189 protein-coding genes, 1 tRNA gene and 1 other RNA gene (2 of these 191 cut by a window edge) are annotated in these 230,686 nt (G+C 42.1%); 105 read left to right on the forward strand and 86 right to left on the reverse strand.

Annotation, left to right across the window (positions count from 1 at the left end):
- The 5 genes from CWD77_RS04560 to CWD77_RS04580 form a co-directional block, all read left to right on the forward strand.
- Nucleotides 1-282: the end of a hypothetical protein gene (locus CWD77_RS04560; protein WP_101072031.1), read on the forward strand. It extends 699 nt beyond the left edge of the window; 282 of the gene's 981 nt are visible here — the last part of the coding sequence; its start codon lies beyond the left edge, outside the window; it ends in the stop codon at nt 280-282.
- Nucleotides 279-1,277 carry a vWA domain-containing protein gene (locus CWD77_RS04565; protein WP_101072032.1) on the forward strand — a complete coding sequence of 333 codons (999 nt, stop codon included), beginning with the start codon at nt 279-281 and terminating at the stop codon, nt 1,275-1,277. The genes CWD77_RS04560 and CWD77_RS04565 overlap by 4 nt, the downstream gene beginning before the upstream one ends.
- A gap of 61 nt (nt 1,278-1,338) precedes the next feature.
- Nucleotides 1,339-4,686, forward strand: coding sequence for a transcription-repair coupling factor (mfd, locus tag CWD77_RS04570; protein WP_101072033.1), 3,348 nt, complete (start codon nt 1,339-1,341; stop codon nt 4,684-4,686).
- Between the two features lie 3 nt (nt 4,687-4,689).
- Nucleotides 4,690-5,634: an L-threonylcarbamoyladenylate synthase gene (locus CWD77_RS04575; RefSeq protein ID WP_101072034.1), complete on the forward strand. Its 945-nt coding sequence runs from the start codon at nt 4,690-4,692 to the stop codon at nt 5,632-5,634.
- Between the two features lie 156 nt (nt 5,635-5,790).
- Nucleotides 5,791-8,226, forward strand: a complete 2,436-nt coding sequence (locus CWD77_RS04580) for a fasciclin domain-containing protein (protein WP_101072035.1) — start codon at nt 5,791-5,793, stop codon at nt 8,224-8,226.
- A 97-nt stretch (nt 8,227-8,323) separates the two neighbouring features.
- Here the strand turns inward: CWD77_RS04580 and CWD77_RS04585 are convergent, their stop codons facing one another.
- Nucleotides 8,324-9,388 (reverse strand): hypothetical protein, encoded by a 1,065-nt coding sequence (locus CWD77_RS04585; protein WP_101072036.1) that lies wholly within the window; start codon nt 9,386-9,388, stop codon nt 8,324-8,326.
- Between the two features lie 59 nt (nt 9,389-9,447).
- Between CWD77_RS04585 and CWD77_RS04590 the strand changes: the two genes are divergently transcribed.
- The 5 genes from CWD77_RS04590 (at nt 9,448) to CWD77_RS04610 (ending at nt 14,158) form a co-directional block, all read left to right on the forward strand.
- A complete protein-coding gene (locus tag CWD77_RS04590) occupies nt 9,448-10,623 on the forward strand; it encodes a glycosyltransferase family 2 protein (RefSeq protein ID WP_101072037.1) in 1,176 nt (391 codons plus the stop codon).
- Between the two features lie 111 nt (nt 10,624-10,734).
- Entirely contained in the window at nt 10,735-11,652 is a 918-nt protein-coding gene (locus CWD77_RS04595; RefSeq protein ID WP_101072038.1) for a tyrosine recombinase XerC, read from the forward strand.
- Nucleotides 11,653-11,671: 19 nt separating this feature from the next.
- Nucleotides 11,672-11,971: a ribosome hibernation-promoting factor, HPF/YfiA family gene (hpf, locus tag CWD77_RS04600; protein WP_101072039.1), complete on the forward strand. Its 300-nt coding sequence runs from the start codon at nt 11,672-11,674 to the stop codon at nt 11,969-11,971.
- Nucleotides 11,972-12,051: 80 nt separating this feature from the next.
- Complete coding sequence (gene hprK, locus CWD77_RS04605; protein ID WP_101072040.1) at nt 12,052-13,080, forward strand: HPr(Ser) kinase/phosphatase; 1,029 nt, start codon at nt 12,052-12,054, stop codon at nt 13,078-13,080.
- 103 nt (nt 13,081-13,183) lie between these two features.
- Nucleotides 13,184-14,158, forward strand: a complete 975-nt coding sequence (locus CWD77_RS04610) for a M23 family metallopeptidase (protein ID WP_101072041.1) — start codon at nt 13,184-13,186, stop codon at nt 14,156-14,158.
- Nucleotides 14,159-14,203: 45 nt separating this feature from the next.
- On the opposite strand, the gene CWD77_RS04615 is transcribed toward CWD77_RS04610, so the two are convergent.
- Complete coding sequence (locus CWD77_RS04615) at nt 14,204-14,536, reverse strand: hypothetical protein (RefSeq protein WP_133120178.1); 333 nt, start codon at nt 14,534-14,536, stop codon at nt 14,204-14,206.
- Between the two features lie 147 nt (nt 14,537-14,683).
- Nucleotides 14,684-15,052, reverse strand: a transfer-messenger RNA (tmRNA) gene (gene ssrA, locus CWD77_RS04620).
- A 238-nt stretch (nt 15,053-15,290) separates the two neighbouring features.
- Here ssrA and CWD77_RS04625 point away from each other — a divergent pair.
- The 6 genes from CWD77_RS04625 to CWD77_RS04650 all read left to right on the forward strand — a co-directional run bounded on the left by CWD77_RS04625 (nt 15,291) and on the right by CWD77_RS04650 (nt 21,878).
- Nucleotides 15,291-17,558 (forward strand): TonB-dependent receptor, encoded by a 2,268-nt coding sequence (locus CWD77_RS04625; RefSeq protein ID WP_240596648.1) that lies wholly within the window; start codon nt 15,291-15,293, stop codon nt 17,556-17,558.
- Nucleotides 17,559-17,564: 6 nt separating this feature from the next.
- The gene (locus CWD77_RS04630) at nt 17,565-18,464 is read left to right on the forward strand and encodes a DUF4249 family protein (protein ID WP_101072043.1); all 900 of its coding nucleotides are present in this window, start codon (nt 17,565-17,567) and stop codon (nt 18,462-18,464) included.
- Nucleotides 18,465-18,572: 108 nt separating this feature from the next.
- Nucleotides 18,573-19,016, forward strand: a complete 444-nt coding sequence (rpiB, locus tag CWD77_RS04635) for a ribose 5-phosphate isomerase B (protein WP_101072044.1) — start codon at nt 18,573-18,575, stop codon at nt 19,014-19,016.
- Nucleotides 19,017-19,018: 2 nt separating this feature from the next.
- Entirely contained in the window at nt 19,019-20,317 is a 1,299-nt protein-coding gene (gene glyA, locus CWD77_RS04640; RefSeq protein ID WP_101072045.1) for a serine hydroxymethyltransferase, read from the forward strand.
- A 56-nt stretch (nt 20,318-20,373) separates the two neighbouring features.
- Entirely contained in the window at nt 20,374-21,234 is an 861-nt protein-coding gene (gene tatC / locus CWD77_RS04645; RefSeq protein WP_240596650.1) for a twin-arginine translocase subunit TatC, read from the forward strand.
- A gap of 104 nt (nt 21,235-21,338) precedes the next feature.
- Entirely contained in the window at nt 21,339-21,878 is a 540-nt protein-coding gene (locus CWD77_RS04650) for an FKBP-type peptidyl-prolyl cis-trans isomerase (protein WP_101072046.1), read from the forward strand.
- 70 nt (nt 21,879-21,948) lie between these two features.
- Here CWD77_RS04650 and alr read toward each other — a convergent pair whose 3' ends face one another.
- Nucleotides 21,949-23,019: an alanine racemase gene (gene alr / locus CWD77_RS04655; protein ID WP_165779074.1), complete on the reverse strand. Its 1,071-nt coding sequence runs from the start codon at nt 23,017-23,019 to the stop codon at nt 21,949-21,951.
- 2 nt (nt 23,020-23,021) lie between these two features.
- A complete protein-coding gene (locus tag CWD77_RS04660; protein WP_101072048.1) occupies nt 23,022-24,623 on the reverse strand; it encodes a phytoene desaturase family protein in 1,602 nt (533 codons plus the stop codon).
- Nucleotides 24,624-24,735: 112 nt separating this feature from the next.
- Here CWD77_RS04660 and sppA point away from each other — a divergent pair, with 112 nt between their 5' ends.
- Both sppA and CWD77_RS04670 read left to right on the forward strand, forming a co-directional pair.
- Nucleotides 24,736-26,520 carry a signal peptide peptidase SppA gene (sppA, locus tag CWD77_RS04665; protein WP_101072049.1) on the forward strand — a complete coding sequence of 595 codons (1,785 nt, stop codon included), beginning with the start codon at nt 24,736-24,738 and terminating at the stop codon, nt 26,518-26,520.
- 154 nt (nt 26,521-26,674) lie between these two features.
- A complete protein-coding gene (locus CWD77_RS04670) occupies nt 26,675-27,520 on the forward strand; it encodes an MBL fold metallo-hydrolase (protein ID WP_101072050.1) in 846 nt (281 codons plus the stop codon).
- 379 nt (nt 27,521-27,899) lie between these two features.
- On the opposite strand, the gene CWD77_RS04675 is transcribed toward CWD77_RS04670, so the two are convergent.
- The 11 genes from CWD77_RS04675 to CWD77_RS04725 form a co-directional block, all read right to left on the reverse strand.
- On the reverse strand, nt 27,900-28,631 hold the full coding sequence (locus CWD77_RS04675) for an InlB B-repeat-containing protein (protein WP_101072051.1): 732 nt from the start codon (nt 28,629-28,631) through the stop codon (nt 27,900-27,902).
- Nucleotides 28,632-28,636: 5 nt separating this feature from the next.
- Nucleotides 28,637-33,634, reverse strand: a complete 4,998-nt coding sequence (locus CWD77_RS04680; RefSeq protein ID WP_101072052.1) for a choice-of-anchor L domain-containing protein — start codon at nt 33,632-33,634, stop codon at nt 28,637-28,639.
- 364 nt (nt 33,635-33,998) lie between these two features.
- Nucleotides 33,999-36,341 (reverse strand): hypothetical protein, encoded by a 2,343-nt coding sequence (locus CWD77_RS04685; RefSeq protein WP_101072053.1) that lies wholly within the window; start codon nt 36,339-36,341, stop codon nt 33,999-34,001.
- Between the two features lie 11 nt (nt 36,342-36,352).
- Nucleotides 36,353-37,177: a hypothetical protein gene (locus tag CWD77_RS04690; protein WP_133120179.1), complete on the reverse strand. Its 825-nt coding sequence runs from the start codon at nt 37,175-37,177 to the stop codon at nt 36,353-36,355.
- 52 nt (nt 37,178-37,229) lie between these two features.
- Nucleotides 37,230-38,126 (reverse strand): hypothetical protein, encoded by an 897-nt coding sequence (locus CWD77_RS04695; RefSeq protein WP_101072055.1) that lies wholly within the window; start codon nt 38,124-38,126, stop codon nt 37,230-37,232.
- An 848-nt stretch (nt 38,127-38,974) separates the two neighbouring features.
- Nucleotides 38,975-40,492 carry a transcription termination factor Rho gene (gene rho, locus CWD77_RS04700; RefSeq protein WP_206017940.1) on the reverse strand — a complete coding sequence of 506 codons (1,518 nt, stop codon included), beginning with the start codon at nt 40,490-40,492 and terminating at the stop codon, nt 38,975-38,977.
- Between the two features lie 101 nt (nt 40,493-40,593).
- A complete protein-coding gene (locus CWD77_RS04705; protein WP_133120180.1) occupies nt 40,594-41,889 on the reverse strand; it encodes a bifunctional folylpolyglutamate synthase/dihydrofolate synthase in 1,296 nt (431 codons plus the stop codon).
- Entirely contained in the window at nt 41,886-42,755 is an 870-nt protein-coding gene (locus CWD77_RS04710; protein ID WP_101072057.1) for an aminotransferase class IV, read from the reverse strand. The genes CWD77_RS04705 and CWD77_RS04710 overlap by 4 nt, the downstream gene beginning before the upstream one ends.
- The gene (locus tag CWD77_RS04715) at nt 42,742-43,278 is read right to left on the reverse strand and encodes a TlpA family protein disulfide reductase (RefSeq protein ID WP_101072058.1); all 537 of its coding nucleotides are present in this window, start codon (nt 43,276-43,278) and stop codon (nt 42,742-42,744) included. The genes CWD77_RS04710 and CWD77_RS04715 overlap by 14 nt, the downstream gene beginning before the upstream one ends.
- Before the next feature lie 150 nt (nt 43,279-43,428).
- Nucleotides 43,429-44,979: an MFS transporter gene (locus CWD77_RS04720; RefSeq protein ID WP_101072059.1), complete on the reverse strand. Its 1,551-nt coding sequence runs from the start codon at nt 44,977-44,979 to the stop codon at nt 43,429-43,431.
- Between the two features lie 40 nt (nt 44,980-45,019).
- Nucleotides 45,020-46,381 carry an alpha-amylase family glycosyl hydrolase gene (locus tag CWD77_RS04725; protein ID WP_101072060.1) on the reverse strand — a complete coding sequence of 454 codons (1,362 nt, stop codon included), beginning with the start codon at nt 46,379-46,381 and terminating at the stop codon, nt 45,020-45,022.
- A 258-nt stretch (nt 46,382-46,639) separates the two neighbouring features.
- On the opposite strand from CWD77_RS04725, the gene CWD77_RS04730 reads away from it, so the two are divergent.
- Complete coding sequence (locus CWD77_RS04730; protein WP_101072061.1) at nt 46,640-49,810, forward strand: sensor histidine kinase; 3,171 nt, start codon at nt 46,640-46,642, stop codon at nt 49,808-49,810.
- 10 nt (nt 49,811-49,820) lie between these two features.
- On the opposite strand, the gene CWD77_RS04735 is transcribed toward CWD77_RS04730, so the two are convergent.
- Genes CWD77_RS04735 through CWD77_RS04750 form a run of 4 tightly spaced genes read right to left on the reverse strand, consistent with a single transcriptional unit; the run spans nt 49,821 to nt 52,026 of the window.
- A complete protein-coding gene (locus CWD77_RS04735) occupies nt 49,821-50,297 on the reverse strand; it encodes a hypothetical protein (RefSeq protein ID WP_101072062.1) in 477 nt (158 codons plus the stop codon).
- 5 nt (nt 50,298-50,302) lie between these two features.
- On the reverse strand, nt 50,303-50,764 hold the full coding sequence (locus tag CWD77_RS04740) for a hypothetical protein (protein WP_133120181.1): 462 nt from the start codon (nt 50,762-50,764) through the stop codon (nt 50,303-50,305).
- Between the two features lie 11 nt (nt 50,765-50,775).
- Complete coding sequence (locus CWD77_RS04745; protein WP_101072064.1) at nt 50,776-51,294, reverse strand: RNA polymerase sigma factor; 519 nt, start codon at nt 51,292-51,294, stop codon at nt 50,776-50,778.
- Between the two features lie 30 nt (nt 51,295-51,324).
- On the reverse strand, nt 51,325-52,026 hold the full coding sequence (locus CWD77_RS04750) for a hypothetical protein (protein ID WP_133120182.1): 702 nt from the start codon (nt 52,024-52,026) through the stop codon (nt 51,325-51,327).
- A 180-nt stretch (nt 52,027-52,206) separates the two neighbouring features.
- On the opposite strand from CWD77_RS04750, the gene CWD77_RS04755 reads away from it, so the two are divergent.
- Both CWD77_RS04755 and CWD77_RS04760 read left to right on the forward strand, forming a co-directional pair.
- Nucleotides 52,207-53,685: a phytoene desaturase family protein gene (locus CWD77_RS04755; RefSeq protein WP_240596653.1), complete on the forward strand. Its 1,479-nt coding sequence runs from the start codon at nt 52,207-52,209 to the stop codon at nt 53,683-53,685.
- Entirely contained in the window at nt 53,682-55,394 is a 1,713-nt protein-coding gene (locus CWD77_RS04760; RefSeq protein WP_206017941.1) for an ABC transporter permease, read from the forward strand. The genes CWD77_RS04755 and CWD77_RS04760 overlap by 4 nt, the downstream gene beginning before the upstream one ends.
- Before the next feature lie 17 nt (nt 55,395-55,411).
- Here the strand turns inward: CWD77_RS04760 and CWD77_RS04765 are convergent, their stop codons facing one another.
- From CWD77_RS04765 to greA, 15 genes are all read right to left on the reverse strand, one after another.
- The gene (locus CWD77_RS04765) at nt 55,412-55,915 is read right to left on the reverse strand and encodes a DUF2480 family protein (protein ID WP_101072067.1); all 504 of its coding nucleotides are present in this window, start codon (nt 55,913-55,915) and stop codon (nt 55,412-55,414) included.
- A 136-nt stretch (nt 55,916-56,051) separates the two neighbouring features.
- Complete coding sequence (locus CWD77_RS04770; RefSeq protein ID WP_101072068.1) at nt 56,052-56,387, reverse strand: HesB/IscA family protein; 336 nt, start codon at nt 56,385-56,387, stop codon at nt 56,052-56,054.
- A 51-nt stretch (nt 56,388-56,438) separates the two neighbouring features.
- The gene (locus tag CWD77_RS04775) at nt 56,439-56,990 is read right to left on the reverse strand and encodes a NifU family protein (RefSeq protein WP_101072069.1); all 552 of its coding nucleotides are present in this window, start codon (nt 56,988-56,990) and stop codon (nt 56,439-56,441) included.
- Nucleotides 56,991-57,066: 76 nt separating this feature from the next.
- A complete protein-coding gene (locus CWD77_RS04780) occupies nt 57,067-58,311 on the reverse strand; it encodes a cysteine desulfurase (RefSeq protein ID WP_101072070.1) in 1,245 nt (414 codons plus the stop codon).
- Nucleotides 58,312-58,422: 111 nt separating this feature from the next.
- Nucleotides 58,423-59,742 carry a Fe-S cluster assembly protein SufD gene (sufD, locus tag CWD77_RS04785; protein ID WP_101072071.1) on the reverse strand — a complete coding sequence of 440 codons (1,320 nt, stop codon included), beginning with the start codon at nt 59,740-59,742 and terminating at the stop codon, nt 58,423-58,425.
- Entirely contained in the window at nt 59,742-60,515 is a 774-nt protein-coding gene (gene sufC, locus CWD77_RS04790) for a Fe-S cluster assembly ATPase SufC (protein WP_101072072.1), read from the reverse strand. Before sufC ends, sufD begins: the two co-directional genes overlap by 1 nt.
- Nucleotides 60,516-60,708: 193 nt before the next feature.
- Nucleotides 60,709-62,151 (reverse strand): Fe-S cluster assembly protein SufB, encoded by a 1,443-nt coding sequence (gene sufB, locus CWD77_RS04795; protein ID WP_101072073.1) that lies wholly within the window; start codon nt 62,149-62,151, stop codon nt 60,709-60,711.
- A gap of 233 nt (nt 62,152-62,384) precedes the next feature.
- Entirely contained in the window at nt 62,385-63,377 is a 993-nt protein-coding gene (locus tag CWD77_RS04800; RefSeq protein ID WP_101072074.1) for a phosphate acyltransferase, read from the reverse strand.
- A gap of 1 nt (nt 63,378) precedes the next feature.
- Complete coding sequence (locus CWD77_RS04805; RefSeq protein ID WP_101072075.1) at nt 63,379-64,242, reverse strand: hypothetical protein; 864 nt, start codon at nt 64,240-64,242, stop codon at nt 63,379-63,381.
- Complete coding sequence (locus tag CWD77_RS04810; protein WP_133120183.1) at nt 64,239-65,975, reverse strand: hypothetical protein; 1,737 nt, start codon at nt 65,973-65,975, stop codon at nt 64,239-64,241. The genes CWD77_RS04805 and CWD77_RS04810 overlap by 4 nt, the downstream gene beginning before the upstream one ends.
- 9 nt (nt 65,976-65,984) lie before the next feature.
- The gene (locus tag CWD77_RS04815; protein WP_101072077.1) at nt 65,985-67,226 is read right to left on the reverse strand and encodes a hypothetical protein; all 1,242 of its coding nucleotides are present in this window, start codon (nt 67,224-67,226) and stop codon (nt 65,985-65,987) included.
- On the reverse strand, nt 67,202-67,663 hold the full coding sequence (locus CWD77_RS04820) for an NUDIX hydrolase (protein WP_101072078.1): 462 nt from the start codon (nt 67,661-67,663) through the stop codon (nt 67,202-67,204). The genes CWD77_RS04815 and CWD77_RS04820 overlap by 25 nt, the downstream gene beginning before the upstream one ends.
- Nucleotides 67,664-67,670: 7 nt before the next feature.
- Nucleotides 67,671-68,609, reverse strand: coding sequence for a UDP-glucuronic acid decarboxylase family protein (locus CWD77_RS04825; protein ID WP_101072079.1), 939 nt, complete (start codon nt 68,607-68,609; stop codon nt 67,671-67,673).
- 97 nt (nt 68,610-68,706) lie between these two features.
- Nucleotides 68,707-70,041: a UDP-glucose dehydrogenase family protein gene (locus tag CWD77_RS04830; protein WP_101072080.1), complete on the reverse strand. Its 1,335-nt coding sequence runs from the start codon at nt 70,039-70,041 to the stop codon at nt 68,707-68,709.
- A gap of 1 nt (nt 70,042) precedes the next feature.
- The gene (gene greA / locus CWD77_RS04835) at nt 70,043-70,516 is read right to left on the reverse strand and encodes a transcription elongation factor GreA (RefSeq protein ID WP_206017942.1); all 474 of its coding nucleotides are present in this window, start codon (nt 70,514-70,516) and stop codon (nt 70,043-70,045) included.
- Nucleotides 70,517-70,699: 183 nt separating this feature from the next.
- Here greA and CWD77_RS04840 point away from each other — a divergent pair, with 183 nt between their 5' ends.
- The 10 genes from CWD77_RS04840 to CWD77_RS04885 all read left to right on the forward strand — a co-directional run bounded on the left by CWD77_RS04840 (nt 70,700) and on the right by CWD77_RS04885 (nt 83,227).
- Complete coding sequence (locus CWD77_RS04840) at nt 70,700-71,236, forward strand: RNA methyltransferase (RefSeq protein WP_101072082.1); 537 nt, start codon at nt 70,700-70,702, stop codon at nt 71,234-71,236.
- A 272-nt stretch (nt 71,237-71,508) separates the two neighbouring features.
- Complete coding sequence (gene metG, locus CWD77_RS04845) at nt 71,509-73,542, forward strand: methionine--tRNA ligase (protein WP_101072083.1); 2,034 nt, start codon at nt 71,509-71,511, stop codon at nt 73,540-73,542.
- Nucleotides 73,543-73,546: 4 nt separating this feature from the next.
- Nucleotides 73,547-75,532 (forward strand): alpha-amylase family glycosyl hydrolase, encoded by a 1,986-nt coding sequence (locus CWD77_RS04850; protein ID WP_101072084.1) that lies wholly within the window; start codon nt 73,547-73,549, stop codon nt 75,530-75,532.
- A 53-nt stretch (nt 75,533-75,585) separates the two neighbouring features.
- On the forward strand, nt 75,586-76,938 hold the full coding sequence (locus CWD77_RS04855) for a sodium-dependent transporter (protein ID WP_101072085.1): 1,353 nt from the start codon (nt 75,586-75,588) through the stop codon (nt 76,936-76,938).
- A 94-nt stretch (nt 76,939-77,032) separates the two neighbouring features.
- Entirely contained in the window at nt 77,033-77,608 is a 576-nt protein-coding gene (efp, locus tag CWD77_RS04860; protein ID WP_101072086.1) for an elongation factor P, read from the forward strand.
- 9 nt (nt 77,609-77,617) lie between these two features.
- Nucleotides 77,618-78,100: an acetyl-CoA carboxylase biotin carboxyl carrier protein gene (gene accB, locus CWD77_RS04865; protein ID WP_101072087.1), complete on the forward strand. Its 483-nt coding sequence runs from the start codon at nt 77,618-77,620 to the stop codon at nt 78,098-78,100.
- A gap of 9 nt (nt 78,101-78,109) precedes the next feature.
- A complete protein-coding gene (accC, locus tag CWD77_RS04870; RefSeq protein ID WP_101072088.1) occupies nt 78,110-79,453 on the forward strand; it encodes an acetyl-CoA carboxylase biotin carboxylase subunit in 1,344 nt (447 codons plus the stop codon).
- Nucleotides 79,454-79,474: 21 nt separating this feature from the next.
- On the forward strand, nt 79,475-79,855 hold the full coding sequence (gene gcvH, locus CWD77_RS04875) for a glycine cleavage system protein GcvH (RefSeq protein ID WP_101072089.1): 381 nt from the start codon (nt 79,475-79,477) through the stop codon (nt 79,853-79,855).
- Between the two features lie 21 nt (nt 79,856-79,876).
- A complete protein-coding gene (gene guaA / locus CWD77_RS04880; protein WP_101072090.1) occupies nt 79,877-81,427 on the forward strand; it encodes a glutamine-hydrolyzing GMP synthase in 1,551 nt (516 codons plus the stop codon).
- 66 nt (nt 81,428-81,493) lie between these two features.
- Nucleotides 81,494-83,227, forward strand: a complete 1,734-nt coding sequence (locus CWD77_RS04885; protein ID WP_101072091.1) for an ABC transporter substrate-binding protein — start codon at nt 81,494-81,496, stop codon at nt 83,225-83,227.
- 102 nt (nt 83,228-83,329) lie between these two features.
- Here CWD77_RS04885 and mltG read toward each other — a convergent pair whose 3' ends face one another.
- From mltG to CWD77_RS04920, 7 genes are all read right to left on the reverse strand, one after another.
- On the reverse strand, nt 83,330-84,394 hold the full coding sequence (gene mltG, locus CWD77_RS04890) for an endolytic transglycosylase MltG (RefSeq protein WP_101072092.1): 1,065 nt from the start codon (nt 84,392-84,394) through the stop codon (nt 83,330-83,332).
- Nucleotides 84,395-84,946: 552 nt separating this feature from the next.
- Nucleotides 84,947-86,353 carry a BamA/TamA family outer membrane protein gene (locus CWD77_RS04895; RefSeq protein WP_101072093.1) on the reverse strand — a complete coding sequence of 469 codons (1,407 nt, stop codon included), beginning with the start codon at nt 86,351-86,353 and terminating at the stop codon, nt 84,947-84,949.
- A 32-nt stretch (nt 86,354-86,385) separates the two neighbouring features.
- Nucleotides 86,386-88,467, reverse strand: a complete 2,082-nt coding sequence (locus tag CWD77_RS04900) for a PP2C family protein-serine/threonine phosphatase (protein ID WP_101072094.1) — start codon at nt 88,465-88,467, stop codon at nt 86,386-86,388.
- A 7-nt stretch (nt 88,468-88,474) separates the two neighbouring features.
- Nucleotides 88,475-89,470 (reverse strand): DUF4097 family beta strand repeat-containing protein, encoded by a 996-nt coding sequence (locus CWD77_RS04905; RefSeq protein ID WP_101072095.1) that lies wholly within the window; start codon nt 89,468-89,470, stop codon nt 88,475-88,477.
- Nucleotides 89,471-89,534: 64 nt separating this feature from the next.
- Complete coding sequence (locus tag CWD77_RS04910) at nt 89,535-90,083, reverse strand: HD domain-containing protein (protein WP_240596655.1); 549 nt, start codon at nt 90,081-90,083, stop codon at nt 89,535-89,537.
- Nucleotides 90,080-90,424, reverse strand: coding sequence for a TM2 domain-containing protein (locus CWD77_RS04915; RefSeq protein WP_101072096.1), 345 nt, complete (start codon nt 90,422-90,424; stop codon nt 90,080-90,082). Before CWD77_RS04915 ends, CWD77_RS04910 begins: the two co-directional genes overlap by 4 nt.
- Nucleotides 90,421-90,738, reverse strand: a complete 318-nt coding sequence (locus tag CWD77_RS04920; RefSeq protein WP_101072097.1) for a DUF2752 domain-containing protein — start codon at nt 90,736-90,738, stop codon at nt 90,421-90,423. The genes CWD77_RS04915 and CWD77_RS04920 overlap by 4 nt, the downstream gene beginning before the upstream one ends.
- A 60-nt stretch (nt 90,739-90,798) precedes the next feature.
- Here CWD77_RS04920 and CWD77_RS04925 point away from each other — a divergent pair, with 60 nt between their 5' ends.
- The 8 genes from CWD77_RS04925 to CWD77_RS04960 all read left to right on the forward strand — a co-directional run bounded on the left by CWD77_RS04925 (nt 90,799) and on the right by CWD77_RS04960 (nt 97,540).
- Nucleotides 90,799-92,841, forward strand: a complete 2,043-nt coding sequence (locus CWD77_RS04925) for a TonB-dependent receptor (RefSeq protein WP_101072098.1) — start codon at nt 90,799-90,801, stop codon at nt 92,839-92,841.
- A gap of 271 nt (nt 92,842-93,112) precedes the next feature.
- Nucleotides 93,113-93,700: a hypothetical protein gene (locus CWD77_RS04930; RefSeq protein WP_101072099.1), complete on the forward strand. Its 588-nt coding sequence runs from the start codon at nt 93,113-93,115 to the stop codon at nt 93,698-93,700.
- A 125-nt stretch (nt 93,701-93,825) separates the two neighbouring features.
- A complete protein-coding gene (locus CWD77_RS04935) occupies nt 93,826-94,038 on the forward strand; it encodes a cold-shock protein (RefSeq protein ID WP_101072100.1) in 213 nt (70 codons plus the stop codon).
- A gap of 60 nt (nt 94,039-94,098) precedes the next feature.
- On the forward strand, nt 94,099-94,422 hold the full coding sequence (locus CWD77_RS04940) for a hypothetical protein (RefSeq protein WP_101072101.1): 324 nt from the start codon (nt 94,099-94,101) through the stop codon (nt 94,420-94,422).
- 19 nt (nt 94,423-94,441) lie between these two features.
- On the forward strand, nt 94,442-95,059 hold the full coding sequence (locus CWD77_RS04945; protein WP_165779075.1) for an acyloxyacyl hydrolase: 618 nt from the start codon (nt 94,442-94,444) through the stop codon (nt 95,057-95,059).
- Nucleotides 95,060-95,077: 18 nt separating this feature from the next.
- Complete coding sequence (locus CWD77_RS04950; protein ID WP_101072103.1) at nt 95,078-96,262, forward strand: DUF3095 family protein; 1,185 nt, start codon at nt 95,078-95,080, stop codon at nt 96,260-96,262.
- A gap of 51 nt (nt 96,263-96,313) precedes the next feature.
- Complete coding sequence (gene msrB, locus CWD77_RS04955; protein WP_101072104.1) at nt 96,314-96,874, forward strand: peptide-methionine (R)-S-oxide reductase MsrB; 561 nt, start codon at nt 96,314-96,316, stop codon at nt 96,872-96,874.
- Between the two features lie 99 nt (nt 96,875-96,973).
- Nucleotides 96,974-97,540: a PH domain-containing protein gene (locus tag CWD77_RS04960; RefSeq protein ID WP_101072105.1), complete on the forward strand. Its 567-nt coding sequence runs from the start codon at nt 96,974-96,976 to the stop codon at nt 97,538-97,540.
- A gap of 68 nt (nt 97,541-97,608) precedes the next feature.
- On the opposite strand, the gene CWD77_RS04965 is transcribed toward CWD77_RS04960, so the two are convergent.
- The gene (locus tag CWD77_RS04965) at nt 97,609-99,105 is read right to left on the reverse strand and encodes a sodium-dependent transporter (protein ID WP_101072106.1); all 1,497 of its coding nucleotides are present in this window, start codon (nt 99,103-99,105) and stop codon (nt 97,609-97,611) included.
- A gap of 260 nt (nt 99,106-99,365) precedes the next feature.
- Between CWD77_RS04965 and CWD77_RS04970 the strand changes: the two genes are divergently transcribed.
- The 5 genes from CWD77_RS04970 to CWD77_RS04990 all read left to right on the forward strand — a co-directional run bounded on the left by CWD77_RS04970 (nt 99,366) and on the right by CWD77_RS04990 (nt 105,928).
- Nucleotides 99,366-102,395: a glycosyltransferase family 117 protein gene (locus CWD77_RS04970; protein ID WP_240596657.1), complete on the forward strand. Its 3,030-nt coding sequence runs from the start codon at nt 99,366-99,368 to the stop codon at nt 102,393-102,395.
- 83 nt (nt 102,396-102,478) lie between these two features.
- On the forward strand, nt 102,479-102,946 hold the full coding sequence (locus CWD77_RS04975; RefSeq protein ID WP_101072107.1) for a hypothetical protein: 468 nt from the start codon (nt 102,479-102,481) through the stop codon (nt 102,944-102,946).
- Nucleotides 102,927-103,397, forward strand: coding sequence for an rRNA maturation RNase YbeY (ybeY, locus tag CWD77_RS04980; RefSeq protein WP_240596659.1), 471 nt, complete (start codon nt 102,927-102,929; stop codon nt 103,395-103,397). Before CWD77_RS04975 ends, ybeY begins: the two co-directional genes overlap by 20 nt.
- A complete protein-coding gene (locus tag CWD77_RS04985) occupies nt 103,394-104,758 on the forward strand; it encodes a DNA topoisomerase (protein WP_108722890.1) in 1,365 nt (454 codons plus the stop codon). The genes ybeY and CWD77_RS04985 overlap by 4 nt, the downstream gene beginning before the upstream one ends.
- A gap of 300 nt (nt 104,759-105,058) precedes the next feature.
- Complete coding sequence (locus tag CWD77_RS04990) at nt 105,059-105,928, forward strand: DUF445 domain-containing protein (RefSeq protein WP_165779076.1); 870 nt, start codon at nt 105,059-105,061, stop codon at nt 105,926-105,928.
- Nucleotides 105,929-106,259: 331 nt separating this feature from the next.
- Here CWD77_RS04990 and speE read toward each other — a convergent pair whose 3' ends face one another.
- The 3 genes from speE to speD form a co-directional block, all read right to left on the reverse strand.
- Nucleotides 106,260-107,108 (reverse strand): polyamine aminopropyltransferase, encoded by an 849-nt coding sequence (gene speE, locus CWD77_RS04995; RefSeq protein ID WP_101072111.1) that lies wholly within the window; start codon nt 107,106-107,108, stop codon nt 106,260-106,262.
- A gap of 188 nt (nt 107,109-107,296) precedes the next feature.
- Entirely contained in the window at nt 107,297-107,773 is a 477-nt protein-coding gene (locus tag CWD77_RS05000; protein WP_206017943.1) for a pyruvoyl-dependent arginine decarboxylase, read from the reverse strand.
- Nucleotides 107,774-107,984: 211 nt separating this feature from the next.
- Entirely contained in the window at nt 107,985-108,389 is a 405-nt protein-coding gene (speD, locus tag CWD77_RS05005; protein ID WP_101072112.1) for an adenosylmethionine decarboxylase, read from the reverse strand.
- A gap of 159 nt (nt 108,390-108,548) precedes the next feature.
- Here speD and CWD77_RS05010 point away from each other — a divergent pair, with 159 nt between their 5' ends.
- Nucleotides 108,549-110,534, forward strand: a complete 1,986-nt coding sequence (locus CWD77_RS05010) for an alpha-ketoacid dehydrogenase subunit alpha/beta (protein WP_101072113.1) — start codon at nt 108,549-108,551, stop codon at nt 110,532-110,534.
- A gap of 192 nt (nt 110,535-110,726) precedes the next feature.
- Here CWD77_RS05010 and CWD77_RS05015 read toward each other — a convergent pair whose 3' ends face one another.
- The 5 genes from CWD77_RS05015 to CWD77_RS05035 form a co-directional block, all read right to left on the reverse strand.
- A complete protein-coding gene (locus CWD77_RS05015) occupies nt 110,727-111,728 on the reverse strand; it encodes a S66 peptidase family protein (protein ID WP_101072114.1) in 1,002 nt (333 codons plus the stop codon).
- Nucleotides 111,729-111,730: 2 nt separating this feature from the next.
- Nucleotides 111,731-112,306 (reverse strand): nicotinate (nicotinamide) nucleotide adenylyltransferase, encoded by a 576-nt coding sequence (gene nadD, locus CWD77_RS05020; protein ID WP_101072115.1) that lies wholly within the window; start codon nt 112,304-112,306, stop codon nt 111,731-111,733.
- Nucleotides 112,307-112,315: 9 nt separating this feature from the next.
- Nucleotides 112,316-113,134 carry an outer membrane protein assembly factor BamD gene (locus CWD77_RS05025; protein WP_101072116.1) on the reverse strand — a complete coding sequence of 273 codons (819 nt, stop codon included), beginning with the start codon at nt 113,132-113,134 and terminating at the stop codon, nt 112,316-112,318.
- A gap of 4 nt (nt 113,135-113,138) precedes the next feature.
- Nucleotides 113,139-114,110 (reverse strand): polyprenyl synthetase family protein, encoded by a 972-nt coding sequence (locus tag CWD77_RS05030; RefSeq protein ID WP_101072117.1) that lies wholly within the window; start codon nt 114,108-114,110, stop codon nt 113,139-113,141.
- Nucleotides 114,111-114,222: 112 nt separating this feature from the next.
- Nucleotides 114,223-114,804: an RNA polymerase sigma factor gene (locus CWD77_RS05035; RefSeq protein WP_101072118.1), complete on the reverse strand. Its 582-nt coding sequence runs from the start codon at nt 114,802-114,804 to the stop codon at nt 114,223-114,225.
- Nucleotides 114,805-115,039: 235 nt separating this feature from the next.
- Between CWD77_RS05035 and CWD77_RS05040 the strand changes: the two genes are divergently transcribed.
- The 7 genes from CWD77_RS05040 (at nt 115,040) to CWD77_RS05070 (ending at nt 126,256) form a co-directional block, all read left to right on the forward strand.
- Nucleotides 115,040-116,347, forward strand: coding sequence for a glycerate kinase type-2 family protein (locus CWD77_RS05040; RefSeq protein WP_101072119.1), 1,308 nt, complete (start codon nt 115,040-115,042; stop codon nt 116,345-116,347).
- Nucleotides 116,348-116,441: 94 nt separating this feature from the next.
- On the forward strand, nt 116,442-118,730 hold the full coding sequence (locus CWD77_RS05045) for an ATP-dependent helicase (protein ID WP_101072120.1): 2,289 nt from the start codon (nt 116,442-116,444) through the stop codon (nt 118,728-118,730).
- Nucleotides 118,731-118,745: 15 nt separating this feature from the next.
- Nucleotides 118,746-120,269 carry a DUF5723 family protein gene (locus tag CWD77_RS05050; RefSeq protein ID WP_101072121.1) on the forward strand — a complete coding sequence of 508 codons (1,524 nt, stop codon included), beginning with the start codon at nt 118,746-118,748 and terminating at the stop codon, nt 120,267-120,269.
- A gap of 212 nt (nt 120,270-120,481) precedes the next feature.
- The gene (gene lon, locus CWD77_RS05055) at nt 120,482-123,022 is read left to right on the forward strand and encodes an endopeptidase La (RefSeq protein WP_165779077.1); all 2,541 of its coding nucleotides are present in this window, start codon (nt 120,482-120,484) and stop codon (nt 123,020-123,022) included.
- 225 nt (nt 123,023-123,247) lie between these two features.
- Nucleotides 123,248-124,156: a ribosome small subunit-dependent GTPase A gene (gene rsgA, locus CWD77_RS05060; RefSeq protein WP_101072122.1), complete on the forward strand. Its 909-nt coding sequence runs from the start codon at nt 123,248-123,250 to the stop codon at nt 124,154-124,156.
- A gap of 198 nt (nt 124,157-124,354) precedes the next feature.
- Nucleotides 124,355-125,482, forward strand: a complete 1,128-nt coding sequence (locus tag CWD77_RS05065; protein WP_101072123.1) for a DUF6588 family protein — start codon at nt 124,355-124,357, stop codon at nt 125,480-125,482.
- Nucleotides 125,483-125,605: 123 nt separating this feature from the next.
- Nucleotides 125,606-126,256 carry a hypothetical protein gene (locus CWD77_RS05070; RefSeq protein ID WP_101072124.1) on the forward strand — a complete coding sequence of 217 codons (651 nt, stop codon included), beginning with the start codon at nt 125,606-125,608 and terminating at the stop codon, nt 126,254-126,256.
- Nucleotides 126,257-126,394: 138 nt separating this feature from the next.
- Here CWD77_RS05070 and polA read toward each other — a convergent pair whose 3' ends face one another.
- Nucleotides 126,395-129,133 (reverse strand): DNA polymerase I, encoded by a 2,739-nt coding sequence (gene polA, locus CWD77_RS05075; protein ID WP_101072125.1) that lies wholly within the window; start codon nt 129,131-129,133, stop codon nt 126,395-126,397.
- Nucleotides 129,134-129,230: 97 nt separating this feature from the next.
- Here polA and CWD77_RS05080 point away from each other — a divergent pair, with 97 nt between their 5' ends.
- Nucleotides 129,231-130,064: a universal stress protein gene (locus CWD77_RS05080; RefSeq protein WP_101072126.1), complete on the forward strand. Its 834-nt coding sequence runs from the start codon at nt 129,231-129,233 to the stop codon at nt 130,062-130,064.
- 87 nt (nt 130,065-130,151) lie between these two features.
- Here CWD77_RS05080 and CWD77_RS05085 read toward each other — a convergent pair whose 3' ends face one another.
- Together CWD77_RS05085 and nfo are read right to left on the reverse strand one after the other, a co-directional pair.
- Nucleotides 130,152-132,158 carry a BspA family leucine-rich repeat surface protein gene (locus CWD77_RS05085; protein ID WP_101072127.1) on the reverse strand — a complete coding sequence of 669 codons (2,007 nt, stop codon included), beginning with the start codon at nt 132,156-132,158 and terminating at the stop codon, nt 130,152-130,154.
- 338 nt (nt 132,159-132,496) lie between these two features.
- Nucleotides 132,497-133,342, reverse strand: a complete 846-nt coding sequence (nfo, locus tag CWD77_RS05090) for a deoxyribonuclease IV (protein WP_101072128.1) — start codon at nt 133,340-133,342, stop codon at nt 132,497-132,499.
- Between the two features lie 177 nt (nt 133,343-133,519).
- Between nfo and CWD77_RS05095 the strand changes: the two genes are divergently transcribed.
- From CWD77_RS05095 to CWD77_RS05105, 4 genes are all read left to right on the forward strand, one after another.
- Nucleotides 133,520-134,896, forward strand: a complete 1,377-nt coding sequence (locus CWD77_RS05095; protein WP_101072129.1) for a YfcC family protein — start codon at nt 133,520-133,522, stop codon at nt 134,894-134,896.
- On the forward strand, nt 134,883-135,065 hold the full coding sequence (locus CWD77_RS15470) for a hypothetical protein (protein ID WP_133120185.1): 183 nt from the start codon (nt 134,883-134,885) through the stop codon (nt 135,063-135,065). Before CWD77_RS05095 ends, CWD77_RS15470 begins: the two co-directional genes overlap by 14 nt.
- A 236-nt stretch (nt 135,066-135,301) precedes the next feature.
- On the forward strand, nt 135,302-136,135 hold the full coding sequence (locus CWD77_RS05100) for a helix-turn-helix domain-containing protein (RefSeq protein ID WP_101072130.1): 834 nt from the start codon (nt 135,302-135,304) through the stop codon (nt 136,133-136,135).
- Between the two features lie 191 nt (nt 136,136-136,326).
- On the forward strand, nt 136,327-137,049 hold the full coding sequence (locus tag CWD77_RS05105) for a hypothetical protein (RefSeq protein ID WP_133120186.1): 723 nt from the start codon (nt 136,327-136,329) through the stop codon (nt 137,047-137,049).
- Nucleotides 137,050-137,217: 168 nt separating this feature from the next.
- Here CWD77_RS05105 and CWD77_RS05110 read toward each other — a convergent pair whose 3' ends face one another.
- Both CWD77_RS05110 and CWD77_RS05115 read right to left on the reverse strand, forming a co-directional pair.
- Nucleotides 137,218-138,231: a threonine aldolase family protein gene (locus CWD77_RS05110; protein WP_101072132.1), complete on the reverse strand. Its 1,014-nt coding sequence runs from the start codon at nt 138,229-138,231 to the stop codon at nt 137,218-137,220.
- 626 nt (nt 138,232-138,857) lie between these two features.
- Entirely contained in the window at nt 138,858-139,706 is an 849-nt protein-coding gene (locus CWD77_RS05115; protein WP_101072946.1) for a 3-hydroxyacyl-CoA dehydrogenase family protein, read from the reverse strand.
- 230 nt (nt 139,707-139,936) lie between these two features.
- On the opposite strand from CWD77_RS05115, the gene CWD77_RS05120 reads away from it, so the two are divergent.
- From CWD77_RS05120 to CWD77_RS05190, 15 genes are all read left to right on the forward strand, one after another.
- Complete coding sequence (locus CWD77_RS05120; protein ID WP_165779078.1) at nt 139,937-142,381, forward strand: penicillin acylase family protein; 2,445 nt, start codon at nt 139,937-139,939, stop codon at nt 142,379-142,381.
- 50 nt (nt 142,382-142,431) lie between these two features.
- Complete coding sequence (locus CWD77_RS05125) at nt 142,432-145,368, forward strand: serine hydrolase domain-containing protein (RefSeq protein WP_101072134.1); 2,937 nt, start codon at nt 142,432-142,434, stop codon at nt 145,366-145,368.
- A gap of 15 nt (nt 145,369-145,383) precedes the next feature.
- Complete coding sequence (locus CWD77_RS05130) at nt 145,384-146,067, forward strand: cytidine deaminase (protein WP_101072135.1); 684 nt, start codon at nt 145,384-145,386, stop codon at nt 146,065-146,067.
- The gene (locus CWD77_RS05135) at nt 146,064-146,666 is read left to right on the forward strand and encodes a hypothetical protein (protein ID WP_101072136.1); all 603 of its coding nucleotides are present in this window, start codon (nt 146,064-146,066) and stop codon (nt 146,664-146,666) included. The genes CWD77_RS05130 and CWD77_RS05135 overlap by 4 nt, the downstream gene beginning before the upstream one ends.
- A gap of 283 nt (nt 146,667-146,949) precedes the next feature.
- The gene (locus CWD77_RS05140) at nt 146,950-147,132 is read left to right on the forward strand and encodes a histone H1 (RefSeq protein ID WP_101072137.1); all 183 of its coding nucleotides are present in this window, start codon (nt 146,950-146,952) and stop codon (nt 147,130-147,132) included.
- Between the two features lie 157 nt (nt 147,133-147,289).
- Nucleotides 147,290-147,361 (forward strand) — tRNA-Asn (locus tag CWD77_RS05145).
- Between the two features lie 42 nt (nt 147,362-147,403).
- A complete protein-coding gene (locus CWD77_RS05150; protein WP_101072138.1) occupies nt 147,404-147,676 on the forward strand; it encodes a GIY-YIG nuclease family protein in 273 nt (90 codons plus the stop codon).
- Nucleotides 147,677-148,098: 422 nt separating this feature from the next.
- Nucleotides 148,099-148,968, forward strand: coding sequence for a helix-turn-helix domain-containing protein (locus tag CWD77_RS05155; RefSeq protein ID WP_101072139.1), 870 nt, complete (start codon nt 148,099-148,101; stop codon nt 148,966-148,968).
- Nucleotides 148,969-149,016: 48 nt separating this feature from the next.
- Complete coding sequence (locus CWD77_RS05160) at nt 149,017-149,889, forward strand: helix-turn-helix transcriptional regulator (RefSeq protein WP_101072140.1); 873 nt, start codon at nt 149,017-149,019, stop codon at nt 149,887-149,889.
- Between the two features lie 167 nt (nt 149,890-150,056).
- On the forward strand, nt 150,057-150,554 hold the full coding sequence (locus CWD77_RS05165; RefSeq protein WP_101072141.1) for a YybH family protein: 498 nt from the start codon (nt 150,057-150,059) through the stop codon (nt 150,552-150,554).
- Nucleotides 150,555-150,991: 437 nt separating this feature from the next.
- On the forward strand, nt 150,992-151,513 hold the full coding sequence (locus tag CWD77_RS05170; RefSeq protein WP_101072947.1) for a YybH family protein: 522 nt from the start codon (nt 150,992-150,994) through the stop codon (nt 151,511-151,513).
- A 108-nt stretch (nt 151,514-151,621) separates the two neighbouring features.
- Nucleotides 151,622-152,995 carry an FAD-binding oxidoreductase gene (locus tag CWD77_RS05175; protein WP_206017945.1) on the forward strand — a complete coding sequence of 458 codons (1,374 nt, stop codon included), beginning with the start codon at nt 151,622-151,624 and terminating at the stop codon, nt 152,993-152,995.
- Between the two features lie 2 nt (nt 152,996-152,997).
- On the forward strand, nt 152,998-155,430 hold the full coding sequence (locus CWD77_RS05180; RefSeq protein ID WP_101072142.1) for an outer membrane beta-barrel family protein: 2,433 nt from the start codon (nt 152,998-153,000) through the stop codon (nt 155,428-155,430).
- Between the two features lie 205 nt (nt 155,431-155,635).
- Nucleotides 155,636-155,854, forward strand: a complete 219-nt coding sequence (locus tag CWD77_RS05185; RefSeq protein WP_101072143.1) for a hypothetical protein — start codon at nt 155,636-155,638, stop codon at nt 155,852-155,854.
- 26 nt (nt 155,855-155,880) lie between these two features.
- The gene (locus CWD77_RS05190) at nt 155,881-156,558 is read left to right on the forward strand and encodes a hypothetical protein (RefSeq protein WP_133120187.1); all 678 of its coding nucleotides are present in this window, start codon (nt 155,881-155,883) and stop codon (nt 156,556-156,558) included.
- Nucleotides 156,559-156,626: 68 nt separating this feature from the next.
- Here the strand turns inward: CWD77_RS05190 and CWD77_RS05195 are convergent, their stop codons facing one another.
- The gene (locus CWD77_RS05195; RefSeq protein ID WP_101072145.1) at nt 156,627-157,220 is read right to left on the reverse strand and encodes a CPBP family intramembrane glutamic endopeptidase; all 594 of its coding nucleotides are present in this window, start codon (nt 157,218-157,220) and stop codon (nt 156,627-156,629) included.
- Between the two features lie 118 nt (nt 157,221-157,338).
- Between CWD77_RS05195 and CWD77_RS05200 the strand changes: the two genes are divergently transcribed.
- Nucleotides 157,339-158,010 carry a DUF748 domain-containing protein gene (locus CWD77_RS05200; protein WP_101072146.1) on the forward strand — a complete coding sequence of 224 codons (672 nt, stop codon included), beginning with the start codon at nt 157,339-157,341 and terminating at the stop codon, nt 158,008-158,010.
- Between the two features lie 118 nt (nt 158,011-158,128).
- Here the strand turns inward: CWD77_RS05200 and CWD77_RS05205 are convergent, their stop codons facing one another.
- Nucleotides 158,129-160,459 carry a glycoside hydrolase family 3 N-terminal domain-containing protein gene (locus CWD77_RS05205; RefSeq protein WP_165779079.1) on the reverse strand — a complete coding sequence of 777 codons (2,331 nt, stop codon included), beginning with the start codon at nt 160,457-160,459 and terminating at the stop codon, nt 158,129-158,131.
- 454 nt (nt 160,460-160,913) lie between these two features.
- Here CWD77_RS05205 and CWD77_RS05215 point away from each other — a divergent pair, with 454 nt between their 5' ends.
- The 6 genes from CWD77_RS05215 to CWD77_RS05240 all read left to right on the forward strand — a co-directional run bounded on the left by CWD77_RS05215 (nt 160,914) and on the right by CWD77_RS05240 (nt 170,232).
- Nucleotides 160,914-161,528, forward strand: coding sequence for an RNA polymerase sigma factor (locus CWD77_RS05215; RefSeq protein WP_165779080.1), 615 nt, complete (start codon nt 160,914-160,916; stop codon nt 161,526-161,528).
- Nucleotides 161,529-161,692: 164 nt separating this feature from the next.
- Nucleotides 161,693-162,766 (forward strand): FecR family protein, encoded by a 1,074-nt coding sequence (locus tag CWD77_RS05220; RefSeq protein WP_101072150.1) that lies wholly within the window; start codon nt 161,693-161,695, stop codon nt 162,764-162,766.
- Nucleotides 162,767-162,794: 28 nt separating this feature from the next.
- Entirely contained in the window at nt 162,795-166,175 is a 3,381-nt protein-coding gene (locus CWD77_RS05225) for a SusC/RagA family TonB-linked outer membrane protein (protein ID WP_101072151.1), read from the forward strand.
- Between the two features lie 31 nt (nt 166,176-166,206).
- Nucleotides 166,207-167,778, forward strand: coding sequence for a RagB/SusD family nutrient uptake outer membrane protein (locus CWD77_RS05230; RefSeq protein WP_101072152.1), 1,572 nt, complete (start codon nt 166,207-166,209; stop codon nt 167,776-167,778).
- Nucleotides 167,779-167,826: 48 nt separating this feature from the next.
- A complete protein-coding gene (locus CWD77_RS05235) occupies nt 167,827-169,293 on the forward strand; it encodes a PKD domain-containing protein (protein ID WP_101072153.1) in 1,467 nt (488 codons plus the stop codon).
- An 81-nt stretch (nt 169,294-169,374) separates the two neighbouring features.
- Nucleotides 169,375-170,232: a glycoside hydrolase family 16 protein gene (locus CWD77_RS05240; protein ID WP_101072154.1), complete on the forward strand. Its 858-nt coding sequence runs from the start codon at nt 169,375-169,377 to the stop codon at nt 170,230-170,232.
- 54 nt (nt 170,233-170,286) lie between these two features.
- Here CWD77_RS05240 and CWD77_RS05245 read toward each other — a convergent pair whose 3' ends face one another.
- From CWD77_RS05245 to corA, 6 genes are all read right to left on the reverse strand, one after another.
- Nucleotides 170,287-170,775 (reverse strand): GNAT family N-acetyltransferase, encoded by a 489-nt coding sequence (locus CWD77_RS05245; RefSeq protein ID WP_101072155.1) that lies wholly within the window; start codon nt 170,773-170,775, stop codon nt 170,287-170,289.
- Nucleotides 170,776-170,908: 133 nt separating this feature from the next.
- Complete coding sequence (locus CWD77_RS05250; protein ID WP_101072156.1) at nt 170,909-172,576, reverse strand: InlB B-repeat-containing protein; 1,668 nt, start codon at nt 172,574-172,576, stop codon at nt 170,909-170,911.
- A 198-nt stretch (nt 172,577-172,774) separates the two neighbouring features.
- Nucleotides 172,775-173,464, reverse strand: a complete 690-nt coding sequence (locus tag CWD77_RS05255) for an O-methyltransferase (protein ID WP_101072157.1) — start codon at nt 173,462-173,464, stop codon at nt 172,775-172,777.
- 177 nt (nt 173,465-173,641) lie between these two features.
- Nucleotides 173,642-174,673 (reverse strand): type 2 isopentenyl-diphosphate Delta-isomerase, encoded by a 1,032-nt coding sequence (fni, locus tag CWD77_RS05260; RefSeq protein ID WP_101072158.1) that lies wholly within the window; start codon nt 174,671-174,673, stop codon nt 173,642-173,644.
- A gap of 133 nt (nt 174,674-174,806) precedes the next feature.
- Nucleotides 174,807-175,544: an SDR family NAD(P)-dependent oxidoreductase gene (locus tag CWD77_RS05265; RefSeq protein WP_101072159.1), complete on the reverse strand. Its 738-nt coding sequence runs from the start codon at nt 175,542-175,544 to the stop codon at nt 174,807-174,809.
- Between the two features lie 64 nt (nt 175,545-175,608).
- Nucleotides 175,609-176,751 carry a magnesium/cobalt transporter CorA gene (gene corA, locus CWD77_RS05270; protein WP_101072160.1) on the reverse strand — a complete coding sequence of 381 codons (1,143 nt, stop codon included), beginning with the start codon at nt 176,749-176,751 and terminating at the stop codon, nt 175,609-175,611.
- 173 nt (nt 176,752-176,924) lie between these two features.
- Here corA and add point away from each other — a divergent pair, with 173 nt between their 5' ends.
- Entirely contained in the window at nt 176,925-177,914 is a 990-nt protein-coding gene (add, locus tag CWD77_RS05275) for an adenosine deaminase (protein WP_101072161.1), read from the forward strand.
- A gap of 97 nt (nt 177,915-178,011) precedes the next feature.
- Here the strand turns inward: add and CWD77_RS05280 are convergent, their stop codons facing one another.
- Together CWD77_RS05280 and CWD77_RS05285 are read right to left on the reverse strand one after the other, a co-directional pair.
- Nucleotides 178,012-179,022: a Fe(3+) ABC transporter substrate-binding protein gene (locus CWD77_RS05280; RefSeq protein ID WP_101072162.1), complete on the reverse strand. Its 1,011-nt coding sequence runs from the start codon at nt 179,020-179,022 to the stop codon at nt 178,012-178,014.
- Nucleotides 179,023-179,162: 140 nt separating this feature from the next.
- Nucleotides 179,163-181,283, reverse strand: a complete 2,121-nt coding sequence (locus CWD77_RS05285; RefSeq protein WP_101072163.1) for an elongation factor G — start codon at nt 181,281-181,283, stop codon at nt 179,163-179,165.
- Nucleotides 181,284-181,419: 136 nt separating this feature from the next.
- On the opposite strand from CWD77_RS05285, the gene CWD77_RS05290 reads away from it, so the two are divergent.
- Both CWD77_RS05290 and CWD77_RS05295 read left to right on the forward strand, forming a co-directional pair.
- A complete protein-coding gene (locus CWD77_RS05290; protein ID WP_101072164.1) occupies nt 181,420-182,409 on the forward strand; it encodes an asparaginase in 990 nt (329 codons plus the stop codon).
- 203 nt (nt 182,410-182,612) lie between these two features.
- A complete protein-coding gene (locus tag CWD77_RS05295) occupies nt 182,613-183,320 on the forward strand; it encodes a ribonuclease H-like domain-containing protein (protein WP_101072165.1) in 708 nt (235 codons plus the stop codon).
- 170 nt (nt 183,321-183,490) lie between these two features.
- Here CWD77_RS05295 and CWD77_RS05300 read toward each other — a convergent pair whose 3' ends face one another.
- Nucleotides 183,491-184,945 carry a hypothetical protein gene (locus CWD77_RS05300; RefSeq protein WP_101072166.1) on the reverse strand — a complete coding sequence of 485 codons (1,455 nt, stop codon included), beginning with the start codon at nt 184,943-184,945 and terminating at the stop codon, nt 183,491-183,493.
- A 124-nt stretch (nt 184,946-185,069) separates the two neighbouring features.
- On the opposite strand from CWD77_RS05300, the gene CWD77_RS05305 reads away from it, so the two are divergent.
- From CWD77_RS05305 to CWD77_RS05315, 3 genes are all read left to right on the forward strand, one after another.
- Complete coding sequence (locus tag CWD77_RS05305) at nt 185,070-185,516, forward strand: hypothetical protein (protein WP_133120188.1); 447 nt, start codon at nt 185,070-185,072, stop codon at nt 185,514-185,516.
- 76 nt (nt 185,517-185,592) lie between these two features.
- Entirely contained in the window at nt 185,593-187,908 is a 2,316-nt protein-coding gene (locus CWD77_RS05310) for a TonB-dependent receptor (RefSeq protein WP_101072168.1), read from the forward strand.
- 239 nt (nt 187,909-188,147) lie between these two features.
- Nucleotides 188,148-189,215 (forward strand): sensor histidine kinase, encoded by a 1,068-nt coding sequence (locus CWD77_RS05315; protein ID WP_101072169.1) that lies wholly within the window; start codon nt 188,148-188,150, stop codon nt 189,213-189,215.
- Here CWD77_RS05315 and CWD77_RS05320 read toward each other — a convergent pair.
- The 7 genes from CWD77_RS05320 to CWD77_RS05350 form a co-directional block, all read right to left on the reverse strand.
- Nucleotides 189,212-190,588 (reverse strand): serine hydrolase domain-containing protein, encoded by a 1,377-nt coding sequence (locus CWD77_RS05320; protein WP_101072170.1) that lies wholly within the window; start codon nt 190,586-190,588, stop codon nt 189,212-189,214. The two genes, CWD77_RS05315 and CWD77_RS05320, sit on opposite strands and share 4 nt — an antisense overlap.
- Nucleotides 190,589-190,599: 11 nt before the next feature.
- Entirely contained in the window at nt 190,600-191,961 is a 1,362-nt protein-coding gene (locus tag CWD77_RS05325) for a serine hydrolase domain-containing protein (protein WP_101072171.1), read from the reverse strand.
- A 7-nt stretch (nt 191,962-191,968) separates the two neighbouring features.
- On the reverse strand, nt 191,969-192,241 hold the full coding sequence (locus CWD77_RS05330) for a GlsB/YeaQ/YmgE family stress response membrane protein (RefSeq protein ID WP_101072172.1): 273 nt from the start codon (nt 192,239-192,241) through the stop codon (nt 191,969-191,971).
- A gap of 95 nt (nt 192,242-192,336) precedes the next feature.
- The gene (gene ggt / locus CWD77_RS05335) at nt 192,337-194,157 is read right to left on the reverse strand and encodes a gamma-glutamyltransferase (RefSeq protein WP_101072173.1); all 1,821 of its coding nucleotides are present in this window, start codon (nt 194,155-194,157) and stop codon (nt 192,337-192,339) included.
- A gap of 326 nt (nt 194,158-194,483) precedes the next feature.
- Nucleotides 194,484-194,912: a hypothetical protein gene (locus CWD77_RS05340; RefSeq protein WP_101072174.1), complete on the reverse strand. Its 429-nt coding sequence runs from the start codon at nt 194,910-194,912 to the stop codon at nt 194,484-194,486.
- 172 nt (nt 194,913-195,084) lie between these two features.
- Nucleotides 195,085-196,575 carry a dihydrolipoyl dehydrogenase family protein gene (locus tag CWD77_RS05345; protein WP_240596661.1) on the reverse strand — a complete coding sequence of 497 codons (1,491 nt, stop codon included), beginning with the start codon at nt 196,573-196,575 and terminating at the stop codon, nt 195,085-195,087.
- Nucleotides 196,553-196,891, reverse strand: a complete 339-nt coding sequence (locus CWD77_RS05350; RefSeq protein WP_101072176.1) for a hypothetical protein — start codon at nt 196,889-196,891, stop codon at nt 196,553-196,555. The genes CWD77_RS05345 and CWD77_RS05350 overlap by 23 nt, the downstream gene beginning before the upstream one ends.
- 194 nt (nt 196,892-197,085) lie before the next feature.
- Here CWD77_RS05350 and CWD77_RS05355 point away from each other — a divergent pair, with 194 nt between their 5' ends.
- From CWD77_RS05355 to CWD77_RS05365, 3 genes are all read left to right on the forward strand, one after another.
- The gene (locus CWD77_RS05355) at nt 197,086-197,388 is read left to right on the forward strand and encodes a hypothetical protein (RefSeq protein WP_101072177.1); all 303 of its coding nucleotides are present in this window, start codon (nt 197,086-197,088) and stop codon (nt 197,386-197,388) included.
- A gap of 106 nt (nt 197,389-197,494) precedes the next feature.
- Nucleotides 197,495-197,968 (forward strand): hypothetical protein, encoded by a 474-nt coding sequence (locus CWD77_RS05360; RefSeq protein WP_101072178.1) that lies wholly within the window; start codon nt 197,495-197,497, stop codon nt 197,966-197,968.
- A 43-nt stretch (nt 197,969-198,011) separates the two neighbouring features.
- Nucleotides 198,012-200,261 carry a TonB-dependent receptor gene (locus CWD77_RS05365; RefSeq protein WP_240596663.1) on the forward strand — a complete coding sequence of 750 codons (2,250 nt, stop codon included), beginning with the start codon at nt 198,012-198,014 and terminating at the stop codon, nt 200,259-200,261.
- A gap of 27 nt (nt 200,262-200,288) precedes the next feature.
- Here CWD77_RS05365 and CWD77_RS05370 read toward each other — a convergent pair whose 3' ends face one another.
- Nucleotides 200,289-201,305 (reverse strand): hypothetical protein, encoded by a 1,017-nt coding sequence (locus CWD77_RS05370; RefSeq protein ID WP_101072179.1) that lies wholly within the window; start codon nt 201,303-201,305, stop codon nt 200,289-200,291.
- A gap of 192 nt (nt 201,306-201,497) precedes the next feature.
- Between CWD77_RS05370 and CWD77_RS05375 the strand changes: the two genes are divergently transcribed.
- The 4 genes from CWD77_RS05375 to CWD77_RS05390 all read left to right on the forward strand — a co-directional run bounded on the left by CWD77_RS05375 (nt 201,498) and on the right by CWD77_RS05390 (nt 206,276).
- Nucleotides 201,498-202,571: a hypothetical protein gene (locus tag CWD77_RS05375; protein WP_101072180.1), complete on the forward strand. Its 1,074-nt coding sequence runs from the start codon at nt 201,498-201,500 to the stop codon at nt 202,569-202,571.
- Nucleotides 202,572-202,944: 373 nt separating this feature from the next.
- Nucleotides 202,945-204,528 carry an amidohydrolase family protein gene (locus tag CWD77_RS05380; protein WP_101072181.1) on the forward strand — a complete coding sequence of 528 codons (1,584 nt, stop codon included), beginning with the start codon at nt 202,945-202,947 and terminating at the stop codon, nt 204,526-204,528.
- Between the two features lie 99 nt (nt 204,529-204,627).
- Entirely contained in the window at nt 204,628-205,119 is a 492-nt protein-coding gene (locus CWD77_RS05385) for a hypothetical protein (RefSeq protein ID WP_101072182.1), read from the forward strand.
- Nucleotides 205,120-205,304: 185 nt separating this feature from the next.
- Nucleotides 205,305-206,276 (forward strand): threonine ammonia-lyase, encoded by a 972-nt coding sequence (locus CWD77_RS05390; RefSeq protein WP_101072183.1) that lies wholly within the window; start codon nt 205,305-205,307, stop codon nt 206,274-206,276.
- A 47-nt stretch (nt 206,277-206,323) separates the two neighbouring features.
- Here the strand turns inward: CWD77_RS05390 and CWD77_RS05395 are convergent, their stop codons facing one another.
- Entirely contained in the window at nt 206,324-207,157 is an 834-nt protein-coding gene (locus CWD77_RS05395) for a hypothetical protein (RefSeq protein ID WP_101072184.1), read from the reverse strand.
- Between the two features lie 84 nt (nt 207,158-207,241).
- Here CWD77_RS05395 and CWD77_RS05400 point away from each other — a divergent pair, with 84 nt between their 5' ends.
- The 5 genes from CWD77_RS05400 to CWD77_RS05420 all read left to right on the forward strand — a co-directional run bounded on the left by CWD77_RS05400 (nt 207,242) and on the right by CWD77_RS05420 (nt 212,439).
- A complete protein-coding gene (locus CWD77_RS05400) occupies nt 207,242-207,628 on the forward strand; it encodes a hypothetical protein (protein ID WP_101072185.1) in 387 nt (128 codons plus the stop codon).
- A gap of 28 nt (nt 207,629-207,656) precedes the next feature.
- Nucleotides 207,657-207,854, forward strand: coding sequence for a DUF3185 family protein (locus CWD77_RS05405; RefSeq protein ID WP_206017946.1), 198 nt, complete (start codon nt 207,657-207,659; stop codon nt 207,852-207,854).
- Nucleotides 207,855-207,955: 101 nt separating this feature from the next.
- On the forward strand, nt 207,956-208,645 hold the full coding sequence (locus CWD77_RS05410) for a response regulator transcription factor (RefSeq protein WP_101072187.1): 690 nt from the start codon (nt 207,956-207,958) through the stop codon (nt 208,643-208,645).
- Complete coding sequence (locus CWD77_RS05415) at nt 208,642-209,919, forward strand: sensor histidine kinase (RefSeq protein ID WP_101072188.1); 1,278 nt, start codon at nt 208,642-208,644, stop codon at nt 209,917-209,919. The genes CWD77_RS05410 and CWD77_RS05415 overlap by 4 nt, the downstream gene beginning before the upstream one ends.
- A gap of 105 nt (nt 209,920-210,024) precedes the next feature.
- The gene (locus CWD77_RS05420; RefSeq protein ID WP_101072189.1) at nt 210,025-212,439 is read left to right on the forward strand and encodes a TonB-dependent receptor; all 2,415 of its coding nucleotides are present in this window, start codon (nt 210,025-210,027) and stop codon (nt 212,437-212,439) included.
- 34 nt (nt 212,440-212,473) lie between these two features.
- Here the strand turns inward: CWD77_RS05420 and CWD77_RS05425 are convergent, their stop codons facing one another.
- Nucleotides 212,474-212,821 (reverse strand): DUF971 domain-containing protein, encoded by a 348-nt coding sequence (locus CWD77_RS05425; protein WP_101072190.1) that lies wholly within the window; start codon nt 212,819-212,821, stop codon nt 212,474-212,476.
- Nucleotides 212,822-212,891: 70 nt separating this feature from the next.
- Here CWD77_RS05425 and CWD77_RS05430 point away from each other — a divergent pair, with 70 nt between their 5' ends.
- Nucleotides 212,892-213,617 (forward strand): hypothetical protein, encoded by a 726-nt coding sequence (locus CWD77_RS05430; protein WP_101072191.1) that lies wholly within the window; start codon nt 212,892-212,894, stop codon nt 213,615-213,617.
- Nucleotides 213,618-213,683: 66 nt separating this feature from the next.
- Here CWD77_RS05430 and CWD77_RS05435 read toward each other — a convergent pair whose 3' ends face one another.
- A complete protein-coding gene (locus tag CWD77_RS05435) occupies nt 213,684-214,901 on the reverse strand; it encodes a 6-phosphofructokinase (protein WP_101072192.1) in 1,218 nt (405 codons plus the stop codon).
- 264 nt (nt 214,902-215,165) lie between these two features.
- A complete protein-coding gene (locus CWD77_RS05440) occupies nt 215,166-215,600 on the reverse strand; it encodes a CoA-binding protein (RefSeq protein ID WP_165779081.1) in 435 nt (144 codons plus the stop codon).
- Nucleotides 215,601-215,670: 70 nt separating this feature from the next.
- Here CWD77_RS05440 and CWD77_RS05445 point away from each other — a divergent pair, with 70 nt between their 5' ends.
- Both CWD77_RS05445 and CWD77_RS05450 read left to right on the forward strand, forming a co-directional pair.
- The gene (locus tag CWD77_RS05445; protein WP_101072194.1) at nt 215,671-216,102 is read left to right on the forward strand and encodes an FKBP-type peptidyl-prolyl cis-trans isomerase; all 432 of its coding nucleotides are present in this window, start codon (nt 215,671-215,673) and stop codon (nt 216,100-216,102) included.
- A 344-nt stretch (nt 216,103-216,446) separates the two neighbouring features.
- Complete coding sequence (locus tag CWD77_RS05450; protein ID WP_101072195.1) at nt 216,447-217,604, forward strand: THUMP domain-containing class I SAM-dependent RNA methyltransferase; 1,158 nt, start codon at nt 216,447-216,449, stop codon at nt 217,602-217,604.
- A gap of 77 nt (nt 217,605-217,681) precedes the next feature.
- Here CWD77_RS05450 and CWD77_RS05455 read toward each other — a convergent pair whose 3' ends face one another.
- Nucleotides 217,682-218,320 (reverse strand): O-methyltransferase, encoded by a 639-nt coding sequence (locus CWD77_RS05455; protein ID WP_101072196.1) that lies wholly within the window; start codon nt 218,318-218,320, stop codon nt 217,682-217,684.
- Between the two features lie 227 nt (nt 218,321-218,547).
- On the opposite strand from CWD77_RS05455, the gene CWD77_RS05460 reads away from it, so the two are divergent.
- A complete protein-coding gene (locus CWD77_RS05460; protein ID WP_240596665.1) occupies nt 218,548-219,225 on the forward strand; it encodes a lysophospholipid acyltransferase family protein in 678 nt (225 codons plus the stop codon).
- A gap of 152 nt (nt 219,226-219,377) precedes the next feature.
- Nucleotides 219,378-220,793: an NAD-dependent malic enzyme gene (locus CWD77_RS05465; protein ID WP_101072197.1), complete on the forward strand. Its 1,416-nt coding sequence runs from the start codon at nt 219,378-219,380 to the stop codon at nt 220,791-220,793.
- Nucleotides 220,794-220,826: 33 nt separating this feature from the next.
- On the opposite strand, the gene CWD77_RS05470 is transcribed toward CWD77_RS05465, so the two are convergent.
- Together CWD77_RS05470 and CWD77_RS05475 are read right to left on the reverse strand one after the other, a co-directional pair.
- Nucleotides 220,827-221,870 carry an oxidoreductase gene (locus tag CWD77_RS05470; protein ID WP_101072198.1) on the reverse strand — a complete coding sequence of 348 codons (1,044 nt, stop codon included), beginning with the start codon at nt 221,868-221,870 and terminating at the stop codon, nt 220,827-220,829.
- A 224-nt stretch (nt 221,871-222,094) separates the two neighbouring features.
- On the reverse strand, nt 222,095-222,493 hold the full coding sequence (locus CWD77_RS05475) for a sll1863 family stress response protein (protein WP_133120189.1): 399 nt from the start codon (nt 222,491-222,493) through the stop codon (nt 222,095-222,097).
- Between the two features lie 186 nt (nt 222,494-222,679).
- Here CWD77_RS05475 and CWD77_RS05480 point away from each other — a divergent pair, with 186 nt between their 5' ends.
- Together CWD77_RS05480 and CWD77_RS05485 are read left to right on the forward strand one after the other, a co-directional pair.
- Nucleotides 222,680-223,615 (forward strand): M23 family metallopeptidase, encoded by a 936-nt coding sequence (locus CWD77_RS05480; RefSeq protein ID WP_108722891.1) that lies wholly within the window; start codon nt 222,680-222,682, stop codon nt 223,613-223,615.
- A 106-nt stretch (nt 223,616-223,721) separates the two neighbouring features.
- Complete coding sequence (locus CWD77_RS05485) at nt 223,722-224,177, forward strand: META domain-containing protein (RefSeq protein ID WP_101072201.1); 456 nt, start codon at nt 223,722-223,724, stop codon at nt 224,175-224,177.
- Between the two features lie 223 nt (nt 224,178-224,400).
- Here the strand turns inward: CWD77_RS05485 and CWD77_RS05490 are convergent, their stop codons facing one another.
- From CWD77_RS05490 to CWD77_RS05505, 4 genes are all read right to left on the reverse strand, one after another.
- Nucleotides 224,401-225,756 (reverse strand): methyl-accepting chemotaxis protein, encoded by a 1,356-nt coding sequence (locus CWD77_RS05490; RefSeq protein WP_101072202.1) that lies wholly within the window; start codon nt 225,754-225,756, stop codon nt 224,401-224,403.
- 50 nt (nt 225,757-225,806) lie between these two features.
- Entirely contained in the window at nt 225,807-226,352 is a 546-nt protein-coding gene (locus CWD77_RS05495) for an SCO family protein (protein WP_101072203.1), read from the reverse strand.
- Between the two features lie 312 nt (nt 226,353-226,664).
- Entirely contained in the window at nt 226,665-228,221 is a 1,557-nt protein-coding gene (locus CWD77_RS05500; protein WP_101072204.1) for an NAD(P)/FAD-dependent oxidoreductase, read from the reverse strand.
- Nucleotides 228,222-228,726: 505 nt separating this feature from the next.
- Complete coding sequence (locus CWD77_RS05505) at nt 228,727-230,232, reverse strand: N-acetylmuramoyl-L-alanine amidase (RefSeq protein ID WP_165779082.1); 1,506 nt, start codon at nt 230,230-230,232, stop codon at nt 228,727-228,729.
- Between the two features lie 47 nt (nt 230,233-230,279).
- Here CWD77_RS05505 and CWD77_RS05510 point away from each other — a divergent pair, with 47 nt between their 5' ends.
- Nucleotides 230,280-230,686, forward strand: partial view of a M28 family peptidase gene (locus CWD77_RS05510; RefSeq protein WP_101072206.1) — the start only. 1,147 nt of this gene lie beyond the right edge of the window; only the first 407 of its 1,554 coding nucleotides appear in the window; it begins with the start codon at nt 230,280-230,282; its stop codon lies beyond the right edge, outside the window.

Consider the following 230,686-nt stretch of genomic DNA (forward strand, 5'->3'; position numbering starts at 1 on the left):
GCGTTGGAAATGACAACATCAGAAATTGCAGCATCTCTTAAGAAGGAATTTGTTTCTGTTGATGTTATTGCTATCACCAGAAAAGTTTTAAACAGTGCTGATATGGTAAAATTTGCACACTTCGAACCCACTGTAGAACAAGCAAACTCAACCCTCGATAAAGCTCAGGAATTTTACAGAATTGCTTCAAAAAATGATATCGATAGAATAAATCAGATGCGTAATCATCATGAAAAGAGAGAGAATGAGAAATTTGAACAAGTAGAAAATCAGCAGAAATGAGTTGGGCAAATCCTGAATATTTCTGGCTCTTACTGTTAATTCCTCTTTTTATAGGTTATCGATTCTGGATGACCTTTAAGAAAAGAGAAGCCACACTTACTTTTTCCTCATTGGATAAATTAAAAGGAGTTTCTGCCGGCTATAAAACCTGGTTAACCTGGGTCACTCCTCTGTTACAGATTGCAGCGTTCACACTTTTTATAACTGCGTTGGCAAGACCTCAGCTCCAAAACACGACCGTTGAACAATATGCAGAAGGGATTGATATTGTCATCAGCCTCGATATTTCATCCTCAATGATGGCCGAAGACATTAAACCCAACCGATTAATTGCTTCAAAAGAACTGGCTGCATCATTTATTGATAAGCGAATTTCTGATCGGATTGGCATAAACGTTTTTGCCAGGGAAAGTTTTACCGTTGTACCTCCAACACTCGATTATAATTTAGTGAAAAACATGCTCGAAACGGTTGATCTGGGTATGGTAAGAGATGGAACAGCCATCGGAATGGGAATTGCCACCGCCATAAATCGTTTAAGGGAAAGTGAAGCTGAATCAAAAGTCATTATTTTACTTACGGATGGAATGAATAATGCCGGCGAAATTGATCCGATAACAGCCGGAGATATCGCCGCATCGTATGATATTCGTATCTATTCCATAGGAATTGGCTCCAGGGGAACAGCCCCCTACCCTGTGGACGATCCGATTTTTGGACGCAGGTACCAAAACGTCCAGGTCAATATTGATGAAGAGATGCTAACACAAATTTCTACACAAACCGGTGGCAAGTATTGGAGGGCAACTGATACTCAAGAGTATGAAGAGATCTATGAGGAAATTGATCAGCTTGAGCAATCCGAAATAGAAGAGGTCATTTATGTTGATTACGAAGACCAATATTTTTTCTATCTGCTTGGCGGAATTTTCCTGGTCATATTGGCTTTCGTAAACGAACGCTTTGTTACCAGATCACCGTTATTTCAACCCTGATTACATTCTTTCAGGCTTTTTAATAAACACACAATCGCTTTAGACAGCATCATAAACTAATATGATTAATCAAATTCGCTCAGCAGTTCTTTCCTCAATACCGGTAAAAGAGGTTATTGATAAATTGAGCGACCGGAAACGTGTTCTTTTCAAAAATTTTATCGGCTCTTCTCCCCTGTTTTCAATCACAGAGATTCAACCTGAAACAGGGACACTTTTATATATCACAAAAGATTTTGAACGTTCAGCAGCCATTGCAGCCGACATTGAACAGATCTCAGAAATAAACGCATACTTATTCCCGCCAACCAGAAGAAAACCGTACGACTCCGAAAAAGTAGTTGATATGTCTGTTCTGGTGCAGCGGTCTGAAGTACTCGAAAAAATCAGTTCCGGAGAAAAGGGCATCATTGTGGCATCAATCGATGCTTTAGTGGAAAAACTTGTTCCGGCTGATGTTTTTCATGAATCGTCCATCAAACTTGTAAAAGGAAACGAAATTAGTCCTGATGATCTCTCACAACAATTGGTAGATCAGGGTTACACTTCTACACGTTTTGTTGATGCTCCGGGTGAATTTGCCATTAGAGGAGGCATTTTTGACGTATATCCCTTTTCAGGAGAATACCCGGTTCGAATAGAATTTTTTGGAGACGAAATTGAAACCATTCGAGAGTTTGATCCCAACTCCCAGCGATCTATCGCATTTTTGAATGAGACCCGTTTGGTACCCAATGCCGGTGGAAATGGAATGGACACAAAGGAGAGCCTGCTCTCCTATTTACCGGAAAATTCCTCTATAGTTGTAGAAGATCTGGATGTACTATCCGGTGAAGTATCCGACTATTTTGAGAAAGCTGAGAAGATCTATTCTGAACTGGATGAAGATAAATATTCTGCTCCCGAATTGAATTTTGTGACTCCTGATGAATGGAACACTGATATTTCAAAACGCGGAATGCTCTTAATCGGGAATTTTAATAAGAGCGTACAACATAATTTAACGGTAGAATTGGACGCCTCCCCTCACCCCTCTTTCAGCGGTAATTTCAAACTGCTGCGTGAATTTATTACGGAGCAATCGTCTCGGGGAGTTCAAACGTATATTCTGGCAGATCACGAAAACCAAAAAGAACGTTTTGAAGAACTTTTGGGTGAGCCATCGGACAATTTTTTGTATCACGTGTCTACTCAAACCATTCACGAAGGGTTTATACTTAATTCTGAAAAGAAAGCTGTTTTAACAGATCATCAGATATTTAATCGCTACCATCGTCCAAAAATAAAACGGAAACGTGTTCGGGGCGGGATTTCCTTCAAAGAGTTGAAGGATCTGAACATCGGTGATTTTGTTGTACACGTTGATTACGGTATTGGGAAGTTTGCCGGATTCAAAAAAATTGAAGTTCGAAATACAACCCAGGAAGCGGCTGTACTGCGTTATAAAGACGACTCAACTCTTTACGTTAACGTTTCCAGTCTTCATAAAATACAGAAGTATTCGGGCAAAGAGGGGAAACAACCCCGGGTTACAAAGCTGGGTTCGGGTGAATGGGCTCGAAAAAAAGCGACCACAAAGAAAAAGGTCAAAGATATAGCCCGCGACCTTATTGAGCTCTATGCTAAACGAAAGGCACAGAAAGCGTTTGCTTTCAATCCGGATAACTCCTGGCAAACAGAGATGGAAGCTCGTTTTGAATATGAAGAGACGCCGGACCAGCTTGAAGCAATACATTCTGTAAAAGCTGATATGGAGTCTGAACAACCGATGGATCGGCTGATCTGCGGAGACGTTGGATTTGGCAAGACAGAAATTGCAGTTCGGGCCGCCTTTAAATCCGTGATGGATCAAAAGCAGGTTGCTGTTTTGGTTCCCACAACCATTTTAGCCGATCAGCACTACAAAACTTTTGCAGACCGAATGAAGGAGTTTCCGATAGAGATTGAGTCCCTTTCCCGGTTCAGAACGGCGAAGGAACAGAAAGAGATCATTAAAAAATTGGAAGCCGGTAAAGTAGACATACTGATCGGTACTCATCGGATTGTTTCAAAAGATGTGAAATTTAAGAATCTGGGACTTCTCGTGATCGATGAAGAACAGAGATTCGGTGTATCGGTAAAAGAGAAGTTAAAAGAGTTTCGAGCTACTGTAGACGTGATGACCCTGACAGCTACTCCAATCCCCAGAACGCTGCAGTTTTCGCTGATGGGTGCAAGAGATTTGAGTATTATCAACACTCCTCCCCCAAACAGGCAACCCGTATACACGGAAATTCACAGCTTCAGTGAAGAATTAATACGCGATGCAATTATTGAAGAGACGTCTCGGGGCGGACAAGTGTTTATCATTCACAATCGGGTAAAAAACATTGAACAAGTTGCCGGTATGATCCACGACTTAGTTCCTGATATTCGTGTTCGTTTTGCCCATGGTCAAATGAAGCCGTCACGTTTGGAAAAAATTATAAAAGACTTTTACGAACATCGGTTTGATGTATTGATCTCAACAAATATTGTTGAGAACGGAATCGATATTGCCAATGCAAACACCATTATTATCAACAATGCGAATCAATTTGGTTTATCTGAACTTCACCAGTTGAGAGGGCGTGTGGGCCGATCGAATCGTAAGGCATTCTGTTATTTGATCACCCCGCCCATTCAGAAGCTGTCACCCGATGCCCGGAAGCGTCTAACCGCGCTGGAAGAGTTCTCCGATCTCGGTTCCGGATTTAACATTGCCATGCGCGATTTGGATATTCGCGGCGCAGGCGACATTCTGGGAGCTGAACAGAGTGGATTCATCTCCGATGTGGGATTTGAGCTCTATTCAAAAATTCTGGATGATGCGGTAAAAGAGCTGAAAGAGACAGAGTATAAATCGATGTTTAAAAATGAAGAAGTCTCTATCGATTATCCTGAAACTCAAGTTGAGTTTGATCTCTCTGCATACCTCGATAAGTCTTACGTAAAAGATAATGTAGAGCGCCTGAACCTATATCGGAAATTGTCTGAAGCTTCAAGTATTGAACAAATTGAAGACTGGCAGGAAGAAGTTATAGACCGGTTTGGTAAGATGAATAAGACCGGAAATAACCTGGTTGAAGCTGCCAAAATAAAATTGATTGCGTCTAAAATGCTGTTGAAGAAAGTTACCATTCGGGCTGACAGAATGTGGCTGATGGGACCTAAAAATGATAGCAAACTGGGAGAACAGTTTTATGGGTCCGGCTTCTTCCAGAAGCTGCTTGGCAACATTCAAAGTAATCAGTCGCACCCATATAAAGTGGTTCAAAAGAATGATACTGTTACACTTGTCATTCAGAATATCAAAGATGAAGAGCAAGCCATTGAGTATTTGAATTCGCTGCCGGAATTCACTGTAGATAAACAAAAGATTGAGGCGTGACAAATGATTATTGATCTGCAAACCGCTGCCAACCTTATCAGTGAAGGTCATGTTGTCGCTTTCCCAACTGAAACGGTGTATGGATTGGGTGCAGATGCAAAGAATATTATGGCCATTAAAAAAACCTTCGAGCTAAAAGGCAGACCCTCTGATAACCCACTCATAGTGCATGTTTGCAGCGTCAATCAAGCTGAAGAAATCACTCAAAACTTACCCGATGACTTTTACAAGCTGGCTGAAAACTTCTGGCCCGGTCCGTTAAGCATCATTGTAGAAAAGAGTCAATCTGTACCGGATGCCGTAACAGCCGGATTGAATACTGTTGCAGTTCGTATGCCTGACCATCCTCTGGCTCTTAAACTCATTCAGCTAACCGGCCCGCTTACTGCTCCAAGTGCCAATAAAAGCGGTAAACCAAGTCCAACCAAACCGGACCATTTAGTTCAGGATTATGGTGATTCTCTTCCAATATTAGATGGTGGGAATACAAGGATTGGTCTAGAATCCACAATCTTAAACTTAACTTCCGAGCAACCTGAAATTTTAAGACCGGGTGCCATTACTGCCCGGGAGATTGAAAACGTATTGAACCGGAAAGTTCAGGATTTCAGGGAAAGCCAAACAGACATTTCTAAACCTGCAAAAAGTCCGGGCGTTAAGTACACCCATTATAAACCCGAAGCAGAAGTGAATTGGTTTGATGAATTCCCTTTGATACCCAAAAATGACACAATTTATGTGGTTCACTCCAAAAATAATTGGGAAAAATCTGACCAAATTTTTGCATATGAGGAGGATTTTAATGAGATGGCTAAAGATCTTTACGACATTTTCAGAATGGCTGATCATTTAAATTATAGACGGGTATTAATAGAACAACTTCCTGAACCGGAACAACATAGCCTTTTAACTGCTTTAAATAATCGCATCTCAAAAGCGGTAGGTTAACTACCTACTTCTTGATCCGGTTTGTAGGGAAATCTACCTAATAAAAAAATTTTCAATTCGCGTAAACGATTTTTAGATCTTTTCATGTTAGTGGAGGTAACTGATTGAAAACAATTTTTCTTCAGAATTATAAACCCAACTAAAACAGCTAACACGATGAAATTAAAAAATACGCTTAGGAAGTTTTTGCTGCTCGTTGCAGTTCCGCTTCTTACACTTACCCTAATGACCGCTTGTGGAGACGACGATGACGATCCGGTTACACCACCACCGTCTGACGAGTTAAATCTTGTTGAACTTGCACAAAGCGATGAAGACTTTAGCATCCTTGTGGATATAATTGTCGATCTCGGTTTAGAAGAAACTCTTGCCGAAAGCGATTTCACAGTATTTGCACCGACAAATGATGCATTTGAAGCTCTGCCAGATGGAGTACTCGATAATTTAACAGATGAGCAGAAACTTGATATTATACAGTTTCACGTAACTGAAGGATCTGTCCCATCAAGCGCACTCGATCCACAGCAAGACGTTACTATGTTAAATGAAGAGAGAACATTGGTTCAGTCAAGCGCTGCCGGTGTTGTTGTTAATGGTTCAAGTAATGTAGTAGAAGCTGACTTAGAAGCTACAAATGGTTACATACACGCCATTGATGAAGTGCTACTCCCAAGAGATGTGAGAGTTGCTCTTGAAATGCCAAGTTTAGTAGAAGTTGCAGAAGAAGCCGGAAATTTTGAAACCCTTCTGACACTTGCTGAGGATGCCGGTTTAACAACTACCCTTCAGTTTTTAGGCCCTTACACTGCATTTGCTCCTAATGATGATGCATTTGCTAACTTAGGTGTAGACCCGGGAACTTTAACTACAGAACAGCTTCAGTTCATTCTTACTTACCATGTAATTTCTGGAGCTGAAATAGCTTCCGGAGATTTACAAGCTGAACAAACCGTTGCTTCTGCTGCCGAAGAGAATCTTTACATCACTTCTGGTGAAAATGGTGTATTTGTTAATGGTAGTTCAGAAGTAATTACACCTGACATTGACGATGCAACGAATGGTATCATTCACGTTGTTGACAGTGTTCTGTTACCCAATGCATTCCTTGACATCACCGGAATTGCTCAGAAAAACTATGACCTGAGTACACTCGTAGGATTACTTGTTGATAATAATCTTGTAGAAACACTTCAGGGTGACGGACCTTTCACCGTATTTGCACCTACCAATGATGCTTTTGAAGCTATTGAAGGCGTAGTTGCCGGATTAACTCCTGAAGAAGTTGTTGAGGTACTGACATACCATGTATTAGCTGATAATGTTGAATCAGGTGATCTTGACGCTTCTCAAACAGTTCAAATGCTGAATGAGCAGGATGTAGATATCACTGTTGACGGAGATGTTGTAACTATTGAAGATGCATCAGGCGGTACTGCCGAGGTTACTGTTGCCGACCAAATCGGTACAAACGGTGTAGTACACATTATAGATGCGGTTCTTATACCAAATCTTGACGGTGGTAATGGAGGCGGTGGAGACCAAGCAGTAACCCTACCTGTTACCTTTGAAGATAGCAATGTAAATTATGACCTGGTTGATTTTGGTGGTAATATTTCTGAAATCGTTGAAGACCCAACAGACGCCACAAATACAGTCGCTCAGTCAACCAAAGGCTCTGGTTCTGAAGTTTGGGCCGGTACAACCGTTGGTGGTGAAGTTGGATTTGAAAATCCAATTCCATTCACAGAGACTGAAACAACTATGAGTGTTCGAGTATGGTCTCCTACCGCAGGTACACCGATCAGACTAAAAGTTGAAGATGCAACAGATGGTGGAATCAGTGTAGAAACTGAAGTCAACACAACGGTAGCCCAAGAATGGGAAACTCTAGTTTTTGATTTCAGCAATGAAGCTACGGGAGCTCCTTTAAATCTTGCAAATGTTTACGACAAAGCATCCATCTTCTTTAACTTTGGTACATCCGGCAGTGATGAAGTTTATTACTGGGATGACATTGAGTTTGGAGGAGAAGCTACCGGTGGTAACGGTGGCGGAGGCGGAGATATTACAGAACCTACATCACCCGCACCTACACCACCTGCCAGAAATGAAGCGGACGTAATATCAATTTACAGTGATGCTTACACAGACATTGGCGTTACAACCTTTGAAACCGATTGGAGTGAAGGAACCGAAGTGGAAGATATTGAAATTGTATCCGGTGACTTTATCAAGCTGTATGATATAGGCAACTTTATCGGTATCCAGCTTGACGATTACATTGACCTGACTGACTTTACTCACATGCATTTTGACTATTGGGTAGCCGATGAATCTGTTGATGCAGGTGCTGTATTCAATCCAAAATTATCCAACCATGCTAATCAAGATGGCGAAACTGGTGCTATTGGATCGGTTAATGAAGTTTCGACAACCGGCGAATGGGTTTCATTTGATGTGGCACTTGATGACTTTACAGATGAATTTGGGAACGGTGTGTTAGACAGAGACAGTATCTATCAGATTGTCATGACCACATCAGGTACCGTAAATAATGTTTACATAGACAACCTCTACTTTTACAAAGAGTGAGGTAGTTCTTGACGCAACCATCGAAGTGATCTCACTTCCTATGGTATGTCTATAAACTTGAAAGGCGACTCAATTTATTGGGTCGCCTTTTTTATTTCTACCACGTCCATCGATATAGCTTGGAACTCCTTTGTACCCAATGTGCTTTTCCGGGGTATTTGATTCTCATATCCACAAGCGGCCAGAACAGTTTTGAATAGATTCTGTCCGGTTTGATGTACTCTGAAATGCCTTCGGCTTTCATTAGGTTGCCATTCAACGTTGCCAAAACATTTCCCTGAAAGCGTTGGTAAAATGGGCCACTGTCAATCAGCTGATCCTTCTGCAAAACGGCTTCAAAACCCTCTCCTTTAAATTTCAGCCTGCGTGCGCTTTGCAGTCCAAAGAAGGTTAGTCCGTGCTCTTCAAGCTCAATTGAATCTAACGCCAGAACAGAGCCGTCCTGATCAATTAACCATGCTCTGTTATCCCACTCACCTTTCACGTTCATCACGTAGTAGATTAACGTAGATGTGTCAAAATGATACCTCCCCCAATACCACTCGTCAAAAGACTCCTTCATCGGTTCAGAACCAAAATTGTGATCGTGATAGCCTGTACCCTTAAACGAGATACTTTCCTGCTGAAGGGAACCAACTCTCAACTCTCCTGAAACTTCACATTTTGGGAATATCAAATTCCAAATATGTGTCTCTGAACTCTCTTGATTGAAATTTGAACTCCTGATTCCGGATCCTGATTTTGACGAAAATAGTAACTTCCCTGAAATACGTTCACTATTGGGAAGCGTTTGATTCAGCTCCAGAGTGTAGGAAATCTCATCCCCTACTTGATGACCAGTGAAACTATTCTCTCCTACCCTTCCAAAAATCTCCTCTGAACTAAATTCAGCAAATTCAGGATCTGTTTCTTCAAAACTGTAGAAGAGCGGTTTTCCGTCTTTGTATACCGAAATACTGATAGCCGGATAAAATTCTGCTGTATGATTAACCTCCTTCGACAATGCCTGAATGTATTTTTTTGAAAAGGGGTTACCTTCATAGAAAATCACTACAATACTGTAACCGTTATGGTCTATTGCATCAAAGTACCACCACTCATAAGATCCCGGAACCGATTTTTTAGTTCTGATATCCTTAGTGTAATCTGAAATGATCTGCATAAATCTCTATTTTCAAGAAAAACCTATAGCTGGCTATTACTAATATTATAAATGAATCGATGGATATATCCATTCTATTTTGGCTGCTGTCTGCGTCTCTGCTCTACCTGGTAGGTACGTCCATTATTCTCATCCGCAACAGAATTGAGCTTACAGAACTGCCACATGATACAGCCGAAAATTTAAACAGCAAAAAAATCTCTGTCTGCATTCCTGCCCGAAATGAAGAAAACAACATTGCAACACTTTTGAGTTCAGTTTTTAAACAAACCTACGTCAACTACAACGTGCATGTTTTAGATGACCGATCTACGGATCAAACCCCTCAAATTTTAGATGAATTTAGAAGCTTACACCCCGACAGGCTTTATGTTCATCGCGGAACAACAAAACCGGATGACTGGCTTGGCAAACCGTGGGCTTGTCACCAGCTTGGTTCCCTGGCAGATGGAGAAATACTTCTTTTCGTTGATGCAGATACAAAACTAGAATCAGATGCACTGGCCAAAATCAATCACACATTTGCACACTATCAACTTGATATGATTACAGTTTGGCCAAGGCAGATCTTGGGAAGTTTTTGGGAAAGAACCGTAATTCCACTTATCTATTTTGCGCTTCTTACTGTACTTCCTTCCATCTATGTATATCGAAAGCCCAGATGGATGCCACAATGGATTTACACCAATTTTAAAGATAAGTTTGCGGCTGCGAATGGCCAGTGTCTGGCATTTACAAAAGAGGCATATCACAAGATCAATGGTCATCAGTCTGTTAAACAACAAATTGTTGAAGATGTACATCTGGCAAAAAAAATTAAAAGAGAAGGATTACAACTGCGAATGTTTACCGGAATGGAAACCATTAGCTGCAGAATGTATAAGTCTGAGTCGGAAATGTTTGAGGGACTGCGTAAAAATTTCCTTGCGGGATTTGAAAATTCTTTACCGGTATTCATAATTGCAGCAGTTTTACATATCATCGTTTTTCTGCTTCCATTCTTTACACTTGCCTGGCAGTTGATTTCTTACAATCCGCCTATTCTTTTTCTTTCATCTGCAGCAATCTCCATTATATTCATTCAGAGGATAATTATTTCCATTTGGTTTGGCTGGAATCCAATCTATACCTTTACGCACCCTATAGGTGTATTATGGTTTCAAAGGCTGGGTTTTACAAAAATTCTCGATAAGATGACGGGCAGAAACGCGCTATGGAAAGGAAGAGAAATTTAATGGATACGAATAATACTCATTCATAGTTTTTAACAACTTAGAAAGAATTTTCACACCTAAAGTTGTCGTACTATTTATTTTTATTCATCAAGTACGCTATATTGATAACAGATGAAGGAATGGATCAATAAATATATTAAGTATCTGAGGATAGAGAAGAACTCCTCTCCTCATACTTTGACCTCATATCGTACAGATTTAGAACAATTTTTATCCTTCTGCTCTTCACATTTTGACAAAACATTAGATGAGGTTGATATCCATCATATTGATCGATTAACGATCCGTTTATGGTTAGGAGCACTCAGTGAGGATGGAATGGCAAGGAGTACAATTTCAAGAAAAGTAGCCTCAATTCGATCTTTTTTTAAATACAGTTTTGTTCGCGGTGCCATCCAAAAAAATCCCGCACATCTGTTAATTGTACCGAAAAAAGAGAAAAAACTTCCCAAAACGGTTCAGGTAGAAGAAATTGAGCGAATGATGAATCTTGCCGAAACCGGCACACCCATTGGAAACCAAGACCGGGCGATACTTGAGCTTTTTTATGCAACAGGAATGCGGCTGAGTGAATTAACCGGTTTAAATATCAATCAACTGGATCTGAACGATAAACAGGTAACCGTAATTGGTAAAGGTAACAAACAGCGTATCATACCGTTAGGTAATCAAGCCATTCAAGCATGCAAACACCATCTTGAAACACGTAGCGAACTTTATGGTAAAAGAACAGATTCTGACGCACGCAAAGCACTGTTTATAGCTCCCGGGGGACAACGTATGTATCCGCGCCGCACGCAATCTATCGTGAAAAATTATCTGACTAAAGTGAGTGAAGTCACGCAAAAAAGTCCACATGTTTTGAGACACAGTTTTGCTACTCATATGCTGGATGCCGGAGCTGATATCCGCATCATCAAAGAATTTTTAGGACATGCAGATTTATCTGCAACACAAATCTATACTCATACAAGTGTAGATCGTTTAAAAAAAGTATACAGTAAAGCCCACCCAAGGGCAGAAAAATAAACCTTAATTGGAGGAACTAATGAAAACGACTTTCACAGCAAGACATTTTGAATGCAGCCAAGACTTAAAAGAGTTTAGTTTAAGCTCTGTAGAAAAACTAGAGCAATTTTTTGATAAAATTATTGTCTGCGATATCGTTCTTCAACCCGGACAGGATGACGATAACCCTGCGATTGCAGAATTAAATGTAAAGGTTCCAAAAACATTGATTAACGTAAAAGAGGAAGCTCCCTCCTATGAACAAGCTATTGGAACTGCAGTAGACACCGCTGTAAGACAGCTTCGAAAGTATAAGTCGAAACATTTTGAACACTACTAATGAATCACTGCATTCAAAACCTGTTCTGAAAATTATATCAGAACAGGTTTATTTTTATTCACACCCAAAAAGACAATAACATGCTTTTTGAAAATCAGGATATTATTCCTAAGCGTGAGAAAGTTCCCGTTTCAACTTTAGTTGACAGGTTGAAAGAGACTATTAAGATTGATCTTGAACCTTGCACCTCAGAAGAGCATGCAGAAAAAAAATATGTTGTAGAAGCCGATTTACATCGACCGGGGTTAGCCCTCTCCGGGTATGTGGACCTCTTCACATACCAGCGTATACAAATTATAGGAAATACAGAGTGCCGGTTTTTAAGGAATTTAAGTGAGTCAGAAATGATGAGTTCCTTTGAACAGTTAGTCTCTTTTGACATACCGGTCATATTTCTAACTGATAACAACAACCTCCCCGAAAAAGTACTCAAACTGGCTGATCAGCATAAAATTCCGGTTTATCGTACTGATATAGAAACCACCAAGTTTATGTACCAGCTGCGGGATTTTCTTGAAGATCTCTTTGCCGTTCAAACCATGCTGCACGGTACAATGGTTGATGTTTATGGGATTGGTATTCTCATAGCCGGTAAATCGGGTATTGGCAAGAGTGAAGTTGCCTTAGACTTGGTTGAACGAGGACACCGGCTTGTATCGGATGATGTTGTGATTCTGACTAAGAAAAACAATATCTTGTTGGCCTCTGCCACCGAAATGAACAAGCACTTTATGGAAATCAGAGGGCTTGGTGTAGTCGATGTTATGTCTATGTTTGGAATTCGATCCATCCGCTACCAAAAGCGGTTAGAGGTTGTTTTAGAACTCTCCCTTTGGGAAAACGCAGATAAAGTTGATCGTACAGGATTGAACAACGATACGATTGGAATTTTGGGTACAAATATTCCGTTAATTCATCTACCGATTACTGCCGGTAAAAATATTACCGTAATTGCAGAGGTTATTGCAATGAATTATCTCTTAAAACACTACGGTTACGATGCTGCCAAAGCATTTCAAAAGAAAGTGAAAAAACACATTTCTGAGAAAAAAAACAGAAGCGACATGCCGAAAAGAGCTATTGAATACTTTGAAGGAGATTTTGAATAATCAATATCATCTAATTATTTCGTAACAAATCCTTCCCGAAACACTCTTTTATATGCAATAGGAATGTGCTAAATTGTCGGCGCTGATACACAACCGCTCAAATATGTCTGATATCAAACATTTTTACTACGATAACGAGCAGTGCGAATTTGTTCCTGTTATCTACGATAAAAAGAAAAAAATATTTAACGCTCTCTCATTTTGGATAATCAACGGTATTGTGATGGCCAGTATTGCTATCATTGTATTATCCAATTTTATTGGTTCCCCTGCAGAAATTGCTTTAAAAGCTGAGAATGATGCGTTAATGAATCAGTTACAAACCACCCGTGTTTCCATCACGGAGCTTGAATCGGAACTAAGCACTATTTCTGAACTGGATAACGAGATGTATCGATCAGTTTTAGGATTAAATCCCATATCCGATGATGAAAGAATGGCAGGTACAGGTGGTACAGACCCCTACTCCGATTTTGATCTCTACAGCGAAGATGCTTCAGAAATTTTACGCTGGACAGCTTCCCGGCTTGATAACTTGGAAAGACGACTGAGTATTCAGAAAATGTCTTTTGAAGAGATAAAATCCTACTACAACGAAAATCAGGAAAGGTTGAAGCATGTCCCTGCCATTCGTCCGGTGAACGGAATTTTGTTAAGCGGATACGGACCAAGAATTCATCCTGTTCTAAAATACAGAAGGATGCACGAAGGTATTGATTTCCGCGCAAACATCGGTACTGATATCTATTCAACCGGTGAAGGCGTGGTTAAATATGCCGGAAGAAGAGGCAACTACGGCCTTTTGGTAGAAATAGATCACGGATTTGGATACGTAAGCCGATATGCACATATGTCTGGTTTTGCAGATGGAATCAAAACTGGCGCAAAGATCGAACGTGGTCAACTTATTGGGTATTCAGGTGAATCTGGTATGACGAACGGACCACATCTCCATTACGAAGTGCATTTTGAAGGTGAAGCTGTAGACCCGCTTAATTATCTTTTTGCAGAAATCACTCCTGAAGAGTATTTGATGTATAAAGATATTGCAGAGAATAACCCAATGTCGATGGATTGATAAAGTGACGACATTTCGTTTGTCACTTCATCCAATTTATCTTACTCACCCGGTAATTTTCATAATTCCCGGCTCTACATCATTCTCATCCGATTGAGAAGTCAAATCGATCCCTTTGCTCTTTTTTAGAACCACATTAAAAAGAAATGACAAGGCTGATTTGGCCTGCAGTATCTCCCCTTTCGTTCTATTCACATTACTTTCCAGAGATGATAAAAAATAATCTCTCTGCCATAGCCTAATCTGGCTCGAATGAACGACAGACATCTCTTCAAGGAATTTAGATACCCATTTTAGAGCACTCTTCTCGGCAACATAGTTGGCTTGTTTTCTGCGAAGTTCAATTCTTAAGTTCGATAGGATTAAATCTCTTCTCATTGTTTCTCCTTTTTTCTTATAAGAAACAGATAGATCCAAATCCTGACAGAATTTTTTGAATTAATTCTCTTTACACTGAAAAATACTATCCGGTAAACTCCATAAAAAAAGCTCTCAATCAACGATTGAGAGCTTTTAAATTACTTGAAGTGGAGCTGGCGGGAGTTGAACCCGCGTCCGAGAAGGTAAATCGTCAAGCATCTACATGCTTAGCTATTGATTAAGGTTTCGGATGAAGCAATGCTCAATAGCAAAGCAACTCCACCCTATTCTGTATTAAGTTCTCCAGCCACGCGACAGACACGCCCTTCGGAAAAGCCAGTTTTATCGGCGCTCGCAATGGGGCCTACTGGCAAGACGCCCAAGGGAACGGACTCGTCAGTTTAAGCTGCGAGTCTGTAAGAGTAATTGTTGTCAACTACTTTTATTCCATGATGAATGATTAACGAGATTCATCGGTCAATCTCGGCATGCAGCCTGCAATTGTACTCAACCCGTCGAATCCGGTACAGCCCCATTAAGTCAAAGAACTTTATAGTCTGATAATATAACGAAATATAATCGGAATTCGTATATCTGTTATCCCGGACTATAATCCTTTATCATTGTGCAAATTCCCTTATTTTCAAATAGTGAAAGCAGGTAATCCGGAACGTTTCATCGCAGTAAAATCTTATAAGTCATATTTACATATAACTTTATCGTGTTCATTTCGTCTACTGCAAAAACTCACATATTTTTTAAAACTGAGCTTGTGTACAGAATTACATTCCTATTCATCCTTTTATTATCAATTTCATTTACATCTGCTTTTGGGCAGAATACCGGTTCGGTGAATGGATACATTACCGATAGCCTCTCCGGAGAGACATTACTTTCTGCGAATATTGCAATACTTGAAATCAACAGGGGCACTTCAAGTAACAATTCCGGTTACTTCAGTATTACAAATATAGAACCGGGTACTTATACACTGGTTGCCACCTACATTGGGTATGAGCGTTTTGAAATTGAGATCACTATAGAGGCAGATCAAACCCTTCGCCAAAATATAGAATTAGTACCCGAAGGAGTTGAGCTTGAGGAGTTGGTGGTTGAATCGCGGGCAGAACGTGAAGCTCAACGAAATATCGGCCGGGCTGAAGTTTCCACTGAATTAATTAAAGAAGTACCAGCAATAATTGAACCGGACGTTTTTCGATCCGTTCAACTACTACCCGGTGTAAAGGCGGCTTCCGATTTTTCAAGTGGATTGTACATCAGAGGTGGCGGTCCCGATCAAACCCTGATCCTTTTGGATGAAACCACCGTTTATAATCCATCTCACTTTTTCGGGTTTTTCTCCACATTTAACCCGGATGCCGTAAAGGATGTTCGGCTTTATAAAGGTGGGTATCCTGCCGAATTTGGAGGTCGCTTGGGATCCGTTTTAACGGTATTCAACAAGGATGGTAATCGAAATGAAACCACAGGTACGGTCAGTCTTGGTTTTCTTGCATCCCGTGCATCCGTGGAAGGCCCATACAGTAAGGGATCTTGGATGTTATCCGTTCGCAGATCTACGCTGGAACCGGTTTTGGCCGTACTGCGTCAATCCGTGGATACAGTACCCGACCTTTTCTACTTTTATGATGTAAACGGGAAAATAAATCTTGATGCTTCTGAAAATGATCGATTTTCAATAGCATTTTATGCCGGTAAAGACAAAGTATCTTTACCCTTTCAGGAAGATGCTACAATTAATCTTAACTATGGAAATCAAACCGTAAGTACGAAATGGAGACGTATTATTTCTGATCGTCTCTTCAGTTCAGTTACGGTTACGGGCTCACGATATTTCAATCAACCCGGATTTCAAATTGGAGGCACTCCGTTTGAGAGCAATAACAAAATTAACGATTTCTCCCTGAAAAGTGACTTTGAGTATTTGCCGAATGAGCGGCATACAATTTCGTCGGGAATCTGGAGCGGTATTCTCACCTTAAGCTATTCAGATCAGTTTGACAATCAGCCTACGTTCACAAATCGCATACAATCCACGTACCTCTCAGCTTACATTCAAGATGAATGGAAACCGAACAGAAAATGGATTATCAACGGTGGTCTTAGACTCAATACATTTGCTGAGGGTGATTTTTACAGACTTGAACCCAGAATTTCCGTTGAACACCGACCTTTCTCCAATGTACGCTTACAGGCTGCATATGGCCGATACTACCAATATTTGACACTCATCACGAACGAAGCATTTTCAGGATTTGATATTTGGTTGACCTCAGATGACGGAGTACCTCCATCTTATGGCGATCAGTTCGTTATCGGTGCAAAAACCATCCCCTTTGAAGGTTATGGGTTTGATGTTGAATTATACTATCGAACCATGAGAGACCTGTTTGAACTGGACCCATTTGTTAGTGATGCCGCAGGATTAGACTACACAGAACTATTCAGATTTGGGGAAGGCTACGCTTACGGTATAGAGTTGTTTTTAGAGAAACAAACCGGACGGTTCGTAGGATTCATCGGATATACATTTGGGATAACGGAACGGAAATTTCCCGGCTTCAATGGAGAGATTTTAGACAACCCGCAGAGAGGCCGATTCTATCCACCAAAATATGATCGAACTCATGATGCAAACATTGTGAGCAGCTATCAGCTCTCCAATAGATGGACCGTATCTACAGTATTTAATTTTGCGACCGGCCAACCCTATACTGAACCGCTCGGAAGAACTCAGCTGACAGGAGTTCCCTGGGGGAGCAGTGAGCGTGACATATTTACCATCGGAAATGTAAATGCTTCACGACTGCCCTCCTATCACCGACTCGACATTGCATTTAGCAGACGAGGAACATTTTTTAATATTGGCGATGCTGAATGGCAGTTCCAGCTGATTAATGCATACTCCAGAAGAAATATCTGGTTCTATAATTACGACTTTGAGGAAAATCCTGTTGAACGACAGGACGTACAACTGCTGCCCATCATTCCATCGATATCTTATACCGTAAATTTTTAAATCTTCATGAAAAAATATTTCATCATAACAGTCATTCTATTCCTTTCCATCACAGCCTGTGAGAGCTACAATCAGGATGATTACCAAGAGTATATTGTTGTTGAAGGATATGTAACCGCCGGACAGTCCCTGCCGGAAATCCGGCTTAGTACTACTCAGGTTGCTGACAGTTTATATGATTTTGAAAATAGCGCAATTGACAATGCTATTGTTCAGATTACTCTTTTAGATGAAGATGGAGAAACAGAAGAACTTTTTGAGTACGTGCAAATTACCGGTCAAAGAGGTATTTATGAACCTATTGTACAGAGCTATCGTGTGGAACCTCGACGAACATATAAACTGGATGTAGTTTTTACGGATAGACCGGATCAAATTTCAGCTACGACTACCGTTCCAGACCAGGTTGAAGTTATTAATGAGGTACCTGAATCAGTTGTATATCAAAGTGACGAACAACTTGAAATTGTTTTAGCAGAAACGTTGCCAACCCGCGATCAGAATGTATTTGTATTTAATACCATTTCGCTGGAACCCGCGATTGAAAACCTCACGCCTTTTTACCTGAGTGTGGTTGAAGATGAAGATGATGTAGATATCAATGAATATGTAAGAAACTCTTCAGGTTTGATTAATGAAGGAAATTTCGACCCCTTACCAGATGGTACCATACTTTTAAGGTTTCCATGGATTGGTGTTGCCTTCTTTGGAGAAAACCTGGTTGTTACGCTATCTGTTGATAAAAATCTGTCTGATGTTATTCGTTCTCAGGAGGTTCAGCTTGGAGGGTCCACCCTTTCACCCGGAGAAATTCCAAATCTGTTGTACAATATTGAAGGAGGTATAGGTGTTTTTGGGAGTTTAACTGCAGATACCATTCAAACCAATTTCAGCAGACCCTTTTAACCTTTCCAGATAGCAACTTTTCGTCATTATTAAACTTCTATTCTATTTTTTCGTGATCGTTTTTTTCGAGATATTTAAGTGCTAAAATCCAAAGCTTAATAAACTATCATGATTGTACCTATCGCAAGTGACCACGCCGGCTACGAAGCCAAGGAAAAGGCAAAACAAATACTTGAAAAAATGGGCCACACGCCCGTTGATTTTGGCACACACTCGCCAGATTCAGTTGACTATCCTGACTTTGCAGTTCAGGTTTCGGAAAAAATCAACTCCGGAGAAAATAACTTTGGGGTTTTAATTTGTGGAAGCGGTCAGGGCATGTGTATGACAGCCAATAAATTTCCAAACGTACGGGGTGCATTGGTTTACAATAATGAATCAGCCAAATTAACCCGCCAGCACAACAACTCTAACATCCTCTGTTTACCGGGGCGAGAATTACCAGATGATCTGTTGGAAAGCGTAATCAAAACCTGGTTTCAAACAGAATTTGAAGGCGGAAGACACGATCGACGGGTAAAGAAAATTCACTCATTAACTGAAAAAAAGTAAAAATGGATTCATTGAAACATCAAGATCCTGAACTGTACGGATATTTAGAAAAAGAGACAGAACGCCAAAATTACAATTTCGAGCTGATCGCCTCTGAAAATTTTGCATCCAAAGCTACCATATCAGCTATGGGATCGGTTTTGACAAACAAGTACGCCGAAGGTTATCCCGGTAAAAGGTACTATGGCGGGTGTGAATTTGTAGATCAGGTGGAAGATCTTGCACGAGAAAGAGGTAAAAAATTATTTGGCGCTGACTGGGTGAATGTTCAGCCTCACTCCGGGGCATCGGCTAATGCGGCTGTTTATCTTGCTATGATGAAACCCGGCGATACGCTTTTAGGTTTGGATTTAGCACACGGCGGACACTTAACTCACGGCTCTCCGGTAAACTTTTCCGGAATTACCTATCACCCCGAATTTTATGGTGTGGATAAAGAGACCGGGCTCATAGATATGAATAAAGTTCGAGAAAAAGCCAAAGAGGTAAACCCGAAAATGATCTCCATCGGCGCAAGCGCTTATCCCCGGGATTTTGACTATCAGGCATTTCGTGATATTGCTGATGAAGTAGGTGCCATTCTATGGATGGACATGGCGCATACCGCCGGATTAATTGCAGCAAAAGAGCTGAATGATCCGCTTCAAATTTGTGATGTTGTTACCACAACTACCCACAAAACATTACGTGGACCAAGAGGCGGAATGATTTTGATCGGTAATGACAGTGAGAACACAATTGGTGTTGTTGCCAGAAAATCGGGTCGAACCAAAAACTGGAGTGAAGTTCTCGACTCAGCAGTATTTCCGGGCAGCCAGGGTGGTCCGCTGATGCACGTCATTGCCGCAAAAGCTGTAGCATTTGGTGAAGCGCTAAAACCTGATTTTAAAACTTATCAGAAGCAGGTAAAAGCAAATACCAAGGTCATGGCTGAAGAGTTTCTCAACCGAGGTTATAAATTGGTAAGCGGCGGCACAGACAATCACCTGATTTTGGTAGATCTCAGAAGTAAAGGGTTAACCGGAAAAGTAGCTGAAGAATCGTTGGATGACGCAGGTATTACCGTAAATAAAAATATGGTTCCATTTGATACCGAAAGTCCATTTGTCACTTCAGGAATCCGAATCGGAACCCCTGCCCTCACTACCCGAGGGTTCAAAGAAGATGAGTTTAGATCTGTAGTTGAATTGATCGACAACGTTCTTCAAAAACCTGAAGATGAATCAAACAGGAAGAAAGTAAAACAGCAGGTTCGTGAAATGTGTGAAAAGTTTCCGCTGTACGATTTTGTAATTGTTTAATCTCAATAATGCATGAACCGAAAAGCACGTTCACTCCATATAATTAACTCTGCTGAATGAGCGAACAAGAAGGTCGTACAAAACGAAGTATCATGGGCAAAGTATTGCCTAAAGCAAAGCCGCCCAAGGAAGATCCAACAAACAATATGTCTTTTCTGGATCATCTCGAAGAACTTAGGTGGAGAATTTTAAAAGGATTGGTCGGTGTACTTTTTGGTGTAATCGTCGCTTTCTTTTTCCGTGATTTCATCATCCAGCAGTTTATTCTTGGGCCGGCGAGAGCTGATTTTTTCATGTATCAGATCATGCCCATTGATGCGGTGGATCTATCTTTAATCTCCCGGAGACTACCGGGGCAGTTCTTTACCTACTGGGGTACGCTGATCGTTGCCGGTGGTATTATTGGCTCACCAATTCTGATTTACCAGCTTTGGGCCTTTGTTGAACCCGCTTTGGAGACCGGTGAAAAGATTAAAACATTTCTAAACGCGATGTTTATTAATTTTTTCTTTTTGCTCGGTATCTCTTTTGGGTACTTCATCCTGGTTCCTTTTGCCGTACAGTTCTTTACTCAGTTCATTATCGATACAGTGATTAGTAATGAGTTTGATATCAATGAATATTTCACATCTGTTGCGATGTGGACACTGGCCTGTGGAGTAATTTTCCAGATCCCTGTGGTCAGTTACTATCTATCCAAGGTGGGTTTACTTACACCCGAAATCATGAAAGCATATCGCAGACATGCTATTGTAGCAGTGATGATTGTGGCGGCATTTTTAACCCCGCCGGATCCTGTCTCACAGCTAATGATTGCCATACCACTGCTGTTTCTTTACCAGTTTGCCATCTTTTTAAGTAAAGTTGCAAATAAACAGAGAAAACGAGCGTTAGAAAAAGCGTTTGGAGATTCATAAACACGTTTAGAAATAAGTTGTTTAATGATTCATGAAAACCCGTTACCTTTCAGCCTGTAAAAAAAGGATGTCTTATTAATTTTTTGAAAATATTTAAATCATAAATGAAGTTTAGCTCTTTTAAAATCTCGATCATATTAGCCGTTTCACTATTTGCCATTATTTCCTGTGATACAAATGATCCTTTCAACATTCCCCCTCCGGATTTTTCAACGGTTCCCGATGCCTATGACTATGAAGATTTGGAGCCGATTGATATAGAAGAAGGAATCACAGCATATATTCACGAAGAGGGAGACGGAGTGGGTACTGTTACCATTCGCGATGATTTACTCCTGTTTATTACATTGAGGACATTGGATGGAGATATCATCTATAGTACCTATAATGATGCCAGTGTTGAACCTACGACGGTTCGTGTAGGGAATATTCAACTTAATCCAAGTGTGTTCAATTACAGTATTCAACTGACATACACTTATGGAATGAGGCAGGGTCTTATAGGTATGGAAGAGGGAGAACGACGGACTTTGATCGTTCAACCTGAACAGGGATTTGCAGATTTGCCGGACGGTGCTGCTAATTCTGAATACAAAGAATCTGTGCTGCAGTATGATGTTATTGTCCTAGACATTCTGGATTAAGAACATCTTAAAAAAAGAAACGAAGGTTATTAAAAAGAAGAGTTTTTAAAACAGCTCTTCCTTTTTTGTTTTAGAAATTCAAATACTCCCGTTCAAACCGGCCCTTCAGATTGGTGAGTATTTCATGAACGTTTGTCCCTGCAAGTTCAGACCAATCCGCTGCATTTAAAGCCTCACCTCCAAGCAGTGTAACATCCGCATCCGTTGAGATCTTATCCCCTTTTAGGTAAACCATTATGTAATCCATAGTAACGTTACCAACCTGAGAATAAAGCTTCCCATTGATTGAAACCTGTAACTTGTTGCTTAGTGATCTTGGAATTCCATCTCCATATCCAACAGGAATGGTTGCCAGGTACCCATCTTCGGGACAACGCCATGTTGCGCCATAGCTCACGGTATCCCCTCTCTTTACAGGCCTGACCTGTGCTACCTTTGATTTCCACGTTAGTGCCGGCTTCAGCCATTTGTGCCGGGTTTGGCCGGGATTGTACCCTAATAAACCCAACCCGGTTCTGATCATATCATAATGGTCAGTATTGTAATTGGTAGCTGCTCCGGTATTGCTGATATGCTTTAACGGAATTTCTTCAAACTGTTTGATGAGATCAGAAAAACGATCCGCTTGTTTTTGTACCAATTCAGATCCGGGATCGTCAGCTGTTGCATAGTGGGAATAGATTCCACTACAGGTCAACCTTTGATTTAATACAGCTTGCTGGCGGACTTCCTTTACTTGTTCGGGAGAAAATCCAAGCCTTCCCATTCCCGTATCAAAATTAAGATGATAATCGGTACCATCCATCAATATTGAAAAATGAGTGAGGTGACTGACCGTAGCTGTTAAATTGTGAGTTTGATAGGCTGCGGCCGTTTCATAGGTAGGAACTCCAAACACCAATACGGGTTTGGTAATACTGGCTCTCCTCAGCTCAATAGCTTCATCTACATTAGCCACGGCAAACCAATCCACCTGTTCTTGGATATGCTTGGCCACATTCACAACTCCATGGCTGTAGGCGTTGCACTTCACAACAGCCAGAACCTTCTTATTGGGCACCCTCTGTTTGATGGCTTCCAGGTTTTTAGAAATGGCGTCCAGATCAATTTCTAAATATGAGTTTGGAAAATGATTCTTCAAGATTACGCTCCAAATAGTTTCTTTTTCGATTTTTTCAGTATCACATGTGCTGCATTATATCCTGCGGCTCCAAAAACTCCACCTCCCGGATGGCACGAAGCGCTCGACAAATAGAGATTTTCAATTGGGGTCTCATACCGGCTCAGTTCAGGTGTGGGTCTGAACATGAACATCTGATCAAAATTCATCTCCACATGCATCACATTCCCGCGCAGAAGTCCATGCTTCCGTTCAATATCCAGCGGGGACTGAATATACCAATCTATCAGCTTTCCTTTCATATTTGGCGCGTATTTTTCAACAACTCCATAAATTTTTTCAGCTTCGCGTTCACGGATATCGTCCCACTTTTCACCATTCGAAAGCTCGTACGGATGCCATTGAGCCCAGGCAAATAGAGTGTGTTTCCCATCTTTGGCCACTTCCGGATCAATTTTAGAAAAGGTCATGGCCAGCACGGCAGGATCTTCCGGTGGCAAACCTTTTGTGTAATCACCAATCGCGCGATTCATGTACTCCACAGATGGTGCCAAAAGCTGCATTCCATTATGTATAATCGGATCATCGGGAGCAGCCGTGTATTGTGGCAGCTCTTCAACGGCACACCGAATCACCATCCCAAAACCGTTACCAACCTGGATATTCTCTACTTTTTTGAAAAGTGAATCATCCAGATGTTCGCGACCCACCAGTTTCATCATGGTTGTCTGAACGTGGGCGTTTGACACGATCAGATCGGCTTTATAATATTCTTCATTCTCAGTAACAACGCCCACAGCTTTTCCGTCACGAATATCAATTGACTTCACCGGAGAGTTTGGAATGACTTCTCCCCCATGAGCTTCAATCAAGTTCTTCATCGCCTGGGTGAGCATTCCGCTCCCACCCTTCGGATGTTTTGCACCACTTTGATGAAGCATAGACTGCCACCCAACAAAATCACCCGTTGCTGACTGATCCGGCAGCGGCCCGGATTGTGCAGCAAACCAGGTTAAAGCAGCTTTCAAGTATGGATTTTCAAAAGCTTTGTCCACCACGCTACCGTAACTTCCCAAAATCTTTTGCAAGCCATCCATCTGTTCCCCTTTCTTGAACATGGATCCATCCCGAATTTGTCCCTTTGCCATCTCCATGAAAATATTCTTCCCGGTAGGCGGAACCATAAATGCTTTCAGCACTCCTTTATTAATGCGCCCCCAGAATTCTATAAATTCACGATAGTTCTCTACGTCCTCCGGAGCAACTTTAGCAATTGAATCAAGTGTCTTCTCCAGATCTTTGTGAAAATGTATCACTCCCTTACCGTCGGGAACCGGGTAGCTCATAAACGGATCCATCTCGATATATTCCAAACCATAATCTGTCAGCTCAAGCTCCTCCAGAATACCGGTTTGATGAATCATGATGTGCACAGACGAACCCACATCCATCCTGAATCCATTCGGATTTTCATCCGATTGAAACATTGTTTCCGTACAGACCGCCCCGCCAATTGTATCTCGTCTCTCTAAAACTCCTACCTTATAACCCGCTTTTGCCAGATAACTTCCGGTAACAAGACCATTGTGACCGGATCCAATAATTAGTGCATCAAATTCTTTCATATTTCGTAGGGTTTAAGCATGGAATGAATTTCTACTTTTAGTAAGTTCTTTCTAACAACATAAGCACCCCGCTCATTCGGGCATTTGAAAATAATAAGTAATCAAACAGATAATGCAATTTTTTAAGACTTTTTTAGCTTCTATTCTGGGCACCATTTTAGGAGTTTTAATTTTAGTACTCATCCTATTTGCAACACTTGTAAGCAGTTCTTCAGAACCGGAACCTTACATTCGATCCAATACGGTTCTGACCATGAATATATCGGGAGATATTCCTACCCGTGTCTCAGATGACCCGATTGAGGAACTCTTTAATCCGGGTGCCACTCACAGAATGTCCCTGCAAAACCTTAAATCAAATCTTGATAAGGCTGCGGCAGATGATAACATTCAGGCAGTTTGGGTAAAAACCAACCAAGTTTTGGCATCATGGGCAAATCTCGAAACAGCCTATCGATATTTTGAGGAGTTTAAAGAGAGCGGGAAACCCATCTATTTCAGCACAGATGACATCGGGATGAATGAGAAATCGTACTACCTGGCATCTTTGGCTGATAGTATCTTCACTCCTCCTGTTACAAATTTTGAGTTTGACGGATTTGTAGCTCAATTTACTTTCTACAGCGATATGCTCGACAAAATTGGAATTGAGCCTGAAATTTTCAGAGTTGGAAAGTATAAATCTGCAGTTGAACCTTACATCAACGAAAGCAGCTCACCGGAAAGTCGTGAGCAGACAAGAGAAATTCTGGGAACAGCAACAAACACCTTTGTAGAGGCTGTAGCCAAGCGAACAGGCAAATCCAATGAAGAAGTTGATGAGTTACTAAACTCTGCTCCGATTGAGCGCGTCGAGTTTGCAATTGAAAATGGACTCATCGATGCTTACGCCTATGTTGACGAAGTAGAAGAGATCATCAAAGAGAGGTTGGAAGTTGATGAAGATACAGAACTCCAAACCGTTGGCTTTTCAAGATACTCCCGCGTAACAGCAAATAGTGCCGGTCTTGATCTGCCCGATACAAGTGACAGAATAGCGGTAATTTATTCCAGCGGAATTATTCTCCCTGACCTTGGTGATTCACCTTTTGGATCAGCCGGAATAACGCCCAAAAAATTTAAAAATCAGCTCGACTCTGCTGTAGAGGATGATAATGTAAAAGCAATTGTCGTGCATATTGATAGTCCGGGTGGCTCAGCCACATCATCAGACCTGTTGTGGCACTACATCAAGCAGGCCACTGAGAAAAAGCCTGTGATTGCTTCTATGGGTACCGTGGCAGCCTCGGGCGGTTATTACATGGCAATGGGTGCTGATACGGTTTTAGCCGGTGAAAACACCATTACAGGCTCAATCGGGATATTCAATCTGCTGTTTAATGCTGAAGAATTAGTATCAGACAAGATTGGCATTGACTATGAAACGCTTAAAACGCACGAGTACGCAGATCTGCTAAACCTGACCCGACCCTTTACTCCTGCAGAGCGTCGAATTATTCAACAAAATGTAGAAAGCGGATACGAAACTTTTCTGCAACGTGTGGCCGAAGCAAGAGGTATGACAAGGGATGAAACTCATGAAGTGGCTCAGGGCCGGGTTTACACCGGAGTAGCAGCATTGAATGCCGGTCTTATTGATGAAGTAGGAGATTTAGACAGAGCTATTGAAGTGGCAGCAGAAATGGCCGAAATAGATACCTACAGAATTGATACCTACCCTAAGAAAGAAGATATATTTGAAGCACTCTTTAGTTCATCCAATGCCAAAATCCAATCTATGATGACGTCGTGGGTTCCAAATAACCTACTTGAAGAAGCCAGAACGGTTCAGTTCTACATGAATCAGCCTAACGGGCAAAACTGGATGCTACTGCCTATCCAATTCGAAGTAAATTAATTTCGATGTAAGGGGGCTTTTCCTTAAAAGTCCCTTATTTTCAATAATTCTTAATCAAAAAGTATTAACGCTTTTGCCGTGGCCTAGCTATAGCAACTCAAAGCGTATCGTTAAAAATTTCAGAGCGTAAGGCTGCAGCAGACTATCGATTATCATGAAAACAGACAAATTCACTATAGAACAACTGAGTGAAGGATTTTTTGAATTGTTTGAAGACGGAACATTTAAAAAAATGAATCCCAAACGGCTTTCAAACCCGATGGATGATCCAACTCTTGGCAGATATTCATCAGCCCTGGGTATTGATCCCCTATTGATTACAAATGGAGATCAAAATATTGTTGTAGATCCCGGCTTGGGTTGGGGACTGGATCACAAAAGTCGCTATGATAATACTTCCAATATTATAACCAATCTGAATGTTTTTGGCTTGCGACCACAAGACATTCATCATGTTATTTTAACTCATCTTCACTTTGATCACGCTGCGGGTTCCACGTTTGTAAATGATCAGTTTAAAACTGAAGCGACTTTTCCGAATGCCATGTATTACGTGCACAAAGAAGAGTGGGAATACGCCTTAACACAGATTGAAAAAAACCACGACCTCATTGGTGCTGATTACCGCATGGATGAACTCTACAAACTGGTGGCCGAAAATCGCCTGCATTTTATTGAAGAAGATGAATTCACTGTTGTGCAGGGAGTAAAATTAATTAAGACGGGCGGACACACACCCGGGCACATGATCGTTAAAATCACTGATGAAGAGAAAGTGGCTTACTTTATGGGAGACCTGGTGCCAACCGAATTTCATCTGAATCAGCCATCTCATCCACAAACGGTATTAGACACGGCGAAGGCTCATCAGGCTAAAAAGCTTATCCTGCGAAAAGCATACCAGGAAAAAGCGATCATGTACTTCTATCACTCGCTGTATAAAAAGACAGGACAGCTAGCTATTGATGAAAAGCGAAGGTATGTGTTGAAGGATGAGTAGAAAACTATAAACCCGAAATTGCCAGCGTCAAACAGACCTGACAACGTTCGCTCGACTGTCGAGTGGAACTACCACAAAACCTAAGCCTGCCACAGAATACTCGACGGTTGAATACCGAAGTGAGTTAAGTTCCAATGCGAGAAGTGTGAGCAAGACGGAATAATTTGTCAGACGGCTAAAGGTTTTTATTTTCATAGCCAATCTTTCACAGAGCCGCCGGACGAGGGGCATACCTCAAAGGTTGAATTGATGGGGCTTGGTACCCGTTTCAGATATTCCCGGTTGTGGAATTGGAATCCAATTCAGAGTATACTCGACAGACGACTTGCGCAATTCAGACACTGGGAAGTTGATTATCAGCCTTAGTCGTCAGTCGAGGTTAATCCAACCTGTAATGAATAAACACCCTATCAGTATCAATCACATTGATTTGAGCTTCATTCTCCAACTGCATATCAATTTCAAGCTGGTCTGGCTGCGCGGGATCTTCGCTATCGGACAGGGTGAGTACACCTTCCATTTGCGTATCGGTGATTTGCCATGACAGTGTAAGCACGTCACCATTGCCGGATTGATAAACCAGCTCCCAGCTCACTTCTCGCAGAAGGTTGGAATTAAAGAGAGCATAATAATCTTCACCGTCAGCCAAAAAGCGTGCATCAAGTGATCCTAAGGGTGGCGGCGGCGGCGCATAGATAAAGTCTTCGTCCTTACTCTGACCTATCTCCAGATTGATCTCATCATCCAAATCCGCAACGGTTAAGTCGACAGAATAAACGGACCTTAGATCCGCAAAATTAGCGGTAACAATTGTATTTGACGAAATCTTAAACTCCAGTGGATTATCCGTTGATTCTCGGTCACCTGTCCAGTTTACAAAATCCCAACCCTCGTTTGCTGTAGCAGTTACCGATACATTACGGCCATCTTCATAACTGCCTGATGATGGATTGACTGTTCCTCCCTCGGACGGGGATGCGGAAGCCGTTAAAGAGTAAGATGCAGTGTCACTGTCGTTACCACTTTCATCACCATTACTGTCGGTTGTGCTACATCCATAGACCAACAGCAAGATGAGTACTGAAGTACATATATATATGGTTTTCTTCATAATCTTTATTTGATCAGTGTGAGTTTCTGAATATCCACAAAGCTTCCAGCCTGAATACGCAGGAAATAGACCCCGGATGCAAGGCTCGACCCATCGAACTGTACATTATAGATACCTGGCTGCTGTGTTTGATTCACTAACGTAGCCACACGCCTTCCTAACAAATCATAAACAACCATTGAAACCTCTGCTTGATTTGCAATTTGATATCTAATGTTTGTGGTTGGATTAAATGGATTTGGGAAGTTCTGATCAATGTTCGTTTCTAAAATCATCTCATCAAGAGATACCCGTTCCAAAATCAAAGATGAATATTCTTTAGATATTGAATGTTTTTGCCCGGGCAACAGATTAATGTGGATTTCTTCGTTTTCATCAACTGCTATTATCCTATATGCAAACTCATCAACCACAGAATCCTCTGATAAATTAACACTCACCGGATAATTATTTGAGGTCAAGTAAATTTCAGCAGGTAAATTATCAAGGATCGAATAATTTTTATCAGACCTAATATCTAAAACTGTTACTGGTGGTTTAGGTGGAAGCAAGTAACGATATTTAATTTGATTGTCTAATGGATTATTTGATATGTGAAAAGCCAATTCTACATCACCAACTCCAAATAAAATCTTATCTGATTTTATATCACTTTGTACTTTTTGAGCTATCTGTGTTTCTTCACCATTTTCAGTGATTAAATCAACATCCAAAAATATGTATCCTGAATCATTAGCATGTACCCAATATCCGTAAGAAGGGATCATGAAATCTACTTCTTCATAAACACCATCTTGGTATGTCATTATTGGAGCATTCGAAAGGACATTCGATGAATCGACTATTGAGCTAACTTCAACTGTATCCACAAGACTACCGATCAAATTCCATCCCTCATTTAGTTTAATAACTGTATTTTTCAATCCAACACCTTTGGTATTTAGGCTCTCACCTGTTGCACTTCGAATCCAGTACCCTTTTCCTTGCACTATAGTTGAGTCGCTTGAATAGGTTCTATTAAAACTAAAGAGTTGTGAGCTTTGTAAGTCAATTGACTCATATTCAATCGGAAGGCTGATCATTTCCCAAGAGTTAGATATGTCATGAACTTGATTATAATAACTGAGTATATCTGAAAACTCAGATTCACTATTGTTTAAATCTATGGCTTTTAAAGAATAAAAAATTGATCCTTGAGTCGGATCTGTATCTGTATATTCTGTGATTTCCGGACTTACCTCATCATAAAGCTCCAAATTGTTTATTGAAGAACCTCTGTATATATGTATGTCAGTCAAACCTACAGTTTTGCTTATGTCCCAGGAAATAGAAACTGACTCATCATTTATACTCATTGCAAGACTATCTGGGATAGGAATAGATTCTGTCATAAAACTTGAAATCATACTCCACTGATCTTCACTAAGATCGTCATCTACTTGAACTCTCCAATAATAAGTTTGCCCATAGTCCAAAGGTTCTTCAATTTGATAAGACTCATTGGTCAAGGCTGTGACATCAACTAAAGTTGAATTAAATGTTGCTTCATCCGAAAGTTGTAAATGATAAACTTCGTCCTGAGATTTTCCTTCCCATATCAACTCCGGAAAAATGTTTACATCTGTACCATCATCAACCGGAGAAATTAAAACTGGTAAATTAACATTGCCCACAATAACCATAAATGTAATTGTTGAATTGCCAACGCCATTTTTCGCAGTTACATCTATTTCAGAAACACCGACTGAACTTGTAACCAGGGATAGTTGATTACCATCAATTGATACGCTTGCAACATTTTCATTAGATGAACTAACTTCAAAAGTTAAATCACCTTCAGACGGGTCAAAAAATATTTCTTGCAAATCCGCATAAAATGTATCACCGTTTGGATCTAATTCCTGGTTAGGAATAGTCCCTTGAACTCCTGGTCTTGTTGACACAGTGGTAGTAGGTGATGGAGCTGTGATTTCTAACTTGACTGATGTTTCAGCATAAGCACCATCCATGTCGGTTGCTTTTAACGTAACATTATGGATACCTCTTGAAAGGGTAGATCCTACCAGTTGCAATACAGAACCGTTCCCCAGAAATCCATCCACATCAGATCTCCATTCCAAACTCGATCCTTCCAGCTGACCATCCTCCAGATCGCTGGCACTTCCGCGTAATGTAATTACGGCAGATGTGTCAATTTGAGCATCTGTTGAAGGGGAAAGAATAAAAGCGTCCGGTGTAGAGTTTGGAACTGAAAATATACCGGTTGTATCTTCAGCGGTATTAAATCCATCACTGACCTGAATTCGAAACCTTCCCTCACTTGATTTCTCCAGGTTGCTCGTATTTACTGAATAACTCGACTGACGGATATCAGTAATAACAGTCTTCCAGCTTTCCCCAGCATTATCGCTATAGTAAAGTGAATAGGATAAATCACCACCATCCGAATCAGTACCATTCCAAATCACTTCCAGGCTATCCCCTGAAATGCTTTCTCCACCAACTGGATATTCCAGTTGAACGGTTGGGGTGTTTGCCGAAGCAACAACACTACCCAATGGTGTTTCATTATACAGTACCTGAATCGATGCTATTTCGGCATCGTAAGGAACAGCAATCGAAAATGAGCCTACCTCCATGGAGCCGTCAGACCCAAACGTGGGTTCAAACGATGTTTCATAGAGCACTTCACCGTCACCTCCAACTGCACGGAGCAGAAAATCACCCGGATCGGGAGTCAGGTGGTCTATCGTGCTTGGATTAACAATACTTTGTATGGGCGAAAAATCTACGCTGTTTTCCGGGGTTTCCTGTGCAAAATCAATGCTTCCACTCACAACCAAATAGCGCCCTATTAATGTAGAATTCAGCTCAGTAAAATTTTCGCTTCCTGCAAAGGCGAGCAGATTAGAAGCAGTTGAGCCATATCTATCTTTGATATGCTCCCATATACTTTCATATGTGAAACTTGAAATCCAGCGGTCATCAAAAGAATCTTCATTGGAATAATTATCATTAGTACAGTAACTCATCAGTTCTGCATTCCACCCACCTTTTTTATCACCCCAAATACCATTTTCTTTTTTCACATTGCCAAGATGACTTACAGTGGCAATTCTTCTATTGTTGGTATTTATGCCCCAAGATTCATTAAAAACATTTTCTACAGGGCCTAAAGTTGCTACTTCCGGATGATTTTCTTCAGGCCGATGAAAAAATGGAAAGTCTTGTGCCCATGGTGCTGCTTTTTCAGCACATGGACCTTTTTTTTGAATTCCCTCTATCCATCCATCGGAGGGCATATCGCCGAATTTACTGTGAACTGCGTGACGTTGACCAAATGCATGACCAAGTTCATGCATTGTGGTAGAAATAGTGAAATTATCAAGATTCGTATATGCTGTAAAACCAGGGATATCATTAGCTTCACCTTTGTAGTTATCTTTACCAGAATTTATAAACCCATAGTAAATGTGATCTTTGTTTATAGTGCCTTCAAGTACATCATGTAACCACATGTAGTTTAGTTTTTTCAAGATATCTTTTGAAGAAACACTATCCCCCACAACGTCACTAAATTCCATAGTTATTCTGCCACGATAAGTGCCCTTAACCCCGCTAATTGGAAACATTGAAATTACTTTTTTAATAGTCTCAAAAAGATCAGAGTTAGTAAAATCTGCCTTAATGATATCACCATCACTATTTTTCCAGTCTATCAGAAAAAAAGTGATTTCTGGCACACCGCTTTCCTGAAATTCAAGGATGTTCGTCATACACCCTCCATCACTGGTACTAATTAATTGAGCTTGGTCCGGGCAGCTGATATCCCCACCATTTATTTTCAGCTTGATTTTTCCGTTTAGCCAGGATTGTGGTAAATCGAAGTTTATACTTTTATCGTACGTTGCCCGTCTTTGTGCAAATGCGAACGGATCTTCTTCTGCTGAGATATACCCCGGTATATTGGAGTCTGATTCATATGGAGCTACCTGCGCAGGGCTTAATGGATTATCAAATTCGTCGTACCCTTCCAGCCATACATTGGCTCTCACGCTATCCTGAGTAAGCGTTTGCATATGAGCTCTTACAATTGTTGGTTTGTCTTCAATGAGCGGAACTGTATTATTCCAGTTTTGGATGGACTGGTTTACTTCTAAAGCAATTAATTCTATAGCAGGCTGTACGTGAAATTGCATATTATCGATAAAGACAGTAGAATCGTAAACCCTGTCAGCCACATCAAAAATTGAAAAAATTAATGAAATTGTTTCCTGCCCTGGAGAGATAGGTATATATGTATCCAGATCTGTTGTTGCACCTCCATTTTGCTTCCTGCCATATGCAGTACCAGCAGCAAATCCTTCCTTTTGTCCTAATGTACCAGTATCATTAATTGTTATAGGATTTCCCTCTTTATCGAAAACCACGTTATCGGGCGCAACTAAATTTCCACTCCCATCAACTGTAAAAGTTGACTCTCCAACTTCCACGATAAACCCATCGTTAAAAGAACTTCCTATAAAATTGGGATATTCTTCAGAGAAAAACTTAAAATCAAACGACAAGAAATTCGCACCATCCGGCACATTGAGCTCAAGCTTCAGTCTTACTATATCGGTTGCACTACCGGGACCTGTAGGCCCATTTTCTAATTCGCACGAAATCACGTTAGCATCTATATCAACATCTAATGCCAAATCAGCACAACCAGAACTCAAAACTAAATAGCTATTTCCCTTAATTGGAAATCCTGAGGCAGCTTGGCTGAATATTGAGTAACCAAGTTGGTCACTACCTAAAAAATCAATTGAAATTACGTCTTCCTCATTTAATCCAAGAGCTTCTATAACATCTGTATTTGCAATGTTTACTGATGAATTTGCATTAATTTTATTTACAGATTCTGATTCGTTGATAACTTTAGTAACTCTTTCCTGACCAAAAAGTACTTGGTGTTGAATCGATAGTATAAAAAAAACAGCCAATATAAATCGCAGCATTATTCAAGTATTTATTTTTGTTCAAAAATATTCTGTAACTGAAAATGTCTCATTGATTGTTATCTATATTCATCACAGTTTTTGTAGTCTGCTGAAATTTTAATCATGGATAAATTATAAAATGCTGATTTATAATTACTTAAGTTTCAAAGTGAATACAATATTATCAGTACTCTCAATCCGCCATAAGAAAAGATTACAAAGCATCGACCCCTCTAATATCCAAGTAGAACAAATCTTAAGAAATAGCCCAAAATGTAGAGTAGTTCAGGTATAATCACGAGAAGAAAGTAAATCTCCTTAGTTCTCAGTTTATTGAAGATTTATAGGAATCAAATTACTTTTTTAAACCCTATATAAATGATTAGTAAGTACCAGAAAACTCTTCAAAACTCACAAACTCATCTCCTTTCCAATACAACAACCTATCCTGATAGTTTTCAAAATATCTGTAGTCCGGGTTTTGATCGATGATACCTTTTGAATAAAGGTAGTCTGCTGTTAAATCGTAGCCATCAGATGTGCCGACTCCCCGAAGTGAAAGGTCATCATTGAAGTAATAATATACATTTGACCTGCTCGCCGGTAATTCCACAGTATCTCTTTTGTACTGTTCATAATCCGTGACGTAAACTTCTAACACACCGGATTCAGGAAAGTATCTGAGACGTTCAGCAATATTGTACTTTCTATCGGACAGTACCGACTGACCCACAATTGTTTTGGGAATTAAGATATACTCAATAGATTCATTTAAAGAGTAATCCAATAAGTTATATTCATCGTTTAAAGGAGAGTGACCGGTAATGTTGTCTATATCCAATAAGGCGACAAAAGCCATATCAAAAGCATTATTTACACCGGAAAATGCAATCTTCTTGCTTCCACCACCTGGGTCTAAGATGATTGCATCGTGAATTCTCCCAGTATTCACAAAATGGCTTAACTCTATTCCGGTTTTCGGATCTCTAACAGAAAGGAGTCCCGGAAAATAGGGAGCATGATTTACTACTGCGATAAGTTTTGATTCTTCACTCTCCACAATCTGTCCCACAGATAGTAGTTTTTTGGGTAAATAAATACCATTGATAATTTCCGGCTTATTTGGAAATTGAAGATCGTAACTTAGAGTTTTTACCCAGTCTGGATCTTGACGGTTAACTTGTTTTTTCTTTAGTAATCCACCTGATATAGAAAGGTTCTGACTAGCACCGGTTTCTCCCCAAATGATCGAATAATTATTCTGACTTTTCCAAAATGTTACCAGAGAATGATCCGTCGTTATATTCTTTTGTTCAGTTGCAACTGTATGCGCCCCCACCTCAATTCTGTCAATGATCACCCCCGACTCGTTTTTCACTTTCAAAAGGGTTCCTTCGAATTCTCCACTTACCGGTCTTTGATCTAATGGACCGTATATCAATCGGAATATGATCAGAACCAGGATGACGATTACAGAGATTCCCACCCCTTCATATCGTCTTTGCCAAGCTTGTTTTACAATATGTGTAATCTTGGATGGATTTATATGTTGGGTCAAACGACGATCATAGAGAAGTTCATTCAAATTCTTTACTGATATGACTATCAAATCTCTATTGGGATATTTTCTTTTCAGCTTATCTATCGCCTCGATGAACTGAAAATATTGCGATGCAGGAACGACCATAAAATTAATCATGGAGAAAAATGCCGCCCTTACTTTAGCATCAACCCCTTCACTATCCACCGGTAAAAGATTACCGGCTGAATCAACATTACCTGTAATGCATAGGTCAGGCTGCAGTTCATACCTTTCGCGTTGGTTGCTTTTTCTCTGTAGGCCGACAAACCAAAGAAGCGCTATAGCTGCATTTGCCGATTCACCGTCATGAAATGCAATATTGGTTTGATATTGGGCATGCCCGTTATAGTATTTACCATCCGATACTTTCTTATTATTTGAAATTAAACTTCTGGCAGCCTCAGATATCTTTCTGCTTTCGGGCCACTCCGCCTGCTCAATACCGATTACCGGATAGCGTCGAAATATTTTATCGTAACCTTCACTGGAAGATCTAACTATCTGTACGTTAAGGTTTCTAAGCCGCCCGTATTCGATCATTCCAAATTCTGAATGTTTATATATCTCAACAGTTGGCACAAAAATAGAATCGGCCTCACTTTTTAACAGTTGATCTAACTCACCAATTAGTGATTTAACGATACTGTTATCTTTGTTATTTATATCGGCTACACGTCCCTTTAACAGTTTGGATATATTAAGGAGATATTCAGAGTCTGTCCTAAATTCAATTTTTACAATTAGTGGTTCTTTAATCTTATACCAGTTAAAAAGGAGTTGAGAAAGCTTCTCCATCTCCTCGACACATATATATTGGATCAGACAAACAACTTTCAACCTTTCAACTGCTTTTCGGAAATTTTCAGACTTCCAAATATCTTCAAACTTATCTGCAAGCTCCAAGAAAATCTCAATATCACTTTCAAGAATTGCCGGGTCCAAACCGCAATACGTAACGAAAGATGAATAAACAGGAAGTTTTTCGGCAAGCTGAATGAGGTAACTTTCGTACCGATTGTAATCCCCCTCTATCTGCTGAATGAAATAACGAATCAGAGTATATCGATGACGTATGGATTGGTGAGAGTCCAATTCACGAGTAAGTTTTCTGTATAACTTTTCAACGTGAATAGGATTATTCATACAAACATTACTTAGTTGTAGAAGAAGAGCCTCACTCCTTCTGTTTCCAGGAGTTCCTGTTCTACAGTTGCCACACCATCTGTCATTTTGAAAAGCATCGACTGATTTTCTCTATAAAGTACAAGAAAGTTGGTTTCCGGATCATTGTGATTTAAAATTGGAGTTAACTGAACAGTATTCTCTTTTTTCTCTATTTCTATCGGAATCATGTCTTCTGTAAATGCTGACCTTCCTGCCAGGTAACTCTTTTTACTGAGTTGCGTGTTTTGCGAAACAGTGCAGACCGGTATGTGCACGTTGAATGAATCCCACTCTTTTACATTTTCCGGATCTAATTCATTTACACTTACCGATACCTTGCCACCAGGTTCGCTGACGAAAAATAAGTTACTCGCCGGTATCTGAAAGAGTAACACATCGTCTTTTTGGATCTGGTTTGAAAGCAGATGGATCTTAATCTCATCTCTGCTTTTAAAATACAATGCTCTTAAAAGCGTGTTATGTTCATCTGAAGCAAATGTTTTTAAAGTTTCAATTACGTGCTCTTTACTACTCTGACTCTGGGCTGCAAGTATAAAAATACCCCGATATGATTCTGAATCTTCTATCATCGGTTTCATTGAGATAATGGAAACCGCTGCATCCCTCTTTTCTTCCTTGCTCAGCTCTTCATAAATAGCGTAATAATTTTTAAACCATTCAAAATATAGTGATGCTTCAGAATCCCTTTCTATTTGTCTGCGTACTTCCCTTCTCCTCTCTTTCGATAATTCGTCAGGAAACTGAACATAAGTCTCAATTTGTTTTTCAGTAAGGTTCATACGATAAAATTTCAACTAGAAAGAATGTTTGGAATAAAGTCATCGCAAGTTACATGTTTTGCATAAATCAGACCCAATCATTCCTCACATTTTGAATTAGATCTGTTCTGATCAATTTAACCATATATTCCAGTACAGGCCTGTGTTTTTTCCTAAACTGTTCATATTCCAAATCAGCCAGATAGGTTTTAATGCGGTCAAATTGAGATAAGCCTGACTGTTCAGTAAGGTCATCACGAACGATATCAGTGGCTGTATCAAAGTAGATATCCACATGATCAGTCTCAATTTTTCCTCTCTTTACATATCCCGGTGCAACATCTCTCTTAATTTTATCAACAGATCTGTTCAAGAATTTTTCAATATCCTGTTTCAAAAGTTGTTTGTCTGCAGCCGGTTTCAAATTTTTTCTTTCTGACTCATCATGAATCAGAACAAAACTCTCACGAATTATTTTTGCCAGAATAACCAGTGAAAAGCGATTTCGATACACCGACTGATCTTGCAGAATATTTACAACCTGATTCAAAATATCCGGTATCTGCATCTGTTCTTCAAGACGGAAACAGAGCTTTATCCGCATAAAATCTTCCGGCATTGAAGGTAGCTCTTGAACTTCATCATTCGGTACGACTATGAAACCGTCTTCATATCGTACTTTATGCCTGAAATCTGAATTACGAACGGAAAGTTTAAGATTCCGAATGATTTTTTTCAGAGAAGGATCACGCTCACCGTAATAGCGAAAAATACCGTCATCAACTTTGGTGAAAACCAGTTTTCGTAATTCGATAAACAATTCATGATCCTTAAATCCATCAATATCCACTGAATCAAAATAGCTTTGCAGCAATGTGAAATTTCCAAAATCATCTTTCTGAAAAATCTCAGCTATAAAGTCCCATGCAAGATCTGATTTACAATCTTCTTTAAGAAAATAGGATTTATGAGATTTAGACTTCATGATCACATATGACAATGCTAACTTATGACAAGTTGTGATCAAATAATGAATATCCCGTCTGTTATAAGATGTGTTGATACACTTTTTTAACGTACCCCTTAGTTCATAGTCACCCATAGATTTTCTTTTTTACCCCTGTAAACATTTCGAAGTAAAAAAAAATGAATCTATTTAACAATTTTTTACTACGCTTTTAAACAAACTTAAGAAAGGTCTAATGATTAATTTAAGGTTGAACTAAATCAAAAGAGAAGCTATTCGATTGATAGATAACGTTTTAGACAAATATGTTATCCATATAGCTCACAGCCATTAGGAGAGAAGTAAAGTAAGTTCGATTTGATACACCACACTCGACTGTCGAGTGGAATTACCGCAAAACCTAAACCTGTCACAGAATACTCGACGGTCGAGTTAAGAAAGTCTGTATACTTAGTTTAGGAAATGAGGGCCGGATTCAGAGCAAACTCAACCGACGACTTGCACATTCTTGGTTTTGGAAAGTTATTCATCAGCACTAGTCGTCAGTCGAGGGATGATACCTCGACGGTCGAGTGGTAGTACCACATAACCTAATCTTGTCACAAAATACTCGACGGTCGAGTACTGAAGTGTAGTAATATCCAATGCTAGAAGTGTGAGCTAGTCGGAGTAACTCGTCAGACGGCTGATGTTTTTACTTTCATAGCCAAGTCTTTCTCAGAGCCTTCGGACGAGGGGAAATGATCCAGACGCTGAAAGAAGTTCGCTGTGCTCACATGCTTTCAGGTCTTTTGATAAGGGTAAGAATATTGAAGCTTAATTATCCGCCTGACCGCAGGAGCGGTCTGACGGGATTTAGAGATTGGTTACTTATTCATCGAGATTAGAAAATCTTCGTTGGAGCGTGTCCCCTTCATCTTATCTAGCAGGAATTCCATCGCTTCAAATGCGTTGTGATTATTCAGGTAACGGCGAAGAAGCACAACTTTTTCGCGCTCTTGGTCCGGAACAATAAGCTCTTCCCTTCTAGTTCCACTCTTGAAAATATCGATTGCCGGATAGATTCTTCGTTCCGCAAGGCGACGATCCAGAACCAGTTCCATATTACCGGTACCCTTAAATTCTTCAAAGATCACATCATCCATACGCGATCCGGTATCAACCAGAGCTGTAGCGATGATCGTAAGGCTTCCACCGCCTTCAATATTCCGTGCTGAACTGAACAGCTGTCGTGGCGCTTTCAGTGCTTCAGAATCTACACCACCGGTCATGGTTCGTCCTGAATTGCCCGTTGCCACGTTGTAAGCACGTGCTAGACGGGTGATGGAGTCCATTAGCAGAAGCACGTCCTGACCGCTCTCTACAAGCCGCTTGGCCTTCTCAAATACGATTTCAGATAGCCCGACATGGTTTTCCGGTTTCTCATCAAATGTAGAAGCTACAACTTCAGCATTTTCAACAGAGCGTTCCATTTCTGTTACCTCTTCGGGACGCTCATCAACCAATAGAATGATAATCTTGGTATCCGGATGGTTTTGGTTTACTGCGTTGGCAATATTTCGAAGAATTGTTGTCTTACCGGTTTTGGGCTGAGCTACAATCAATCCTCGCTGCCCCTTACCAATCGGCGCGAAGAGATCCATAAGCCGGGTAGTATATTCTATCGGTTTGTACTCCAGCTTGAATCTCATGTCGGGATAGACCGGTAATAGATCTTCAAAATCTTCCCTGTTATCCATGTCTGTTGGAATTTTTCCATTTACACCTTCAACCCGAAGAAGTGCAAAATAGCGCTCTCCCACTTTTGGAGGTCGAATAATTCCAATTACACAATCACCCTGTTTTAGCCTGAACCGTTTAATTTGTGATGGTGAAACGTAAATGTCGTCCGGACTCGCCTTGTAATTATAGTTTACAGAGCGAAGAAATCCGTAACCATCCGGTAAAATCTCAAGCGTACCTTCATTCAGCAGAAATTTACCGAGTTGCGGGGTAATTTCATCCAAACGTTCCTGAAGAGTTGGAGCATCAGATTCCGGAAGAACATTACTAACATGTTTCTTATTCGGCTTCTTATTGCTCTTATGACGCTTATTTGGCTGACCTCCCCTCTTTGATCTACCGGAATTGGAGTTTTGGTCGTACGTTTGAATATGCTCTTTATTACCGTAAGAAATATTCTGCAGCGGCTTCTCTTTCTGATCAGGACTTTTTCCGGATGCCTCAGCCTGCTGACGAATGCGATCGATGATGGCCTGCTTTTTTAATGCAGTAACACCTTTCATTCCCAGAGATTTGGCAATTTCTTTAAGTTCCTTGACCGTTTTGGTATGTAATTTATCCAGGTCGATATTTGTATCCTTATCGGTTTGAGTGTCCGACATAATGAGATTTTAGTTCTTGAGTAAATTCATTTGGAGTAGCGCTCAACGTAGTAGCCGATGTACGCAATGGGGAATTGTGATTCTGCTTAGAGCGGAAAGATTTATGTGTGATTGTAAGCTTCTGTTCCCATCCAGTTCCTTACCGTCTTGTAAAAGTAAAAACTTCCGCTAAAAATTACTAATTCTGTTTTTTTATCTTCTGCACCAAAATATTGAATCGCTTGCTCGCTTGTAACAACTTCGGCTTTGGGGAAATAGCTTTTCATTTTTTCTACGCTTGCGGCTCTGTCCCCCTCCTGCTGGTATATCATCAAATTCGGAAACTCATTCCAAAGATTCGAAATTTCCTGCCGAAGCTTATCATCCATGAAGCTGAGAATTACTCTCCATTTTTGAGGCGGTGCAATTCTCTTTAACTCTTTTATGAGTTCTATTACAGATTCAACGTTATGGGCTCCGTCAAAGTACCATTTATTTACGGGATGAATTTTATAAAAATGTGCATGATATCCAATTCGCGAATCCATTTTTTCAATTCCTGCAATAAAACTGGCCTCAGAAACCTCAAACTCTGCTTGAAGTAACTCTCTTACACACCAGCTTACCGCAACATTGATGGCATCAATCTGTTTCCTTCCTTCAGCGTTGATGGAAACTTTTCCTGACTCTACATGAAGTATAAAATTATCGTTCTCATACTCAGGATTGAGCTTAGTTGCATGATGAACATTTGCGCCTTTCTTTTCGGCAATATCATTGATTACGGAAACGGCTTCTTTGTCTAATCTCCCCACAACTATCGGCCGATTGTTTTTGATGATTCCGGCTTTCTCTTCAGCAATTTTAGCTATTGAATCTCCTAAAATATCTGTGTGATCCATTCCAACAGATGTGATCACAGAAACCAACGGATCAATCACGTTGGTAGCGTCCAGTCGTCCGCCCAAACCTGTCTCTATCACTGCCAAATCAACATCCTGACGTTCATAGTACCAGAACGCTATCGCTGTTGTTAATTCAAAAAATGTCACCTTTCGGCTTAAAATGAACTCTCCATACTCTTGAAAAAATTCGAGAAAGTAGGAATCTGTAATCCATTCACCGTTGATTCTAAATCTCTCTCTAACATCCACTAAATGAGGAGAAGTATAAAGTCCGACTCTGTATCCTGCCTCTTGATAAACGGATGCCAGCATCTGGCACGTTGTTCCTTTACCGTTGGTACCGGCAACATGAATCATCGGCACCCTTTCCTGCGGATTGCCCATCGTTTCGCAGAATTCCTTCATTCTGTCCAAATTGAAATTAGCCGCAGATCGGCCGACTGTTCCAAATTTTGGAATGGATAGCATGTAAGACTCAACTTCCTCAATCGTATCAAACATAATCTTACTCAAAGGAGATGCTTCATTTTATAATCATTAAACCATCCTGAAAGATCATCCATAAAATCCTGGTCTGTTTGAACTGTTTTTTCATCAATTTTTGATACTTCCTGAATTTCACGAACACTGTTTGTCATCCAAACCGTATCAGCAGACTGAATATCAGAACTGTCAAATCTTCCTTCCTGAATAGTTATTTCATCCTTTTGGGATAACAGGTCAACTAAACTGTTGCGGGTTATTCCCGGCAAAATATCACATTCAACCGATGGAGTGAAGATGGCATTCCCCTTTTTCCAAAATAGATTCCCGATGGATGTTTCAGCAATAAAATCGTCTTGTGTTAACATCAGTGCATCATCTGCGCCCATGGAATTGGCCTCTCTCCAGGCATGCCTGTAGTGTAACATATTACTCAGTTTTAAATCTGCGGGCCTGGAATTTGAGGGTACTACTCTGGTCTCAACTGATTTCAGATGAATCGGTGTTCTGTTCCTTTTCAGTTTTGAAGTCGTCATAAAAACAAAAAAATCCGGGTTTTGTGAAATACTGTATCCGCCTTTTTCCATTAATGAAAACTGAATCCGAACTCTTGCTGTTTCCTGATCTAAATCATTCTTTTTTAGAAGCTGAAGCAAGTTTTCTCGAATACGTTCTGCAGATAATGATTTTACCGCTCCCCGGCTTAGATACTCAATACCCCGGTTCATTCGGTCTACATGTTCATTCAGTTTGAAAAAGCGTGAACTGTCAGCTACAAAGGTTTCAAAGCAGCCCGTGCCGTAATAGATTGCAGAATGATCAACCGGAATAACGGCTTTATCCGACCTTTCGATCTTTCCATTGAATACTACGAATTTAGATTCATTGCTCATCATTCAATCGATCTAACTTGTCTTTCAGTGCTGTTGTATCATCTCCGACCTGAGAGTCGAAAAACTTTCCATCTTCGTCCAAAAGGATTTGAGACGGCATGCCGGGTACAAGCAGGGACTGAAAAAACGAGGTTCCTTCTACGTAGATGAAATTATTATCAACACTGTCAATATAGTTTCTGATCAGCTCATCAGAATCCCGGACTGCGGCAGCCACAACGGTTAAATTGGAGTACTCCCGGTGATAAGATTCCAAAAACTGATGAACATCAATTGACTTATCAGACCAGGTTGACCAGAAATGTATTACTGCAGGCGTGCCTTTGATGTCGGTAATATGCAGAGTGTCTCTTTCTGCTGAGTAGGTTACAAATGACAGGGTATCAAGACGTGCTTCGCTTAGAGATTTTCTAAAATCTGCCTCCTGGTTATTCGAATAACTTATTGTTCCATAGACGATCACAATCAGTGTAAGCAGTGCACAAATCGCTATAAAAAGGTTAAAATATTTTGGGTCGAGTCTCATAGAATAATAAATCTGAGTCGGATAGAAAGGAGATAATCTTTGATTGAATATTCTGAAGATATGAAGGAATAGCGGATTTTACATACAGAGATTCAAAACCGAAAATCTAAAAATCTGTCAGGTTTTGGAAACCTGACAGATTTGATCAGACTAAGGAAGTACGGCTTCATCCGGATCATCAACATCTTCTACAAAATACATCGTTGCGGCGGCTACAATCATTGCCGCGCCTCCCAACATAAGTGAATAGATGGCCTCTCCTCCAAACCAGTTTCGTGTTGCAAAACCGAGAAGACTGGCAGCCAGGATCTGAGGAATCACAATAAAGAAGTTAAAAATTCCCATGTAGAGTCCCATTTTTTTAGCGGGCAATGAACCGGCTAATATAGCGTACGGCATGGCTAAAATACTTGCCCATGCAAAACCAATTCCCAGCATGGAAATCAATAGCATGTTAGGGGAAGACATGAAATAAATTCCGATTAAACTTAAACCACCGGCAACCAGTGCAATAGCGTGAACAACTTTTCGGCTTGTGGCTTTTGCCATTGGAGCCAAACCAAATGCAATAACTGCGGCAAACCCATTATATACGGCAAACAAAATACCCACCCAATCGGCACCTTCGTTATAGAGCGTAGAAGTGGTGTCGCTTGTACCGTAAATATGTGCTGTAACCGCGGCAGTTGTGTAGATCCACATGGCAAAAAGGGCAAACCAGGAGAAAAACTGCACCACCGCCAATTGAATCATTGTTTTTGGCATATGCAGAAAATCGTGTACTACTACCACCAATCCCTGATCAGTCTTACCGCTTCGTTGGATAAATCCGGCTAAAAAGGATACAACACCCAGTACCACAAGACCTACCGTAATGATGTAGAGTTCAGGATCGTAATTACCAAAGTAAACACCTGCCGTAACAGCTAAACCCAAAAGGGTAAAAAGAATACCAAAATTAACTTTTTTCTGACCGGCCCCTGCCTCTATTGGTACTTCACGCTTAATCTCATCTGAATCCCCTATCTGTTCATCTTCGTAAGCTTCAAACGCTTCCAGTTCTTCCGGTGAATATTCATGTGAACGAAACACAGTCCAAACTACGGCGGCCAAAAATACAGCACCACCGATGTAAAATGACCATTTAACAGATGGAGGAATCACTCCTTCAGGTGCTGTATTTGCTACTCCAAACCAGTTGGTCATCATCCAGGGCAAGGCTGATGCTACCACAGCTCCCGTGCCAATAAAGAAGCTTTGCATCGCAAAACCTTTGGTTCGCTGCTCTGAGGGCAACATATCCCCTACATAGGCTCTGAATGGCTCCATTGAAATGTTAATGGAAGCGTCCAAAATCCAAAGCATACCGGCTGCAACCCATAAATAGGGCGAATTTGGCATGATAATTAAAGCAGCGGATGCAGCAATCGCTCCATATAAAAAATAGGGTCTTCGTCTTCCCAGCCTTGTCCAGGTACGGTCACTAAAATATCCAATGATTGGTTGAATAATTAAGCCGGTAACCGGTGCAGCGATCCAAAGAATTGGGATGGCATCGATGTCGGCGCCCAATGTTTCAAATATCCGGCTTACGTTTGCATTCTGAAGGGCAAATCCGAACTGGATTCCAAGAAATCCAAAACTCATATTCCAGATCTGCCAAAAACTAAGTTTAGGCCGTGGTTTCGGTGTTACGCTCATTTCAGTCAGTTTTAAATTTATTTTTAGTTATTCAGATCTGTTATTTGGCCAGCAACATATAACTGTTGGCATCCAGCTCCATCTCTGCAGGTACACTTACGTCGGTTCCGTCAAACACATCCGTCCATTCTCCCTGATCTCCCGAATCGAAAGTAAAGTTTTGTATAGAGTCGGAGAAATTCAGGATCACAAACACTTGATCGTCCCCTGCTATTCGCTTGTAGGCGAATATTGAGTCATCAGAGTTGGTCGAAACTTTCAGATAATCACCACCTGCATTTCCATTAAATAGTGCGGGATTGTCGCGGTTTAAATGGAGCAGCGTACGATAAAAGTCCTCGTATTTGTAGTCATTCCAATCAATTTGGTCTTTTTCAAAAAACTCAAGCTGTTTATCCAGCCCGCTTTCCTGTCCGTTATAAACCAGTGGCATACCCCAGACGGTGGCTGAAAGAACCGCAAAATTTTCAAAGTTATCACCGTACATATCCGGATCACTGCCTGTCCATGAATTTTCATCGTGATTGGTTGTGAAAAACATTCTGTAGTCTGATTTATCAAATCGGTCAAAGTTTTCTGATAATACTGCATCTAACGCATCTAATCCGGCCTCACCGGCTCCAATATCCCGAATCGTGGATGCGTAATTCCAGGCGTAGCTCATGTCGAATGCCTGATGGAGTTCAGGTTCCTCTGCTTCTGCAAGCATAAAAACAGGTTTAATTTCATCAAGTCGCTGACGTGCTTCAATCCAGAATTCTGTTGGAAGCATGTAAGCTACGTCTGCTCTGAATCCGTCAATATTGTAGTCCCGTACCCAGTACTCCATTGCAGATATCATCGCATCCCACATATCCTTGTTATCCACATCCAGCTGAATTACATCTTCCCAATCTTCTTCGGGCGTATAAAATTCTCCATCTTCGTTGGTCACATAATATTCCGGATTGGTTTCAGTCCAGACTGCATCCCAGGCTGTATGGTTTGCTACCCAGTCGATGATGACTTTCATGTCATTCTCATGGGCTGTGTCTACCAAATTCTGAAAGTCTTCTTTAGTACCGAATTCAGGATTAACCTCTGTGTAATCTACAATACTGTAATAGCTGCCCAACGTACCTTTCCTATTTTCTTCTCCGATAGGATGTATCGGCATTAGCCACAGAATTTCAATGCCCATCTCCTTTAACCTGGGAATTTCTTCTGAGAAAGCCTCGAATGTGCCCTCGGGAGAGAACTGACGAATGTTCACCTCATAAATATTGGCATTTACAGACCACTCCGGTGGAGTGTTTACAGAAATATCAGAAGTCCGGTCTGTTTCATCAGATGAACAACCAAAAAAAAGTAATGCGACAAAAAGTGTTGTAAGAAGTGCTGAAAAACCTCGATTTATAACCATGATGATGTGGGTCAAAATTTAGAACAGATTAGCTTATTTAACTTTTGCAGTAATCGTATTGAAAATTCCCGATCCATTTAGCCAACTCACCCAAAAAGATCAGTTCCTACCAATTAATGTAAGCGTTTACATTGACGTTGGAAAGTTGAATCTCAATAAAGAAGATTAACTCTAATTTTTTAATCAATATGCAACTAAACTCTTTGTTTTTACCTGCTGATTTGGTATTTATAGCACTCATTTCAGAACAACCTTTTTATGAGTAAGCAGCTTTACTATTTAATCATCTTCCTCATACCTCTATTACTATCGAATGCGAGTCTTTCGGCATCCTCATTTTCGTCACAGGACACCACAAACGAAAAAGACTATCGCTTTGAACGAGGATTAACCACAGAAGAGGGATTACCGGCAAATGGTGTAAATAACATCATTCAGTCGAGTGACGGTTATATTTGGGCTGCTACCTATAACGGCTTGGTTCGGTACGATGGCACATCCATTACAGTTTACAACAGTTCAGATATTGAAGGATTAAATTCCAACCGGTTTCTAAATGTAATGGAGGGACCCGGTAACAAAATCTGGGCTACTCTTGAAAACCATCAGTTCATTTCAGTTGGAAAAGATTCTATTCAGGCATACGAACTTGATTATCCCGGGATTTCTGTAAATGATCATATTACTCTACTCTCCTTTCCCGATCAGGAAAATATCTGGGTGGGCTCCGGATATGGACTATTTGAGTTCAACGGTGAAACCTTTACTAAAATAGAAGAACTGCCGGCAGATGGTGTCGTTGAAATTATTAACACAGAGAATGAAGCTCTTATCCTGCTTCGAAAATCATTATATCGTTACTCCAAAACGGAGCAATCATATGAAAAACTTCTGGAGATTGATCAGGATAACATTCTTAGAAACGGTAAATCATTCCGCCAAAAATTTGATCGCGATCATTTCCTTTTTTCTGATCTGATACAGTACAACGGCTCCTACTTTTTATCTGCTCACTCAGCACTGTTGACATATAACAACGGAAATTTTGAAATCCTTTTAAATTCTGAGGATGCCGGTTTATTGAATATAAACGGATTCGACATCGATAGAGAAGGGAAAATATTCCTCGCCGGAAATGAAGGTGTCCGCGTGGCAGAGTTTGATCAAGACAATCAATTGATATTTAATTCACTGTCAGATTTGCCCTCAAAAAATGTAATGGTTGATAGTGAAGGGTCCATTTGGAATGCTTCAATTTCTCATGGAATCCGGCAATTCGTAAAAACTCCGATTTATAACGGAAAGAAATATCAAGAATTAGAGGGGAAATCACTGACAGCCAACCTGATCGATCAAAATGGAAATCATTGGTTTGGATCCAACTGTAATGATTTGATGCTCTATACAGAGAACTCAATCCAACGTTATGGGCCTTCTGAAGGGCTTACCAATAACTGTGTTTGGTCGTTACTTGAAAGAAAGAACGGGGAACTGCTGGCAGGCACGTGGGGAGCAAGTATTTTCAGGTTTGATGATGCTTCAAATCGTTTTACACCGTATCAAATTGATGGATTTGAACAGGTACGAGCTGTTCTATCCATGTACGAAGATTCAGACGAGGTACTCTGGGCCGGCACCTATTTTAGCGGTTTATTTAGAATTGAAGATTCATCAGCTGACCTAATTTTAATGGAAGACGGAAGCATCACACCCGGAGTGAGGGCTATTTTTAAGGATGCAGATGATTCGACCTGGGTTGCCACTGATATTGGAATCGGTTTGATCAAAAACGACAAAATTGAATTACAAACTCAACTTAATCTTCTTTCAACCCATAATTTCAGAACCATCACGCAGACCGAGAATGGAGATTTATGGTTTGGAAGTTACGGAGGTGGAATTGTAATTCTGCAAAACAACGGAGAAATAAAGACGCTCACCCGTGATAATGGTTTGTTTGATGAAACCATTTCTCAAATGATCTTTGATCAAGAGAATAACTTATGGCTGGGTGGTAACTCCGGTATATTCAATATTGAGAACAGTCAGGTAAGTCAATTTTTAAACAGTGAAATTGAAGAGGTTCGTGTTTCCAGATATGGAACCGATGAGGGGATGCCAACCCGGGAAACTTCCGGAGGTTTCACCCCTTCCGCATTACTGAACAACAATGGGATTTTATATGTACCCACGGTTCAGGGTGTTGCGGTTGTCAATACAGGGATGAACAGCATCGATCGGATTCCTCCAAAGGTGGCTCTTAAATATATCGAAGTAGACGGCAGGCAAGTTCAATCCGATCAACTTGAGAAATTACCGCATACAGTACAGCGTCTCTCCTTCAGAATTGCAGCATTGAGCTATATCAATCCAAAATTTCATCGGTATCAGTATAAACTGGAGGGATTTGACAACGAGTGGCAGGAAACAGATGGCTCGCAAGACATCAGCTTTACCACGTTAAATCCCGGCGATTATACCCTGCTTGTTCGTGCATCCAACAGTGATGGAATCTGGAGTGATGATACGGTGATTTCTTCTTTTTCCATTGCACCTCCATTTTGGAAAACAATTCCATTCTACATTTTATCCATTCTTTTCATTGCCATACTGCTGAGGATATTTTATCAAATAAAAGTTCGAAATATTCGAAAGAGAAATGAGTTCCTCGAAGAACGGGTTGAAGAGAGAACGGAATCACTTCGGCAAATTAATGAAGAGCTCAAAAATCTTATTGATGAAAAAAATCGCCTGCATGCGATTCTGGCCCACGATCTCCGTAATCCGTTTACTTCTATTATTGGCTACATGGAACTTCTAAAAGAGGATCTTTCATCAACCGATAATGAACAGGAGGTTATGATAGTGAATGCCCTCTTAAGTGCCGGGAAAAACACCTACAACCTACTTGAAAACCTGCTTCACTGGTCTAACTCCACCGGCAGAGGGCTTACCCCCGACTTTTACAATCAAGACTTGGTAAAACTGATTGAAGAGTCGATTCAGATGACTGAAATCCAGGCGGTGTTCAAACGAATTAAAATTGAATTTAACTATACAGAACCTGTTTGCGTAGTTGCAGATCGAAACATGATTTTAACCGTTCTGAGAAATATTCTATCGAATGCGATAAAATTTTCGAATGAAGACTCTTCCGTTTCAATCAATCTTGAAATGGATAAATCTGATGTAACAGTGTTCATTTCTGATACCGGAATTGGCATGGACAAAAAGGAAATGGATCTGCTTTTCAAGGATGTTTCAAACAGCACACGAAGGGGCACAAAGGGCGAGCGGGGTATTGGCTTGGGCCTGACTCTTTGCAAGGAGTTTGTAGACATTCATGGTGGTAAGTTAACCGCCAAGAGTGAACACAATCAGGGAAGTACATTTTCTTTCACTCTAAAGAGATGTGATTCGTTGGATTAATATATCAAACCTAACGATTTCTCATATGTTGAATTCTGTTATGACGAACAGAATCCGGGTGAAAAAAACTATCCAGTCTATTGATTTGCTGATCATTTAGCAGATCACTCAGATCACTTTTAAACTCATCATAATGCTCCTGGATAAACCGGTTTTCAGTTGATTTCAATACACGAATGGAATCCATTATCTCCGTATGATAGTTCTGCAATAAGCTGAAGAATTGTTCTTTTTGATTCTCGCTCAGGTCCAGCTCAGTAGAAAGTCTGTTTTTAGCGCGCTGTCTCATCAAACGGCGGTGTTCCGCTCTCTCCTCATCACTGTCGAAAGATCGGTCACCCCACCTATCACTTCCTTCTCGTTCGTATCTTTCAGAGTTTGAATACCGATCTTTGTTCACTATCGAATCATTGATCAAATACCCGGAAACTCCTCCAAGTATAAAAATCGTCAGAAAAGCCAGAATTGCTTTAGATTTTGTTTTCATAGAGTTTACTCTTCAAATAGTTGTTCAAGATAGAGTACATAGGTCTCGCCATCACTGTCATCCATAGGATATAGCAGCTCTTCGACAGTAAATTCAGCATCGTTTGAATTTGACTGACTGAAGTAAAATCCAGAGGTCAAAGCTAAAAATAGAACGGATGCTGCAAGTGCATACCGCTTAAACCAGTGGACGGAAACATCGGCAAAACCATTTCGAGATTGCTCAAGGATTTTGATGCGATTCAGAATTTGGCTCACACCGGATTTTACCTCAGATGATTCAAATTGATATTGACTGTAGATTCCGGACAGTTCCGGCAGTTCAGTAATGTTTATATAATCCTGCTTCAGCTCAGGATATGCTTCCAGTTTTAGTTCAAGTTCCTGAATTTCTGTTGCACTCAGCTCTCCGTCGGCAGCTCGAATAATTTCGTGTTCCAGCTTCTGGCGAATTTTATATTTATTCATATCATATAACTTCATTGTTCATATACCCCCATTCGCTTTAATATTCCTGCCAACTCTTTCCTGGCCCTGAACATTCTGTTTTTTAAAGTTTGTTCATTCACTTCCAGTACTTCAGATATTTCGGGATAACTCATACCGTCAATGGTTTTCATCACTACAACAGATTTTAAAATTTCCGGCAGTTCAGAGATCGCTTTGCGTAAGAGTAAAACTTCCTCTTTTCTATCCTTAGACACGAAGTCGTCAGATTCAATTTCGAACTCTTCAACAGGAACAGAACTGCGTTTTTTTTCAAATTTGTGCTTTCTGAACTCATCGATACACAAATTTCTGGCAATTGAATAGATCCATGTGTAATACCCTGAGCGTCCTTCAAAATTGTCAACACTCTTATAGGCTTTCAAGAATGCTTCCTGCAGAATATCATCCGGATCAACATTACTCCCGGAAAGATATGCAGTCATAGCACGATGGAGCCTTGGATACAGCTTTGGAATCTCTTTTTTAAAATCATCTTTATTGCTGCTCATTAAAACTCCATCGTGGCTGAGACTTACGGCTTATCTGTTCTGCCGGCGATTATTAGGTCTCTGATTCATTCCCGAATTCTGCCGGTTTTGTCGGTGATTCATAAATTGCATTAAATTTTGATATTCCTCCACTGTTAAGATCGATCTTAATTCTTCTCTATCAGCCTGCATTGTTTCAGATAATTCTCTGCGTTGATCCGCATCAACCGAGCTTGGATTTTCAATACCCTGAATTCTCATATCTCGTTGCATTTCACTGTGCTTATTCATCATAGACAGTACCTGATCGGCTTTTTCACCTGATAACTCCGCTTTTTCTACAATCATCTGATGTTTAATCGTTCGATAATCATGTTCAAATTCAGTCCGATCCAGCATTAATGATCGTAATTGTGATTTTTGATCGTCTGTTAAAACACCATTCAAAATAGATTGAGTATGAGGTCCTCTTAAGTTTTCTCCCATTCTTGCCTGACGCTGATCATTGTTTTGACGCTTTCCTCGTTCGCCCCGATTCATCTGGGCTCTGCTCGCTCTCATCGTTTGCTGATACTCAAGTTGTTTAGAGATAATTTCAGATATTTGATCGTCAGTCAAATTCAGTTCTTCTCCATAAGTGAATACAATTTGTTCCAGCCCGGGAGCCATTGCTCCGCGATTCTGCATATTTTGTGCCTGAACACTTAAAGCACTCAAGCTCACAATTATTAATAGAGTTGCTAATTTTTTCATGATTTTCACCATTGGTTGTGAATATTAATTGATCTATAGCTTAGACGTTTTTTTTTGAAAAGGGTTTGAAATGAATAGCCCTTTTAAATTGCGATCCTTTTTTAAAATGAATCGTATGAATGGACGCTTTTCTCTTCAGGTTTGATGACAGTTTGCTTACCTTTATTCTGTTAATTTAGATTGAATATAATTTATCGCGTGGCTTCACAATCTCAATCATATGATGCAGTTGTAATAGGCTCCGGACCAAACGGGCTGGCCGCAGCAATACGTTTGGCTCTTGAAGGGCTTTCTGTTAAAATATTTGAAGCATCTGACACAATTGGCGGTGGTATGAGAACCAAAGAACTCATGACTGCCGGCTACAAACACGATGTATGTTCTGCCATTCATCCTATGGCTGTCTCCTCCCCCTTTCTAAAAAAGCTGCCACTGAACGATTTTGGACTTGAGTGGATTCATCCCGATTATGCGGCTGCTCACCCGCTGGATAGCGGAGAAGCCGGAATCTTGAGCAGGGATTTACATGAAACAGCATTTTTGCTCGAAGAGGATGAAGGTTACTACAAAAAACTGGTTGAGCCGATCGTTTCAAATTGGGAGGGTTTAACACACGATTTTTTAGGTCCCCTTTCCGTTCCCAAACATCCCATTGCATTGGCGTCTTTCGGATTAAAAGGACTACTTCCTGCATCGCTTTTGAAAAGAAAATTCAAAACTGAAAAAGCCAAAGCTCTTTTTGCCGGAATGGCCGCGCACAGTATTTTGCCGCTCAATTCAATAGCTACATCTGCTATTGGATTGGTTTTTTATGGAGCTGCTCATACCGGCGGATGGCCACTACCAAAAGGAGGATCTCAATCTATCGCCGACTCCATGGCCGACTACTTTTTATCCCTGGGAGGTGAAATTGAGACAGATTTCAGAGTTTCAACGCTAAAACAGATCCCGGAAACCAAAGCTGTTCTTTTCGATTTAACACCAAAACAGGTAAACCGGATAGCCGGTGACGTTTTGCCGTCTTCCTACCGCAATAAGTTGTCCTCATTTAAATATGGTTCCGGTGTATTTAAAATCGACTACATTTTAAAAGAACCTGTACCATGGAAAAATAGTGAATGTGCAAAAGCCGGGACAGTTCATCTGGGTGGAACCTTCGAAGAAATTGCCGAATCAGAAAAAATGATTTCCGAGGGAAGTCATTCAGACAACCCATTTGTATTGGTTGCGCAACAGAGCCTGTTTGATGATTCACGAACGCCGGACAATAAACACACACTTTGGGCCTATTGCCATGTACCCAATGGTTCAACAAGGGACATGACCGGCATTATAGAGAATCAAATAGAGCGATTCGCACCCGGTTTCAAAGATATCATCGAGGCTAAAGTAACGATGAATACCGCCGACTTTGAAAATTACAATGAAAACTACATTGGCGGCGATATAAATGGTGGCCGACAGGATATCACTCAGCTATTTTCAAGACCGGTGAGCTTTATTAATCCCTATAAAATTCCTGCCAAAGGACTCTATTTCTGCTCTTCTTCAGCTCCTCCCGGAGGCGGAGTTCATGGAATGTGTGGATTCCATGCGGCCAACTCAGTACTTAAAAATGAATTTGGAAGATCAAAATCAGATTGGACGTTTAACATATGATTCAGAATCTGATAGAGCTTACAAAAAAGAGTGCTCTTTTTAACCGATCTGTTTCAAAAAATTCAGGTTCAGGCTGGTGGAATTTTGCTACTCTCCTGATCGCATTATTGGTTTCAATACCGGTGTTAACTGTTGCAGCAAATATTTTTATCCCAAGTGGAGATATCTGGCAGCATCTTGCCTCTACGGTACTACCCGATTATGTGAAAAACTCCCTCTGGTTGATGATTGGAGTGGGTATAGGCGTATTTGTTATTGGAGTGGGTTCAGCCTGGCTTGTCACAATGTGCCGTTTTCCCGGCAGTCGATGGTTCAACTGGATGCTGATTCTTCCAATGGCGGTTCCGGCTTATCTGATGGCGTACACATATACAGATTTCCTTGCCTTTACGGGACCATTTCAATCTCTTTTACGCGACCTTACCGGCTGGGGATTGGGCGATTACTACTTCCCCAATGTTCGCTCAATCGGCGGGGCAATGTTAATGATGTCATTCGTTTTCTTTCCCTATGTCTATCTGCTAACACGGGCTGCTTTTTTGGAGCAATCTTCATCCCTATTGGAAGCCAGCAGGAGTCTGGGAGCAACTCCATTCCAAAGCTTTTACAAAATTGCACTGCCCCTGGCTCGTCCATCCATTGCAGCAGGTATGGCTCTTGCTCTTATGGAAACCTTAAATGATTTTGGTACCGTAGATTATTTCGGTGTTCAGACTTTTACAACGGGAATTTATAGAACCTGGTTTGGATTGGGAGAACGAGCTGCAGCTGCACAGCTATCAGGTTTCCTGCTCATTTTTATTCTCTTCCTCATTCTGATTGAACGCTGGAGCAGAAATAAGATGAATATTCGCCAGAACAGTACGGGGCGATATAAGCAGCTTTATATTTATGATTTGAAAGGATGGAAAGCGTGGGCTTCTACCCTATTCTGTTCCATTCCCGTTCTGATTGGTTTTCTGATACCGGTCGGAATTCTGACTGAAATGATGATATCAAATTTTAGTTCAGCAGTAGACGCACGTTTTATTCAGTTCAGCTTGAACACAGTTATGGTGGCTTCCATTGCCGGAATTTTTGCCCTTCTGGTAGCATTAGTAATGGCTTATGGAGTTCGATTAAATCCCAACTATTTAACCAAAATCTCCACAAGAATTGGGGCAATGGGCTATGCCATACCCGGTTCTGTCATTGCGGTTGGAATCTTAATTCCATTTGGCTGGGTTGATAACACAATTGATGGGTGGCTCAGAGAAAATCTTGGCATCTCGTCCGGACTCATTCTCAGCGGTACCATATTTGCCCTGATCTTTGCCTATGTAGTTCGATTCCTTGCCGTTGCATTCAACACAGTTGAGGCCAGCCTGGGCAAAATTACAGACAACATGGATGAAGCCGCCGAAGGAATGGGTTACAGCTTTGGTAAGATTTTGAGAAAGGTTCACATTCCCATGATGTCCGGAAGTCTTTTTGCTGCCATCATGCTGGTTGTTGTAGATGTAATCAAGGAATTACCGGCCACGCTGATTGTAAGACCTTTCAATTTTGATACACTGGCCGTTCAGGTTTACCGGTTGGCTTCGGATGAAAGGTTAGCAGAATCATCCGGTGCGGCACTGGCCATTATTTTGGTTGGATTAGTTCCGGTCATCATTCTTAGCCGGTCCATAGCCAAGACCCGAAAAACATCTAAAGTTGAAAAAGAGTAAAGCTTAATTAGCTTAGATTACTTTCTTCGGTAGATGGGCACGTTTGAGCAAGCTTCTCCATACATCAGTTTTTTTACATGCGGAAGAAGCTTTTTTGTAGCAGCCATATAAACGTTTGATGACACATCAATTTTGCTGCACCCTTTCAGCAATACAAATCTCTCTGAATACTTTTCCCAATCTACGGAATCCAATTTTTTTATCAGAAGGTGACTCAATACTTCTGCTTTGTTTCCAAACAGCACATCTTCTACAAACTCAAAGGCATACTGAACAATGAGCATGTAGGCCCACTTCGGTATAATTGCATCTGTTGAACAGTAGACCGCCAAATAACCTTCACTATATTGACCCCAACCGTGGGCTTCAATTTTTTCACGAAAGTCCTTCTCCTTTAAAATAAGCCCTTCAAACAGAAAATCCTTGATATCGAGTTCGTACACAGTAATGCCGTTCGCTAACTTTTCAAGATCAACGGTTTCCAGCTTAGACTGCTTAACTTTGTTTACTATTTCAGACATGAATTATGGGTATTAGGTAGTGGGTAATGGGTAGAAAGTATCAAGTAGTAGGGATTAAGTAATGATATTGAACAGCTCAACAATATTTTATACTAATAGTACTTAATACCCGATACTTACTACTTATTACTATATCTTAAAGTGAAAATGACTCTCCACAGGAGCAACTGCGCACGGCATTTGGGTTATTGAAGTGAAATCCTTTCCCCTCCAATCCGTCCGTGTAATCAAGTTTGGTACCGGCCAGATAGAGAAAGCTTCTCATATCAACAACAACTTTTATGCCGTGCTCTTCAAACTCCTTATCCTCTTTTGATACTTCCTGTCTGTTATCAAAATCCAGATCATAGGTCAAACCAGAGCACCCTCCGCTTACAACCGATACACGTATGGGTGCCTCATCAGAAATATTCTGTTCATTTCTGATTTCATGAATCCGCTTTGCCGCTCTATCGCTGATTGAAATGGACATTCTTTACCTGCTTCCTTCTAAATTCGAGTGTAATGGATTAGCTAAACAGATTTATACAGAAATCACCTGAATTTCAGGGTCAATTCGTTTTACCATGCTTTCGATAGCGTAGAGTGTACCGGATGTTGCCGTCGGGCATGTTCCGCAAGCTCCCTGGTAGTGAACTTTTAATCTATTACCATCTAACCCAAGAATTTTTAGTCCGCCACCGTCTGCAAGCAGATAGGGTCGTACTTGCTCATCCAGCATCTGGTTGATCTGCTGGAGTCGGGGATCGTCTGTATCCCGGACTTCTTTTGTAGCATGGACTTCTTCGTCTTCTGTCAAATCCAACTGAGGTTTTGCTTCTCTGATTGGAGGTGCCAGCTTACGCAGCAATTCCGACCAAACAGCATTTCCATCTTGAGTAACCGTAATGTATTTATCTACATAATAGACATTAATTACATGTTCAATATCAAAGAGTGATTTAGCCAGTTCATCATGCTCAGCCTCTTCACTGTTCTCAAAAGATCTGGTAACACCGTTCGTAAGTGGTTCTCCCAGTACAAATCTCATTGCGTCCGGATTCGGAGTACGTTCTATTTCTTTAATTTTTGGCATAGTCTGTTTCCTTTTTTTGTATGAAAACGTTTAAAAACCCAGTTTATTTATAATTGGTTTACGTATAAACTCAGATTTATTCAAAAAAACTCTTCGCATATCTAATTCCGTCAATCAATCGGTCAATATCATCTTCATTGTTATAAAATGAGATGGATGCCCGGGCTGTCGAGGGAACGTTATATCGTCTTAAAATAGGCTGCGCACAGTGGTGACCGGTTCTCACCGCTATCCCCTGCTTGTCCAAAATGGTGCCAATATCGGTTGCATGGATACCATCAATTACAAATGAACATACCGAAGCTCTTCGATCAGAATTACCGATAAATCTCAAGCCTTCAATTTTATTGAGTTCACTCACAGCGTGATTTACAAGCTCCTGTTCGCGATTTGCAATCCTGTCCATACCGATATGGTTCAGGTAATCGATAGCTGAACCCAGGCCAATACATGCCGCGATAGGTGGAGTTCCGGCTTCAAATCGAAATGGAGGTACATTATAAGTTGTCTCTTCGAATGAGACCTTATCAATCATATCTCCACCACCTCTATATGGAGGCATCTCTTCCAGCAGATTCATTTTTCCATAAAGAATTCCGAATCCTGTGGGACCACACATTTTGTGGGCAGAAAATGCAAAAAAATCACAATCAATATCCTGAACATCAATGGGCTGATGCGGTACGGATTGCGCACCATCTATTAAAACAACAGCATCATGTTCATGGGCCAAAGCAGTAATTTCTTTAACCGGATTAACCGTTCCAAGAGCGTTTGAAACATGTACAACCGCCACAATTTTAGTCCGTTCACCCAACAGAGACTCATAAGCCTGCATATCCAGATCACCGGAATCCGTTACAGGAATAACTTTAATTACAGCGCCGGTTCGTTCAGCAATCATCTGCCAGGGAACAATATTGGCGTGATGTTCCATCTCAGAAAGAATAATCTCATCACCCTCTTTCAATACAGATAAACCGTAACTATTTGCTACAAGGTTTATGGAATCTGTAGTTCCTGTTGTGTAGACGATTTCATTTTCAGAATCCGCGTTAATAAAATCCCGGACTTTTTTCCGAGTTTCCTCAAAAGCGTCTGTAGCTTTTTGGCTCAGCGTATGAATGCCACGATGCACATTGGCGTGTTCATTCCGGTGGTAATCATTGATTCGCTGGGCAACAGATTCGGGCATCTGACTGGAAGCAGCGTTATCCAGATACACCAATGGCTTGCCGTTTACTTCTTGATGAAGCACGGGAAAGTCTTTCCTGAACTCAGAAAAGTCAATAGCCGGTATATCTTTAACTGCTTGTGCCATGTTGGATTTCAAATATTATCAACCTTTTTGAAGAAGTATAACCAAGGTGTGTTGAATATTTACTATTTGATCTTAACACACTCTTTACTCCCCTCTCAAGAGGGGAATGAGTTAAACTGTTACCTTCTCTACGTTATTTGCTTTGGTATAGCGGTACACTTCATCAATCAGAAGTTTATGTACCGATTCAACCTTCATATTCTCAATAGTTTCCAGTGCAAAAGCGTATGTCAGCACCTCTTTCGCCTTCTCTTCGGTCATACCACGACTCTGAAGATAGAATACCTCTTCTGGGTCCAACTGACCAATGGTTGCACCGTGCGAGCATAGAACATCATCCGCAAAAATCTCAAGCTGGGGTTTGGTGTTTACCAAGCCGTCAATTGAGAGTAAAAGATTTCTGTTCTCCTGAAATGAATCAATTTTCTGGGCATCTCTTCGGACAAAAATCTTTCCGTTAAATATACTGTGCGCTTTGCCGTTCACAACCACTTTGTGTAACTGGTGACTGTTGGCATGAGAAAAACGATGATCCATAACTGAGTGCGTATCGGCAATCTGTTCGCCATCTATCAGAACGAGTCCGTCAAGAGTAAAATCAACTTCTTCATCTTCCTGTACTACCCGCGGCTCATTTCTGGAAAGCTTGGCTCCCAATGTAATCGTGTAGGAGTGGTACTCAGAATTTTTTCCAACGTAGGCAATCGGTCGCGATACATGCAGGGCACTACGGCTGTCACGCTGAATTCGGACGTGGTGAATATGCGCTCCCTGCTTCGCTTTAACTTCGCATACAGGGATGGTCATATATTCATTCGCCGACAAGCCAATGTGATCCTCAATAATGGTCACATCCGACTCCTCTTCAGCAACAACTAACATTCGCGGGGTTGCAATGTACGCCTGCTTTGAGTCGGTATAGAGATTCAAAACCTGAATTGGAGCTTCAGCTTTGGCACCTTTCTCCAGATGGATAAAAGCACCGTCTTCAAACATCAAACCATTAAAGGGTACAAAAACATCGTTTTCGTAATTAACCAGTTTGTTCAGGTACTCTTCTGTAGCTTTGTGATCTGCATAATCAGCCAGATTACCAAACGTGACTCCATTCCCTAATCCACCAATAGAAGAGTATTTCTCCTGAAACATCCCGTTGATAAAAACCAATCGGCTTCTGTCTGATTCAGGGATATAGTACTGTTCAATATCGGTTGCAGGTAACGTACCGGCTTCACTAAATGGAACAAAATCTGTACGGGTAAATGTTTTCAGATCTGTGAATCGCCACTCTTCAATTTTTTTATGTGGAAATTGATTAGCGTTGATTTCCTTCACGCTTGTTTCCCGAATCCCGCCCCATTTCTCACTCTCGGGAGAGTGTTTGGCAAGCCGGTGCAAAAATGATGGTTCAACCTGTGTAGGATGTGCCATTACTTCGCCTCTCCGTTTACAGTTGCATGTTCTTCTAACCAGTCGTAACCCTTATCCTCAAGCTCAAGCGCAAGTTCTTTTTTACCACTCTTCACGATCTTACCACCAATCATCACGTGCACAAAATCTGGCTCAATATAGTTAAGCAGTCGCTGATAGTGAGTAATCAATACAACGGCATCATCTTCACCGTGAAGCTGATTAATTCCGTTTGATACGATTTTAAGGGCGTCAATATCTAACCCTGAATCCGTTTCATCCAGCAGTGAGAGCCGCGGCTTAAGTACGGCCATCTGGAAAATTTCATTTTTCTTCTTTTCACCGCCTGAAAAACCGGCATTTACACTTCTATCTAGGAACTCAGGATTCATCTCAATCAGCTCGAGCTTATCCTTCACGTAATCTTCGAACTGCAGAGGATCCAGCTCTTCACGTCCCATGGATGCCGCAATTGTGTTGTAGGATTCCCGAAGCAGAGTTTTATTTGTTACACCGGGCACCTCTACTGGATATTGAAATGCGAGAAACATCCCTTTGTGGGCTCTTTCGTCAGGATCCAGTTCCAATACGCTTTCACCATCAAAAAGGATATCACCCTTGGTAACTTCATATTCCGGATGACCGGCAACTACTTTTGAAAGAGTACTTTTACCGCTTCCGTTTGGTCCCATAATGGCATGAATTTCTCCTTTATTCACTTTGAGGTTTACTCCCTTCAGGATCTCAATCCCTTCACCCTCAACTTCGACATGTAAATCTTTAAGTTCTAACACAGTTGTATGATTTAGTTTTGTTTGTTTTTAAAATATTAAACATCCCCTCTTGAGAGAGGACAGGTCTGCAAGCGTTTAGCGGCAGACAAGGGGTGTATACATTCAGGTTTCCATATCTTGAATTGAAAACTGCCAAACACCCCTCCCTCCGACAAAATACTGTCGGAGTACTCCCCTCAAGGGGAGATTTAATTTACCCTACACTACCTTCCAGCTTAATGCCGAGCAGTTTGTTGGCTTCCACGGCAAACTCCATTGGGAGCTCCTTCAGTACTTCCTTAGCGAAACCGTTCACGATCAATGAAATCGCGTCATCTTCACTCAAACCTCTCTGCTGCAGGTAGAAAATCTGATCTTCTCCTACTCTAGAAGTTGTCGCTTCGTGCTCAACTTTACCGGTCGGGTTGGCCGACTCAATATACGGAAACGTGTGTGCACCACAGGTTTGTCCAATCAACATGGAATCGCATTGCGAATAGTTGCGGGCGTTATCGGCTTTCTTACTAAACTTCACCTGTCCGCGGTAACTATTATCAGATTTACCGGCAGAAATACCTTTTGAGATAATCGTGCTCTTGGTGTTTTTCCCAATGTGAATCATCTTGGTGCCTGTATCCGCCTGTTGCCTGTTATTTGTTACGGCGACCGAATAAAACTCACCAACTGAATTATCACCCTGAAGTATGACACTTGGGTATTTCAGCGTTACTGCTGATCCGGTTTCAAGCTGTGTCCAGGAGATTTTTGAGTTGTCTCCACGACAAGCACCTCGTTTAGTAACAAAATTGTAAATACCGCCTTTACCCTCTTCATCACCGGAATACCAGTTCTGAATCGTAGAGTATTTAATTTCGGCATTTTCAAGAGCCACAAGCTCAACCACTGCAGCATGAAGCTGATGCTCATCATACATCGGAGCAGTACATCCCTCGAGATAGCTCACATGGCTATTATCTTCAGCGATAATAAGCGTACGTTCAAACTGTCCGGAATTCATATTGTTGATTCGGAAGTACGTGGAAAGCTCCATCGGACATATGGTATCCTTAGGCACATAGCAGAAAGAGCCGTCAGAAAATACTGCGGAGTTCAATGCTGCATAGAAATTATCCCGTGCCGGCACAACGGAGCCCATGTACTTCTTCACAAGTTCAGGGTGATTTTGAATCGCCTCCGAAATTGAGCAAAAAATAACCCCGGCTTCTGCAAGCTTCTCCTTGAAGGTTGTAAAGATTGAAACACTATCAAAGACAGCGTCTACGGCAACCCCGGAGAGTGCTTTCTGCTCTTCAAGAGGAATACCCAGCTTATCGTATGTTTCACGGATTTTTGGATCAACTTCATCCAGGCTATCCAGTTTGGGTTTATTTTTTGGTGCAGAGTAATACTGCAATGTGTCAAATTTCGGCTTTTCGTAAGTGGCATTAAACCAATTTGGCTCTTCCATTTCCGTCCAGGCACGATATGCCTTCAAACGAAATTCAGTCATCCATTCCGGTTCATTCTTCTTTTCGGAAATCAGACGAACTACATCCTCATTGATTCCTTTTGGAAAATCCTCGTATTCAATATCGGTGGTGAAGCCGTATTTATACTCTTCACCGATCATTGACTCTAGAGCTTTAGTCTCACTCATGTTTAATTGTTTTGAAGCTTTACTGTTATTAAGATATTCTTGTCGAACAACACTCGAACCAAGCCTTAAGTTCACTCAAATCGAGCAGATGCTTACCTATTCTTATTTGGAATGAATAAAGATAAGCAAAAAGAGCACGATCTTAAAGCCAAACCTAAGCTCTTCTAAAGAACGCGTTTTACCCGATCAATCTCTAATCGAATGAAGCTATAAAGCCGATAAGAGGAAACAAATTAAAGTGATTTCTGGCTGATCAAAGAAGCCACGCATGCCGTGTTTACAATGTCATCCACTGAACAACCCCTGGACAGATCCATGTAGGGTTTAGACAGGCCTTGCAAGATAGGTCCTGTTGCCGTAGCTCCGGCCAGCCTTTCAGTAATTTTATAGGCGATATTTCCCGCATCCAGATTTGGAAATATAAACACGTTGGCATTTCCCCCAACTTCGGATGATGGCGCTTTACGAGCGGCAACTTCAGGTACAAAAGCCGTATCAAACTGAAGTTCTCCATCCATATTCCAATCAGGCTTTTTACGTTTGGCCAACTGAAATGCTTCCTGAACCAACTCCACCTTTTCATGCTTTGCACTTCCTTTCGTAGAGAAAGATAAAAATGCGATAGCCGGATCCTCGCCGGTGAGTAACCGATGTGTATCTCCCGCATCGATAGCAATCGAAGCCAGCTGATTGGAGTCGGGATATGGGACAACAGCGCAGTCGGCGTACGTGAAGACATCTCCACCCGGCATCTCCATCAGAAAAGCACTGGAAACCAACTCAGACCCTTCAGCTACACCAACAGTGCGTAAAGAAGATATGATCACTTCTCCGGTTGAGGCTACAGATCCTGCAACTGCAGCATCCGCTCTGCCCGTGTCCAGCATCCATCCTGCAGTAAACAGTGAGTTCTGACTGATTTCTGTCAGCTGCTCCGCTGAGGGATTTTTATGAGCCAGCTTTTTCTGAAAATAGGTGAACTTTTCATCATCAAATTCGGACCCCGAATATGGAAAAATATCTACAGATTCCGGCAGGTCCAGATCACCCTCTTTCGCCAGCAGCTCAATCTTCGATTTCTCGCCCAATAATATAGGTTTAGCCAATCCCATTCCGGCAAGTGTAGCCGCTGCCTTCAGCACCCGGATATCTTTTTCTGCTTCCGGCAATACAACTCGTTTTTTTAGTGTAGATGCTTTTTCTCTGATGCTTTCAATTAAACTCATATTATATCAGTAATAAAATTGTAATTAACGTCAGGACAATACCTGTCCACTGTATTTTAGTAAGATAATCTCCCCATTTCATGATACCCAGCAAGGTACCTCCCAGAACGGTCAGTACATTTACACTACTGTAAACAACAGCTCCGTTCATGCGTTCCAGTGCTTCTATCAGAAAGATAGCGGTATAAAGATTGGGAACTCCCACAGCAACGCCCAGCACCAGCTCTGCTTTTTTAAACTTCCAATTTTTGCGAATCCATAACACTAATATGCCTACCAAAAAAGCAGTAAAGAAGACAATTCCCATAAAATGTTCTTTCCCTAAAAGAGATGAAAATTCCACTTCGTAAATTTTCAGAGATGCATCCCCTAATCCGGTTCCTATGAACAGTAAAACCAAAAGCCAGGCCGCACTGAAGGGTTCTCTGAGCATCTTCCGCTTATTCGGCAACAGCAGAAACAGGGTTAAAAATACTAACCCCACGCCGATCCATTGCCGAACTGTCAAGAGTTCAAGATACCAAAGCGTGGAAAGAAGCACGGGTACAATCAGCGAAATACGCATAGCCGCTACACTGATCCCAACCCCGTTATGAAAAACAGATTTACTGTAAATGAAGAAGTTGGCAATAAAGATGACACCGACTACAGACCCCAACCCAATTGCGTAAATTCCCTCTGTAACCTCCAGTTGAGCAATTTCTGACCAACCGGTTGTGGCAAAGGCTATCACTGTTGCAACAAGATAGTTAACCGTCAGAACCCGAACCGTATTCAGTTTCCGGTTTTCAACAACTTTTAAAAGGTGGGCAATGAGTACAGATGAAGCAGCACATAGGATAATGTAGACCCAGCCTGTAATCATCTTGCCAGATTCAGGTTCAGGTTACCAAACGCCTGCACTTCCTGAGGTAAATCATGCAATCTTCTCGACATGTAGTCTACATTTCGATCTAAATGATTAACTAAATCGGATATTCTGGTTCTGCGTTGTTGAATTGCCTCTCCCAGGAAATAGTTAAATATGGAGTGCCGTTTATTTCCATCTATAATACCTGTATAAAGCGATGACTGCTGTCCCGGCCGGTTACTGAATACAACGGCAGAGTTTGGCAGATCCCGAACTAAACGGTTTGCCGTACGCTGTAACAGTCCTGAGGACCCGTTTCGTGCAAAACCATTCGAATTGGAATCGATCTGCCCGGTATAGTCAAGGTCAATAAACAGAAACAGTGCGTCCGGTTCGATTCTTTTCAGATCTTCAATTATTTCGTTCAGTGCAGTTCGCTTAACACCATTCTTTCCATCTGAAATCAGGTAAATTTCTGATTGATCTTCCTCTTCTCGTACTTCTGCAAAACCGCTTAAGTACACATAGAGTGAACCGTCCTGATTCATCCCGGGTACTTCACTCAAGCCGGGCAATAGGTCCTCGGATGTTATCTTTTCTACCTGATTTTCCCGCAGCCTTAAAGAAGTTTTCAGATAAGTTTCAAATAGCTGATGATCACGTGATAAATACTGTCTCTGCCCAACATCATTGTCAAAACCGTTACTCAGCACCAATCCTCTATCGGCCGGATTATTTGGTTTTAATACAGGCATGGAGTGCTCAACGTCAATTTCACCAAAAGGAAGATCAGCGAATTCAAAGACTAAAGCAGAACCGGACTCTGCAGTGCTTAACCATTCGATACTGCCCTCATCCTTCTGTACAAAATACTCCTCACCTTCATAAACAACCCTGTAATAGTCATCTGAACTGTTCTCCACCAATTCAAGAAAACTCCCCTGACCAACTTCGGTCATTACATTCAAATCTTCCTCTTCCGGAGTACTTCTCAAACTTACAACCAGTGAATTGATTTTTACATAAGGGGCTAAAAATTGAGTGATGGGAAACGAAAACAAATTTTGATACTCTGACTGGTTCAATGATACTTCAATCTCTGAACTCTCATCTATTCTCCCGTTTACCTCTTCAGAGAAAGACCCTAAATTCAGTTCCAGCACTCCTTCTTCAACAGGTACTTCAGTCTGGGAGAAAAGCTCTTCATCATTTAACCTTACACTTACATCGGCAAAAACAGTGTCGCTGGGTTGTACACGCGATGAATCCCGGACGACCTCCGAGCCACTCTGCCTCATCAGTTTAGTTTCTCCGGATTGGATAGGGTCTCCCGATGGCTGTAAGTTTGTAAAAGATAACACCCCAATAATCCCTGCAGTAAGGTTTAATCCCAGTTTTTGAGTGGTCGAGGCGTTTGTAAAAACAAGGTTTGAATTAGCAGCTACAGCCGATATTGCAGCACCGGTTAAGCCAAGCAGAACAAACCCCCATTTTGGTTTATACTGCTGCACATTTCGCTCCACCTTTACTCTTTCGATATATTCAAGATCTTTTACCTGATACAATTGAAATCCCGCAACAGGATTGTCAACACTTGGAGGATTCTCGAGTACAAAAACCTGCTGTTCCAGAATCACCCGGGGTTCAACAGACTCATCAACAGCATTCTGTTCCGTAACAACCCACCTGGTTGTTGTACACGAAACCAACATGAAGCTAAATAAAATGAGTATGAATGCACGTCTCATAACTTACTTTCAGAGTGTAATTACTGCACCAAATGAAAACAGATGTCTGATCTTAAAATTATCCTGCATTCCGGGTTCAGACAGCCAGAATGGAAGTTCATACTTAAAAACAAATCCGCGCGATTTTCCGAGATAGTCCGGAATATTTAGCGAGAGTGAGAATCCGGCTCCCGCATCAGCAAAAAGGTTATCAGGTTCGTTGTCGATGAGTTCCAGTGATCGGCCTGCATCAAAAAAGAGATACGACCGGAAGCTTAGAAATTCACTCACGTAAGGAATTCGATTAAACCCTAAAGCGATTGGATTAAAATAGTCAAACTCTGCATTAACGGATGCAATAGAGTTTAGCAGAAAAGGAGCTACAATTGCATTTTGTTCGGAGCTTGAACTTAAAAACGTATCAACGTCCTGAGCCGTGTATCCTCTTAAATTGGCACCTCCGGCTATCTGAAACTTACCGCTTTCCATCCACGGTTGAGGTATTGTCCCTTTAGCACGGGTTACGCCGTTGTAAACGGTGTTCATAGCAGGAGCGCTGCTTCTCGAAAAGAGATACTCCGGTGCCGAATTAACGGACGCCATACCGGTAAAGAGGCGCACATTCAATCCCCAGTATTTATGGAACTGAACATTCTGAGAAAATGACCCAGTAAATTGTGTATAAAAATCGTTCAGAAGCTGAACACCCCATGAGGCATCCAGTTTGTACCATCCCAGGCTGTTGTCATTTTTCAGTTCAGCTGATAATGAAGATTTTAATTTACCCTGATCACTCCACAATACCGGGAATGCAGCATATTCATCATCAAACCTTTTTTCGTAGGAATTAAACAGACTCAACTCCCGGTACCGGCGTTCATCAAATCCTTCCTGCCACCGCTTATTCAGTGCCACGCCATGGCGATGGTATCCGGCACGAACAGAAGTAATCAACTGGTAACTGGCTTCGCTGCCAAAATCTGACCACTGTTGAATCGGGTTGGTATAGGACGCATAGTAAGAGACCGGCAGATCAGGAAACCAGGTACTTAACCAAACACCTGCATCAAGACGATGCGGGCCATCTTCAAACGTACCGGGCACCTGCCCTTTTACACGTACCCCGACTCGAATTCCATCCGCATCATTGTACCAAAGATCGGGCGCAGGAATCAATTCATAGTTCGAGGATGACTGGGCGGTTAATTGAGCCGGCATCATCCAGATGATCAGAAAAAATAAAACGGTTATGAGGGTATAGATACGATCCAATCGTCCAGGATTTCATTTTGGGTTATTATGGAATCTGTAAGCTTTAAAAGCCGTCGTTGTTCCGGCCAGCTGATACGTTTTACTGCTTGCTCTAACGTGAGCCATTCATATTCGGTATGTTCATCATCAAGATCGGGTATTTGATCCGTTTCAAGCTGAGCGGCAAATGCAGGTATGTGGTGAACAGTATCACTCTTATGCTCATAAAAGGTGTTTACTGAGGGAATTGTCCAGAACAGAACGGGCGTTAAACCCGTCTCCTCTTTCAACTCACGAAGGGCTCCCTTCCAATATGTTTCACCGGTTTCAACCTTCCCTCCTGTCATTCTCCACTGGCCCTGATAAATTTTCCCTTTTGCTCGCTTAAAAAGTAAAAATTCGGGTTTTCCTTCAACTATTCTATAAGCGTACAGGTCAATCAGTCTTTTTTTTGGCATGAGATCTCTACCCCACCTGATTTTTAAAATATTCCATGGTCTTAAGTAAACCTTCCCTGCGGTTGACTTTAGGCTCCCAGTTCAACACCCGCTTCGCTTTGGATACATCAGGTCGCCGGATCTGAGGATCATCCTCTGGAAGTTCTTTAAATACAACTTCACTTTTACTTCCCGTGATTTCGATGATCTCTTTTGCAAAATCAAGAATCGTAATCTCTTCCGGGTTGCCCAGGTTAACCGGTTCTGACTCATCACTCATCGCCAATCGATAAATTCCATCCACAAGATCATCCACATACGTAAACGACCGGGTTTGTGACCCATCGCCAAAAACCGTAATCGGTTCGTTTTTCAGTGCTTGCCGGAAAAATGTGGGGAGTGCACGCCCATCCTTTAACCTCATTCGTGAACCATACGTATTAAAGATACGCGCAATACTGGTTTCTATGTCGTGAAATCGATGATACGCCATGGTTATCGCTTCAGCAAAACGTTTGGCCTCATCATAGACGCCTCTCGGTCCTACAGGATTTACATTGCCCCAGTAATCTTCATTTTGAGGATTGATCTGCGGATCACCGTAAACCTCACTGGTTGAGGCTAACAGCAGCTTTGCATTTTTTGCTTTTGCCAGGCCAAGTGCTTTGTGTGTTCCCAGTGATCCGACCTTCAGCGTCTGAATCGGCATTTCCAGGTAATCAATCGGGGAAGCCGGAGAGGCGAAATGTAGAATAAGATCCAGCTCGCCGGCAACAACAATATAGTTTGTCACATCATGTTTGATAAACTGAAATCTCTCCTTCCCGATCAGATGAGAAATATTTGATTCAGCCCCGGTTAGAAGGTTATCCATACAGATCACATCCCAGCCTTCGTTGTAAAATTTATCACAAAGATGAGATCCTAAGAATCCGGCTCCGCCGGTAATGAGAACACGTTTACTCAAAGTTTTACAGATTGTATGAAATGATAAGAAGTGTTTTAAAATGGCGGCATCATGATTTATGCATCTTAATGCCGCCAGTAAAATTGGTCAACAGTACCTAAGCATTCACTGAAGGACGACCCACACTGATATAAGTGATTCCGGCCTCTTCAGCTCGTTCCAGGTCGTAAAGGTTACGTCCGTCAAAAAGGACCGGCTCCTTCATCAGCTTTGTGAAGTTCTCCAGGTCCGGACGGCGGAACTCATTCCACTCGGTGCAGATCACCAGGGCGTCAACGCCATCCAGAACGGCATCGCGGTCGCTGGCAAACTCTATGTTATTCAGAGCATCCTCTGTTGCCGCCTCCTTGAAGGTTTCGATCGCTTCCGGATCGTACGCCTTCATCTTCACTCCCAGTTTGCCAAGGGCATCGGTAATGTAGAGCGATGGCGCTTCACGAATGTCATCGGTTTCCGGCTTGAACGACAGTCCCCACACGCCCACAGTTTTTCCCTTCAGGGAATCGCCGTAGTGCTTTTTCATCTTCTCCACGATGGAGACTTTCTGGGATTCGTTTACTTTCATCACCGAATCGAGAATCTTAAAGTCGTATCCGTGCTGTCCGGCGGTGTGGTGAATGGCCTGAACATCTTTCGGGAAGCAGCTCCCGCCATACCCTATTCCGGCAAATAGGAATCGCTTGCCAATACGCGAATCGGTTCCGATACCGCGGCGGACATTGTCCACGTTGGCTCCCACTCGCTCACAGATATTGGCAATCTCGTTCATAAAGGTAATCTTGGTCGCCAGCATCGCGTTGGCTGCATATTTGGTCAGCTCACTGCTGCGCTCGTCCATGATGATGATCGGATTCCCGCTGCGCACAAACGGCTCATAAAGTGTCTTCATCATTTTGGCCGCCTTCTCGCTCCTGGTCCCCACAACCACTCGCTCGGGGTACATAAAATCTTCCACGGCCGCTCCCTCTCTCAAGAACTCGGGATTCGAAACCACATCAAATTCCGTGTCTGTTTTGGCCGCAATCTTTTCTCGCACTTTATCCGCTGTTCCAACCGGCACGGTGCTTTTGTTTACTACAACCTTATAATCGGGGTACTTGTTGAACAGATCTCCGAGCTGGTCGGCTACGTTCAGTACAAAGCTCAGGTCGGCCTGCCCATCGGCTCCGGGAGGTGTTGGCAGGCAGAGAAATATAATGTCGCTCTTCTGAAAGGTATCTTCCAGGTCGGTGGTAAACGAGAGGCGTTTTTCGCGGATCGAGCGGTCAAACACCCGGTTCAGGCCCGGCTCATAGATCGGCACTTCGCCGTTACGCATCTTCTCCACTTTCTTCTCATCGATGTCCACGCAGATGACATCATTTCCGCTGTCGGCAAAGCAGGTCCCTGATACCAGGCCTACATAACCGGTTCCAATTACTCCAATTTTCATGTTATAGTCGCTCTATTTTTTTGATTTCCAGTTCCAGTTTTCCGGCCGGTACATCTATTTTCACAATGTCTCCCACCTCCTTACCAAGAATTCCCTGTCCGATGGGTGAATCGACAGAAATTTTTCCGGCTTTAAAATCGGCCTCATCTTTTGAAACAAGAGTGTACTTCATCTCTTTGTTCGTTTTCTTGTTCAGTATCGTAACCGTAGAGAGTAAATACGCTTTTGTGTCATCTATATCCCTGTCGTCAATAATGCTGGATGTAGCCAGTGTATTCTCCAGCTCAGCAATTCGCTTTTCCAGCAAGCCCTGAGCCTCTTTGGCAGCATCATACTCTGCATTCTCACTTAAATCTCCTTTCGCTCTTGCCTCTGAAATTTCTTCTGCAATCTCTTTACGGCCACGTGTTTTTAAATCTCTTAGTTCTCTATCGAGCTTTTCGTATCCTTCTTTAGACAGATAATTTTTCTTCATACTTATTAACTTCTTACATCAGTTCAACTTTGTTAAAATAGAAATAGCAGTACTTCTACTGCTATTATCCCGTTCAATTTTTCATGTTTATTTAGACATGTAAAAATAGGATGTTCCGCCCTGTTTTCCCAACGTGAATTTTATATAAAGGCACAATCTCAATCACAACAAAAACTTTAGGATTTGAAAAAGCTCAGCACTAAAGAAATTCTTCAACAAAACCTGAACCGAACCTCTCCACTTAAAAAAGATTTCATCCTGTGGCTGCACGACATCCGCAGCCTTCACAATGTGGGAGCAGCATTTCGTTCGGCAGATGCATTTGGAATCAGAGAGCTCTGGCTTTCGGGGTTCTCCCCTGTTCCTCCCCGGCCTGAGATTACAAAAACCGCCATCGGCGCTGAAGAAAATGTGAATTGGAAACAGATTCAATCTATACCGGAAGCCGTTCAACAATTAAAATCTGACGGATATACCATTGTAGGTTTAGAGCAGACCACAACTAGTAAGTTACTCCATCAGTATAAACTGCCTTCAAAGAAAATCTGTTTAGTATTGGGCAATGAAGTGACGGGGATCGGAGATGATTTGATTCCCCATCTGGATGCAAGCGTGGAAATACCCCAATTCGGAATGAAGCACTCACTAAACGTATCGGTTGCCGGCGGTGTGGCTCTGTATGCGTTTTTTGAGAAGTTTGAAGATTTAAAAAATTCCTGAGTATTAGGGATCAGAATGACGATCGGGTCATCCTGAACGATAGTGAAGGATCTCATATTCATAGAGTCAGCAACCGGAGATTCTTCGCTCATCTCAGTATGACGGAATCAAAAAGTACCAATAATGAGTTGTTCAGAATCAGGTCAATTAATCGAGTTCATTCAATCAAAAATTTTCCTTCATCCGATAGTATCTTATTATAAAACCAATATTGGTAATTTAACGCCATAGACCTTAATTTCAGCCGCCTGAACCAAGTATTAAATGATCTTATGTCGAAACGAAAATTAGTTACATCCGCACTACCCTACGCCAACGGACCGATTCACCTGGGTCATCTCGCCGGAGCCTATCTTCCGGCCGACCTTTACACTCGTTTCCAGCGGTTAAAAGGTGAGGATATTATTCACATTTGTGGTTCTGATGAGCATGGAGTTCCTATTACCATCGCCGCAGAAAAAGAGGGTGTCTCTCCGCAGGAAATTGTGGACCGTTACCACGAGCGTAACAAAGCTGTATTTGATAAATTCGGAATCGACTTTGATTACTACGGGCGAACAAGTTCAGAAACTCACAAAAAGACTTCTCAGGATTTCTTTTTAAAACTGTATGAGCAGGGAGTCTTTAAGAAAAAGAGTCAGGAGCAGTTTTATGATGAAGATGCCAATATGTTTCTGCCCGACAGATATGTAAAAGGAACCTGCCCCAAATGCGGTCACCCCGAGGCGTATGGCGATCAGTGTGAGAAATGCGGCTCATCCCTGTCTCCCACCGATCTGATTGACCCGGTGAGTGCTTTAACCGGCAATAAACCTGTCGCAAAATCGACCGAACACTGGTTCATTCCTCTCGGAGATTTTCAGGACAGACTCCAGGAGTGGATCGATTCACGAAAAGATTGGAAACCGAATGTTGTGGGTCAGTGCAAAAGCTGGCTGGATAGCGGATTGGGAGACCGTGCCGTAACCCGCGATCTCACATGGGGTGTACCCGTTCCGCTGCCCGAAGGTGAAGGAAAAGTGCTCTACGTCTGGTTTGATGCACCTATCGGCTACATCTCTGCAACCAAAGAGTGGGCAGATGAAAAAGGTGATCCGGAACTCTGGAAAACCTATTGGCAGGATGAGGAGACATCACTGATTCATTTCATCGGAAAAGATAATATTGTGTTCCACTGCATCATGTTTCCGGCAATGCTGATGCAGCACGGTGAGTTTGTTCTGCCCGAAAATGTTCCGGCCAATGAGTTTCTAAATCTTGAAGGACGAAAACTCTCCACATCGAAAGGCTGGGCTGTTTGGCTTGAGGAATATCTTGATAAATTTGAACCAGACCTGCTTCGATACGTACTCGGTACAACTCTCCCCGAGGCAAAAGATTCAGATTTTTCATGGAAAGATTTTCAAAACCGGATAAACGGTGAGTTGGCCGATATTCTCGGTAATTTTGTTTTCCGTACAGTCAGTTTTACAGAGCGCTTTTTTGATGGGTCTGTTCCGGAATTGTCCAATCCCACAGAATTGGATCTGAATACGCTCAAGGAGATTGAAAATCAAAAGCAGAAAATTGAGGAAGCATATAACTCCTTCAAATTTCGTGAGGCCATTGCAGAAACCATGAATCTGGCCCGTATCGGGAATCGCTATTTTACCGAAACTGAACCCTGGAAAACCCGAAAGGAGAACCCCGAGGCTTGCGGAAATACGCTGAATGTTTGTGTTCAAATCTCCGCAGCACTTTCAGTTCTTTTTCATCCTGTTTTACCGGCAAAAATGGCCCGGCTTCGGGGTCAGTTGGGAGTACCCAATACACTGAGTTGGGATGATGTTACATCAAATCTCATTCCGTCCGGACAGATCATTGAGCAGGGAGAAATCCTTTTTGAAAAAATTGAAGATGATGCCGTACAAGAGCAGATTGAAATCCTGGAAAAACGTGCTGCCGAATCATCGGGCACCGAAAGCAAGGAGTTCGAACCGCTGAAAGAGACGGCCACGTTTGATGATTTTGTAAAACTCGACTTCCGTGCGGGAAAAATTACCGACGCCAAAAAGATCAAAAAATCGAAAAAACTGCTTAATATCACGGTTGATCTTGGATTTGAGAAACGAACCATTCTATCAGGTATCGCAGAATTTTTCAAAGCCGAAGATATCGTTGGCCGTTCAGTTGTGGTAGTGGCAAACCTGGCTCCTAAAAAAATGATGGGTATTGAAAGCAACGGAATGATCCTGATGGGCGAAGACACCGAGGGCAAACTCCACTTCGTAGAAACAGATTCAGAACCCGGAAGTCCGGTAATGTAATTTTATGAAAAGAACCAGGTTCGAATCCAAACCGGGTGTTGTCTTTTCAGACAATGCTACACACTTTTGTATTTACTGCCCCCACGCATCAGCGATGAATTGTGTCCTTTTTGATCAGTATGATGATGAAAAAGGGTTAGATCACTCAATGCAGATTGATGCTGACGGATATTGGCATATTGCCATTCAGGGAGACCAGTCGGGCAGGTGGTACGCATACCGTGCAGAATTTGATGACGATGAGGCGAAGCCCGATTCACCCTACATCGACAACTTGTTTGCGGATCCTTACAGCAAACATGTAACCGTTCGCAATACCTATCGGCAAGAGGCCAGAAGCTATATTTTTAAGGATGACTTTGACTGGGAAGGCGATTCTCACTGTTTCCCGGACGATCCGAGAGACCTGATCATTTATGAAACGCATCTCAAAGATTTAACGGCACATCCCAGTAGCAAGGCAAAAGGAACCGGATTTTATCAAAAGTTTATCGATCGTGAACAAACCGGAGGAGTAAACCATCTAAAACGATTAGGCGTAAATTGTGTTGAATTTTTGCCACTTCACAAATTTCCGCCGGTTGAACCCCCGTTCGAACAGTCTACTCCCGAAGGATTTCAAAACAGCTGGAATCCCTACTCTGCAAACTATTGGGGGTACATGACCTCTTTCTTTTTTGCACCTGAAAGCTCTTTTGCTTCCGACTATTCCAATCGCTTCTCGGGCAAAACCACTGCAGCCGTTTCAGAATTCAAAGAAGTTGTAAAGCAGCTCCACAAAGAGAATATTTCAGTAATAATGGATGTGGTATTTAACCATACCTCTTTATTTGATATGAATCCCCTTACTCACCTCTGCCCTGATGAGTATTTGCGATCAGACGAGGAGGGAAATCTCTTAAACAGAAGCGGAACCGGGAATGAGTACAGATCAGAAAACCCTATAGCACGGCAACTCATCGTCGACTCTATTCTCTATTGGATCGAAGAGTATCACATCGATGGGTTCAGGTTTGATCTGGCTGCACTTTTAGATCGCAAATCGTGGGATGTGATACGCTCGGCAGTACATGAAAAATATCCACATGCGGTTCTAATTGCCGAACCCTGGGGCGGTTACTACTCGCCGCACCATTTTTCGAGTCACGACTGGGCCTCATGGAATGACAGGATCCGAAACAGCATCAAGGGGTCTGAGCCTATGCATGATAAGGGATTCATTTTCTCTGAATGGCAGCACGAAACCAGACGCGAACGACTGGAAAACATCTTCAAGGGAACGCTAAATCATGGTGAAGGTGGCTTATACAACACGTCTGCTCACAGCGTAAATTACCTGGAAAGTCACGACGGATATACGCTTGGCGATTTTATTCGAATCGGTTTAAATCCGGAACTGCAGGATCAGGTTATCGAAAATCGATCTGAGCATGTAAAGCTAAATCACGACGAACTTCGAGTAGCCAAATTAGCTGCCCTGTCGCTCTTTACCACACAGGGAATAACCATGATTCATACCGGGCAGGAATTTGCCCGATCCAAAATCATTGCCAAAACTCCATGTCCTGATAAAGATGTTGGAAAGATGGATCACAATAGTTATCAAAAGGATAACGAAACCAACTGGATCAATTTTGAAGAGATTGGATTGAACTCTTCACTGTTAAATTACTACCGCGGTCTGATACAGATTCGTAAGAATTCACCCGCACTTCGAAAGTGCAGCCCGCATGAAATCAGTTTTCAACATTATGGTAATCCACTGGTCATCACTTTTTACATCAGCGGCCATGATAGCGGTGATATAAATGATTATTATGTCATTTTGAATGGAACCGGCATTGAGCAAATCGATTGCAAACTACCCGAAGGAACCTGGGAAGTAATTGTAAATAAAGATATTGCGTCACTTCAATCATTCAATATGGTAAGCAAAACCGTAAAAATTGAACCCCGAAGCGGAATGTTGCTTAGAAAGTTGCGACATTGACGCTCAGCGAATATTTTAGTGCGTCTGTTTATTAACCTAAAATCTATCTTACTTTGGCTACATCACCTACCGAAAACCGTGGAACATGGAACTCAAAATTTGGATTTATTCTGGCCGCTGCGGGATCGGCCGTTGGATTAGGTAATATCTGGCGGTTCCCAACGGAGGCCGCATCCAATGGAGGCGCCGCATTCCTAATTATTTATATTATCTGTGTTGCACTCATTGGATTGCCTGTAATGATTGCCGAATTATCAATCGGCCGAAGTACTCAAAAGAATCCGGTTGGAGCATTTAGAGCATTAAGTAACAACAAGTTTTTCCCATTGGTAGGTTTTTGGGGCGTACTGTGCGGGGTGATGATTCTAAGTTTTTACACCATAATTGCCGGTTGGACATTCAGTCACGTCTTTGTTGAAATTTTCACCTTCATGGGAATGGATGGCGCAGCCGGTTTACTGGCAGATTTTGGTAACGGTTATATCAATGCCATTTTCGCAATTCTATTTATGGGACTTACCATTTTGATTATTCGTGGCGGTGTAAGTGAAGGCATTGAACGAGCGACTAAACTAATGATGCCGTTACTGGTACTCATCTTAGTCATAATGACTTCTTACGTGATATTCCAGCCCGGCGCTACTGAAGGCCTCGAAGTCTACTTGAAGCCCGACTTTTCAATGATTACCGGAGAGCTGGTCTTAGCTGCTCTCGGTCAGGCTTTCTTCTCTCTCTCGCTCGGAATGGGGGCACTGATAACTTATGGTTCCTATCTCAGTAAAAAAGAGAACATCGTGGAAGCAGCTAGTTTTGTAACCCTGGCTGATGTAGGTATTGCATTTCTTGCAGGTCTTTTAATTATGCCTACCATCTTTCTTGCACAGGCGCAAGGGGTTGAAATTTATGACGGCTCGGGTAACTTTCTTGCGGGTCCTGCACTCATATTCCAGATTTTACCGGAACTGTTTGCTCAGATGGGTGGCTTTTTAGGTTTAACATTAGGTGTCTCTTTCTTCTTTCTTCTCAGTCTTGCTGCGTTGACCTCTACAATATCTCTGCTCGAGGTACCTACCTCCTACATTATTGACGAACATGGCATACGTCGCAAAAAAGCAGCGCTATACGTTGGATTAAGTGTCTTGGTTATCTCCATCATAATTTCGTTTAACACGGGTTTGATTGATGTTGTAGACTATGTATTTAGCGTGATTGGTCTGCCTTTGGGTGGCTTGCTGATTTGTATTTTTATTGGATATTTCTGGAAAACAAAGAGCGCAGTAGATGAGATGAAGCATGGGTTTAAAGACATTCGCGATTCATGGTTTACATCTCTGTGGTCTATATTTATTAAATTTGTTTGCCCAATAATCATCATTATTATTTTGGCTCAATCCTTATTTGGATAATCATAGCATCTAAATTGGATTTCTTTACTGCAGTAAGTTGTTATCGAGTATTACCTGCTGTATTTTTGAGTCTTAATTTGAACTAACTGATAGCATGGGAAAAGTAAGTACATCCGATTTCCGTCCCGGAATGAATATTTTGTTGGACGGTGAAATTTACACGATTGTTGATTTTCAGCACGTAAAGCCCGGTAAAGGTGGTGCATTTGTACGTACCAAATTAAAAGGTGTTGAAAACGAAAAGAATATCGATAAAACCTTTCGGTCCGGAGAATCTGTTGAGTCGATCCGGGTTGAAAAACATCCATATCAATTTCTCTATGCTGAGGGAGATATGTTCTTCTTTATGCATCAGGAAACGTATGAACAAATACCACTTGAACGTAAAAAAGTTGAAAACGCCTCATTCATTACAGATGGGCAAATCTGCACGCTGTCTATCGACGTAGATAACGACCAGGTTCTCTTTGCTGAACCACCGGACCAAATTGAAGCAGAAGTTGAGGATACAGATCCCGGTGTTCGTGGAGATACTGCACAGGGCGGCAGTAAACCCGCTACTATTTCCGGTGGCGCCGTGGTTCAGGTTCCACTTTTCATCAATAAAGGTGATCTGATTCGTGTGGATACACGAACCGGAGAATATCTTGAAAGAGCTAAATCAAAATAAATATTTATTATGGACTTAAAATTAGTAAAAAACCTGCTTGACCTCATCTCAAAAACTGAACTTAACGAAGTTTCAATTGAAGAGGGAGATTTTAAACTGAAGGTTAAAAAACAATCAGACGCTCCGGCACAGGCTGCTCCGATGCAGTTTCAGATGCCGGCTCAACAGGCACCTGCACAACCTGCTCAACCGGCAGCCGCAGCAGCTCCTGCAGATACTGGCTCAGCCGAGAAAAAAGAGTCTCAGCCTGACGGAGAAACCGTAAAATCTCCGATCGTCGGTACCTTTTATGAATCTCCCTCCCCCGATTCTGATCCATTCGTGAAAGTTGGAGACACGGTTCAAAAAGGCGATACCCTCTGTATTGTAGAAGCCATGAAAATAATGAATGAGATTGAAGCTGAATTCTCAGGTACTGTTCAAAAACTACTTGTAGAAGATGGTCAGCCAGTTGAGTACGACCAACCTCTGTTCATTATCAAAAAAGCTTAATCAGACGGTATGTTTAAAAAGATTTTAATAGCCAATCGTGGCGAAATTGCACTTCGTATTATTCGAACCTGTAAAGAGATGGGAATTAAAACCGTTGCTGTCTACTCTACTGCAGATCAGAATAGTCTGCACGTAAAGTTCGCAGACGAAGCGGTTTGCATAGGCCCGCCTCCCGGGCGCGACAGCTACCTCAAAATTCCAAGTATCCTTGCTGCAGCCGAGATTACCAACGCAGAAGCAATTCATCCCGGTTATGGATTTTTAGCCGAAAATGCCGAGTTCAGTCGTATTTGCCAGGAGCACGATCTTAAATTTATTGGTCCTTCTCCCGAAATGATTGAACAGATGGGCGATAAAGCAACCGCTAAAGCAACAATGATTAAAAACAATGTTCCTGTTGTTCCCGGATCAGAAGGCATTGTTACCTCGATTGAAGAAGGGAAAAAGATTGCCAAGAATATCGGGTTCCCGGTTATTATTAAAGCGAGTGCCGGAGGCGGCGGCCGCGGAATGCGGGTGGTTCAAAGCGAAGATAAGTTTGAACATGCTTTTAAAACATGCCGGAATGAAGCGGAATCTGCTTTCAACAATCCCGCTGTCTATATCGAGAAATTTGTAGTAAACCCACGCCATATTGAAATTCAGATTATGGGTGATCAGCACGGCAATGTAAAGCATCTCGGAGAACGGGAGTGTTCACTACAGCGACGCCATCAGAAAATTCTGGAAGAGGCCCCCTCTCCTGTTATGACACCTGAAGTTCGTGAGAAGATGGGTCAGGCAGCTGTAAATGCAGGTAAAGCTATCGACTATGAAGGAGCCGGAACCGTTGAGTTTATTGTCGACAAAGACCTCAACTTCTATTTCATGGAGATGAATACCCGGATCCAGGTCGAACACCCGGTGACGGAAGAAATTACTTGGTGTGATTTGGTTGAGCAACAGATACGTGTAGCTGCTGGAGAAGAAATTGAGATGAAACCGCTGAAAATGCGTGGACACGCCATTGAGTGCCGTATCAACGCAGAAGATCCGGAACACAATTTTCGTCCAACTGCCGGTGAGATTACATCATTCAACGTTCCCGGCGGACACAGTGTACGGGTTGATACTCACGCGTATGCAGGATATAGAATTCCACCCAACTACGATTCAATGATCGCAAAATTGATTGTGAGTGCCCCAACACGTCCTGAAGCCATCAAACGTATGAAGCGCGCACTACAGGAGTTTGTTGTTGAAGGTGTAAAAACTACGATACCATATCACCTGCAGTTGATGGATGATCCAAACTTTCAATCCGGGGATTTCAATACTCAATATTTGGAGCAACATTTTAAATTCAAACCATAAAAAAACTAATCATCAATCCATATGAACACTCCTAATGATCTAAAATACACGAAGGAACACGAGTGGGTACGTGATAACGGTGACGGAACCGTAACGATTGGAATTACTGATTTTGCACAGGGTGAGCTCGGTGACATTGTCTTTGTTGAATTGGAACCGGAAGGTTCTGAGTTTGATCAGGATGAAGTTCTGGGTACCGTAGAGGCTGTTAAAACTGTTTCAGAGCTTTTTTCTCCCGTTTCAGGTGAAGTAACAGAGATTAATGAAGCACTTGAAGATGATCCTGAACTTGTTAACAGCGATCCCTATGGTGACGGATGGATGGTAAAGTTAAAACTATCTGATGCCTCTGAACTGGATGATCTCCTTTCAGCTGACGACTACAAACAATTGATAGACTAAATTCACTTCAACTATTTTAAAATGCATACTCATCACGATGAGTGGATCCTCATCCTTGATTTTGGTTCACAGTATACTCAGCTAATTGCAAGACGATTACGTGAACTTAATGTCTACTGTGAAATACACCCTTTCAACGCTCCCAAAAAGGACTTTGAAGAGCACCCTCCCAAAGGTATCATACTCTCCGGAGGCCCAAAAAGTGTCTACGATGAGGATGCACCGGTACTAAATCTAAACTATTTCGATTTTGATGTACCGGTTCTGGGAGTTTGCTATGGATTGCAATCGCTGGCCCATGCCATTTCTCCCGATAGTGTTGAAAAAGCTGAAAAACGTGAATTTGGGCGGGCGGAACTTCTGATTGATGACCATTCAGATCTTTTCAGAGGTATTGATGATGGTTCTATAGTTTGGATGAGTCATGGCGATCACATCAAAAAACTTCCCGATACCTATGAAGTTATTGCACACACTAAAAATGCTCCTGTAGCCGCGGTTAAGCATAAAAATAAGCCCATTTTTGGTGTTCAATTTCACCCGGAAGTAGTTCATACGGAAGACGGAGCCGCCATACTGAAAAATTTCATAATCAATATTGCGGGATGTACCGGTGACTGGACTGCGGCATCATTTATTGAAACTGAAATCAAAGCTATCCGAGAAAAAGTTGGCAAAGACAAAGTTATCTGCGGTCTGTCCGGTGGAGTTGACTCTACAGTTGTTGCCACCTTGATTCACGAAGCCATTGGCGACCAGCTGCTCTGTATTTTTGTTGATAATGGGCTGTTGAGAAAAAATGAGTACGAAAATGTACTGCAAACCTATAAAGATCATCTCCATCTGCCCGTAAAGGGTATCGATGCTTCAGATCTATTTCTGGATAACCTGAAAGGGGTATCTGATCCTGAAGAAAAGAGAAAAATTATAGGAAATACGTTCATTGACGTTTTCGATAAAGCCATTGAGAACGAAAAGGAGTATAAGTATTTGGCACAGGGCACCCTCTACCCTGATGTTATTGAAAGTGTGTCCTTTAAAGGTCCGTCAGCAACTATTAAATCTCACCATAATGTTGGCGGTTTACCGGAAAAAATGAATCTCGACCTGATTGAACCGGTTAGTGAACTGTTCAAAGATGAAGTCCGAAATGTGGGTCGAGAATTGGGAATTCCCGAGAAATTTATAGGTCGACACCCTTTCCCGGGACCCGGAATGGGAATTCGTGTATTGGGTGAACTCACAAGGGAAAAATTGAACCTTCTTCGGGAAGCCGACGATATTTTTATTCAATCTCTGTGGGATCATGAACTCTATCATGAAGTATGGCAGGCTCTGGCTGTACTTCTGCCTGTACAGTCAGTTGGTGTTATGGGCGATGAAAGAACCTACGAATATGCAGTAGCTTTGCGGGCTGTAACCAGCCTTGATGGCATGACTGCCGACTGGGCACACCTCCCCTATGAATTTCTTGCAGAAGTAAGCAACCGTATTATCAATGAGGTAAGAGGAGTTAATCGTGTGGTCTACGACGTTAGTTCAAAACCTCCTGCCACAATTGAATGGGAATAGACAGGAACTTTTTACTTCTAATTCAATTTATTTCAGTGACTTTAACTTGTTTGATTCTTTACTGATATGAAAAAATTTCTACTCTTTCTGGCCATTCTTTTTCTACAATTTGAACTTACTTCGGCACAATCTTTTCGAGATGGTGTACAACTTTATGAAAGTGAACAGTACGAAGAAGCGATAGAGATATTCAGTGAGTTGGATACAGAAGAAGCACTTCTTTTTATTGGCAAGAGCTATCTTGCTTTGGGGAATTACCCACTTTCAGTTGATTATCTAAACCGGGCGCAGGAAAGTAACCGGGCTTCTATCAGTCAGGAAGCGCAATACACCAAAGCTGTAATTCATTTTCGAACAAAGAATTTTTCTGAAAGCCTCAATACATTAGGGCAACTGATTGAAAGTGATAATCGAACCGGTATCCAGGTTGATGCAAGGAGATTTTATAATCAAATCATTCGATATTTAGATATAAGGGAGCGTTTTGTAGCAATGCAGAATGCTGAAAGGCCCTCTCTTCGTTTAGATATAGCCCAAAATTCTAAAAGACAGTTAGATCCTCCCCTGTTTCGTTCTCTGGTGAATGAGCTTATACGGCTTGAACCCAATTCCACACTGCATGGAGAACTTCTTGAAACCTTAGAGATGGATCAAGAAAATTCAGACTCTACATTTCAGTATCCAAGTCCTCCGGAAGGCACAGTTTATCACATAGGCGTTGTACTGCCAACATTTGATGAAGATGATCCCGATTTTACCATTCCTAGAAATCTCTATTATGGAATAATGCTGGCTGCAGATGAATTCAACAGTCGCAATAACGATAAAAAAGTAGAGCTTATCTTTAAGAATTCTGCAGAAAATGCAGACACCACAGCAATGGCTGTTACTGAGCTTACCTGGGCTCATCATGCAGATGCCGTAATTGGCCCCCTCTTTTCTGAACCGGCCAAACAGATGGCCCGGCTGTCAGAAGAGTACCAAATTCCGATGTTAGCACCACTGGCAAATTCAGATGAACTCAGTCTGGATTATAACTATACCTTTCAAATCAATCCCACTTTTGAAGTTCACGGTATAAATATGGCCCGATATGCCGTTCAGGAGCTTGGACTTGACACATTAGCCGTTATCACTGAAGCCGAGTCTTTAGGCCGTCAGTCAGCACTTGCATTCCGAAAGGAAGCCGAACGACTTGGAGCATATATCTCCTACTTCTTTGAAGATGATTTTGCATCCATCGGCTACGATATGAGTGAGTACACCGAAGTATTTACTCCCGACGAGGCATTGATCGACTCATTAGGACTTGTGCCTACAGAAGCAATTTTCGCCCCATTTACAGGACAAGCTTCATCAACTATGGCCAGTCTTTTAATGAATGACCTTGAAGCCATGGGGAGTCGACAAATAATTCTGGGATCAGAAGAGTGGCAAGATGCTGACCTTTCCGCTTATCAGGAACGAACTTTTGAAATTTATCACACCCGTGCAAGTGGATCTGCAGCCGATTCATCAACAGTTGCCTACTTTGAAGAGGATTTTGAAACTCGGTTTGGCACAGCGCCGGACAGATTTGCAAGTATTGGATATGATACGGCAACTTTCCTTTTTCAAAGCCTCGAAACAGCAGGTAATCCCAGCTATTTAGGTCGTGTATTAAGAAGTAAACAGCCCTACAACGGGTTGGCGCTTAAAATCCATTTTGATGGAAACCGTATAAATCAAATGCTATATATCCGACCTTTAACGCCACGTGCTGAAGAGAGATTCAATGGCAATGAAAATGCTGATAACTGATTCGGATTAAAACCACACATTCTTAAAGAGTGACTATCGGGAATATTTACCACCTGGAATTAATTCAACTGATCTGCTTCTATCAAGAAAAGAGTATTAAAACTATTCTCTGTTTTGAGACTCCAGCCGTTCGCGCTCATCACGTAATCGATACTGTTCTCTAATCCATCTCCTCCACTCTGCACTAGCCTGCTGATGCTCTTCAAATGTACGCGTAAAACGGTGTGAACCGTCCGGAGCAGCAACCATAAAGAGAAAATCATGTTCCTCCGGCTGAATAACGGATCTTATTGAAGCTTCATCAGGATTGGTAATGGGACCAGGCGGTAATCCCGCATTGATGTATGTATTGTACGGGTGATCAATCCGATAATCTTCAAATAACAAGCGCCTTCGTTCACCCAAGGCATAAATCACAGTGGGATCGGCCTGAAGTCGCATATTTCTATTGAGTCGATTCAGATAGAGTCCTGCAATTCTGGGTTTCTCATCAGCGACCTTGGCCTCCATCTCTACAATAGAAGCAAGAGTTACAATTTCACTGATCGAGTATCTGCTTTCCCCGATTTCATCCTGATATCTGTTTGATATCATACTTTCAAATTCACTATAAATCCTCCTAACCGCATTTTCAGGCGCTGCTGTCCAGTAAATCTGATAGGTATTCGGCAACATTCTAGAAAACAGCTCATCACCGGTTAATCCATATTCTTCTGCAATCTGTGAACTATCTGAAAACAGCTCCAAAAATTGTTCAGAATCTGCCTTTAACTGTACTCCAAGTGTTAAGGCTAATCTCTCGGGATCACTTCCGGATAGTACGGTCACTGATGCCGGATCCTGAATACCTTTGGCCATATTCGACAAGAACTCTTCATATGAATGCGCTCCATCAACCCTGTAGAGACCGGTTCTAAAATTTCTCCAGCCTAATACCCTGCCGGCCCACTTCAGCTCATCACTATCTAAATTTACACCCAGATTATCCATCATCAAAGCCAGATCATCCAACCCGGTCCGGTCGTTCAGATAGATTTCTATAGGGATATCAGACTGTATTGCAGAAGGTTGGTACAACCGGTAGTTTCGCCATCCGGCTGTAATCAACAATACAAGGATAAATAGGATAAAAAGAGACAGAAGCTCTTTCTTACTAAAAGGATTCATTATGATTTTCTTGTGATCAACTTTATCTGAAAACGAGATGAATATACGGTTTATTTAAAAGAATCCCTGTTTGGCGGATATGCTATTTATAGATCTCGATTAGGGAGAGGTTTCCTTTCATAATATGTAATTCTGAGTGTAACGAAGAATCTCTAGAATTTAACTTCATAGTGCAGGAGATCCTTCACTTTCGTTCAGGATGACCTAATCGTCATTCTGAGCCTGCGAAGAATCTCCCGGCTTTCATCTTCATAATGAAGAGATCCTTCACTACCGTTCAGGATGACCATACCCGTCATTCTGAGTACCTCGAAGAATCTTTTGAATTAAACTTTATAGTGAAGAATCTCTCGAATTCAGCTTCATACAATGATCCGGATCAGAAAAATTTCACTGCTGTTTTAAATTAGTATGCCATTGGGTGGCAACATTTTCTCAAGATATTCGTATACTTAATTAGTTATTTGGTTCCGCAAGGAATCAAATGCCCTAAAGAACAGCCTCAGGTTTTGGTCGACCTGAGGCTCTTTTTATTTATACTCTTTTTGTTCTTTAAAAGGTTGGATTAAAACGGATCCAAAAGGCAGGCTTACCATCAAACTCTTTTAAAGGCCAGGCAATCTCCGCTCTGAATGCACCTGTACCCAGTCCAAATCCGGCATCGTGATGTAAATCTGAGAATTTAAAAGATGAGAATCCTGAAGTTGCGCTGGCTTCCGGACCGTCCGCCAAAACCGGGCCGTCTACAAATTCGGTATCTTTCGTCCAACCGGAATCCAAAAATAGTAATATGTGCATGTTATAATCTCTCATCCAAACTCCGGGTTGAGAAGAAGATCTGCCAAACTGAACTTCTAAATTACTCAAAAGCATATTGTCACCCCGAAAATATTTATATGGAGATCCCCGCAGAGTGCCCACACCACCCAAATAGAACTGTTTAAAATCGGGTACATCTCCGGTAATTCCACCGGCTTTTAATCTCCATCTCAATACTGATCCGGGTTCAAAATTGTAGAATAGCTTCAGCTCCGACCAGTATTTGTTGTAGCGGTAATTTTCATCACTTTCACTATTATCGGCAAGCTCAGCGCCAACAGTTGCTGCAAACGTAAAACGATTGGCTAAAAGAACATTCCTTGGATTAAATGATAACGCAAAACTATATCGATCCAGATCAATTTCATCAGAACCGACATCAATGGCTGGATTGATCCGATAGGGACTCGCTTTACCAAAGAGAGACCAGGTTGTGTTTCTTTCTAAAGATCGAAAGGTATCTCTGTTGTACGAAAACGAGGCTTCAATCCATCTCTGAGTTCTGTAGGCTGCATATAATCCAAAACCTTCCATCTGATGGTAATCCTGAAAATCGTAGGAGGCAAAGAATGATGTTATGGAGTTTTCAATCAAGCCGATACGATCATGGTCTTCTGTTGATGTGGCTTTGTGAAACTCACCACCGATCATGAGTCTTTTCTCTACGCCTATCAATTTTTCAAGACCCAAAGCATATTCCCAATCTTTTGAAGCCGTTCCATAGCCAATAAATCCGTGGGGATGAATCTGTTCAATATCTAAAAAGCTGCTGTATCGGTGCCACTGCATTCTCTCCTTTCTAATTCCTAAGAACAGACCATTTACTCTGTTAAAGTGAATCATCGGAAGATTTGGATACTGACTGTATAGCTCATTACTGTAGTATGGGCCAGCCTCAAACCCTCCACCCAGGTCGACTCCGGTGTAGGATAATCGTCGTGCCACGCGCTCTGCATCACTTCTCTCATCAGATTCAACCCGTGCAGAATCGACACTTGTTTGCTCCATTCCAAATAATTCTTCAAGAGATTTATTGAAAATCGGATCTCGTTTGAACGGGTCCTCTTCCGACTGCTGAGCAAAAGATACAGCAGGAACGAGTACAAATAGTGTGATTGTGAAAAGTATTAAGCGTTTCATAATTGCAGGTACGATTAACCACTGTTAAAGTTTCAATTTTCCGGCACTTTTAAGACCATCATCGTGATATCATCATGAGGATCAACTCTTCCGGACCAGGTTTCAGCAAGCTGATTTAATTGTTGGATGATATCCGATGAACTAAAGTCTGCAGAGTTCATCAACACATTTTCAATTTTTTCCATACCTAATATCTCTCTTTCCGGGTTGAAAAGTTCCGTTAATCCATCACTCATGATTAGTAATACATCTCCTTCATCCAGAGTCAACGATCTCTTTTGATATGGGTAATTTACATTTCCGCCGAGTGGCAGCCCCCTCAAGAGAATCTGTTCTACTTCATTCTTTTTTTTGGAATAGTGAAGCACAGGTGGCATTCCGGCAATGGCCAGTTCAACTTTACGCTTGTTGCAGCGCAATAATATGAATCCCATATACATCAGGTGCATATTCAAATTCCGCAGACCTGATGAAATCCTTGTAAGCATATTTAGAAGATCCACTTCGTGAACTAACGTGTGGAAATAACTTTTTGCTGCTGCTACCATAATACCGGCTTTTAATCCGTGTCCGGTAGCATCTCCCAATGCTAATACCAGTGAACCATCTTGTTCAACACTGTAATCGTAGTAGTCTCCACCCACTTCCGTTGCCGTATCCATATACACAGCCAGATCATATTCGGGCAGAGAGGGCATTTTTTTCGGTAGCATTGATAACTGTAATGCACGAGCTTCTTCAAGCTCTGCAGATTTTCTCTTATTCTCTGCTTCCAAAAGTCGTTTCTCAATTTCACGCTCTTTATTGATTCGCTCCTGCTCAAGCGTACGTTCTGACAGATCCTGAACCTCAATCAGCTTTTGCTGTAAATTCTTTTGAGTTGAGGCGAACTCCCTGGATAAGAAAATGGACATGGAGAGAATCAGTAGACCGGAACCGGCCATATTGATGATTTTAACATCACCGGCCACAAATTGAAAATTTATTAAAATGCTGATAATCAATCCTACCACAAAGAAAAGCATCCCAACACCTATGATCCAGGCCCCCGCTTTTCTTTTTCGAAACATGATGTAAAGTGTACGCAGCAATTCTGCCACAAAAACGAGGATAATTACCTCCCTGAACCATACCAAATCCGTTGGATAAAAATAGACGAATACAGCCGAAATCAACCCAAAAGCCAACACTACATTAGAGTAGATTGACCTCTGTTTTTGATCAATACTGTGCATTAAACGAACTGCAAAAGCCAATACAATAATCTCAAAGAAGAGTGCAGATTTTAGAAAGAAAATTGAAGCAAATGTGTCGTTTGCCATTTCAATCCGATACAGGAAATAGGTAATAAAGAGTAATCCTCCCGCAAACAGTGAAAAATAGAGGTTACGCTTTTCCTTGGGATAGAAAAGAAACAGCAAAAAATGAATCAAGGAAAAGGTGAGTAAAATACCGGCAAAGAACATGCTTATTCCCGTCCAATCGGAGATAAATGACAACACCTGATTTTGATGAGACTTCCAGTCTGCCAGTAAAAACCGGAATCCATTATTCCCAAACATACGCTCCGTCTCTACGTTGTTGGGGTTAATAAAACGAACAGCAAGAGTTTGAATGCCGTTATCCGGAAATACTATGACCGGGAGCTCATTTCCACTGTACGATTCGGCCCGTTCTGGGTTTGTTGAAAACCGCCCCAGTTCATAAATTTTCTCTCCATTCAGATAAATCTCAGAAGCTCCCAAATGGCGGTCTACAACAAGTGCCAAAGGTTTACCTACCAGCCCCTCTCCCACTTTTATCCGCTTTCTGAACCAACCTATTCCATCCCACTCTACAAACGAAAGGTCTGCCGCTGTCAGATTTGTGCTAATCACATTCCATTCGCTGTCTTCAAATTCCGGATTTGCCCACTGCACATTATCGCCGGCTTTAAATTTCCAACGGTCGCTAATGTAGATAATCCGCTCACTGTCCGACATGCTTTCAGCTGATATCTCTTCAACTTCAAACTCATCAAATTGAAAGAAGGTATCTTGCGCCCCCGCCGATTGAGCAGTCAGACCGATCAAAATTATTCCAAATAGTACCTGTATTAACCGTTCTGTTTTCACCCTTTATCTACTGTTGAGATTCCCGAACTTTTATTGATCCGGCAACTGTCTTTAAGTTTACCGGTATACCGCCCTCTCTAATCTCCACTGAGGCATTTCCAAAACCAACACGCTTTGTAATTCCGGCATCTCCAAGTTCATCAAAATTGAAACTAAGTCCTCTCGCATCAATATCATATCCGGCCATCTTAGGGAGTGTCAGATCAATATCACCGGTTGTAGTCTCCAGGTACACCCCAATCGACACTTCCTGGAAGTCAGACTGAATATCACCGCTGGTTGAAGCCGCAACCAATGTGCCTGAAATTCCCGAGGTTACGATATCTCCGGTAGTCGTTCTCAGTCTGATTTCACCGTAATCTCGGTCTGCAGTAATATCTCCGCTTACCGTTTTTGCGTAGATATTGCCCTTTAAATTATCAAGCATAATATCTCCCGCTGTGGAAATTGCCCGAATTTCACCGGTCATATTCCGAATATTCAAATTTCCGGCAAGATTTTGAACATAGTGCTGCCCTTCTACATTATCTGCATCAATTTTACCGTTAATACTTCTCAGATTTAGAGAGGCTTCTTTGGGTACCTGTATAGAGAAATTAAACTTTACATCATCTGCAGACCGGTTTGATCTCCGATCTTCCACTGAGGCAATTATTGAATTCCCCTGTTTCTGGATAATGATTCGGTAGTTATCCAGGTTTCGGGTGCCAGACCATAGCGAAAACTCACGTTTTACATAAAGGTCAATTTGAACTCCCTCTATAGCGGAATTTTGAACAACCTCTATATCGCCGGAAAGAGTATTTATGTTGATCGTTGGGTTATGATCAACTCTGAAAAACTCCGATCGATAAGGATCTTCCTGATTAGATATTTCAGAATTGGCAGAATGTATTAAAGCCACGGTAGATTGTGCAGTGCTGCTTTCCGTTAGCGGCACCATCAGAATCAACAGGATGGGGAAAAACCGGCTGAACTTGTAAAATCTGAGCTTGTTGATCATTTTTAGCTAATCTTAACTGTGAATGTCTGACCTACTCTACGCAACCATTCAGATAGGGTTTCAGCTAAAAGAGCTTTTTAAATGAATCGATCAAAAATTGTATATGCTCTGCCAGATCTTTCCCAATTAACTTCGCTCCTTTTTGAATGTCCTCTCTGGGCACATTTTCTGCAAAGCGTTTGTCTTTCAGCTTTTTTCGAACGGATTTCACCTTCATATCTGAAAACCCGTTGGGACGCATCAGTGAAACTGCATTCATAAATCCGGACAGCTCATCACAGGCAAAAAGATATCGTTCAATTTCTGTTTCCGGCTCTTTTCCGGTTCGATCGGGTGCGTGAGCTTCGATGGCAGATATAACATCCTCCGGGTAACCCGCTTCCGGAAGGATTTCCTCTACAGCTTTTTTAGGATGTTCGTCAGGGTACTTCTCCCAATCCAAATCGTGCAGCAGACCGGCTGTCCACCATTTATCAACTTCGACATCCGATTTATCCAAAGATTTCGCATACTCCTCCATGGCCTTTGCAACCATTTTAGAGTGATGCTGCAGATTTTCATTTTCAATAAATTTTGTCAATAGATTGAGCGATGTATCTCTTGAAGGCATCATACGTTTATCTCCTGCTTAATCTCAAGCGCAATTTTACGATTAAACTCAAAGGCAAAATTCTTGTAATTTATCATATCCACGATTGTACCAATAAAACAGAGACCTGCGGTTAAAAAGTAGAGGATTCCCATTCCAATATGGCCAACAAAAAACCGATGAATTCCGGCAACGCCGAAAAATCCGATCAGGGCTAAAATCAACAGAAGCATCGGATCTTTTCTCCGAGCGCGGTATATTTTTATAAACAACTCAACTTTATCTTCCGGTAATTCATCTAGTAATCGATTGATATACTGCATTTCATCGCCTTCCAGTTCAGGCATGTATTCAAATACTTTCATTGTTCTGAGTTGTTATGTTTAATATTTAAGTTTCGACGAAAAATAGAACCGATGCGGCCAATAATAATCAAAATTGCAAGAATTCCCGCCGGATGCATCGATATGGAGGCCAATAAGTCGCCCCGAAACGCATGTGATATGGAACGTCCGAGTCCTTCACCCGGGCAGAATTCAAAACCCAACCTTTCAACCGGACAGAGTGTAGCAGCTTCTGAAAATGGGTCGAGCAATGCCATCAGTATCAGTCCGGCTGTTAAAGCCATCCATTCAAAATGCAAAAAAAATAGTTTTTTGAACGATCCTGAAATATTCATACTTATCTATCTTACAGGTTCACTATCAACAGATTAAGCTTACATATTTTATCCCACTATATGAAAACCAATATTCGATACGCAAGAGCGGCTACTTTGTTACTGTTTATAACCTCATTTCTTTTTTTTGGTTCGGAATTACTCTACGCTCAGCAACAGCAAACAACCGATTCACTACGGGTTGATCTGGAAGAAATTGTGGTAGAATCATCCTATTCAAATATTACCATCGATCGCGCACCGCTTTCAGTAAGCTATAAGCTTAGAAATCCACATGAGTTAATTTCACGTCCGGCTGCCACCATGGATGAGCTTACATTTGCCTTACCCGGTGTATTCATCAGCAACCGCGAGAACTACGCGTTGGGTGAACGGATGACAATTCGCGGACTCGGCTGGAGATCTCAGTTTGGAGTGCGGGGTGTTCAGGTCATAATGGATGATATTCCTTTAACTGTGGCTGATGGCCAAACAATTATGAATATGGTAGATCCGGCAATGGTAAGTCGTGTTGAACTGCTCAGAGGACCATCCGCTACATTTTGGGGGAATTCCAGTGGCGGTGTTTTACACTTATCAACAAGACCCCGGGCTGATGCCCCAACTTTCCAATACCGTGGATATGCAGGGTCGCACAGTTCCGTTAAACAGGAACTGAAGCTGAATACCAATATTGGCAATGCCAGACTTTACGGGTACGGCACCTATTTTGAAACGGATGGATTTCGGGATCATAGTGCCGCCAGGATTTTTCGGGGAGGACTTAATTTTGAAAAACCTGTTGGCATTAGAAGCAGACTTTTGATCAGAACTGCTTTTACATCTATGCCCAAAGCGCAACACCCCGGAGCCCTTACTGCAGAAGATGCTTCTTCAACCCCTACAGCTGCTACACCCAATTTTGTGAGCAGTTCGGCAGGTAAAGCTTTCGATCAGGGAATGCTCTCCGCTTCATTTATACAAGAACAAATGAGAGGTATCTGGGATGTAACCGCCCACGCTGCCTATCGGGATCTGGACAACCCGCTTCCATTCGGATATATCGGACTGGACCGATTAGCCGGCGGTACAAGAACTACGTACGAATTTACCACTCTGCCCTTTGACCTTAATTTTGGAGCGGAAGTCAAATTCCAACAAGATGACCGCTTAGAAACGGATAATATCGATGGCGAAAGAGGGAACGACGTTGAAGTACAACAGACTGAAACCGTTACAAACGGTGCTCTTTTCGGTAGAATCGCTATTCCTATTAGTGATAGATTGACGACTAGCTTCGGGTTACGCTCTGACTGGCTTCACTTCAATACGAATGATGAAATCGGGATAGCACAAGAAGGAGACAGAACTTTTTTCTCTCTTAACCCAAGTGCCGGACTCGCCTACCGCTTTAATCAGGCGCGATGGTTTTTCAACTTTAGCACTAGTTTTGAATCACCGACCACCACCGAACTTGTAAACAGACCCGAAGGTGGAAACGGGTTTAATAAAAATGTAGAACCCGAAAAAACCATCGGTTTAGAAACCGGTGTTCAAGGAAATCAGGGACGCTTTTCCTACGATTTTACAGTCTTTGCCATGCAGGTAGAAGATCTATTGTTTCCTTATCAGACAGAAGAAAACGGACCCACCTTTTTCCGAAACGAGGGGAATACTCGCCATTACGGTGTAGAATCTACTGTAGGAGTTGCATTGCTACCCAATCTGCAAGCAGATCTTATGGTCACTTTTTTAAGTGCAACATTCAATAATGGAGAGTATGATGGAAATGATATACCCGGTGTAGCTCCTTTCAGATTTGGATCAATCATTACTTACACACCCGGCATACATAATTTCAGCCTGGACAACGAGTGGATTGGAAGTTACTTCGCTAATAACGTAAACAGTATTAAAAATGACTCCTATACACTGTTTAACTTCCGTTGGTCCGCTACTCTTGAGAATATATTCTCCGGCGTTACAGTGAATCCCTTCATCGCCATTCAAAATATTTTTGATACACGATACAATACATCTGTAGCCATTAATGCCTTTGGCGGAAGATTTTTTGAACCCGGTAGTGACCGGAATTTCAGGGCAGGTTTACAGATCGGATTTTAAAGAATCAGAATCTAATAAATCCCTTTACCACATCTCAAAATCGCGGGAAACGAAAGCACTTAACGTTGTAAAAGTGCTTTCGGATGTCTGATTTTATCCGTTCTGCCGTTAGGAAAAATTTAGGAATGCATCAAACGGGCTTAAATCGATGTATTCCTATAGTATATTTTAATAATCAAGTTAATTTTTCCCAGATCAATTATTTTTTTTTGTAACAAAAGGTTTAATCAGATCTCTTGATTACAGAAAGATGAAATTTAATTTTACAACTATGTTAAAGCATCTATTTCTTGTCCTGGTCTTAGCCGGGTCTTATTATTTGTGGGACCAAAAGCCAATTAAACATGGGGTTGGAGTTACGGCCCCAGATGCTCCTGTGGTTGAAAGGGGATTTCAGTTAGCTGAACATAATTTCAAACACTATACCCTAGAGCCAAAGTATAGATTAAAAACGACAGCAAGGGTTGTATCCAATAAGAGATATTGGTTTGATGAAAAAGCTGAACTAGCACCTGTAGATTTTGTACTGGGTTGGGGTGAACTCTCAAATGAACGAATTTTAGATCAGGTAAAAACACCGATCAGCCGCAGAGATTACAAAATAGATGTGATTCGTCCACCCATGACATTTAATGAAATTCGGAGCAATCTTCTCTATATGCATGCTATACCTGCCAATGAAACCATTGCAGATCAGCTAAAGTCGATCAAAACAGGGCATATCGTTTCAATTCGTGGTTTTATTGTGGATGTATACGACCGCGCAGACGTACTTTGGACATCGTCAAGACAAGGAAATTCTGCTAAACTCGACAACTCTCAATACGTTCTCATTGAATCACTTGATGTTCTTGAATAACACTTTTATAAAGTTTATTGCTAAATAGGTTCTAACAAACTATTTTAGCACTCGAACAGGTTCTTATCCTCCCCAGGATAAAAACTGAATTAAATATACAATGGGAACTAAGTTGGGATTCTATTATGGAAAATCGTGAAGTTGGAACTGTTAAATGGTTTCATAATGGCAAAGGTTACGGGTTTATCACGAGAGAAGGTGGTGAAGACGTATTTGTACACTACTCAGAAATTCAGACAGACGGTTTTAAAAAGCTAACTGAAGGTCAAAAAGTTGAATTTACTATTGCTGAAGGTGATAAGGGTCTTCAGGCTAAAGAAGTGATTGAACTTGCTTAAATTATTAAAAAGGCACCCTCAAAACGGTGCCTTTTTTCATTTTATCCTCTCCTATCTTTAATGCAGTGGCTTAAACACATTGTCGTAGATCTTATAACAACAATAGTTATTGCATTGGTTGTTTTCTTCGACGCCTCCCCTGTTTTAGAGTATGTGATCTATATCTATACCGGTTTAATGGTTGTGGCCAGGCTGTTTTCCTTATTTAGCCAAAATTTCAGGGCAATTACCAAAAAACAGGTTTCTGAAGTTCCGGTCTGGATTTACCATCTGCTCTATTTTTTAAATACTCTTTTCTTATTATTGGGCACATTCTACATTACCGCTTCCGGATGGATATTTATCTGGTTTGTTGCCGCTTATGTATATAAACGGCAATCTTAAATTTAATGTGTTCAGAATTATGTCAGTTAAGAAGTTTACATTAACTATTTTGGTTATTGTTATTTGCAGTTTGTCCTCTCAGACTGTAAAAGCACAGTTGAGTGATGCTGAAAAAACCTCTTCCTTCACACCCTCTTATTCAATATCCGGTTCCTATGCACCCTACTCTTTCCGGGCATGGGGAAAAATGCTTAATACAAGACATCTCTTTCTGAAGTTAGGGTACTCACACTCTGAATTTGACCTTTTCTCTATACGCACACATCTCAGTTCTGAATTAATTTTAACCGGTTGGCTTCGTTATCCTCTCGACGGACGCAACGGTCAACGGGAAACTCTGTATGGTTTTGGCATGATTCCGCTAATTGCAAATATGCCGCTGAGCCGCGGAAACCATTACCCTTTTATTACCAGCTCCCTGGGATTTATCATTACCCAAAACCACTTTCCTAATCTAAACGGAGCCCGGTTTAACTTTTTGCTGGGCACCGGTGCAGGATATCACATTAAAACCGGACCCGAATCAGCCGTTCAGTTTGGATACAAAATACACCATCTTTCAAACGGATATATGGCAAATGAAAATCCCGGTATTGATTCTGTTATGCTCTTTGTAAATATACTTTTTAATCCATAGAATTTGCTTCACCTTACTATGGATGTACATTTTTATAAAAATCTTGACTGCACCGGTCATTTTCTAAATCTGGCTAAACCTGAATTCTATACTCCCTTACCCGATAACTGGTGTATAGCCGTATCTGATGTCAGAAATTCAACTCGGGAGATCAAGAATGGTCGATTCAGGGATGTAAATCTAAATGGTGCCTCATTAATTGCCGCAATCAGTAATGCCATACCCGAAACGGAACTCCCCTTCTCTTTTGGCGGTGATGGATCCGTAATTGCTTTCCCCGGATGCTATCGTAAAAAAGCTGAAGAGATTATCAAAAGATGCCGGACACATGCCAAAAAGCATTTCAACCTGGATTTAGCAGCCGGTATTGTCCCGATATCTGACTTATACGAAGAGGGACACCCATTAATGGTTGCAAAATTCCAAACATCAGAACATGTAAACCAGGCCTCTTTCCTGGGTAATGGAATTATCGTTGCTGAAGAATGGGTAAAACAAAACTCAAACGAGGAAGAATATTCGAAAGCTGACACGAATGTTGACTTATCCGGATTGGAGTGCCGATGGAACCCATTTCCTGCAGATGAACTAGCAATTTCATTAATTGTTGATGTTATCGAACCATCATTCAATTCCCAGTTTCAGATTTATCAGTCTGTACTATCAAAGATTTATCAAATATTTGATGACGTACATTCCAGCCCAATTAAAGAGAAGGATATGAAGCTGACCTTTCGATTTAAAAATATGTGGTCTGAGGCCAAAATGAGAAGTAAAAGTGAATGGTATAATCGAATTCGATACTTCATAAAACTCATCTTTTTACAACTGACGGGGAAGTATTTTATGAAATATGATGTATCTACAAATAAGACCGACTGGGGCGATTATAAGCCGGATTTTGTCAAAAATTCTGATTACCGAAAATTCAGCCAAAGTCTGAAAATGGTCATAACCGGATCGCTTCAGATGAAGAATGAACTGGAGAAATTTTTGGATTCATTATACAAACAAGGATTGCTTGTTTACGGTATTCACGTCACCGATTCAACCGTAACAACCTGCTATGTAAAAGAGTATCAAAGCAATCATATTCATTTTATTGATGGTACCGGCGGCGGATATACTATGGCATCCATCGATTTTAAAAAGCGATTGAATAAACTTCAACATCAGAAAACTGAACTGGTCAGCAATAACTAATTTCGTTTATTTTATAAGAACGAATCATTGATTTCATACGTTGAACAACACATGAAATTACTATTTTTTATTCTTCATCTGGTTTTACTTACTGCAACTGTGGCCTGTTCGCAAAACGAACAACAGCAATCTCAGGAGAATAATGAACCCTTGAGTTTACACAGTCACATCGAAGATTTGACCTATTCTATTGCCATGTCAGACACTTCAAATAATGATAAAGTTGTTCGTACCGAAGAAGAGTGGAAAGAACTTCTTGATTCCGGCGAATTTCGTGTTCTGCGTAAACAAGGAACAGAAATGCCCTGGGTGAATGAGTATAACAGTCTTTATGATGAGGGGGTTTATATTTGCAAAGGGTGTGGACAACCTCTTTTCAGCTCCGAAACCAAGTATAACAGCCGGAGCGGCTGGCCAAGCTATTGGGCTCCAATTCGAGAGGATGCCGTGGAAGAACGCGAAGATAACAGCATGTTTATGACACGCACGGAAATTGTCTGCAGCAGATGTGAATCTCATATCGGTCACGTATTTGAAGACGGTCCGGAACCTACCGGCCTCAGATACTGTATGAATTCTGCCGCAATGAAATTTCTTCCCAAAGACGAGTAAGCGCCGTTTTCATAGGATTTCCATCTTATTTGTAACTAAAAATGGAGTTTCCCGTATATTTTTAGGTATGTTCTCAACACATTAACCTAACCTCATCTCATGTCAAATACGGGAAAATCACGAAAGGCAACATCCATACACAAGGCTGAATTTGATCCAATTCTTAAAAAGTATGTCTACATTGGTACATCACTATTCCTGGCTATTACCATTGTAGGACTGATTCTTCTTCCTTTTTGGCTCATTCTGGGCAAAATTTATATCGACCGGTATTTTGAGAGTCTTTACTGTGAATTAACGACCAGAGCACTTCATTTTAAAAAAGGACTTTGGTTCGTAACCGAACGATCCATCCCACTTGACAAAATACAGGATCTTACATTTCACGAAGGACCTGTTCTGCGCTGGATGGGTTTAAGTAAATTGATGATAGAAACAGCGGGAAACAGTGCTCAGGGGATGTCGGATATGTCTTTAACAGGGATTATAAACGCACGCGAATTCAGGGAAATGGTAATGGATCAACGGGATAATATTACAGATCGGGCCCATTACGCCGAAAGTTCTTCTACGATAGATAGCTCATCCGGAAATGATTTAGCTCCAATTTTAACGGAGATTCATAAAACTCTTCAGAGTATCGAACAGAAACTGGATCGAAACTGATGAAATTTCTCATCCAGTCAATGCATAAAAACGGATAAGAAATATCGTCAGACCAAAAAAACAGTGCGTTAATTGAGCATGGTTTTTTTGGCAATCTTCCTGTTATAGATCTTAAACAGTACGATGGCTACACCCCACTGGAGCAGTACAGTTGCAACAGAAAATGGACTCAACGGATTGTACCAGGTGTCCGGTGCAAAACTTGTAGCGCTCAGGTAGATCCACCATGTAAGTAGGCTAATTACTTCTATCGGAATGACATAGCGAATAATAAATGACCACCATTTGCCCAGCTTAAACCTGCTGTGCTCATTATTAACCAGTGTTGTTCTGAAATTCTCAGTCCCAAATTTCATCACTGCAAATGATATCAGGCCTCCGGAAACCATCAGGCCAATTCCCCAAACAAAATCCTGATTTGCAAATACATCCAGCGAAATTGCTGATGGCAAGCCAAACAGAAATCCGGCACTACATACTGCAATCGTTGCCTTGGTACGCGTAACTCCCATATCCACGAAGACCTTTGTAGCCAATTCAATCATTGATATAAGAGAACTAAATGCTGCAAACGTTAAACCCAGGAAAAAGATGATAGCAAAGAACTTACCACCCGCCATGACTTCAAAAAGCTGAGGCATCCACATAAAAGTTAATCCGGTTGATGCCGGTCCTGAGTCGCGCATAATATCCAACACCTGGCTATCCGTCATATCACCACCCAGTGTTCCAAAAACAGTAGAAAATATGATTACTGCAGCCGTTAACGAAACCAGGTTGTTCCCAATACCGGTTTGAAATGCACTAATGGTAATGTCATCCTTGGTACGCATGTAGGCTCCATACGTCAAAATCAATCCCCATGCGGCACCGGTATCCCAGGCATTTTGGGTGAGTGCCTCCAGCCAGATACGCGGTTCTTTCAAAGTAGCCCAATCCGGAGTGAACAGATAGGTGATACCTGCCCCGCTTCCTTCAAGAGTAAGGGCCCGGAAAAGGGATATAACTAAAACCAGAAGCAGTGACGGAATCAGAATTTTATTCATTCGTTCAATGCTCTTCACCCCTTTCAAAATAACCAAACCACCCAGGGTTATCATTATGGCATGAAAGACGGAAGGCATGATTGAGGATTGAAATCCATTCCAAACCATGTTGGCCTCCTCAACATTTTGAGGTAGAGGAGCAATGATCGATTCTACGAAATAGTAAAGAGACCATCCGGCAACCACACTGTAGTAAAACATAATGGCAGTAGCTACAAAACCGACAAATGCTCCAAGCCAGGCAAATTTCTCACCGGCCATTTTCATATACGATCCAATAACTCCTTTACGGCCGTTTCGTCCTATACCATACTCCGCAATAATTAATGGTATAGACCACATAAATAGAAATATGGCCCAGGCAACTAAAAAAGCTCCGGCACCTGTTTCTCCGCCATTTTCAGCAGCTATGCGGGGAAATCGCCAGATATTACCCGTTCCAACTGCAATTCCCAATACACTTAAAATAAGTCCCCATTTAGTCGCAAACCGTTCTTTACCGGTACCTTTATCTGCCATTCTGATAGATTTTCTTATTACTTTTTACTTTTACACGTCAGTTGATAAACATTTTTACTGTATATGGCAAGCAGATTTTAAATCATATTCGATCTTCTCGTTTTTCATTGTGCATTCAAATAGCGATTCGGTATATTTTTGACTTTCGTTAGTTATCGAAATTCGGATCTGATCATTCTAGACATTCGTTTAGATAACTTTCATAAAAAATCATCGGATTTTCCGATCATCGGCAACCAATTGTAACAGTCATCAACCACATGAATTTTACGTCCATTTTTGCTGAACACCGTACACGCAACAGGTTTTTTGCTTTTATCAGCTTCCTGTATGCATTTATCATCTATACCCTAACCGTCGCTCCCACAACTTCTTTTTGGGACCCCGCCGAATATATTGCCATCTCCCATACGCTTCAGATTGCTCACCCGCCGGGATCTCCATTTTTTGCAATCGTTGGGCGCATTGTTTCGATGTTTGTACCGGCAGAGTTTGTTGCACTGAGCATAAATATGATTAGTGTTACAGCCTCTGCATTCACCATCATGCTGCTCTATTTGATTGTGGTACGCCTGATTGAAGAGTGGCGCGGAAATGCAGATGATATGGACGCAATAGATAAAATCGGTCTATATGGGGGCGGACTCTTTGCAGCACTTACATTTACCGTAACTCATACACAGTGGTTTAATGCAGTTGAAGCAGAGATGTACGCTTCATCGATGTTCTTTACTGCCCTTGTGGTTTGGATGGCTTTACGATGGTCTGCTCATCATGATCAACCCTATTCTGAGCGATGGCTTATTCTCATTGCCTATATGTTTGGGATCGGTATTGGAGTTCACCTGCTTAATCTGCTTGCGCTCTTCTTTGTTGCCATGATTGTTTATTTCAAAAAACGTGAGTTTACGATACTCTCCTTTTTAGCTATGGCCGGAATTTCAGTGGTTGGCTTTTTATCCGTCTATCCGTTGACAATTATTCACCTGCCTAACTTCGCGGGTAGAATTGGTGGAATGACCTACGGCCTGATCGGTCCAATGACGTTTGTCATTTTCATTTTTGCTGCAATAGCATTTGGCCTGTACTATACACACAAGAAAGGCATGCGTATTGCAAATATGGTACTGCTGGCCTACACGATGATTATTATCGGGTACTCCAGTTATGCACTGATCATGATCCGCTCTCAGGCAGAACCTCCGATAGACCAAAATGATCCTTCAGAAGTTCAGGCTTTTGTAAACTACCTGAATCGTGATCAGTATGGATCGGCACCTCTTTTAAAAGGAAATACATATGACAACCGTACACAGAACATAGACCGATCTGAAGAGACGCTTTTCCCCAGAAGACATTCAAGTCAGCCACGACATCTTGAATACTACAGGAACTTTGATTCTGATTTAGGCTATTTCTGGGAGTATCAGGTAAATCATATGTACCTCCGCTATTTAAACTGGAATTATATTGGCCGGGAAGCCGATATTCAGGATACCGGTTGGTACTCAGGATTCTCGGATACTCGGCATGCAGATAACCCTGCAAATACCCCCTACTTTTATCTGCCGTTTCTGTTCGGCTTGTTTGGGATTCTATATCACTTTAAAAATGATTGGAAAAGAGCTTTTGCAGTAACTGCGCTATTTTTCCTTACCGGACTTGCGATCATTTTCTATCTCAATCAAACGCCGTTCGAACCCCGTGAACGGGATTACGCTTACGTGGGCTCATTCTTTGCCTACGCTATATGGGTTGGGATTGGTCTCACCGGAATTATGGAACTGGTCAAACAGTTTGCAGGCAATAATAAAGCCGTCACCTACAGTGTGATTGGCCTATCGTTTATTGCGGTTCCCTTTTGGATGCTCACTGAAAACTGGCACACCCACGACCGAAGTGAAAACTACGTTCCACGGGATTACGCCTACAACCTTCTCAATTCTGTAGAAGAAAATGCAATTCTATTTACCAACGGAGACAACGACACCTTTCCATTATGGTACCTTCAGGAAGTGGAAGGAATTCGTACAGACGTTCGAGTTGTTAATCTCAGCCTGTTAAATACAGAGTGGTATATCAAACAGCTGCGCGATAGACAAACTCACGAAGCTCTGCCCTTACCGATAAGGCTTACAGATGAAGAGGTGGACCAGATGACATCTCAGCTGGAACTGCATGATCCGCAGGAAATTGTGATCCCTGTGAACAAAGAACTTCTTACATCAGTTTTTGAAGCAAATCCTGATCAAATTGAGAACAACCCGGAAGGGTTTAGTGAGATCGTATCGGCCGGAGGTGCGGATAATCAAATGTTGATTAATCAAATGCTAATGGCCACGCCTTATTCACTTCCTGTTGAAGAGCTGGATAATGAAGTACGGTTTTATCTGGAGGGACGTCCGGCAGGCAGGGATAACCAAGGCAACACGAGATACTACCTGCAAACTCAGGACCGGATGATCCTGGAAATTCTTCGGCAAAACCAGTGGTTACGGCCTGTCTATTTTGCAAATACCGTATCCAGATCCGGACTCATGAATCTTGAACCTTACTTCCAGTTTGAAGGAAAAGCCTTCCGTATAATGCCAATCAAGCGACAAGTGGGTTCTTTTGGACATGTTGAACCTGAAGTACATGCAGACAGACTTGAGAAGTTTGAGTTTAATGAGTGGAACTCCCCAGACGTCTATTTTGATGAAAATGTCCGCAGAATGCTCGGTAATTATCGATATGGATTCACACAATTAGCTGACGCTTATCTGCAACAAGGTGATGTAGAACAGGCGGCATACTGGCTGAAGTACGGCGAAGATATGATTCCATTTCGGGATATTGAGAACGATTGGACCATTGCCGCTCTCTACGCCTTCAGATACATGCGTGTGGACGAAAATGAACGAGCTGTTGATTTAGCCGAATTTATACAGGAACGCCTGATGCACGATCTCAGATTTGACATGCGCGATCTGGACCGATACGAAATCCGAATGGAAAATCTGGATGAAGAAATTAGTCAGGCTCGTGCGCAAGCCAATACCGGCAAAGCTCAAAGTCTGCAGCGTGAACAGCAACGATATTCTCAACAGCGCGATAATGTTATTGAAGATGTCAGCTTTACGGTAAGCCGGTTAACAATCCTTCAAAACATCTATTTTGAAACAGACCGAACTGAAAAGGCTGAAGAACTGGCCATTGAAGTTAATATTATGACCGATGGCCGTCTACCTCTTCCTGAGGATATTGAGGGAAGCCGTCAACAGATTGAACAATTTGGGTTGGGAGTCTGATGCTTCCTTTAAAACCGATTATTTAATCTTAGGTAACCAGATTGTATATTGAACAATATTCAACTAAGACAGACAATTGAATTATGATTCATGAATTCACAAAAGAGAACATCACCACCATTGGTGACATTCTGAATACCAAACCCAAACCGTTGGGTGATGATGTTTTTAGATTCGAGGTTACCAATGAGGAAGCAGGCAGTAAACTTGCTTTGGAGATCCATCTCGGCCTTGAAGTGGACGATGAGCGGATGAATATGGTTACAGTCTACTCAGGAAGTACTTTTCTTCAGCTCCACAACTGCACGGCTTTCATTGCCAGTGATATCCTGAAGCAGGTTACCTTTTTTGGGAAAAACGGAACCAATACAACCGGTTTAATTGTGGAGCAGAGTGCCGGATGCAGTATGTATGCAAACGTAAACGATGCCGTTTTGAAAGGTGACTTTACTAAATTGCCCGAAGACCTGATGATGTGCGGAGTAGCCATGTCTCTGACCGATACCGCCGATCTGGATAACTTCTCCTTTGATGATGACGAACTTTCCTGACATCCCGACTGAGCCGGATGATAAACTGATTATCAATAATGAGTCGGGAGAAGCTGTGCCTGTTGAGGAGCAGGTACTGCTGAAACTGATAAATATTACTGAAGAGAAAGAGACGATCCGTTATAAAGAGATTGAATTGGTCTATGTTGATGAAAAAGAGATTGTCCGAATTAACAAAGAGTTTCTGGACCGCGATTACATAACCGATATCATTACCTTTCGGTATGACGAAAATAATCCTGATGCCATTGAGGGAACTCTCTACTGTTGTGCACCCCGAATTGCAGAACAGAGTGCCGAATTTGATAACGACCTGAAAACAGAATATTTGAGAGTGTTTGTTCACGGCCTGATTCATCTTGCCGGATATGACGATCAAACAGCTAAAGAGAAAGAGCGGATGACAGAAAAAGAGGATCAGTACCTGGAAGCACTTAACTCATTGTCGTGAGTGCCGCGGCCAGCTATACCCTTCTAATTGTTGAATCTCCGGTGATTGCCCGCATCATTCAACGGGTTGCTCCCTCTTCTGTTTATGTTTTATCTACGAATGGATATGCGTGGAAACCGGTATATGACGCCGAAAGAAATCAACTCAAAGCAAAAGCGGATCCGGATCAACTTGGTTTTCGTAAAGAACTGAAGCAGCAGGCAAGCTGGGCCGGAAATATCATCATTGCAACGGACCCTGATCCCTCTGGAGATTTTATAGCGTGGTCTATTTGTAAATTTTTAAAGAATCCATCCATTAAGCGATCACACATTCAGCATTTAGGTCGAAAAGGGATTGAACGCTTAATCAGCAGTGCTGAAGTCATTCAAACCGATCTGCTGGAACTTAGACTCAAAAACCGGTCACTCATCCGTCATCAATGGAATAAAACGGGACGTCGACCATCGATGGAAATTGCCGCACTCTCTTCAACCTTTTCATCATACTTTGCCTATCAGCACTTCGCAGATCAAAAAGGTCAAATCTGGTATTCGAACCGATCAATTCAATGCGCCTCGGATGAATGGATTCAGGTTCAAAATTCCATGTCAGACTCAGAGTATCACTCTGCAAATCCACTCTCTACATTTGATCTGCTTCAGCTTGCTTACGAAAAGGACATATTCAGATCCTTTGCCAATGCTCAGGAAACACTCCAACAGTTATTTACTCACACGCTTGATTACAGTGAAGAGTCCTTGATCAGCTATCCTCGTACGTCGGCAAACTCATACTTCAGTGAAACCTGGGCATCCTTACAACAGCAATTTTTTCAGCTTAATCATACGGGTGAGTTCAAGCCGATGTTCATTCGAAATATTGCAGGACAGGAGGTGTCCCATGAGAGCCTTTACCCTATTAGCCTGACCAACACTCCGGATAAAGTGGGTGGTGAGCTCCTGAGTACTTTGAGAGACCTCTACGATCTGATTTACCATCAAACCCTGAGGGCAATCACGGTTCCAACCGAAAAGCATATGGCTTACCAAACTGCATTTCATCAGGATGTTCAATTCTACAGCACCACGAATAAATCTGAAATTTCGAACACAGAACTGCTGCCCATTCGCACAATTTCTGAAATCGGTTCCCTGTTATCTTCTCATCGTGTTTTATCACCCTCTTCATTCGGAGAAAAACTGGATCGATGGATATCACAGAAATATCTTGAAATGGACGGAGCTTTTCTGAAACCCGGTAAATATCTGGCTCCATATGTAAACGATGGGCCACAATATGCAGATCAGATTGAACAGCTCTTTAATTTGATAGATGAACAGAATCTGAAAGCTGAAACTATTGCGTCAATACTTTCGTGAAAGCAATTAGCGCGCTTTGAATAAACTCCCATTTTGCCTTTAGAGTGACCTATGAACATTTCTGAACCCAATGACCGTTTAAAAGAAGAACAGTCTTCAGACAGAAAAGATCTCAGATCAATTCTTACTCGCCACATAAACTTAGACCTTCCCCAATCTTCAGCCCCTCCCTCTGAAGAACCGCCTAAATTTCGACAAACTACCGGGTTGCTTACGTTTTTGAAACCGATACCCTTTCTGCTTGGCTTAGTCTTTCTGTTCTCCTTTTACTGGGATTTTCCCGAATTAACTTTCTCATTTATGAGCTTTGAATTCCCTTTGAATGGAATTCTACGGATAATCAGCGTGAGTGGCATGATTGGTTTCCTAACCAATTGGATTGCCATAACCATGCTTTTTCGCCCCCTAAACAAACGTCCCCTGCTTGGACAAGGTCTGATTCCGGCTCAAAAAGATCGCATAGCCTGGCGACTCTCTACAGCTGTTGCTGAGGATTTAATCAACCCGGACCTCATCAAATCGAAAATTGAAGACTCCAATGTGATTCAAAACTACCGGAGTCAACTTCAAAACAGCCTACTCTCATCCGTCGAAAGTGAAACATTCCGGGATGAGTTTAAAGATTGGGTTGTAGATTACGTTCACAGTGTAGTCCATGATAATTCTTTCCGCGAACGGGTAAGTTTCTACGTATCAAAAGAGATTGAAACCGGGTTAATAGATAAGCCTGTTGAGCGAACCGCACTGAAAACTTATACGATTCTAAAGGGACAATCACTGCAGGAAATGATCGAAAATTCGATTGCAGATTTACCGATTACCGTAGAGCGAAACTTCGGATTTATTGATGAATTTTTTGATGAACTTCCGGCCAAGGCAGAGGAGGTATCAGAGGAGTTTGACCGGTTAATTACAGAGTTAATTTATAAACTGATTAACCGTCTCGACATCCGGAAATTTGTAGAAGAAAATCTTCAACAGTATGATGAGAAACGGCTGGAACTGATGATCAAAAATGCAACGAACGAACAACTCAAAACCATTCAGTATTTAGGTGCCATTTTAGGGGTGATTGGGGGCTTTGTAATATGGGAACCGGTGCTTAGCCTAACTTTTTTAACCCTTTTAGGTGCCACTGTCTTTCTGACAGATCGTGCACTTTACCAATAGATTGCTGTATTCTAAAACTTCTATAAATAGATAATCAATCTATTGACATACAATGATTTAAATAATTTTATTTAAAATATTTTTAACCACTGTAGTTTCATTATTCAGAACCTTCATAATAGAATGTAACCTCCAACCATAAATTGAAGCCTTATTTTTTTAGGTCACACTCAACATTAGTGGTTTCCATCAAAATTCAGGACAGATTTCAAAGTAATTTTGACCACCCTTATCCTTCCAGAACCAATAAAAAAAGGGAGCCGGTTAAACTAATTCCCTTTCATTTATTCCGAGTAAAATTTGACTCAGATATGCATCTAATTTTTCAGATTTATTCTATAATTTTCTTCACAAAATTGGGCAGTGCAAACGACCCGAAGTGTACCTCTTCATTGTAGTAGTTGAGCGACTTCAGGAGCTCGGGATTAGACCGAATTCGTTTCGTCACTTCGGAGCTCAGCGGGTCCTCCCCTTTGGTGGCGCAAGCCATCGACCACATGCCCGCCGGGTAGAGCGGAATATAGCTGAGATACATCTTTGAAATTTCGAACAGTTCATCCAAAGCAGTGAACACTTTCTTCATACTCGGGTAGTACGACTCCACCCACGGGCTTTCTGTCTGAGCGGTCAGAACTCCATCATCGGTCAGGGCGTCCAAGCAGAACTGATAGAAATCTTTTTCAAACAGACCTTCCGCCGGACCAACCGGGTCCGAACCGTCAATAATAATTACGTCGTAAGGATCTTTCACATTTTTGACGAACGCGATACCATCTTCATAGAGAACGTTCAGCTTGGGATTGTCAAAATCACCCACACCCGGGAAATGGAGCTTAGAGGCCTCAACTACGGTTTGGTCGATCTCTACCATGTCAACATGCTCAACGGAGCTGTGCTTCAAAACCTCACGTGCTGTACCGCCATCTCCCCCGCCAATGATCAAGACTCTTTTGGGATTTGGATGGGTAAACATAGCCACATGTGAGATCATCTCGTGATAGACAAATTCGTCGCGCTCACTCAGCATCACCATCCCGTCGATAGTCATCAGGTTGCCCCAGGTGTCGGTTTCATAAACCTCCACCAGCTGGTAATCAGACTGTTTTGCAAATAGTAGCTTCTTCAGACCAATCGTCAGCCCGGTCTGTTCGTTGTAGTATTCGTTGTATTGTAAAGGCATTTTTTTCAAGCTTCAGGTTTCAAGTTGCAGGTTTCAAGTTGCAGGCTTCAAGTTGCAGGCTTCAAGCAGCAGGTAGCAGGTAGCAGGTAGCAGGTAAACTGATTTATTTTTACAGACTAAATCAAACATACCTTTTACTGCCCGATACTTATACCTACTACTTGATACTCGATACACACTACTCAAGTCTATTTATACCACAGAACGGCTGCAGCAAATACAGACCCGCATCGCTCTACTTTGTGCTCAATCCCGAGAGACTTGATCTCTTTCAGCTTGCGATTTCTGTACTCAAAACCATCCACAACCATCTGTCGCACGATCTCTTCCACGTTTGTCAGAGGCGCATGATCTTCAAACTCCATAATCACTCCCGGCTCCCGGTCATCTTCCGGAATTCCGACTGCAATGGATGCAGAGATTAGCTGTCCCGGAGTTGTGCTGTCGATTGTTGCGTATGCTAACGGAATCAATCCACCTTTGGGTAGTGTGATCTCACTCACATCAACCTGCTCGGCAGCCGGAGGTAAAATACTGCTCATGCGCATCAGGTTTGTATCACCAACATTGGCGTTCAGCAGAGCTTTATCAAATGCATTGAGTCGTGTATGGCCTTCGCTGGCTCCTTTAACGAGAGTGTAAATATTTGGAGTTTTAACCATCATAATAGTAAAGGGTAATTTTTTAAATGATTGATATTATATTATTTACAAAATAATTGATCGAAATAAATTTCAACTATTTAACCTAATCAGACGAGGTCAACAGAAAATGCCGATGAAAGTATATTGGACTGAAATTTTATTCCGAAGATGCCAATTTGTGGTCAAGTAAAATGACCAACCGGTATTTCACCTCTCCTAACTCGTAAATAAATTAATTCGGCTGTAAATTCTGATCCGGCTTGAACAGTAATTTCTGCCCTTCAGGTACACGGAACATTCCTCTCTTCATCTCCATACTGGAGACATTTTTCGAATCAAAATAATCTTTGAGGTGCTCTTGAATCACCCAGGGATCAATGGTATCCCCGCAGGTAAAGATATCAACGGCCGCGTAATTATACTCGGGCCAGGTATGGATTGCCACATGAGATTCGGCAATCACAACCACCCCGCTTACGCCGTATGGACTGAACTTGTGAAAATTGTGGGAGATTATTGTCGCTTTTGATGCTTTAGTCGCTTGAATGAGGGAGTTTTCGATATATGAGACATCATTGATTTTGGATTCGTCACAATCGTAAAACTCAACCAGAATTTGTCTTCCAAGTGCTTCCATTTCACCGTGTTTGTTAAATTGTTAAAAGCTATGTTTTAGATAAATAGTGTTTGACAAAGTGTCGTTTTTTCCTGTCCATAAGGGTCAGTAGTTTTTATTCTTTCAGGTTCAATGTTCGACCATCAGTAAACAAATAAATTACACATAAATTTCTTATTAATGATAGCCCCCGCAAAAAAAATTAATCAAAAAAAAGCGGTCCAAAACTATAAGGATCTACTGCTTCCCCGCCTCATTGAGGAGCGAATGCTCACGCTTCTTCGGCAAAACAAAATCAGTAAGTGGTTTTCGGGTATGGGGCAGGAAGCAATTTCCGTCGGCTCAACGCTCAGCCTGAAACAAGAAGATTACATTTTACCCATGCACCGAAATCTCGGCGTGTTCACTACACGCAAGGTACCGTTGTATTCCCTGTTTACACAACTATTTGGAAAGCGAGATGGTTTCACGGGCGGACGAGACCGCTCTTTTCACTTTGGCACGACCGAACATCGAATCTTCGGGATGATCTCTCATCTGGCTGCAACCATGCCTGTGGCTGACGGAATTGCACTGGCGGCTAAACTCAGAGAAAAGGATCAGGTGGCACTCAGTTTCTGCGGAGATGGAGCTACAAGTGAAGGAGATTTTCATGAAGCTTTGAATCTCGCTGCCGTATGGAAACTGCCTGTGATATTTATGATCGAAAATAACGGGTACGGACTCTCAACCCCCTCATCTGAACAGTTTGCCTGCGAAAATATTGCGGATCGTGCTGTGGGATACGGAATGGAAAGTATGATCATTGATGGAAATGACTTTTTTGAAGTTCAGGAAGCGGTTACAAAAGCCCGAAAACTGGCTTTGTCAGGCAAACCGGTTTTGATTGAGGCCAAGACATTCAGAATGCGCGGACACGAAGAGGCATCCGGTACGTTTTATGTGCCTGATGAACTGTTTGAGCAGTGGAGTGAAAAAGATCCCATTAAGCGGTACGAAGAGTGGCTGCTCAATGAAGAAATTCTTTCAGAGTCTGAGATGGAATCGATCAGAGTTGAAATTAAATCTCAGTTCAACGATGATTTGGAAAGAGCTCTCGATGCAGAGGAACCTTCGTTTGATGAAAAGGAAGAGCTGAATCGTGCCGGATTCAAATCTCAGCCAAAGGCATCGAGCAATGGTAAAAAGCATGACTCATCAGAAAAAAGAATTATCGACGCTGTTCACCTCGCACAAAAGCAGGCTTTTACCGAAGACGACACTTTTGTGATGTTGGGACAGGATATAGCCGAATATGGAGGTGTATTTAAAGCTTCTGAAGGTTTTGTGGATCTGTTTGGAAAAGATCGGATTCGAAATACTCCGATTATTGAGTCGGGTGCCATTGGTGCGGCTATTGGTCTGGCAATTGAAGGATTTAAACCGGTTGTAGAGATGCAGTTTGCAGACTTTATATCATGCGGGTACAATCAGATTGTGAATAATCTTTCCAAAGGCCGCTACCGCTGGATGCCCGATATGAACATTACCATCCGCGCACCCCACGGTGGCGGAGTGGGTGCCGGACCGTTTCACTCTCAGTGTCCTGAAAACTGGTTTATGCAGCTGCCCGGTCTGCGAGTTCTGGTCCCGTCAAATGTTCAGGATGCACAAAATATGCTCTACACGGCTTTATATGATGAAAATCCGGTTCTCTTCTTTGAGCACAAAAAACTCTATCGAAGCATAAAAGAGATCACCCCGGATCACTGTGAATTCACCGATCTGGAAAAAGCCTCTGTAATTCGTGATGGAAAAAATGCAACCATCGTCACGTTTGGGTACGGTGTAGTATGGGCGAAAGAAATCGCGGAGGATTATGAAAAACAGGGCGTCAGTATTGAGATTATTGATCTGCGTTCTCTTGCACCCATCGATTGGGATACGGTTGTTGAGTCGATCCGGAAAACCGGACGTGTATTGTTATTGCAGGAAAATTCGGAGATTCTCGGGCCAATGAGTGAACTTTCGGCCGGAATTACCGAACGAGCATTTAAACTATTGGATGCGCCGATAATACGTTGTTCATCCCTTCACACCCCTGTTCCCTTCAACAAAGAGCTGGAAAAGGGATATATGGCAAATCACAGATTGAAGGAACAACTGGAAAAGCTGCTTAATTTTTGAGTCCATTAACCCTCGGCTGTCGAGTTTTCCCGATGCGAAGAGTGCTAATTTATTTAGTATGCACTTAGCCATGAAACTCGTCGGACGACTGAAGGTTTGGAGTTCATAGGTCAGTCTTTCCCAAAGTCGTCAGACGATGTCTTCTCATCAACAGTCGAGTTTGATCGAAGCAAAAAGCGTTCTGACTGTAAACTAGCTTTGTACGGCTGATTCCAGGAGTTTCAAGTATTTCTGATCGGCATCGAAGCGGGCCATGACTCCCTGCGGAATCGTGAAATTATCGGGGTCGTGGCTGATATCCATTCCCATTACGGCCGGAATACCCAATGGGCGGATATGCTGCTGTAAAATCTCCTTCAGGGTAAAATGAGAATCTGACGGGTCGGGGCAGATGGCGCATCTTCCAAAAATAAAACCGTTTAGATTGTCCAATACCCCAGCCTGTTTAAGGTGAACCAGCATACGATCAATTTTGTAGACCGGTTCGCCAATGTCTTCCACAAAGAGTATTGCTTCTTTGGTATCGGGTTGAATATCCGTACCCAGTGTAGTTGTTAAAATGCTCAGGTTTCCGCCCATTAATCTTCCTTCAACAATCCCGGGAAAAACAATCTCAACTTCACTTTCTGAATGAAATTCTGCCTTATCACCATCCATTAAAACGCTTTTGAAACTCTGCTTGGTCAAGTCAGTCCAGTCAGAAGTGCCGTTCGGTCCGTGAAATGAGATTAGGTTTGAGCGATGCAAAAATGCCATGTGCAGCGTCGTATTATCGCTGAAACCACAGTAGATTTTGGGATTCTCTTTAATCATCTCAAAATCAAGATAAGGTAAAATCCTTGCGCATCCCCAGCCGCCGCGAACAGCCACAATTCCGTCGATTTCGGGATCAGCAAAAAAACGATTCAGATCACGCGCCCGCTCCCGATCTGTTCCGGCAAGATATCCAAATCTCTCCTTTACAAACTCACCGAAAACCACATTTAACCCAAAAGACTCTAACACTCGTTTCATCCGGTCAAACTCCGACTCATCGTAGACAATACCGGCAGGAGCAGTCAGTGCTACGGTATCTCCCTTGTTCAACTTCTTCGGTCGAATCAGTTTGTCGTAATCCCGTTTCCCGGACTTTTGGATGAGTGAAAACCCGGCGACGCCAAGCCCGGCAGTTCTAAGAAAATCTTTTCGTCTCATTGTTAATCAGTTTGATAGAGATTGTGATCTTGAATATAACTCCGTACCGCATCCGGAATTGAATAGTTTTTACATTCTCCTTCACGAATTTGAGTAGAAGATATATCAAGTGGCTGATGATCTACAAAAATCGTGTTCTCTAAAATTTTTGAATCCACCCGGCTATGGTCAAATCCGGGACGATTTACAACCAATAAAGTACATTCGTCCAGAATCTCATTGTACTTGTACCATTTATGAAATGATTCCAGGCTGTCTTCTCCAATACAGAGAAAAAATAGATTTTCCGGATATTCTTCCTTGAGGTGACGAATCGTTTGCAAGGTGTAGGAAGGTGTTGGCAGATCTTTCTCCAAATCACTGATTTGCAAATTATCGTGATCTGAAAAGACCAGCTGCAACATCTTAAGGCGATGTGAAAAACCGGCCTGTTTTTGGTCGGTTTTATGAGGAGGAGTGGGAGTCAGTAAAATCCAAACTTCATCAATCAGACCACTATCAAGAAATGAATTGACCGCTTCTACGTGGCCTGTGTGAACCGGATCAAATGATCCCCCAAAGATTCCGACACGTTTCACAACAGTAGATTAACTGGATTGAGCAACAGAGTCACTGTCTTCTGCTTGTCTCAACCCTTGCTGTGCACGATCGTAAAGATCTTCTACTCGGCTACGGTTATCACCTCTTGGAAAGAGCTGAAGATAAGTTTCATAACTTTCCAGTGCTTTTTCAAATCGTTCTGCCTGACGATCAGGAACGCTATTTTCGGCATAGAGAATATATGACTCCATCTGATCTACAAGAGACCGTTCAGCCCAGGTTGTCTCCGGGTAGTCATCAATGACTATATCAAAATAGACAGCTGCCGCCTGATATCTGCTGGTTCGCTTGTAAAATTCACCGGCTGTGTACGATTTTCGCGCAAGTTTTGACCGAAGCTCTGAAATATATTCTCCCGCTTCATCCGCATACTCAGAGTTTGGAAACCGCGATAGCAGCAGTCTGAAATTTTCGATCGCCTGATACGTGTAGGTTTGATCAAGCCTGTATCTCGGACTCATATTGTAGTAGCTGAGAGCTTTTTTAAAATCAACCTCTTCTCTACGGGGTGAATTGGGGTGAAACTGAGCATATCGTTCATACTCTGAAGCTGCCAAAAGATAACGTCTGTTGTTAAAATAGCTTTCCGCTAAGTAATATTGAGCATCTTGCCCGATATCCGTTCCACGTCCGATAGAAATTACTGTTTCGAACGCACTGGCCGCTTCCGAATAATTCTCCTCTTCAAATTGATTGAGGGCTTTTTCGTATGCAACTTCAAGTGAGTCGCCGGGCCGAATAAGTTCGTTGCTTCGACATGAAACAAATAGGAGTGCTGCAGAAAATAAAAAAAGTAGGGTTCGCATGAATTTAACTTTCACGATTTTTCAAATATTTTATCAAGTGTTGAAGATCTTGTTTATAGTTGGAATCACCAAATTGTTGAAGAGCTTTTTCTGCCCTGCTGTAATATTCCAGATAATGTTCTTTCGTATCGGCGATCACATTGTACATTTCTAAGATGTCGATCACTTCCTCAACTTCAGAATCAGAAAGCGGAGTATCGGCCATTAATCCTAAAATTTTCTTTTGTTCCGGCTCGCTGCATCGTTCTAACGCACTGAGCAGTAAAAATGTTTTCTTTCCTTCGTAGATATCGCCGGCTTTGCGTTTTCCAAATTTATCAGGGTCAGCCACAACGTCCAGCCAATCGTCCTGAATCTGAAAGGCCAAACCCAGAGAGTGCCCAATGAGCGACAGCTGACCAAGTTGCTCCTGATCCGCATTTCCGCACATTCCCCCCATCTGCATAGCCGAACTGATCAGTGCTCCGGTCTTACCCTCGATCATTCGGTGATATTCATCAAGGGTAACATCTGTTCGGTTCTCAAACTCCATATCCATCGCCTGTCCTTCACAAACGGTATTGATCGAATTGAGAAAAATTTTGCTGACCTTTTTGTGATCTACCTGTGCCGGGAGGTTTTGAAGCTGGAGAAGTGAGTAGACAAACATGCTGTCGCCGGCCAGAATTGCTGTCGGTTCATCCCATTTTTTATGAACTGCAAGCTCGCCCCTCCTGCTGTCTGCCTGATCCATGATGTCGTCATGCATCAGTGTAAAATTATGAAGAAGCTCCACGGCAAGAGCAACAGGAATGGCTTCTTTAGGGCCTGAGCCGCACAACCCACAACTGATAAGTGCAAGAACCGGTCGTATCCTCTTTCCGCCATTACGTAATATATAGCGCTGAGGCTGATAAAGCGTCTCCGGTTTTTGAGGGAAGTTTATATTTTGCAGCTCTTCTTCGAAAAGAACAGCATACGACTTTAAAAAATCCAAATGCGTAGATTAATTCCTGATTAAACGGTTGCAAATATACAAAAAGCACAACTCAATATTTCAGATATCTAAACTGCATTTGGTTTAGAAGTAAAATTATGAAAATAGCTGTTTAAATATCTTTTACAGCTTCTTTCATTTTAAATAGCGAGTGAAGCTGGTGCGTAATTCTATACTTTTTAGTACGCACATTAGCTTCAGATAAACTAAAATAGTCACTTGCTTCTTTCGTCGTACAGTCGGGGTGATTGATGAAATAGAGAATAAACATTTGCGACTCGTCATCCAGTTCTCCAATGCATTCGAATAGCAGCTCTTTTCTCTCCTGTTCTACCAGTCTGTCAATCTGTTCGGCCGGTTCTGAAATTGAGCTTGTAACAAACTCATCACTAATCAATCGGCCATTTTTCCGGTATTGATTAAAATATTCATTCCGGGCCGTCATCATCATATACGACAACAATGATTTTGGATCATTTAGTTTACCTCCTAAAATCCTCTCATAAACATTTAGAAAAGCTTGCTGAACACACTCCTTTGCCGACTCTTCTGTTGCGGCAACGGTAACTTGTAAATATTCTACCAGTTTCGGAATCATCTCTTCGAGCAGATGATTGGTTTTTCTGATATTCTCTTCTTGTATATAATCGACCAGAGCAGAATAATCTACTCGTCGTTTCGCACTAATGCTCATATCCACCCTGATTCAATGCAAAAGTTAATCCTTTGTATTTATTGAAGTTTTGAGAACAGTTGTTTACTGTTTTACTTAATTCAGTAAGTAATATAATCAAATTCAGTTTATTAGAAAATTTTAATATTTAAAATTAATGTTTCTCTAATCACTCCTTACAGTTGCACTTCTTCTCAGCAAAATTATATGTACACTTCTCCTGTCCTTTTGAATCAATCTTATGTAATGATCCATCATGATTTTTGAAAAAGAGAACGCTGTAAACCTATTTAAAGAAACACTCAGGCAAGCCCACCCATCCAGGCTTATTCCATCCATACTCAGGATTGATTCGAAGCAAGGATTAATAACGATTATGAATCAAAAGGTTAAAATCCCATTGAGTCGCCCAATTTATATGATAGGGTCAGGTAAGGCTTCGGTGGAAATGGCTGAAGCGGTCTCGTCAGTTCTGAAAGAACGGCTAACAAAGGGAGTGATCATTACAAGTAAAAATCCTAACAAGCAGATTGAAAGGGTTGAAATATTAACCGGATCCCACCCTCTGCCCGATAAAAAGTCTGTTGAAGCCACCGAAAGGTTGATTGATTTTGCGACTTCAATACCTGAAGGAGCCTTGGTATTCAATTTAATCTCGGGAGGTACATCGTCACTGCTATGCAAGCCGGCAAAGGGAATTACAATTGATGACATCCAATCACTCTACAAACTTCTTCTGAATTCCGGAGCTACTATAGATGAAATCAACCTGGTCAGGAAATCGGTCTCCGAAGTTAAAGCCGGGCGTTTGTTGAACTGCTTTCAACAGAATGAACTTATAGATCTCATTATCTCTGATGTACCCGATGACAATATTGAGGATATTGGAAGCGGCCCAACCATTTCTCAAAAATTTTCCTTTCGGGAAGTTTCCTCGGTGTTAGAAAAGAGAAAACTATGGAACCGTATTCCAGACTCTGTTAAAACCCATTTGTCGGAAAAGCGTGACCTTGAGCCATTCAAATCAAAAAATATTCCAAATCATCACAGTTACACTATTCTATCTTCCTCTAAAGTAGCCGAACTGGCAAAAGGGATTATTGAAAATTCAGGTTTTAATGTTTACATGGATAGTCAACCATGGTCCGGCTCCATCAATGAATTTGAGAAGCACATTCTTTCCAAGGCAAAGACTTATATGGAGGATCAGACAAAGCCCACTGCTCTGATTTTTTACGGTGAATGCAGTGTAAAAGTAACCGGTGATGGCCTGGGTGGACGAAACCAGGAACTGGCTTTGAGAATGATCAAATCCTTGGATCAGTTCGATCGTAACGTTGTTTTTTTGAGTGCCGGAACGGACGGCATTGACGGGCCAACCGACGCGGCCGGTGCCGTAATTGATCAAATCAGTTTTAGTAAAGCTTCAGAAAAAGAGATAGACACTAACGACTACCTTAAACGTAACGACAGCTACCATTTTTTTGAAAAATTGGGTGGCCACATCAAAACAGGACCGACCGGAAACAATGTGATGGATTTACAGTTCCTGTTCATCCCATGAGTGAGAATTTATTTCAAATTTTTCCCCATACCCTTTCTCAATTATTTGTAGTTTTACAGATTCGAAGTGATTCAAACCCTGAAAGAGTTTTTTAATGAAGCAGTTTACCCTTCAGCCCGATTCAAACCCTCAAAAACCAACAAATTTTTTAAATCAACTGAATGAACAGCAGAAGAAAGCTGCATCACATGTAAACGGTCCACTTTTGATTATTGCAGGAGCAGGAAGCGGTAAAACAAGAGTGCTCACATATCGAATTGCGCACCTTCTTCAAAAACAGTACGCACTGCCTCAAAACATTCTTGCCCTTACTTTTACAAATAAGGCTGCGAGAGAAATGCAGGAGCGAATTCAGGATTTGATTGGTGAAAAGGCGGGTGGGCTGTGGATGGGGACGTTTCACTCCATCTTTTCAAAAATTCTCAGGTTCGAAGCAGACAAAATTGGCTACAACAGTCAGTACTCCATCTACGATACTACGGATGCCGAAAATGCCATTAAACTGATTTTAAAAGAGCTGAATTACGACCCGCGAGAAATTCGACCCCGCACAATTCAACACAAAATCAGTGACGCGAAGAATCAGCTGATCTCACCGGAGCAATACCAGCACAGGTTTGTACAAAGCACTCTGGATGATATCACCGCAAGAGTTTTTCAGATATATGCCAAGCGCCTGAAGCAGGCAAACGCTATGGATTTTGACGACCTGCTCATCAAACCGATTGAGTTGCTCGAGGAGCATCCGGATGTTTTGGAGAAGTATCAGGATCGGTTCCGGTATATTATGATTGATGAGTATCAGGATACGAACCATGCCCAGTATAAGGTAACCCGGCTGCTGGCAGACAAGTATCAGAATATCTGTGTGGTGGGTGATGATGCTCAAAGTATTTACTCGTTCCGAGGGGCAGACATCAGCAATATTCTGAATTTTAAAAACGACTATGATGACGCCCTGGAAGTTCCTCTTGAGCAGAATTACCGCTCCACGAAATTCATTCTTCAGTGTGCCGATTCCATCATCAAAAAAAATGAGAAGCAGCTCGATAAAACACTCTGGACTGATAATGAGGATGGAGATACGGTTACACTGCTTGAAAATTTTGATGAACGCGATGAAGCGAACCGCATTGTCAATTACATAAACGACCTGAAGCTTCGCCACGGTTATCAGAACAACGACTTTGCCATTCTCTACCGAACCAACTACCAAAGTAGAATTTTTGAAGAATCCCTTCGGCGCAGAGGCATTACCTATCAATTGGTAGGCGGTCTCTCCTTTTACCAGCGCAAGGAGATTAAAGATGTGCTGGCATATTTAACGCTGCTTGTCAATCCCGAAGACGAACAAGCACTGCTCAGAATCATTAATGAACCGAGCCGCGGAATTGGAAACAAGACTCTAAACCAGTTACTGAAAAAAGCTCGGGCTACCGGACAAAGCGTGTGGACGATCCTTCACGATGTGGAATCGGCTGATATATACAAACCTGCAAAGGCTAAAATTGCAGATTTCATTCATATGATCGAGAGTCTTAAAGAGATGCTTGAAACGGGCACTCCCGTATTGGATGTGACTAAAAAGATGCTTGAAAAAAGCGGATATCTGAAAGCTCTGGTTGAAGAGAATGACGCCAAAGCACTGACCCGCCGTGACAACGTTCTGGAACTTCAAAACGCGATAGCGTACTACCAGCAGAATACCAAAAACCCGAAGCTTTCCAACTTTCTGCAGGAAATTAACCTGATTACCGACAGTGACAAATATGATGAAGACAAACCTGCCGTTACACTCATGACGGTACACGCATCGAAAGGACTGGAGTTTCCGGTAATTTTCATTGTGGGATTGGAAGAAAATCTATTCCCGATGGGGCCGCGAGAAGGTGAAGAGGCCAATATTGAGGAAGAACGACGACTCTTTTATGTGGCCATTACCCGGGCTGAAAAGCAGCTCTTTTTCAGTTTTAGTAAACTGCGTTATAAGTATGGCGAAGAGCAGCGACAGGCTCGATCCAGGTTTTTGGATGAGGTAGATTCAGGTGTGGTTCGAACCGAAACCGGAGCTACAATTCAACAAAAAAATAATCACTTTGAAGAGTCCGGCGGAAATGACGGCAGTACTACCATCGAATATGAACACAACTGGAAGTCGCCCATTCATTCCAAAAAACCATCTGAAACATCATCAACCTATGAATATGAGTACGATGACGATCCATTCAGAACAGGCGCACAGGTGATGCATCCTAAATTTGGCGCCGGAAAAATTATTCAGCGTTCGGGATCGGGCAAAGATACCAGAGTTGTTGTATTTTTTAAGAATCGCGGACAAAAAACATTAATGCTTCGGGCCGCTAAGTTAAAAGTTCTCAGTTAATCAGAGGAGAATCTCTTGTTTAATGCTTTACGTTTTGCCGCTCTGGGAGTGGTATTTCAATTGTTTGCATTCGGAATTGTTACGGCTCAGATATCCCTTTCTGCTGAAAGTATGGGGCTGGGAGGCGGCGGTACGGCATATCTGACCGGTTACGAATCTCTGTTCGTTAATCCCGCTAATTTGCACATACAGGAGGAGAATTACTCAATGCAGATATCTGTGATGCAGAGTGGTATTTACAATGAATATTTGCTCCCCGAAACAGATTTCAGCCAAAGGTCCCGTCAATTCAGATCCGCATTCTTACCTTTCAAAACTTCGTCGCCCAACCTTGAACTGACTGAGGCAGACCGGAGCATTATACAGGACAGAAACTATCCCGGAAGCAGGCGGGTTGCGGCATTTCAATCAATGTCCGACATCCATTGGCTTGGATTGAAATGGAAAGGTGATCAAAAAACCTACGCCCTGGCGTTTCGCAGCAGAGTTTACAGCAAATTTGAACTGGGGCAAAGTTTCTTCTCATCCTCTGCGGTTGAACGCGGCAATAATCTTTATGGCGACCGCTCCTTTCGACATCAGTATCAATCTTTTCATGAACTTTCATTTGGTTATGCAGAATCGTTTGATTTTCTGAATGGCCTAACTCCTCAGCTGACAGAATTTATTGTCGGTATTGCACCTAAATTGGTCATCGCCGGCTCCTACCTTGATGCGCAGTACGATAACGTTTATGAATATCAGGATGACATCGACCGCTGGAACCGAAGTTCAGTCTACAGCCAGCGTTCAACCGGTGCCTTTTCAGGAAATCAAACCTATTTTGGGCAGAGTCAGGTTCCCGGATTTGTTGATGGTTCCTTTACTGATTTGATGAAACCTTCTGGATTCGGTTTTGGGCTGGATGTCGGGATCACCTACATGATTACTTTTGGCGGTGATTTATCCCTTATACAGCGGGATCAAACTCCAACGGAAAAATCGATGCGTCTCAGTTTATCCATTACTGATTTAGGCGCCGTTTATCAGTTTGACAACGCAGAAGAGATCCAAACCGACAGAGTTGAAGAAGAGTTGGAAGAGTTACCTGCCATTGCGCCCAAACGTTTTACAGGGGCTCCAAATGAACACCTATTTTTTCTGAATGATCAGGAGGATTCACCGTATGACTTGAACCCTGAATTTTCCTACGATTCATTTCTTTCCATGCTGCCAACATCTATTCAGGCAGGTGCCCTTTTTCAGATCAATCGCATGAAACTCATGGGTGATGTTCGGTTTCCTGTTGTAAATCACGAATTTGCATCCAAAGCGCCCATTGTCTACCTGGGAACGGAATTAAAACCTCTACCCTTTTTACCGGTTCGCCTGGGTACACGCATTGCGCCACATCTGCCGGGTTACTACAGTATCGGGTTTGGCATTGAGAGTAAATATTTTGAAATCAATACGGCCCTGAAAGTGAAGAGCAGCCAAATTGGTCCGACAAACGAGGTCGTTGGAGCCTCTATGGCGGGAATAAAAATCTTCCTGCCCTAAACCATTCACAATTCGATACTTAGAATCCATCAATATTTACCTTTTATTAAGTCAATGGATCAAAACTGACCAAGTGTCATAAAAATAGTGTCTCCACTCAATTTGGCAGAACAGAAAAAGAAGATATGACGTTATGGTACCAACACTCTTTTTGGCTCTGATTTTGCCACTTATAGAAGAAAGAGCAAAAAAATTTAATCTAAGTCTAATACATGTTTGACCAACGGTTTAAAATACAGACGGCATTTGACGATCAAGGCGATAATTTTGATGATTTCGAGCAGGCAATTCCCTTGATGAGTGAGGAAGAAGAGAAGAAACTCACCGAGTCTGAAGTACCGGAAAACCTCCCCATTCTTCCTTTAAAAAACACAGTCTTGTTTCCGGGCGTAGTTGTCCCGATCACAGTAGGGCGTGATCGGTCATTGGCGTTGGTAAAGGAAGCCTACGAAAGTGATAAAACGATCGGGGTTGTTACCCAAAAAGATGAGTCGATCGAAGACCCCGAACCTGCCGATATGTACAAATACGGTACTGTTGCCCAGATTTTGAAATTGATCAAAATGCCGGATGGCAGTAAGAGCGTAGTGATTCAGGGTAAAAGTGTTATCGAAATTGAAGAGTTTACCCAAAAGGATCCATTCTTCCGGGCGGATGTACAATCTGTTCAACAGGAGATGGATATCAGTGGTGTAGAACTGGATGCTTCAATGAGGTCTATAAAAGAGACCGCGAGTAAAATCGTGAATCTTTCGCCAAATATACCTTCTGAAGCATCCATTGCCATCAACAATATTTCAAGTCCGGCATTTTTGCTGAACTTCATCTCCTCCAACCTGCAAGTTTCCATAGCAGAAAAACAGGGCATTCTGGAGATTAAAAAATTCTCGGAGCGACTTGAAAAGGTCATGGAATTTCTGAACAAGGAGCTTCAGGTTCTCAATTTGAGCGAAGAAATCCGATCGAAAGTTAAAACCGACATTGACGATCAACAGCGTGATTTCTATTTGCGACAGCAGATGAAGGCGATACAGGAAGCGCTGGGTGAAGACAGTGAACAACAGGATATTGAAAAACTGAAGCAGCGTCTTGCCGAGAAGCAAGGACTCAGTGACGACGCAAAGGATACCATAGATAAAGAGCTTCAGCGGCTTGAGATGACGCCAAATTCATCACCTAACTATGGAATCATCCATAGCTACGTGGAGTGGATTCTTGATCTGCCGTGGGGTGAATTCTCGGACGATAAACTGGATCTGAAACGAGCCCGGAAAATCCTCGATGAGGATCACTACGGCCTTGAGAAAGTGAAAAAACGGATTGTAGAGTATCTTGCGGTTCTGAAACTCAAAAAGGACATGAAAGCTCCTATCCTCTGCTTTTACGGACCTCCGGGAGTTGGTAAAACATCTCTGGGTAAGTCTATCGCCAGAGCGTTGAATCGAGAATTTGAGCGATTCAGTCTGGGTGGAATTCATGATGAAGCGGAGATTCGCGGTCACAGGCGAACGTACATTGGCGCACTGCCCGGCCGAATCCTTAGATCTATGAAGAAAGCCGGCAAAGGAAATCCGGTTATGATGCTGGATGAGATTGACAAAGTGGGTTCCGATTTCAGAGGTGATCCCACCTCCGCCCTGCTTGAAGTACTTGACCCTGAGCAGAATGATACCTTTATGGACAACTACCTGGAGCTGGAATATGACCTCTCCAAAGTCATGTTTATCGCTACGGCTAACTCGCTGGATACCATTCCAGCACCGCTGCGCGATCGAATGGAGATCATCAACATCAGCGGTTACACACAGGAAGAGAAGATTGAAATCGCTAAAAAATATCTTATTCCAAAACAGATTGAAGAGAATGGACTTTCCAAAAAACAGTTCAAAATCTCAAACAAAGCTATTGAGAAAATTATTGATGAGTACACTCGCGAATCCGGTGTTCGCGGACTTGAGCGCCAGATCGGTGCGGTTTGCCGTAACGTAGCAGCTCAAATTGCAAGCGGTGATATCGAGAAGATGAGTGTAGGTGTAAAGGACATCCAAGATATTCTTGGTAAGCGCAAATTCTTCTCCGATGTTGCCGAACGAACAACTGTTCCCGGCGTGGCTACCGGCCTGGCTTGGACACCATATGGCGGAGACATCCTCTTTATTGAAGCGAGTGTTTCCCGCGGATCAGGAAAATTGCATATCACCGGACAGTTAGGTGATGTGATGAAAGAGTCGGCCATGCTGGCTATCAGCTACCTGCGAGCACGATATGAAGAGCTGAACATACCGGAAGAAGCATTTAAATACTGGGATCTTCACATACACGTGCCTCAAGGCGCGGTTCCGAAAGACGGACCGTCGGCCGGCGTGGCACTGCTCAGTGCGGTAGCTTCCATCTTTACGCAGCGTAAAGTGAAAGGCACATTGGCTATGACCGGAGAGATTACACTTCGAGGATTGGTCTTGCCTGTGGGCGGTATCAAAGAGAAAGTACTGGCCGCTAAACGCGCCGGAATTGAGAAAGTATTTCTACCTCAAAAGAATGAAAAAGATGTGGAAGAGATTGAAAAAGATGTCATCGGAAATCTTCAGGTGGAATATCTTGACCGAATGGAACCGATATTGGATCTGATTCTTGAGGATAAGCCGGTTCAGGATCCTAAAGAGTTCTTTAAGGTTCCTGATTCCCATAAGAATCAGGTTTCTGGAAACAATGCAAAAAGTGATTCCACTCAAGAAGTAACAGTAATGGATTAACTTTTTGCTGATAAACGAATGAAAACAATTAAAAGCCGGGCAGAGAGTTTCTGTCTGGCTTTTTTTGTTTACCGCTGATGCGCAGTGGACATAATAAGTATGCATTCAGTTACGAGGCATTTTAGAAAATCATTTAAACAATGATTTATGAATTTTCTCTTTGCACTCCGATTAATTCTAAATCATTTTTCGATTTAAAAGTCAAAAGGGTGTATTTTCTCACTCATGAAAAAAGGCCGAGTCATACAATCCACGGGTAAATGGTATAAAGTAAGCTGTGACGGTGACATCATCGACAGCCGGCTTCCGGGAAAATTCCGTCTTGATAAAAAAGAGGTAACCAATCCTGTGGCCGTAGGTGATTACGTAGATATTGAGATTGGTGATGACGGTACCGGATCGATTCAGAAAATTCATGACAGAGAAAACTACATCCCCCGTCAAGCCACGCACGGCCGCAGAGGTGAACAAATACTGGTTTCAAATGTAGATCGTGCCTGGGTGGTACAATCGGTAAAGCAACCCAAATTGAATACCGGCTTTATCGATCGATTTCTTGTAACCTGCGAAGCGTATGAGGTTTCGGGAGGAGTGATTTTCAATAAGATGGATTTGGCCAAATCCGGCGGAAGAGCTCATGTTCAGGAACTATCCGAGTTGTATCGATCGCTGGGTTACGAAACTGCTATTACCTCCGCTGAAACCGGAGATACCGATGATCTGAAATCAAAGATTGCCGGTAAAACATCCGTTTTCATTGGCCCGTCGGGTGTTGGAAAAACATCTCTTTTAAATCAGATTGAACCGGACCTGAAATTAAGGGTTGGTGAGATCTCTTCTTATTCTCAAAAAGGGAAACATACCACAACATTCGCTCAGCTTATCCCGCTAAGCGACGGTGGATTTGTGGTAGACACTCCCGGAATCCGTGAATTCGGGTTGGTGCACATAGACAAACCTGAGCTCTCCCTCTACTTCCCTGAAATGATAGAACCCCGTCAGCACTGTAAATTTTACAACTGTACCCACTATCATGAACCGAAGTGCGGAGTTATTGAAGCTTTTGAGGACGGTAAGATTGCGGCCAGCCGGTACAACTCTTACCTGAACATTCTTGAATCGCTTGATCGGTAATCTATTGAATAGAAAATGAATCCACTCAAATTCTGTAACAATTGGGTCTGTTATCACTCATTTTAATATAATAGCAAGGAATGGATTGACTGTCTGCTACAAGATCAAAAATCTTACATTTACAATTTTGATCATTAATTTGATCTTATGCCATTATTTACAAACTTCTCAAATCGCACAAACCAATAAATATTATTTATGAAAACAGTTTTACAATTAAAAAAAGTTACCCTATTTGTTAGTACTCTTCTACTCATCTCGCTTGCAGGAGTTCAAAATGCAGCTGCCCAGTTCGATGATGCCGGTGAAATACTACGGTCCGGTACAAACGATGCAAACCTGCTATTGCAGGAATATCTCAAACCGTTTGCGAATGGGTTTGGAGCAGATTTGAATTCCGGATGGATAAACTCTGCACGTCCTTACCGCAAACTTGGATTCGACCTCCGAATCAGTGCAGGAGTTGCTATTGTACCCACGGGTGATCGCAGCTTTAATGTTGATGAACTCGACTTTGAAAATCTGGATCGTGTAGGCGGACCTGCAGAGGCTCAAACTGCTTTTGGCGAAGACGTGGCGGGCCCTGAAATGGGGATTTTTGGAACAAATCCGGTAACCGGATTGCGACAGGAAATTACCCGCTTCACCATGCCAGAAGGAACCGGATATCCGTTTGTACCGGCCCCAATGATTCAGGGAACGGTTGGCATCGTAAAAGACACAGATGTTTCTCTCAGATATATGCCAACTGTAACAGTCGAAGACATCAATACAAGCTTATTTGGTTTTGGCGTTAAACACGGCTTAAACCAGTGGCTGCCTGGCGGTTCTGTTTTACCGGTGGATCTCTCCGTTCAACTGGGTTACACCAAATTGACGTCCGATTTCGGTTTCGAAGTCAATCCTGAAGAAGGTCAGGATATTTACAACCCTTATGCGGGTAACCCAAGCCTGTGGGAAGGTCAGTCTATCGATATGGAAGCAACCGGATTTACCGGTAATATTCTGGTTGGGAAAAATCTGCCAATCATTTCCGTATACGGAGGCATCGGTTTCCAATCTTCAGAAATGACTCTTAACTCTCCGGGTTCCTATCCTGTTACAGTATTTAATGAAGATTATGATCCATTGGACGGCTCTGAGGAAACAAGAGAAAAGATCATCGAACGATTAGATGAGCCGATTAATCTGAGTTTTGACGGATCAAACAGCATTCATGCGTTGGCCGGTTTCAGATTGAGATTATCACTTCTCACTATTTCAGGTTCTTATACGCTGTCCAATTATCCGGTTGCCAATATCGGTGTTGGGTTGAGTTTCAGATAAACAAATCCATTATAAATTTTACTTGATAGCACGGTTTAGGCAACTAAACCGTGCTTTTTTTTGTTAAATAATAGAATTCTGTTGTAGGTTATAAATATATAGGTACAAATCAATCCTACCGTTATGAAATTACTCAAGCCATTCATTATTCTATCCTCCCTTTTCATTTTTTTGAGCTGTGCCAGCAGTGAACCGCGTACCGAAAGTTCAAAGTTTGAATTTGAATATGAAGATCAATCTTACGAAATCGTAGGTTTGATTACTCAGGACGGAGAGTCATTAAATGACCTGGTTCTTCGCGATGGTCGTGAAATTGTATTTTGGGCCAGAGACAACAATCAGGATGGGATGATGGACAAAATTATGAGAGGTGATATATCCCTCGAGAGAGCCAACGAGATTTACAGAGCGGGTATCCGTTTGGCGGATGAAGCCGGGAAATATGAGATGAAACCACATCCAAGAACATTTGAATTTGCTGATGAAAATTACGTTTTCAGTGTTGTTACCGTTCTTGGTGAATCAGGCAATAATTATAACTTGTTTGTAGCTCTAAATATTGAAACTGAGGTAGAAACCGAGATGACCGATTCCAATATGGATGGAACTCTTGATGAAGATCAGTTTGAACAGGAAGAGTTCGTTCAGTGGCAGGATCTCTATTCGAAAGCACTTGAAAGAGGTATGGAGGAAAGAAAAATTCAGCAGACTGATGATGGGTCATACATAGTTCGTGTAAACCCAAGCCTTACCACGGGCTATGTGAGGCAATAAGCTTCATACACAGCTATAAATTCGTTTATAGTAGAACTTCGTTCTTAAATCAACTTGCCATACTGTACTGCGGTAAGTTCCCAGTTACCTCTTTTAGACCAGAAATTTAAATTGGGGACTTAGTTTTGCAGTCACCCGTTAGTGTGCTTCAAGCCAGTTTTCTGCCAGACCCATCTCTACATCAAGCGGTACATCCAGCTGATAAGCTTTCTCCATCAGCGTTTTGATTTTTTCGGGTACATGGTCCCTCTCATCTTCATGAATTTCAAAAATCAATTCATCATGAACCTGGAGAAGCATTCTGGATTTCAGGTTTTCATCCAGCAAATAGTCATGAATATGAATCATTGCCAGCTTGATAATATCTGCAGCTGTACCCTGTATCGGCATATTGATGGCCGTACGTTCAGCGAATCCACGGACATTCCAGTTTTTCGAATTGATATCCGGAATATAGCGTCTGCGCCCCATTAACGTGGAGACATACCCATGCTCCTTCGCATACTCAATCGTATCGTCTATGTATGTTTTAATTCCCGGAAAACGCTCAAAATATTGATCGATCATCTCCTTTCCTTCCGAATTGCTGATCCCCAGGCGGGAAGCAAGTCCGTAGGCGCTTACGCCATAAGGAATTCCAAAATTTACTTCTTTCGCTTTTCGGCGCTGATTTGGCGTTACCTCATCCAGGGAATCCAGGTTAAAAATCTCCTTGGCCGTTCTGGCATGAATATCCTCACCGTTTTTAAAAGCTTCGGTCATGTTTTGATCGCCCGAAATAGAAGCGATCACACGCAGTTCAACCTGAGAATAGTCGGCAGCCAGTAATTTAAATCCATCTTCGGGTACAAATGCTTTTCGGATTTCACGTCCTCTTTCAGTTCGGATCGGAATGTTTTGTAGGTTGGGATTGGAAGAGGATAATCGGCCGGTAGCAGCAACGGTTTGGTTAAAATCGGTATGAATCCGTCCGGTATTTGGATTGACCAATTTTGGAAGAGCGTCTACATAAGTTGATTTCAGTTTCGACAAACTGCGATAATCCAGAACCATAGCCGGAACCTCATACTCATTCGACAACTCAGACAAAACAGCTTCTGATGTTGAGTATTGACCGGTTTTTGTCTTCTTACCTGCCGGTATTTCCATCTTTTCGAACAAGACTTCACCAAGCTGCTTGGGAGAATTCAAATTGAACTCTTCGCCCGTTTTCTCAAATATTTCCTTTTCAAGTTTCTCAATATCACTGTTCAGTTCTTCCGAAAACATCTCCAGCATTTCAACATCGATCTTCACCCCTTTCTCTTCCATATCGCCCAACACTTCAATGAGAGGAAATTCCAGGTTATCAGCGATGCTCAACAGCTCATCCTCTTTCAATTCATCCGCAAAAAGTACATACAGCCGATAGGTGATATCGGCATCTTCACAGGCATAACTTGAGATCTCCTTATAGGGAATATCAGCCATAGACTTCTGATTTTTCCCCTTTCCGATCAGCGATTCGATAGGAACCGGTTCATACTTAAGATATTTTTTCGCTAACGAATCCATTTTCAGGCGCTGATTGGCATCCAGCAGATAAGCAGCCACCATCGTATCAAAAATATCTCCTTTGATTTTAAAACCCGCCCGCTTCAAAATCAGATAGTCAAATTTATAGTTATGAGCGATTTTTGTACTCTCAATGTTTTCAAAAATCGGTTTGAGCAGCTCTTTTACTTTTTCTTGCGGTAATGCATCCTCCACATTCACGGGAATGTACCAGGCCACTTCGGGTTTAGCGCTCAACGATATTCCAACCAGGTTTGCGTTGATGGGATCGGGACTGTCGGTCTCGGTATCAAAACAGATTGCTTTTGCATTCTCCAGCTGCTTTACAACTGCCAGGATATCTTCTTCCGTTACTGCTAAACTGTATAAAACAGCCTCTTCATTTAGAGATCCATTCTCGTTTTCTTCTTCACCGCCTGAACCAAAAAGTGTTCCTTGCCCGCCGGGTTCTTCTCCAAGATATTTTCTTGTCAGCGTCCGAAACTCCATTCGTTTGAAAAAGAGTCCCAGCTCTTTCTTATCCGGTCCTTCCCAAACCAGATCCTCCCACGGCTGTACATCCGGCACATCAATTTTTATACTCACCATCTCTTTGGCGTGCATCGCCTGCTCGGCATATTCAGTCAAACCTGTTCGATGCCTTTTAGATTTCATATTTGGGGCCTGTTCAATCGCCTTCTCCAGCGAACCGTATTTGTTAATCAGCTTTGGGGCTCCCTTTTTACCGATCCCTTTCACGCCGGGAATGTTGTCGGAAGTGTCGCCAATAATCGCCAGAACGTCGATTACCTTTTCCGGTCCCACACCAAAATAATCCTGTACCCCATCTCGGTCGATTACGATAAATCCGCCGTTTTTATTATCCGGCTTGATCATGGTGATATGATCATCCACCAACTGCATAAAATCTTTATCGGGTGTAACAAGGTATACATCCACGTGTTCGGCCTGAGCATTGTACGCAATGGTTCCTATAATGTCGTCCGCTTCGTAACCATCTTGTTCAATATTATCGATGCCGAATTTTTCGACCATCTCTTTGATCAGTGGGATTCCCACCTTAAGTTCTTCTGGCTGCGGTGGACGATTGGCCTTGTAGGTTTCATCAAGATCGTGGCGAAAAGTGGGTGCATGTGTATCCCAGGCAACAGCAATATGTGTGGGCTTCTCCTCTTCCAGAAGTTTCGCAAGGGTATTGGCGAAACCGAGAATGGGTCCGGTTGCGATTCCTTCAGAATTTTTAAGTCGGCTGTTGATAAATGCAAAATGAGCACGATAAGCCAATGCCATTCCGTCGAGTAGATATAACTTCTTTTTCGCCATTTTTTAAGCTTACTTATTTACTATTTTTACCTGAAGATATGATTTACGATGATCAACACAGAATATAGATTCCGATCATTCCAATAAGCGTACAGATATGTCAAAAATCAACTCACTGCTGGTTCCAACTGATTTTTCAAGCAAATCGGATATCGCGATTCGATATGCCTGCGAAATTGCTTCTTACACCGATGCACAGATTCTATTTATGCATGTGATTGAACAACCCTACGATTTTCCATCACGAGTGGAAGAAGTGTTGGAAAGTAAGAAGAAAGAGAGTGCCGATAAATTGGCAAAACTGATCGACGGCCTCCACTCCACTGATGAGTTCCGCCATATCCAGATGAAAGGAACCGTGGAAGTAGGAAATCCGTCCACCATGTTTGTCAATGCCGCAAAAACCGGAAAGTTTGATATGATTATTGTGGGTCTTGGCGGAGAGCACGATCTGAAAAAAGCTCTGTATGGCAGTATCACCAACAACATTCTGCTCGAAAGCCCGATCCCTGTTTTCGCCATCTCCAAGCGGATCGACTACCGGCAGCCGAAACAACTATTTTTTGCCACGGCACTTCGCGAACAGGATATCAAACCGATCAAGCAGATGAAAAAACTTTCCATTGAGCTCGGTGTAAAATTAAGACTGATACATATTGTTGAAAACAAAGGAAAGCGGGAAGAGAAAGGGAAAAAATTTCTGAAAAAACTGCAGAAAGAGCTGAATGATTCGCAGCTAAAAATAGAGTTCTACGAAGACAAGTCCTTTTTTGAGGGAATCACCCGTCTGATCGGCGGTGATCAGCATACCATTCTTGTAACTACGCGCTACAAAAAACGATTTATGGAGTGGCTCATTACCCGCAGTAATGCCCGAGTTTTAGCGCAAATTGTAGCTGTGCCTTTGATTATGATTCCCAATGATGAGTAATTAGCATTAAAAAACCGCTGCTCTTATGAACAGCGGTCTCGTTTCTTTCCTGATATTTAAATTCAGAAGGCTATACGAATTTGATCTTTATTCCCCAGGGCAGGTTCCCCATACAGGTTTATAGCTTTCCTGCAAAATCGCATCCCCTGCTGCAAAATCTACCGGTTCTGTATTAATCAGTTCAACACACCAGTCGGTCAGATTTTGATTGAAGGAGGAGGCATCAAAAAACATACGGTACATATCGGTCACGTTGCTTACGTCCCAGCTGCCTATATCTTGATTGAATGCCCCATTACCATTAAACATACGACTCATATTCGTCACGTTGCTAACATCCCAGCTGCCTATATCCTGATTGAATACATACGCGGCTTCAAACATCTCGCTCATATCGGTCACATTACTTACATCCCAATTTCCAATACTATGGTTAAATTCTTTTGCCACACTAAACATTTGGTGCATATTAGTCACGCTGCTTACTTCCCAGCTGCCAATATCTTGGTTAAAACTTTCTGCCCATAAAAACATTGTACCCATATCAGTAACGTTGCTTACATCCCAATCACTGATATCTTGATTGAAAGAAAGTGCCCCCCTAAACATCTCATTCATATCGGTCACACTACTCACATCCCAATGGCTGATATCCTCGTTAAAATCGGATTCATTCATAAACATATCATTCATTTCGGTTATGCTACTAGTACAGGTTTTTGAAGCATTATCCGGGGTAATCATTTCACGGGTTCGTTTTGTATAAAGTTCATCATTTATATAGCCTATATCACCCACTTCAGCCTCCTTACACATGATTGTAATTCCATTTTCTGCAAGGGAAAAAGCATCAGATGGACAGTTTCCCCATACAGGTTTGTAGTTTTCCTGCAGAGCTGAGCCTGAGGCGAAATCACTTGGTTCAGAGTCTATATTTTCTACACACCATCGCCGAAGATCTTGGTTAAAAGACGATGCTTCATGAAATAAAAACCTCATCTCTGTCACACTACTTACATCCCATTCGCCAAGATCATGGTCAAATGATTCTGCAAGGTAAAACATAGAGTGCATGTCTGTAACACTGCTCACATCCCAGGATCCAATATCCTGATTAAAGGTGGGCATTTCACCAAACATCGACTTCATCGAGGTTACACTGCTCACGTCCCAGTTACCGACATCTTGATTAAAAGTTTCAGCTCCATAAAACATGAACTCCATTTGATTCACATTTTTAACATCCCAATTGCCAATTTTCCCGTTGAATGAAGTAGCATACATGAACATCTCATTCATATTTCGAACATTTTCAACATTCCAGGTTCCAATATCTTGATTGAAAAGAGAAGCGCCTTTGAACATAGAAAGCATATCAGTAGCAGCGCTGACATTCCATACGCTTATATCCTGATCAAAAGAGGATGCATCCATAAACATCGCTCTCATATTTGTAACATTACTTACATCCCATGAACTAATATCCTGATTGAAAGAAGTCGCATCCCGGAACATAGTCCACATCGTTTCGACACTGCTCACATCCCAATGGCTGATATCTTCATTAAAATCAGTCTCATTCCTAAACATTTCATCCATATCAACTATGCCGCTTGTACACGTTGTGGATGCATTTTCGGGGGTAATCATGTCCTGGCTGCGCTTGGTGTACTCTACCCCGTTTACTGTACCTGTATCTCCAATTTCAGCATCCTGACACGTAATCGTGACTTCATTATCAGCCAAAAAGAATGGATCCATCTCTTCAAAATTGGCCGTCAGTGAGTAGTTCTTGTCTGCGGTAAAGGTCAGAGGATTCTCCGAACTCTCCAGGTCGCCCGTCCAGCCAGTAAAGTTATATCCGTCTTCAGCTTGTGCCTGCAGCTCCACTGTGTCTCCCTCTTCGTAGGTTTCACTGTCTGACGGGGTAATTGTACCGGCACCTGATGGGTTAACATCGACCGATACGTTAAAGATTTCAGGTTCCGGCTCCTGCTCTCCGTTTTCCGGTCCGGCCGGTCCCGAATCTCCGCAGGAGATTAGATAAAGTGTAGCTATGAATAATATGATGAATAGTTTTAGTGATCGTTTCATAAATGAAGTAATTTCCCATTTGATTTTAATTTACACATAATTATATGCGTAATGTCTTGGGAAAAATTGTCATTAAATGATTAGCGATCACTTCATATTCACACTTTACGTGCAAATTTTGAGCATTTACTTACTATATTTCAACCGGAATCACTTTCAGTAAATCCGGTAATTAATTACAATTGAACCACAGGTTTAATCACGTATACTTTCTGATAAATACCGTTGATAAAGCAAAAAAGCCTATTACCAAAGTACAATGTGATCAGGTATACCAGATTTTCAATCTATGCTATTTTCTACAAATTGATCCACGGTCAGGTTTAAGAGAGATTTATTTACCTGCCTGCAAGCTCTTTAAGCTTCGCGATCTCTTCTGACCAGCGCTCCGTATTTGGAGTTTCCAGAATCATTGGAATGCCGTTAAATCGTTCATCCTTCATGATCAACTCAAATGGAGTCCAGCCTATGAATCCATCTCCCAGACTGTCGTGCCGATCCACTTGAGTACCCAGCTCTTTTTTTGAATCATTCAGATGCATCGCCATCAGTTTGTCGAATCCAATGATCTTCTCAAACTGTTCAAAAGTATCATAGAAACCCTCTTCTGTTGAGATATCGTATCCGCCGGCAAAAGCGTGCGCCGTATCAATACAGACGCCCACCCGTTCCCGGTTATCTACCTGTTCCATGATTTCAGCAAGATGCTCGAATCGGAAACCCATGTTGGTTCCCTGACCTGCTGTATTTTCAATGACCGCTTTGGTAAACCCGGTTTGATCTAGCGCTATGTTGATCGACTCTGCAATTCTGGACAAACACTCCTTTTCAGATATCTTTTTGAGGTGGCTGCCCGGATGAAAATTCAACAGCTTTATGCCAAGCTGTTCACACCGCTGAAGCTCAATTAAAAAGGCATCTCTCGACTTTTGAAGCTTCGCTTTTTCCGGGTGACCAAGATTAATCAAATAGCTGTCGTGAGGAATAACTGCATCCATAGAATAGCCAAACTTCTCACATTCGCTCTTAAATCCTTCAATATTTTCCTCTGTCAACGGTTTAGCCTTCCATTGGCGCTGATTTTTGGTAAAGAGTGCAAAACCGGTAGCTCCAATCTCGTGAGCTCTTTGAGGTACATTTTCAACACCGCCTGCCGCACTTACATGTGCTCCAATAAACTTCATTTTCTTTGATTCTTTTTGATATTTCAATTTCCGACCAAGATAATGATGTAAGAAGTGAGAATACAGGAGATTGAATGGTGATTTAAAATCACACCATCAACTTTAAAACGGTTACAAAATTCTTTTCCCTGCTTTTTGTATACTATTTCGAAATTCAAACTAACAAATGTTCTGCAGATGAAATTTAAAGTCCCGCATACGCTTGTCCTTCTTTTCTTTTTGATGATCTTTGCCCTGGTGCTCACCTGGACGATCCCATCCGGAGAGTTTCAAACGGAATTGACAGAGCAAAGTCGTGAAATGGTTGTTCCGGGCACGTTCACAGAAGTGGACCAGAAAGAGAGGCTCTCTCCACTCTCGCTATTCACAGTTGTGCCTCGTGCTTTAGCTGATGCCCAGGGAATTATTTTCTTTGTACTGATTATCGGAGGAGCCTTAGCAGTGGTTCGGGAGACCGGTGCTATCGATGCACTTCTCGGTAAATTGATCAATCGCTACGGGGACCGTCCCTTTCTGCTGCTGTTTTTTGCCATGTTTGCCTTTGCTGCGGCATCGGCCACGCTGGGTATGGCAGAGGAATACATCCCCTTTGCCGTTATTTTGATATCGGTCTGTGTAGCACTCAGGCTGGATGCCATTACTGCAATTGGAACAATGGTGATCGGGTATGGAATCGGATATGGAATTGCCCTGATGAATCCTTTTACCCTTCTTGTAGCGCAGGAAGTTGCCGAACTTCAACCGGCATCCGGAATTGAGTACCGGGCCATTCTTTCAGTTCCCTTTTTAGCCGTTGGTTTTCACCATGTGTGGAGTTACGCCCGGAAAGTTCAGAGAGATCCTGCAAACAGCCTGATGGTTGGTGCAGTTGCCACACCGGCTTCCAAAGGACAGACAACCTACCCCGAAATGACACGTCGGCATATGGGAGTACTTATCTCAACTTTTGCGGCCCTGGTGCTCCTGGTTTTTGGAATCTACCAATATGCATGGTACCTGGTTGAACTGGGTGCAATGTTCTTTGCACTCGCTATTGTGGTGGGAATCATTTCCAAACTAAGCATGAATGAAACAGCAAAAGTATTTGGGAAAGGTGCTTCCGAATTGACAGCAACAGCTCTGTTGATCGGTTTTGCCCGTTCCATCGCCCTGCTTCTTGAAGACGGAGAAGTGCTGCACACAGTAGTTAATGCTTTAGCCACTCCCCTCTCATCCGTCGGGGCAGAATTCTCAGCAGTGGGCATGCTTTTCATCCAGAGCATTTTGAACTTTTTTATCCCCTCCGGAAGTGGTCAGGCTTTTGTGACCATGCCGTTAATGGCCCCGATTGGTGATCTGGTGGGAGTATCCCGCCAAATCTCCGTTCTCGCCTTTCAGTTTGGCGATGGTCTGATGAACATGATAGTCCCCACCAATCCCGTGTTAATGGGAATCCTCGGTCTGGCCGGAATTTCCTACGACCGGTGGTTCAAATTCATCGCCCCACTGATTGTAAAACTCCTTATTCTTGCTTCGATCGCCCTCGTCGTGGCAGTTTGGATTGGATACTCGTGAGAACGGTATACGGCTTACGGTTTACGGTCTCCGTCAGACCGCTCCACGCGGTCAGACGGTTGATGAAATGGAATTCAGGCTTCAGGCTACGGGCTACGGGCTACGGGCTACGGGCTACGGGCTACGGGCTACGGGCTACGGGCTACGGGCTACGATGGCAAGATTGTAATTCATATCCATTATAACCAATTGTAATTGTTTGTTATAACCACACTAAATGTCTCAAAATCCTAACCGATTAAAGAGAAAGTTCAACCTCTTCTTTTCAAAGAATGAATTAGAAATTTTCCGAATGGAGAAATTCATATCGATGAAAGATCAATCTACTGTTACATAATTTTCTTTGACTTCATGCTTAATATTTGATTAAATAGAATCATACTTACGCTGCACAAAGAGGTTAAAATGAATACCAGCCAACGATTTGATCCTCACCCTTTATTACAGCCATTGATTCAAATGGTTTTGGTTAAAGGAGTCATGCCCTGGAATGAAAACTCCAAAAAGATCTATTCTTATCCTCCCACTCCCGTTCACTGTATCATCTTCTATCTAAACAGCCCGATCAGAGCCAGGAAAGTGGGTCAACATTCATTTGATAGACAACCTGCCTGCGTAGTGGTAGGTCCGCAGCTCACACCGGTTGACATCGAACTATCAAAGGATCACCGCGCAGTGATGATTGGATTTCAACCCGGGGGACTCTTTCGTTTTCTGGGGATACCGATGACGGAGATGTTTGATGATGGTGTTGACGGTTTTAATATCCTTGACAAAGATATCCGCAGTTTGATTGATGAATTGAGGGAAACCGTTCAACCCGAACAGATCAATGCCAAAGTGCAGATGTACCTTTTGAAGAAGATGCAAGAGGCTCACGAAATTATTCCATTTGACCGGGCTCTTCAGAAATTGCAAAAAACCGGTGACAGTTACTCTATGGATGATGTGGCCGGCGATGCTTGTCTAAGTTTGAGACAGTTTCAACGAAAATGCCATGAACGGCTTGGAATGAATCCAAAACTGTATGCACGCATTGCACGCTTTTCTAAAGCCTACAGCATGTTCGAGGCAGATCAGCAACTTACATGGGCTCATATTTCTCATCAATGCGGTTATTTTGACCAAATGCATTTTATCAGGGATTTCAAAGAATTTGCTGGAGTTACACCCGGCATGATGAGTAAGAAACTGGAAAACAGCAGCCTTACATTTCAGGCTCCAATGGGTATAGGTTAAAATCATTGGTTGGTTAACATCGTTTGCAAAAAATACATAGCCACAAAAAACCCTCGTGTTATTTTTTTCTCTTCTTGCCATTGTGGCAAAATAAAATCACTTATAAGATGTCGCTTTTTTACTATCGGGTGACGGGGTACTCATCTTAACTTTTCATAGTCTTCTTTTAACATTCACCAATATTTAAGACTATGAAACACTTAAACCTATTATTCAGCCCAATAACTGATCACACCAAGGCAAACTATTCAAAAGTAGCAATGGCCCTACTCGGTTTTATGCTTTTTGCATCCATATCATGCGGAGTTACCGACAGTCAGGATGACGTTTCAGATTTAGAGCAGGCAAAAATCTTGTTTGAACAGCTGACGCAAGATCCGGACAATGTAATCATTAACTTTCCGGACGATGACCCCGGAATTCCTATCTACGCGCGTGTAGGACCTATTCTAAATCAATTCTTTGTATCTGAAGGACAACTGGTAATTCCTTTTTACAGAGCTCCTGAATGTATTTCGGATAGCTTCAATTTCTTATCCTATTACGACCCTCCTGCAGCGTTTGGTTGTGAGTTAACTGTAGAGGGTGAATTTGTAATCGAAGCAGATGCAGAGCAGGGAAGTTTCCCCATCATGGCCCATACCGTGGGTTCGCAAGTACCCATTTGGATTGTTGACTGGTCTGAATTTCAGAATTTATTAGAAAGTGAATCCGTTACACTTCCCGATATTGAGGCATTAAACCCGATAAAAGGAATTGCGCAGCAATATGAAGAGTATCTATCTCCCCGCATGGATAAGCATGAAGTAATCATTGAAGCCGCCGGAATCATTCCGGAAACAGACCAACAGTTTACATTTAACCTTACCCATCGGTCGGACCAAATCGAACAGATATCTCTGGTGATTGAATAGAATTAAATCCGGTCAGATTCATATTGTTGAATCATGACCGGGCGTGCCTGATGAAGCGAATTGGATTTAGCTATGTATAACAGGCTTCAGGCTTCAACGGCAAGATTGTAGTTCAAACAATATTATAACCAATTGTTTTTCTAATGAAGTTTAAGTTTAAACTTCAAATCAGTAATTCCTTACTACATCCAGTACCTTCTTCAGGTCTTGATCATCTACCTGAAAGTGAAAAGTAGCGCGAATGGTTTTGGGTCCGAAGGGAATCATCACAACTCCTTTCTCTTCAAACTCTTTCAACACATCCACAGCCGCTTCATCGACTGTGTCAAAAATCACAATGTTACTTTCTACAGTATTCAGGTCGATCCTAAATTTTGGATTCTCTGAAACGGCTTCTGCCAATTGTTTCGCCCGCTGATGATCTTTTGTCATCAGAGGAAAATGATTTTCAACCGCGTAGTCGGCGGCCGCGGCGAGTAGTCCGACCTGACGCATTCCTCCTCCCCACATTTTTCTCAATCTACGCGCTTTCTTAATATGATCTTTCGACGCCAGCATCATCGATCCGACCGGAGCTCCCAACCCTTTACTGAAGCAGATTGATATGGTATCGGCAACAGAACCGAAAAATTCGGGATCAATTCCGGTAGCCGTCATTGCATTCCAGATGCGAGCACCGTCTAAGTGGAAATAGAGACCGTGCTCATCAGCCAGGTTGCTCAGTTCAATCAGCTCCTCTTTGGTATAGCAGGCTCCTCCCCCTTTGTTTGTGGTATTTTCCACGGCAATCACCCGTGTATGCGGGTCCCAGTCGTTGTACGTTCTGATTGCAGATTCTGCCTGCTCCCGATTGATTTTCCCACGTTCGCCTTTTATCGGCCGAATCTGTACGGATGACAAATGAGCGGCAGCTCCTGATTCGTAGTTAAAAATATGCCCCAGATCATCTATAATAATCTCATCCCCGGGCTGAGTAAGCACAGCCACACAGAGCTGGTTGCTCATTGTTCCGCTGGGCACGAATAGTCCCGCCTCCATGCCAAACATCTCCGCCATCTTTTTCTCAAAGGCGTTTACAGTAGGATCGGATGCAAAGACATCGTCTCCCACCTCTGCCTCGGTCATAAATTTCAACATTTCGGGAGTCGGTTTGGTGACGGTATCACTGCGGAGATCGATCATGTATTTAGATAAATTTTTTAAAATTGAAAATTGACCTGACAGCGTACCGACGCAAGGAGGTTCCTGTCAGCGTCTAATAATTTATGTTATCGGTCTAGTCAGGGTCTGAAACAAATTATCATTAAATAGAAATAAAACATTTTTGGTAACACACCCCTCGAATGGTGAACCGCGTTTTGCGCTTTCACCAGTTCATTTCCCCTCTCCAGAGGGGACTATTTACATCTCCTCTTGAGAGGAGACAGAAGATAATGCGTTTAGCATTAGCTTCAGAGGTGTGTTCCTACAATACCTGATTCAACTTCATTGTAAAAGAAATTTTATCATGAGTTTCATTATCAAGTAACACACCCCTTGTTCAACAGAGACGGCTTCGCCACTCTGTTTTCACTTACCCCTCTCAAGAGGGGAGTTTACTACCTCTCCTCTACAGAGGAGACAGAATCCGCATTGTTCAACGGAGCATTCAGAGGTGTGTTCCTGCCAAATTCAGAATGACTGCGTCACCAAAATTTAGCTATGAATCAGTATACCCCTCGACGGCTTCCGCAGCCACTCCCCTCAAGGGGAGATTTTCAAAATTTAAACCTCCAAGATTTCGAAAACCTTGGAGGTTTATTAATTATCTAATCATACTTAAAAAATCCTTCGCCGGTTTTGTCGCCAAGTTTTCCGGCATCCACCATTTTTACCAGCAGCGGAGCAGGACGATATTTCGGATCTTTGAATCCATCATATAGAACATTCAAAATATCGAGACAGACATCCAGACCGATGAAATCGGCTAGTCGAAGGGGGCCCATCGGGTGCGCCATTCCAAGTTTCATCACCTCATCCACGTGCTCGGGTTTAGCCACGCCTTCGTGAACGCAGAAGATCGCCTCATTAATCATTGGCATCAGTACACGGTTCGATACAAATCCCGGGAAATCGTTAGCCGGAACAGGATACTTACCCAGCTTTTTGGAGGTTTCCATAATCTTGTCGGTCACTTCGTCGGCAGTCTCCAAACCGTTGATCACCTCAACCAGTTTCATCACAGGTACCGGATTGAAAAAGTGCATCCCTATAAATTTCTCAGGCCGTTTGGTCACAGCCGCCAGTTTTGTAATAGAAATGGATGATGTGTTACTTGCCAGAATTGCGTGATCCGGTGCATTGGCGTCAATCTCAGTAAAAATCTTCTTTTTCAGCTCAAACACTTCTGGTACAGCTTCAACAACCAGATCCACATCTTTTACACCAACTGCAATATCCAGGTGCGTCTGAATTCGCTCAAGAGTTGCTGTTTTATCAGCTTCCGAAATTTTCTCTTTCGTCACCATCCGGGTCAGGTTCTTGTCGATGGTATTCAGTGCTCGTTCTGCAAACTCTTTTTTTGTCTCTACAAGGTTCACATCGTAGCCGTTCATGGCAAAAACATGAACAATACCGTTACCCATGGTTCCACCACCGATAACTGCAACTTTTTTAATCTCACTCATGGTATAGCTCCTTTTTCAATTATTTGATTTTAAAATGAATCGATATTCTCCAATAAAGATAAGAAAAGAAGAAACCTCTGTTTAGAGATGAAAGACTTTTCTTACTCAAGACGTATATCCGTCCCACTTTAAATAGCATTTCATATGGCTTTGAGAGTATGTATTTTGAACGGAATTTTCAATCTATACCGGCAAAACTTTCCAATTCTTTACAGACAACTATGAGAACATTTCTAAAAATCTTGCTCTTACTGCTCTTTCTGATTGCCGGTTTTGCCATTATAGGTACCTACTGGACGTTTTATAAACCCCTGCCCGACTACTCCGCAACTCTTTCTCTGAATGGATTAAACAATCCGGTTGATGTACACTGGGATCCATATGGAGTACCCTATATCTACGCCGAATCGGAAGAAGACTTGTACTACACCGCCGGATATATCCATGCACAGGAGAGGCTCTGGCAGATGACTCTTCAGCAACTAGCTGCTGAGGGCCGTTTTGCTGAATTTTTGGGTGAAGATTTAGTGGAGCTGGATAAATATCAAAGAGCCCTCGGATTCTGGGAAACGGCGCAGCGAATTGAAGATGAGGCGTCACCGGAAATGGTTCGCCTGATTCAAAAATATACAGATGGAGTGAATGACTACGCGAGGGAGAACGCCCGTGATCTTCCCATAGAATTCACCCTGCTCGATATGGAACCGATAGAGTGGACATCGACCCATACATTTGCTGTAACCCGCTTGATGGCGTGGGATCAGAATATCTATTGGTGGAGCGAACTGGCCTACGCCTCCCTGGAAGAGAAACTAGAGCCGAATCGGTTGCAGGAGCTGTTTCCTGAGTATAGCGACCTTTATCCCACCACACTGGATGATAACCAAAGCCGAACCATTGCGTCTTCCATCATGCCTGTTCTCTCAATCGAACAGAAACGACGCTCACTTCTATCTATGGAGGGCTCTCAGTGGGGAAGTAACGCCTGGGCCGTAAGCGGAGAAAAATCGGAAGGTGAAATGCCCATCCTTGCAGGAGATCCGCATATGGGGTTGAGTATTCCCGGTTTTTGGTTCGAAATGCACTACAATACACCCAATCAGTCTATTACCGGTGCATCCATTCCCGGAGCTCCGTTCATCATTCTGGGGAATAACGATCACATGGCGTGGTCAATTACCAATATGATGGCTGATGTACTTGATTTTTTTGTAGAGCAACCCGATCAGGATAACCCCGGCCGATACATAGTAGACAGTAACAGTGAAAACCCTGAAACTGAACCATTCCGGTATCGAAATGAATTAATCAAGGTAAAAGATGGGGATGATGTTCTGTTTCGTGTTCGACATACCCAAAATGGACCGGTCATAAGTGACCTCTACGATAGCGACGAACTTTTAGGTGATCAACTGGTTTCTGTGGCATGGACGGGGCATGAAGTGAGTCAGGAAGGAGAAGCTGTTTATGATATGAATCGTGCTACAAACATCGACCAGTTTGAGGAGGCCGTGCAAAAATTCAAATCTCCTGCAATGAACTTTACATATGCTGATAGAGATGGAAATATAGCCCTTTTCAGTGCCGGGAATATTCCGATTCGCGATTACAATCCACTGCTCTTCAGGCGCGGTGATGATCCCTCCTACCGGTGGAACGGCCAAATACCATTCAACGAACTTCCTCAGCTCAAAAATCCGCCATCCGGGTTTGTGGCTCACGCAAACAATAAGCTTCATACAGATAGCTACAGGCACTATATTGGATCGTTCTGGGCACCACCATCACGCATTTCACGAATCAGCCGCTTTTTGGAGGGAGCTGATTCATTGTCAGTTCTGGATATGCAACAACTCCAATTTGATGCTTTTTCTGACCACGCCCGCGAAATTACTGAAGAGATTCTCCCCATACTTCGATCAGATTCGGAGAACGATTTTTCAACAGTACTGACTTATCTCGAAAACTGGGATTACAACTACCATCCAAACTCTACGGCAGCCTCCATTTTTGATCTCTTTTTTCTGAACGTAAGCCAAAATACGCTCACGGATGATATTGGTGAAGAGGCGTATGAAGCTCTAATCTCCCTGAATTATCTACCCATTCAGATAATGAGTCGTCTGTTAACGTACGACAGCAGGTTTTTCGATGATATCCAAACAGAGGAAACCGAAAGCCGCGAAGATCTGGTCAGGCAAAGCATGCTGGAAACCATCTCTCAGCTGGAGGAGGAGTTTGGTGATGAAGCCATAAACTGGCGATGGGAAAATGTAAATCAAATCAGTTTGAAACCACCACTTTTTACCGAAGCTGCCGAAGCACCCGATGCTCCGGGAATTCTTCGTGTGATTGTGAGTAATCTGATGAGTAAAGGCCCATATCCGGTTCGAGGAAATGCGATGACCGTAAATAAAGCGCAATATAGCTGGGACAACCCGTTCCAGGTGAACCTGGGTCCCTCCATTCGAAGAATCATCGACTTTTCTTCACCTGGAAGATCTCTTTCCGTACTTCCAACAGGACAATCCGGAAATCCTTTGTCCACGCACTATGGCGATCAAACGGATATGTGGCTGGAGGGAAGATATCGCTATATTTATCGCGACAGTACATTTTTCCAACAAACAAGCTATCAGACAATGCACTTGCTGCCATTGCGTTAAGCAAACTACAAACCATCTATTTTCCGTACCCTATTTGCTAATTTAAACTTATGATGTTTACAACAAATACAGGTTCTCTTTATCATCGCTCAACACCATTCTTACTGCTTCTCACTCTGGCACTTATATTTTCATCCTGTAAAACATCAGAACCGGAATCATATCGAAGCGCAGCTGAAATACCGCCCCTTCCTGAACCTGAAGAAGAGATAGTTGCTGAAGATCAACCCGTTGCCGAGCCAACGGATATCGATTCACTTCTTCAAGAGATGACACTCGAAGAGAAAATCGGACAACTGTTCGTTTCACCTGCTTATGGACGATTTACAAACAATAAGGATCCACAATACATCCGCCTGAAACGGTTAATTGAAAACTACCATCTGGGCGGAATCATATTCATGCAGGGTGATGTCTATGGACAAGCGATGCTGACGAACAGATTGCAGGATTACTCCAAAATTCCACTTTGGATTGCACAGGATATGGAGTTTGGCGCAGCTATGAGAGTCAGCGGTTCCACACGGATCACTCCAGCCATGGGGGTTGCAGCAACGGGTGACCCGGCTAATGCATATCTGAAGGGAAAAATTACGGCCAGGGAAGCTCGTACGCTGGGGGTAAATCAGATTTTTGCACCGGTGCTGGATGTAAACAACAACCCCGAAAATCCGGTCATCAATGTTCGCTCCTTCTCTGCCGATCCGGCAATGGTTTCGCTTTACGGACAGTACATGATTGACGGTATTGAAAGCGAAGGCGTAATGGCTACCGCAAAACATTTTCCCGGTCATGGTGACACGGATGTCGACTCCCATCTCGCGCTGCCGGTAATACATCACGACTTTTCCCGGATTGATTCACTGGAATTGCGACCTTTTCGGGAGACCATCAACAACGGGTTGCGTAGCGTGATGAGCGCTCATATTGCCTATCCAAACATCAGTAGAAATGGAGATATGCCCGGTACGATGGATGAATCCATCCTAAACGATATTTTAATCGACTCACTTGGATTTGAAGGACTGATTGTAACTGACGGACTCGAAATGAAAGGGATTGCCGATCATTATTCTCCGGGCGAAGCGGTAATCTATGCACTAAAAGCCGGAGTGGATATGATGCTCATCAGTCCGGATGAAATGTCGGCAATTAATGAGTTGAAAATAGCCGTGGAACAAGGTGAGGTAGCTGAAGAACGAATTGACCGTTCCGTCCGAAAAATTTTACAGCTAAAGAAAGAGCAGGACGCTTTTTCAAATCCAAGAGTAGATCTGCAGAATCTAAGCAGTTCCATCAACACCCCGGTCTATCAAAGTATTGCAGATCGAATTGCGAGAAATTCAGTAACGATTCTCAAAGATTCAGAAAATATTCTGCCTATCCGGGAAGTGGATCATCTGAATATTTTAGCGGTCGCTTTAGCTGATGACGAGTCCGGTTCAACGGGAAGTTCTTTTGCCCGCGAACTTCGGAAATATCACGGAAACGTGAACTTCCACGTTCTCGACCGCAGAACAAGCCTGGAAGAGAAAACTGAAATACTTGAAGCGGCAGACGATGCAGACCTCATTCTGATCGGCTCATTTATTATTGTGCGATCTCACCAGCCGATTCAGGTTCAGCCCGAACAGCTTCAATTTTTACGGCAACTGATCAGCCGGCCTATACCCTCCGCATTGGTCGCCTTTGGCAACCCCTATGTATTAAGAGATCTGCCCAATACTGATGCACACGTGATGGCCTGGTCATCCAATGCCAATCAGGTTCGACAAACCGTACCGGCTCTATTTGGAGCCTCTGAGGTTGCTGGTAAACTTCCTATCAATATTCCCGGAATGTATGAGATTGGCGATGGATTAGAGTTCAATCAATCCAATATTCGATTCGACTCACCCGAATCTGCCGGAATGAGTACAGAAAAGCTGCTTGAACTGGATATGGTTATGCAGGAAGCGATTAATGACTCTGTTTTCCCCGGTGGCGTTGTAGGTGTGATGAGAAAAGGCGTGATGGTTTGGCAGCAGGGATACGGCTATCACGATTATGATAAAACCCGAAAAGTAGCAAACGACGATGTTTACGATCTCGCATCTCTGACCAAAGTGATTGCGACCACTACGTCGATGATGAAACTGGTAGATGATGGGCGATTAGACGTACAGGACCGAGTCGCAAAATATATCCCCGAATTTGATACCGACGATAAACGGGAAATTACCATCGACCAGCTTTTAACTCACACATCCGGATTGCCGGCATTCCAGGTCTATGTGGATGAATTAAAAACTCGCGAAGAGATTGTTCGTGCCGTTCGCAACGAGCCTCTGGTCAATAATCCCGGTGAGGAATATGTGTACAGTGACCTGGGTTTTATCCTGCTTGCCGAAATCGTTGAAGAAGTTTCCGGGCTCCGGATTGATCGGTATGTGCGAAATAACTTTTTCTACCCTATGGGAATGAAATCCAGCTTCTTCAATCCCCAAAAAACCGGACGGTGGATTAGCAATCGAATACCTCCAACTGAAATTGACACCACCTACCGAGACGGTTTGGTTCAGGCTGAAGTGCATGATGAACGCGCCTGGTTTATGGACGGAGTGGCGGGTCATGCAGGACTTTTTTCTTCTGCTGACGATCTCTCCAGACTTGCATACTTGCTGTTGAATAACGGACAGTTTGGAGGCAGAGAATATCTAAAGCCGGAAACCATTAAAACATTTACAGAGCGCCGATCTCCCATCAATCAAAGAGCCTATGGATATGATCGGAAAAGTGATGGTTTTAGCACCGCAGGTGAGCTGACAGGCCCTAACTCATTTGGTCACACCGGTTTTACCGGAACAAGTTTCTGGATCGATCCTGACGAAGAAATTGCTATCATTATACTGACGAATCGCGTACATCCTTCTCGTACATACGGGAGTACAATCAGCAGAGTTCGTGCAAAAATTGCTGATGCCGTGATGGAGGCAATCGAGCATTAAACGTGTTAAACTAGTATGAGTAACTACGCACCCTATTCACACAGCGAAGAGTACTGCCTTGTAGAAGGAAAATCGGGTCTGTTTTATCCCGGAGTCAGAGTAGAAAATATCTCCTTTCCGCTTACAATTTCAGCAGTACACGGTGCAATTTGCAGCTGTTTAGCCAATGGGGATCAGCCGGTGTCAATTTATCAGGATGAACCGCATTCAGAACTTCTTGAATTTTGGATTGGAGAGTTTAATACCAAACGACTTAAATCTTTACAGGACTCGCCAACTCTGTTCGACCCTTTGCTGCCGCGTGGTTCAGATATAAATAATACCCTTAAAGAGTTAGCCAAAAATTGCGTCATTCCCCATTCGAATTTCCCTGTGACCGCTCTGCTGGAAACTCCTGACGGATACATCCCCGGAGTGAACGTAGAAGTAAGCGCATGGAGCCTCGGACTCTGTGCAGAGCGCACAGCCATTCACCGGGCCATTACTGCAGGATATGGAGACAATCTGGGACGTCTGCATATCTACGCGCCCAAAGGAGACTTCAGCAGCCCATGCGGTGCCTGCCGTCAGGTAATGGCAGAGTTTATGCCAAGAGAAAAGGTTGTGCTCCATCATGGAAACCAAACATCATCCTCACATTTTGTAAAAGATCTCCTGCCGTACGGATTTACCGGCAGTACATTAAAAAAGATAAAATGAATTTTTTAGCAGTACTTGATTACGAACATTTAGACAATGGAATGTTTCTCACCGCTTTTGCAAGGTCACTGGCCCAAAAAAAGGAAAGCGGCATCATCATTCATAGCGACAGTGAATATACCGATCGGTTGATTCAAACCGGCATGATGCGCGAAGATGCCCGCCTGAGAGCCATTAAGGATCTCAACCACCGGCTGATTGCACTCTTTGCTGACCAAGGAGTTTCAACCATTGGTGTGAATGGTTACCAAAAATCACTGATTCAGATCAAGGATGATCAGATTTATATTAACCGAGATCAGGTTCACCGATTTCCGTCTCAGCCGATGTTGCTGATATCCGGACTGGCCGAAGATCTGTCATCAAAATCACCAACGGCGCTGTCGCTTCCCGATATGGCTCTCTCCTTCCAGAACCATTTTAACATTAATGAAATCACTCTCTTTAGCATGGATGAGAGCAGTTCTTTTATTAAGGGAGACTTTCCAATGGACATCATCCCATCTGAAAAAGATCAGGATTTCCTGGAAAAGCATATTCCAAAAAGTTTCAGGGGATTCAACAAAAAAGTAAAATTAAGTACTCCTGATACTTTCTGAGATAATAATCAGCTTTAATAAACAGGTTGATCTACGCATTGATACACAGGATGTTATACGAATAGGTTAATATTAAAATACCGTTTATCTCCTCAATAAATGTGAACTTATTGGGAGAGTAACTTCTGTGGAAATCCCGGTTTAAAATCAGAAAATGGGGTTTAATTTAAAATAAAACAGGAAAATCTGATTTTTTATTTGCCCATTTACCAACGGTTACATAGTTTTGTATCGAATTCCAGCAATAAATTTGCATTAACGTTAACTAACTAAAGGAGTTATAATGAGCAGAATCGAACAAGTTAAAAACATGGTTGCTGAACTGGAAGACGACATGAATAAGTTTTACGAGAAGGGAAATAAAGCAGCCGGAACAAGAGCGCGTAAGCAATTGCAAGAGCTCAAAAAAGTTTCTCAAGAAATTCGTCTTGAAATCCAGGATATGAAAAATTCCGGTAAGGTTTAAAAAAGCCTTTTATTGACGATTTAAAGCCGCTTTTTTGGAGCGGCTTTTTTTATTTAAAAAAAGTTCAAAAACTTTTGAACATCGCTTGACATAGGTTACATCAACCTCTTATATTTGTGCCCGTTCGATACAAACAAACGTATTGAACAACTGTCATTCCTCGGTAGCTCAGTGGCAGAGCAGTTGACTGTTAATCAATTGGTCGTAGGTTCGAATCCTACCCGGGGAGCACAAAGCCGATCAACGTAAGTTGGTTGGCTTTTTTTGTTTTATGAAATACTACCTTTACATACTCCAATCAAAAGTCAAAGAAACCTACTATGTAGGAATGTCCAATGATCCGGACAGACGACTTCACTTTCATAATACAGACAATAGAAAAGCACACACCAGTCGATATCGTCCATGGAAGATCGCTTATTCACATCCTTTAGAATCAAAAAAAGAAGCTATAGCAGCAGAAAGCAAGGTAAAAAGCTGGAAAAGTAAGAAGATGATCCGGCTGCTTATTGAAGATGTAATTAACATTGAAGATTATCTATAATCTGGCAGAGCAGTTGACTGTTACTCCGACAGCTGTCGGAGCGTAGGTTCTCCCGAAAACTTTCGGGACTACCCGGGGAGCCACTTATACTTAATGTGCGAACATTGATTTTTTCAGAGTTCGCATTTTTTATTTCAACCCACTCCAACTCTATCTCTTTTTCTGTAATGTAAGGTTCGCCAAAAGATTAGCTCATATCAATTAGAACACGAATAACTCATTGGTTTCTTGAAAAATTCTCTTGGTGAGGCCGCGCGGTTAGTTGCCGGTGGCCTCTGCCCTGATAAAATAGTTGTCATAAATATCGGGTAATCTCATCTCAATCCTTGCAGTCTTGCCCTTAAACCATGTTTTGACTGCATTGCTTTTTTTATTACACTCTTTAATACAGTTTACAATTCACCTGTAAGGGAGAACAGGGCATGGATCTATATGAACTGCAATTATCGAATCCTGAACTATTTCCACAGTTTTCTTTAAAAGACACTTTGGTTTTATACTATAATTGTCCGCAGCGAGACAAGATAATGCAGCTCTACTCCAAGCATATACAGATTCACTTTACTTTAAGTGGGAAACGGATTCAGAAGCACGGTAATCACAGATGGGTGTTCAGCCCAAAGAAAGGCGGGCTTTTAAAAAAATGTGCTTTTTTACAGGAACTTCCTGCCGACTATAGTGGATGGGAGACCATGGTATTCTATCTGAAAGATGACTACCTGCGGTCTGTATTTGAAGAGTTCAGGCCATATTTATCCATGAGCGGTTTACCTGAACCGAATAAAGTAATGACCGAAATGTTCGAGATTGACGAACAGATCAGGAGCTGCTATAAAAGCTTTCTCCCCTATTTTGGAAATACCAAGCCACTGCCTGAAACACTCCTTGAAAGCAAATTCAAAGAGCTGCTCTTTAATATTTTCTCCCACCCCGATAACAAACACATTCTCGCATATATTCTGAAAATCGTTGATCGCTATCAAACCCCGGTTTGGGAAGTGATGGAAGAGAACTTTATGTTCGATCTGAAGATTCAGGATTATGCCAATATTGCCAATCGAAGTTTATCCACGTTTAAACGGGATTTTAAAAAGCACTATCAAACCACCCCGGGAAAATGGCTTGTAAACCGTCGGCTTCAAAAGGCAAAAGCCTTTTTGGAGACAACCGATAAACCGATCAGTGATGTGGCCTATGAGTGCGGGTTTAAAAACAGGTCACACTTCAGCAGAGTATTTAAGAAAAAATTTAATTCCTCTCCTTCTCACTTTCAGAAACACTCAACGAACTAAAATAATGATGATTTTTTGATGTAAAATATACTTTCACCAGGAATACCTATGGACCTGTATGAAGCGCAAATATCGAACCCGGATCTGTTTCAACAATTTTCGTTGAAAGACACACTTTTTTTGCATTATTCCTGCCCTCAGAGAGAAAAAGTTCTGCAACTCTATTCTAAGTACATTCAGTTTAATTTTACTCTGAGCGGGAAACGAATTCTGAAACAGGGAAGTGACAGATGGGTGGCTAACCCGGATAACGGTTTAATCATCAAAAAGTGTGCTTTTATGCAGGAATTACCAGACGATTACGAAGGATGGGATGTGCTTATTTTTTACCTGAGAGATAACTATCTCAGATCCTTATTTGAAGAATTCAGACCGCATTTATCCCTGACAGACTTGCCGGAGCCAAATAAAATTATGTTTGAACCATTTGCAATTGACGAGCACATCAGAAATGGTTATCAAAGTTTTATACCCTACATCCTCGAGAATAAAACTCTGCCAGACAACGTATTTGAAAACAAATTCAAAGAATTACTTTTCAACATTTTATCCCACCCGCAGAACAAACACATACTGGCATACATCCAAAGGATTACAGAACACTATCAGGCTGCAATTTGGGAGGTCATGGAGGCCAATTACATGTATGATTTAAAAATCCAGGACTTCGCAAATATTGCCAATCGAAGCTTATCCACGTTCAAACGGGAATTTAAAAAGCATTACAAAACTTCTCCCGGAAAATGGCTCACAGACAGACGTCTAAAAAGAGCAGAAAGTATGTTGCGTTCCGGAAATAAATCCATCAGTGAAGTGGCCTTTGATTGCGGATTTAAAAATTCGTCGCACTTCAGCAGAGTGTTCAGGGAAAAATTCAGCCTCTCTCCTTCCCAGTATCAGAAAAACTGGACCAATAAGTAAAGATTTTGAACTTCTGAGTAAAACCTGAATCTCAGGAATCTATTATGTTGCGTTTAGGCAGTTTACACGTCACAGACACTTTCTGCGATAAAACAGATGGTTGATTTTAGTTTGTATCTCTCTGTGATACGTAATCTGAAACACTAAAACTTCTAATCCTGATTGTGATGAACACTTTATTTAAAATTTTTCTTATATGGACCCTGCTCTTCAGTTTGGGACTCACGACACTTCAGGCTCAATCTTCAGATGGTATTATGACAGAATACCCCGAAGAACAAGCTGAAATATTGCAAACATGGGATGAAATTGTTGAAAGCATTAAAGCCGGCGACATAGATAAATTAATCTCATTTCATGCGTACGGCCCTAAGTTTACTGAGTTTAAACAGGGCGCACCCCGAAACGGCGGAGAGGAAAACGAGGCCTTTGAACGAGGAGTATTTGGAAGTGTACAGGAAGTTGTAAAAATGGACGGAAATGATATGAAGGTGGCGGTTTATTATGGGAATGTAGCCGTTGTAACGTTTCATTCAGATTTTCATTTACAGTTTGAAGATGAGATGGCCGTGGTGAATGACCAGATCAGTCTGGTGTTTGTTAAAAACAGTTCGGGTGATTGGAAAATTGTGCATGAGCATCACTCCCCTCTGAATGCGGGGTAAAAATGTAACCATAAAAATAGACCTCCAAGCGTTGCCGGTGCGATGGTACAAGCTGAGTTTTCCGGTAAGAGTTTTTCCGGTATGATTACTCTGCAAAACGGCCTCTCTCTCGTTTCTTTAAGGCGAGTTCAAATTCCGGCACGTTGACCGATGTTTCGGGTGTATGGAGAAGAGGCTGAAAAAGAAGGTACTTTGCATAGAATTTTACAACCTAGCCAATTATTTCTCCTTCCCAATCAAAATAATGAGCGCTGGGTTTCAATTGAGCGTTTTTTATAGAACGAAGAGGATCAATATCAATCATTAACATGAATGGGTGATAAACAGAATTTCAAGACAAAAAACCAATACAGTAATCCTGAGAGAATTCGTCACGCGATTACAGATTAAACAGGCACACAATGTGCCAACACGACAACAACAAACAAGGAGAAACCATGAAACCACTCAATATTATACCCTTAATACTCATAGCAGGCCTTATTTTTGGGTGCGAATCAACCACTTCAAGCACTGAAGATACTGAGGATCCTTCACCTGAAGATGTTTTAAAGAAAGAATACCAGGATGAACAAGCTGAAATTTTACAAACATGGGACGAAATTGTAGAAAGCGTAGAAGAAGGTGATATAGACAAATTAATTTCATTCCATGGTTACGGCCCAAAGTTTACTGAATTTAAACAGGGTGCACCCCGCAATGGCGAAGAGCAGAACGAAGCTTTTGAACGCGGAGTTTTTGGAAGCGTTACAGAAGTTGTAAAAATGGACGCGAATGAAATGAAAATTGCGGTTTATTATGAGAATGTAGCCATTGTGACCTTCCATTCTGATTTTCATTTGATGTTTGGAGAAGACCTTGCTGTTATCAATGAGCAGGAAACCTTAGTGTTTGTCAAAACGGAAAATGGTGAATGGAAAATTGTGCACGAGCATCATGCACCTCTGAATGCGGAGTAACAAAAATTTTTGTTTACACCAGACCTTACAGCGTCCGAAGGTCTTGTCAGCATCTTTCAGTGCATCAAACAAATAATACCAATATTCACCTAACCAACCACAATCATTATGAAACCAGACATAGCAGTCAGCAGTTTAGAAGAGAAACTGAACGGAGAGATCATCCTCCCAGATGATGATAATTACGATGAAGCGCGTGCAGTCTACAACGGAATGATCGACAAACACCCCGCACTCATTGTGAAGTGTAAAGATGCAGATGATGTAAAAGCAGCCGTAAATTTTGCCCGAAAAGAAGGAATGGAGGTGTCTATTCGCGGAGGCGGACACAGCGGCCCCGGTCTTGCATTGGTGGATAACGGGATGGTGATTGATCTGTCTCCTATGAAAGCTATTCACGTTGATCCCGAGAATAAAACAGCCAGAGTTGAACCCGGATGTACAACCGGAGAGGTTGATGCCGCCACTCATGAATATGGCCTGGCAACGGTAACCGGAATTATATCAAATACGGGTATCGGCGGACTCACTCTCGGGGGCGGCCACGGATATCTGACCCGTAAATATGGCCTCACCATTGATAATCTCCTCAGCGCTGATGTGGTACTTGCCGATGGAAAACTTGTCCACGCAAATGAGAAAGAAAATGCAGACCTGTTCTGGGCGCTGCGCGGCGGCGGCGGTAACTTCGGAGTCGTCACATGTTTTGAGTACCGGCTTCACCCCGTAAAAAATGTGATTGCCGGTCCGATGTTCTGGCCTATCGATCAGCTTGAAACCACATTAAAATGGTACCGCGACTGGCTCCCTGAAATGCCGGACGATGTGTACGCATTTTTTCTTATAACAGAGGTAGCCTCTGCAGATCCTTTTCCGGAGGAGATACAGGGAGAATTAGTTTGTGGTCTTTTATGGTGTTATACGGGACATGAGGATCAATTTGAAAACTATCTACAGCAGGCTCGTAATGCTTCCAAACCGCTTTTTGAATTTACCGGTGAGATGCCCTATACCGCTCTCCAAACCATGTTCGACGGTTTTTTCCCGCCCGGTTATCAATGGTACTGGAAAGGCGATTTTGTGCGCGAAATAAGCAATGAAGCAATCAAAGAACATGTGCGGTTCGCCAATATACCAACCCCTCTCTCCACCATGCATCTCTATCCGGTGGATGGTGCTGCACACGAGGTTGGAAGTGATGAAACTGCCTGGAATAAGCGTGATGCCCAGTGGTCGATGGTTATCGTGGGTGTAGATCCCGATCCTGAAAATACTGATAAAATTAAAACCTGGGCCCGGGATTACTGGAAAGCCGTTCACCCTCACACGCTTGGCGGGTCATATATCAATTTTATGATGGAAGAGGGACAGGATCGTGTAGAAGCCTCATACGGTGATAATTACAAACGCCTGCAGAAAGTAAAAGCCAAGTATGATCCGGATAATTTTTTCCATGTGAATCAGAATATCAAACCGAAATAGTCATGTCTGCAAAACAGTTGATCCGTTTATTCGCGATTCTCTTCATCCTGTTTTTCCATAACATGGAAGTTAGATCACAGACTGTGATAACAGGTGTTGTAATCGAAGAAAGCGGATCAACGTTGCCCGGGGCAAATGTACTTTTACTGCTACCTTCAGATTCTGCTTTAGTGAAGGGAACCGTAACTGACAATGCAGGGTATTTTGAGCTAAATAATATTGATCCGGGTCGGTATTTACTATCTGTATCCATGATCGGATTCCGGCGATACTATTCTCCAGCTTTCGAGGTAAACCAAAACTCAATAGAATTTGACACAATCACTCTGCAGGTTTCCCTTGAACAGATGGAAGAGGTAGACGTTACAGCCCGACGGCCTCTGTTTGAGCAGAAGATCGACCGGCTTGTGGTAAATGTTCAAAGCAGTATAACTTCGTCCGGCAGTTCCGTGCTACAGGTTCTGGAAAAGTCGCCCGGAGTTCAGGTAAACCGGCAGAGCAACACCATCTCCCTGAGTGGTAAGTCCGGTGTTCGGGTGATGATTAATGATAAGCTTGTGAGGCTGCCCATCGACGCAGTTGTACAGATGCTGAATGGAATGAGCGCCGCAAATATTGAGCAGATTGAATTAATCACCACGCCTCCGGCCAGATATGATGCAGAAGGAGATGCGGGCATCATCCATATCAAAATGACGGAGTTTTCAGAAATGGGAACCACAGGCACAGTGGGGATAAATGCAGGCTATAACTATGCAGAAACGCTCGGCGGTAATTTTAATATCAGCCGCCGGGTGGACAAACTTGCCATGTTCCTGGATTATACCATCAACTACGACCGTACACAAAACAATTGGAATAATGAGCGATCCCTGGAAACGAATAATTTTATTGAAGAAGTAAGAATGGAGAACATCCGAAAGCCATCAATAAGTAATCAAAATGCCCGAATGGGATTAGAATATAAGGTGGGACAAAAAACTACCGCCGGACTCTTACTTGAAGGAAATCAAAGGCATTGGAAAACCCGGGATCTTTCAGAAAATTTTAGGAGTTTTAATCCTTCTTCAAGCCTGCTTACTGAAATGTCCGTTCGTGAAACCAACCGGTGGAAGGATGGTATGATAAATCTTAGTCTTGATCATACTTTCAAAAAAAATCGGTCACTGCATTTTGATGCGGATTATCTCTACTACAAAAATGACAACCCCTCTTTCTATGTGAACAGTTTCGTAGAGGGAGATATATCCAGGTTGGAAAATGAAAGTATAGATGTTGAAAAAGAAACTCCCATACACATCCGGGTTGTAAAACTGGATTATATACACGAACTGTCAGACAAATTCACCATAGAAACAGGTGCCAAGGGTGCATTATCAGATTTTAGAAATACGGTAAGTGTGTTGAATCTCATTCAAAATGACTGGATTGTGAACGATACATTTTCTCAGAATGCCAACCTATCAGAAAAAACGGGAGCGCTCTATCTTTCAGGAAGCTGGAAACCCGGAGAAACTGTCGGTGTGAATGCAGGATTGCGTTATGAGTATACGGATCGGTTATTGAGCACTCCCGACAGCCACGGGCTTGTAGATTTACAGGGTGGCTATCTATTCCCCACCCTTTTTATTCAGAAAAGCTTTCCAAATGAAAACAGTGTTGGTTTTTCGTATTCCCGAAGAATTACCCGGCCAAACTTTAATGATCTTGCACCTTTTGTGTTCTTTTTGGATCCCAATACGTTCCTATCGGGCAATCCTGACCTAAACCCTGCAGTAAGTGATGCGCTGAAAATGGATTACAATCATAAGCAGTTTCTACTCTCACTTCAATACAGCTATACGAAAGATGGAATTGTATCCTTTCAGCCTGAGGTCAATCAAAATACGAATGAGCAAGTTTACAAAACACAAAATCTAAACTATTTCCGAACCTATGCTATTAACACCAGCCTGCCGTTTTATTTTACCACCTGGTGGGAGATGCGAACGAACGTATCCGGGCAGTATCAGGTATTCAGAACCGCCCATATGGATGAGAATCAAACCCAGGATATGTACAGTTACTCCGCTAATATCACCAATATGATTGACATGCAGCGGGATTTTTCACTTGAAATTTCAGGATATTACCAATCCAAAAGGTCTGCAGGATTACTACATTTTAAACCACAGGGAGCATTAAATGTCGGCATTCAAAAAAGAGTAGCATCAGACCGGGGAACAATACGGCTTTCGGCGGATGATCTTTTTTACACAGATTTAATGAGATACAGTACAAATATCCCAAGCGTGAATCTGGATAGCCATGGCGTATATGATTATGGTTCACGAAATATTAAGCTGACCTTCACCTGGAATTTCGGGAATAGTAAAATCGAATCCATAAATATGAGTACCGGCTCTGAAGAAGAGCAGAGCAGGGTTACAAATTGAACGAAAGATTTGACCAAATCGCCTGATTACTGTTGAATTTTTCAACCGGTGCACTATCCTCTCTCAACTGCACTAAAACCATCAGGCACATTAAAATAACCAATCTGGTTACCGTTATTATTTATCTGGTCAAAACAAATGGAACAAATGGTGTATATTTTCATACGACTTCCTGAAACACGATTTTAATTTAAAACAGACACGAATGAAAAATTTCAAATTGGGACTCATTTTAGCTTCAGCATTCTTTCTTTATGCGTGTGGCAGCCCGGAGCAGAACGAACAGACTCAGGCAGACGAAATGAACGATGTGCAGCTGATCAATGAATCAGATTCACTATCAAATGAATTATCTGCTGCGAGCGATTCAGTAGAACAAAAAATGGTCGAGTTAGAAACGACTTTAGAAAATTTGAATAATTAATAACCTGCACCAGAACTTACTATACAATGAAATATTTATCACAAATTAGCCTATTGACGTTTTCACTGATTTTCATGGCATCCACTGTGGTTATTGCTCAAAACAATGACAGAGGTAATAGAGGTAACAGTGAAGACAGAGGGAAGATCGAGAAAAAAGAGAATCGGCAAGCCGATAGTTTGGATGTTCGTCAAGATAGTGTCAACCGTAACGCTGATTCCGTTAGAGCCCAGAACAACAGAGCAAACCGGCAGGCAGACAGTCTGAAAAGAAAACGCGGAAATGCACCGAATCAGGATAATAACGGCCAAGGAAATGCATACGGCAGAGACAAAGGAGATATGACCGGTCGTGAGTTTGGACAAGCACGTGCTGCGGCAGCCCGGAATTTGAATAATGAAGTTGAACGAATGGAAAACAACATCATTACAGCAGAAGAAACGGTTAGCCGAGCCAGAACTGAAATTGAGCAGGCAGAAGAGAGCGTTGAAGAAGAACAGAATGAAGAACGTCGTCAAACGCGGATAGAGCAGATTGAAAAAGCCAAAGAGCAGTTATCAGACCTGGAACAAGTGATCCAAAGAGAGAAAGAAAAAGTGCAGAATGCCCGCAAGAAACTGGAAGAGATTTTTAACGAAAATGCTCCCGGAACCAGTTCCGACACAAATGAAGAGAACGAAGAGATAGAATCAGATGAAGAGTAAGAAAGGCTGACTTTTTTTATGACTTAAAAATCCTAAACCTGACAGTTTTTGCAATCTGTCAGGTTTTTTTATCTACCCAGCTTATCTACATTCTTTAACATCACCAGATCATACACCGCATGAGCAATCATCGCTGAGATTAATCCGGTTGTTTCGAATAGAATTCCCAGCAGCATACTCAGGGCAAACATCATCACACCAAACAGAATGTGCCCAAATGATGTAAACTTAAAGTAGCCGTGTATTGCAATGAAAAGGATTGAAGTAGCCCAGATGCCAATAATTGGCTGAATGGCCCCTCTAAATAAGATCTCCTCACCTGCACCGGCAAAAAGTGAGATTTGTACCCTGTCGAAAGATGAAAATCGCGTGTTAGCTATCACCCTGAACAGCGCATAATCATTAAGAACATCGGCAATTGGGGATTTAGCGGAGAGTTGCATAACAACAAGCGCAGCTACTACACCTACCCCCAAACCCACAACTACCTGAACAGGTATAGAGTAGCCGTGTTCAAACAGGGTCCAAATACTGCCATCATGAAGAAAATAGATCAATACCAAAGAGAGAACAATGTAGAAAAGGAAGGAGAGCAGTGACATTCCCAGCAAGTTTTTACCGGTGAGATCTTCCCCCATTTGAACCTCTTTTTCCTCTTCCATACTTATAAATCCTTATAATGCTTTCAGTTTGATTTTATACCAATTCCTTTCATCTTGAAACAAACGACTTAAAATACAGATATCAATCTCTGAATCAATTCATTAAACAAACAAAAAAATGAGCAAAGCAATTAAATTTGGACTGGGCGGAATTCTGGCAATCTTATTAATCGGTTTTTTAGTACTCACACTTTCCGTCGACTCCATTGTAAAATCAGGAATAGAAAGCGTTGGGTCTGAGATGACAGGAACTGCCGTTACCGTAGAACGGGTTTCCATCTCCCCTTTCTCGGGCAGTGGTACCATTAGTGGTTTCAGGGTAGAAAATCCGGAAGACTTTGGTGAAGAATACGCATTGGAAATTGATGATTTTAGCATCGAATTAAACATCCGTTCACTTTTTTCGGATGAAATCGTTGTTCATGATATTGAAGTAACCTCCCCCTCAGTTTATGTAGAACAGAAGATGCCGGAAAACAATCTTCGTATTATTATGGATCATATTGAGTCAACTTCATCCGATGAAGCTTCAGAGAAAGCTCTTGTGATTGAGCACTTTATCATGACGAATGGAAGTGCCGACTTGTACACAGAGGTTGGCGGTGAGAGATCAGCCCGTGTCGAAATCGCAGAAATTGAATTAAACGACATTGGCCGTGGTGGCGAGAGGCAAGCTGTTGAAAATGTGATCCGGGAGATTGCTGATGCAATTGTTGATCAATCCTTACGGGCTGCAGCCCAAAGCGGTGCTGAACAGATTCAGGATGCTATTCAAGACTTCTTAAATTGATCGGAAATTCCATCCGTCACTAGTTCCATTACGGGGCAAATATAACTAAGAAAAAAGGCGGAAACTATAGTGTATCCGCCTTTAAACTATCTATGATTCGTTACATTTATAAATCAACTTAATCACGTAGATTTTGAAGTTGAAAACCTGCTTTTTCTGATCCCACGCGAATTGTGAAAGATCCCTCTTCCAGAATCGGTTTGCCATCAAAGTCAGGGTAACTCAAATGTTCTGTCGGATCTATAGTCAATGTCAGTTCTTTCGATTCACCCGGTTCAAGTGTAACCCGTTCAAAATGAATCAACTCCTTAATCGGCCTTGAAATCCGTCCAACCTCGTCCGTCAAATACCATAGGATCGTTTCTGTACCTACACGATCTCCATCGTTGGTCACAGTAATTTTAGCCGTTAATTGTTCATTCTCACTGAGTTCAGAATCGCTCAGTTCAAGATTGTCGTAGGCGTATTTGGTATAACTTAATCCAAAACCAAACTCCCAAAAAGTTGAGGCTTCACTATCCACTACAATGTCATTGGCGATGGTTTCATCAAAATAGTAAGCTGCACTCGGTTTATGATTGTATGGAATAAAGTGTCCGGCAAATTGTGGATATGAAAATGGCAATTTTCCGCTTGGATTTACCTGACCGCTAATAACATGTGCAATTGCACGGGCACCTTCAAAACCGGGAAGTCCGGCCCAAATGATTGAATTCGTATCATGCACAATTTCATTAATTACCCTGGGGCGTCCGGCAACTAAAACAAGAACCGAAGGCTTTTTTGTAGCATGTACAGCTTTGATCATCTCCAGTTGATCTTCCGGTAGATTTAAATCCGTAATATTGCCGACAAATTCAGTGTAGGGCTCCTCCCCTGCTGCTATTATGATTGCATCTGCAGTATTTGCAGCTTCATTAAATTCTGTTCGGGTTTGGGACCCTTCCTCTCCGATCGTCTCCATGCTGATAACCTCCGAATCCGGGAACTCATCTCGCAGAGCATCTGCTATCGTTTTCATGGATTCCGGGTATCTCTCCTCCGATCCACCCTGCCAGGCCAACGTCCAGCCACCGGCAAGATTCCTTTTATTCTCAGCCGTAGGTCCAACTACCAGCAGCTTTTCTACACTTTTAGAAAGTGGCAAAACATTATCATCATTTCTTAATAGCACCATCGATTCCTGTGCCGCCTTCAGTGCTTCACCTCTGTGAGAATCACTGCCAATTTCATCCAGTGATTCACCCGACGGATATGGATGCTCGAACAGACCCAGTTCAAATTTTAACTTCAAAATTCGTCTGACTGATTCGTTCAGTCGTTCTTCTGTTACCAATCCATCATTGACCAATTTTAACAGGCTCTTGTTGAAATTCAGCGAATTCGGCGTCATGCTCATATCAATTCCGGCATCGATTGCCTGCAGTGTAGCCTCATCATAATCACGGGCTGTTTTGTGAAAATTGTAAAGCTTTCCAATATCAGCCCAATCCGTAACAATGACACCCTCGAATCCCATCTCATCTCTGAGCAGATCTGTGAGCAACTCTTTGGAAGCGTGCACCGGAATTCCGTTCACCTCCCCACTGTTCAACATCATCGTTTTCATACCGGCATCTATAGCTGCTTGAAATGATGGCCGATGGAACTCATGGATAGTCTGCATCGACAGGTCAACAGGCGTTCGATCCCAGCCGGACCTGGGCACTGAGTATCCCAGAAAATGTTTACCGGTTGCAGCTAATTTATACGGGAAAGAATCGTGGTCGGCTTGAAATCCCTCAACATAAGACCTGCCCATTTCGGATAGCAGATGCGGATCCTCTCCGTAGGTTTCGTAAAATCGTGGCCAATATGGATTTTGTCCCAGATCTAAAACAGGTGCGAAATTCCACACATGTCCTAACGGTCCCGACTCTTTAGCCGTGATTTGTCCATTTTGAGCGGCATGTTCTGTATTAAAAGTAGCCCCGATATTGATATTATGAGGAAAGATCGTACTGCCATCAACATAACTTGCTCCATGCATATGGTCTATTCCATATATGATCGGGATTCCCAGCCGGGTTTCTTCCACTGCAATTCTTTGAAGTTCGTTGATATAATCCAACCACTGCTCCGGTGGCACAGCCTCACCATTCAAAAAAGAACCAATGTGATGATTCTTCAGAAGATTTCGAGCTTTTTCAGAATCCAGGCTGACATCTCGCTGCACACCTTCATTGTTAATCATGGTGATGTTGAGCTGAGTCATCTGACCTACTTTCTCTTCAAGCGTCATTTTTGAGAGCAGATCGTCAACTCGTTCGTCAATTGTAAGGGTAGAATTTAAATAGTGCTGAGCATGAACCATTGAATTTAAACTAAGTATTAAAATCAGACTGAAGAATAATATTGCCGGGAATTTATAAATCTTTAAATGATGACAAACCGGGATAGCAGTATACATATGCATGTAGTTAATTTTTATCGATATTTAGAAAGTAATACCAACAATTTTAAATTTTCTGATTTGAGCTGAGCAACTTCAGAAATTGATGAATTTTTATCGTTCAATTGTACATTACAAAAAATAAGTGTTGATAGATTCTGAAAATCAAACCATTTATTTACGGATAAAAAAACTTCTATTTTTTCTGACTTTAAATTTACAGGATGTTGTTTCCCAAATTCAAAAGTTTTCAATAGTATTGAATAAAAAGGCACACAAGAGTTTTCATATCAGTAACTTATGTTAATACAAAATCCACTCTTTGTTTTGTTTGATGAAGCGTCTAATAATCAAATACTAAAATTTACCCTCTATATAAGATATTAAGGTCTAAAATAGTTTAATAAAAGTTTTTTTATTATTTTGGATTATTGCTTCTAAACCAATTTTTTAAATTTAATTAATGGCGCTAATGCAGCAGTCGAAATTAAATATTGTGCCCGGTTTTAAAAAAATGGAGCCTGCTAAATCAACATACCATAAATTTGATTTGAAAAACCTTTGGGAAAAAGTGTTGTCAGGTGATAAAGATGCACTGGGCAGACTTTTCAATCAGTGTTTCGACTCTCTCTATGGTTACGGATATCGAATTACCCCTGATTCAGAAAATGTTAGGGATGCCATTCAGGAAATCTTTTTCCAGGTTTGGAAGTATCGTAAAAACCTTTCCGTGCCCGACTCTGTAGAAGCCTACCTTTTTATCTCTTTGCGGCGTGAATTACTTAATAAAAAAAAAGCCTCTCAGCGAAGGGATGACATAGATAACAAATACTACCTCGAAGAGTTTGATGCACTGATCAGCTACAACAACTGGAATGAGATCCTGAACCTCGAAGAAGAGGATAGTAAAAAACTAAAGAGATCAATTGAGAACTTAACACCGCGCCAGCGAGAAGTTATCTATCTGAAATTTTATGAAGGGTTTTCAACTGAAGAACTTTCTCAAATTTTAGATCTACACGCACAGAGCATCTACAATTTGGTGTTTTCTGCTATCAATCAGTTGCGATTTTTCCTCGATAATTAACATCGCCCTCCTTCTTTTTTAAATATATAAGTACAATATATTTAATTCTTTAGACACTTCGCCTTTTCTTTTTTTAAAAAAAGTTTAAAAAATATTGAGTAGATCCGGTTTTGCATTCTCTCTTCTTAAGTAAGAGCAGTAATCAAATAACCAACAACTAACAGATGCCAAATCAGTTCTCTAAACTTTTAATGGATGACTCCTTCGTCCGATTTCTGAAAGGAAAAGCCTCAAAGGAAGAAGTTGCCTATTGGACGGATTGGATGCAGGCAAATAGCCATAATGCCCAATCTATTGAAAAAGGCAAAAAGCTATTAAATAAAGGAACTCTTAACGTACCTAAACCCAATTCCAATGACGAATTCAATCGTTTACTAAAACGAATTGAATCTCAGGATGAAATCAAATCCATAAAGAAATCGCGTAATAGATCCAGAAACTTGGTCTGGGTTACAATGGCTGCAGCTATTAGCTTACTGCTTCTTACCGGTTACCTGGCACGTAATTCTTTTTTACAGAATAGTGCTACAGAACCGGTACAAGCAGTTTCTATTGAATACAAAGAATTTGAAACGGAAACAGGTCAAAAGACTACCGTTCAGTATTCAGATGGTTCAAGTATCACCCTCAACGCAAATTCAAAAATGCGTCTCCCTCAAAGAATGGTTGAGACCGACACCATGCAGGTGTGGCTTGAAGGTGAAGCACTATTCAACATTACCCGGAAAGAAGCACCGAAATCCCGAACATTTATAGTACACACACCAGATGGAAGTATTTCCGTATTGGGTACACGATTCTCTGTTTATACCACAAGAGATCAAAGTCAGGTTGTTTTGACTGAAGGGAGTGTAAAAATCAGTGTTCAGGGCGAAGCTATAAAACCAGGGCTGGAATATATAATGACTCCGGGAGAAAAAGCGCTTTTCTCTCAACGTTCTGAAAACATTCAGGTTGAACAGGTAAATACGGAGGTGTATACGTCTTGGGCAGGCAGTAATCTGGTTTTGGATAATACTCCTCTGTCAGATTTAATTTCAAGAATCGAATTCACCTACGATGTTGAAGTGGATGTTGAAGATCAAACACTACTAGATAAAAAGCTTACAGGCAGGTTTAACAACTCTGACCTAAACTTTTTGCTTTCAGGCCTTTCCAAAATGCTTGAAGCAGATATCGATCAGCAAGAACAAACGGTTTATATCAAAGAAAAAACAGATTCAGGTAGTACTGAATAATTAATAATGACCTAAAAACTTAAGTGATATGAAAATCAAAATATCCTCCTTGTTAGTTTTGCTCATTTTCCTATTTGGCGTAAGCTCAATAGGGGCAAAGCAAACAGAACAATATGTTTCAAGTGCCGACATTACGTCACTTCAGAAACCAGATATTAAGGTAAGTTTAGAAGAAACCTTAGAGAAAATTGAAAATAATTTCGATGTAATTTTTCTATACCAATCCAATTTGGTCAATGGAAAATTTGGGTTTGAAGAAACCTTGGACGGCTCCGTGTTTGAAGTCATCGAAAGAGTTTTGAAACCGCACGATTTAGTATCTACCTATTTGGATAATCGTACGTTTGTTATTTCCGGTCTTGAAAAACCTGACATGGAAATACCGGCCGATTCTGTATTGGGAGTCGTTACGGATGCCTCTACAAACCAGACCCTACCGGGTGTTAACATTCTTGTAAAGGGAACGGTTGACCGAGGAACAACTACCGATTTTGACGGACGCTATGTATTACGATCAGTAGAACCGGAAGACACCTTACGTTTTTCATATATCGGATATCAAACATTGGAAGTTCCCGTTGATGGACGAAGTGAAATCAATGTTTCTCTTGAACCAAGTGTTTTAGAATCAGGAGAAGAAATTGTAGTAGTTGGATACGGTTCAAAGAAAAGAAGCGAAATTACAGGTTCCGTTTCCTCAGTCAGTTCAGAAACCATTGCTCAAACACCTATTCTTCGGGTTGAACAGGCATTGCAGGGTCGAACAGCCGGTGTTTTTGTTGCGAATCAATCCGGACAGCCCGGAGAAGCACCCACTATTCGAATTCGTGGTGCCGGTACAACGGGTAGTGCAGATCCGCTTTACGTAGTAGATGGAATGCCGGTGAGTGGAATTGACTACTTGAATCCCGGTTCTATTCAGTCCATTGAAGTTCTGAAAGATGCCTCATCTGCCGCCATTTACGGTGCTCGTGCAGCTAACGGCGTAGTTTTAATCTCTACAAAATCAGGTCGACCGGATGAAACAAATGTTACTTACGAAGGTTATGCCGGTGTTCAGAATCCATGGAAAAAAATTAATGTGCTGGATGCTCGTCAGTATATGATGATGATGAATGAAGGTGCTGCCGCTGCCGGCATAACCATGCCATTCCCTACCAATCCTGAAGTATCGGGCGGAACCGATTGGCAGGAAGCCGTATTTAATGACAATGCACCAATGACGAATCATCAGATTACCATTTCCGGTGGGAATGAAAGAACTCAATATTTAACAGGATTTACGATTTTCTCTCAAGAAGGAATCATCGGTGGAGATAAATCACAATTTGGACGAAATACATTCAGTTTAAAACTGAATAACAGAGTAAGTGATGTGTTCCGTGTTGGAAACAGCCTCAACTTTACACGCATCAACAGAAATGCAGTTTTGAGTAATAGCGAATGGGGTTCACCGTTAAGTAATTCATTGAACATGGATCCCCTCACTCCTATCTATGAATCCGACCCAGACAGGCTAAGCACTTTTCCAAGCCATGCTGTTCAAAACGACGGAAGGGTTTTTGGAATCTCAAGATATGTAACTCAAGAGATTGTAAATCCACTGGCACGCTTAGAGGTTACACATGGAGAAACTCAGGTCGACAAGCTGGTTAATAACTTCTTTGCAGAGTACGACTTGCTTCCAAATTTAGTTGTAAAAAGTAGTTTTGGTATCGATGCAGCATTTGTAAAGGATGACAACTACGTACCGACCTACTACTTAAATTCCTCACAGAGTAACAGTGAGTCTTTAGTGAGTAAGGCAGAGAATCGATGGTACACCTGGAATCTGGAAAACACAATCACGTATCAACAGGATTTCAGAAATCACAACATTGAACTGTTAGGTGGTATTTCGGCTCAAAAAGTTCAGTTCGAAGATCTCTTTGGTGCAAAATCCAATCTGTTGATGCAAAGTCCTTCCAATGCCTGGCTCAACGTGGCTTCTGATGAAGAGTCCATGAGGGCATCAGGTGGTGCATACAGTGAAAGGTTGCTTTCTTACTTTGGCCGTGTAGACTACAATTTCTCGGACAGATACCTTCTAACGACGGTTCTTCGAGTTGACGGTTCGTCTAAATTTGGATCAAACAACAGATATGCAGTATTCCCATCTATTTCCTTAGGATGGATTATGAGCAATGAATCGTTCATGGATGATTATGACAGTATCAACCTCTTAAAGCTTCGCGCTTCATGGGGTCAAAATGGTAATCAAAACATCGGTAACTTTGCCTATACATCTACAATAGCTACCGGTTTTGGCTATACTTTTGGAGATGAAGAGTCCTTTACCACAGGAGCGGTTCCATCCAGCGTACCGAACCCAAATCTTAAATGGGAAACCTCCGAGCAGCTGAACTTTGGTGTTGACTTAGGATTATGGCAGGATCGCCTGATCGTAAAAGCAGATTACTATCAAAAAGATACCAAGGGATTGCTTGTGAGAGCTCCTATCCCCGGCCATGTTGGTAATAACGCTCCGATTATTAACGGTGGTAGTGTTACAAACGAAGGTTTTGAGTTTAGCGTCGATTATCGAAACTACAGAAATGAATTCAACTACAATGTTGGGCTCAACTTTGCACTGAATAAAAATGAAGTAACCCATATTGGAAATGCCGAAGGAGTAATTGTAGGTACCGGTTTTGCCACATATGGTATTGTTACTCGTGCGGAAGAAGGGTTCCCAATTGGATATTTCTGGGGCTACGAAACCGATGGAATCTTCCAAACCCAGGATGAAGTAAATTCCTATACAAATGGTGAAGGAGATCTGATTCAGCCACAAGCCCGACCGGGTGATGTACGCTTTGCTGATCTTAATGGCGACGGGCGAATCGATGATGCTGACCGAACCATGATTGGTAATCCAACTCCCGACTTAACATTCGGGATGAATTTTGGAGCCAACTACAAGCAGTTCGAAATGTCAGTCTTTATGCAGGGAACGCTGGGTAACGAAATTTTCAATGCCACAAGGCGTCATGATCTGACCACTACGAATATGCCTGCCTCCTATCTGGAACGCTGGACAGGTCCCGGTACTTCCAACGATCTGCCACGATTTACCTGGAATGACAGTAATGGAAACTGGTCGAAAATATCAGATCTGTACGTGGAAGATGGGTCCTACCTGAGAGTTAAGAATGTACAGTTAGGGTACTTCATCCCGAACAACATTTTGCAGGGGATAAACTTGCAACAGGCGAAAATTTATGTATCTGCAGAGAACTTGTTTACGGTTACAGGATACAGCGGATTTGATCCGGAAATTGGATCAGCATCAGCCCTCAGTGTAGGTGTAGACCGCGGTGTATATCCGCAGGCCCGTAGTTACAGAATCGGTGTCAACATTACATTTTAATCGTATTATCCACACTTAAAAACTTCTGATCATGAAAACCTTAAGAATAACATTAGCTTTTTTGATAGTCACTATTGCAGGCTTTGCAAGTAGTTGTGACAGCTTTCTAAGTGTAGAACCTTTAGACCAGCGGGTAGAGTCTAATTTCTATCAAACGAAGGAAGATGCACAAGAAGCATTGGTTGCAATTTATGACGTACTACAGTGGAATACGGTTGTTGGATTCCACGTTCCGGAAATGTTGAGCGACATCGCTTCTGATGATGCTTACGCCGGCGGTGCCAGCCGAAACGATGCTCCAAATATTATTGAAGTGGATAAGCACGACATCCGCACAACAAACGGAGAAGTTCACGGGCTATGGCAAAAATACTATACAGGTATATACAGAGCCAACAAGTTCCTGACCGAAGTAGAAGAACTTGAGGCAGAAGAAGAGTTCAAAAGCCGTACAATGGCCGAAGCCAGGTTTTTGAGAGCTTACTACTATTTTGATCTGGTTCGTTTCTTTAGAAATGTACCTCTCATCACAGTTCCTCTCGACAATCCTGATGAATACAACCAGCCTCAGGCTGATCCTTCAGAAGTCTATGCACAGATTGCTCAGGATCTACTTGCCGCTATTCCGGACCTCCCGGAAAGTATCTCATCTGATGAGTCCGGCCGCGTTTCCACATGGGCTGCACAGTCTCTGTTAGGAAAAGTGTATCTCTACTACTCCGGAGTTTTTGGTGAAGATCTTCCCGCTGGCGGACAGACCGTAGATCAGGCCATGGCAACTCAAATGATCGATGATGTTATTGCACTGAGTGGTCATGACTTGCTTGAAAACTATGAAGATAACTTCAAGCCGGAATTTGAATTCAGTGAAGAGTCTGTTTTTGAGATCTCTTACTCAGATTCAAGACCTTGGTATGATTGGGGTTTCATTCAAGGTGGAGAAGGAAATATGGCTCCTCAAATGCAGGGACCAAGAGTTGATCAACCCGGCGACGAAGATTATATGCGTGGCTGGAGCTTCTCACCTGTTACACAGGAACTTGTAGATGCATTTGATTCTGCAGACCCCCGGCTTGAGGCAACCGTACTGTTTGAAAGTGAATTCAATGAAGGTATATCAATCGGTTACCAGCACACCGGAAAATTCACGAAAAAATACACAACTCATAAATCTTACGCTCCGGATGATGGACAACTCGAACTGAACTGGGGTAATAACTATCGTGTCATTCGATTCTCTGATGTGCTTTTGATGGGTGCTGAACTACATTTAGACGGTGATCCTAATCAGGCAAAAGCATATTTAGACCTTGTACGTGAGAGAGTTGGAATGCCGGAAGTAGCAGCTACTCTGGAGAACATTCGAAACGAACGCAGAGTTGAATTGGCCATGGAAGGCCATAGATATTGGGATTTGCAGAGATATGGCCAGGACGAAGCTGATGCACATATTTCAATTCAGGGTGACGTAAGACAAGGGTATCAAGGTGATGCTCCCGATTTTGCGATATCCTACAATACTGCAAAAATGGGCCTGTTCCCTATCCCACAAAGTGAAATTGATATTTCAAACGGTCAACTTCAGCAGAACGAGGGATATTAATATGTCTGCCATTAAAAACACAAAAATCTTAATTGAAAGATCACGAATATGAGAACTTTAAATAAAATTCAATGGTTGCTTCCGGTTCTGTTGATTATAGGACTTGGACTGGGAGCTTGCGAACCTCAGGTTTCTTCAGATCCGAATTTGGACGAACCTCCACAGTCAGAAAACGTAACGTTTGAAATGACGCCCGATGCCGAAAATCCAAACATAATTGAGTTTGTCAATACTTCCGGAGGTTTCAAGGCTCTCTGGGATTTTGGAAATGGCTCGAAAGCTGAGGGTGATGTTGTTACGGCCCAATATCCTTTAGAGGGTGAATATACCGTACAGCTCACAATCTTTACAGAGTCAGGTCAAGCAATTAATTCGAAAATTGTAACTATCGACGAGACAAAAATTTGGATGCTTGATGACCCCGATCTTAATTTATTGACCGGCGGTATTGATAATCTGGATGGTAAAACTTGGGTGGTCGACAGTACACAGGCTGCACACATGGGAGTAGGTCCTCCAGAAGGTGACTGGCCTGAATGGTGGTCTGCTCCACCTCTCGACAAAGCTGATACAGGTTTGTACACAGACGAGTACACGTTTACGCTCGAGGGGCTTGAATTTGATATGGAAACCAATGGTTACGTTTTCATAAACGGCGCATACGGCGATGATTTTGAAGGTGCTTATCAAAATGATGCTACTGGAGATGATTATATGGCTCAATGGACATCACCCGAAAACCTTACTTTTAATTTCATAAAAGAGGATGACGGAAGAATGTTCATTACCGTTTCTGATCCGGGTTGGATTGGATTCTATGCCGGAACTCGTGAATATGAAATTCAAGAAATATCTGAAAATCATTTAACTCTCCGATTTGAGGATCCGAATGGTCTGGCCTGGTATCATACACTGATTCCCAAAGGTTACGAACATCCAGAAGAAGAACCGGATGAGCCGGAACCATTACCTTATACATCAGAAGAGTTGTATGATAATTTTGACGAGGACGGAAATGTAACCTGGATGACGGATCAAATTGCAGATTTCAATCCCAATTATGACAATCCTCTGCCAAGAGAAATAAATACTTCAGCAAAAGTGGCTAAATATGAAAAAGGATCAGGCGGGGCTCATTTTTATGATAACCTCTATATTGATCCCGGTTTTGAAATTGATCTGAATCAAAGAAGCACCATTCGCTTAAAAGTGTACTTACCTTCTTATAATGATTACGAATCAGTTGCCAGTGAAAAAGAAGACTGGTCTGATGGCATTCTTAAAAAGCAGGTTTCAGTTAAACTTCATGACGTAACCGGAATGGGTGGTAATTCCTGGCAAACACAAGCAGAAATAATCCAACCAGTAGAAACTGACGCTTGGGTAGAACTGGAATTTGACTTCAGTGGCTTTAGTGATCGTGAAGACTTTGACCGCATTATTATTCAGATTGGTAGTGAAGCTCACGGCAATCCAGGAATCTTCTTTATCGATGATTTCCAGCTGGTAGAATAATAAACTCAAAACCATTGGGGAGGAATTGATTCCTCCCCTTTTTTTGCTCTCCATTTTTTTAAGCACTTTAAATGCAAACCTATGTTTAATTTTCACCCAATTATACTGAGCCTGCTTATGGCCTTAAGCCTGACCTCATGTGCGTCAGACGGCCCGGCCGACAGCTTTAGTTACATTGAACCTGACCCGACAGATACTCTTGAAGCAGGAGACCTGATATGGTCTGATGAGTTTACCGGTACAGGTTCCCCAAACAGTAATAACTGGACCTATGATATCGGACACGGAAGTAACGGATGGGGAAATAATGAGGTGCAGTATTATACCGATGAACAAAAAAATGTTCGTGTTGAGAATGGGTTGCTAATCATCGATGCTGTTAAAGAAGATGGGCAATGGACATCAGCCCGAGTTAAAACTGAAGGTCTTCAGTCTTTCCGATATGTAACAGTTCAAGTACGTGCCAAGCTTCCGGAAGGATCGGGAACATGGCCGGCAATCTGGATGCTGGGGTCAAATATCAGAGATATCGGTTGGCCCGCCTCCGGAGAGATAGACATCATGGAACATGTAGGTAAAAATCCGGGGATGGTTCACAGCTCTTTACATACTCCCTCAAGCTATGGCAACACCCACAATTCAGGACAAAAAGAAGTCTCAGATTTTCACGAGGAGTTCCATGTTTACGAAGCAGTATGGACGCCTGATAGTATCACATTTAAAATCGACGGCGACACCTTCTACAACTATAGCCCATCTGATAAAAATTTTGAGACATGGCCTTTTAACAACAATTTTTTCATCATCATGAACATTGCGATGGGAGGAAACTGGGGCAGTGATACTCAATACGAAACCGGAGGAATGAAAAATGGCATCGACCCCAATTTAAATCAGGTCAGTATGGAAGTTGACTACATAAGAGTTTATAAAAACTGACAATCTAACTTAAATATTTTTCGGGGTTCAAAAGTCCTTTGCTATTTAAACGTATCAAAGGACTTTTCCGTAATAGAACTGCCCTCTTCTCTCACCTTCAATATTGATCACTTCAGGAAGATAGCCCCACTTGTCAAATCCGTGCTTTTTAAGAAGGGAAATACTGGCTTTATTTGTTTCAATTAAAATGGCAAAGTATACATGAAAATTGAGACGACCTGCTTCATTTATAGCGTGTTTCAACAAAGCCGAACCTACTCCCTGTCCCCTCGCTTCTCTTGCCACGTAAAAACTCACCTCAGCCGTTTCTAAAAGTGCTTTACGTCCCTTCCGGTAAGGAGATACCGACAACCAACCTAACACCTCATTATCTACTTCATAAACATAAAGCGGATATTGATCATTAAACTTCCGAAACCAATCCTTGCGCTCTTTTACACTCATTGGTGCAATATGAGCTGTTTTAAACCCATCTTCAATGGCTTCGTTATAAATTCCATCAATTGACGGCAGATCAGCTGCAATGGCTGTTCGGATTTTCATCTATATATTTGAAATATCAAGTTTATAAGTTCGTCTGAATTTAATAATCAAAATTTGAATAATAATTGATATAGATAAAAAAAGTCGAACCGAATCATCGGCCCGACTTTTAAATACTCAATTTTTACTTGTGTCAGATCTCAACCTTTACCACCCAAGGCCCGGTAGTGATCCAAACATAATCGGTGCCAATATCAATGGACGAACCGCCCGTAAGATCTTCCGTTTCCACTCGGGTCCAGGTACCACCGGCATCCGTTGTTTCATAGAAAAAGCTTTCTGAGGTATTCTCAAAGTTTTGCCCAATCAAATAGCCGTGTCTGAATGTGCTAAATACAACATCCTGTGCTGCAGAGAAACCGGTGTGGGACAATCGCTCGCTGGATTGTTCACCTTTGCTCAACAATTTATAGACTGAACGACCTGAACCTGTAACTCCCTCCTCTTCGTTTGTCATGTGAATGAAGTTGAACGGTCCACCCATATAGTCATACACAACTTCCCAGGTAGCTCCACCATCCTCAGTATAAATAATCAGTCGATTGTCTGCGGGAGAATAGTGTCCGGCTGCCCATCCCATATTTTCATCCAAAAAGAAAAGATCATTGATCCAGAATGTTTCTGTTCCACCAAAAGCCCCGACAAACTGATCCTGAACCGTCCAGGTATCGCCACCGTCGGTTGTTTTTACAATCAGATCATTGACACCTGCCACCCAACCGGTATTTTCATCGTTAAAAAACAAGGTTCGGGGTTCATCATCCGTCTCATACACCAACGTCCAGGTAGTGCCGCCATCAGTCGTTTTATAAACCCCCTGATCACCGGTAAATTCACCATACACTGTACCGGTTACGAATCCAACGTTTTCATTAATCATCTGAAGATCGGTCACAACAAAATCATCTTCCATCTGAAACGTCCAGGTTTCCCCACCATCAGTTGTTTTCGCAATCAGGCCTTCACCGCCAACCCATCCAAGATCGTCGGATAAGAAATCAAGTGTATTTAGCCTCGCACCGCTGCCTGTATCAAACCATGTTGTGGCATTAGCCGGTGCCGGTTCTTCTTCAAAATTTGCAATGATGTTCATATTCCCTTCAACGGTAACCTGAACTGGATTCTCTTCACCCGAAATATCTCCGGACCACTCTACAAACATCCACCCTTCTGCAGGTACTGCCGTATACTCAATCACGGTTCCATATTCAACCTCTTCAGATTCCGATGAGATGATCTGCTCAACAATTTCACCCTCTCCAACTTTCTCGGTGGTTATTTCATAGGTAGTCGCTTCAAAAACAGCGGTCACACTTTTTTCACTGTCAATAGTAATGGTTTCAGGATTTGTTGAACCGGACAAATCTCCCGTCCACTCAACAAATTCCCATCCCTCATCAGGTTCTGCCGTAAGCTGAACCGCTGTTCCCTCTTGATAACTTTCCGTTTTGGAAGTAACCACTTGTTCCTGAATGGTCCCGCTGCCCTCAGTTTCTAAGGTGAGATCGTATTCAAGCATTTCAAACTGTGCTGTGATGCTTTTATCGCTGTTCATTACAATCGAAGCCGGGTTTGATGCCCCATTATGATCTCCCTGCCAGCCGGAGAAGATCCATCCTTGATTAGCTGACGCGGTTAATGTCACTTCATCACCCTCATCAAATTCTCCCTGTGACGGAGAAACAGCACCTGCTTCTTCCGGATTCACATTGGTACTTAGCGTGAAGATTTCTGTATTTTCTGTCGTTGCACTGCATCCTAAAAATAAAAGTACGGTAAGTAGTGGTAATAGCTTTTTCATATCCGGTTTTAAAAATTGTTTATTTCTAAATATTTCGCTCTCAGACGAAACTGTTTAAATACAAAAGCGTATTCCGGATAAATTTTATGTCATTTTATTTAAAACCCGTGCCTTTTCCTGATGGACTTAACTAAAAGAAGTGAATTGAAATGATGTATGCGACTACCTTCTACTGAATTCAAAATTAGCGTCAACCTTTTATAGAACGTTGTATTGTCCCCCAGTTTCAGAAATCAGGATATCTCCTTTCAGAATTTCCTGCTTAAACTTCAGCCCAAACTCTTTCTCCCATTTTGAAGCCGTCTCCATTTCGCCTTTTCGGCAGGCATCATCCAGAATAACAACATGATTCTCAGCCAGACTTGATCTGAAATAGGCCAAAGCGGGATATCGTGAATAGTCACACTCTCTCTTCTTTGCCGGCGGCCCATCAACAAAAAGAAGATCTATCGGTTCTTTAGATATTTCACGATCCAATACTGCTGTATCATACCATTCATATGATTGGTCCAGACAATACTCAGAGTGAGTTAAAGGGGCATGAATCAACTCAACCTGATCTTGCAGATCATTCTTCTGCAGATGCTCACTTAGGATAGACAGCCAATTTTCATCATGATCAATGGATTGAAATTTTATATCCGCATTTAATCCTTTTATCAAACCGGCGACGTAAATCGTTGAGATGCCGCTGCCACACTCCACTATATGCTTTCTCCTGTGGATGGAAATATCATTCAGAACGTAAAGAAGTGCCGTTGGGTGAATGGATGCCCCCGTCCAGGGTAAATACTCAGAATGCACATTTTTAAGCAGTTCAAGGCTGCGAATATCTTTAACCTCAAGAACCAGATCACGAAGCACAAATTTTTTAAAAAGATTGACCATGTCAGGTTATTTATAGCAGATTGATATAAAAAAAGAAGCAGGCGTGTTTATAACTTTTATGCCGGTTTTTTCCGACTAAAAAGTAGCCAATGGATTCGGAAGATTGTAGTTTAAAAGCAAAAGTTCATAAATCTAATCGTCAGATGAATTTTTCAGTTAAACTATTCGGGGCATTTTTTATTCACTCCGTTTTACTTTCCGAATCAATCCTGCGTTGACAAAATCAAACGATGAACATCCCAAAAGTACCAGTATTAATCGTGTTTGGCGCTTCCAGTCATCAATTAATTGATCCAGGCCTTTCTCCCCATCATCCTTAATTGCCCGGATTATTGGTTGAGCCGTAGCTGCGAAATCAGCACCCAGCGCCAAAGCTTTTACCAGATCAAATGGAGACCGGATACCCCCGGAAGCAATTAAATCGAATCGATAGGTTTCCCGGAGCGGTACAATTTGATTGATACACTCCACGGTCGGAATTCCCCAGTCATTAAACTGATGCATAGGATTCTTCTGTCGCTCTCTCAGATTTTCCACCTTCGCCCAGCTGGTTCCACCTGCTCCGGCAGTGTCGATACAGTCTACACCCATGGTAAGTAATCGTCGTGCAACCGAGCCTGAGATTCCTGCGCCGGTCTCTTTGACAATTACCGGCAGATCTGAATTGGCGATCAGATGCTCAATTCCCTTTTCAATACCGACAAAATCGTGATCCCCCTCAGGTTGCATCAACTCCTGCAGCGGATTTAGATGAATGATAATTGCGTTCGCTTTGATACTGCTCACCAACAGATCTATCTTCTCTTTCTGCAAACTTCCAATAAGCTGAGCACCACCAATATTGGCTGCAATAAATGCGTTTGGTGCATATTTCCTGACTACCGAAAATGATTCAATCTGAGAATCGTCCTCAAGCATCGCACGCTGACTTCCCACGCCAAAAGGTAAATCATGCTTTTCACAGCACTTTGCAATAATAGAGTTCACAGAGCCGGCTTCCGTGTAACCACCTGTCATAGATGAGATAAATAGTGGAAATGAAAATCGTTTTCCCAAAAGTGTTGCACCCAGATCCACTTCAGTCGGGTTTACTTCTGGAAGTGCGTTGTGTACAAAATCGTATCTCTCAAATCCCGTCGATTTTTGGTAAAAAACATCACTGTATGCCGTGAGTTCAACGTGATCTTTTTTTCGCTCCTGTATGGACATCGATCCTGATTAATTAATTATCTGTTTGACGTGATGCGGGATAGCACTTTGTGGATGTGAACAATTGTATGCCCGAATCACAAAAATTTACTTCATGCAAAATATAGCCTGAATTACGAGCATAATACAATTTTCAAACCATATACGATCCGCCATTGATATGAAAAGTTGAGCCTGTCATATGTTTAACTTCTCCGCTTGCCAAAAAAGATACCAGGTTAGCCACTTCTTCGGGTTGTGTAATCTCATCAAATGCAGATCCAGCTGTTAACGCCTCTACTCCCAAAATGTCTACAGACTCTTTCGCCATATCTGTCTCAATAAATCCGGGTGCTACCGTATAAGCTACAATTCCTTTTTTACTGAAATCTCTGGCTATACTTTTTGTAAACGCCGCCATACCTCCTTTTGATGCCGCATAAGCAGCATATTCCTGTGTATCTCCGCGATATGCTGCTCTCGATGCGATATTGATAATAATCCCCTCACTGCCACTTTTTTGATGAGCGTTGATAAACCATTTGGATAGCAGCGCAGCAGATCTCAGATTTACGTTCATGGTTTGATCCCATACCTCAAGCCAATCCTCGTCAGAGACTTCAAAATCTGCGTCAATGAATATCCCTGCGTTATTTATCAATACATCAGGTAACTCGCTATTTGATTGAAATACCGGATTTAGCTTTTCATAAATCGCATCAAAATCATTCAAATCAACCTGAATTTCCGTGAACAGTTCAGACATTTGAAATTCCGGAGGAAACTCTGAACTGCGTCGCGTGCCGGTTACCCGAATATTTTCTTTCAGTAACTTATCTGTAATTGCTTTTCCAATACCTCTCGATGCCCCGGTAACAACTGCGTGTTTCATAAAATTTTACTCCTTATAACTCATTTTCCTAATTTCTGTTCAGATTGTTAAGCATTGAGTCAGTTCAAAACCAACTTTTCCGCTTAAAATAGTAAATCATTCCGCCGGTCAACAAAACCATCAATCCAAGAGAAAATGGATATCCAAAATACCAGTTCAGTTCAGGCAAGTTATATGGGCTCACCTCCGAATTAAAGTTCATCCCATAAATTCCTGCAATAAAGGTGAGCGGAATGAAAATTGTTGCAATAATAGTAAGTACTTTCATCACCTCATTCATCCGGTTACTCAGCCCGGACATGTACATATCATAGAGTCCGAATACCATCTCGCGATTTGTCTCCATACTGTCCACAACCTGAACTATATGATCGTACAAATCCCTCAGAAAAACTTTTACTTCTGTAGAGATGAGAGGCAGATCATCACGTATGAGCGAATTGATTCCATCGCGCAGCGACCAAACCGATTTTCTAAAGAAGATTAAATCTCTTCGAAGTGCGTGAATTTTCTGGAGCTGCTCTTCCCTGGGGTCATCCAGAATTTCCTCCTCTATCTTCTCAATATTTTCATTGATCACATCCAGCGCATAGAAATAGTGATCCACAATATTATCAGCCAGTGCATAGGCCAGGTAGTCCGGCCCGAATTTCCGAAGCCTTGTTGTGGTGAGTTCCAGGCGCTTCAAAATCGGATCAAAAATGGGCTCATCGCTTTCCTGGAATGAGAGTACATAATTATCACCTAAAACTATACTGATCTGTTCAGTTTGCACATTGTAGTTTCCATTATCTCCCTCATGCTGTTTAATCATTCTTAATACGATGTAAACAGCATTTGGATAGTGTTCTACTTTCGGACGCTGTGAGGTGCTTACAATATCTTCCTGAACCAGAGGGTGCAACTCAAAGTAGTTCCAGACCGTTTTCAGTTTTTCGATGTCGTGAAGTCCGCGTATCTGAATCCAGGTTTTTGACTTATTCTGCAAAAAGGGTTCCGACTTTTCAATTTTTTGAATGGGAATGATGTCGTAGTGGCTTTCATCAAAGTCGTGCACCGTCATCAATACTTCATCCAGGCGCTGTACCCCGGTATGAATTGCCGTTCCGGGCACCTGTCCGGGAGGTTTTCGGTGATGTCTCCTCAGATGCCCTGAACTAAAAATAGATTGAAATTTATGCGCCGCTTTTTTGGATGCTTTATTCATTAGTTAACTAAATTAACTTATCAATTGACCTGAGTAATAACAGTACTCTTTTTTTTTGAGAATATCGATCCTTTCTCGAAATCATATCATCAGTAATCCGGCAAATCAATTCTGATTAAACCGTACAATTCGATAACTTCCCATGCCCATCAGTAGGAATTTTTAGTACAATTATGATCAATTTTACAGCTCAGCCTAAAATCGAACTCCATCTCCATCTCGACTGCTCACTCAGCTATAGTGTAGTTCAAACGCTCGATCCCTCGATCACGGAAACTCAATATAAGAATGAATTTGTAGCGTCTGTAAACTGCAGAGACTTAAATGATTACATTGCAAAGGCCGGACGTGCAATAGATTTGATGCAAAGCAGAGAAGCTTTACGTTTAGTTACTCTCGATCTTTTTGATCAGCTCAAAAATGATAATGTAATTTATGCAGAGTTACGATTTGCACCTCTTGAACACACAAAAAAAGGATTAACTCCCCAACAGGTTGTTGAAGCCGTTGAAAAAGCTACACAAGAAGGTATTCAGCGAACGGGAATTGAAGCCGGAGTCATATTGTGTACGCTGCGGCACTACTCTGAAGAGGAGAGCCTTGAGACTGTAAACCTTTGCTCTGATTTTAATAACACAAGAATTGTGGGATTTGACATTGCAGCCGATGAAGCCGGTTATCCGGTGGATAATCATGTAAAAGCTTTTGAGTATGCCCGTCGATACAGCATTCCCTGTACGGCTCACGCGGGTGAAGCGTGCGGGGCTGAAAGTGTTTGGGAAACCCTGCAAGAGTTTAAACCTTCCCGAATTGGCCATGGAGTGCGAAGTGTTGAGGATCCGAAATTGATGGAGCATTTGAAAAAAAAACAAATTCACCTTGAAGTTTGTCCCACGAGCAATACATATACAAAAGTAGTATCCAGACTTGAAGATCATCCGGTAGATAGAATCTATAATTCCGGTGTATCCATGAGTATTAACACGGATGGACGAACCATTTCGAATGTTTCACTTCGGGATGAGTATGAATCGCTTCATGAAATTTTTGATTGGACAAAAGAGCATCTGCTTACGTGCAATCTGGAAGCAATTGAGCACGCTTTTATTGATGAAAAGATGAAGGAAAAGCTACGCTTTAAGCTATTAGATGGTTGGAAATGAAAAACCTTGGAGGTTTTAGAAACCTCCAAGGTTTAGAAAGATGATTTTATTTTAAATGCCAAACCGCTCAAAACGAGCAGTCGTGTGACTGACACTTCTATCTCCAGCCTACACGATCCATCAATCGAATAGCCAGCGGATTGTTTTCTCCGTAAGACGTTACATTTACAGCATCACTGTCAAATGATCCAAACTCTCCCAAAACACCCGGAACTTCCATGTCCTGCAAAATTGGGAATTCATTATTTCCAATCGAGTAAAGCTGCTGTGCTTCTTCTGTTGCGAGATATTCGATAAACCGAACGGCATTCTCTTTGTTGGGTGAGTTTGATGCAATTCCGGCACCGCTGATATTCACATGGGCTCCGCCAAATTCAGATGTTGGGAAGTAGATAGCCACATTCTCGGCCACTTCCTGGTCTTGCTCTTGTTCAGACTGCATTAATCGAGCCAGGTAGTAGTGGTTAGCGATAGCTACATCACAGATACCGGCCGCAACGGCTTTAATTTGATCTGTATCTCCACCCTGAGGATCTCTTGCGAAATTGTTGACAAGTCCCTCTGCCCACTCTTCTACTCGTTCCTCACCGTGACTTTCAATCATTGAAGCAACCAGCGACTGATTATAAATATTATTGGAGGAACGAACACACAGCCTTCCGCTCCACTCTTCGTCAGCAAGTTCCAGGTACCCTTTTAAATCTTCCGGATCTACATTTTCTTTATTGTAGATGATGCCACGAACTCGTTCGGAAAGTCCAACCCACATATCATCCACATCACGAAGCTGGTCAGGGATAACACGTTCCAGGTAGTCGGATTCAATCGGTTGCAGCACACCTGCTTCTTTCGCTCTCCATAGACGGCCGGCATCAACTGTAATGACTACATCCGCCGGACTATTGATCCCCTCGTTTCTCATTCTTTCAATTAATTCATCACTTGAACCCTCAATCAAGTTGATCTCAATACCGGTTTCTTCGGTAAATTGATCATAAAGTTCAAGATCAGTGTCGTAGTGACGCGAGGAGTAAATATTTAATTCGTTCGTATCTGAGCATGAAAAAAGAAAAGCCAGGGAAGCAATAAGTAAAAGTATTCGTTTCATTGATCAGGGAGCTATTTTTTATTAATAATTTTATTTAGACCAATTCTAAATAAATAACACCCAAGAATCAAGGCTTCGGGCAAATATCCGGTAAATTCCTCGTCAGTCTAGATTTGAGACTGACGAGGTTTAGATTCAATTCAAGCCTCTGATGACAGAGTCTCTTCAATTACTCGTTTTTGAATGTCGTTCGGTACCGGACCATAATCGTGAAATCGCCTTCTATAAGTTGCACTGCCCTGGGTCATGGACTTTAATCGAGTTGTATATTTATCCAGCTCCTGCAGGGGTACAATTGCTTTAATTTTTTGAATAGATCCCTCGGAATCCATGCCAAGAATTTGTCCGCGTCTCGAACTTAAATCACTCAGTACATCTCCCATATAATCAGATGGCAGAGTGACTTCAATTTCGTACAGCGGCTCTAAAAGCTGTGGTGAAGCGTTCAGAAAACCTTCTTTAAATGCCATCAAAGCAGCTGTTTTAAAGGCAGCTTCATTAGAGTCGACCGAGTGCATTGAGCCGTCGTACACAGAAACACGAATATCCCTTGCACGGCAGCCGCTCATAGGTCCACTCTCCATTTTTTCCATAATCCCTTTCAAAATGGCCGGCAAAAATCGATTATCAATCACCCCGCCTACAATACAGTTTTGATAAACCAATTTACCGCCCCACTCCAGGTCTATCTCTTGTACGTTTCTCACATTTAAATCATCCCTGTCAGGAATTCCTTCGTACCAGGGTTCAATAGAGAGATTAACTTCTGCAAATTGACCGGCTCCCCCACTCTGCTTTTTGTGCTTGTAATGAGCCTCCGCTTTCCGTGTAATCGTTTCACGATATGGAATTCTGGGTGTAATAAACTCAACCTTCAGCTGAAACCGATTTTGCAGCTCATGGAGAATCACATTCAGGTGCTCCTCACCCAGCCCGTGCAAAATAGTCTGTTGCAGTTCCTGGCTATGCTCCACCCGCAGTGACGGATCTTCTTTTTCAATCTGATGGAGAGCATTACTTAATTTATCCTCATCACCCTCATTCAGCAATTTGATTGCAACCCTAATGGTGGGTTCCGGATATTCGATCGGATCAAACTCAAGGTCATTCTCCTTCCCGGTCAAAGTGTCGCCCGAAGTTGTATTCTTCAGTTTCACAGTCACACCGATGTCGCCGGCATCCAGTTGCGACACTTCAGTTCGTTTTTCACCCTGAGCGCTGAAGAGAGCACCTAACCGAAGTGAATCTCCGGTTCTCTTATTTTCCAAATCCATCCCATGCTGAACAGATCCATCCATTACTTTAAAATAGGTCAGATCTCCCACATGACTCTCAGACGTTGACCGGAATACAAACAGAGCCGGTTCCCCTTCCGGATTTACCTTATGAGATTTTCCGCTTTTGGTTGGAAGCTCTCTTTCGGTAGGATCCGGAGTTACATTGCCAATAAAGCCCATAATACGCCCGGAACCCATGTTTTTTTCCGCAACCGTACAGAACATAGGAAAGATATCGCGGTTCAGCATTCCTAATTTCAGTCCATCACGCATCTGGTACTCATCCAGTTCACCATTTTCAAAATAGAGATCGAGAAGGCTTTCATCATTCTCGGCTATGGTTTCAACCAACTCGTTATGCAGTAATTCAGCCTGAGCTTTCAGAGACTCGGGAATGGGAAGCTTGTCAGGTCGGCCACCGGCTTCAGGAAACTCATACATCGTCATTTTCAATACATCCACAATGGCGTGAAAATCATCCCCTTCACTATACGGAAACTGAACCACAGCGACACCCCGGCCAAACCGTTCTTTAGCCATGTCCACCGTTTTTTGGAAATCGGAAAGTTCACTGTCCAGTTTATTTGCAATCAACATGGTAGGAAGATTTCGTTTCTCAGCCGCTTTCCAAAAAGCTTCTGTACCCACTTCTACGCCATATTCGCTGCTTAAAACAATCATAGCTGAATCTGCTACATGAAGAGAATCTGATACCTGTCCCCAGTAATCGGGTGTACCGGGTGTATCCAGAAGGTTGATTTTTGTACCCCGCCAATCGAGATGAAGAATCGATCCATATACAGATTTTTCCTTCTCTTTTTCAATTTCATGATAATCTGAGAGCGTAGATTTATTTTCTATTGAGCCTCGCTTGTGAGATGATCCTGATTCGAAAATCATCGTTTCGGCCAGTGTTGTTTTTCCTGAACCTGTGTGCCCCATCAGAGCTACATTTCGAATCTTGCTGGTTGGGTAGTTTTTCATGAATACTCCTCTTTAAATTATCTATTCCGGCAAACCGGTTGTATCACATTCATGTCGGCTTCACCGATTATGTTTTGCTAACTTCTCTTCGCTATCTTTCCTATTCTAATTTATAAGGCTTGAGTTTGAAATCAATATGAAAAAAATACTTTTATTACAGACCGGCGGTACCATTGCCATGCAACTAAACAGTAACGGTCCTGAACTGGATTCAGACCGCTGGAGTGATCTGCTTTACAAAGAGATTCCCGAGCTTTCTCAAGTTGCCGATCTGGAAGCTGAAAAGGTGTTTTTTGAAGACAGTTCAGACGTGAACCGTTCCCACTGGAAGCTGCTTGCCGAATCGATCTACCAGCGTTATGAGAACTATGATGGGTTTGTCATTCTTCACGGCACCGATACCATGGCCTACACCGCATCTGCTTTATCCTTTGCTCTTTTAAACAGTAACAAGCCCATTATTTTTACCGGAAGCCAAGTCCCGATGAGCAAACTTCGGAGTGATGCACGTCGCAATTTAGTAAATGCGGTTGAACTGGCTACTCAACCCATTCCGGAAATTGCCATCTGTTTTAACGACCACCTGTTCAGAGGAAACCGAAGCACAAAGATGAGTATTGGTGATTTTGATGCGTTTGCATCACCCAACTATCCACATCTGGCTGAAATTGGAATAGACATCAAGTTGTCTGAAAATATTCTGAAACCCACCGGGACATTGAGCTGCAACCCGGTTTTTGATGACTCCATTTTTGTTTTGAAGCTTCATCCGAACCTTAAATCGGAGTATTTGGATTGTCTGGATCTTGGAAAAATAAAAGTGGTTATCATAGAAGCTTTTGGTAGTGGCAACATGCCGGTTAAGGGAGATTATAACCTTTTGCCATTTTTAGACCGATGCAAAAATCAGGGCGTTCACGTTATTATCACATCACAGGCGGCATACGATTCTGTAACACTTGAACAATACTCGAGTGGACGGGAAGCCAAAAAACGCGGAGCACTCAGTGCAGGATCGATGACGATGGAGGCTACAATTACAAAATCGATGTATTTACTTGGACAAAACCTGGATCAAGAAAAATTCAGAAATCAATTTGAAAAAAACCTGGCCGGGGAGCGTTAATACCCCTCGCCTGTCGACTTCCACAACACTATGAACCTCAACTCAACACCTGCAGTCGACGGGCGAGTCCTCAATCTATTTCTCATTCCAACAACCCGATCGTCGAAAAATGCAATCGACAGTCGGGTGAAATTATTTGTGATCATTTTTATACATTGTAAATAATCCCAAGTAATTTAACACAGCTAACCAATTTAATCTTCATGTTTTTCATATTTGATGTAGAAACCATACCCGACTTTGAATTTCTTCGAAGAGTATTAAACCAGCCCGATGTAGGTGAAGAGGAGCTGCTTTTGCAGGCAAGCGAAGAGTTAACCCGAAACAACAGTGGATTTCTTCCCCCAATGTATCATCGCATGGTCTCATGGGCAGGACTCTGGGTTGAAAACAATGGAAAACCGGTTCAGAAAGTTGCCTGGAATGGAGAAGATGAAAGAGAAGGTCTTGAATCCATTTTTGATACACTTCTGACCTATAAGGATTTTGGATTGGTACATCACAATGGCCGTGGATTCGACCTCCCGTTGCTCACCTACCGCTCCATGAAGCACAACATGCAGATGCCCATGCGTCTGAATCACTACGACATCCGCTATCGTTTCAGTAAAGAGAATATTGACTTAATGGATGAGTTCAGCAATTACGGTGCCAGTTCCTATCCCAAGCTTAAGCATCTCGGTTATTTGATTGATGTTCCATTTAAACAAACAGCCGAAGGAAATGAGGTATTAGCCATGTATAGAGAGGGAAAACTGCCCGAAATTGAGCATTATTGCTACGAAGATGTGATGGCTACGTATATCGTCTGGCTTAGGATGAAATATACGGTTGGTGACATTCCATTGGATATCTTTTCAAACCTAAACGAACGAGCTCTCAGCAAACTGAAGGAGATCCAAGCCGGGTAATTTACACCGGTAAAAACATTTACGTTGACATGGTATTTCTACTAATCTCTAATTTCAGAAATTACACCTTACTGGTTCTGACTTCATCATAGATTATTGAAGTCACATAGAAATATTATCTTTCAGCCCTCATACCTCGCATCTATTCTCTCACACCTCGCCAAACAAAATCACCACTCCACAGACAGTCTGCCAAAACCACCATCGAAACGAGTTGTCTCTTGTCTTGGCCAACCGATACCCGACTCTCTATCTCCATCCACATCGTATGATACTCCTGCCAATAGGTATACATTTGGATTAATTCTGTAGCCTATCGTAAATGTAATACGGTCACTTCTCTCCCTTACAATCGGGTAGGCTCTTCTGAAATTATAATCCCGGATACCGTTCGACGGATCCTCCTCTCCCTGCAGATATCGGTAATCGGCATGAAATTCTAAACCGACTTGTGCTCCCTTTTCGGATGAGCCGTATAATAACCGGCTTTTCATTTTCAGGCGATACTCTTCAAAATCAAACGGACGGCGGACATCCTCCAGATAGTCAGGTGAAATATCGTCCGGAACAGCATCACCCTGCAATTGATCCACAACCCGTTCCAGCCACATCCACTGTTCCACACTAATTTTTTGATAATTTCCGGTAACAAAAAATCCACCGGAATTGCTGAACTGCCGCGTGTAGAAATCATCATCAAAATCTGATCCCGGTAAAGGCTGCCTTCTCAGTTTCGAAAATCTCCTTTGATAGGTAAATCCTACTACTCCAATCGGATGAGAATATTGAACCAGTGCTCCCACATAGTGAGCCCACTCTTCATCCCAATAATCTAAGTTTTCAACCTCTGTTGAACTGACCTCCTTTTCAGAATATGACTGAATTCCGGTCAACAATTCAGCTCTGAAATTCTTTATCGTCGGAGAGATCAATTTCAGATTAAACAGCAAAGGGCGACGCTTGTACTGATACGTTGTTTTGTAGCGATCATTCCATTGATTAGCACTGCCGGCTGCCAGATCCTGAACTACGTTTGCCCCCCAATCCAGGTATGTTATTCCTGTTTGAATCATCCCCGTTTCAAAATCGCCGTATCTGTAATAAAGGGATAAATCCAGATCAGATTTGCTGTTTGTAAGAGTGTGATTAGCTCCTACCCGGTGATTTTCCTTTATCCTGTACTCATACCCAAGCTGAAACAAAAACCGGTTGGCTCGCAACTTTTCCTCATGAGTACCATCAACTAACAGTTCATGATTATCATTGAACACGTAGTTGAATTTAATCTTGTTCTCAATATAAAACTCTGTCGCATTCAGGCTCCCTGAAGCCAGCCTGTAAGCCTGATCAGCCTCCTGCCAATCATATGCATCGGCCATAGTATAACGATAGGTCAAGAGATCAATTTCATGCTCGGGGCTCATCAGATTTACATTTTCCCGAAACAAGCCGCGATTGTAAAGTGTGCCTCCATAATTATTGTTACGGTCCAGCATAAAATTCAGTGTACGCTGTTCCCACTCCATGAGCGTAACTCCATTCTGAGCATCAACTTGCTGTAATCCTGTTATGAGTATAAAAAGAGTAATTGTTATCCTCTTGAGATAAAGTATAGCCTGCCTCATGAATTTTTACTGATTAATAATTTGCTCAATGATAATAAAAACATGGTTTCTAACCTGAATCAATCTATAATTGTATTGACTTTAAATTCGGACCAAATTATCTTTAATTAGATTAATAGATAATATGAAACAATCCATCAGCTCAATATTGGTTATTATATCGCTACTCTTCTCTATGACGGAGATTAGTAAGGTAGCGGTATTGGGTTATACAATGTTCACAGATGGAGAAAAAGCGGCTCAATTCTGTACCTGCATGGGTTGCTCTCATAGTACCGAATCAGAGAAAGAAAGTTGCATGGTAGACATGGGAAGTGACAATTCTCATGAAGAAGAAAGTGAGCCAATGCACTGTAACATGACTCAATCTGCAAATGGCTCTTCTGTATGCGGTTGTGACAATTCCCCTTCCGGTGAAAAACAAATTCTATTCAACACACTGGATAAAACGGCTTTACTTGCCGGCTTTCAATACACTTCAAGAGAGTTTAAACAAAGTATTGAACATCTAAACCGAGAGGAACATCCGGTTTCCGTTCAACGAGATATATTTCACCCTCCCCGAGCATAATCATCCTATCGCACATGCTGCAGCATGAATCCCTCTGCAGTTCACTATAAACACAATTTTATACTAAGGATGAATTATGTCTTATTTCAAATTCATCGTTGCTGTGGTGGCTCTGTGTCTCTATGCAGATATTCTCCATGCAACGAATCTTAATACTGTCAGCACAGATACTAATGCAACTTTAACTAAAATTACCGGTGTTGTATACTCTTCCGATACAAATGAACCGATTTCAGGTGCACACGTATGGATAAGCAACCCTGAACTCATGGCTGTGACAGATGCTGATGGCTTTTTCAGTTTAGAACTGGGCACTGTAACAGAACCGATTACGGTTCGGATCAGTCACATCGGTTTTAGGCCAATCACAGAAAATATAGAACCGGATGAACTTCAGTCCGGAACTCCCCTTCAGTTTGTTCTTACTCCTTCATCTGAAATGATGAGTCCCCTTACGGTACTTTCGCACAGAGTCATGAACTCCCCGTCTAATCAAATAGGTACGGATAAGGCCGCATTCTTGCCAATCGATTCAGGACAATTTCTGCGTGAAGCGGGGAATGCTTCCGGGATTCGAAAAGGAGGATTCGGAATTGATCCGGTACTTAGAGGGCTCAGTGGAAGCCGTCTGAATGTGCGCCTGGATGGTCTGACTGCAACAGCGGCTGCTTGTCCCAACCGGATGGATCCACCCACATCGCATATCCGTCTCAGTGATATTGAACGTGTGGAAATTCATCGGGGACCTCACGCATTACAGTATGGCCCCTCTTTTGGCGGAACTGTTAACTTTGTCAGCCACAAATCTCCGGACTATATAAACTTTGGTCTGAACGGTGATGTCCGGGCCGGTATAGAGAGTAATACAGGTCACCAGAAAACAGACGCCCGAATCCAGGGTGGGACAGAAAACTGGGATTTCCTTCTCAGTGGCGGCTTGTCATCAACCGATGATTACACAGGTGGAAGTGGATTGACAGTTGCGTCCGGTTTTCAATCCTATGATTTCGGTTTAGAAGGCGGGATCAACGTTTTTGCGGGTCATCGACTGACTGCCGGATGGTCACAATCATTTATCCGTGATGCAGATTTCCCTGCGTTAATGATGGATATGGCCATTGATGATACCTACAAATTTAAAGCCGGTTATGAATGGACACCCAACCAAGCAGAAAACCTTTCTACAGTTGAAATCAATGGGTACTGGAGCCTGGTAGATCATGAAATGAATAATCATAACCGTGATTCATTTAATATGCGGGATGCTATTGCTCTTGCTGAAACCGAAACATACGGCGTTCACAGTAAAGTAAAAGGTCAGTACAACTCAGGCTCTTATACGATGACTGCAGGAATCGACCAGCTGGACGTAACAGGAACACGGTTTGTAGACATAAAAATGGGACCGCAAGCCGGAAATAGTATGACATATAATTTATGGCAGGATGCTTCCATTTTTAACGCAGGAATATATTCCGGATTTGAGCACTTCATCGATCGATGGACAGTCTCAGCCGGAACACGGATCGATTACAATCAAGCAGATTCCAAAGATCCTGCGCCTCGATTCGAAAACACCGATGTCAATTCCACTCATGTGAACTTTAGCGTCAGCGCTGGAATTACGCGTCAAATAACTTCCACAACTACAGCAGGTTTTTATGTGGGGCGTGGAGTGCGCAGCCCCGATGTAACCGAAAGGTATATCAACTTTCTGACTATTGGTCGCGACAGTTACGAATACACCGGCAATCCGGATTTAAAAGCAGAGGCAAATAATCAGGCCGATCTGGTACTGAAATCTGAATTCGGAAATTTTAGTATAGAAACAACAATCTTTGCTTCCTACATGACAAACTATATTTCTGCAGTGATTAATGAGGATTTGCAACCGGTTGGTATGGGAGCTCCCGGTGTCAGAGAATTTCAAAATCGCGGAGATGCCCTTTTCTCCGGTTTTGAACTTGCCATGAGTCACAATTTGTCAAGAAGCTGGTTTGTTGGATTAAACAGTTCATTTACCAGGGCTGAATACCTCGACAACAATACACCTGTTGCAGAGATCCCTCCTTTTGAGTCAACCCTCAATATTGGCGGTTCTCTGTTCATGGACCGAATCATGCCGGACATAAGCGTTCGAAGAGTCTTTCCTCAAAATCGCTTTAATGAAGAGTTTGGAGAGAGCAGAACACCCGGCTTCTGGTTAGTTGATGCTACATTGAGTTCAATTCTTTATGATGGTATTTCGCTTTCAGGCGGTGTGCGAAATCTACTCGATGAGGATTATTACGAGCACTTAAATCGACAATTTAATCCCGGTGTAAATCCATCAGGAAGCTATTTACCTGAACCCGGCCGGCGATTGTTTATTGAACTATCTGTTCGGTTTTAATATCTAGATTTACAGTAGCCACACATCAAATATGAATAGATGTGTGGCTATTATTATATCAGGATGAACTGTTTTAACATCTGAGAATTTTATAATGGTTTGGATCATTCAATCCTTGAAGGTAAATTAGTTTTAGAGACAACAGATTGACAAAGCAATTTATGAAATAATTGACGATTCAAGAGACTATAAATTGACTAGTTGCATGGTTATGAAATAAAACCAAATGGTTGGCTATAATGATCAGTAATTCTGAGCAGGAGTTAGACCTTTTTTTTAACAACTCGATTTTCGGGGCATTTTTTATGATGCTTGATAATCCTATTGAGTGGAATGATCAGGCAGATAAAAATCAACTCATCAATTACGTGATCCACCACCTCAAAGTAACCCGTGTTAACCAAGCCTTTCTTGATCAGTACAAAGCTAAAGAAGATGAAATACTGGGTTTAACCCCATTCGATTTCTTTGAGCATGATTTAGAGCAGGAAAAAATATTGCTCAAAAATATTTTTGACAACGGTAAATATCGCGATATCAGTTACGAAAAGAAAAATGATGGGACAGATGTGGTATTTGAAGGTGATTATGTAGTGCTCTATGAAGAGAACGATCCAAAAAATAGAATTACCGGAGTTTTTGGAGTACAACAGGATATCACAAGGCGTGTTGAACATCAAAAAGAGCTTGAAAAAGCTCTTGAAGAGAAAGAAATATTATTAGCAGAAATTCATCACAGAATTAAAAATAATCTGGCAATTGTATCCGGTCTGATGCAAATTCAAGCTTTTGAAGCTGAAGAAGAAGTTGTAAAACAGAAACTGACCGACAGTATGTTTCGGGTTCAGACCATGGCCACCATTCATGATATCATTTATAAAAATAAAGACTTTTCGAAGCTCGATTTTTCAATAATGATTGAAAAGTTAATCCATACTATTAAAGATATGCTTTTGGATGGAAAGGAAATTGAATTTCAAATCGAAAAAGAGACGATCTTTTTAAACATTAAACAAGCTGTCCCGTTTGCGCTTATTGTAAATGAATTAGTCACTAATATATTCAAACACGCTTTTAGAGGGAAAAAAGAGGGCTGCATATGTGTCTCAATAGAACAAGATGATGGCCAAATACATTTTACAATAGAAGACAACGGTGTGGGTTTTCCCGATGGAATGGATTTTGAAAAAAGCGACACATTGGGCCTTCAAATGGTAAAAATGTTAAGCCAGCAACTCAGGGGGGAATCATCTTTCCAAAAAATGTCAAAAGGCACGAAGTTTGATCTGAAGTTTACAGCTGTTTAATTTTCTTCTTTCAAAAATTCAACATCCTCAGCCCTTCCTGAAGTAACTAAAAAACCTTCGATGTTACCGTTTTCATCCCTGAAAAATTCAAAATCCCAGGAACCCGCTGTCCATTTATCTTTTTCATCTTCATCCATCATTCCATTCGGACTTAATCTGCGTTCCAAATGAAGATTGCCGTCTTCCACTTTTAACAAATACTCTGCCGGAAGTTCTTGATTTATATATCGGCCCGAGTACTCTGATAGATACTCCTCAAACTGATCCTGCAGCAGATAATCTGCAATCTGATCGTTAAATGATTGAGGATCTGCATCACCACGATTGCATGTAGTTACCATCGAAATACCGCTTTGTGGATATCGCATAAAGTTGGTTTTAAATCCGGAAAATGAACCGCCATGACTAACGGTTTCCATTCCTTTTCTGACAGATACCCGAATTCCGCGTCTGTAATCCATCAATTCACCGTCAGCGTATGTTGGAGAGATCAATGTCTGTTTTAACTCCTCGGCTTCCTGCCGGGTAATGCCTCCCTCCCAGCTTAAATTACCGTACCAAAACTGTTCCCACTTCTCAAAGTCCTGGTGTGTGGTATAGAGTCCGCCGCCACCAACACCCTGAAAATTTCCGGGATAAGAGCGCCGGATATCACCGTTAGAAACCTGGTAACTAATCGCTCTGTTTGGAATGATACGAGTTCGGTCATCATGAAAATGAGATACACTCATCCCAAACGGTTCGAAAAATTCCTTGTCAACAAATTCAGGAAAGCTCATTCCACTAATCTCCTGAACAAGAAAAGCCAGCAGCGTATAGCCGCTGTTTGTATAGGAGTAGTCTGATCCCGGTTCAAACATCAACTCCTCTCCTTTTTTGATCACTTCTACATAATCCTCTAAATCCATTACATCATTGATATCCATTCCTCCAATTCTCATCAATCCGTAAATATCGGGCAAACCGGAGGTGTGGCTAAACAGGTGACGAACCTGAACATCCGAAGCCCAGTCAGGCCAATCATCAACATATTCAGAAATTGGGTCAGACTCATCGAGCTCACCTCTGATGATCAAAAGTTGAGCTGCAGACGCAGTAAACTGTTTGGAAACTGAGGCCATATAGAATCTTGTAGAGTCGCTGTTTTCAATCCCATAGTCCAGATTTGCGACACCATAGCCTTTGGTAAAAATCGACTGCCCGTCCCGAAAAATTGAAACCGCACAACCCGGAACAGAATTATCATCGTAATCTGCAAAGATTTCATCAACTCTTTGGACAAGTGAGTCGGGGTGTGTTTGAGAAAAAAGCATTTCTGCGCTGAAGAGCGAGAACAGAATAAAAATCAGGGGTAATGGTATTAATCTTTTCATAGAAGTGTCTGTCAGTTCTTACGTTCAAAAGTGATGTTTGCGGTTCGGCTCGATCTCAATTTCATAGACTCAATCTGATCGCCATTACGCTCAAATGTTACAGTTCTGCTTCCCGCTTCAAATTCATCGTCCTCTTGCCAAACCATTTCATCTTTTTCACCTAAACCCCGAATCAGGTATAGTTTTCCTTCTTCCTCAATCACATCGAATTCCGTTCGAAATAAATCATTTTGATAGGTTCCTGTATATTCTTCAAATAGCTCCATAAATGCATCTTTCAAAAAGATATCTGCCACCTCTCTTGCATGGGATGCCGGACTGATATTGCTTCTATTACAGAATACAATCACGCCCAGTTCGTAATCGGTAAAATGCATGTAGCTGGTTCGGAATCCCATATAATTTCCGCCATGGCCAAATGTATCCAGTTTCCGATAATCACTGACCCGGATTCCGGCAGCATAATCTTGTTCATCTCCGTCATTGAATACACCCAACTTGAGCATCTTTTTTCTGAAATCCTTCAGGTTCGATCGGTTATCCAGAAAATTGGCATCCCATTTTGCAAAATCCTCTATAGTAATAAACAGTCCCCGAGCACCTACCCGATCCAAATTGTCTCGGTAAAATCGTCCCACTCCGTTGCTTGTAGATCTGTAGCTTTCCGCCCTGTTGGATACAATCATCCCTGTGTCATCATGGAAATGCGTGTCCTCCATCCCAAGGGGTTCAAAAAAGTGCTTGTTTGTGTACTCTCGCAAGGACATTCCTGTCAAGTTTGGAACAAGTACAGACATCAAAAAATAACCGCTGTTGCTGTAGAGATAACGGGAATTCGGTTCAAAATTTAGCTTGGTTTGATTTGAAATCAACTCAAGTGTAGCGTCAGGACCGGTTGTGTTATCCAATCCGACATCCTTTAAAGCCAGCAGGCTGAAAAGATCTCTTAATCCCGAAGTATGATGTATGACATTCCGTGCAGTAATCGGTGTTTCAAAGTCGGGCAGTTCCGGAATGTAGGTTTTTAGATTTTCGTCCAGATCCAACAGTCCTTCCTGTTCCATCATCAAAAGAGCTGCAGCGGCAAACTGCTTGGAGATAGATGCAATCATAAACCGGGAGTTAGGTTCTATCGGAATACCATAATCCAGATTGGCCATTCCATAACCTTTTGAAAAAATCAATCCACCCTGATGAGTTACACCAACCGCACAGCCGGGAGTCTCTATGGTATAGTCGGTAAATACTGAGTCCACCTCTGCTGTATCAACTTGATCAAATGTAAGTTGCACCGATTGAGAAAAACCACCCACTGTTTGAAAAATAAATATCAGCAGAGTGGCTAATGTTAACTTGTTTATCCTACTGTTCATATACAGGCTACTTCCTCTTCGTTAAAAACCCAACAACAACCACAAATGCTACAGAACCGATAATAGACCAGATAATGGGAAATGTATTTCCACCAACATTTACATTAAACAGTTCCGGCAGACCCAGCTGCGCACTCATCCATTGTCCCAAAAGTGCCCCAATAAATCCAACGACGATGGATACGATGCATCCGCCTCTTGAGTAGCCTGCAATTGCTTGTCCTATGGATCCGCATACTCCGGCGATTAACAGCAGAAGTAAAAATTCAAGTAATGACATAATGATACCTTTTATGGTTTAAATTAACGGAGATGAAATGGCTCTCAACATACTTAAAGAACTGCTGCCACTTCTTGTTTCATTTTTGCTAAATCTTATTGCCCTTTTACTATTCCCTCACGGCGTGGATCGGCTCCTCCAAAATATCCGTCTTCCGTTACCTGAATTGCCTGAATTCCACTGGTTAATGTCCTTTCTGTCACTTCATGTCCACGGTCCTGTAATGCTTCGATCAATTCCGATGGGAACCGGCCTTCCTCCAATACTGAAGCTCCATTGTAATTAGCGAAATTTGGCAAATTAATTGCATCTTGAGCATTCAGATCCCAATCGTACATTCCAATAATTGCTTTGGCGGTATAGTGAATAATTGCAGCTCCGCCCGGTGATCCTACACTTGCTAGAATTCTGCCCGAATCCTTTTCAAAAGCCAGCGAAGGACTCATGCTTGATCTTGGGCGTTTGTTCGGTTCCACGCGGTTAGCCATAGGGTTTCCATCATCATCAACCGGAGATAGTGAAAAATCGGTAAGTTCATTATTCAAAATAAATCCGCCCGGTAATCCGGTGCCGCCGTCACTCATAATCCGGCTTCCAAATCCATTTTCGATCGTTGTTGTCATCGAAACGGTATTGCCATCACGATCTACGATGCTAATGTGGCTGGTGCCGCTTTCAGGCTGATACGGTTGTACGCCGAGCATTGCCTGTATCTCACCGGGATTTCCGGGCTCAGCGGTTCCCATACTCTGATCTCCAATTAAAGACGCTCTTTCCGAAAGGTAGGCAGGTTCCATCAGGCTATTCCAGTCTCCGGCGGGTGCATCTACAAAATCCCAGTCCCCGATGTATTTGTTACGATCAGCAAATGCGAGTTTTGCAGCTTCAAGATAGTTGTGCATCCAGTCGGCCGTCATCAAACCGTTCTCAAAATCAGTTTCTGACGAGTCCACTTGTTCAAGGATTCCAAGTATCTGCATGATGGCAATATGCCCTGAAGATGGAGGTGGAAATCCACAGATATTGTACGATTTCCAGTCGTTACAGAGAGCTCTGGTTTCAAAATCCTGAGAGGGATAGTTATTAATATCTTCAACTGTCATGTTGCCGGGACGCTCATGTGAACGAATGCGTTCAACGATATGCTCTGCAACGTCACCTTGATAAAATGCATCGATTCCCTCATTGGCTACCCGTCTTAAAATCTCAGCTAAAGCGGGGTTTTTCAGTTCGTAACCAACCGATATGGCCTCACTGTTCTCGTCGTAGTAAAACTGTGAAGCAATATCGTCATTTCTGAACGCATCATCGCCGGCTAAAAGCTGGCTCAATCTAGGGCTCACCTTAAATCCATTTTCTGCAAGGGTAATTGCCGGCTCAAAGAGTTCACTCCAGGGAAGTACTCCATGTCTTTCATGAGCCTGTTTTAACATTGCAATAGTTCCGGGTACTCCCACAGATTTCCCGCTTCTTACTGCATCCCGAAACGGCAAGGGGTCTCCATTTTCATCAAGGAAGTGATTCTCATCAGCGGCAGCCGGAGCCGATTCCCGACCGTTGTAGGCATAAACCTGCTCTCCATCCCAGTTCAAAAGGAATGCTCCACCGCCTATTCCGCTGGATTGAGGTTCTACAAGAGTGAGCACCATCTGAACAGCTATGGCTGCATCAACAGCTGAACCGCCTGCCTGTATGATCTGATATCCGGCATCGGTTGCCAGTGGATTGGCGGCGGCAACCGCAAACTCCTCTATTGCCCATCCCGGTTTTTCGGTGTAGCCGGTTCCCATTTCGGGCTGTTCAGGTATGGAGTACGTAACTCGACTCTCTTCGGCTGATTCACAACCGATGGAGATTAATAATGAAAAAACTAAAAGTGAGAAAATGATTAACCGGGAGCGTATAGGATCGTTCATGTAGTACTGTAAATTTCAATTCAATATTGCATATTCAATCATTGGCTATCAGTAACACTGGCTTTTACTTACTGACAGTAAACTTCTCAAATATGACACATCAAGATGCTATTTACAAACCGCAAAACGATTGCACAGAGAATTTTAAACGTTTTTACGGCTTACTTGGAGAAAAGAGAAGAAACAGACGATATAAGTAACTGCAAATCTTTCAAGAACCTAATGTCTGCTACAAAAAGAAATATTGAATTGAATCAAAAATTTTAGGAGGGTATCTAAAAATGTTGTGGCACAAATTGAGTCGTGCCACAACTAACGGGAATTCTTTAAAGCCATTCAGACCATGGAATCCTGGAAAGCATCAGAATTAATCCCAGTCCGTAGTAAATAATGACGGTTCTGAATCTGCGAGCATCATCTCCCGGTTTCTTGGCTTTTATATAACCCACCGTAACTAAAACAATTCCGAGCAACATCATGAGCGGGTGTTCCAATATATAAAGACGGCTGAGGGATTCAGACATCGCTTCTCCTGAAAAATTGGACAGGCCAACAGGGGAAATAAGATAGAGTATCAATCCTATCAACAGCTGAAGATGTGTGGCAATAAATCCAATCAGTGCTACTTTCCTGACCTTTTCCGTAAACGATTTCTTTCCAACAAACTGAATAATTGTGTAGACAATCGAAAATACCAGCGCAGCTAATAAAAGATAAGCGAAGTAGGAGTGTAAATGTTTTAAACCAGTATACATTTGAAGTGGGTTTGAGTTTGAGCTTCAATAATTTTATAAAGTTTCTGCAGATCTAAGTTCCCGGCAATAGTTGAGAAATGATGAATAGTAAACCGAAATGCAAAGATAGTTTAATATCCTGCTTACACAACCGATTTACAAACAGAAATTCATTACAAATTTAAAGATTGTGTCAAACAATTCGGTTTGGATCGCTATAATCCGGAATTTCTCCCCTGTATCTGAATATACGCTTAATCCATTTGACAAGCGTCTCCGACTGATTTTTGATATACCACTGATCTGCCGCTCGCCTTGCTCCCAAACCATAACTTGGATAGGGATGAATCGTATCCGCAAAATCCCGAAGTGTAACACCATTTTTCATAGCCAACGCATACTGCGAAATCATCTCCCCGGCATGCGCTCCTACCACAGATGCACCCAGTATTTTTCCACTCCACTTTTTTGCATATATCTTGATTAAACCGGTGGTATTCCCGTCGGTGATGGCCCTGTCTATTTTAACAAATGGAAATTGATAGGTTTCGAACGACGTCCCACTCTTTTTAAGATCAGGCAAAGTAGCACCGACATGACCCAATTCCGGATCCGTAAAAGTTACCCAGGGCACATGTTTCTTATCAATTTTAAACGGTACTTTTAGCAGCGCTTTGGTTACGGCTGTTTTCGCCATATGGTCACTCATATGCGTAAGCTGGTATCTTCCGGTAACATCACCCGCCGCATAAATGTGTCGCTGACTGGTTCGGCACGAATCATTCACTTCAATTCCTTTTTTAGAATAGTTTATCCCGGCAGCTTCCAGGTTCAAACCTTCTAAATTTGGTCGCCGTCCGGTTGCTACAAGAAGTGAATCACTGTCTACGCTGGAAACTTCATCATTTTTTTGAAAAAAGACCCGGGTTCCATTATCAATCGGATCAACCTTTTGGACCGATACGTTCAATTCAAACGTAACCCCTTCATTCTCCATCGATGTTTTTAAAATTTCTGTCAATTCCGGATCATCATTCAACAGAATCCTATCTGCCATATCCAGAACAGTCACTTCTAGTCCTAACCTTGCAAAACTCTGGGCCATTTCACATCCGATGGGACCTGCACCGATGATAGTTATCGACTTAGGAATGTTATTCAGTTCAAATAGAGATTCGTTGGTCAAATAGTCTACACGATCCAACCCCGGAATTGGTGGCACAAAAGGTGAAGAACCGGTACAAATAAAGATGAACTTTGATGTGACTTTCCGATCAGTCCCGTCTAATTGTTCAATATTCAGAGTGTGCTGATCCAAAAATGATGCACTACCCTGAACAACATCAATTCCCATATTTTCAAAAATTTCCGGGCGGTCTGCATCTTCGTAAATTTCATTGCGCACTTCATCAACATGTTTCATCAATTCAGACAGATCAAAGTCGTCGCAGGAAATATCAATCCCGTACTTTTTACTTTGTAGCGTATTATGAACTACAGATGCCGCTTTAATCAGGGTTTTACTCGGAATGCATCCTGTCCAGGTACAATCCCCACCCAGCTTATCCCTTTCAACCATCATGGTTTTGGCACCAAAGTTGGCTGCAATTCCCGATGCCGTCAAACCCGCAGCTCCACCCCCTATTACAACAGCGTCATACTCATACTTCATTCGTTTCCTCATTGATTTCACGTTTTACTTTACCAAAAGTAGACCACCCGCCATATACCAACATGCCCACAACCACACCATACACCCAAATCGGCACATTTTCACCGACGATCATAAGATAGAGATAGGCCGACACAAAAAAGAATGATGCACTGAGTACCGGCAAGACGATAGATCTTTGTACCCTGTAATTTCGAACAAGCCAGGCGATAGAAAGTGTGAAAAATGGAATTGCGCCTACATAAATTACTCCAAATATTATTGGATTTACCCCATAGGTTTCCCCTAAGCTCATAAACCAAACCCGAAATTCATTCATCCATTCCATAACTTATATTTAAGTAATTCATTGTTTAGCAATAATTTATAGACCATATAAAAGATTAACCTGTCTTATTTTCAAATCCACCAATAAACATGATAGTCAAACGTTTACATGTTGAAACAAATAAACAAAGTTTTCGTTTGATCTATCCGTAAATAAGAGTGTATATTCAAATACACACTCAACAATTATCTCAAGTGGACAATAAAAGATTCTTCATATCGCTCTTTTTTGGCTTAGTGCTGCTGGTCGGCACGGGATTATCTACAATTCACTTTCATATTGATGATACTTCCGGTACTGAAACTGTACACCAGCTTGTTGAAGATGATTTTCAGTGTGTAATTTGTGGGTCTGCATTTAAGTACAGTCCGCAACCCAAAATTGTATCTGAAATTTATTCTACTCCGACTCTTATCAGATACAGTCAGCCTACACTTTCTTACGAGTCTTCCATTTCTCCCTCCTTTGATGGAAGAGCCCCGCCTGCATTTGCCTGATTTAGCCTTTTCAGGTCAATAATACCATTTTTTACAAAAACGGATTTATCCAATTATACGGATGCAATCTATCTATAACCCCAAACAATACTAAATACGTATACCCATGAAAAAGTCATATTTATTAACACTTTTCACAGCTGCAATATTAATTTTAACGGCCGTTTCTTGCGATTCGAACGATGATCATGATGATCATGGTGAAGTTCCGGTTGGTCTTCAACTTTCCTTAAATGGTCAGATGCTTGTTACCCAGGACAGTGGTACTGTCACTTACGCATCCGGTGACGCTATCGAACTTCCGGTAGGTGCTGAAGTAGGACCGGTTGACGTTCAGTTTATTGCTGAAGATGGAGATCTGTTTACTCCCGAAGGCTCAGAGTACGGCCTGGAGTACACTCTTTCTCAAAATGGTGTAATTTCGGTAGAGCACCCTCTTGGAAATAATCAATTTCAGTTTAATGTAACCGCAGTTGAAGTTGGTGAAACAACTGTTACCCTGGATTTGTTGCACGACGGACACTCCGATTTTGAAACTCAGCCAATTACAGTCAGAGTTTCCCAATCTGAATCAGAATAATTAAATAAATTCATTCACCTAATCATTCAATCAAAGTACCCTAATGAGAAAACTGTTATTAGCAGCAATTCTCTTTCCGTTTTTGACAATGACTGCAGCCGGCCAATCCCAATCCACAGGGTCGGTTGCAGGATTTGTCATTGATTCTGAAACCGAAGAGCCAGTCCCATTTGCCTATATCCATCTGGAAGAGATTAACCGAACCGGAACTACAGACCGGCACGGATATTTCAAAATACACAATGTACCCGAAGGCAGATATTCGCTCTATGTTCATAGAATCGGTTATTCCAGTAAAACACAAAGGGTTGAGATTGAAGGTGGAGAAGAGACAAACCTAACCTTAGAACTGAGTCCCACCGTTCTTACCGGCGAATCCATAGAAGTTGTAGCTGATGCAGATCAGTTGGGAGGAGCCAATCTTGAACATGCATCCATTAAAGTAACCGGGGCACAGTTACGCAGAAATTTAGGAACTACCCTGTCAGAAACACTGGCAAATCAACCCGGTTTCGATCAACGGACAATGGGTGCGGCGCCCGCGCGACCTGTAATCCGGGGTTTAGGTGACGAACGCGTTTTAATACTACAAGATGGTGAACGAACCGGTGATGTATCCGGTGCCTCTCCCGACCACTCTGTAACAGTAGATCCTATGGGAGCAGATGAAATAGAAATCGCTCGTGGCCCCGCTGCGCTTGCTTACGGCTCTAACGCTATCGGTGGTGTCATCAATGTGGTACGAAATCAGATCGCAAACAATAAACCCTCATCCATCAACGGAACAGCAACCGTTCAGGGAGCCAGTGTAAATACCGGGATATCAGCAGCCGGCAGGGTCTCCATCCCCAAAAATGATTTCGTTTATAATGTGGATGTAAACGGACGCTATGGTGATAACTACCGTTCTCCCAGTGGTACCATTGATAATTCCGGGTATTTGACGACAAACAATGCTGTTGGGGTGAGTTACATCCGTCCCTGGGGATACAGCGGACTTGCTGCTTCAACTTTTATATCTAATTACGGTATTCCGCCCGATCCTGAAGGCGGACACGCAAATGGAGTAGACGTGGAGATGCAGAAATATCAGGTTGAATCGAGAAGTGAATTCCTGATCAATGATCACTTTTTCAAAATGATTGAAAGTGGAATTTCCTATCGTTATTACCATCATAGTGAGTTTGAGTCTGCTGAAATTATTGGAACGGAGTACAAACAAAACTCCGCAAATATAAACCTGAAGGGCACACACCGCAGTCTATGGTTTTTTAATGACGGTGTAGTCGGAATTTGGGGTGAATTTCAAGACTATCAGGTACTGGACCGGTTTAATATCAATGCAAACAATTACAGCGCTTCAGCATTTACCATTCAGGAAGCAGATTTTGGTCCGCTGCATATAGAAGTCGGTGCTCGGTTTGATGCAGTATTAGCCAAACCGGATCGTGAAAATCCGGACTCTCGTATTGGCCATATTCGTCAGCGTGAATTTTATTCACTGGCATCATCTGCGACAGCTATTTATAACCTGGGTGCCGGATTTTCGATTGGTTCTACATTTCTTCACTCTTTCCGGGCACCATCTATTGAAGAACTCTACTCTCAGGGACCTCACATTGCCGCCTACTCGTTCGAAATTGGAAATCCCGATCTGGATCCCGAGCGAGGTTTGGCTAAAGAGCTTTTTGTGAGATTTAGGAAATCCAATGCCAACTTTGAGCTTACCGGATATCACAATGGATTTAAAAACTACATCTATCCGCGCAATACCGGTCGGCAGAATATCTTTTTTCCAAGGCTGAATGACTATCAGTACGAATCAGTTGGTGCTGAAATATATGGATTAGAGGGTATGATGGAGTTTCAACTCACCTCAAATCTAACACTGAATAGTTCTGCATCCTTTACTGTTGGACGTCGTGATGTTTCTGATGATGAGATGGAATCAGGCGATTTTGACTCAGATACAACTCCCTTACCGATGATTCCTCCATTCTCTTTCAAAACAGGTTTGACTTACGTTAGTGGACCGTTTCAGGTTGGAGCCAACGTTCGACACTCCTTCAAGCAGGACCGATTAGCGGAATTTGAGTCAGTAACCGACGCCTATACCCTACTGGGTGCAAATGCTGAGTACAGACTCAATTCGTCCGGGGGATATTTACACACCTTCTCTATTCAGGCTAATAACATTCTGGACGAAACGTATCAAAACCATCTTAGCCGATTAAAAGATGTATTTCCTGAACCGGGACGTAATATATCACTCTTGTACAGGCTCTATTTTTGAGCACTTTAATGCAAAAGGTAAAGCTTACTACTTTTCAATAATCTCTTCAGCGTTTTTCATCTGAAGATTCTGAAACTCCTTGTTTTTATCACTGTAGGAGATCCATAGGAAAAGTATCAGGTTGGTAATTTTGCGCAGCACGCTTGACACCAACAGCATACCGGCAACGGCTGCTGTAGCCATATTCAGCATTTTAGACAGTTCAATGCCCGCCCACATAAATACCAGGTCACGGCTTGGAATAAATGGAATACGATTCACTACAATCACTATCGCCAAAAATGTAAACCAGATTGTAATCGGTGTATTGGGAATCACAACTGCCCACTGAACAATCATTAAACCATGATGGATCAAAAACCGGGTCATGTAGATCCCGAAAATAATCAGGGATTTCTTCAGGGATAGAGAAAAGAGATATTTCCGGAACTGAACGGCCAATACTGTAAATACTATTGTAATTACGGTTCCCAGAATGATATAAACAGTGTTCACATCTTCAATCATCTCGTCCAGGTTGATTGTACCCGTAAAAACCAGAATGCCAACCAGGGAAAATGCAACCAGATTTGAGGTCAGAGCAGAGAGTATATTATTATCCCGAATATTCTTTAGAACCTCCCTGTCCTTTATGTCCAGGTACTTTCTTCCCCACACGAACAGATAGAATTCACCCGAATAACCCATCACTTCATCGTTATACACTCTTTTAGTGAGAAATCCCTTAAACGATTCCCATTTCCCAATCTTCCAAACCTGACCATAAATAAATACCTCCGCAACGGGCAGCGAAATATATAAAGCTCCAAATATGATATAGAAAAGTGGATGTGTAGGCAGGGAATTGAGAACTTCTCTCCAACCGATATCAAACAGTTGATACAGAATAATTCCAACAATGAACAGAATCACTCCTCTCCGGAGGTACTTTTTCAACAGTACCGCCCTGGGGCTCTGCGAAAACTCTTCCCAGCTTTTTTTGATCGACTCTGTATTAATGGCAGTTTGATTTTGTTTAAAGGATTGGCCAAAGGTAGCAATCATTTCAGATCAAATAAAAGACCATTCTCACGCACTTGCTGTATCTTGTCAGGCTGTGAAACTTTTCTGAACATAAATGATTTAACATGGTGTACATATTTGTTTCACAACCTTTTCGTTTCTTCACCGTTGTGCTAAGTGAAACTGACTAAAAAGATTACACAATTCGGCTATTGCAGATTTAAATCATCTATCATGATTCATCAATTGAAGGTTACAGGCCTGCTCTTACTACTTACTTTGTTACTTCCATTTGTGGGTATCTCTCAGATTTCTAATCCAAATGGCGAACTGAACACGCTTGACTCCGATATGATATGGGCTCAAACACTTGAAGGTAGCCATTTTAATGAGTTTTGGAACTACCAGTTTTATTTCGAAAATGGAATGAAAGTGCATATCACCTTCTCAGCAGCCAACTTTGGAAGCATGAAGGATCCTGTAACCGGTGTCCGGGTATCTGTATTTAACCACAATGAAGAGCTCTATCAGCTATCGCGGGAATACCCTCTGCCCAGATTGGTTCAGGATAAGGATAAATACCTTTTCCAGCTTCGCGAAGATCGTGATCTCTATTTTGAAGGTAAACTACCCGAACAGCACCGTGTGGTGATTAACACATCAAAGGATGGCGTTGATTATGATATCGATCTCCGTCTCTCCGACATTCAGCGCGGATATAAACTGGGCGATGGAATGTATCGTATTGATGGTGAACAGGTAGGTATCGTAACGCATATTCCCTACGCCAAAGCGAGAGGGCACGTAACAATCAATGGAGAAAAGGAAAGAGTATCCGGAACAGCCTACATGGATCACACGTGGCAAAATGAGACGACAACACAACTGATGCACAGCGGTTACCGGATGATCTACCACAGTAGCAAAGAAGATTGGGATCTGCTTTATGTGATGCTTCCGAATGATGGCCGAGACAACTCTACGATCGGCCACAGGATTACACGTATGGATGGTGAAACCACCCACGCCACTGTTAAAAATCTTGAGGTTATTACGAGCCAACGAGCATTTGGATCTACTATTCCGAGAATAATCGACATGAACCTGAGTAACAACTCCTCTATTCGAGTTTCACGTACAAGCGATGATGAACGTTTCACTGTTCTGGGAGAACTGAGCTGGATCGCCCGCCGTGCTGCACGAACTTTTTTAGGCGGCGAAGTAATCGACTACCGCGGTGAAGCCACACTTATGGAGTCCTCAAAACGACCTAAACACGGTGAGTACAACTTCTTCTTTGTTGATTAGTCCTTTTTAGGAATAAGAATGAAGTCAAGAGGGTAAGACTTTTGTCCACATCTGATCTCCCCGGGTCAGGATCAGGATCAGGATAATTTGATCATTTTTTCAATTCTTCCCGTAAAAAGAAAAGCTCCGGAAGGTTCAGTTCCGGAGCCCTATGCTTTAGGTTCAGCATAAATAGGAGTGACTAGTTGACTAACCAGAGATAAGATTAGTTCTTATGCTGTTACAAATAAGAGAAACGACCTTCCGGATTGTTACAAATTTTTTTTAAAAACTTCGGACTCCTCTTTTTAACACTCTGTTTATAAACTTTTTTACGATTCATGTATCTTTGATATCGTACATTGATGAAACCTTTTGAAACAAACCCTATTTCATGAAATATCTGGCTACTATACTTTTTTCATTTTTCTTTACTGCTACTCTTTTCGCACAAATGCCTGATGCACCCAACCGTGCCGAAGGTGAGGGTCCGTATGATCGCCTGATTATACGCGGTGTAACAATGATTGACGGAACCGGTTCTCCGGCGATGGGTCCGGTAGATATCGTAATTGAAGGAAATCGAATAACCAGCATACAGAATGTTGGCTATCCCGGTGTACCCATTAATGAAAATCGCAGACCACAGGCTGAAGAAGGGGATCACGAAATTGATGCGGAAGGAATGTACATCCTGCCCGGTTTTGTAGATATGCACGCACATATTGGCGGAAGTGCCCAGGGTACGGTTCCTGAATATGTGTTCAAACTTTGGCTTGCCCACGGTATTACAGGAATTCGTGAACCGGGATCATTCAATGGAGGCGACTGGACATTGAAACATGCTGAACGGAGCCGGAATAACGAAATTACAGCACCACGTATTTACCCCTACTTTGGGTTTGGCATGGGTCAGTCAGGTGGTATAAACACTCCTGACGAAGCCAGAGACTGGGTTCAATCCATCCACAATCAGGGAGCAGAAGGAATAAAGTTTTTTGGTGCACGTCCGGAAATATTTAAAGCAACACTCGAGGAAGCCAATAAGCTGGGACTGGGTTCCATGGCACACCACGCGCAAACACTTGTGGTCTACAATAATGCACTGGATACTGCAGAAATGGGACTCAAAGGCCTGACTCATTGGTACGGACTGCCTGAAGCACTTTTTACCGATCGCGTTATTCAGGACTACCCTCTCGACTATAACTACAGTAATGAACAACATCGCTTTGAAAATGCAGGCCAGCTGTGGGAACAAGCCGCCGAACCGGGTAGCGAAAAATGGAACGAGGTGATGAATCGCATGCTTGAGCTGGGACTGGACCTCAACCCAACATTTACGATATACGAAGCGAGTCGTGATCTGATGAAAGAGCGCCGGGCCGAATGGCACGAAAAGTACACTCTTCCCTCACTTTGGAGATTCTACCAGCCGGATCGCCGTGCACACGGATCTTACTGGTTTGACTGGGGTACCGAACAGGAAGTAGCCTGGAAACAAAACTATAACCTCTGGATGCAGTTTGTAAATGAGTACAAAAATCGTGGTGGAAGTGTTACACTGGGGTCCGATGCAGGATATATTTTCAAACTGTACGGATTTGCCTACATCCGGGAAATGGAACTGATGCGCGAAGCCGGATTTCATCCGCTGGAGATATTTCAGTCAGCTTCACTGCAGGCTGCAAGAGTTCTTGGAAATGATGACCAGCTCGGAACCATCGAAGTGGGCAAATTAGCCGATTTAGTTATCGTGGATGAAAATCCTCAGCAAAATATAAAAGTGCTTTATGGAACCGGAGCCATACGCGTTGACGACAATAATGAATTAAAGCGAGTGGGTGGCGTGAAATATACCATCAAAGATGGAATTGTATATGATGCAAGGGAATTATTGAGAGATGTTGAACAGTTAGTTCAGGAGAGAAAAGATGAAGAAGGGTTTGAGATTACCCAACCTGGACTGGATTGGTAATCATTGACCTGTTCTAAATCATCTGAATCTTTTTAATAGATTTTTAGTAGAAAATGGAATGAACACTCAACGCTAAAATAATCAAATAGGTGATTTACTATGAAAGCTAAACTACTAACCTCACTCGTCATCATCTGTTTAACGGTTGCACTTTCTGCCGCACAGGCACAGGATATGACTGATGAACGCTCTTTCGGTATTGGAGCACAAATCACATCACCGGCCGGTTTATCCATGCAGGGCTGGATTTCGGACAATGCCGCAATTGCATCAGTTGTAAGTTTCAACCTGAGAGAAAATGCCTCCTCATTTTATATTCACGCCGATTATCAAATGCACAAGCGTTACAACACTCCGAATTGGGATATCGGTTTTCTCTCCTATTACTACGGAGTTGGCGGACGCTACATTTGGCAGGATATCGGTATAGACAATAACTTTTTTGGTATTCGTCTGCCGGGCGGATTAAATTTCACATTTACGGATATCCCGTTTGATTTCTATATGGAGATGGCTCCGGTATTGGATGTTGCCCCCGAATTTGGATTTGGCTTTACCGGTGGAATTGGTTTTAGGTACTTCCTGAACTAAACTGTATAAGTGACTACCTTTGTAATCCATGCTCTTTAACTATTACTGCCACAAAGTTTTTAAAGTTTAAAGAAACCGATAAGAACTCTGATCTTACTTTTTATTGGTTAGTATTTTAAATTATTTGTGGCACCTTTTAATCTCTCGCATAAACAAATAGACAACCGGCTTTCACTCAGCAAAACATGTCTCAAAAACTTCCCGACTACTCTGAAATTGTAGAAGCACACAAACGAATTGCACCCTATGCACACCGGACACCGGTATTGACTTCCAGCTATTTCAATGAGCGGACAAATGGTGAAATTTTCTTCAAATGCGAAAACTTCCAGAAAGTCGGAGCCTTTAAATTTCGCGGGGCATTCAATGCAATCTCAAAACTGCCCACATCTGAAGGAAAGAAAGGAATTGTTACACATTCATCCGGAAACCACGCCCAAGCCGTTGCTCTTGCTTCAAGAATGAACGGCTACAGTGCCACAATTGTGATGCCTGAAAACGCTCCAAAAGTAAAGGTTAACGCTGTCCGTGATTATGGAGCAGCAATTCAATTTTGTGAAAATACAACTGAAGCTCGCGAAGCAGCAGCTCAAAAAATCATTGATGAAACCGGTGCAACATTTATTCATCCCTATAACCATCCTGACGTTATAGCCGGACAGGGAACCTGTGCAAAAGAACTTCTTGAAGATTATCCTGATTTAGATATCATTATTGCTCCCGTTGGCGGAGGTGGGCTGATCAGTGGTACTGGAATTACAGCTAAACATTTAAAGCCAGACATCACTGTGATTGCCGGTGAACCGGAGCTGGCCGATGATGCATACCGATCGTTTAAATCCGGTAAAATTGAACCTGTTTTGAGGACCGACACTGTAGCTGATGGTTTGCGGACTTCAATCGGGGAACTCACATTTCAGGCTATTCAAGAAAGTGTGGATGAGATTGTGACGGTATCCGAGCAGATGATTATTCAAACCATGCGAGACATTTGGGAACGAATGAAGATTATTATAGAACCGTCATGTGCTGTACCGCTAGCAGCCATTCTGAGTGGGAAAATAGATATTCAAGGTAAGAAAGCAGGGATCATCCTAACCGGCGGTAACGTAGACCTGGGAAATTTACCCTTTGGAAAAAAAGAGGCGCAACCATAAGCTGCGCCATTTTAAATTAGATTAGATTGAAGTGGAGCAAATCATCACTATTCGTTCACCTTTACATCGGTAACCGTCATTTTCATTGTCATTCCCTCATCACTTTCGAGCATACGCTCAAACTGCTCCATTTGAGGTTTAAGTTGACGTTCAATAGCCTCCCTTTGTCCTTCCGGCATCTGGCTTAGCTGTTTCTCCATTTCACGCATAGCTTTTCTCGCTTCAGCCATCTCCTCCTCGCTGAACTGTGATGAAATACCTCCGATCTTCATGGTCATAACCATGGGGATCGGATAGCTTGAGTGAACTTCATAATCATCCAGATTCATCTCCATACTCATATTTTGATCACCCTCCACAGTCTGTTCCATAAAGATTTTCCTTACATACATGTTGTTAGTTTCAATCCAGAAAGTGGCAGAATCAAATACAATTTCCATCTCTTCCATTTCCATTTCACTCTGATCCAGCGATTGAAGCAGTTCACGGTCATTCACATAAATTTTATACGTATTCATACCGTTTAGACTCTCTTCTGTAATGCTTTCCGCACCACGAATCAGCTCAACCATCTGGTCAACGGAGCCGGCCATGGCGCTAAAATCCATCTCCATATCGTCTTCATTTTCAATATCAAGATAGGGTGTACCATTTTCGTTTGTCTTTTTTACATAGCGGGTTGTCATATCCGGTATCAGGCCGCCTTCATTCATTTGCATGGTCATCGTCAGAGTCTCAACATCAGATAACCACTCCGCATTTTTGCTCATCATCTCTTCAGCTAAACGATCGGCAGAAGGTTGAGCCAACGAAATTCCGGAAAATAGTAATGTTATTAAAAGGGCAGTAAACACCGTTTTGTAATATTTTTTTACTCTCATGTCTCTTTACAGTTCATTGATTTTTATGTGATTGTGATATGTTACATATTTGAATTCAAATATTGAAATACCTTACAATACTATATGCGTAAAGATGACATATTCACTGCCATGATTCATGAGGAGCTTGAACAGCATGAACGTTTTTTTCTGTTTCAGGAAAGGGAGCTTTTCAGAAGAAAGGAGTATCAAAAATTAGCGTCCAAATCTCTTCGACAAACAAGGATTTTTGCATTTTTCGTACTTATGACAATCGCTGCATTCTCACTGGTTAGTATAATGCACTTTGTGGAATTTGGCCAGCAAGGCGGGCTTTCCCGATTTGTTCTGGGCATACTTTCCTGGGCTTTTTCTATCGCTTCAGTCTTTTTTTACACTAAAAATGTACTCGAAAAGAAGAAATGTATGGAGCGTGTGCTAAAACTACTTGAAGCACGCGAGCAATTTTACGATACTGCGGGTAATCCATAAACTATTGATTGACAATATTATGCAAAAAATGATTTCTGCTGCGCTACTTATCGGAGGTTTGGTCCTCCTCTATTTCGGTTACCAGGAAACACAATCTTTAGGTAATGAAGTCAATGAATTTGTAACCGGTTCGCCAGACGACCGCTCCATGTGGATGATGGGAGGTGGTGCAGCAATTGCTATTGCAGGACTGGTTGGTCTTGTGCGAGGTAAGATCTTTAAATAATGATACCTCTCATTTTGGATTTTTAACACCAAAAAACATCAATAACCGAGATTCCGGAGCTTCAGCTTTCCTTCAGAATTTATCAATATCTTAAATTTGATATGAAAATTTTGATTGTAGAAGACAATCCGGATCTCCGTGAAAACATTCTCACCTACCTAAGCAGGGAAAACTACATCTGCGAAACAGCTGAAGATTATGAGCAGGGTTTCGACAAAATCATGTCACACACTTACGACGTGGTTTTAATCGATATCATGCTCCCCAAGGGCAACGGTTTACAGCTGCTCAGGGATTTGATTTCGGTTCACCCTCAAACCGGTTCAATTATCATATCTGCTCGTAACGCACTGGATGACAAAGTAACAGGTCTCGAAATTGGTGCGGATGACTATCTGACCAAACCTTTTCAGTTGCCTGAACTTCTAGCCAGGATAAAAGCGGTTCACAGAAGAAATCAACTCGAAGGAACCGACACCTTGCATCTGGGAAATATTGAAATTAACACTTCAACCAGAGTTGTTTCTGTAGAAAATTCACCTCTTAATTTGACACCTAAAGAGTATGACCTACTGCTCTATTTTGCTTCAAACAAAAATAGAGTCCTCTCGAAACAGACCATAGCTGAACACTTATGGGGTGATTATGTAGATCATCTTGATAACCTCGACTTTGTTTATCAGCATATCAAGAATCTTAGAAAAAAGATGACGGCAGAAGGTGCCAGTGACTACATCGAGAGCGTTTATAGTGTAGGTTATAAATTTGTGATACCGAATCAATACCTATGAAACTGATCACAAAATTTATTTGGATCTATCTAACCGTTACCCTGATCGTACTCGGTATCGCCGGATTTCTCTCTTACCATATCATAACGGATGAAATAAACAATGAGCTTAAATGGGAATTCCTGGAACGAATTGACCGTGTGACCTACCTGATTGATCGTGGCCGAAGATTTCACCCAAAGCGTTCAATTGAAGGAGATCGGAATCTGATAGTAGAACGACTCGATTCCATCGTGGAGCCAAAAACGGAAGTTTCGGACACCCTGATCTGGCATGATCGACTGGAGCAAAATGAGCGAAATGTGAAAGTATCCGCCTATCGGACTATTGATGGAGAGTCGTATTTCATATCTACTTACGGCGCCATGATTGAGTCTGATGATATAAAAGAAGCCGTATTAAAAATTCTTTTCTGGATACTGCTACTTCAGGTATTGGGTGCCTTTGGTATCGGATATTTTGTATCGGGAAGACTCTTTAAACCGTTCCGTAAAACACTCGATCAGATCAAGACATTTAAGCTGAACAGTAAATCTTATCTGCCGGCAGAAAAAACGGGAGTTAAAGAGTTCGACAATCTGAATCGGTTTGTAGAGGATATGACGCGCAAAGCAGTATCTGACTATCAAAATTTAAAAGAGTTTTCTGAAAATGCCTCCCATGAACTTCAAACACCATTGGCTATCGCAAAAGGAAAACTCGAGCTACTCGCCGAAACCCCGTTAAATGAAGAACAATACAAACATGTAGAAGCGCTTGAACGTACCGTGAAAAAACTGTCGCGCTTAAGTGAATCCCTCTCCCTCCTGACCAGAATTGAAAATGAGGAGTTTGAAGATAGTCATGAAGTCAATTTTTCGAACCTCATTTCGGAAGGAATTAAAACATTCTCAGAGTTCATTGAATTTAATAATTTGACTCTCGAAACCGATATCGCTGATAATGTGATCGTGAACATCCACCCTGCGTTAGCTGATATTCTCTGGACAAACCTGTTGCAAAATTCCATAAAACACAACGTGGATAACGGTTTTATTTCAATCAAACTAACACCTCATCTGTTAACTATATCAAACAGCGGAAAACCAACAGAAACAGAGCCCTATCTCTTCTTTGAACGGTTCCGTAAAGCAGACCAGAACTCCTCCTCTATTGGTCTAGGGCTGGCTATTATTGAACGAATAGTTCAACAAAACAGCTTAGATATCTCCTACGAAGTTAATAAATCAATACATACGGTTACCATTCAGTTAAAGAATGTAAATAACGAATAACTTCAGAATTACTTTAGAATTAAATCAGTTTTGGAATAAGATTATACTTTAATCTTAAAGTAAATAGTAAACGATATCGTATAAATAAGATACATCCCCCTGAAAATGAGCTTCAGAATTACAAAATCCCTGCTATTATTAAGTTGCTACCTGCTTTTTTCAAATACAGTATTCGCCCAGAATGGTGATCCCGGAACTGTTACCGGTACCGTTGTCAACCCGGAAGGACAAGGTGTACCCAACGCAACTGTAGCCATATTGACTTCAGACCCGGATTCTGAGGAAATTCTCGAGGGTACTGCAACAGACCCTGAGGGACGATTTGAAATTGAGATGGAGCCCGGCACCTATCGACTCAGAATTACATTTGTCGCACTAAATCCATATCTCACAGAAATTGATATTGAATCCGGTGAAACTATTGAGTTGGGACGGATCGAAATGCAGGACCGGCAGGAAGAGCTGGATGAAGTTGTAGTTCGAGGCGAGCGGTCGTATGTAGAAATGAACTTTGACAGCCGACGTTTCAATGTGGGTGAAGATGTTACCAGTCTTGGAGGCTCTGCGCTGGATGTTCTGGACAATGTACCCTCCATCACAACAGACTTTGAAGGAAATGTAAGCCTGCGTGGAAATCAGGGGGTTCAAATTTTGATTAACGGTCGACCTTCCAACCTTGTTCGAGGCGGAACAGATGGACTTAGCAGTATCCCCGCCAATTTAATCGAGTCTGTTGAGGTGATCACCAATCCATCAGCACGCTATGAAGCCCAGGGAACCGCGGGAATAATCGATATCATTCTTGTAGACAACGCCGAACTCGGTTTTAACGGAAATGTAAGGGCAACAACAGGATATCCTCAGGATCACAGCATCAGTACCAACTTGAATTATCAAAAAAACAGTATTAACTGGTTTTTGAATTTAGACTTTGAATATGAAAATGAACCGGAAACAGGTTCTTCATTCCAAAGTTTCAGCGCAGATACAACTTATCTCTTCAGCGAAGATAATGATGTTACTGAACAGGAACGAGAAGGGAATATCTTTTTCGGTGCTGATTTCTTTCTTCCCAATGATCAAATTTTAACCGCATCCTCCCGCATTAGTCTCGAACGCGGGGATGAAGACGGAGATCTTCTATACACCGATTTCAATCCACCGGCGAATCAGATTTATCGCTCCATCGATAATAACTGGGACGTTCTTCGACAGATTGATCGTGAAAATATTGAGGATGCCAAAGAAAGAGATTTTGATGTACGACTACAGTACGAAAATAGATTTGAGGGAGACGATCATCGTTTAACTGCCGATTTCGATTTTGAATTTGGCAGTGAGAGTGAAGATTTTCTTCAGACCGGTACAGACGTAATTGGCATATCAGAGTTTAATAACAGAAGAACTTTTTCTGATGAAGAGTATAGAGAAATTCGGTTTGATACGGATTATGAAAGGCCATTGGGTGAAAATGGGCGGTTTGAGACCGGTATGAGAATCAATTACGAATGGGAGGATAACGATTTCACCTCTGAGGAATTCATTAACGGAGCCTGGACCGAACCTGAAGATGAATTCACTGTAAGTGATAATTTCACCTACATTGAGAACGTGAATGCTCTCTATGCAATCTATTCCGGTCAGGCCGGGGATTTTACGTATCAGGCAGGTCTCCGTGCTGAAAACACAAATATCGAATCAAAACTGGATTTAGCCGGAACAGAGAGCAGTCAGAACTACACCAACCTGTTTCCCAGTCTGTTTCTTTCCTACACTATTAGTGAGCAAAACTCTTTACAAATCAGTTATAGCCGGCGAATTTCACGACCGTGGTCGTTTTATCTACTTCCTTTCACTGAGATCCGGGATTCCAGAAACCGTCGAGTTGGGAATCCCGACCTAAAACCTGAAATCGGTAACTCCTACGAATTTGGCTGGCTGCGTCGCTGGGAAACCGGGTCAGTTCTCACAAGTTTTTATTATAGATATCGTACGGGTGTTATTGAGAGTGTCTACACCATTGACGGAGATGGTATCACGACACGATTCCCGATCAACCTTGCTACTGAAGACGCCTGGGGAGTTGAGATCTCTGCTGATCAGGATCTATTTGAAGGATTTCAACTGTCCGGAAGTATGAACCTATTCCAATCTGAATCGGAAGGCCAGTTTGAAGGCGAGCTGTATGAGAGCAGCAGTGAATCATTTACCAGCCGTTTACGCGTCAGATATCGATTTTTAGAGAGCTGGAATTTCCAATCCTACATGTTTTACCGCGGTCCGCGCGAGACAACGCAGGGAAGAAGAGGCGGTTCCGCATTTTTTGGAGCCGGGTTGTCCAAACAGCTATTGGATGATAAAGCGAGAATTTCACTGAATGTGAGAGATCTTTTCAACTCCAGAACCAGTGATCGAGAAGTGATTCGGGAAACATCTTACACCAACAATAACTACAGCTGGTCATCCCGTTCGTTCAGGGTTACTTTTCAGTATAATTTCAATTCAGAAGGCAGACGATAATCAGAACAGCTCGCAATTGTGAAGGGAAAGTAGGTTATTCTTCTTTCTTTTCACTTAGTTTTTGAACGGCTTCATCCATATCTCGAATCAACTGCCATCTGTACATTCCGGCATTGTGGCCATCATTCCAGGTGATTTTCAAGGCGTGATTTCCTACAGGCTCAGCCTTCACAATTTCATACGTACGGGTCGGTTTAATTCTGAAAAGTTCCGGTTCGTACTTTCCCATTTCCGAATGTCCGCCCCTGCAGGTTACACAAGGACAGTTTTTTCGCAGTCCAAATAGAGACAGTTCCGTAACATGACCATCTCCCCACTCCACTTTAAACAACTGTTCCGAATTACTAACATCTACCGATACCGGTTTGTATCTTGCGTCCATTACCTGATGATTTTGAATATTTCTGCTCAGGGGTTTCAACCCTTTGGATGAATAAATATACGCACCATTTATGTGGATTTTAAGTCTCTTTTTACTGATCATTTTGGCTGGTTCCGCTTATGCCGGTTCTCTCAAGCTCTTCACGTTAGACAAAATGAACCCGGCCAATGTATTGAACAGCCTGCTTGTTCTGCTACTATTTTTCACTTTGCTGATAGTGGCCTACTCATTCGGTTACTTTCCCCAATCGATTGCAGCGCCTTTCATGATGATTATCTACACTGCTGTGGCCGGTTTTTTCTTTGGGTATGCTTCCCGTTTATTTCGCGACCGTTCAGATTCCGGCACCATTCTTTATCAAAATCGCTCTTTTTGGGTAGATCACGCACCAAATCTGCTGGCAGCGGCACTCATTATATTCGGGTTCTACAGAACCTCAATCCTTACAGATCTCCCTGTAACGGGAATTCGTGTTACATCCGGACTTTCACTGATTGGATTCGGACTTTTCAACTGGACGCTCAAAGCTGTTCCTGAATTTCGATCTAAAGGTGTATTACTATTAGATCGGTTGATTCACTGGCCGGATGTCATATCATGGCATTGGCATGAAGAATCGGTACTAGCCATTGAATATACAGTGAAAGTTGGGGAAGAAGAGCGGATCAAACAGTTTACAACGGCTATACCCGTATCCGATAGAAAAGAGATCGAAATGGTTTTAAAATCTAAAATGGATGAATTTGCCGACGAGCGTCAGGAGAAATTGTTCAACGGTGAAAAAACGGACCATTAAATATACCCTGAAACCGGACTACGCGGTATTGTAACAACATAGTCCGTTTCAGTTCAAAAATTTACTCTATTGATTTTTCATCATTTCACTTGCCATGATGAATAGAGGCTGGTTTTCAAATCTGTGATAAAATGGACGCAGCCTTTCTGTGTTGTAATGTTTTTCCACATCAACCAATTTTTTGCGGCTTGTCACAATTTCGATTGGAATGTTGCTGTAGCGTCCATTACTCAGCACAACCAAGCGCCCTGATACACCTTCCAGAATCAGGTCCAGGGCTAGGTTCCCGAATGCCATTGGTGCGATGGAATCGATCGAATCGGGATCACCGCCACGCACCATGTAGCCAAGTTTCTGATTTACTGTGCGAATCTCACGTCCATTATTAAATTTTGGCGAAATTCTTTGAAGCTCTTCCGATACCAGATCCCCGATTCCTCCAAGTTTCTTATGACCAAAAGCGTCGGCGCGGTTGTCTTCGAACACCATTTCACCGCCCTCAAACATGGCCCCTTCTGATATGAGTACCATAGAATATTTACTTGGATTGGTATTGCGATCTTCAACCAGAAGTTCGGTCAGGTGCTCCATATTAAACTTATACTCTGGAATCACACAGCGGTGAGCCGCGCCTGCCAAAGTAGGCAGCATTGCGGTAAAGCCAGCATAGCGGCCAAAAACCTCCATCACAAGAAAACGCTCGTGTGAACCGGCCGGTGTGCGCAGATTGTTTGCGAGTTGAATGGTCCGGGTTACACACGTACTGAATCCGATGCAGTAATCCGTTCCCGGAACATCGTTATCCATGGTTTTGGGGATAGCTACAACTTTTACTCCCTCCTCATGAAGTCTTACACCATAGCTAAGCGTATCATCTCCTCCAATGGGTATTAGTGTATCGATACCCAAATAATCGAGATTTTTCAACACCTCGGAAGTGAGATCATTTACTTCATCCGAAAATTTATCCCGCAAATGATCCGGTACATTATCTTTAGAGACCTTACTGGGATTGGTTCGTGAGGTATGCAAAAATGTACCGCCTGTTCGTCCGGCTCGATTGACAATATCTTTCGTCAGCTCCAGGTAGTTATTGCTGTTATCCGCTTCTTTATCCCGAATGATGTCGACCATGCCACCCCATCCCCGACGAATACCAATCACCTTATAACCTTCACGAAGTGCCCGAATGGTTACAGCACGGATTGCCGGATTAAGACCGGGTACATCACCCCCGCCCGTTAAAATTCCCAGAACTTTATTGCCACTATTGATATTTGCCATAACGAAAGAATTTTTGATTTACGTCAGAAAGTGAATCATCAACCGTCAATTCCATGAATTGAAATATACAATCAATTATATAAAATCGACGAGACGCAATTCTGAAGCAACAGTTTATGATGATTTGTATATCAATAATGTACAAAATTTGTACTGTAATATTAGATATCAAAAGGCCTGAAGTTGCAAATTTTCAGACGCTTGCCAAGTTACCAAAGGCAGGGAAATTTTATGGACGCTGAAAAGTGGTAAATGAGCGGGCAGTTAAACCGAACGATGATCGACCATAATGCAGCGATTTTCAATGTAAGTCAGGGCCGCTTCTTCAGCTTTTGATTTGGCAGAGTCGGTACTTACATCAAGTTGGGTCCAAATAATGGGTTTTTGCCCTCTTCTATCAGCCCATTCGATAATCTCTATGACGGTTTCATCCGTGTACTTTTTGTTTCTGAATATGTTCATTACATCTACTTTCACATCATCGGGAATGTCATCTATAGACGGGTAACTCTTTATCCCTAAAACCTCTGATTCATTTGGATTTACGGGAATTATATCAAACCCGTTGTTGAGCAAATATTTAGAGATGTGATGACTCGTTCTGTAGGGGTTTGATGAGCAGCCGATTACTGCAACGGTTTCAATGGATTCAAAAAGTTCGGTCAGATTCTGCCGTGAGGGACCAAAGAGAGTACTCAAATTCTTAATTCTGTAATAAAATGGTTATATTTAAAACTCATTAACAATACAAAAAAAATAAAGAAATATTTTGTCACAAGTAAAAGACGGAGATACCGTAAAAGTACATTACACCGGAACTTTGAAAGACGGTACGGTATTTGATACATCAGCAGAACGAGAACCCTTAGAATTTACTTTGGGTCAAGGACAGCTCATCCCGGGCTTCGAAAAAGCAGTTCAAGGATTGGCAGAAGGTGATTCAACAGAAGTTGATATTCCAAGTGAGGAAGCATACGGAGAATCAAGAGAAGATTTAGTGATCTCTGTGCCAAAAGATCAGCTTCCCGACGATGTTGAACCACAAGTTGGAATGCAGCTGCAGGTAAATCAACAGGATGGTCAACCTATTCCTGTTCGTATTACTGAAGTTGGAGAAGAAAACCTGACTTTGGATGCCAATCATCCGCTTGCAGGCCAGGACCTGAAATTTGAGATTGAGCTGGTAGAAATCGCCAACTAATTTCAATTCGTAACACTTTATAAACCCGATCTGATTGCATTTGTATATCGGATCGGGTTTTTTTATTTCATTAAAACCTCCCCTCTTGAGAGGGGATAGGTTCGAAAGAAAACGCGAAGCGTTGTTCTGAAGAACACGTGGTGTGTACCGATTGCCGAACTCTGATTCGTTTATTGAGTCGGATTGAGTAATGAGTTATTCTCTGGCAACAATAAACACAAATTAATGAAAACACACCCCTGACAACTACGTTGAACACTTCGTTGTCTGTACGCTCTCAAGAGGGGAGCCACGACTTTTCAACTTGATTACAGCTTTTAATTTCCACAGCAAGACATTCAAAAATGGCCGATTTTACCAAGAAAAGCACCGTAAGTATCACCTGCCCACTGGGACTTGCCCCCCTGCTTGAAAAAGAGGTGGTTGAGCTGGGTTTTAAACCAATCTCTACTCGTGTAACCGGAGTGGAAATTGAAGCATCACTCAACGACTGCATTCTTCTCAATTTCTGGTTGAGAACCGCACACCGGGTTCACTACCTGATGGAAGAGAAATCGATTCAGTCTCCCGACCAACTCAGAAACTGGGTGAAAAAGATTCCATGGGAAAACTGGATCTCTGACGATGGGTATTTTTCTGTAACCTCACGTGTAGACCATCACACCATCGACAACGATCAGTTTGCAAATCTGGTAGTTAAAGACGCAGTTGTGGATCGTATCCGGTTTAAAAAAGAATCGCGGCCCGATACCGGTTCAAACTTGAACGATACTGTACTTTTTCTATTCTGGAACCGTCAGGGAGCAAGGATTTTTCTTGATACATCCGGCGAGTCACTTTCCCGAAGAAACTACAGAACTACATCCGTAGCCGCCCCCATGCAGGAAACACTGGCGTCAGCCATTGTGCAATCCACCCGATGGAAACCCGGACAAGAGCACTTTATAAATCCAATGACGGGTAGTGGTACAATTGCCATAGAAGCTGTTATGCTTGCTTTAAACCGGGCTCCGGCATCACTTCGAAATAACTTCGGCTTTATGCACATTCTGGGCTATGATGAATCGTACTATCAAAACGTTCGCGAAGAAGCCAAAAAACGTGCGGTTAAAGATGTGAAAGGAAAATTTATCGCAACAGATAATGACCCGCGCGCTGTGATGGCAGCCAAAAAGAATGCAAAAACTGCGGGTGTGGATCATCTGATTGAGTTTGAAACCTGTGATTACGACAAAACACCCATACCGGACGGTGACGGCATTGTGGTTTTTAATCCACCCTACGGCATGCGCTTGGAAGACAAAACCGATCTGAGACCGCTCTACAAGGGAATCGGTGATTTCATGAAGCAGGAGTGCCCCGGCAAGACCGGATATGTATTTACCGCAAATATGGCACTGGCTAAAAAAGTGGGGCTTCGGGCTAAATCAAGAACAACACTTTTCAATTCTACTCTGGAGTGTAAACTCTTTGAATACGAACTTTATAAAGGAAGTAAATAAATGCCGTTGCTTTGAAAAAAAGAAAAATGGAGTCTCCCATGTTTCTATTGGGAGGCTTCTTTTAAAACGTGTTTCAATTATTTCCTCAAAACCCTGACGATTGTAACGCCATCCCGCAACGGTAACATCAGTTGCTCTACTTCTTTGTCATCCCGAATGATCTCATTCATTTGATGAATGGCCGCAGCCTTTCGATTCTTTTTCTCCAAAACATCTCCGTCCCAAAGAACATTGTCTATAACAATCAGCCCGCCGGAATTGATTTTCGTCTTTGCCAGCCGATAATACTCCGGGTAGTTCACTTTATCTGCATCCAGAAAAATGAGATCAAACTTCCTTTCAATCTTGGGAATAAGATCAAGAGCATTACCCAGTTTTTGTGAAATTTTATTTCGATATGGCTCTTTTGAAAAAAATGGCTCAGAGATTATTTGGTAACGCTCGTTCATTTCACAGGTAATCAGCTCACCGTCATCCGGAAGTGCGTCAGCCATCATGATTGCGGAATAACCTGTAAAGGTCCCGACTTCCAGAACCCGTTTTGATCCTGATATAGCCACCAGCATTTTAAGCAGCAGCCCGGTCTGTCTGCCACTCAGCATATCAACATGCTGCAGGTCGTTTTCCGATGCCTTAACCAGCTGTTTGATAATCTCAGGCTCTTCACTCGTGAACGATTCCGTGTATTCTGCAATTTGTTTGTTCGTGATCTCCATGTACCTTAAACTCTTTCTTAAATCTGATATTAATTTTTGTAACTGTGTATTGGAGTTGATTACAAATAGTCCCCCTTCGAAGGGGGGAGTGAACCTGACATCAGTCAGGTGAACTGGGGGATGAACACCCCTCGCCCCGACAAAATACCGTCGGGATACTCCCCTCAAGGGGAGATGATTCATCAACACTGCGCAACACAGATTAAAAACCCGCTGTCTTTTTCTACGTGAATAGATCCTCAACAGACTTCATACCTGCTAACGAATCAAAATGGTTTATCACCATCTTTGATCTCTATGTTCGAAATCTTTTCTGGCGACGGTTCAAAAATATCGCGATCGATCAAGAGTACCAACCTGGAGAGGATAGCAAAACCATTTACTACCTCAACCACACCTCCTGGTGGGACGGTTTGATTCCTCTCCTGCTCAATCAAAAAATATTTAAGCAGAAAGCGCGCGCTTTGATGGAAGACAAACAGATGCGGGATCACAAATTTTTCAGCCGCATTGGTGCATTTTCTGTAAACCTTGAGGAACCCCGAGCTGCACTCAAGTCTATGCGCTATGCAGTTGACTCAATGAAACGTCAAAACTCCAGCCTGTTTATCTATCCGGAAGGTAAAATTGTACCCTATTCAACTCAAAAGCCAAACTTTCAAAAAGGTTTGGGGTGGATTGCTAGCCGAACACCGGAAGCTGATGTGGTGCCGGTTGGGATTTATATTCATACCGCACGGCATGACAAGCCGGAACTCTTTATTAAAGTTGGTCCTTCAGTAAAGTTTAGCGCAGAAAGTACTGCCGATGAACTAAAGCTACTGTTTGAAAAATCGTTGCAGGATATTCTGATCAATTTACAGGAGAAATCCCACACGGCTCCGCAACAATTCAAACAATTGTAATCCTCCCGAAGGCTTCGCGTAACACGTTGGCCGCCAATTTAAATGCATATCTCTGTAAAAAAGCATTAACTTTGCGCTTACTAATTTTATGTTTTTTGAATTTGATACATTTTCATGGTGTATCAATAAATTTTTGATTAAGAACTTTATCCATGAGTGAAATTCAACCGAGTGTCAGTTATAGTTTTACCGTTCGCCTGGCTATTGTAAACAAACCGGGCATGCTTGCAAAAGTTTTGAATGTAATTGCAGAGCATCGGGGCGATCCGGGTGGTGTGGATGTTGTAGCTGTAGAAGGGAAATATAAAATTCGGGATATCACCGTCAGTGCACGTGACGCCAAACACTCTCGAGAAATTGTTGAAGCGGTACGGGTTATTGATGGTATCTCCGTTAAATATGTTTCCGACCGGGTGTTCCTGCTGCATATCGGTGGTAAAATAAGTATTAAGAATAAGGTACCTGTGGATACCCGGGATACACTCTCGATGGCATATACGCCCGGAGTTGCAAGAATTTGCATGGCTATAGCCCGCGATAAGTCCAATGTACAATCGTTGACTATTAAACAGAACTCCGTGGCTGTAGTCACAGACGGAACGGCCGTACTTGGTCTTGGAGATATTGGACCCGAAGCAGCCATGCCGGTAATGGAGGGTAAAGCAATGCTTTTCAAAGAGTTTGCTGATATCGATGCCTACCCGATCTGCCTGAGTACAAAGGACACTGAAGAGATTATCAAAACCGTTAAAAACATTTCACCCGGATTTGGCGGTATTAATCTGGAAGATATCGGCGCTCCAAAATGTTTTGAGATTGAACACCGACTTAAACAGGAACTCGATATTCCCGTATTTCATGATGATCAGCACGGTACAGCTGTTGTAGCGTTGGCAGCAACAATCAACGCGCTCAAGGTTGTTGGGAAAAAACTGGAAGATATACGCGTAGTCGTTGTAGGAATAGGAGCTGCCGGAAGTGCCATCAGCCGAATTCTTCTGGAAGCGGGTGTAAAAGAGCTCTTACCAGTAGATATTGACGGCATTTTGAACCGGGACCATACCGATCACCTGGATGACAATAAAAAATGGGTTGCCGAAAACGCAAATCAAAACAGGGTGAAAGGCAGTTTAATGGACGCTACAAAGGGAGCCGACCTAATCATTGGAGTGAGCGGCCCCGACACTATACCGGTTGAAGCTGTAGAGCAGATGGCAAATGATGCAATTGTATTTGCAATGGCTAATCCCGATCCGGAAATCCGACCCGAGAAAATACAGGGTAAGGCCAGAATCATTGCCACCGGTCGGAGCGATTATCCTAACCAAATCAATAACGTACTTGCATTTCCCGGGATATTCAGAGGAGCGCTGGATGCTAAGGCATCAGACATTAACGAAGAGATGAAACTGGCAGCCGCCTACGCTATCGCCAACTGTATTGGAGTTGATGAAGTAGGTGAAGAGTATATTATACCGAGTGTGTTCAATAAAAAGGTGGTTCGTGAAGTAGCTAAAGCGGTAAAAGAAGCCGCTTATGATAGCGGGGTTGCAAAAAGAAATTCGTAATACACAGTGTATTTAGTGTAATTTTTGAACTGATTATTTTGATACGTCGAGCCGTTTACCTTCCAGGTTACTCTTGAGTGCCAGCTCAATCAGGTAGATGACATAGGCAGCGTCATTCGGGTCAACCGGAAGATCACCTTCCCCTTTTATGGCTGCTGCCATTTCCCGGTAAAACGTTATGTAGCTGCCTGCAAGCGTTTTTACCTTTTCAACACTCATTTCATTGTTTTTCCATTTGTAGAGAGAACCCCAATAGTTTTCAGAATCTGTCCCCAGATCCGGGCTTTTTGGATTTTTTCCTTCTTTCAAATTCTGTTCTTGAGGATCCAGTCCAAATTTTACAAAAGCTCCTTCCGTTCCCCGGATGGTAAATCTGGGTGATGGATCCGCAACCAGCATCCCCGCTTTAAGCTTCACCTTCAGGTTTGGATAGTGTAAATCCACTTCAAAATAATCGTCTGTTACTCCGCCTCGCTGCTCCCTGATATCCGCAAAAAGATGATCCGGTTTACCAAAAAGACGTATACTCTGATCGATCAGATGAGGTCCCAAATCGTATAAAACACCACTGCCGGGTTGATCCTTCTCTCTCCACTTATTCTCCCGGACCTGATTTCGAAACCGGTTAAAAGTGGAAACCACCTCCACTACTTCTCCTACTTTTTGATCCCTGATTATCTGTTCAACTGTTTTGAAATCCCCATCCCACCGCCGATTTTGAAATACAGAAAGTTTCAAATCCAGATCATCTGCCAACCGGATCAGCTTTTTGGCTTCTTCAAATGTTACCGTAAACGGTTTATCAATAACAACATGTTTACCTGCACTCAAGGCCTCCATAGCCATTTGGTAATGCAGATGATTTGGTGTTGTGATAATAAAAAGCTCAGTCACGTCATCTTTTAAAATATCTTTAAAATTTCTAAACACCTCTACGTTGGGATACTGTTGTATTGCATCATCACTGCTGCGTTCAACAACACTATAAAAATCTAAATCGTTAACGGCTTGAATCAGTGGTGCATGAAAAATTTTCGCAGCTTTTCCGTATCCTACAATTCCCGCTTTGATACTCATTATGCTTTAATTTTCGATTCCTTGTTATTGCTTTCATATTGTAACCGGATCCAGAGTAAAACTGAACAAATTCAATCTGACAAAATTTTATGATGGTGTATGATTCTCCCCATCATCGGTTCACTATATGCAAAGTACTTAAACAAATGGTCTCCTAACAAAAAAGGCGCAGAAGCAATACTGCCTCTACGCCTTTTGGGGTCATCTAAAACTTATTTTCTACTTCAGTTACCCAGTTCTTCCATCCACTCGTTGAACTGGTTTGAAATGGATCCATAAAGATTTTCAGCTTCTGTCTTAACATTATCCCAAGTGTCTTCTGAAGCATTTTTCACCTCATCAATGGTTTTCTCCAATTCAGACCGATCATCTGTAAGTTCCTGGTGTGCCTCTTCTACACTATCGCTTACATCATCGCCTTCCTCGTCGATACGATTTCCAAGCTTCTCTATCTCTTCATCAAGGTCATCTCTCAGGTTTTCAAGATTATTTACCAACTCTTGCCGTTCCTGTTCAAAATTCTGTGATTGCTGATCATTACTCTCTTCACTGCAAGAACTGAACAGAAATAGCCCGAATAGTGCTGTAACCGCGATAAGAGTTAACTGTTTAAAACTTTTCATAAGTAAATGGTCATTTTTGTTCATAATTTAAAACTGCCCTTATTTTATTAACCGGATACGCAGATGAATGTTCCGACTTCTCGAATTTGTGTATCAGCTTTTTGAAATTTTCTCTATCTAACTGTTTTGCATTCATCTACCGAAACCTTTAACGTCCACAGCATAAATTTTCACAAAGTCGCTTATATGACACGATATTCTACGATTATCACATTCTTACTATTCCTGTTTCTATCATCAGATCTCATTGCCAGGCAATCGAATGTTAAAATCGAAGTACAACGAAATAATCGGGATGGATACACCTTTTATGCCACGAATCAATCCCCATCTCCGTTTATTGTTACCATCGACTTTAGCACACTGACAAATCTTCGGGCAAGCACATCCTTACCCTATTCCAGAAACGTATCGCGTGGAAGATCGCGCATATTCAAACTCACCAAAGAGATGGGTAATCTACAGACCAACTACCGTTATCGATATAGAACCCATACCGGCTGTCTGGATACTGAACCCGATGATATTGAATATCTTTTGCCCTACCCGGAAGGTGGAAAAGCCCGATCCGGTGAATTGAGTTATGTTTATGAGCGGCTGAATCATGACGCACCGGAGGATTGGTACTCCATTGTTTTTTATATGAAAGATGAATCGAAGATTCATGCAGCAAGAAAAGGTACCGTCATATCTATTCGTGATGGGGACAACTCAACCCATGAGGGACTTGTTTATTCAAGTGACCGAAATTATGTGGTTGTTGCGCAGGACGATTGTACATTTGCACGGTATTCAGTTTTTCGGGACGACGAGATATTTGTTAATGTAGGTGATACGGTTTATCCTGGCGATCCGCTGGGTGAGATGGCGGGCGAAGAGTTTGGTTTTGGTAATCAAATTCGCTTACTCATCTACTACAGAAATGACGAATCGGTGACCTTTAACCGGGAAGATTCTGAAGGGATACACAACTGGCACTATGTGAAACCCAAATTCAGAACAAGCGCCGGTGAATCGCAAAATCCTGAAACCGGTATGGAGTACATTAGTATTCATCCGGAAGACGTTATTACCGAAGAGATGGGCCGCAGGGAACGTCGACGCTGGAGGCGAAGTAATTAATACCGTTATTTCAAAACTGCTAGCCCAAATATTTAAATCTCAAATTCCCGTCAGCACGCTCCAAGCGGGCAGACGGATACTTTAAGTTTCAATAAGGTACTAAAAAATGAAATATATAATTCTATTACTCTTAACAGTATTCATTTTCGTTGCGTGTGAGTCTGATTCAAGCCAACCCGAAGAAGAGAATCCTCAAACCGAGACTAAGGTAGATATTTTCGACACAAACTGGACTTTAACTGAACTCAATGGAGATCCCGTATCTGAAACCGAAACTAGCGTATCCATTCCCACGATCAATTTTGTTGAGGCTGAAAATCGATTTTATGGCAGTGGCGGGTGTAATCAATTCAATGGTGGCTTTGAGTTTAATGAGGAATCCGGAGAAATAGAGTTAAGTCAAGTTGCCGCTACAAAAATGGCTTGCCCGGATATGGAACTTGAGAATCGCTATTTCTCAATGCTGAATGAAGTGGAACGAATGGAGATCAGTTCGCAGATTTTGAAGTTTTATAACAATTCAGGAGAGATCATCGCTCAGTTTGAAATAATGGAAAATTGAAAGTTGAAAGTTGAATGTTCTAAACACTCGTGGCACGACTTGAAATCGTACCACGAGAATTGAAGCCACAATCCCCGTCAGCACGCTCCAGGTGATAAAATAGGTGTCTAAATTCTCTTACGGTTACAATAGTTACTTTAAAGATCCGTCAGAACGCATGAGGCGGTCTGCCGGGTATCTCCATTCTTTCTCTCAACTCGGGATAAAGCAAACCAAAAGCACTTTAATTCAATCTTTTATTACTTATTTGTGTCTTTTGGTTTAGATCTTGAACTACACTTTTCAACATATGAACCTGGCCCTGAAGTTGTTCAGCAGTGGATGCATTTTTTTCGGCAGTCTCAGCAGTTTTTCTGGTAGTAATATCCAGCTCTGAACTAATATTTTTCAGCTCTTCAACACCGGATATTTGTTGATTACTCACTTCATGAACATTGGCAATCCATTCATTGAGTTCACTGATTTTTCCAGTGATATCATTCGCTATCATTCCACCGCCTTTGGCCTTACCGATATTAGACTCAATAATTTCAGCAATACCATAAGCTGCTTCTGATGTTTTTTTCGCCAAAACTCTCACTTCTTCCGTAACAACCGCAAACCCTGCACCGGCCTCCCCGGCTCTTGCTGCCTCTATAGCTGCATTTAGCGCCAGCAGATTAGTTTGAGATGCAATGCTTTCAATTGTCTCAACTACAGATCGTATGTCACTGCTTGAATTTTCCAGCTCGTTCATTGACTGATTTAGATTAACGGTTTCTCTATTAATCTCTTCAATCTTTAATTTTGCGGAAGATGTTTTGTCGCTAAGATTTAGAATATCATCTCCCATTTTTTTCAATGAAGCATGAGACTGAGCTATAGATACGGAATTTTCGTTTGCATGCAGTGCAAGATTTTGTCCTGATTCTGAAATAAAGTCTGCCGCTTCACTGGTATGGTTAGCGGAATCTTCTAACTGGTCGATAATATTAAATACCTCCAGATTTCCAATGTATTCCTGAGTCAGATTTAAAATAATTGAGCTATACACAAGTGTTGCTGCAACTACAAAGGATGCGTGTAACCCCACAATATCCCATCCACAGCCATAGTCGAAGATCATGATCGGATTTCCGGCTATCATCAATTCAGAGTCTTGAGCTATATTAAAAATCGCATGGTGAATGGCAATGGTAGCAGCTGCAGAAAGTATAGGAGAGATATCCTTATACTTTATCAGAAAAGCCATTGATACAAAAATATGAAAATGCATCTCTATCCGCCCAAAGTGCTGCTGAATAAATAGCATTGAGAAAGCCATAAATGCAGCACCCATCGTGATCCTGCTAATTAGAGAACCGGGATTTGATCTGTACGCCAAATAGGCAAGCCCCGTAATCATTCCTCCTCCTACAAAACCCAGAATATACGTACTGTATGAAAAGGCGATGATAGTTGAAGCCAGAATCCAGTGCAATACCAAAAGCTTCAGCATAAATTTGTCAGACTGAACGAAAGTCTCGTGCAAAGAGTCTTTTGCAAAAGATGGAAGAGCTTGATCTAACGAAGGAAACAGGTTTAAAGATGTTGAATTCATGGCTTCTTCTATTTTCAGATCTAAATTTTAATATCTGTACGTTTACTATTTTATTTTTTTAATAAGACTTCAGCCAGTTTTTCAGTGGTCACCTGGTTGGGTAGAACAGCTGTTATTTCAAATGCTTTGTCTCTACGCTTCAAGACAAAAAAGTGGTCGGTATGGTAAACTTCACTATCCATCCGTTTTGTATCCCTGATCCTGAGATTGAACATATCTACTGAATAATCTAACTGCTCTTTAGACAAATTTACACCCTGCATGCGAGGCGAAATATTTTTAGCGTAACGGTCAGATGAAACAACACCCGGGCGATTTGCAATATCGGCAAACAGAATCGACAAGCCCTCAAATTTAGTGGAGTCGTTTTGTTCAGATAACATTTCGTCAATCTTATAAAGTGAAGTCGGGCAGATATAGCTGCATCCCACATATCCAAAGAAAATAATCGCTGTATCACTCTCTTGATCAATGTGCAAAATCTCAGGGTCAACCAGATTTCCTTTTGCAGGATGAGACACAATTCCAAAACCAGATCCGAATACAATTACAATCGGAGTGAGAAACAGTGCAATAAGTAGTAGAACCGACTTCATCTATTTTATGGCTGATTTTCTGTTCATAAGTCTTATCGGCCAAAACAGAACAAAAGTTAAGCGCTATGAAGGAATTAACATCAAAAGAAAAGCCTTGTTATAACGATATTTATCAGCACACCATAAGGTTAAGAACACAGATAAACACCAGGAGATTACAACCATTGTCTAGAATAAACACTTCTGAAACTCCAAACCCCGTCAGCACGCTCCGAGCGGGTAGACGGGTGTTTTGAACTCAATCTCTCTACTCAATCCGTTTGACCGTTTAAACAACCCGTCAGACCGCTTGGTGCGGTCTGACGGATAATCTCAATCACTACGCTCAACACAAGCCAACGCACACTTCTCTCCATCCATCGCTGCAGATATAATCCCACCTGCATATCCTGCTCCCTCTCCACACGGATAGAGTCCCTTCACTCTCACATGCTGAAATGTCTTCCAATCACGTGGTATTCGCACCGGAGAGGATGTCCGCGACTCCGGAGCGTGAACCACAGCTTCATTTGTCAGGTACCCCTTCATCGATTGATCAAACTTATTGAATCCCAGGACCAATGCATTGTGAATAAAATCCGGCAGAACTTCACTCAACTCTACGGATTTAATTCCCGGAGCATAGGAAGTATTCGGCAGATCAGCCGAGAGTTTTCCATCCACAAAATCGACCAGGCGCTGCGCCGGTGCGGTCTGAGTTTTTCCGCCCATCTCCCAAGCCCGCTGTTCTATCGACTTTTGGAACTCCATGGCAGCTAACGAACCATGCTCGGCAAACGGTTCAAAATCCTCTTCCCGAAGCTCCACAACAATTCCCGAGTTGGCGGTTGCACGTGCACGCCTGGATGACGACCAGCCGTTGGTTACAATCTCCCCTGGCTTTGTGGCACAAGGAGCAATCACCCCTCCCGGACACATACAAAACGAGTAAACTCCGCGATCATCCACCTGTTTGGCGATGCTGTAGGGTGATGGCGGCAGATAGTCGCTCCGCACATCACAGCTGTACTGAATCGAATCGATCAGGGATTGCTGATGCTCTATCCTCACACCGATTGCCAGCGGCTTGAGCTCAATCTCAACACCTTTTCGGTGAAGCAGCTCAAAAATATCCCTTGCCGAGTGTCCGGTTGCCAATATCACCTGACCGGCCTTGAATATATCTCCCGACAGTGTTTTCACCCCTTTCATCTGATCTCCCTCGATAATGAAATCCGTGACACGGGTATTGAAATGGATCTCCCCACCGTGATCTAAAATACATTCTCGCATCTTTTCTATGATGGGAGGCAACTTGTTGGTTCCTATGTGTGGATGAGCATCCACCATGATATCCCTGACCGCACCAAACCCCACCAGAAGACGAAGAATTCTATCTACATCTCCGCGCTTCTTGGATCTCGTGTAGAGTTTTCCGTCCGAATACGTACCGGCCCCGCCCTCACCAAAGCAGTAGTTGGAATCCTCATTCACAATGTGCTTCACGTTGATTCCCTTCAGATCCTGAATTCGCTCTTTCACATCCTTCCCACGTTCCAGGATAATAGGTTTCTTGCCCAGTTCAATGAGTTTGAGTGCGGCAAAAAGTCCCGCCGGACCCATTCCCACAATGATCACCTCCTCTTCACTACCCACATGCGGGTAATCTGGCAAAGAAATCGGCTCCTCCCGGTACTCCTCGCCAATATAGACATTCACCTTCAGGTTGATGATCACATCCTTCTGCCTCGCATCGATGGATCGTTTCAGAATCTCGATGTGGTTGATCTCATCCATTGGAATATTCTTCTGCTGTGAGATATAACTCTCCAACAGTTCCGGTTTTGCGGCGGTCTCCGGATCGAACCGTAACTGGTATTCTTTAATCATTGGATTGGTTTTGTGCGGTTTGAGAACTAAAAATAGGAATAAATACGCACGATCCCGATGGTGGAATTTAGATTCCCGTCAGATCGCTTCCCGCAGTCAAACGGGTAAAACCATTCTATACAAATGGCATCTATATTTTGTATGAAAAAACTCTCAAATTCACGCCTCAACATAGTCTTTCAATTTTATTCACACTCTCTGTTCGGCGCGTATAAATTGACCTCTATTAACCCCGGGTTTCGCCTTGCTACACCCGGGGCTACAATCTGGCCACCCCTAACGGGGTTGGTTTCCTGACCCAGAATTCATTTCAAACGCCCCTGTTATTTAACCCTCCCCTGTCACCTCCCTAAGTCGCAAAAGCGCTCCTCATGGAGGGGAACTCCTGAACTAGCTTGGAAATCAATTTCTATGTTCAGGCTCAAAATTCGTTCTGAAGTCACTCCCTCTTTTTGATCCGCCTTAGGCGGAGAAAAGAGAGGGGGTTGGGGGGTGAGTCAGTAGCTTACCGGAAATAGATCATCTGCTTCATCAGCCGGTAGGATTCTGTGCCGATCTCATAAAAGTAAACACCGCTGGCTAATCCTGTTGGTGACCAGCTCACTTCGTGTTCACCCGCTTCGGTCACCTCATCATATATTCGATCCACCTTCTCGCCACTGACGTTATAAATATCAATCCAAACACGGAGATCTTCATCCAAGGAAAATGAGATGGTCGTCTCCCCGGTAAACGGATTGGGATAGTTTTGGTTCAGCTCAAAGGGAAACTCCACAACCTCTTCAGGTGGTTCAGACTCTCCTGTATCTACCTGAGATCGAATATCAGGCAGAAGCTGATAGAGATTCTCGCCCGGACAAGCCGTGGCAGAAACATCCCGGTGTCCGGAGATCACAGGCAAGAAGTTACCGGCAATGTAACCACTGCTTTCAGAACCAATACCAGTTTGTGTAAAACGCCACCCGATCGTTTTCACCAAAGCATCCAGGGCTAATGCCTGAGGTTGACCCGGTGCCGGCTGTGCTCCCGGCTCAAACTGTCCAAGCAACGCAACACCTACACTTTGGCTGTTGGCAGCGCCGGCGTGAGCTCCCTGAACATCGGTCTGTTCCAGATTGGGATTGTATCTTCCCTGATAAATTGTTCCCTCATGATCGATCAAGAAGTTGTATCCGATGTCGAGCCAACCGTTGTCATTCACATGCCAGTCCCAAATCTGTCGAATCACCTGTGCAGGGTTGGCAGGCTCGTTTACCGTTACGGTGTGATGAACTAAAGCGTGGGAAATATCAATGGGTGTTGGAGAGTAGTTCGGCTCCAGCTCCGATGGCGGCAGATCTCCCCACCAGCCCGACCGATCCACAATCTCCGGCATATCATAGCTTTTTGAAGCTTCTTTTGACTGCTCAACGTTATCAAAATCATCACCATTTCTTAATCTGGCGTCTGCACCTGTCACCCTAATTTCTTGTAATTCTACACCGGCCGGCATCTCAATTTCCACTTCAAACTGATCGTGCGCCTCACCTGATTCCGTCACATAAAGCATCGCCCAATAGAAACCACTGGGAGATTCTTGCGGAGAGATGTATCCATATGAAGATGTCCAGCCACCAAAATCTTCGCCCTGAGCAATGCTTCGAATTTGTAACGCAAACTCATTCGGGTTGATGGATTGATCTTCTAGCTTCCACCCTACGGCCAGACCTGTAAAAGGCTGTTCCGTTTTTCCACTCAGTATGATGGTGTTTCGATCCGGAGATTTAGATCTCAAATTTTCACTGACCGTTTGTTCGGCCCATATCCATTCCGTTCTTGGCAACTGCTCCTCTTCGGATAATACATCGATCTTATCAGCGGGTGTGTATAAAGCAGTTTCCTGTGCCAGTGCATCAGAAATAATCAATCCAAAGAAGATGGAGAGAATTAAAAAAAGAAAACCCCTATTGGCCATAAATTGCATATCGGATAATTTTTTACGAATCGATGAAGGAAATTTTTCTACATTCATAATCGTAAATTGTTTCAAAACAGAACCTAAACAAACACATGGGATATATGAAGAAAGCACTACATCTTTTTGCATTTCTATTTTTGATTTCCTCCTCATTGGCTGTTGCACAAAGTCAGGAAGAGATTGTCAATCAAATTGTTATCGAAGCCAATGAAAATTCACAACTGGAAGATCTTGCGCATCATCTTCTGGACGTTATCGGACCAAGACTTGTAGGAACACCTCAACAGCAAAAGGCACACGATTGGGCTGTTGAACTGTTTGAAAGCTGGGGTATCGATGCACGTAATGAGCAGTATGGAACTTGGCGCGGATGGGAACGAGGCGTTACTCATGTTGATATGCTTGAACCGCGAGTTGTAACTCTTGAAGCGATGCAGCTGGCCTGGAGTCCTACTACACCCGAAGGCGGAATAGAGGCAGAAGTTGTCTCACTGCCCTGGGTTGAAAG

This window comes from Rhodohalobacter barkolensis (assembly GCF_002834295.1).
Lineage (GTDB): Bacteria > Bacteroidota > Rhodothermia > Balneolales > Balneolaceae > Rhodohalobacter > Rhodohalobacter barkolensis.

Bases quoted from the DNA above. Each gene is read 5' to 3' on its own strand.
- CWD77_RS05165 (WP_101072141.1), top strand. From the start codon at position 150,057: ATGAACACTTTATTTAAAATTTTTCTTATATGGACCCTGCTCTTCAGT.
- accB (WP_101072087.1), top strand. From the start codon at position 77,618: ATGGACTTAAAATTAGTAAAAAACCTGCTTGACCTCATCTCAAAAACT.
- CWD77_RS05490 (WP_101072202.1), bottom strand. From the start codon at position 225,756: ATGAATTCAACATCTTTAAACCTGTTTCCTTCGTTAGATCAAGCTCTT.
- CWD77_RS05505 (WP_165779082.1), bottom strand. From the start codon at position 230,232: ATGAATGTAGAAAAATTTCCTTCATCGATTCGTAAAAAATTATCCGAT.
- mltG (WP_101072092.1), bottom strand. From the start codon at position 84,394: ATGAATCCTTTTAGTAAGAAAGAGCTTCTGTCTCTTTTTATCCTATTT.
- CWD77_RS04975 (WP_101072107.1), top strand. From the start codon at position 102,479: ATGATTCATGAATTCACAAAAGAGAACATCACCACCATTGGTGACATT.
- CWD77_RS04910 (WP_240596655.1), bottom strand. From the start codon at position 90,083: ATGATGCCTTCAAGAGATACATCGCTCAATCTATTGACAAAATTTATT.
- CWD77_RS05125 (WP_101072134.1), top strand. From the start codon at position 142,432: ATGATGTTTACAACAAATACAGGTTCTCTTTATCATCGCTCAACACCA.
- hprK (WP_101072040.1), top strand. From the start codon at position 12,052: ATGCTTTTTGAAAATCAGGATATTATTCCTAAGCGTGAGAAAGTTCCC.
- CWD77_RS05095 (WP_101072129.1), top strand. From the start codon at position 133,520: ATGAAATTTAAAGTCCCGCATACGCTTGTCCTTCTTTTCTTTTTGATG.
- greA (WP_206017942.1), bottom strand. From the start codon at position 70,516: ATGAAGAAAAATTATCTGTCTAAAGAAGGATACGAAAAGCTCGATAGA.
- CWD77_RS05340 (WP_101072174.1), bottom strand. From the start codon at position 194,912: ATGTATACTGGTTTAAAACATTTACACTCCTACTTCGCTTATCTTTTA.
- speD (WP_101072112.1), bottom strand. From the start codon at position 108,389: ATGGAAGCACTTGGAAGACAAATTCTGGTTGAGTTTTACGATTGTGAC.
- lon (WP_165779077.1), top strand. From the start codon at position 120,482: ATGTTTGACCAACGGTTTAAAATACAGACGGCATTTGACGATCAAGGC.
- CWD77_RS04830 (WP_101072080.1), bottom strand. From the start codon at position 70,041: ATGAAAATTGGAGTAATTGGAACCGGTTATGTAGGCCTGGTATCAGGG.
- CWD77_RS05040 (WP_101072119.1), top strand. From the start codon at position 115,040: ATGATTTTTGAAAAAGAGAACGCTGTAAACCTATTTAAAGAAACACTC.
- CWD77_RS04715 (WP_101072058.1), bottom strand. From the start codon at position 43,278: ATGAGACTCGACCCAAAATATTTTAACCTTTTTATAGCGATTTGTGCA.
- CWD77_RS05225 (WP_101072151.1), top strand. From the start codon at position 162,795: ATGAAAATCAAAATATCCTCCTTGTTAGTTTTGCTCATTTTCCTATTT.
- CWD77_RS05035 (WP_101072118.1), bottom strand. From the start codon at position 114,804: ATGAGCATTAGTGCGAAACGACGAGTAGATTATTCTGCTCTGGTCGAT.
- CWD77_RS04950 (WP_101072103.1), top strand. From the start codon at position 95,078: ATGGATGTACATTTTTATAAAAATCTTGACTGCACCGGTCATTTTCTA.
- CWD77_RS05380 (WP_101072181.1), top strand. From the start codon at position 202,945: ATGAAATATCTGGCTACTATACTTTTTTCATTTTTCTTTACTGCTACT.
- CWD77_RS05330 (WP_101072172.1), bottom strand. From the start codon at position 192,241: ATGTCATTACTTGAATTTTTACTTCTGCTGTTAATCGCCGGAGTATGC.
- CWD77_RS05450 (WP_101072195.1), top strand. From the start codon at position 216,447: ATGGCCGATTTTACCAAGAAAAGCACCGTAAGTATCACCTGCCCACTG.
- CWD77_RS05300 (WP_101072166.1), bottom strand. From the start codon at position 184,945: ATGAGGCAGGCTATACTTTATCTCAAGAGGATAACAATTACTCTTTTT.
- CWD77_RS05015 (WP_101072114.1), bottom strand. From the start codon at position 111,728: ATGAGACGAAAAGATTTTCTTAGAACTGCCGGGCTTGGCGTCGCCGGG.
- CWD77_RS04740 (WP_133120181.1), bottom strand. From the start codon at position 50,764: ATGAATAAATATAAAATTCGCCAGAAGCTGGAACACGAAATTATTCGA.
- CWD77_RS05175 (WP_206017945.1), top strand. From the start codon at position 151,622: ATGAAACCAGACATAGCAGTCAGCAGTTTAGAAGAGAAACTGAACGGA.
- CWD77_RS05205 (WP_165779079.1), bottom strand. From the start codon at position 160,459: ATGTATACTGCTATCCCGGTTTGTCATCATTTAAAGATTTATAAATTC.
- CWD77_RS05025 (WP_101072116.1), bottom strand. From the start codon at position 113,134: ATGCGAACCCTACTTTTTTTATTTTCTGCAGCACTCCTATTTGTTTCA.
- sppA (WP_101072049.1), top strand. From the start codon at position 24,736: ATGCAATTTTTTAAGACTTTTTTAGCTTCTATTCTGGGCACCATTTTA.
- CWD77_RS05415 (WP_101072188.1), top strand. From the start codon at position 208,642: ATGAAACTGATCACAAAATTTATTTGGATCTATCTAACCGTTACCCTG.
- CWD77_RS05085 (WP_101072127.1), bottom strand. From the start codon at position 132,158: ATGAAACGATCACTAAAACTATTCATCATATTATTCATAGCTACACTT.
- CWD77_RS04810 (WP_133120183.1), bottom strand. From the start codon at position 65,975: ATGAGACGTGCATTCATACTCATTTTATTTAGCTTCATGTTGGTTTCG.
- CWD77_RS04730 (WP_101072061.1), top strand. From the start codon at position 46,640: ATGAGTAAGCAGCTTTACTATTTAATCATCTTCCTCATACCTCTATTA.
- CWD77_RS05240 (WP_101072154.1), top strand. From the start codon at position 169,375: ATGTTTAATTTTCACCCAATTATACTGAGCCTGCTTATGGCCTTAAGC.
- CWD77_RS05320 (WP_101072170.1), bottom strand. From the start codon at position 190,588: ATGAAAAGATTAATACCATTACCCCTGATTTTTATTCTGTTCTCGCTC.
- CWD77_RS04965 (WP_101072106.1), bottom strand. From the start codon at position 99,105: ATGGCAGATAAAGGTACCGGTAAAGAACGGTTTGCGACTAAATGGGGA.
- accC (WP_101072088.1), top strand. From the start codon at position 78,110: ATGTTTAAAAAGATTTTAATAGCCAATCGTGGCGAAATTGCACTTCGT.
- CWD77_RS05045 (WP_101072120.1), top strand. From the start codon at position 116,442: ATGAAGCAGTTTACCCTTCAGCCCGATTCAAACCCTCAAAAACCAACA.
- CWD77_RS04735 (WP_101072062.1), bottom strand. From the start codon at position 50,297: ATGAAAACAAAATCTAAAGCAATTCTGGCTTTTCTGACGATTTTTATA.
- CWD77_RS05370 (WP_101072179.1), bottom strand. From the start codon at position 201,305: ATGATTGCTACCTTTGGCCAATCCTTTAAACAAAATCAAACTGCCATT.
- CWD77_RS05160 (WP_101072140.1), top strand. From the start codon at position 149,017: ATGGACCTGTATGAAGCGCAAATATCGAACCCGGATCTGTTTCAACAA.
- CWD77_RS04780 (WP_101072070.1), bottom strand. From the start codon at position 58,311: ATGGCACAAGCAGTTAAAGATATACCGGCTATTGACTTTTCTGAGTTC.
- rpiB (WP_101072044.1), top strand. From the start codon at position 18,573: ATGATTGTACCTATCGCAAGTGACCACGCCGGCTACGAAGCCAAGGAA.
- CWD77_RS04745 (WP_101072064.1), bottom strand. From the start codon at position 51,294: ATGAGCAGCAATAAAGATGATTTTAAAAAAGAGATTCCAAAGCTGTAT.
- CWD77_RS05120 (WP_165779078.1), top strand. From the start codon at position 139,937: ATGAGAACATTTCTAAAAATCTTGCTCTTACTGCTCTTTCTGATTGCC.
- CWD77_RS05130 (WP_101072135.1), top strand. From the start codon at position 145,384: ATGAGTAACTACGCACCCTATTCACACAGCGAAGAGTACTGCCTTGTA.
- CWD77_RS04565 (WP_101072032.1), top strand. From the start codon at position 279: ATGAGTTGGGCAAATCCTGAATATTTCTGGCTCTTACTGTTAATTCCT.
- CWD77_RS04595 (WP_101072038.1), top strand. From the start codon at position 10,735: ATGAAGGAATGGATCAATAAATATATTAAGTATCTGAGGATAGAGAAG.
- CWD77_RS04850 (WP_101072084.1), top strand. From the start codon at position 73,547: ATGAAAAGAACCAGGTTCGAATCCAAACCGGGTGTTGTCTTTTCAGAC.
- CWD77_RS05200 (WP_101072146.1), top strand. From the start codon at position 157,339: ATGAGCAAAGCAATTAAATTTGGACTGGGCGGAATTCTGGCAATCTTA.
- CWD77_RS05010 (WP_101072113.1), top strand. From the start codon at position 108,549: ATGATAGCCCCCGCAAAAAAAATTAATCAAAAAAAAGCGGTCCAAAAC.
- gcvH (WP_101072089.1), top strand. From the start codon at position 79,475: ATGAACACTCCTAATGATCTAAAATACACGAAGGAACACGAGTGGGTA.
- CWD77_RS04935 (WP_101072100.1), top strand. From the start codon at position 93,826: ATGGAAAATCGTGAAGTTGGAACTGTTAAATGGTTTCATAATGGCAAA.
- CWD77_RS04585 (WP_101072036.1), bottom strand. From the start codon at position 9,388: ATGCAGATCATTTCAGATTACACTAAGGATATCAGAACTAAAAAATCG.
- CWD77_RS05345 (WP_240596661.1), bottom strand. From the start codon at position 196,575: ATGAGGAAACGAATGAAGTATGAGTATGACGCTGTTGTAATAGGGGGT.
- CWD77_RS05215 (WP_165779080.1), top strand. From the start codon at position 160,914: ATGCAGCAGTCGAAATTAAATATTGTGCCCGGTTTTAAAAAAATGGAG.
- CWD77_RS05405 (WP_206017946.1), top strand. From the start codon at position 207,657: ATGATTTCTGCTGCGCTACTTATCGGAGGTTTGGTCCTCCTCTATTTC.
- add (WP_101072161.1), top strand. From the start codon at position 176,925: ATGATCAATTTTACAGCTCAGCCTAAAATCGAACTCCATCTCCATCTC.
- rho (WP_206017940.1), bottom strand. From the start codon at position 40,492: ATGTCGGACACTCAAACCGATAAGGATACAAATATCGACCTGGATAAA.
- sufD (WP_101072071.1), bottom strand. From the start codon at position 59,742: ATGGCACATCCTACACAGGTTGAACCATCATTTTTGCACCGGCTTGCC.
- mfd (WP_101072033.1), top strand. From the start codon at position 1,339: ATGATTAATCAAATTCGCTCAGCAGTTCTTTCCTCAATACCGGTAAAA.
- CWD77_RS05170 (WP_101072947.1), top strand. From the start codon at position 150,992: ATGAAACCACTCAATATTATACCCTTAATACTCATAGCAGGCCTTATT.
- tatC (WP_240596650.1), top strand. From the start codon at position 20,374: ATGAGCGAACAAGAAGGTCGTACAAAACGAAGTATCATGGGCAAAGTA.
- CWD77_RS04615 (WP_133120178.1), bottom strand. From the start codon at position 14,536: ATGAGAAGAGATTTAATCCTATCGAACTTAAGAATTGAACTTCGCAGA.
- CWD77_RS04590 (WP_101072037.1), top strand. From the start codon at position 9,448: ATGGATATATCCATTCTATTTTGGCTGCTGTCTGCGTCTCTGCTCTAC.
- CWD77_RS05255 (WP_101072157.1), bottom strand. From the start codon at position 173,464: ATGGTCAATCTTTTTAAAAAATTTGTGCTTCGTGATCTGGTTCTTGAG.
- CWD77_RS05290 (WP_101072164.1), top strand. From the start codon at position 181,420: ATGAAAAAAATACTTTTATTACAGACCGGCGGTACCATTGCCATGCAA.
- fni (WP_101072158.1), bottom strand. From the start codon at position 174,673: ATGTCCATACAGGAGCGAAAAAAAGATCACGTTGAACTCACGGCATAC.
- CWD77_RS04895 (WP_101072093.1), bottom strand. From the start codon at position 86,353: ATGAAACGCTTAATACTTTTCACAATCACACTATTTGTACTCGTTCCT.
- metG (WP_101072083.1), top strand. From the start codon at position 71,509: ATGTCGAAACGAAAATTAGTTACATCCGCACTACCCTACGCCAACGGA.
- CWD77_RS04905 (WP_101072095.1), bottom strand. From the start codon at position 89,470: ATGATCAACAAGCTCAGATTTTACAAGTTCAGCCGGTTTTTCCCCATC.
- CWD77_RS04925 (WP_101072098.1), top strand. From the start codon at position 90,799: ATGAAAACCAATATTCGATACGCAAGAGCGGCTACTTTGTTACTGTTT.
- CWD77_RS05265 (WP_101072159.1), bottom strand. From the start codon at position 175,544: ATGAAACACGCAGTTGTTACCGGGGCATCGAGAGGTATTGGAAAAGCA.
- CWD77_RS05485 (WP_101072201.1), top strand. From the start codon at position 223,722: ATGAAATATATAATTCTATTACTCTTAACAGTATTCATTTTCGTTGCG.
- CWD77_RS05420 (WP_101072189.1), top strand. From the start codon at position 210,025: ATGAGCTTCAGAATTACAAAATCCCTGCTATTATTAAGTTGCTACCTG.
- CWD77_RS05155 (WP_101072139.1), top strand. From the start codon at position 148,099: ATGGATCTATATGAACTGCAATTATCGAATCCTGAACTATTTCCACAG.
- CWD77_RS04760 (WP_206017941.1), top strand. From the start codon at position 53,682: ATGATTCAGAATCTGATAGAGCTTACAAAAAAGAGTGCTCTTTTTAAC.
- CWD77_RS05235 (WP_101072153.1), top strand. From the start codon at position 167,827: ATGAGAACTTTAAATAAAATTCAATGGTTGCTTCCGGTTCTGTTGATT.
- CWD77_RS05350 (WP_101072176.1), bottom strand. From the start codon at position 196,891: ATGGAATGGATGAATGAATTTCGGGTTTGGTTTATGAGCTTAGGGGAA.
- CWD77_RS05475 (WP_133120189.1), bottom strand. From the start codon at position 222,493: ATGAAAAGTTTTAAACAGTTAACTCTTATCGCGGTTACAGCACTATTC.
- CWD77_RS05195 (WP_101072145.1), bottom strand. From the start codon at position 157,220: ATGGAAGAGGAAAAAGAGGTTCAAATGGGGGAAGATCTCACCGGTAAA.
- CWD77_RS05140 (WP_101072137.1), top strand. From the start codon at position 146,950: ATGAGCAGAATCGAACAAGTTAAAAACATGGTTGCTGAACTGGAAGAC.
- CWD77_RS05325 (WP_101072171.1), bottom strand. From the start codon at position 191,961: ATGAACAGTAGGATAAACAAGTTAACATTAGCCACTCTGCTGATATTT.
- CWD77_RS04680 (WP_101072052.1), bottom strand. From the start codon at position 33,634: ATGCTGCGATTTATATTGGCTGTTTTTTTTATACTATCGATTCAACAC.
- CWD77_RS05070 (WP_101072124.1), top strand. From the start codon at position 125,606: ATGAAATTACTCAAGCCATTCATTATTCTATCCTCCCTTTTCATTTTT.
- rsgA (WP_101072122.1), top strand. From the start codon at position 123,248: ATGAAAAAAGGCCGAGTCATACAATCCACGGGTAAATGGTATAAAGTA.
- CWD77_RS05100 (WP_101072130.1), top strand. From the start codon at position 135,302: ATGAATACCAGCCAACGATTTGATCCTCACCCTTTATTACAGCCATTG.
- msrB (WP_101072104.1), top strand. From the start codon at position 96,314: ATGAAATTACTATTTTTTATTCTTCATCTGGTTTTACTTACTGCAACT.
- CWD77_RS05250 (WP_101072156.1), bottom strand. From the start codon at position 172,576: ATGAAAAAGCTATTACCACTACTTACCGTACTTTTATTTTTAGGATGC.
- CWD77_RS04610 (WP_101072041.1), top strand. From the start codon at position 13,184: ATGTCTGATATCAAACATTTTTACTACGATAACGAGCAGTGCGAATTT.
- CWD77_RS05310 (WP_101072168.1), top strand. From the start codon at position 185,593: ATGTCTTATTTCAAATTCATCGTTGCTGTGGTGGCTCTGTGTCTCTAT.
- speE (WP_101072111.1), bottom strand. From the start codon at position 107,108: ATGCCTTTACAATACAACGAATACTACAACGAACAGACCGGGCTGACG.
- CWD77_RS04685 (WP_101072053.1), bottom strand. From the start codon at position 36,341: ATGAATAATCCTATTCACGTTGAAAAGTTATACAGAAAACTTACTCGT.
- CWD77_RS05190 (WP_133120187.1), top strand. From the start codon at position 155,881: ATGAAATATTTATCACAAATTAGCCTATTGACGTTTTCACTGATTTTC.
- CWD77_RS05455 (WP_101072196.1), bottom strand. From the start codon at position 218,320: ATGGAGATCACGAACAAACAAATTGCAGAATACACGGAATCGTTCACG.
- CWD77_RS05000 (WP_206017943.1), bottom strand. From the start codon at position 107,773: ATGATGGTTAAAACTCCAAATATTTACACTCTCGTTAAAGGAGCCAGC.
- polA (WP_101072125.1), bottom strand. From the start codon at position 129,133: ATGGCGAAAAAGAAGTTATATCTACTCGACGGAATGGCATTGGCTTAT.
- glyA (WP_101072045.1), top strand. From the start codon at position 19,019: ATGGATTCATTGAAACATCAAGATCCTGAACTGTACGGATATTTAGAA.
- CWD77_RS04970 (WP_240596657.1), top strand. From the start codon at position 99,366: ATGAATTTTACGTCCATTTTTGCTGAACACCGTACACGCAACAGGTTT.
- ybeY (WP_240596659.1), top strand. From the start codon at position 102,927: ATGATGACGAACTTTCCTGACATCCCGACTGAGCCGGATGATAAACTG.
- CWD77_RS04630 (WP_101072043.1), top strand. From the start codon at position 17,565: ATGAAAAAATATTTCATCATAACAGTCATTCTATTCCTTTCCATCACA.
- CWD77_RS04580 (WP_101072035.1), top strand. From the start codon at position 5,791: ATGAAATTAAAAAATACGCTTAGGAAGTTTTTGCTGCTCGTTGCAGTT.
- CWD77_RS04660 (WP_101072048.1), bottom strand. From the start codon at position 24,623: ATGAAAGAATTTGATGCACTAATTATTGGATCCGGTCACAATGGTCTT.
- CWD77_RS05150 (WP_101072138.1), top strand. From the start codon at position 147,404: ATGAAATACTACCTTTACATACTCCAATCAAAAGTCAAAGAAACCTAC.
- CWD77_RS04695 (WP_101072055.1), bottom strand. From the start codon at position 38,126: ATGAAGTCTAAATCTCATAAATCCTATTTTCTTAAAGAAGATTGTAAA.
- CWD77_RS04805 (WP_101072075.1), bottom strand. From the start codon at position 64,242: ATGATTACAGGCTGGGTCTACATTATCCTATGTGCTGCTTCATCTGTA.
- CWD77_RS05065 (WP_101072123.1), top strand. From the start codon at position 124,355: ATGAAAACAGTTTTACAATTAAAAAAAGTTACCCTATTTGTTAGTACT.
- CWD77_RS04575 (WP_101072034.1), top strand. From the start codon at position 4,690: ATGATTATTGATCTGCAAACCGCTGCCAACCTTATCAGTGAAGGTCAT.
- CWD77_RS04960 (WP_101072105.1), top strand. From the start codon at position 96,974: ATGTCAAATACGGGAAAATCACGAAAGGCAACATCCATACACAAGGCT.
- CWD77_RS05185 (WP_101072143.1), top strand. From the start codon at position 155,636: ATGAAAAATTTCAAATTGGGACTCATTTTAGCTTCAGCATTCTTTCTT.
- CWD77_RS05395 (WP_101072184.1), bottom strand. From the start codon at position 207,157: ATGAGAGTAAAAAAATATTACAAAACGGTGTTTACTGCCCTTTTAATA.
- CWD77_RS05480 (WP_108722891.1), top strand. From the start codon at position 222,680: ATGACACGATATTCTACGATTATCACATTCTTACTATTCCTGTTTCTA.
- CWD77_RS04770 (WP_101072068.1), bottom strand. From the start codon at position 56,387: ATGTCCATTTCAATCAGCGATAGAGCGGCAAAGCGGATTCATGAAATC.
- CWD77_RS04940 (WP_101072101.1), top strand. From the start codon at position 94,099: ATGCAGTGGCTTAAACACATTGTCGTAGATCTTATAACAACAATAGTT.
- CWD77_RS05295 (WP_101072165.1), top strand. From the start codon at position 182,613: ATGTTTTTCATATTTGATGTAGAAACCATACCCGACTTTGAATTTCTT.
- CWD77_RS05135 (WP_101072136.1), top strand. From the start codon at position 146,064: ATGAATTTTTTAGCAGTACTTGATTACGAACATTTAGACAATGGAATG.
- guaA (WP_101072090.1), top strand. From the start codon at position 79,877: ATGCATACTCATCACGATGAGTGGATCCTCATCCTTGATTTTGGTTCA.
- CWD77_RS04775 (WP_101072069.1), bottom strand. From the start codon at position 56,990: ATGCCAAAAATTAAAGAAATAGAACGTACTCCGAATCCGGACGCAATG.
- CWD77_RS05375 (WP_101072180.1), top strand. From the start codon at position 201,498: ATGATTCATCAATTGAAGGTTACAGGCCTGCTCTTACTACTTACTTTG.
- sufB (WP_101072073.1), bottom strand. From the start codon at position 62,151: ATGAGTGAGACTAAAGCTCTAGAGTCAATGATCGGTGAAGAGTATAAA.
- CWD77_RS05305 (WP_133120188.1), top strand. From the start codon at position 185,070: ATGAAACAATCCATCAGCTCAATATTGGTTATTATATCGCTACTCTTC.
- CWD77_RS05180 (WP_101072142.1), top strand. From the start codon at position 152,998: ATGTCTGCAAAACAGTTGATCCGTTTATTCGCGATTCTCTTCATCCTG.
- CWD77_RS05245 (WP_101072155.1), bottom strand. From the start codon at position 170,775: ATGAAAATCCGAACAGCCATTGCAGCTGATCTGCCGTCAATTGATGGA.
- CWD77_RS05110 (WP_101072132.1), bottom strand. From the start codon at position 138,231: ATGATCGATCTCCGCAGTGATACCGTCACCAAACCGACTCCCGAAATG.
- CWD77_RS05390 (WP_101072183.1), top strand. From the start codon at position 205,305: ATGTCTCAAAAACTTCCCGACTACTCTGAAATTGTAGAAGCACACAAA.
- CWD77_RS04725 (WP_101072060.1), bottom strand. From the start codon at position 46,381: ATGGTTATAAATCGAGGTTTTTCAGCACTTCTTACAACACTTTTTGTC.
- CWD77_RS04765 (WP_101072067.1), bottom strand. From the start codon at position 55,915: ATGTCTGAAATAGTAAACAAAGTTAAGCAGTCTAAGCTGGAAACCGTT.
- CWD77_RS05285 (WP_101072163.1), bottom strand. From the start codon at position 181,283: ATGAAAAACTACCCAACCAGCAAGATTCGAAATGTAGCTCTGATGGGG.
- CWD77_RS04750 (WP_133120182.1), bottom strand. From the start codon at position 52,026: ATGAAAAAATTAGCAACTCTATTAATAATTGTGAGCTTGAGTGCTTTA.
- CWD77_RS05360 (WP_101072178.1), top strand. From the start codon at position 197,495: ATGAAAAAGTCATATTTATTAACACTTTTCACAGCTGCAATATTAATT.
- CWD77_RS05425 (WP_101072190.1), bottom strand. From the start codon at position 212,821: ATGGACGCAAGATACAAACCGGTATCGGTAGATGTTAGTAATTCGGAA.
- CWD77_RS04675 (WP_101072051.1), bottom strand. From the start codon at position 28,631: ATGAAGAAAACCATATATATATGTACTTCAGTACTCATCTTGCTGTTG.
- CWD77_RS05230 (WP_101072152.1), top strand. From the start codon at position 166,207: ATGAAAACCTTAAGAATAACATTAGCTTTTTTGATAGTCACTATTGCA.
- CWD77_RS05220 (WP_101072150.1), top strand. From the start codon at position 161,693: ATGCCAAATCAGTTCTCTAAACTTTTAATGGATGACTCCTTCGTCCGA.
- CWD77_RS05080 (WP_101072126.1), top strand. From the start codon at position 129,231: ATGTCAAAAATCAACTCACTGCTGGTTCCAACTGATTTTTCAAGCAAA.
- CWD77_RS04930 (WP_101072099.1), top strand. From the start codon at position 93,113: ATGTTAAAGCATCTATTTCTTGTCCTGGTCTTAGCCGGGTCTTATTAT.
- CWD77_RS05105 (WP_133120186.1), top strand. From the start codon at position 136,327: ATGAAACACTTAAACCTATTATTCAGCCCAATAACTGATCACACCAAG.
- CWD77_RS04820 (WP_101072078.1), bottom strand. From the start codon at position 67,663: ATGCCAAAAAAAAGACTGATTGACCTGTACGCTTATAGAATAGTTGAA.
- CWD77_RS05500 (WP_101072204.1), bottom strand. From the start codon at position 228,221: ATGATTAAAGAATACCAGTTACGGTTCGATCCGGAGACCGCCGCAAAA.
- CWD77_RS05280 (WP_101072162.1), bottom strand. From the start codon at position 179,022: ATGAAACGAATACTTTTACTTATTGCTTCCCTGGCTTTTCTTTTTTCA.
- CWD77_RS05465 (WP_101072197.1), top strand. From the start codon at position 219,378: ATGAGTGAAATTCAACCGAGTGTCAGTTATAGTTTTACCGTTCGCCTG.
- CWD77_RS04915 (WP_101072096.1), bottom strand. From the start codon at position 90,424: ATGAAAGTATTTGAATACATGCCTGAACTGGAAGGCGATGAAATGCAG.
- CWD77_RS05435 (WP_101072192.1), bottom strand. From the start codon at position 214,901: ATGGCAAATATCAATAGTGGCAATAAAGTTCTGGGAATTTTAACGGGC.
- CWD77_RS05385 (WP_101072182.1), top strand. From the start codon at position 204,628: ATGAAAGCTAAACTACTAACCTCACTCGTCATCATCTGTTTAACGGTT.
- CWD77_RS04710 (WP_101072057.1), bottom strand. From the start codon at position 42,755: ATGATGAGCAATGAATCTAAATTCGTAGTATTCAATGGAAAGATCGAA.
- efp (WP_101072086.1), top strand. From the start codon at position 77,033: ATGGGAAAAGTAAGTACATCCGATTTCCGTCCCGGAATGAATATTTTG.
- CWD77_RS04945 (WP_165779075.1), top strand. From the start codon at position 94,442: ATGTCAGTTAAGAAGTTTACATTAACTATTTTGGTTATTGTTATTTGC.
- CWD77_RS05315 (WP_101072169.1), top strand. From the start codon at position 188,148: ATGATCAGTAATTCTGAGCAGGAGTTAGACCTTTTTTTTAACAACTCG.
- CWD77_RS04990 (WP_165779076.1), top strand. From the start codon at position 105,059: ATGAGCTTTGAATTCCCTTTGAATGGAATTCTACGGATAATCAGCGTG.
- CWD77_RS05410 (WP_101072187.1), top strand. From the start codon at position 207,956: ATGAAAATTTTGATTGTAGAAGACAATCCGGATCTCCGTGAAAACATT.
- CWD77_RS05365 (WP_240596663.1), top strand. From the start codon at position 198,012: ATGAGAAAACTGTTATTAGCAGCAATTCTCTTTCCGTTTTTGACAATG.
- CWD77_RS04920 (WP_101072097.1), bottom strand. From the start codon at position 90,738: ATGAATATTTCAGGATCGTTCAAAAAACTATTTTTTTTGCATTTTGAA.
- CWD77_RS04670 (WP_101072050.1), top strand. From the start codon at position 26,675: ATGAAAACAGACAAATTCACTATAGAACAACTGAGTGAAGGATTTTTT.
- CWD77_RS05470 (WP_101072198.1), bottom strand. From the start codon at position 221,870: ATGAGTATCAAAGCGGGAATTGTAGGATACGGAAAAGCTGCGAAAATT.
- CWD77_RS04650 (WP_101072046.1), top strand. From the start codon at position 21,339: ATGAAGTTTAGCTCTTTTAAAATCTCGATCATATTAGCCGTTTCACTA.
- CWD77_RS05430 (WP_101072191.1), top strand. From the start codon at position 212,892: ATGTGGATTTTAAGTCTCTTTTTACTGATCATTTTGGCTGGTTCCGCT.
- CWD77_RS05495 (WP_101072203.1), bottom strand. From the start codon at position 226,352: ATGAAGTCGGTTCTACTACTTATTGCACTGTTTCTCACTCCGATTGTA.
- nfo (WP_101072128.1), bottom strand. From the start codon at position 133,342: ATGAAGTTTATTGGAGCACATGTAAGTGCGGCAGGCGGTGTTGAAAAT.
- CWD77_RS04885 (WP_101072091.1), top strand. From the start codon at position 81,494: ATGAAAAAATTTCTACTCTTTCTGGCCATTCTTTTTCTACAATTTGAA.
- ggt (WP_101072173.1), bottom strand. From the start codon at position 194,157: ATGAACGATCCTATACGCTCCCGGTTAATCATTTTCTCACTTTTAGTT.
- hpf (WP_101072039.1), top strand. From the start codon at position 11,672: ATGAAAACGACTTTCACAGCAAGACATTTTGAATGCAGCCAAGACTTA.
- CWD77_RS05400 (WP_101072185.1), top strand. From the start codon at position 207,242: ATGCGTAAAGATGACATATTCACTGCCATGATTCATGAGGAGCTTGAA.
- CWD77_RS04800 (WP_101072074.1), bottom strand. From the start codon at position 63,377: ATGAGTTTAATTGAAAGCATCAGAGAAAAAGCATCTACACTAAAAAAA.
- corA (WP_101072160.1), bottom strand. From the start codon at position 176,751: ATGAATAAAGCATCCAAAAAAGCGGCGCATAAATTTCAATCTATTTTT.
- CWD77_RS04720 (WP_101072059.1), bottom strand. From the start codon at position 44,979: ATGAGCGTAACACCGAAACCACGGCCTAAACTTAGTTTTTGGCAGATC.